186 protein-coding genes are annotated in these 230,686 nt (G+C 47.0%); 95 read left to right on the top strand and 91 right to left on the bottom strand.

Features of this window, described 5'->3' with window-relative positions:
* The first annotated feature begins 1 nt into the window (after nt 1).
* From dnaE to ACNFVB_RS07790, 5 genes are all read left to right on the top strand, one after another.
* Entirely contained in the window at nt 2–3,706 is a 3,705-nt protein-coding gene (gene dnaE / locus ACNFVB_RS07770; RefSeq protein WP_430737105.1) for a DNA polymerase III subunit alpha, read from the top strand.
* Between the two features lie 140 nt (nt 3,707–3,846).
* A complete protein-coding gene (locus ACNFVB_RS07775) occupies nt 3,847–4,224 on the top strand; it encodes an Hpt domain-containing protein (RefSeq protein WP_105245913.1) in 378 nt (125 codons plus the stop codon).
* 42 nt (nt 4,225–4,266) lie between these two features.
* Nucleotides 4,267–5,163 (top strand): RNA methyltransferase, encoded by an 897-nt coding sequence (locus ACNFVB_RS07780; protein WP_430738498.1) that lies wholly within the window; start codon nt 4,267–4,269, stop codon nt 5,161–5,163.
* A 394-nt stretch (nt 5,164–5,557) separates the two neighbouring features.
* Nucleotides 5,558–6,454: a serine O-acetyltransferase gene (gene cysE / locus ACNFVB_RS07785; RefSeq protein WP_430738499.1), complete on the top strand. Its 897-nt coding sequence runs from the start codon at nt 5,558–5,560 to the stop codon at nt 6,452–6,454.
* A gap of 186 nt (nt 6,455–6,640) precedes the next feature.
* Nucleotides 6,641–6,886: an SDR family NAD(P)-dependent oxidoreductase gene (locus tag ACNFVB_RS07790; protein WP_430737106.1), complete on the top strand. Its 246-nt coding sequence runs from the start codon at nt 6,641–6,643 to the stop codon at nt 6,884–6,886.
* On the opposite strand, the gene ACNFVB_RS07795 is transcribed toward ACNFVB_RS07790, so the two are convergent.
* The 6 genes from ACNFVB_RS07795 to pheA form a co-directional block, all read right to left on the bottom strand.
* Entirely contained in the window at nt 6,883–7,446 is a 564-nt protein-coding gene (locus tag ACNFVB_RS07795) for a 2-amino-4-hydroxy-6-hydroxymethyldihydropteridine diphosphokinase (RefSeq protein WP_201585433.1), read from the bottom strand. The two genes, ACNFVB_RS07790 and ACNFVB_RS07795, sit on opposite strands and share 4 nt — an antisense overlap.
* Nucleotides 7,447–7,465: 19 nt before the next feature.
* Nucleotides 7,466–7,876 (bottom strand): dihydroneopterin aldolase, encoded by a 411-nt coding sequence (folB, locus tag ACNFVB_RS07800; RefSeq protein WP_430737107.1) that lies wholly within the window; start codon nt 7,874–7,876, stop codon nt 7,466–7,468.
* Nucleotides 7,877–7,927: 51 nt separating this feature from the next.
* Complete coding sequence (rarD, locus tag ACNFVB_RS07805; protein WP_430737108.1) at nt 7,928–8,875, bottom strand: EamA family transporter RarD; 948 nt, start codon at nt 8,873–8,875, stop codon at nt 7,928–7,930.
* 221 nt (nt 8,876–9,096) lie between these two features.
* Nucleotides 9,097–11,409 (bottom strand): bifunctional prephenate dehydrogenase/3-phosphoshikimate 1-carboxyvinyltransferase, encoded by a 2,313-nt coding sequence (locus ACNFVB_RS07810; protein WP_430737109.1) that lies wholly within the window; start codon nt 11,407–11,409, stop codon nt 9,097–9,099.
* Between the two features lie 157 nt (nt 11,410–11,566).
* On the bottom strand, nt 11,567–12,709 hold the full coding sequence (gene hisC / locus ACNFVB_RS07815; protein ID WP_192995722.1) for a histidinol-phosphate transaminase: 1,143 nt from the start codon (nt 12,707–12,709) through the stop codon (nt 11,567–11,569).
* A gap of 66 nt (nt 12,710–12,775) precedes the next feature.
* Nucleotides 12,776–13,960, bottom strand: a complete 1,185-nt coding sequence (pheA, locus tag ACNFVB_RS07820; protein WP_192995720.1) for a prephenate dehydratase — start codon at nt 13,958–13,960, stop codon at nt 12,776–12,778.
* Nucleotides 13,961–14,530: 570 nt separating this feature from the next.
* Here pheA and ACNFVB_RS07825 point away from each other — a divergent pair.
* Complete coding sequence (locus ACNFVB_RS07825) at nt 14,531–15,472, top strand: transaldolase (RefSeq protein ID WP_430737110.1); 942 nt, start codon at nt 14,531–14,533, stop codon at nt 15,470–15,472.
* 96 nt (nt 15,473–15,568) lie between these two features.
* On the top strand, nt 15,569–16,072 hold the full coding sequence (locus tag ACNFVB_RS07830; RefSeq protein WP_430737111.1) for a hypothetical protein: 504 nt from the start codon (nt 15,569–15,571) through the stop codon (nt 16,070–16,072).
* Nucleotides 16,073–16,176: 104 nt separating this feature from the next.
* Here ACNFVB_RS07830 and ACNFVB_RS07835 read toward each other — a convergent pair whose 3' ends face one another.
* A complete protein-coding gene (locus tag ACNFVB_RS07835) occupies nt 16,177–16,743 on the bottom strand; it encodes an adenine phosphoribosyltransferase (protein WP_198336227.1) in 567 nt (188 codons plus the stop codon).
* 344 nt (nt 16,744–17,087) lie between these two features.
* Between ACNFVB_RS07835 and ACNFVB_RS07840 the strand changes: the two genes are divergently transcribed.
* Both ACNFVB_RS07840 and ACNFVB_RS07845 read left to right on the top strand, forming a co-directional pair.
* Nucleotides 17,088–17,252: a rubredoxin gene (locus tag ACNFVB_RS07840; protein ID WP_057759803.1), complete on the top strand. Its 165-nt coding sequence runs from the start codon at nt 17,088–17,090 to the stop codon at nt 17,250–17,252.
* A 26-nt stretch (nt 17,253–17,278) separates the two neighbouring features.
* Nucleotides 17,279–18,334 carry an alpha/beta fold hydrolase gene (locus ACNFVB_RS07845; protein WP_105245933.1) on the top strand — a complete coding sequence of 352 codons (1,056 nt, stop codon included), beginning with the start codon at nt 17,279–17,281 and terminating at the stop codon, nt 18,332–18,334.
* 115 nt (nt 18,335–18,449) lie between these two features.
* Here the strand turns inward: ACNFVB_RS07845 and ACNFVB_RS07850 are convergent, their stop codons facing one another.
* The gene (locus ACNFVB_RS07850; protein WP_430737112.1) at nt 18,450–19,388 is read right to left on the bottom strand and encodes a WG repeat-containing protein; all 939 of its coding nucleotides are present in this window, start codon (nt 19,386–19,388) and stop codon (nt 18,450–18,452) included.
* Nucleotides 19,389–19,637: 249 nt separating this feature from the next.
* Here ACNFVB_RS07850 and ACNFVB_RS07855 point away from each other — a divergent pair, with 249 nt between their 5' ends.
* On the top strand, nt 19,638–20,570 hold the full coding sequence (locus ACNFVB_RS07855; RefSeq protein WP_430738500.1) for a DMT family transporter: 933 nt from the start codon (nt 19,638–19,640) through the stop codon (nt 20,568–20,570).
* 100 nt (nt 20,571–20,670) lie between these two features.
* On the opposite strand, the gene ACNFVB_RS07860 is transcribed toward ACNFVB_RS07855, so the two are convergent.
* Nucleotides 20,671–22,020 (bottom strand): solute carrier family 23 protein, encoded by a 1,350-nt coding sequence (locus ACNFVB_RS07860; RefSeq protein WP_430738501.1) that lies wholly within the window; start codon nt 22,018–22,020, stop codon nt 20,671–20,673.
* Nucleotides 22,021–22,840: 820 nt separating this feature from the next.
* Here ACNFVB_RS07860 and ACNFVB_RS07865 point away from each other — a divergent pair.
* The gene (locus tag ACNFVB_RS07865; protein ID WP_430738502.1) at nt 22,841–24,277 is read left to right on the top strand and encodes an L-serine ammonia-lyase; all 1,437 of its coding nucleotides are present in this window, start codon (nt 22,841–22,843) and stop codon (nt 24,275–24,277) included.
* 194 nt (nt 24,278–24,471) lie between these two features.
* On the opposite strand, the gene ACNFVB_RS07870 is transcribed toward ACNFVB_RS07865, so the two are convergent.
* The 3 genes from ACNFVB_RS07870 to xthA all read right to left on the bottom strand — a co-directional run bounded on the left by ACNFVB_RS07870 (nt 24,472) and on the right by xthA (nt 27,387).
* Nucleotides 24,472–24,870, bottom strand: a complete 399-nt coding sequence (locus ACNFVB_RS07870; RefSeq protein ID WP_100749406.1) for a DUF4377 domain-containing protein — start codon at nt 24,868–24,870, stop codon at nt 24,472–24,474.
* Nucleotides 24,871–25,264: 394 nt separating this feature from the next.
* On the bottom strand, nt 25,265–26,488 hold the full coding sequence (argJ, locus tag ACNFVB_RS07875; protein ID WP_430737113.1) for a bifunctional glutamate N-acetyltransferase/amino-acid acetyltransferase ArgJ: 1,224 nt from the start codon (nt 26,486–26,488) through the stop codon (nt 25,265–25,267).
* 74 nt (nt 26,489–26,562) lie between these two features.
* The gene (xthA, locus tag ACNFVB_RS07880; RefSeq protein ID WP_198336233.1) at nt 26,563–27,387 is read right to left on the bottom strand and encodes an exodeoxyribonuclease III; all 825 of its coding nucleotides are present in this window, start codon (nt 27,385–27,387) and stop codon (nt 26,563–26,565) included.
* Nucleotides 27,388–27,620: 233 nt separating this feature from the next.
* On the opposite strand from xthA, the gene ACNFVB_RS07885 reads away from it, so the two are divergent.
* The 5 genes from ACNFVB_RS07885 (at nt 27,621) to ACNFVB_RS07905 (ending at nt 34,639) form a co-directional block, all read left to right on the top strand.
* Nucleotides 27,621–28,232, top strand: coding sequence for a thioesterase family protein (locus ACNFVB_RS07885; protein WP_430737114.1), 612 nt, complete (start codon nt 27,621–27,623; stop codon nt 28,230–28,232).
* A gap of 13 nt (nt 28,233–28,245) precedes the next feature.
* Nucleotides 28,246–28,968 (top strand): ABC transporter ATP-binding protein, encoded by a 723-nt coding sequence (locus tag ACNFVB_RS07890; RefSeq protein ID WP_430737115.1) that lies wholly within the window; start codon nt 28,246–28,248, stop codon nt 28,966–28,968.
* 105 nt (nt 28,969–29,073) lie between these two features.
* On the top strand, nt 29,074–29,865 hold the full coding sequence (locus ACNFVB_RS07895; protein WP_430737116.1) for an ABC transporter permease: 792 nt from the start codon (nt 29,074–29,076) through the stop codon (nt 29,863–29,865).
* Nucleotides 29,866–30,505: 640 nt separating this feature from the next.
* Nucleotides 30,506–32,203 (top strand): AMP-binding protein, encoded by a 1,698-nt coding sequence (locus ACNFVB_RS07900; RefSeq protein WP_430737117.1) that lies wholly within the window; start codon nt 30,506–30,508, stop codon nt 32,201–32,203.
* A gap of 735 nt (nt 32,204–32,938) precedes the next feature.
* Nucleotides 32,939–34,639 carry an AMP-binding protein gene (locus ACNFVB_RS07905; RefSeq protein WP_430737118.1) on the top strand — a complete coding sequence of 567 codons (1,701 nt, stop codon included), beginning with the start codon at nt 32,939–32,941 and terminating at the stop codon, nt 34,637–34,639.
* A gap of 111 nt (nt 34,640–34,750) precedes the next feature.
* Here ACNFVB_RS07905 and ACNFVB_RS07910 read toward each other — a convergent pair whose 3' ends face one another.
* The 5 genes from ACNFVB_RS07910 to sohB all read right to left on the bottom strand — a co-directional run bounded on the left by ACNFVB_RS07910 (nt 34,751) and on the right by sohB (nt 40,538).
* On the bottom strand, nt 34,751–35,620 hold the full coding sequence (locus ACNFVB_RS07910) for an SDR family oxidoreductase (protein WP_105245963.1): 870 nt from the start codon (nt 35,618–35,620) through the stop codon (nt 34,751–34,753).
* A gap of 159 nt (nt 35,621–35,779) precedes the next feature.
* Nucleotides 35,780–36,544, bottom strand: a complete 765-nt coding sequence (locus ACNFVB_RS07915) for a histidine phosphatase family protein (protein WP_430737119.1) — start codon at nt 36,542–36,544, stop codon at nt 35,780–35,782.
* Nucleotides 36,545–36,600: 56 nt separating this feature from the next.
* Nucleotides 36,601–37,884, bottom strand: a complete 1,284-nt coding sequence (locus tag ACNFVB_RS07920; protein WP_430737120.1) for a phosphotransferase family protein — start codon at nt 37,882–37,884, stop codon at nt 36,601–36,603.
* Between the two features lie 163 nt (nt 37,885–38,047).
* Nucleotides 38,048–39,298 carry an acyl-CoA dehydrogenase family protein gene (locus ACNFVB_RS07925; RefSeq protein WP_430738503.1) on the bottom strand — a complete coding sequence of 417 codons (1,251 nt, stop codon included), beginning with the start codon at nt 39,296–39,298 and terminating at the stop codon, nt 38,048–38,050.
* Nucleotides 39,299–39,563: 265 nt separating this feature from the next.
* On the bottom strand, nt 39,564–40,538 hold the full coding sequence (sohB, locus tag ACNFVB_RS07930; RefSeq protein WP_430737121.1) for a protease SohB: 975 nt from the start codon (nt 40,536–40,538) through the stop codon (nt 39,564–39,566).
* A 340-nt stretch (nt 40,539–40,878) separates the two neighbouring features.
* Here sohB and aspS point away from each other — a divergent pair, with 340 nt between their 5' ends.
* From aspS to ACNFVB_RS07970, 8 genes are all read left to right on the top strand, one after another.
* On the top strand, nt 40,879–42,705 hold the full coding sequence (gene aspS / locus ACNFVB_RS07935; RefSeq protein WP_430738504.1) for an aspartate--tRNA ligase: 1,827 nt from the start codon (nt 40,879–40,881) through the stop codon (nt 42,703–42,705).
* 67 nt (nt 42,706–42,772) lie between these two features.
* Entirely contained in the window at nt 42,773–43,732 is a 960-nt protein-coding gene (locus ACNFVB_RS07940; protein ID WP_430737122.1) for a lysophospholipid acyltransferase family protein, read from the top strand.
* 182 nt (nt 43,733–43,914) lie between these two features.
* On the top strand, nt 43,915–44,712 hold the full coding sequence (locus ACNFVB_RS07945; RefSeq protein WP_430737123.1) for a glycosyltransferase: 798 nt from the start codon (nt 43,915–43,917) through the stop codon (nt 44,710–44,712).
* An 85-nt stretch (nt 44,713–44,797) separates the two neighbouring features.
* Nucleotides 44,798–45,562: a glycosyltransferase family 25 protein gene (locus tag ACNFVB_RS07950; RefSeq protein WP_430737124.1), complete on the top strand. Its 765-nt coding sequence runs from the start codon at nt 44,798–44,800 to the stop codon at nt 45,560–45,562.
* A gap of 7 nt (nt 45,563–45,569) precedes the next feature.
* Entirely contained in the window at nt 45,570–46,337 is a 768-nt protein-coding gene (locus ACNFVB_RS07955) for a glycosyltransferase family 25 protein (protein WP_430737125.1), read from the top strand.
* A gap of 212 nt (nt 46,338–46,549) precedes the next feature.
* Nucleotides 46,550–47,410 (top strand): glycosyltransferase, encoded by an 861-nt coding sequence (locus tag ACNFVB_RS07960; protein WP_430737126.1) that lies wholly within the window; start codon nt 46,550–46,552, stop codon nt 47,408–47,410.
* The gene (locus ACNFVB_RS07965; RefSeq protein ID WP_430737127.1) at nt 47,343–48,368 is read left to right on the top strand and encodes a capsular polysaccharide synthesis protein; all 1,026 of its coding nucleotides are present in this window, start codon (nt 47,343–47,345) and stop codon (nt 48,366–48,368) included. The genes ACNFVB_RS07960 and ACNFVB_RS07965 overlap by 68 nt, the downstream gene beginning before the upstream one ends.
* A 55-nt stretch (nt 48,369–48,423) precedes the next feature.
* Nucleotides 48,424–49,059 carry a YrbL family protein gene (locus ACNFVB_RS07970; protein WP_430737128.1) on the top strand — a complete coding sequence of 212 codons (636 nt, stop codon included), beginning with the start codon at nt 48,424–48,426 and terminating at the stop codon, nt 49,057–49,059.
* Nucleotides 49,060–49,071: 12 nt separating this feature from the next.
* Here the strand turns inward: ACNFVB_RS07970 and ACNFVB_RS07975 are convergent, their stop codons facing one another.
* The 3 genes from ACNFVB_RS07975 to glnE form a co-directional block, all read right to left on the bottom strand.
* Nucleotides 49,072–50,163, bottom strand: coding sequence for a glycosyltransferase family 4 protein (locus tag ACNFVB_RS07975; RefSeq protein WP_430737129.1), 1,092 nt, complete (start codon nt 50,161–50,163; stop codon nt 49,072–49,074).
* 335 nt (nt 50,164–50,498) lie between these two features.
* Nucleotides 50,499–51,428, bottom strand: coding sequence for a branched-chain amino acid transaminase (locus tag ACNFVB_RS07980; protein WP_198337069.1), 930 nt, complete (start codon nt 51,426–51,428; stop codon nt 50,499–50,501).
* Between the two features lie 189 nt (nt 51,429–51,617).
* Nucleotides 51,618–54,488, bottom strand: a complete 2,871-nt coding sequence (gene glnE, locus ACNFVB_RS07985) for a bifunctional [glutamate--ammonia ligase]-adenylyl-L-tyrosine phosphorylase/[glutamate--ammonia-ligase] adenylyltransferase (RefSeq protein WP_430737130.1) — start codon at nt 54,486–54,488, stop codon at nt 51,618–51,620.
* 225 nt (nt 54,489–54,713) lie between these two features.
* Here glnE and tusD point away from each other — a divergent pair, with 225 nt between their 5' ends.
* The 4 genes from tusD (at nt 54,714) to ACNFVB_RS08005 (ending at nt 56,325) form a co-directional block, all read left to right on the top strand.
* Nucleotides 54,714–55,121 carry a sulfurtransferase complex subunit TusD gene (tusD, locus tag ACNFVB_RS07990; protein ID WP_105245992.1) on the top strand — a complete coding sequence of 136 codons (408 nt, stop codon included), beginning with the start codon at nt 54,714–54,716 and terminating at the stop codon, nt 55,119–55,121.
* Nucleotides 55,122–55,180: 59 nt separating this feature from the next.
* Complete coding sequence (locus tag ACNFVB_RS07995; protein ID WP_105245995.1) at nt 55,181–55,504, top strand: hypothetical protein; 324 nt, start codon at nt 55,181–55,183, stop codon at nt 55,502–55,504.
* Nucleotides 55,505–55,639: 135 nt separating this feature from the next.
* Complete coding sequence (locus tag ACNFVB_RS08000) at nt 55,640–55,984, top strand: hypothetical protein (RefSeq protein ID WP_289055960.1); 345 nt, start codon at nt 55,640–55,642, stop codon at nt 55,982–55,984.
* On the top strand, nt 55,981–56,325 hold the full coding sequence (locus tag ACNFVB_RS08005) for a TusE/DsrC/DsvC family sulfur relay protein (RefSeq protein WP_430737131.1): 345 nt from the start codon (nt 55,981–55,983) through the stop codon (nt 56,323–56,325). Before ACNFVB_RS08000 ends, ACNFVB_RS08005 begins: the two co-directional genes overlap by 4 nt.
* 60 nt (nt 56,326–56,385) lie before the next feature.
* Here the strand turns inward: ACNFVB_RS08005 and ACNFVB_RS08010 are convergent, their stop codons facing one another.
* On the bottom strand, nt 56,386–56,937 hold the full coding sequence (locus ACNFVB_RS08010; protein ID WP_430737132.1) for a tRNA (cytidine(34)-2'-O)-methyltransferase: 552 nt from the start codon (nt 56,935–56,937) through the stop codon (nt 56,386–56,388).
* A 402-nt stretch (nt 56,938–57,339) separates the two neighbouring features.
* On the opposite strand from ACNFVB_RS08010, the gene ACNFVB_RS08015 reads away from it, so the two are divergent.
* Nucleotides 57,340–57,480: an entericidin A/B family lipoprotein gene (locus tag ACNFVB_RS08015; protein ID WP_075102429.1), complete on the top strand. Its 141-nt coding sequence runs from the start codon at nt 57,340–57,342 to the stop codon at nt 57,478–57,480.
* An 87-nt stretch (nt 57,481–57,567) separates the two neighbouring features.
* On the opposite strand, the gene hemW is transcribed toward ACNFVB_RS08015, so the two are convergent.
* Nucleotides 57,568–58,818, bottom strand: a complete 1,251-nt coding sequence (gene hemW, locus ACNFVB_RS08020) for a radical SAM family heme chaperone HemW (RefSeq protein WP_430738505.1) — start codon at nt 58,816–58,818, stop codon at nt 57,568–57,570.
* A gap of 307 nt (nt 58,819–59,125) precedes the next feature.
* Here hemW and ACNFVB_RS08025 point away from each other — a divergent pair, with 307 nt between their 5' ends.
* From ACNFVB_RS08025 to accC, 5 genes are all read left to right on the top strand, one after another.
* Nucleotides 59,126–59,605, top strand: a complete 480-nt coding sequence (locus ACNFVB_RS08025) for an EVE domain-containing protein (protein WP_430737133.1) — start codon at nt 59,126–59,128, stop codon at nt 59,603–59,605.
* 156 nt (nt 59,606–59,761) lie between these two features.
* Nucleotides 59,762–60,802, top strand: coding sequence for a hypothetical protein (locus ACNFVB_RS08030; protein WP_430737134.1), 1,041 nt, complete (start codon nt 59,762–59,764; stop codon nt 60,800–60,802).
* A gap of 679 nt (nt 60,803–61,481) precedes the next feature.
* Nucleotides 61,482–62,849: an MATE family efflux transporter gene (locus ACNFVB_RS08035; protein ID WP_288999530.1), complete on the top strand. Its 1,368-nt coding sequence runs from the start codon at nt 61,482–61,484 to the stop codon at nt 62,847–62,849.
* Nucleotides 62,850–63,097: 248 nt separating this feature from the next.
* A complete protein-coding gene (gene accB / locus ACNFVB_RS08040; RefSeq protein WP_075102426.1) occupies nt 63,098–63,526 on the top strand; it encodes an acetyl-CoA carboxylase biotin carboxyl carrier protein in 429 nt (142 codons plus the stop codon).
* Nucleotides 63,527–63,718: 192 nt separating this feature from the next.
* A complete protein-coding gene (gene accC / locus ACNFVB_RS08045) occupies nt 63,719–65,080 on the top strand; it encodes an acetyl-CoA carboxylase biotin carboxylase subunit (protein ID WP_274632244.1) in 1,362 nt (453 codons plus the stop codon).
* Nucleotides 65,081–65,287: 207 nt separating this feature from the next.
* On the opposite strand, the gene ACNFVB_RS08050 is transcribed toward accC, so the two are convergent.
* Together ACNFVB_RS08050 and leuA are read right to left on the bottom strand one after the other, a co-directional pair.
* The gene (locus tag ACNFVB_RS08050) at nt 65,288–65,911 is read right to left on the bottom strand and encodes a hypothetical protein (protein ID WP_430737135.1); all 624 of its coding nucleotides are present in this window, start codon (nt 65,909–65,911) and stop codon (nt 65,288–65,290) included.
* A gap of 214 nt (nt 65,912–66,125) precedes the next feature.
* The gene (gene leuA / locus ACNFVB_RS08055) at nt 66,126–67,910 is read right to left on the bottom strand and encodes a 2-isopropylmalate synthase (RefSeq protein ID WP_430737136.1); all 1,785 of its coding nucleotides are present in this window, start codon (nt 67,908–67,910) and stop codon (nt 66,126–66,128) included.
* A gap of 218 nt (nt 67,911–68,128) precedes the next feature.
* On the opposite strand from leuA, the gene ACNFVB_RS08060 reads away from it, so the two are divergent.
* Nucleotides 68,129–68,617 carry an Lrp/AsnC family transcriptional regulator gene (locus tag ACNFVB_RS08060; RefSeq protein WP_430737137.1) on the top strand — a complete coding sequence of 163 codons (489 nt, stop codon included), beginning with the start codon at nt 68,129–68,131 and terminating at the stop codon, nt 68,615–68,617.
* 103 nt (nt 68,618–68,720) lie between these two features.
* On the opposite strand, the gene ACNFVB_RS08065 is transcribed toward ACNFVB_RS08060, so the two are convergent.
* The 4 genes from ACNFVB_RS08065 to ACNFVB_RS08080 all read right to left on the bottom strand — a co-directional run bounded on the left by ACNFVB_RS08065 (nt 68,721) and on the right by ACNFVB_RS08080 (nt 73,741).
* Complete coding sequence (locus ACNFVB_RS08065; RefSeq protein ID WP_207970264.1) at nt 68,721–70,040, bottom strand: ABC1 kinase family protein; 1,320 nt, start codon at nt 70,038–70,040, stop codon at nt 68,721–68,723.
* 31 nt (nt 70,041–70,071) lie between these two features.
* Nucleotides 70,072–70,875, bottom strand: a complete 804-nt coding sequence (locus ACNFVB_RS08070) for a HesA/MoeB/ThiF family protein (RefSeq protein ID WP_430737138.1) — start codon at nt 70,873–70,875, stop codon at nt 70,072–70,074.
* 47 nt (nt 70,876–70,922) lie between these two features.
* The gene (gene prmC / locus ACNFVB_RS08075; protein ID WP_430737139.1) at nt 70,923–71,804 is read right to left on the bottom strand and encodes a peptide chain release factor N(5)-glutamine methyltransferase; all 882 of its coding nucleotides are present in this window, start codon (nt 71,802–71,804) and stop codon (nt 70,923–70,925) included.
* Nucleotides 71,805–71,908: 104 nt separating this feature from the next.
* The gene (locus ACNFVB_RS08080; protein ID WP_430737140.1) at nt 71,909–73,741 is read right to left on the bottom strand and encodes an AmpG family muropeptide MFS transporter; all 1,833 of its coding nucleotides are present in this window, start codon (nt 73,739–73,741) and stop codon (nt 71,909–71,911) included.
* Between the two features lie 509 nt (nt 73,742–74,250).
* Between ACNFVB_RS08080 and ACNFVB_RS08085 the strand changes: the two genes are divergently transcribed.
* From ACNFVB_RS08085 to ACNFVB_RS08100, 4 genes are all read left to right on the top strand, one after another.
* Nucleotides 74,251–75,180, top strand: coding sequence for a LysR substrate-binding domain-containing protein (locus ACNFVB_RS08085; protein WP_288998353.1), 930 nt, complete (start codon nt 74,251–74,253; stop codon nt 75,178–75,180).
* Between the two features lie 202 nt (nt 75,181–75,382).
* Complete coding sequence (locus tag ACNFVB_RS08090) at nt 75,383–77,941, top strand: membrane-bound PQQ-dependent dehydrogenase, glucose/quinate/shikimate family (protein WP_430737141.1); 2,559 nt, start codon at nt 75,383–75,385, stop codon at nt 77,939–77,941.
* Nucleotides 77,942–78,213: 272 nt separating this feature from the next.
* Complete coding sequence (locus ACNFVB_RS08095; RefSeq protein ID WP_430737142.1) at nt 78,214–79,215, top strand: LLM class flavin-dependent oxidoreductase; 1,002 nt, start codon at nt 78,214–78,216, stop codon at nt 79,213–79,215.
* Nucleotides 79,216–79,263: 48 nt separating this feature from the next.
* A complete protein-coding gene (locus ACNFVB_RS08100; RefSeq protein ID WP_430737143.1) occupies nt 79,264–79,434 on the top strand; it encodes a hypothetical protein in 171 nt (56 codons plus the stop codon).
* Between the two features lie 96 nt (nt 79,435–79,530).
* Here the strand turns inward: ACNFVB_RS08100 and ACNFVB_RS08105 are convergent, their stop codons facing one another.
* The 6 genes from ACNFVB_RS08105 to ispF all read right to left on the bottom strand — a co-directional run bounded on the left by ACNFVB_RS08105 (nt 79,531) and on the right by ispF (nt 84,919).
* On the bottom strand, nt 79,531–80,490 hold the full coding sequence (locus ACNFVB_RS08105; protein ID WP_430737144.1) for an AEC family transporter: 960 nt from the start codon (nt 80,488–80,490) through the stop codon (nt 79,531–79,533).
* Nucleotides 80,491–80,641: 151 nt separating this feature from the next.
* Nucleotides 80,642–80,749 carry a ChaB family protein gene (locus ACNFVB_RS08110; protein ID WP_430737145.1) on the bottom strand — a complete coding sequence of 36 codons (108 nt, stop codon included), beginning with the start codon at nt 80,747–80,749 and terminating at the stop codon, nt 80,642–80,644.
* Nucleotides 80,750–80,928: 179 nt separating this feature from the next.
* Nucleotides 80,929–82,824 carry a tRNA uridine-5-carboxymethylaminomethyl(34) synthesis enzyme MnmG gene (gene mnmG, locus ACNFVB_RS08115; protein ID WP_430737146.1) on the bottom strand — a complete coding sequence of 632 codons (1,896 nt, stop codon included), beginning with the start codon at nt 82,822–82,824 and terminating at the stop codon, nt 80,929–80,931.
* 277 nt (nt 82,825–83,101) lie between these two features.
* Nucleotides 83,102–83,629, bottom strand: a complete 528-nt coding sequence (locus ACNFVB_RS08120; RefSeq protein ID WP_105246033.1) for a hypothetical protein — start codon at nt 83,627–83,629, stop codon at nt 83,102–83,104.
* Nucleotides 83,630–83,812: 183 nt separating this feature from the next.
* Nucleotides 83,813–84,163, bottom strand: coding sequence for a Grx4 family monothiol glutaredoxin (gene grxD / locus ACNFVB_RS08125; protein WP_075102413.1), 351 nt, complete (start codon nt 84,161–84,163; stop codon nt 83,813–83,815).
* Between the two features lie 258 nt (nt 84,164–84,421).
* Complete coding sequence (gene ispF, locus ACNFVB_RS08130; protein ID WP_430737147.1) at nt 84,422–84,919, bottom strand: 2-C-methyl-D-erythritol 2,4-cyclodiphosphate synthase; 498 nt, start codon at nt 84,917–84,919, stop codon at nt 84,422–84,424.
* A 152-nt stretch (nt 84,920–85,071) separates the two neighbouring features.
* On the opposite strand from ispF, the gene mnmA reads away from it, so the two are divergent.
* The gene (gene mnmA, locus ACNFVB_RS08135) at nt 85,072–86,313 is read left to right on the top strand and encodes a tRNA 2-thiouridine(34) synthase MnmA (RefSeq protein ID WP_430737148.1); all 1,242 of its coding nucleotides are present in this window, start codon (nt 85,072–85,074) and stop codon (nt 86,311–86,313) included.
* A gap of 284 nt (nt 86,314–86,597) precedes the next feature.
* Nucleotides 86,598–87,989, top strand: coding sequence for an adenylosuccinate lyase (gene purB, locus ACNFVB_RS08140; protein WP_430737149.1), 1,392 nt, complete (start codon nt 86,598–86,600; stop codon nt 87,987–87,989).
* 164 nt (nt 87,990–88,153) lie between these two features.
* Here the strand turns inward: purB and ACNFVB_RS08145 are convergent, their stop codons facing one another.
* The gene (locus tag ACNFVB_RS08145) at nt 88,154–88,348 is read right to left on the bottom strand and encodes an NF038104 family lipoprotein (protein WP_100749484.1); all 195 of its coding nucleotides are present in this window, start codon (nt 88,346–88,348) and stop codon (nt 88,154–88,156) included.
* A gap of 133 nt (nt 88,349–88,481) precedes the next feature.
* Between ACNFVB_RS08145 and ACNFVB_RS08150 the strand changes: the two genes are divergently transcribed.
* Complete coding sequence (locus ACNFVB_RS08150; RefSeq protein WP_430737150.1) at nt 88,482–89,654, top strand: JmjC domain-containing protein; 1,173 nt, start codon at nt 88,482–88,484, stop codon at nt 89,652–89,654.
* Between the two features lie 178 nt (nt 89,655–89,832).
* Here the strand turns inward: ACNFVB_RS08150 and ACNFVB_RS08155 are convergent, their stop codons facing one another.
* From ACNFVB_RS08155 to ACNFVB_RS08165, 3 genes are all read right to left on the bottom strand, one after another.
* Complete coding sequence (locus tag ACNFVB_RS08155; protein ID WP_430737151.1) at nt 89,833–90,525, bottom strand: 1-pyrroline-5-carboxylate dehydrogenase; 693 nt, start codon at nt 90,523–90,525, stop codon at nt 89,833–89,835.
* Between the two features lie 11 nt (nt 90,526–90,536).
* Nucleotides 90,537–93,761 carry a bifunctional proline dehydrogenase/L-glutamate gamma-semialdehyde dehydrogenase PutA gene (gene putA / locus ACNFVB_RS08160; RefSeq protein ID WP_430737152.1) on the bottom strand — a complete coding sequence of 1,075 codons (3,225 nt, stop codon included), beginning with the start codon at nt 93,759–93,761 and terminating at the stop codon, nt 90,537–90,539.
* A 763-nt stretch (nt 93,762–94,524) separates the two neighbouring features.
* Nucleotides 94,525–95,820: an NCS2 family permease gene (locus tag ACNFVB_RS08165; RefSeq protein ID WP_430737153.1), complete on the bottom strand. Its 1,296-nt coding sequence runs from the start codon at nt 95,818–95,820 to the stop codon at nt 94,525–94,527.
* A 367-nt stretch (nt 95,821–96,187) separates the two neighbouring features.
* Between ACNFVB_RS08165 and tolQ the strand changes: the two genes are divergently transcribed.
* The 4 genes from tolQ (at nt 96,188) to ACNFVB_RS08185 (ending at nt 99,919) form a co-directional block, all read left to right on the top strand.
* Entirely contained in the window at nt 96,188–96,928 is a 741-nt protein-coding gene (gene tolQ, locus ACNFVB_RS08170) for a protein TolQ (RefSeq protein ID WP_105246049.1), read from the top strand.
* A 4-nt stretch (nt 96,929–96,932) separates the two neighbouring features.
* Nucleotides 96,933–97,391: a protein TolR gene (tolR, locus tag ACNFVB_RS08175; protein ID WP_288999550.1), complete on the top strand. Its 459-nt coding sequence runs from the start codon at nt 96,933–96,935 to the stop codon at nt 97,389–97,391.
* Between the two features lie 78 nt (nt 97,392–97,469).
* A complete protein-coding gene (locus ACNFVB_RS08180; RefSeq protein WP_430737154.1) occupies nt 97,470–98,468 on the top strand; it encodes a cell envelope integrity protein TolA in 999 nt (332 codons plus the stop codon).
* Between the two features lie 113 nt (nt 98,469–98,581).
* A complete protein-coding gene (locus ACNFVB_RS08185; protein WP_430737155.1) occupies nt 98,582–99,919 on the top strand; it encodes a translocation protein TolB in 1,338 nt (445 codons plus the stop codon).
* 112 nt (nt 99,920–100,031) lie between these two features.
* Here ACNFVB_RS08185 and ACNFVB_RS08190 read toward each other — a convergent pair whose 3' ends face one another.
* The 3 genes from ACNFVB_RS08190 to ACNFVB_RS08200 form a co-directional block, all read right to left on the bottom strand.
* Nucleotides 100,032–100,685, bottom strand: a complete 654-nt coding sequence (locus ACNFVB_RS08190) for a c-type cytochrome (protein WP_430737156.1) — start codon at nt 100,683–100,685, stop codon at nt 100,032–100,034.
* Nucleotides 100,686–100,715: 30 nt separating this feature from the next.
* On the bottom strand, nt 100,716–102,317 hold the full coding sequence (locus tag ACNFVB_RS08195; RefSeq protein WP_105246059.1) for a flavin monoamine oxidase family protein: 1,602 nt from the start codon (nt 102,315–102,317) through the stop codon (nt 100,716–100,718).
* 240 nt (nt 102,318–102,557) lie between these two features.
* Nucleotides 102,558–104,012: a c-type cytochrome gene (locus ACNFVB_RS08200; RefSeq protein ID WP_430737157.1), complete on the bottom strand. Its 1,455-nt coding sequence runs from the start codon at nt 104,010–104,012 to the stop codon at nt 102,558–102,560.
* A 626-nt stretch (nt 104,013–104,638) separates the two neighbouring features.
* Between ACNFVB_RS08200 and ACNFVB_RS08205 the strand changes: the two genes are divergently transcribed.
* Entirely contained in the window at nt 104,639–104,773 is a 135-nt protein-coding gene (locus ACNFVB_RS08205; RefSeq protein ID WP_265089355.1) for a hypothetical protein, read from the top strand.
* Between the two features lie 677 nt (nt 104,774–105,450).
* On the opposite strand, the gene ACNFVB_RS08210 is transcribed toward ACNFVB_RS08205, so the two are convergent.
* The 4 genes from ACNFVB_RS08210 to ACNFVB_RS08225 form a co-directional block, all read right to left on the bottom strand.
* Nucleotides 105,451–106,068: a flavodoxin family protein gene (locus ACNFVB_RS08210; RefSeq protein WP_198336077.1), complete on the bottom strand. Its 618-nt coding sequence runs from the start codon at nt 106,066–106,068 to the stop codon at nt 105,451–105,453.
* A gap of 82 nt (nt 106,069–106,150) precedes the next feature.
* Nucleotides 106,151–107,107 (bottom strand): polyphenol oxidase family protein, encoded by a 957-nt coding sequence (locus ACNFVB_RS08215; RefSeq protein ID WP_430737158.1) that lies wholly within the window; start codon nt 107,105–107,107, stop codon nt 106,151–106,153.
* Nucleotides 107,108–107,167: 60 nt separating this feature from the next.
* Entirely contained in the window at nt 107,168–108,409 is a 1,242-nt protein-coding gene (locus ACNFVB_RS08220; RefSeq protein WP_430737159.1) for an RluA family pseudouridine synthase, read from the bottom strand.
* A gap of 156 nt (nt 108,410–108,565) precedes the next feature.
* Nucleotides 108,566–109,642, bottom strand: a complete 1,077-nt coding sequence (locus tag ACNFVB_RS08225) for an RNA-guided endonuclease InsQ/TnpB family protein (protein WP_430737160.1) — start codon at nt 109,640–109,642, stop codon at nt 108,566–108,568.
* A gap of 716 nt (nt 109,643–110,358) precedes the next feature.
* Between ACNFVB_RS08225 and ACNFVB_RS08230 the strand changes: the two genes are divergently transcribed.
* The 14 genes from ACNFVB_RS08230 (at nt 110,359) to yfaE (ending at nt 126,540) form a co-directional block, all read left to right on the top strand.
* Nucleotides 110,359–111,528, top strand: coding sequence for an outer membrane protein assembly factor BamD (locus ACNFVB_RS08230; RefSeq protein ID WP_430737161.1), 1,170 nt, complete (start codon nt 110,359–110,361; stop codon nt 111,526–111,528).
* Between the two features lie 155 nt (nt 111,529–111,683).
* Entirely contained in the window at nt 111,684–113,831 is a 2,148-nt protein-coding gene (locus tag ACNFVB_RS08235; protein WP_430737162.1) for a DNA primase, read from the top strand.
* A gap of 634 nt (nt 113,832–114,465) precedes the next feature.
* The gene (gene rpoD, locus ACNFVB_RS08240) at nt 114,466–116,391 is read left to right on the top strand and encodes an RNA polymerase sigma factor RpoD (protein ID WP_430737163.1); all 1,926 of its coding nucleotides are present in this window, start codon (nt 114,466–114,468) and stop codon (nt 116,389–116,391) included.
* Nucleotides 116,392–117,181: 790 nt separating this feature from the next.
* Nucleotides 117,182–117,829, top strand: a complete 648-nt coding sequence (gene tenA / locus ACNFVB_RS08245) for a thiaminase II (protein ID WP_430737164.1) — start codon at nt 117,182–117,184, stop codon at nt 117,827–117,829.
* Nucleotides 117,830–117,955: 126 nt separating this feature from the next.
* Nucleotides 117,956–118,654 carry a class I SAM-dependent DNA methyltransferase gene (locus ACNFVB_RS08250; RefSeq protein WP_430737165.1) on the top strand — a complete coding sequence of 233 codons (699 nt, stop codon included), beginning with the start codon at nt 117,956–117,958 and terminating at the stop codon, nt 118,652–118,654.
* Nucleotides 118,655–118,735: 81 nt separating this feature from the next.
* Nucleotides 118,736–119,113: a YbeD family protein gene (locus ACNFVB_RS08255; protein ID WP_105246079.1), complete on the top strand. Its 378-nt coding sequence runs from the start codon at nt 118,736–118,738 to the stop codon at nt 119,111–119,113.
* A 534-nt stretch (nt 119,114–119,647) separates the two neighbouring features.
* Nucleotides 119,648–121,924 carry a class 1a ribonucleoside-diphosphate reductase subunit alpha gene (gene nrdA, locus ACNFVB_RS08260; RefSeq protein ID WP_430737166.1) on the top strand — a complete coding sequence of 759 codons (2,277 nt, stop codon included), beginning with the start codon at nt 119,648–119,650 and terminating at the stop codon, nt 121,922–121,924.
* A gap of 523 nt (nt 121,925–122,447) precedes the next feature.
* Nucleotides 122,448–122,675, top strand: coding sequence for a hypothetical protein (locus ACNFVB_RS08265; RefSeq protein ID WP_430737167.1), 228 nt, complete (start codon nt 122,448–122,450; stop codon nt 122,673–122,675).
* 87 nt (nt 122,676–122,762) lie between these two features.
* On the top strand, nt 122,763–123,650 hold the full coding sequence (locus ACNFVB_RS08270) for a hypothetical protein (protein ID WP_430737168.1): 888 nt from the start codon (nt 122,763–122,765) through the stop codon (nt 123,648–123,650).
* Nucleotides 123,651–124,010: 360 nt separating this feature from the next.
* Nucleotides 124,011–124,262 (top strand): type II toxin-antitoxin system Phd/YefM family antitoxin, encoded by a 252-nt coding sequence (locus ACNFVB_RS08275; protein ID WP_223332932.1) that lies wholly within the window; start codon nt 124,011–124,013, stop codon nt 124,260–124,262.
* The gene (locus ACNFVB_RS08280) at nt 124,252–124,539 is read left to right on the top strand and encodes a type II toxin-antitoxin system RelE family toxin (protein ID WP_430737169.1); all 288 of its coding nucleotides are present in this window, start codon (nt 124,252–124,254) and stop codon (nt 124,537–124,539) included. The genes ACNFVB_RS08275 and ACNFVB_RS08280 overlap by 11 nt, the downstream gene beginning before the upstream one ends.
* Nucleotides 124,540–124,603: 64 nt before the next feature.
* Complete coding sequence (locus tag ACNFVB_RS08285; protein ID WP_430737170.1) at nt 124,604–124,984, top strand: hypothetical protein; 381 nt, start codon at nt 124,604–124,606, stop codon at nt 124,982–124,984.
* Nucleotides 124,985–125,036: 52 nt separating this feature from the next.
* Complete coding sequence (gene nrdB, locus ACNFVB_RS08290) at nt 125,037–126,170, top strand: class Ia ribonucleoside-diphosphate reductase subunit beta (protein ID WP_430737171.1); 1,134 nt, start codon at nt 125,037–125,039, stop codon at nt 126,168–126,170.
* Between the two features lie 103 nt (nt 126,171–126,273).
* Nucleotides 126,274–126,540, top strand: coding sequence for a class I ribonucleotide reductase maintenance protein YfaE (gene yfaE, locus ACNFVB_RS08295; protein WP_288998452.1), 267 nt, complete (start codon nt 126,274–126,276; stop codon nt 126,538–126,540).
* A gap of 91 nt (nt 126,541–126,631) precedes the next feature.
* On the opposite strand, the gene ACNFVB_RS08300 is transcribed toward yfaE, so the two are convergent.
* Complete coding sequence (locus ACNFVB_RS08300; protein WP_430737172.1) at nt 126,632–127,936, bottom strand: S1C family serine protease; 1,305 nt, start codon at nt 127,934–127,936, stop codon at nt 126,632–126,634.
* 336 nt (nt 127,937–128,272) lie between these two features.
* Between ACNFVB_RS08300 and ACNFVB_RS08305 the strand changes: the two genes are divergently transcribed.
* Together ACNFVB_RS08305 and ACNFVB_RS08310 are read left to right on the top strand one after the other, a co-directional pair.
* Nucleotides 128,273–129,103: a Nif3-like dinuclear metal center hexameric protein gene (locus tag ACNFVB_RS08305; RefSeq protein WP_430737173.1), complete on the top strand. Its 831-nt coding sequence runs from the start codon at nt 128,273–128,275 to the stop codon at nt 129,101–129,103.
* A 962-nt stretch (nt 129,104–130,065) separates the two neighbouring features.
* The gene (locus ACNFVB_RS08310) at nt 130,066–131,274 is read left to right on the top strand and encodes a transglycosylase SLT domain-containing protein (RefSeq protein ID WP_192992878.1); all 1,209 of its coding nucleotides are present in this window, start codon (nt 130,066–130,068) and stop codon (nt 131,272–131,274) included.
* Nucleotides 131,275–131,349: 75 nt separating this feature from the next.
* Here ACNFVB_RS08310 and ACNFVB_RS08315 read toward each other — a convergent pair whose 3' ends face one another.
* The 3 genes from ACNFVB_RS08315 to ACNFVB_RS08325 form a co-directional block, all read right to left on the bottom strand.
* Nucleotides 131,350–134,349, bottom strand: coding sequence for a LysM peptidoglycan-binding domain-containing protein (locus tag ACNFVB_RS08315; RefSeq protein ID WP_430737174.1), 3,000 nt, complete (start codon nt 134,347–134,349; stop codon nt 131,350–131,352).
* Between the two features lie 273 nt (nt 134,350–134,622).
* On the bottom strand, nt 134,623–135,117 hold the full coding sequence (locus ACNFVB_RS08320; RefSeq protein ID WP_274631736.1) for a hypothetical protein: 495 nt from the start codon (nt 135,115–135,117) through the stop codon (nt 134,623–134,625).
* A 371-nt stretch (nt 135,118–135,488) separates the two neighbouring features.
* Nucleotides 135,489–136,769, bottom strand: coding sequence for a CNNM domain-containing protein (locus tag ACNFVB_RS08325; protein ID WP_430738506.1), 1,281 nt, complete (start codon nt 136,767–136,769; stop codon nt 135,489–135,491).
* Nucleotides 136,770–137,291: 522 nt separating this feature from the next.
* Between ACNFVB_RS08325 and yajC the strand changes: the two genes are divergently transcribed.
* From yajC to ACNFVB_RS08355, 6 genes are all read left to right on the top strand, one after another.
* Complete coding sequence (gene yajC, locus ACNFVB_RS08330; protein ID WP_430737175.1) at nt 137,292–137,621, top strand: preprotein translocase subunit YajC; 330 nt, start codon at nt 137,292–137,294, stop codon at nt 137,619–137,621.
* A 389-nt stretch (nt 137,622–138,010) separates the two neighbouring features.
* Nucleotides 138,011–139,888, top strand: a complete 1,878-nt coding sequence (gene secD / locus ACNFVB_RS08335; protein WP_430738507.1) for a protein translocase subunit SecD — start codon at nt 138,011–138,013, stop codon at nt 139,886–139,888.
* Nucleotides 139,889–139,897: 9 nt separating this feature from the next.
* Complete coding sequence (gene secF, locus ACNFVB_RS08340; RefSeq protein ID WP_430737176.1) at nt 139,898–141,121, top strand: protein translocase subunit SecF; 1,224 nt, start codon at nt 139,898–139,900, stop codon at nt 141,119–141,121.
* A gap of 307 nt (nt 141,122–141,428) precedes the next feature.
* The gene (locus ACNFVB_RS08345; RefSeq protein ID WP_430737177.1) at nt 141,429–142,835 is read left to right on the top strand and encodes an MATE family efflux transporter; all 1,407 of its coding nucleotides are present in this window, start codon (nt 141,429–141,431) and stop codon (nt 142,833–142,835) included.
* A 235-nt stretch (nt 142,836–143,070) separates the two neighbouring features.
* Complete coding sequence (locus ACNFVB_RS08350) at nt 143,071–143,802, top strand: AzlC family ABC transporter permease (RefSeq protein WP_430737178.1); 732 nt, start codon at nt 143,071–143,073, stop codon at nt 143,800–143,802.
* On the top strand, nt 143,792–144,151 hold the full coding sequence (locus ACNFVB_RS08355) for an AzlD domain-containing protein (RefSeq protein ID WP_192992883.1): 360 nt from the start codon (nt 143,792–143,794) through the stop codon (nt 144,149–144,151). The genes ACNFVB_RS08350 and ACNFVB_RS08355 overlap by 11 nt, the downstream gene beginning before the upstream one ends.
* Before the next feature lie 115 nt (nt 144,152–144,266).
* Here ACNFVB_RS08355 and purF read toward each other — a convergent pair whose 3' ends face one another.
* The 11 genes from purF to ACNFVB_RS08410 all read right to left on the bottom strand — a co-directional run bounded on the left by purF (nt 144,267) and on the right by ACNFVB_RS08410 (nt 154,981).
* The gene (gene purF / locus ACNFVB_RS08360; RefSeq protein WP_430737179.1) at nt 144,267–145,802 is read right to left on the bottom strand and encodes an amidophosphoribosyltransferase; all 1,536 of its coding nucleotides are present in this window, start codon (nt 145,800–145,802) and stop codon (nt 144,267–144,269) included.
* A gap of 275 nt (nt 145,803–146,077) precedes the next feature.
* A complete protein-coding gene (locus ACNFVB_RS08365) occupies nt 146,078–146,575 on the bottom strand; it encodes a CvpA family protein (protein ID WP_192992885.1) in 498 nt (165 codons plus the stop codon).
* Nucleotides 146,576–146,635: 60 nt separating this feature from the next.
* Entirely contained in the window at nt 146,636–147,670 is a 1,035-nt protein-coding gene (locus ACNFVB_RS08370) for a quinone-dependent dihydroorotate dehydrogenase (RefSeq protein ID WP_075102088.1), read from the bottom strand.
* A 119-nt stretch (nt 147,671–147,789) separates the two neighbouring features.
* The gene (locus ACNFVB_RS08375; RefSeq protein ID WP_227526442.1) at nt 147,790–148,248 is read right to left on the bottom strand and encodes a DUF4870 family protein; all 459 of its coding nucleotides are present in this window, start codon (nt 148,246–148,248) and stop codon (nt 147,790–147,792) included.
* Between the two features lie 152 nt (nt 148,249–148,400).
* Nucleotides 148,401–148,976: a type II secretion system protein GspM gene (gspM, locus tag ACNFVB_RS08380; RefSeq protein ID WP_430737180.1), complete on the bottom strand. Its 576-nt coding sequence runs from the start codon at nt 148,974–148,976 to the stop codon at nt 148,401–148,403.
* A 44-nt stretch (nt 148,977–149,020) separates the two neighbouring features.
* A complete protein-coding gene (gene gspL / locus ACNFVB_RS08385) occupies nt 149,021–150,256 on the bottom strand; it encodes a type II secretion system protein GspL (protein WP_430737181.1) in 1,236 nt (411 codons plus the stop codon).
* Nucleotides 150,257–150,372: 116 nt separating this feature from the next.
* Nucleotides 150,373–150,831 (bottom strand): SixA phosphatase family protein, encoded by a 459-nt coding sequence (locus ACNFVB_RS08390; protein ID WP_430737182.1) that lies wholly within the window; start codon nt 150,829–150,831, stop codon nt 150,373–150,375.
* Nucleotides 150,832–150,905: 74 nt separating this feature from the next.
* Nucleotides 150,906–152,198: an NAD(P)H-dependent glycerol-3-phosphate dehydrogenase gene (locus tag ACNFVB_RS08395; protein WP_430737183.1), complete on the bottom strand. Its 1,293-nt coding sequence runs from the start codon at nt 152,196–152,198 to the stop codon at nt 150,906–150,908.
* A 116-nt stretch (nt 152,199–152,314) separates the two neighbouring features.
* Nucleotides 152,315–152,899: a nitroreductase family protein gene (locus tag ACNFVB_RS08400; RefSeq protein WP_241900697.1), complete on the bottom strand. Its 585-nt coding sequence runs from the start codon at nt 152,897–152,899 to the stop codon at nt 152,315–152,317.
* A gap of 223 nt (nt 152,900–153,122) precedes the next feature.
* Nucleotides 153,123–154,223, bottom strand: a complete 1,101-nt coding sequence (gene zapE / locus ACNFVB_RS08405) for a cell division protein ZapE (RefSeq protein ID WP_430737184.1) — start codon at nt 154,221–154,223, stop codon at nt 153,123–153,125.
* Between the two features lie 101 nt (nt 154,224–154,324).
* Complete coding sequence (locus ACNFVB_RS08410; RefSeq protein ID WP_430737185.1) at nt 154,325–154,981, bottom strand: alpha/beta hydrolase; 657 nt, start codon at nt 154,979–154,981, stop codon at nt 154,325–154,327.
* Nucleotides 154,982–155,236: 255 nt separating this feature from the next.
* Between ACNFVB_RS08410 and ACNFVB_RS08415 the strand changes: the two genes are divergently transcribed.
* The 3 genes from ACNFVB_RS08415 to xseB all read left to right on the top strand — a co-directional run bounded on the left by ACNFVB_RS08415 (nt 155,237) and on the right by xseB (nt 157,831).
* Nucleotides 155,237–155,605, top strand: coding sequence for a hypothetical protein (locus ACNFVB_RS08415; RefSeq protein WP_075102097.1), 369 nt, complete (start codon nt 155,237–155,239; stop codon nt 155,603–155,605).
* Between the two features lie 345 nt (nt 155,606–155,950).
* Nucleotides 155,951–157,513, top strand: a complete 1,563-nt coding sequence (gene xseA, locus ACNFVB_RS08420) for an exodeoxyribonuclease VII large subunit (RefSeq protein ID WP_430737186.1) — start codon at nt 155,951–155,953, stop codon at nt 157,511–157,513.
* Between the two features lie 60 nt (nt 157,514–157,573).
* Entirely contained in the window at nt 157,574–157,831 is a 258-nt protein-coding gene (gene xseB, locus ACNFVB_RS08425) for an exodeoxyribonuclease VII small subunit (RefSeq protein WP_430737187.1), read from the top strand.
* A gap of 10 nt (nt 157,832–157,841) precedes the next feature.
* On the opposite strand, the gene pncB is transcribed toward xseB, so the two are convergent.
* The 5 genes from pncB to ACNFVB_RS08450 all read right to left on the bottom strand — a co-directional run bounded on the left by pncB (nt 157,842) and on the right by ACNFVB_RS08450 (nt 166,146).
* Nucleotides 157,842–159,065, bottom strand: a complete 1,224-nt coding sequence (gene pncB, locus ACNFVB_RS08430) for a nicotinate phosphoribosyltransferase (protein WP_192992890.1) — start codon at nt 159,063–159,065, stop codon at nt 157,842–157,844.
* A gap of 302 nt (nt 159,066–159,367) precedes the next feature.
* Nucleotides 159,368–161,056 carry a bifunctional peptide-methionine (S)-S-oxide reductase MsrA/peptide-methionine (R)-S-oxide reductase MsrB gene (msrAB, locus tag ACNFVB_RS08435; protein ID WP_430738508.1) on the bottom strand — a complete coding sequence of 563 codons (1,689 nt, stop codon included), beginning with the start codon at nt 161,054–161,056 and terminating at the stop codon, nt 159,368–159,370.
* A 380-nt stretch (nt 161,057–161,436) separates the two neighbouring features.
* Nucleotides 161,437–162,339 (bottom strand): ATP-binding cassette domain-containing protein, encoded by a 903-nt coding sequence (locus ACNFVB_RS08440; RefSeq protein ID WP_430738509.1) that lies wholly within the window; start codon nt 162,337–162,339, stop codon nt 161,437–161,439.
* 65 nt (nt 162,340–162,404) lie between these two features.
* Nucleotides 162,405–164,348 carry a glycine betaine ABC transporter substrate-binding protein gene (locus ACNFVB_RS08445; protein ID WP_430737188.1) on the bottom strand — a complete coding sequence of 648 codons (1,944 nt, stop codon included), beginning with the start codon at nt 164,346–164,348 and terminating at the stop codon, nt 162,405–162,407.
* A 343-nt stretch (nt 164,349–164,691) separates the two neighbouring features.
* The gene (locus tag ACNFVB_RS08450; RefSeq protein ID WP_430737189.1) at nt 164,692–166,146 is read right to left on the bottom strand and encodes a coniferyl aldehyde dehydrogenase; all 1,455 of its coding nucleotides are present in this window, start codon (nt 166,144–166,146) and stop codon (nt 164,692–164,694) included.
* Between the two features lie 897 nt (nt 166,147–167,043).
* On the opposite strand from ACNFVB_RS08450, the gene lipB reads away from it, so the two are divergent.
* From lipB to ACNFVB_RS08480, 6 genes are all read left to right on the top strand, one after another.
* Nucleotides 167,044–167,892: a lipoyl(octanoyl) transferase LipB gene (gene lipB, locus ACNFVB_RS08455; RefSeq protein WP_430737190.1), complete on the top strand. Its 849-nt coding sequence runs from the start codon at nt 167,044–167,046 to the stop codon at nt 167,890–167,892.
* Nucleotides 167,893–168,089: 197 nt separating this feature from the next.
* Nucleotides 168,090–168,620: an inorganic diphosphatase gene (locus ACNFVB_RS08460; RefSeq protein WP_105246152.1), complete on the top strand. Its 531-nt coding sequence runs from the start codon at nt 168,090–168,092 to the stop codon at nt 168,618–168,620.
* 177 nt (nt 168,621–168,797) lie between these two features.
* Nucleotides 168,798–169,265 carry a hypothetical protein gene (locus ACNFVB_RS08465; RefSeq protein ID WP_430737191.1) on the top strand — a complete coding sequence of 156 codons (468 nt, stop codon included), beginning with the start codon at nt 168,798–168,800 and terminating at the stop codon, nt 169,263–169,265.
* A gap of 523 nt (nt 169,266–169,788) precedes the next feature.
* Complete coding sequence (locus ACNFVB_RS08470; RefSeq protein ID WP_045456021.1) at nt 169,789–170,229, top strand: YbaN family protein; 441 nt, start codon at nt 169,789–169,791, stop codon at nt 170,227–170,229.
* 236 nt (nt 170,230–170,465) lie between these two features.
* On the top strand, nt 170,466–172,952 hold the full coding sequence (locus tag ACNFVB_RS08475; RefSeq protein WP_430737192.1) for a TonB-dependent hemoglobin/transferrin/lactoferrin family receptor: 2,487 nt from the start codon (nt 170,466–170,468) through the stop codon (nt 172,950–172,952).
* Between the two features lie 140 nt (nt 172,953–173,092).
* Complete coding sequence (locus ACNFVB_RS08480; RefSeq protein WP_430737193.1) at nt 173,093–173,668, top strand: biliverdin-producing heme oxygenase; 576 nt, start codon at nt 173,093–173,095, stop codon at nt 173,666–173,668.
* A gap of 75 nt (nt 173,669–173,743) precedes the next feature.
* On the opposite strand, the gene ACNFVB_RS08485 is transcribed toward ACNFVB_RS08480, so the two are convergent.
* On the bottom strand, nt 173,744–174,178 hold the full coding sequence (locus ACNFVB_RS08485; RefSeq protein WP_430737194.1) for a hypothetical protein: 435 nt from the start codon (nt 174,176–174,178) through the stop codon (nt 173,744–173,746).
* A gap of 263 nt (nt 174,179–174,441) precedes the next feature.
* On the opposite strand from ACNFVB_RS08485, the gene ACNFVB_RS08490 reads away from it, so the two are divergent.
* Nucleotides 174,442–174,861, top strand: coding sequence for a PPC domain-containing protein (locus ACNFVB_RS08490; protein WP_430737195.1), 420 nt, complete (start codon nt 174,442–174,444; stop codon nt 174,859–174,861).
* A 261-nt stretch (nt 174,862–175,122) separates the two neighbouring features.
* On the opposite strand, the gene ACNFVB_RS08495 is transcribed toward ACNFVB_RS08490, so the two are convergent.
* Entirely contained in the window at nt 175,123–175,464 is a 342-nt protein-coding gene (locus ACNFVB_RS08495; RefSeq protein ID WP_430737196.1) for a hypothetical protein, read from the bottom strand.
* A gap of 39 nt (nt 175,465–175,503) precedes the next feature.
* On the opposite strand from ACNFVB_RS08495, the gene ACNFVB_RS08500 reads away from it, so the two are divergent.
* Nucleotides 175,504–176,669 (top strand): IS3 family transposase gene (locus ACNFVB_RS08500; RefSeq protein ID WP_430737065.1). Its coding sequence is split into 2 segments (ribosomal slippage): nt 175,504–175,762 and nt 175,762–176,669, totalling 1,167 coding nucleotides; the frame shifts between segments, so codons are not numbered across the junction.
* Here ACNFVB_RS08500 and ACNFVB_RS08505 read toward each other — a convergent pair.
* The 3 genes from ACNFVB_RS08505 to ACNFVB_RS08515 form a co-directional block, all read right to left on the bottom strand.
* A complete protein-coding gene (locus ACNFVB_RS08505) occupies nt 176,670–177,083 on the bottom strand; it encodes a hypothetical protein (protein ID WP_430737197.1) in 414 nt (137 codons plus the stop codon).
* A 246-nt stretch (nt 177,084–177,329) separates the two neighbouring features.
* Complete coding sequence (locus tag ACNFVB_RS08510; protein ID WP_430737198.1) at nt 177,330–178,001, bottom strand: hypothetical protein; 672 nt, start codon at nt 177,999–178,001, stop codon at nt 177,330–177,332.
* 88 nt (nt 178,002–178,089) lie between these two features.
* Nucleotides 178,090–178,545 (bottom strand): Lrp/AsnC family transcriptional regulator, encoded by a 456-nt coding sequence (locus ACNFVB_RS08515; RefSeq protein WP_238062386.1) that lies wholly within the window; start codon nt 178,543–178,545, stop codon nt 178,090–178,092.
* 149 nt (nt 178,546–178,694) lie between these two features.
* Here ACNFVB_RS08515 and ACNFVB_RS08520 point away from each other — a divergent pair, with 149 nt between their 5' ends.
* Nucleotides 178,695–179,612 carry an EamA family transporter gene (locus ACNFVB_RS08520; RefSeq protein ID WP_430737199.1) on the top strand — a complete coding sequence of 306 codons (918 nt, stop codon included), beginning with the start codon at nt 178,695–178,697 and terminating at the stop codon, nt 179,610–179,612.
* Between the two features lie 156 nt (nt 179,613–179,768).
* On the opposite strand, the gene ACNFVB_RS08525 is transcribed toward ACNFVB_RS08520, so the two are convergent.
* The 4 genes from ACNFVB_RS08525 to ACNFVB_RS08540 form a co-directional block, all read right to left on the bottom strand.
* Nucleotides 179,769–180,656, bottom strand: a complete 888-nt coding sequence (locus ACNFVB_RS08525) for an SDR family NAD(P)-dependent oxidoreductase (RefSeq protein WP_430737200.1) — start codon at nt 180,654–180,656, stop codon at nt 179,769–179,771.
* A gap of 117 nt (nt 180,657–180,773) precedes the next feature.
* Nucleotides 180,774–181,790, bottom strand: coding sequence for a tRNA dihydrouridine synthase DusB (gene dusB / locus ACNFVB_RS08530; RefSeq protein WP_430737201.1), 1,017 nt, complete (start codon nt 181,788–181,790; stop codon nt 180,774–180,776).
* Nucleotides 181,791–181,950: 160 nt separating this feature from the next.
* Nucleotides 181,951–183,996 carry a BCCT family transporter gene (locus ACNFVB_RS08535; RefSeq protein ID WP_430737202.1) on the bottom strand — a complete coding sequence of 682 codons (2,046 nt, stop codon included), beginning with the start codon at nt 183,994–183,996 and terminating at the stop codon, nt 181,951–181,953.
* Nucleotides 183,997–184,341: 345 nt separating this feature from the next.
* Nucleotides 184,342–184,779 (bottom strand): HIT family protein, encoded by a 438-nt coding sequence (locus tag ACNFVB_RS08540; protein ID WP_430737203.1) that lies wholly within the window; start codon nt 184,777–184,779, stop codon nt 184,342–184,344.
* Nucleotides 184,780–185,002: 223 nt separating this feature from the next.
* Here ACNFVB_RS08540 and ACNFVB_RS08545 point away from each other — a divergent pair, with 223 nt between their 5' ends.
* The 3 genes from ACNFVB_RS08545 to ACNFVB_RS08555 all read left to right on the top strand — a co-directional run bounded on the left by ACNFVB_RS08545 (nt 185,003) and on the right by ACNFVB_RS08555 (nt 189,485).
* The gene (locus ACNFVB_RS08545) at nt 185,003–185,752 is read left to right on the top strand and encodes a hypothetical protein (protein WP_430737204.1); all 750 of its coding nucleotides are present in this window, start codon (nt 185,003–185,005) and stop codon (nt 185,750–185,752) included.
* A gap of 248 nt (nt 185,753–186,000) precedes the next feature.
* Complete coding sequence (gene ilvD / locus ACNFVB_RS08550; RefSeq protein ID WP_288997023.1) at nt 186,001–187,911, top strand: dihydroxy-acid dehydratase; 1,911 nt, start codon at nt 186,001–186,003, stop codon at nt 187,909–187,911.
* Nucleotides 187,912–188,231: 320 nt separating this feature from the next.
* Nucleotides 188,232–189,485 (top strand): cation:proton antiporter, encoded by a 1,254-nt coding sequence (locus tag ACNFVB_RS08555; RefSeq protein ID WP_430737205.1) that lies wholly within the window; start codon nt 188,232–188,234, stop codon nt 189,483–189,485.
* 44 nt (nt 189,486–189,529) lie between these two features.
* Here the strand turns inward: ACNFVB_RS08555 and ACNFVB_RS08560 are convergent, their stop codons facing one another.
* From ACNFVB_RS08560 to ACNFVB_RS08575, 4 genes are all read right to left on the bottom strand, one after another.
* Entirely contained in the window at nt 189,530–190,909 is a 1,380-nt protein-coding gene (locus ACNFVB_RS08560) for a serine hydrolase domain-containing protein (protein WP_430737206.1), read from the bottom strand.
* Nucleotides 190,910–191,118: 209 nt separating this feature from the next.
* Nucleotides 191,119–191,697: a beta-lactamase hydrolase domain-containing protein gene (locus ACNFVB_RS08565; RefSeq protein WP_430737207.1), complete on the bottom strand. Its 579-nt coding sequence runs from the start codon at nt 191,695–191,697 to the stop codon at nt 191,119–191,121.
* Between the two features lie 129 nt (nt 191,698–191,826).
* Nucleotides 191,827–192,741: a MaoC family dehydratase gene (locus tag ACNFVB_RS08570; RefSeq protein WP_430737208.1), complete on the bottom strand. Its 915-nt coding sequence runs from the start codon at nt 192,739–192,741 to the stop codon at nt 191,827–191,829.
* Nucleotides 192,742–192,987: 246 nt separating this feature from the next.
* Nucleotides 192,988–194,388, bottom strand: coding sequence for a 3-oxoacyl-ACP reductase (locus tag ACNFVB_RS08575; RefSeq protein WP_430737209.1), 1,401 nt, complete (start codon nt 194,386–194,388; stop codon nt 192,988–192,990).
* A gap of 530 nt (nt 194,389–194,918) precedes the next feature.
* On the opposite strand from ACNFVB_RS08575, the gene ACNFVB_RS08580 reads away from it, so the two are divergent.
* Both ACNFVB_RS08580 and ppk2 read left to right on the top strand, forming a co-directional pair.
* Nucleotides 194,919–196,364 (top strand): acetyl-CoA C-acetyltransferase, encoded by a 1,446-nt coding sequence (locus ACNFVB_RS08580; protein WP_430737210.1) that lies wholly within the window; start codon nt 194,919–194,921, stop codon nt 196,362–196,364.
* 239 nt (nt 196,365–196,603) lie between these two features.
* Nucleotides 196,604–197,617 carry a polyphosphate kinase 2 gene (gene ppk2 / locus ACNFVB_RS08585; protein WP_430737211.1) on the top strand — a complete coding sequence of 338 codons (1,014 nt, stop codon included), beginning with the start codon at nt 196,604–196,606 and terminating at the stop codon, nt 197,615–197,617.
* Nucleotides 197,618–197,758: 141 nt separating this feature from the next.
* On the opposite strand, the gene ACNFVB_RS08590 is transcribed toward ppk2, so the two are convergent.
* From ACNFVB_RS08590 to rsmG, 10 genes are all read right to left on the bottom strand, one after another.
* Nucleotides 197,759–198,106, bottom strand: coding sequence for a PilZ domain-containing protein (locus tag ACNFVB_RS08590; protein WP_192995332.1), 348 nt, complete (start codon nt 198,104–198,106; stop codon nt 197,759–197,761).
* Nucleotides 198,107–198,169: 63 nt separating this feature from the next.
* Entirely contained in the window at nt 198,170–199,288 is a 1,119-nt protein-coding gene (locus ACNFVB_RS08595; RefSeq protein WP_430737212.1) for a DNA polymerase III subunit delta', read from the bottom strand.
* Between the two features lie 68 nt (nt 199,289–199,356).
* The gene (gene kdsB / locus ACNFVB_RS08600) at nt 199,357–200,208 is read right to left on the bottom strand and encodes a 3-deoxy-manno-octulosonate cytidylyltransferase (RefSeq protein WP_430737213.1); all 852 of its coding nucleotides are present in this window, start codon (nt 200,206–200,208) and stop codon (nt 199,357–199,359) included.
* Nucleotides 200,209–200,310: 102 nt separating this feature from the next.
* On the bottom strand, nt 200,311–201,477 hold the full coding sequence (lpxK, locus tag ACNFVB_RS08605; protein ID WP_430737214.1) for a tetraacyldisaccharide 4'-kinase: 1,167 nt from the start codon (nt 201,475–201,477) through the stop codon (nt 200,311–200,313).
* A 50-nt stretch (nt 201,478–201,527) separates the two neighbouring features.
* Nucleotides 201,528–203,324: a lipid A export permease/ATP-binding protein MsbA gene (gene msbA, locus ACNFVB_RS08610; protein ID WP_430737215.1), complete on the bottom strand. Its 1,797-nt coding sequence runs from the start codon at nt 203,322–203,324 to the stop codon at nt 201,528–201,530.
* Nucleotides 203,325–203,443: 119 nt separating this feature from the next.
* Nucleotides 203,444–203,875, bottom strand: coding sequence for an ExbD/TolR family protein (locus ACNFVB_RS08615; protein WP_105246190.1), 432 nt, complete (start codon nt 203,873–203,875; stop codon nt 203,444–203,446).
* Between the two features lie 78 nt (nt 203,876–203,953).
* Nucleotides 203,954–204,682 carry a MotA/TolQ/ExbB proton channel family protein gene (locus ACNFVB_RS08620; protein ID WP_274632208.1) on the bottom strand — a complete coding sequence of 243 codons (729 nt, stop codon included), beginning with the start codon at nt 204,680–204,682 and terminating at the stop codon, nt 203,954–203,956.
* Between the two features lie 51 nt (nt 204,683–204,733).
* The gene (locus ACNFVB_RS08625; protein WP_430737216.1) at nt 204,734–205,867 is read right to left on the bottom strand and encodes a ParB/RepB/Spo0J family partition protein; all 1,134 of its coding nucleotides are present in this window, start codon (nt 205,865–205,867) and stop codon (nt 204,734–204,736) included.
* Between the two features lie 117 nt (nt 205,868–205,984).
* Nucleotides 205,985–206,764, bottom strand: a complete 780-nt coding sequence (locus ACNFVB_RS08630; RefSeq protein WP_198336350.1) for a ParA family protein — start codon at nt 206,762–206,764, stop codon at nt 205,985–205,987.
* A gap of 150 nt (nt 206,765–206,914) precedes the next feature.
* On the bottom strand, nt 206,915–207,631 hold the full coding sequence (gene rsmG, locus ACNFVB_RS08635) for a 16S rRNA (guanine(527)-N(7))-methyltransferase RsmG (protein WP_430737217.1): 717 nt from the start codon (nt 207,629–207,631) through the stop codon (nt 206,915–206,917).
* Between the two features lie 318 nt (nt 207,632–207,949).
* Between rsmG and ACNFVB_RS08640 the strand changes: the two genes are divergently transcribed.
* The 3 genes from ACNFVB_RS08640 to ACNFVB_RS08650 all read left to right on the top strand — a co-directional run bounded on the left by ACNFVB_RS08640 (nt 207,950) and on the right by ACNFVB_RS08650 (nt 212,765).
* A complete protein-coding gene (locus ACNFVB_RS08640; RefSeq protein ID WP_430737218.1) occupies nt 207,950–210,730 on the top strand; it encodes an AAA family ATPase in 2,781 nt (926 codons plus the stop codon).
* A gap of 182 nt (nt 210,731–210,912) precedes the next feature.
* Entirely contained in the window at nt 210,913–212,028 is a 1,116-nt protein-coding gene (locus ACNFVB_RS08645) for a helix-turn-helix transcriptional regulator (protein ID WP_430737219.1), read from the top strand.
* An 89-nt stretch (nt 212,029–212,117) separates the two neighbouring features.
* On the top strand, nt 212,118–212,765 hold the full coding sequence (locus tag ACNFVB_RS08650; protein ID WP_075102129.1) for a TerD family protein: 648 nt from the start codon (nt 212,118–212,120) through the stop codon (nt 212,763–212,765).
* 169 nt (nt 212,766–212,934) lie between these two features.
* On the opposite strand, the gene ACNFVB_RS08655 is transcribed toward ACNFVB_RS08650, so the two are convergent.
* Nucleotides 212,935–213,918: an ion transporter gene (locus tag ACNFVB_RS08655; protein WP_430737220.1), complete on the bottom strand. Its 984-nt coding sequence runs from the start codon at nt 213,916–213,918 to the stop codon at nt 212,935–212,937.
* 214 nt (nt 213,919–214,132) lie between these two features.
* On the opposite strand from ACNFVB_RS08655, the gene ACNFVB_RS08660 reads away from it, so the two are divergent.
* The gene (locus tag ACNFVB_RS08660) at nt 214,133–214,291 is read left to right on the top strand and encodes a hypothetical protein (RefSeq protein ID WP_430737221.1); all 159 of its coding nucleotides are present in this window, start codon (nt 214,133–214,135) and stop codon (nt 214,289–214,291) included.
* A gap of 284 nt (nt 214,292–214,575) precedes the next feature.
* Nucleotides 214,576–215,205, top strand: a complete 630-nt coding sequence (locus ACNFVB_RS08665; protein WP_430737222.1) for an OmpW/AlkL family protein — start codon at nt 214,576–214,578, stop codon at nt 215,203–215,205.
* A 261-nt stretch (nt 215,206–215,466) separates the two neighbouring features.
* On the opposite strand, the gene ACNFVB_RS08670 is transcribed toward ACNFVB_RS08665, so the two are convergent.
* Both ACNFVB_RS08670 and aceE read right to left on the bottom strand, forming a co-directional pair.
* On the bottom strand, nt 215,467–217,218 hold the full coding sequence (locus ACNFVB_RS08670; protein WP_430737223.1) for a 2-oxo acid dehydrogenase subunit E2: 1,752 nt from the start codon (nt 217,216–217,218) through the stop codon (nt 215,467–215,469).
* 25 nt (nt 217,219–217,243) lie between these two features.
* Nucleotides 217,244–220,057 carry a pyruvate dehydrogenase (acetyl-transferring), homodimeric type gene (gene aceE, locus ACNFVB_RS08675; RefSeq protein WP_430737224.1) on the bottom strand — a complete coding sequence of 938 codons (2,814 nt, stop codon included), beginning with the start codon at nt 220,055–220,057 and terminating at the stop codon, nt 217,244–217,246.
* 546 nt (nt 220,058–220,603) lie between these two features.
* On the opposite strand from aceE, the gene ACNFVB_RS08680 reads away from it, so the two are divergent.
* The 4 genes from ACNFVB_RS08680 to ACNFVB_RS08695 all read left to right on the top strand — a co-directional run bounded on the left by ACNFVB_RS08680 (nt 220,604) and on the right by ACNFVB_RS08695 (nt 230,595).
* A complete protein-coding gene (locus ACNFVB_RS08680; protein WP_274632675.1) occupies nt 220,604–222,232 on the top strand; it encodes a hypothetical protein in 1,629 nt (542 codons plus the stop codon).
* 268 nt (nt 222,233–222,500) lie between these two features.
* On the top strand, nt 222,501–222,965 hold the full coding sequence (locus ACNFVB_RS08685) for a hypothetical protein (RefSeq protein ID WP_430737225.1): 465 nt from the start codon (nt 222,501–222,503) through the stop codon (nt 222,963–222,965).
* A 66-nt stretch (nt 222,966–223,031) separates the two neighbouring features.
* The gene (locus ACNFVB_RS08690) at nt 223,032–225,137 is read left to right on the top strand and encodes a beta strand repeat-containing protein (RefSeq protein ID WP_430737226.1); all 2,106 of its coding nucleotides are present in this window, start codon (nt 223,032–223,034) and stop codon (nt 225,135–225,137) included.
* A 139-nt stretch (nt 225,138–225,276) separates the two neighbouring features.
* Complete coding sequence (locus ACNFVB_RS08695; protein ID WP_430737227.1) at nt 225,277–230,595, top strand: hypothetical protein; 5,319 nt, start codon at nt 225,277–225,279, stop codon at nt 230,593–230,595.
* Nucleotides 230,596–230,686 lie beyond the last annotated feature (91 nt).

The following is a 230,686-nucleotide window of genomic DNA, read 5'->3' on the forward strand; positions in this document are numbered from 1 at the left end:
TATGGCATTTGTACACCTTGGCATTCACAGCGAATACTCCATCACTGATTCTATCGTGCGCATAAAGCCGCTTATTAAAGCGGCGGCAGCTGATAATCAGCAAGCACTAGCACTGACTGATTTATCCAACCTTTATGCGACAGTGAAGTTTTATCGCGCTTGTCTTGGCGCTGGCATCAAGCCCATCATCGGCAGCGAAGTTATCATGGATGATGAAGACACTAGACTGACGCTGCTGGCCATGGACAACGAAGGCTATCAAAACATCACCCGTATTGTCTCGCTGGGCTTCACCGAAGGCCGCGCCGACCCTGACAATCATGGCACCCCTGTCATCAAGCGCCGTCATATCTTAGAGCACGCAGCGGGCGTTATTGTCTTGTTTGGCGAAAAATCAGACGTCGGTCATGCGCTAGTCAGCTCTATGCCAGAAAATGCCGACGTGCTGATCACAGAGTGGCAGGCGCATTTTGCTGATCGCTTGTACTTTGCGATCAAGCGCACCAACCGCTCAGGCGAAGATGCTTTTATCAAAGCGGCTATCCACGCTGGTGCCAAGCATCAACTGCCCATTATCGCCCACAATGACGTACGGTTTTTGGAGCAAGAGGACTTCGATGCTCACGAAGCCCGCGTCTGTATCGCAGGCTCGTACGTACTAGCTGACCCTAACCGTCCGCGCTTGTATTCAGATGAGCAGTATCTAAAAACCCAAGACCAAATGGCGCAACTGTTTGCCGATATTCCGCAGGTGGTCGACAATACCATCCGCCTAGCCACCCGCTGTAATGTGACACTAACGCTAGGCATCAACGTGTTGCCTGACTTTCCTGTACCAGAGGGCGAGACCATTGAGTCTTTTTTTCGGGCAGAATCACAGCGCGGTCTTAATCACCGATTGGACAAGCTGTTTCCTGTGGAAGCGCGTGACGAGAGCTGGAGCGACTTTCGTAAGCAGTACGATGAGCGCCTAGAGTATGAGCTCGATATTATTTTGTCTATGGGGTTCCCCGGTTACTTCTTAATCGTTATGGACTTTATCCGCTGGGCCAAGGCCAATGGCGTCCCTGTGGGGCCAGGTCGCGGCTCTGGTGCCGGCTCTTTGGTTGCGTATGCGCTCAACATTACCGATCTCGACCCCATTCATTACGACCTATTATTCGAGCGCTTCTTAAACCCTGAACGTGTCTCTATGCCCGATTTCGATATTGACTTTTGTATCGAAGGGCGCGACCGTGTCATCGATTATGTGGCGCAAACTTACGGCCGTGAAGCGGTCTCACAAATCATCACCTTTGGTACCATGGCGGCAAAAGCGGTGGTGCGTGATGTGGCGCGGGTACAAAGCAAGTCGTACTTTTTGGCCAATAAAATCTCTAAATTGATTCCGAAAACACCTGGCATCACCTTGTCTCAAGCACTCGAGCAAGAGCCGCAGCTCAAAGACTTAATCTCCAATCCTGATAACATGGATTATGAAGATGCCATCGAGATTTGGGAGATGGCGGTCAAATTAGAAGGCGTGTGCCGCAATGTCGGCAAGCACGCCGGTGGTGTCCTCATAGCCCCGCATAAAATCACTGACTTTAGCGCCATTTACTGTGACGATGAGGGTCATCGCGTTAGCCAGTTTGATAAAGACGATGTCGAAGATGTCGGTCTGGTAAAATTTGACTTTTTGGGCTTGCGTAACTTAACCGTCATTAATGCTGCGGTAGAAAACATCAACCAACGCCGCGCACGCGAAGGCAAAGACGCGTTGGTACTAGAAGATTTACCATTAGATGACAAAAAAACCTACAAACTCTTGCAAGAAGCAAAGACCACAGCTGTCTTTCAGCTAGAGAGTATGGGTATGAAAAAATACTTGGCCAAACTGCAACCGACCAACATCGAAGACGTCATCGCCATGTGTGCCCTCTATCGCCCAGGGCCACTCGATGCCGGTATGGTAGAGATGTATATCGACCGTAAGCACGGCCGCGAAGAAGTCATTTATGACCATCCCAACCTCGAGCCAATTTTGCAAAACACCAACGGCGTTATTGTCTATCAAGAGCAAGTCATGCAAATCTCGCAGGTCATGGCCGGTTACAGTCTCGGCGGCGCGGATATGCTACGCCGCGCCATGGGTAAGAAAAAACCTGAAGAGATGGCCAAACAGCGTGATATTTTTGTCACGGGTGCTACCGATCAAGGTATCGATGAGGTCACCTCAGGCGGTGTATTTGATTTGATGGAGAAGTTCGCCGGTTATGGTTTTAACCGTTCGCATTCTGCTGCTTATGGCGTCCTTGCTTATCAGACCGCTTATCTCAAACAGTACTACCCTGCCGAATTTATGGCTGCGGTACTGACATCCGATATGAACAACACCGACAACGTGGTGTTCTTTATCAATGACTGCCGTGAAAACTTTGGATTGACTGTAGACAATCCATCGGTAAACCGCAGTGAGTGGCACTTTGTCGCTGATACGCCGACCAATATTATTTATGGACTTGGCGCGATTAAAGGCGTCGGTGAAGGTGCGGTGGAGTCTATCGTCGATGCGCGCCGCCGCGGTGGGCCGTTTAAGGATTTATATGACTTCTGCCGCCGCGTTGATATCAAAAAAGTCAATAAACGTACGCTTGAGGCATTGGTCAGTGCTGGCTGTTTTGATGACTTTGCCGCGACGTTGCGACCAGACTTACCAAGCGATGCCGCCTACGAGATTCGCGGCGCGCTGATGAGTCAGCTGCCAAGCGCGGTACAGGCCGCGGAGCAAGACCGCCAAAACAATGAGCTTGGCATGATGGACTTGTTTGGCGAGATGGACGGTGTGGTCGCCGCCCCACCACTCAAAATGACTGCCGATCTGATCTGGGGTGACAAGCACCGCCTCAAAGCAGAAAAAAACACACTAGGACTGTATCTGACTGGGCACCCGATCAATGAGTACTTGGATGAGCTAAAACGCTATACCTCTGGTGCTCGCCTTGATAAGCTCACAGACACAGGCTATAACGGCAGCTGCTACTTTGCCGGCCTTATTATCGATATTGCCAACTTTGGCAATCGAAATGTCATTACCTTAGATGATGGCACCTCACGATTAGAGGTCAGCTGCTATGCTGAGCGTTTCAATCGCGTCAAAGACCAGTTGAAGGTGGATGAAGTGGTCATTATCAAAGGCAGCATCCGGGAGCGTGACGGGCGATTGTTTGCCCGTCTAGATAACGCCATGAGTATGGTAGATGCGCGTCTGCGTTGGCTCAAAAAAATCAGTATCAAAATCCACGGCAGTGACACGCGCCTACTCTCACGCCTACAGCCGCTACTCAAGTCCGCCCAAGCGGATATCATCCCCGCGCCTAGCTTGACCCAGCAAGATGAGCCAGACGATACGACCTTCAATGGCAGCTATGATCCTGCGATGGGTGGGAGCTTATATGATGAGGATGGCAATGACTTATTGGCGCTAGAGCATGACATGCAACAAGACGCGCTGCAAAATGGCAGCCCTTATAGTAATAATGCGCTGAGTAACACTGACGCCTCCATTCATGATAACTGTCTGCCGCTTGGCCTGAGCATTTATGAAGCGTATGGTATCGCCAATGTGGGACTCTCTGAGCATTGGCGCATCTATCCAAATGATGACAACTTGCAACAACTAAAAAGCATGGTAAATGAGGACAACTTACATTTTCACTATAGCTGACGCTGGGCTTTTAGCCGTGGCATCCTATAGCGATGTCTACTCTATCCCTTGACGATAGCCGTTTTATTGCTTGAGATTTAACTGATTTAACTGATTTAACTGATTTAACTGATTTAACTGACAATATTGGACCTAATACCATGGATGAGAACCCACATAATAATACCGCCGACCAAACTGTAGAGATCCTCAATGATGAGCAATTTGAAGACATGCGTGACTTGCTCGAAGAGGACTTTGCCGATTTGATTCAAGTGTATCTCACTGACAGCCAGCAGCGCATCCAAAGCCTACGCATCGCGCAACAACAAAACGATAATGCCAATGGTTTTGAGATTGCCCATGCCCTAAAAGGCGCCAGTGCTAATCTGGGGACGACCCAGCTGATGCGTCTTAGTAGTCAACTCCAAGAGCGGTGCCGTGAGCAGCGTATCGGTGAGCAGGCGGCGCTGATCGAGGATATCGCAGCGGCGCTACAACGCGCTGAGCAAACCATCAAACAGCGCATGGAGCAATAAATGAGCCAAAGCCCTTTATCAGTGACAACGCCACCATCATCTATGCCAATCAACCATCCAGCAACGAGCGTAGACGACTACTTATCTTGTGTCCAAGTCGTCATGGTCAATACCACCTTGCCTGCCAATATCGGCTCAGCGGCACGGGCCATGCATACGATGGGATTGTCACGCTTGACGGTCGTCGATCCCAAGCGGCCTATCGATGAGACCAGTGTATCGCACGCTGCAGGTGGCCATGAGCTGCTGTCAGCAGCTGTGATTGCCCCAACGCTAGAGTCGGCGATCGCTGATTGCCAGCTGGTATTTGCAGCTAGCAGTCGCAGTCGTCATATGCCGCGCCCTGTCGTCACGCCCACACAGGCGGCCAAAATCATTTTTGATTTTATCGATAGTCAATCCACCTATCAGCCTCAGACCACGGCCGAGACCGCACAGGATAATACTGCTGGCACCCGCAAACCAAATATCGCGATATTGTTTGGCCGCGAAGACCGTGGTTTGACCAATGAAGAGCTGGCCTATGCCGATTACCATATCCAAATCGATGCCAACCCTGCCTATCCGGTACTTAATGTCGCCTCAGCGGTACAAGTGATTGCCAGTTTTATCTTTGCTTATGCGCAAACCCACATTCAGACAGCGACGAGCCCAGAGGCTGATGCTGACTCTGATAAAGCCGCAGCACGCTCGATGATTGACATGACGTTACGCCAACAGTGGGATGAGCCGGCCATCACTCAGCAGCAGCAACAGCAGTTGACCGAGCGCATGACAGCGCTGATGGTGCAGCAGGGTCTGGCAGACAGCGCACATCTAAAATCTTTGCCAGCACGGCTATCGCGGCTCGGCTCACGCTTACAGCTGGATCAAAAAGAGTATCAGCTGTTAAGCGCACTTATCGCCAAGCTTTTAAAAGATAGACCCCAATCATCATAATAAAAGCCACCAGTACAGATTTTTTGGGTTTGGTCGGCCAGCGATAGCCTGCTATTATTAGGGCGTGTTATATTGGATGGCTCAGATTGTAAGTATAGTCAGTTCAGTATAAAAACGATACAGTGGGACTGGGATAAATTTTTACGCAGCATCGAGCAGCGCAGGCACAGCACGCAAGGAAAATTTATACCAGTTCCACGTTGATATATAATGTATCTGTTTTATTTAGAATCGACTATACATAGAAATAAGCACATAGAATAAGCATCAGGATTAGCACCCAATACTGACCACACCGCCATACTTTACCAACCAATAGACGGACCAACAGACCGATCAACAAATAGGACACTTTATGTCATTGCCAGCCAAATTGCTCAATTCGCTTGCCAGCATCAAAAAAGACCTAAAAGAAGATGTCGATGCGGTATTCAACCGTGATCCTGCCGCTCGCAACAGTCTGGAGGTCATTCTTACCTATCCTGGTATTCATGCGCTTATCTTGCATCGCGGCGCTCATTATCTCTGGAATCACGAACAAAAACTGGCCGCCCGCGTGATCTCTTACGGCTCGCGTATCGTCACTGGTATCGAGATTCACCCTGCAGCCAAAATCGGTAAGCGGTTTTTTATCGACCACGGTGTCGGCGTGGTCATCGGTGAGACCGCAGAGATTGGCAACGATGTCACCTTATACCACGGCGTCACTCTCGGCGGCGTCTCATGGAATAACGGCAAACGCCATCCAACGTTAGAAGACGGCGTGATTGTAGGCGCTGGCGCAAAAGTTTTGGGGCCATTTACTGTCGGTAAAAATGCCAAAATCGGCTCAAATACGGTGGTGGTCAAACCTGTGCCAGCTGGCGCTACCATGGTCGGCAGCGCGGCGCGCATGATATCCGATCATCATGATGAAAAAGGCAACCCCATCGCCACCAAAGTCCAAGACGCCAAACAACAAGAGAAAGTGGCCCAAGCAGGCGAAGGCGACACCGGCAAAGACCAAGCGCAAAGCACAGCGGCCAAGGCCAAGCGCCGCACTACTTTTCAAGCTTATGGTATCGACCCCTTTTCTCAAGACCCAGTGGCCGAAGCGTTTGCAAAAATGCTTGAGCATATTCAGCAGTCAGAAAATCGCCTAGATCAGCTGCAAACTGCCATGTGTGAGATTGATCCTGATTTTTGCAAAAAGAAGTATGACAAGCTTTGTTTAGAAGATTTAGATGTGATCGGGCGCTCTGACATGGAAGAGCTGACTGAGGAAAAAACAAGTCCTGATAGCTTACCGTAGCCTCTGATACTCTTTTAATATAGTCAATCGCACATAAAACCGGCACAACTGATATCTCGTGCTACTGGTATGCATTTTGCGCCGCATCGAGCGGCGTTGGCACAGTACACAAGAAAAATGAATGCCCGTAGGACGGACTTATTTTAAACCAGATGCACTTACTTATAAATAACACGAAGAGATACCATGGCACGTCTACAAGATAAAGGTATCATCATTACAGGCGCGGCTCAAGGTATGGGCGAGACTCATGCTCGCTTGTGTTTGGCAGAAGGCGCAAAAGTCGTATTGACCGATATCAATGCTGAAAAAGGTGAGGCGCTGGCTAAGGAGCTTGGTGATAACGCCTTATTTATCAAGCATGATGTCCATAAAAGCTGGGTATATTGCCCAGCTTTTTTTGGTGCTTGGAAAAGTTTTAAAACCTTTTAACCGATAAAACCGCTCTTTGAAATCAATTCTTCAACCCCTGCTGTCTCGTGTGCTTTGAATGGATAACGATCCGCCATTATTATCCATTGTTCTGAATACTCTACTATTTTTGTAGATATTGATTTATTGCTTAGGCTATTTTGGTTAAGTCCAGTTTGTATCAGTAAAATGTCAATATCCATGGTGACTTGCTTTATAGAGGTTTGCGCTTCTATGAAACGCTGCCGATGGCAGTCACTTTCAATGAGCTTAAAAGCCTGCTGCAGCTCCTGCAAACTCATCGCCGTATCCAGAGATAAATACGCACACTGATTGGTATAGTCAGGCTTTGGCTGCTCTTGAGTCGCGGTAAAGTCAGGGTTTTGAAAAGACGTAGAGAGCTGCATACGGCCAAATGTGGCCAGTTTTTCACGCGCATCAGGCAAATAGTAGTCAGCGTGATAGTTGCTGCCCAAAGCCAGTACCACTGCTGTCACCTCGTACGCTTGCAGCTGTTCAGGCGTATGTATCTCTAGGCCCGCAAGATTTAAACCAGCCAGACCTTTATGCTTCTCATACATCTTAAAAATTTTAGGCGTCTTATGCATCATGACTTTGACTGGCAGGCTGCTCGCTATGACTGGCTTTTGCAGATCGGGTGATTTGCACCCCAACGGCGTCTGCGTGTTTGATTGCCGTCGGCTTAGCCATGTTCAGCGTGATTTTATGACAAGCGTATTTGGCAAGCAGTTTATCTGCGATTTGCTCAGCCAGATGCTCAAGTAGCTTTGCTTGAATGACTTGGCACCACTCGCTGACATCATCACAAACCGCCTTATAATTTAGCGCATCCTGTACATCATCCGAGGCGGCAGCAGCACTGATATCCGTCTCAAGCGCGATATCGATCTGCAGCGGCTGAGTGATAGCGCGCTCCCATTCATAGACACCGATGACGGCATCTACCGTCAAGCCTCTGACAAATACCACGTCAGACTGAGTATGCAACATGCTTTTATCCTTGTTTACTGGTTTTTTAGGAGTTTTATAGCAGACAGATGATCATGCTTTTTGGTGCAAACGCGCAGCCTTTAGCATCTTACTTGGGCGATGATGCCACAAGTCAATGCTAAACAACAACAGACCAACCCAAATCAAGCCAAAGACGGCCAAACGGTGCAAGTCAAATGGCTCTTTATAATAAAATACTGCCAAAAAGAAAATAAAAGTCGGCGTCAGATAGTTCATAAAACTTAAAATACTATAAGCCACCAGCTTGGTTGATTTATTAAATAACAATAGCGGTATCAAAGTGATGGGGCCTGCCAGCATCAATAGCCAGATGTTTGATGACAACCAAAAACTGATCTGACTACTCACCACATCGGCCTGCCAAAACCACCACAGGCACATCGGTACCAGCATTGTTGTCTCCACAAACATCGCATCGATGGCGCTCAGCGGTGTTTGCCGCTGAATGGTACCGTATATGCTAAAGCTAAACGCCAGTATCAGCGAAATCCAAGGTAAGCTCCCAATCATCACCACCTGAATAATCACAGACAATAGCGCAAAACCAATTGCCACCCATTGCAGTGTCCGTAAGCGCTCTTTGAACAAAATCATCGAGAGCGCCACCCCCACCAGCGGCCCGATAAAATAGCCCAAACTGGCCTCAAGTATGCGGTCATGGTTGACCGCCCAAACATAGGTCAGCCAGTTGGTGGCAATAATCAGACCCGATATCAGCGAAAACACAATCCACCTAGGATTTTTCCTTAAAGTGTCTATCCAGCCCCAGCGTTTGGTGACGACTAAGACAAGCAGCAGACAAGCAAAGGTCCAGACGATACGGTGCCCGATGATCTCAGTGGCATCGTAGGCGGCCAACTGTTTAAAATATAAAGGAAACCCGCCCCAGATAAAAAAGGCCATAAGCGCTGTGACAATACCACGTCTGGTGGTTTTGATAGGCGTCACGGGTTTTTTGATAACATTTTGAGTGGTCATAAGTCAGTACAACTTAATTTAGAGCAAAGCGTACTGTTGCAGACTGCGCCTGATGATGAGCATATTTAGGCGAGCGGCAAAAGCACAGGGTTACTACAGATAGAATAAAAGTGAAAAAGCAATGCATTGACACTCATAGTAGTATCAATGCATTGCTGACGATAACGGTATTTGAACCCTTATGTTATGGCGTTTAATCCCTGGTAAAAGTCCTAACGCTATTAGGCGCGGCTATCGTGAACCTCGATAGACATGCCCACTTGATTGGCAAGCTCGGCAAATCCTGGGAAACTGGTATTTACCGTCTCAACGCCTTCGATGGTGATCGGCTTGGATGCGCGCAAGCTAGCAACCGCAAAGCTCATGGCGATACGATGGTCATGATGCGAGGTGATATGTCCGCCGCCAAAAACAGGTTGGCTATTATTTACTTCACTTTGACCTACACCTGCACTACCTTTGCCTTCAATGATCAGACCATCCTCAGTCACCGTACAATCAATGCCAAGGGTTTGTAGACCATCTGCCATGACAGCAATACGATCGGACTCTTTCACGCGCAACTCTTTCGCACCCGTTAGTACTGTACGACCTCGCGCACAGCTAGCAGCGATAAACAGTACTGGGAACTCATCAATCGCCAGTGGTACTAGATACTCTGGAATATCGATACCTTGCAGGTTTGAGCTGCGTATCGTGATATCCGCCACTGGCTCGCCGCCGACATGGGTCTCATTGCTTAGGCTGATATCAGCATTCATCAGCTTTAAGATATCAATGATGCCGGTGCGGGTTGGGTTAATACCCACTTGCGTTAGGGTCAATTCACTACCCTGACTGATGGCCGCCGCGACCATAAAGAAGGCGGCGGAAGAGATATCCGCAGGCACAGCGATATCGCCACCGGTGAGTGTACCACCACCGGTGACACTGATACGGTTGCCTTCTACAATTACTGGATAGCCAAAGGCTGATAGCATACGCTCGGTATGGTCACGGCTAACTTCAGGTTGGATGACCGTCGTGGTGCCGTTTGCCCACATTCCCGCCAATAGCAAGCAAGACTTCACCTGAGCAGAAGCAACTGGCATGTCATACTCTACCCCTTGCAGCGGCTGGCCAACCGTATCACGGCCAGTGATGCTTAGCGGCGCGGTACCATTATGACCCGTGCTTTGAATCACCGCACCCATGTCACGTAACGGTGCTGCCACCCGCTCCATCGGACGCTTGTTTAGACTGGTGTCGCCTGTCAACACACTATCAAATGACTGGGCGGCTAAGATACCGGCTAGCAGGCGCATACTGGTGCCTGAGTTGCCCATATACAGTGGCGTTTTGCTGGGTTTTAGTCCATGCATACCAACGCCGTGAATGGTCAATCTGCCTTTATCAGGGCCTTCGATGCTTACACCCATGTCACGGAATGCTTGTAAGGTAGCCAGCGCATCCTCCCCTTCCAAAAATCCAGTAACGTTGGTCACACCTGTGGCCAAACTGCCAAGCATGATGCTGCGATGCGAGATAGATTTGTCTCCAGGAACGGTAATGGTGCCAGAGACGGTGTTGCTAGGGGTGATATTATAAGAAGCTGACATAGCAGAGGTATCCGTATAAGGGGTGCTGGCTAACATATGGCCAAAATGTCGCCGTGCGGCTTGCGCGCGGCCCAAAAGCCCCATCAGGGCGGTTGAATCTTTATCAATGATAAGCTGACGCATGGTCTGTAGATAGACGCCGTACTCATCAAGGGCGCTGATAATCGCGCGCTCGTTGGCAAAAAATATATCATGCCACATCTTAGGATCGCTGGCAGCGATACGGGTAAAGTCGCGAAACCCACCAGCGGCATAGCGAAACATATCCAAGTTGTCATCATGGCTCGCCAATTGCTCAACCAGATTAAACGCCAGTAGGTGCGGTAGATGACTGGTATGCGCCAATATCGCATCGTGATGATCGGCTGCCATCGGCATGACAGTCGCACCCACCGCCTCCCATAACTGCTGCAGCTTTGCAATTGCAGAAGAGCTGGTGGTGGCGAGCTCACAGATTATCACGCTGTGATTGACAAACAAATTGGCGCGTCTGGCATGATACCCTGAATTCTCCGCTCCAGCAATCGGATGCGCGGGTACAAACCCCGTTGGCAGTGCAGTAAATACCGATTTTGCTGCCTCAATGATATTGACCTTGGTACTACAGACATCCGTAATGATACAATCTGTAGCCAGCTGGCCGTTGCCCATTGCAGCTTTGATATCGGTAAATACGGCTTGCACCGCTTGCACCGGTACGGCGATGATAAGTAAGTCGCTACCTGCCACCACGTCAGTCAAGCGCGTGCTACCAGCATCGAGCAAGCCATGTTTTATGGCTTCATTCACGCTTGGCAAGTGCCTATCGACAGCAACCAAGCGCTCGCTTAAATGATTGTCTTTTATAGCTTGAGCAAGACTTGCGCCAATCAGCCCAAGACCGATCACGCAAACTTGTTTAAATAACAAAGGGGTTTTATCAAAAGAGGATTGCATAGGATTCTTATTTTTTATCTTTTTTATGGCGACTCACGGCAGCTTGTATTTCACAAACTGGCATTCAGTCGCAAAGGCACGCCTGCATGAGTGCTATGACATTATTGGGATTCAGATGGGCTGGTCCGCCTTCTTTATCAGTATCAGTTGCCAGTGATCAGTCTTCGGTCAAAATCGAGCGTAACGTATCTATCAAACGCAGATTGTCTTCAGCCAGACCTACCGTGATACGCAGCCAGTTCGGGAGTCCATAGGCGGCCAAAGGACGTACGATTACTCCCTGCTCTAGCAATGCTTGATGAATAGACATAGCGTTGATGTCTTCCATCTCGACTTCGAATTTTACCATAATAAAATTGGCGTGCGACTTAATAAAACCCAGCCCTAGCGCGTCAAACTGTTTTTCTAACCAGCGCATTTGCTCAGCGTTGCTCAAGCGAGTGGCTTCGATAAAGTCTTGATCGGCAAGTGCAGCAGCGGCGGCGGCCAATGCCACACGGCTGACGTTAAATGGCTGACGGATGCGATTGAGCAGATTTGCGACTGGCACTGAGCTGAGCGCGTAGCCCACGCGCAAACCCGCCAGCCCATAAGCTTTAGAAAACGTACGAACGATAACCACATTGTCAAACTCATCAAGCAGCGCCCTATTATTACTCTCAGGGCTATACTCGATATACGCCTCATCGAGTACCACCAGTACCGAAGCTGGCACGCTAGCGACAAACTCACGTAGCTCTTTTTGCCCAAGCTGGGTGCCTGTTGGGTTATTAGGATTGGCAATAAACACAACCTTGGTATTTGGATGGTCGGCGACGGCTTGACGCATGGCCGTTAAGTCATGACCAAACCGCGGCGCTGGCACTTCTATCCCAGTAGCACCTTGTATCTTCGCCAACATCGAATACACCACAAAGGCATACTGACTATACACAATGGTATCGTCACAACTGACAAAGCCACGCGCCAAGAGATCCAATAGATCATTGGAGCCATTACCTAGGGTAATCTGCTCAACATCCACACGATTAAAATCCGCCAGCGCTTGCTTGAGATAATAGCCATTGCCATCAGGATAGCGTGCCAGTTGACCCAGCTGCTCGGTGATTGCCAAGGTCACATGCGGCGAGCAGCCCAGTGGGTTTTCATTGCTGGCCAGCTTTACGACATCAGAAACCCCATACTCGCGTGTCAGCTCCTCAACCGGCTTGCCAGTCTGATAAGGCGTCAGCGCTAAGATACTATCATACGCAGAGGTAAGCGGAGCTAAACTTGATGATGTCGCTTGAGGTGATGCCATGGTTTATCCTTAGAGATGATGACACATCTACTGCTTAGTATGATCCATTTGCGGCCGATGATCAGCTTACAATACCGCTTTAGGATATGAGCCAAGTATACGCAAATCTTTTACCAGTGGACGAATATCGGCAATCGCCGCGCTCACGTTTGGCGCATCAATATGACCATTCATATCGATAAAGAACACATAAGCCCATTTATTCGGGCGCTCAGGACGCGTCTCGATACTGGTCATCGATACCCCATGATAAGACAGTGGCTTTAGGATTTCGATAAGTGCCCCTGCTTTGTCGTGTGCCGATACCACGATAGAGGTTTTGTCTTGACCTGATGGCGCAATCGCCTCGTGACCGATAATCAGAAAACGTGTGGTGTTGCTAGGATTGTCTTCTATGTTGGTATACAGCTTGTGTAGATCATATTCTGCTGCAGCAACGTCCCCTGCGATAGCGGCAGAATGCCACTCGTTTTTGAGGCGACGCGCCGCTTCTCCGTTGCTCGATACGGCCACACGCTCGACGTTTGGAAAGTTGACATCAAGCCAATGACGGCACTGAGCCAATGACTGCTGGTGCGAATAAATACGGCTGAGACTATCGACCTTGGTGTGCTCAGCAACCAAGAAGTTTTGGTGAATAGGCAGCTCAACTTCACCGATGATTTTTAACGAAGAGGACAAAAAGCCATCTAGCGTGTGATTGACCACCCCTTCTGAAGAGTTTTCAACAGGTACCACGCCATACATCGCTGTGCCCGCTTCGACTTCGCGAAACACATCGGTGATGGTGGTCATCGGCATGGTATCCGCGGCTTTGCCAAAGTGTTTCAGCGCAGCTGCATGGGTAAAGGTACCAACAGGCCCTAAAAACGCAATGCGCTGCGGTGCTTCTAAGTCCAAGCATACAGACATAATCTCACGAAACAGACGGGCCATTTTTTCGTCAGCGATAGGACCAGTATTGCGCTCCATGACGGCTTTTAGTACTTGCGCCTCTCGCTCTGGACGATAAAAAATAGGGTTGCTGTCGGTTGCGGCGGCGGCATTATTCGCGAGGTGTTCTTTTTTGACGACAGCCACTTGCTGAGCCAATTTGGCACGATCATTGATCAACGTTTGAATTTTGCAGTCTACTGCATCGATACTTTGACGAATATTGTCCAAAAACGCTTTTTCGGTTGCGGCATCGTTTGTGTCTGTCGTGGTTTGATTGGAGTTATTCATATGTTGTTCTGGTGACTGCTCACTCATTACCGCCCATCCTTTTTAGATTTTTTACTGTTGAAATTTTTGACCAGCTTTTAGCTATTGGGTCTGACATCATCGGTGTTAATAGCTTGCTATAGCGACATGATAAAACAACAGTCTATCAAGACACCGTCTGCTTTTGCTCTTATCCGATTTTGCCATGCTATTTTTTGACTTATCGATAATATCTCAAGCTGCTCATACCACTGTCGCATAGCAGGTGGCCGGCTCTACTATAACAAAAACGGCGCGCAGTGCCCACGGGTAATCGTGTGCAATCGCATGTAATGTCGCGTCACTCTTATCAGCTGCCCATATCATCTCGTCCATAGTATAGTCGATTCAAAATAATTGTGGTACAGCGTCAGCAAATGAGAATGCTGATGTCGTCGATTCAGCTAATATTGACCTGACTATAGCACAGTTGTGCCCTTGTCTTTTGTCGTCCATCACACTATGAGGCAACAGAGGCTCAAAACTATGTTACAGTTTAATGCCAATCCCTCATCTTACGACAAAAACAAAACCACCCTGTGATTAATAACATCACGTCACTAAAAAAAAGGATCTCTAATGAGCGCATTACAACAGCTTCGTACCATGACCACCATTGTCGCTGATACTGGCGATTTGGCCGCCATTGCGCGCTTAAGACCCATCGACGCCACCACCAACCCAAGCTTGATCACCAAAGCTCTCATCCACCCTGACAACCAAAGCATGCTGGCAGAGACCATGAGTCGCCATAATGGCGATGTCGATGCGGTTATCGATGCACTGACTGTCCAAGTCGGCTGTGATATTTTGGCACTGATCGAGGGACGAGTATCTACCGAAGTCGACGCGCGCTTGTCTTATGACACCAAAGCGACGATCGATAAGGCCATGGCGTTTATGGAGGCGTATCAAAAGGCAGGAATCGATCCTCAGCGCGTCTTGATCAAAATGGCCGCCACCTGGCAAGGCATCGAGGCGGCGCGCTACCTCGAAACCCAAGGCATCCATTGTAACTTGACGCTTTTATTCGGTCAGCATCAAGCCATTGCCTGTGCTGATGCTGGCGTAACGCTGATCTCGCCTTTTGTGGGTCGTATTTTAGACTGGCAAAAACGCCAGCAAAACCGCCAAAATGTGCCCGCCTCCGATGATATGGGTGTAAAATCGGTCAAGCTGATTTATCAATACTACAAGCAGCACGGCTATGGCACTCAAGTCATGGGCGCAAGCTTCCGCTCTACTGAGCAAATACTGGCGTTGGCAGGCTGTGATTTATTGACCATCGCGCCAAACCTTATCGACGAGCTTGCCGCCATGGACACACAAGTAGAGCGTCAGCTATCGCCCAGCATGTCTATGGCGCTAGATGAGATGACCCGCGTCAGTCTAACTCACGAAGAATTCAGCGCCGCCTACCAACAAGACACCGTGACACAAGACCTGCTACCAAAGGGCATTGATGGCTTTATCACTGCTCGTGATGAGCTGGCCAAGACACTAGCGGCCATACGTGAGTAACTTGTCAGGCCGTGACCTGTTATAAAAGATATTTGCCTGCCGATAACAACTTGGCTATTATGGCCTACTTCAAACAACCAGAAGCAAGGCTTAAGTATGAAACGGCTATCAGTGTTATTGGCAGGCAGTGCTTTGGCACTCAGCGCACAAGCAGTGAACTGGTCAGAGGTGTCCGAGAGTCATTCTGGCTCGGTTTTTAGTGTGGACTTAGATTCTATCGAGCGCTCTGATATCAGCATCATAGATGAAAAGCGTGTCGAAAATATCACCGTCTCAATCCGTCGAACCTACCCCCCACAAGCCAAAAAAAACATAGCAAAAGACAAAGAGGCTGCAAAAGAAGAAAATGCGGAAACAGCGCCTTTTAAAGAAAAACCCATCCATCATAGCGATCAGCAGCTCCTGATCTCTTGTAAAGACGCCAGCTACTATCGGCGTGCTTATGTCAATTACGCGGCCAATGACAAAGTCATAAAGTCTTGGCAGTCAGACAAACCCATTTTGACCACAAAAGATTTCAAAATCACCAGCCCTAAGACGATCGGACGCGCCCTCATAGAATACAGCTGCAAAAACCACGAACAACAAAAAACGGCTTAATTTAGCATGGGCTTTATGCCATGTGTCTTAAATGCCGTGTATCTTAAATAGCTATGTTAAAAAAAAGCGCGCTGATTATATCAGCATCAGCGCGCTTTTTGATTTTAGGCTTTTAGTACCGTATAAACGGGTACTGGAAACGCTCCATGCAGCGCCACCAAATCGAGTAATACCAGCGCCCCGACCACGGTGTGACCTGCTGAGCGACAAAGCTCGTAAGCGGTGTTCAAGGTGCCACCAGTTGCCAAAATATCATCGACCAACAATACCCGCTCAGGCGGCAGATTGTTTTGCATCTCAAGGGTGTCTTTACCATACTCAAGCGCATAAGCCTTATTGGCTACAGGTGGCGGCAACTTACCAGGCTTACGCAGCAATATCATACCCTTACCCAAATGCCCTGCTAGCAAGCTGGCAAAGACAAACCCACGCGCCTCGACCGCACCCAAACAATCGACCTCATCCAGACAGCCTTCTGGTAAAGCGGCCAGCAGCGCATCGATGACCGCATCAACGTGACTGCGCAGTAACGGGGTTATGTCATAAAAATCAATGCCGACTTTTGGAAAGTCTGGTACGGTGCGAATGATCTGCCAAAAAGGATGATCAGTATTGAGCACGGCTGATGGCTGGTTTTCGGTATTGGTAGAGGTAGCGGCATTGATGCTCATGAGGACCCTTAGCGTGTATGACTTTAATGATAACTGGTGTGAATTTTTCGGCCGTTATTGTAGCATAATTGACCCAATTAATACGCTAAAGCATCGGCTATTATCAGCCTTGGTCTGCACAAAACCGCGACGCTTGACTTGATAAAAATCTCACAATCTCAATATACAAGTGTAAACTTAACTATAAAAATAACGGTTATATGCTAAACTACGTGCGTTTTTGCTGTCTAAGCGCTGACCGTTATATGGACACTTGCACACTGTCGTGACGCCCAGTCATTAGCCCTTGGCATGACTGGCGCGCTAAAAAACGGTCACACTAGAAATAATCGATAGGACTTTTTATGAAACGTTATGAATGTATTGTCTGCGGCTGGATATACGACGAAGCACTTGGCTGCCCAGAAGAAGGCATCGCCCCTGGTACCAAATGGGAAGACATCCCTGATGACTGGACATGTCCTGAGTGCGGTGTGGGCAAACTCGATTTTGAGATGCTTGAGCTGTAGTAGACGACCTCTGATTAGGACACTTCATGACACAATCAAATAACATCAATAGCGCCAGATCCCAAGCAAGCCCAGATCCAAGCCTAGATGAGAATGTGAGCCACTATCCTACGCCTGAGTGGCAAAAGTTTGGCGCGCATCAGTGGCATGACTCTGATCTGAGTGACCAGTTGCATCAAGCGATGATCGATATCGGTGATGGTATCGAGCTTTGTGTGGAAGCAGGCGGTAACCCAAACCATCCACCCTTGCTCATGGTCATGGGGCTTGGCTCACAAATGATATTTTGGCCAGAAAACTTTATAAAACGCCTCATTGATGCCGGTTTTTTTGTGATTCGTTTTGACAATCGTGATATTGGCCTATCGTCTAAAGTGCAAATTGACGGCCTACCGCGTATCAGTCAGCTAAAGATGATGATGCGTCTGCAAACAGGGCTCTCTAACAAGAGCGCGCAAGTGGCCTATAATTTGACCGACATGGCCGAAGACACCGCTCGTCTGATTAAGGCGTTGCAGCTGGGTAAAACCCATTTGCTTGGCGCATCTATGGGCGGGATGATTGCCCAAATCGTGGCCGCTCGCTACCCAAGCTTGGTACAGCGAATGGCTCTGATGTTTACCACCACCAATCGTGCATTTTTAAGACCACCCAAACCTCGGCAGCTATACACCCTTATCAACCGCCCTGAGAGTCACTCTGAGCGTGATATCGTGCGTCATAGCGTCTGGTTTATGAAGACGGTTGGCACGCCAGGGCATGTCAATGTGCGCATGGTGCGTGAGATTGCCAAGATTCGCTATCAGCGCAGCTTTCATCCGCTCGGGACCGTGCAGCAGCTAAATGCTATTTTGGCATCTGGCTCTATTAGCCGCTATAGCAAACAAGTCAAAGCCCCAACCATTGTGTTACATGGTAGCGCCGATGGCCTCCTGCCAGCATCGCAAGGGCGTGTGGTGGCGAAGACCATACCCAATGCCAAATTTTATCTGATTGAGGGCATGGCACACGATATTCCTGAGTATTATCAGCCTTATATGGTGGATCTGATCAGCAATCATCTGTTGGCGCATCGCTCTTAAAGGCTATTTAAAAAGCGCGTACGTCTGAACAAGCGTGTAAGTTTGACTGTCAAAGACAAGCTTGCACGCTTTTTTATGCCTACTTAGGTATCGCCATGGGGCAAAAACAAACGGCTCAATCACAGCCAACGCTGCTGCCTGTTTTATCAATACACATTTTATTGCCATTTTTTAGATTACCGATCCATGCTTTGCCATCGACAAACACAAACGAGGGCTTGCCTTGATAAGTATCGCCTGCGGACACGCCACTATCTGCAAACCGAAACGGAATCAACAGCTCACCACCAAGATTGACAAAGCCCCAATCTTCATTGATACGTACGCCCGCCATACCTTCAGAGAAGGGACGCACCTCATCAAATGAGTAGGTAATCATGGTGACATTTTGGTCATCGACAAAGCCCCATTTACCATCTTGCTGACGCGGCTGTAGTGTGGTAAATGGACTGATGGGCGGCGTGGATGGCGACTGACGCGCTTGCGGCGGCTTGTGGTTATTGTCAGCAGGGTCTTTTGCCACATTGCCACTTTTATCCAGCCAACTGATGTTATTGCTTTTACGCACACGGGTGATGCCGCCGCGATAATCAGCCACCTCACTAAACGATGACGAAAATGGCACGACGGTTCTGTTGGCGGTATTGATGACGCCATAGTTGCCGTCTTTTTTTACGACGATACGCCCTTCTGATACCGGCCGCGCCCAGCCTTGACGCTCGTTTAGCATATCGTACATAGCAGGCACCACTTCTCGCCCTTTCATATTGAGATATCCGACGTGACCGTTACGCAGTACGGGCAGCAGCCCCTCTGAGAGGTTATCGGCATCGACCTTTTGATAGCGTGATAGATCGACGATGCGCTTGCCTTTGTTGTCAATCAAGGCCACAGGCGCGCCAAAATCTTTGACGGCCAAAAACAAGCCACTGCTGGCGGTACAAGAGACGTTTTTGTAGTAGCTTTTGGGGATTTTACAGCTGGCGGCTTGTGCTTGCGGTATCACCAGTAACGCACTGACAATGCTAATGCCAGCCGTACACCGCAACATCATTGTCCAAAGGTTAGATACTACAGGGCGCGGTTTTGATAAAGAACATCGAAACATAATAAACCTAAGCAAATGTCATACATTGGCATAATTATATACACAGGGGTCTTCGTTTAGATAGCCTTGTCTGCTATCTCATAGAATAATTGTCGCTGAGCCATTTCATTTTGGGGGCAAAACCTCGACAATAGCCTAATCGCTGTAAAATGCTTTTTTATCATCATCCCATTCATATAAGGAGACACTATGGCTATGGCCATCGCCGCATCCCGCTCTGCCCCTATCGGTTTAGTCATAGGCTGTATTATTTTTGGTTTAGGTAGCCTGATCGTCGCTCATGTCGATATCGGTGGTTGGGCAATGTCGTTTTGGCGCTTGGCCATCTCTGGTATCGTTTTTGCCGTATTGGCCAAAATCATGGGGCAACGCTTGCCACGCTCAGGACGCGCTATTTTTTATGCGTTGTTATCAGGGGCATTTTTGGGATTGGATTTGGCACTTTGGCATGAGAGTATTTATGCGGTCGGCCCTGGTATCTCTACCCTGCTCAATAGCTTACAGATTTTTTTCTTGGCAGCGATTGGGTTTTTGTATTTCAATGAGCGTCAATCTATCGTACAGCTGATTAGTTTGTTTTTGGCGATGCTCGGTGTGGCGATGATTGGTAGCCCGGAGTTTGCCCATAACAGCGCAGCGACGTGGGGGTTTGTCACTGGTATCGTCTCGGGCGCTATGCTAGCGGCATCGATGACCTTTATCCGTAAGACGCACGATACTGAGCCAACGCCGATATTTATGCTCATGCAGCTGATCAGTATCGGCGGGGTGCTGGCGATGGTTGTGCCAATGTGGGTGTTTGATCAAGGCAGTATCTTGCCCAATACTTGGGCGGAGATTGGCTGGATATTGGTCTATGGTACGGTGATGCAGTGCTTTGCATGGGGACTCATTGCTTACTCTATTCCCAAGCTGTCACTGGCCTTGACGGGGTTACTATTGCTCTCTGAGCCCATCGCCGCTTTGGTGATTGATTATAGCTGGTTGGACAAACCCATCAATACTTTGCAGTGGGCTGGTGCGTTACTCACCATGTTTGCTATTTATTTGGGTTCACTCAAACCAAAGCCACGCGCTCTACGCCGTTATCGTTTTTTTTCGCGGTTTTATAAACGTGACTATAAATAATCTCTGCCTGCTACTTATCATCATCTATTGCTCCCCTAAACGCACTACAAAAAACGCCCATACTATAATAGTATGGGCGTTTTTTTGACCAGTATACGGCCTATTTGGCCGCTGCGCTAGTGTCAGCGGTTTTGTCAGAGCCTTTATTAAACAATACATTTAACACGATAGCAGCCAAAGTTGCCGTACCGATTCCGCCCAAATCAAACCCGCCTAAGTGCAAGCTAAAGTTACCTGCCCCCATAATGACAGTAACAGCCGCGATAATCAGATTACTGTTTTTGCTAAAATCGATGTGATTGTCGATCCAAATCTTTGCCCCTGCAATCGCAATCAGGCCAAACACCACGATAGAAGCACCGCCTAATAAGGCCGCTGGTATCGTCTGAATAATGGCACCAAACTTTGGCGATAAGCCCAGCAAAATAGCCACTAACCCTGCCACGACAAATATCGTCGTGCTATAGACCTTGGTTACGGCCATGACACCGATGTTTTCGGCATAGGTAGTGACACCAGTGCCACCAAACCCTGCCGAAAACGTCGTGGCCAGCCCATCTGCAAAAAACGCGCGGCCCATATAAGGCGTCACCCGCGCTTTTGTCATACCCTCAACTGCCTTAAAGTGTCCTAAGTTTTCGGCGACTAGGATAAATGCCACCGGCGCGATAAGAATAATGGCGCTCATCTCAAAGCTTGGGGTATGAATCGTTGGTAGCCCAAACCACGATGCGGCGGCGACACCACTAAAATCAATCGCCGTGCCGAAGCCCAAAACATTGGTCATCACAAAATAGGCCACATAAGACAAAATCAAGCCCACCAGCAACAGCAAGCGGCGCAGCATACCACGGGTAAAGACCGCCACCCCACTGATGAGTAATACCGTCAACGTCGCCATCCAAGCATCAAACTGATTGGCCGACACCCCTTGGATGGTCACTGGCGCTAGGTTTAGACCGATAATCATCACAATAGCTCCTGTGACAACGGGCGGCATCAAGCGTTCAATCCAGCCAGTGCCCGTCTTCATCACCAATAGCCCAATTAGCGCATAGACGATACCACATGCCATGATACCGCCTAAAGCGACACTCAAATTATCATTGAACCCTGCCCCTGCATAAGCGGTCACTGCAATGACAGGTCCGATGAACGCAAAGCTTGAGCCTAGATAACTTGGCATACGCCCGCCTGTGATCATAAAAAACATCACAGTACAGATGCCCGACATCAAGATAGCCAGATTGGGGTCAAATCCCATCAAAAGCGGTGCCAACACCGTCGCCCCAAACATGGCAAAGGTATGCTGCACCCCTAACAAGACGCTTTTTGAAGGCGGTAGATATTCATTGATACCGACAGGATCGCGGTCCAAGTCGCCTTTATAAGGTCGCCATGTGGGAAACCAGCGGCCATTGTCAAAATCTGAATGAAGCGGCTGACTCATGGCTGCTGGGTCGATACCCGCCGCCTCTAAGGCGTTTTGTGCCGGCTTATCTTGAGCGCTTTTTTGGGAAGATGAAGGATGTTCTGTTGGCGATGACATGCGCGCGTCCTATGTGAGCTAGAGTGATGAGGAAAAACAAGGGCGTGTCTCAATTTTAGTCAATAGCTACTTACTTAGCCTAAAAATAAAAACACTTTAATAGAATGATACTATGCAGCAATATTTTGATTTATAACATCATGATTTATAACACAAATCGACTCTTTTGCTTTTTTTCTATTGAGACTTATTCTTTTATATTTCTTGCTAGCAAACCAAAAGTATTATTTGTTATGATGTCTGTGTTTTACCGGATGTGACAGGGTCGATATGTCGCCGATATGTTCAATAGTTAATTCTAAATAAAACAGATACATTATATGTCAACGTGGAACTGGTATAGATTTTCCTTGCGTGCCGTGCCTGTGTTGCTCGATGCTGCGCAAAACTCATCCCAGTCGTACTGTGTCGTTTTTATACTAAACTCACTATACTAAATATCTAAGTTGGCGCTGTCCTACTGTCCATCAGCCTATCAACTACTGACTTACAGGATGTTACACAACCGTTGGCTGGAAGCATAATAACGGAGTTTCTTATTAAATAAAAGTTATTATTCAGCGGCTAGTTTTGTTCTTCGACTCCCATACACCCACCACCACTGCGCCATATACACCGTATATAGGTGATTATCGGTAGTGGCTGGCTATTATATATTGACTCAAAGTGCGTAACGCAGGCTATCTTGTCTGCCCAATCACTGATGACTTTTTGGTAATTTATTATGATTAGTGTTTTTGATTTATTTAAAATCGGTATCGGGCCATCAAGCTCACATACCGTCGGTCCGATGGTCGCTGCCAATCTTTTTTTGACCTCACTGATAAAGCAGGCTGAGTTAACGACTATCCAGCGTATCGAGATTGAGCTTTATGGCTCGTTGGCAGCCACTGGCAAAGGCCATGCCACCGACACAGCCATATTACTTGGCTTACTCGGACATACGCCCAGTACGATTGATACGCGTTTGACCAGTGATTATCTAGCGCCTATTTTTTCAGCCAAACAGCTGGCTATTTCAGGCATGCATACGATTGACTTTGATACAGATCGCGATATTCACTGGTATGATGAGACGGTGTTGCCTTATCACCCAAACGCCTTGACCCTGCGCGCGACGCTAGCAGATGATAGCAGCTATCAGCAGACTTACTATTCAGTTGGTGGCGGTTTTGTCATCAATGAAGAAGACGCCACCAACCCAGACGAAGACCATGCCAGCCCTACGATAGCTAGTGTGCCGTACCCCTTTAATAGTGCCGCAGAGCTACTAGAGCAATGTCGTCAGCATGAGCTTAGTATCAGCGAGCTGGTGCTGGCCAACGAGTGCCACTTTCGTGATAAAACAGCGGTGCTTGAGTATTTGGATCAGATTTGGGCGGTGATGCAAGACTGCGTCACACAAGGCTGTGACAATGGTGGCATCTTGCCAGGTGGCCTAGATGTCAAACGCCGCGCTAAAGACTTGCACCAAAAGCTAGACGCTGAAAAAGACCAGCCGATCGCCAAGACCGACAAGCTCGCTGCCATGGACTGGGTTGATCTGTACGCTCTGGCAGTCAATGAAGAAAACGCCAATGGTGGCAAAGTAGTCACTGCGCCGACCAATGGTGCAGCGGGCATCATCCCAGCGGTGCTACATTATTACCGTGATTTTTTGCCCAACTATAGCCAAGACGGCGTGCGCAAGTTTTTATTAAACGCCACCGCTATCGGCAGCTTAATCAAACAAAACGCCTCCATCTCTGGCGCTGAAGTTGGCTGTCAAGGCGAGGTTGGCTCCGCTTGTGCGATGGCAGGCTCTGCTCTAGCCGAGATCATGGATGGCTCGCCAGCCAAATGCTTAAATGCGGCCGAAATCGGCATCGAGCACAACTTAGGCTTAACCTGCGATCCTATCGGCGGACTGGTACAGGTGCCTTGTATCGAGCGCAATGCCATGGGCGCGGTCAAAGCAATCAATGCGGCGCGTCTGGCCTGCCGCGGCAATGGCCAACATTTCGTCTCGCTAGACAAGGTGATTGAAACCATGAAAGTGACTGGCGCTGACATGCTCGATAAGTATAAAGAAACCTCACGTGGCGGGCTGGCAGTGTATGCTGACAATCGTATACCGACGGCCACTCATGGCGTCAGTGTAAAGTACAGCCAGTGTTAGTCGTCATTTATGAGGTTAGCATACTCATAAGATAATCGTGTTGTATTAAACGTAATAAAAAATGCCTCTGATCAATCAAAGGCATTTTTTAGGATAATGATTAGGGCATGGTTGAATGGTCAATACGCCCTCAATATCTGTCGTCAGTATGATGGCTGTCTACCTACAATAGTTTTAGTCAGCAGTTAGCGTCATTACTCAGCTGTCTTAGAAATTACTTCATTTAAGATCCAAACCGGTTGTACCACATTTGAGCCTTCAGCAGTTACGGCTTCTTGGCGCACATCGAGCACATAACGATGGTTTGGCTCATAAGTGAAACCTTGGATATTACCATTTAATGTGGTGTAGTTTTTCTGATGGGTTTGACGATACTGCAAGCATTCAGCTTCAACGGTGGTGCCATCGGTTGCCGTGAGGTCACAAACAGCTTTTCGTGGTGCAATCTCTACCTCAAAGCTTGGGATATTGACGACTTTGACATTCATTGGCTGCCCCTCAACCACCATGGTACGCTCGCTATCCATCCCCATGGTAGAGCAACCTGATAGGGCAAATGTGGTCATTAATGCTGCAATGGCTAATTTTTTCATTATTCAATCCTCAGTTATTGGTTATACGTTTTTATTACTTGTTTTACGTTATTGTTTGGCACATTTTATAACTATCGTCGTATGTCTCACACTTATCAGGTCATGATTACTTGATAGTTTGGTTTAACCGTTTGATGTATTGCTGACTGAAATAAGTATAGGGCGCAGTGCTGCTTCTCCTCTATGACTGCTTTGTAAAGTAACGTCAGCTTTTGCAACTGCTGTTAATAAAGCGTATTAAATCACAGGGTAAATTGCTACTCACCGCGTACTTACTTCGAGCACGTCTCCTCATATTGGCTTAACAAGGCACAAAAAAAGCCAGAGCGACACCGTATCGGTCACTCTGGCTGTTACACTTGGCATTAAGATATCAATAAATAGCCGCTATCAGTTAGCTACGATAGTCTGCATTGATTTTGACATAGTCATAAGACAAGTCGCAGGTATAAACGGTATCGCTAGCATCACCGCGTGCCAGATCGATATGAATGGTAATCTCTGGGCGGCTCATCACCGCCTTACCCGCCTCTTCTGTATAATCTGGCGCCACGCCGCCGTTTTGGCAAATCATCACTTCATCAAGATAGACATCGACTTGCTCGGTATCAAGATCTTCAATCCCTGCATAACCCACCGCCGCCAAGATACGACCCCAATTAGCATCGCTGGCAAAAAACGCCGTTTTGACCAATGGAGAGTGCGCGACCGCATAGGCCACATCACAGCATTCTTGTGTGACTTTGCCGCCGGTGACTTTGACCGTCATAAACTTCGTTGCGCCTTCCCCATCTCGTACAATCAACTGCGCCAGACGGACAAACACCTCTGTCAAGGCAGCAAATACCGCTGAGTAATGCGGGTGCTCAGGGCTATCGATCACCTCCGAGCTGGCTGCACCTGTGGCGATCAACACGCAGCAATCGTTGGTCGAGGTATCTCCATCGACTGTGATGCGGTTAAAGGACTGCTCATTGATTTGACCCAGCATCTCTTGTAGCAGGTCGGCTTTGATATTGGCATCTGTCGCCACATAGCCTAGCATGGTTGCCATATTTGGACGTATCATGCCTGAGCCTTTTGAGATACCAGTCACATGATAGCAGCTGCCCGCCACTTCGATTTTTTGGCTCGCAATCTTGGGTATAGTATCAGTGGTACGGATGCCATTTGCCGCGGCCAGCCATTTATCAGCCGCCAAACCAGCAAGCGCCTCATCCAACCCTGCAATGACCGCATCGCTGTTTAGCGGCTCACCAATGACCCCTGTCGAAAACGGCAAGACCGTCTGGGTATCGACGCCAGCTTTAGTGGCCAATGCCGCACATATCTCTTGGGCGCGGCGTTTGCCATCGGCACCCGTCCCAGCATTGGCATTACCAGTGTTGATCACAAGATAGCGTGGACTGTGAGTGTCAAAGTGCTCACGCAGTACGCGTACAGGCGCCGCACAAAAGGTGTTTTTGGTAGTGACAACGGCGCAGCTGGCCGTCTCAGCAATCTCAAGCACCACCAAATCATCACGATCTTTATAACGCACGCCTGCCGCGGTCGCATTTAGCTTGACGCCTTCAATGGGATAAATAGTATCAGGTATTGCAACATTTCCAACAGCCATAGGGGCTTCCTTATTTTGCTTATATAGATGGTTTATTCAGACGGTTTGTTTATTTAGGCCATATTTGATTCAAATTATACTTTGCTAAGAGCAAACGCGCTCCAAATTGGCGCGTGGTCAGAAGGCTTTTCCATACCACGAAGCTCATAGCTGATACCCGCATCCACGCAGTGATCGACGAGATCCGCGCTACACAAAATATGGTCGATACGTAGACCACGCTTCGGATCGTCATTAAAGCCGCGACTGCGGTAATCAAACCAGCTATATAGCTCGGTACTCTCTGGATAATGCAGACGGTACGTATCCGTCAGCTCACGCGACATCAAATCGGCATACCACTCACGCTCTTCTGGCAAAAATGAAGTCTTTCTATTTTTTAGCCAGCGCTTGGCATTTGCTTCCCCAATGCCGATGTCGATATCTTCTGGCGCGATATTCATATCACCCATAATCACCAGTGAGCGACCTTCAGCTTTGAGCGTGTCGATATATGCCATCAAATCGGCATAGTAGGCACGTTTCATAGGGAACTTGGTGGGATGGTCTTGACTCTCGCCTTGCGGAAAATAGCCATTTAATACATCAATTTCACGGCCTTGCAGCTCATAACGGGCGTGGATAAAGCGTTTTTGGGCATCCACGTCTTCGCCAGGGAACCCCTTTTGGACAAATATCGGCGCAACTTTGGATAACAGAGCCACACCGTAATGCCCTTTTTGGCCAAAGTATTCTACATGATACCCCAAACCCTCGACCGCCGATAAAGGAAATTGATCGTCATGTACTTTAGTCTCTTGCAATCCCATCACATCAGGATCGATCACCTCTCGCACTGCCTCTAGCTGATGCTGACGGGCACGAATACCATTGATATTAAAACTGACAAAACGGGTCATAAATTATCCTATACTGATTGATGAAAATACGCAGCGATACACTGATGTGACGCACTATGATAGCAGACGTAAATGGGTCTGACTGTTGCACGCCCAGATATCTTAAGCTAGAGTAGTTGCTACTGGTCAGCGGCCATGATACCTCATAATAAATAGCTGACACTTTTTGGGCATGCAACTTTTAGCACTCAACCATCGCCCAGACATCCTGTATCACTATACTGAGCACTCATATGACAACAAGCACGCAAACAACAAAAAAAACCGAGCACCACACCCCAAAAACAGCCACCAGCGATAGTATCTCGCCATTATTTGCAAAAGACTATAATGTCTATATTAACCATACCGATGCTGGCGGTATAGTCTACCATGCCAATCATCTGGTGTTTTTTGAAAACTGTCGCCGTGATTGGTTTGCCAAACTCGGTCTCAACGGTTATTTTTTACAGACAGATACAGGCGACGTGCAGCACTTTGTCGTCAGTCAAGCAGACCTACAATACAAACGGGCGATATTGTTAGATGAAGTCATCAGCGTACGTATCGATGACGTCGAGATAAAGCCTGCCAGCATTGTGTTTTATCAAAGTATCCATCGGCATCTGACAGATAGCGCAGCTAGCAGCAACGCCGGGCTATTAAGCCGTGGCAAAATTGTCATCGCCTGCGTGCAAAACCAGCTAAGACCGACACCAAATACTGGTGACAAGGACCATGCAGCCGATACCGCTGCTGCCAACGGCGCCCCCATGCGCCCCATTCGCGTACCTCAAAAGCTGCGGGCAGCCATTGAGCAAGCCGCCGCACGGCCGTCACCAATTCAGACACCAGCTACTCAATAGACAGCGCCCAGCGATGAGTGCCGACAACGACGATACTATCTTGGCATTTGAGCATATCAAGGTGCTGACTCATGGTAGTGATGGAGAAAACAAACGACTGATACAACAAGCCAGTGGCACACTATTAGCAGGACAGGTGACCGTCCTGACGGGTACATCTGGTAGCGGCAAGTCGGTACTACTACGGGTGTTGACAGGGCTTTTGCCCATCAGCGCGGGCACCGTACGGTTAAGACCCACGCACGAGCCGCCCCACGCCCGCTTTTGGGGCATACAAGATATCTCACCTACCAAATGGCGCGCTCAAGTCGCTTTGCTCGCGCAGCACCCTCAGCTGATAGAAGGCAGCGTGCTTGATAATCTGCAGCTGCCTTTCCAGTTGCGGGCGCATCAGCATCTATGCTTTGATAGCGATTGGCATACCGCCCAGCTCGCTTATTTAGGCCGAGGGGGTGATTTTTTGCACAAAGATGCCTATCACTTATCAGGCGGCGAGCGCCAGCTGGTCAACACCTTACGCTTACTACAACTAGAGCCGCGTGTCTTGTTACTAGACGAGCCTACCGCCGCGCTAGATGTCGATACGGCCGCGCAGCTGGTTGCGCTTCTCGCCGACTGGGTACAAAAAAGCAAACAACGCACGGTACTGTGGGTCACGCATGATACCCAAGACATCTTGCCATTGGCAGACCAGCATTGGCATATGCAAGCAGGCGTACTGACTAAAATCAGGTAAATGTAAATTCAATGAACGCATCAAAGGGTACATGTCTGCGTAGGCACAGCGGGCAGTAAAAATAAATGAACGAGCCAGCATACTTGGCTGACAAAGTGAGCTGCGATGAACACCAGCGACGATATGCAGATATTTCTCACATATGGCGACATTGCGCTCGCCAGCAGCTTAATCCTCATAGTATTGATGGTCTCTTGGCGTTTGCGTCTACATCTGACCAAGACACTATTGATGGCGGCGCTACGTACAGTCGTGCAGCTGAGCTTTATCGGTCTCATCTTAGCGTGGGTATTTGCGCGCGAGCAGTGGTATGAAGTTTTATCCATCTTGACCATAATGACACTGATTGCAGGAAGTGCGGCCAAAAACCGAGTCAAACGCCGCTATAAAGGCTTGTTTATCGATACGCTGCTTGCCGTTAGTGTCTCCGCAGTACTGGTGACAGCCATTGCCATCTTGGTTATTTTAGAAGTGCAGCCATGGTACACACCGCAATTTGTGATTCCTATTTTGGGTCTGATATTAGGCAACTCACTGACTGCCATCTCATTGACCAGTAACCAGCTGATCAATTCCTTTTATGAGCAGCAAGCGCGTATCGAGATGATGCTCAGCTTATCTGCGACGCCCTTTGAAGCTGTACATGAGCAGATACGAACGGCCATCATCAATGGTATGACACCGACGCTCAACTCTATGTTGGTGGTCGGCGTGGTGAGCTTACCTGGTATGATGACAGGACAGATCTTAGCAGGCGCTGATCCTACCCAAGCCATTCGCTATCAAATAGTCACCATGTTTTTGATCTGTGTGAGTAGCACATTGGGCTGCACCATCAGCGCCCTACTCACTTACCGCCGATTTTTCAATAAAAACCAGCAATTCTCGCTTCCTTGACTGCCAATTGCTGGCTTCTATTAGGGCGTGTCCTAAATTCAACTGATAGTCACCCAATTTACTCCATCAAGCCTCATTTTTTTTCATTATCCGTTCATTGTAATTGTCAATTATATATATAGTCGATACACTCTAAAAATGTCATAGCGCTACTGGGATGCTATTTTTAAACGTAGGTTGCGCAGCCTCTGAGAACGCAGCACGCAAGTAAAATTTATACCAGTAGCGCGTTTAAATCCATAACAGTTTTACATTCAGCTAACTATAGATAACTTCTCTGGTACAGGCTTAATCCACCTCATACTTTATGGCTGACGGTTAAATGAACTGATCAGTATCATATACCGTTGTTGCCTTGGCCGACATTCATGCTACTGTATTTCTGAAGTGTATTATTTTTTTGATGCCTTGGTTTTTATGCTTTAATAATAGCGCATGGTTTTCGCTGTCACTGAAGCAATCGATGATTACCATGCAACTTACCCTGTCATTCAAAAAACTGAGCAGCCAGTCAATAAATACGGATGTTGACGCACGCAGCGACAAACTACCTCTGTCAGCGCTGGTGTGTTTTATTGACACGGATAAGACTGCTTTGATACACCCTCCTACCCTATTTTGAAATTCAAGGACGCTGACTATGATGCCGAACAAACCTTGGCTTGCCAATTATCCCGATGGTGTACCTAAGACTATCAACCCTGATAGATATAGCAGCATAATGGAGCTGTACGAGGAATGCTTTGACCGCTTTCGTATGCACCCTATGAGTATCTGTATGGGTGTGACTCATACTTATAATGATGTGGATGAAGCCTCGTTGGCCGTCGCCGCATGGCTACAATCTCAGGGACTACCACAAGGCAGTGTGGTGGCACTGATGATGCCAAACGTGCCGCAATATCTGCCCACGATGATTGGTATCTTGCGGGCAGGCTATGTATGCACCCCAGTCAATCCACTCTATACAGGCCGCGAGCTGCGCCATCAGCTCAACGACTCAGGCGCACAAATTATCTTTGTGGTAGACAACTTTGCCCAAGCGCTCGAGCAGGTCATCGGCGAGACCAAAATCAAACGTATTGTCTTATCCAAAATGGGCGATATGATGGGGCTCAAAGGCATCTTGGTCAATACCATCATTCGCCAAGTCAAACGTCTGGTCCCCAAATACAAGCTCAACGACCCAAAGTATCAAGTCACAAAACTCCCTGATGTGCTCAAAAAAGGCAAAAACCTTCCCTTTCAAAAGCCAAAAATGTCACTTGATCAAAAGGCGTTTTTGCAATATACCGGCGGCACAACAGGATTATCAAAGGGTGCCATCTTATCGCAGCGTAATATCGTTGCGGCGGCGATGCAATCAGAGGCTTGGACCCGCCCTATCACCTCTGAGATCAATGAGGTATATATCAATATGGTCATGGCGCTACCGCTGTATCATATCTTTGCCTTTATGCTCAGCTTGCTCGGCATGCGCTCAGGTTATACCTTTATCTTAATACCCAACCCGCGCGACATACCAGGGTTTATCAAAACCTTATCAAAACAGCCATTTCATATCTTGCCTGCGGTCAATACGCTGTTTAAAGGCTTGCTAGATCATCCAGACTTTAAAGACTTGGATTTTAGCTCGCTACGTATCTCGCAGGCAGGTGGTATGGCGGCGACCGAACAAACCGCCACTCGCTGGCTTGAGACCACTGGCTGTGCGATGATCGAAGGTTGGGGAATGACCGAAGGCGTGGCGGTCGGTACGGCCAACGTTATCACAGATCGTAAGTTTAACGGAACAATTGGTGTGCCCGTCCCTAGCGTCGATGCCATTGTGATTGATGATGAGGGCAAGCGCGTCGGTGTAAACCAAGCAGGCGAGCTGTGCGTCAAGGGCCCTAACGTCACCTCAGGTTATTTAAACAGAGACAGCAGTGATGACTTTACCAGCGATGGTTACTTCCGTACTGGTGATATCGTCAGCATGGACGAAAAAGGCTATTTTAGACTGTTGGACCGTAAAAAAGACATGATTTTGGTCTCTGGTTTTAACGTCTTCCCTAATGAGGTCGAGTCTGTCATGTTGGACAGCGACGACATTGTCGACTGTGCGGTGATAGGTATCCCTGATGAAAACCAAGGTGAAGCCGTCAAAATCTATATTGTGCCAGCGAACAACAATGTCACCAAAGAAGCCATCAAAGAGTTTGCGCTAGACAATTTAACGGGTTACAAATGCCCGCGTCATATTGAGTTTGTCAGCGAGCTGCCAAAGAGTAACGTCGGTAAGGTACTGCGGCAAAAGCTGCGCGAAAAACACGACGCAGACCATCCAAGACTGTAAATACGTCATTGATAATAAGAACTTTATCAAAGCTTTATCATAGCGCCTTGCCTTTGCAGGGCGCTTTTATGTCAGCGGCCTTATCTTTAGATCTTTTTATTACTTACTATTGTTGATGCATGAATGATGGCTTATCTGTCTCGTTACTAGCTATTTATCCGCTTTGACCTCACAGAATTTTTACTCAATCTTTATTCTGTGTTATCGTCACTATTGACGAATCGCCTTCGCCAGCCACTTATCTCTATGATAAGCGGTCGCGCCAGACAACACCCTCACAGCTCATCCCTATTTGATGGCCATTTATCTTATTTCACTTGCAACACATCTTATTTGATTAATCAAATTTATATATGTACTAAGAAGTTCTAGTATAATAATATCGACTTACGTTGTAGTTGTGTTAATGTATTGCCGAAATATGTCACGTGCTATTCTGTTGCTTTAATTAGAGAAAACATTCCTTAAAACAACAGAATATCGTCGTTTTACCATATATATGTTTTATTTGACCTCGCATGACGGCGAGGTACACAATCAATCGTTTAACCCATTCAAACCAGCATTTTTGATCGTTAAACACCATTGTACAAAGGCCACCATATGTTAGCAGTCAGTAATAGATAGGATAGCACTCGACCATATCGCACTCAGTGATTGAGCGCATATCGTTGACAAGGATGTGACTACTTTCTTATAGAACCTTAACTTATATCAAAATTAAGGACGCTAAATATGACTACAGATAAGCCTTGGCTTGCTCATTATCCAGCAAACGTACCAAAGAGCATCGACCCTGATCAATACGACAGCCTCATCGAGCTATACGAGGAGTGTTTTAACCGCTTTCGTATGCACCCTATGAGTGTCTGTATGGGCGTGACACACACGTATGATGACGTCGACAAAGCCTCATTGGCCGTCGCCGCATGGCTACAGTCGCAGGGAATCCCCAAAGGTAGCGTGGTGGCATTGATGATGCCAAACGTGCCGCAATATCTGCCCACGATGATCGGTATCTTGCGGGCAGGCTACGTATGTACGCCTATCAACCCATTATACACTGGCCGCGAGCTGCGCCATCAGCTCAACGATTCAGGTGCGCAAGTTATCTTTGTGGTAGATAACTTTGCCCAAGCGCTCGAGCAGGTCATCGAAGAGACGGCCATTAGACGTATTGTTTTATCCAAAATGGGCGACATGATGGGGCTTAAGGGTATTTTGGTCAATACCGTTATCCGTCAAGTCAAACGCTTGGTACCTAAGTACAACCTCAATGATCCTAAATATAACGTCACCAAATTCCCTGATGTCCTAAAAAAAGGCAAGAGTCTACCGTTTCAGCCCTCAAAAACCAGCTTAAGCCAAACGGCTATCTTGCAGTATACTGGTGGTACCACAGGACTATCAAAAGGTGCGGTATTAACTCAGCGTAACGTCGTCGCTGCTGCCATGCAGTCAGAAGCATGGTATCGTCCGGTCACCTCTGAGATCAATGAAGTGTATATCAATATGGTCATGGCGCTACCGCTGTATCATATCTTTGCCTTTATGCTTAGCTTGCTTGGCATGCGCTCAGGTTATACCTTTATCTTGGTTCCTAATCCGCGCGATATGCCAGGATTTGTCAAAACCTTATCAAAACAGCCTTTCCATATTTTTCCAGCGGTTAATACTTTGTTTAAAGGCTTGCTGGATCAGCCAAACTTTAAAGACTTAGATTTTAGCTCGCTACGTATCTCGCAGGCAGGTGGTATGGCGGCAACCGAACAAACAGCGGCACGTTGGCTGGATGTGACAGGATGCCCGATGGTTGAAGGTTGGGGGATGACCGAAGGCGTGGCCGCTGGTACGGCCAATGTCATCACAGATCGTAAATTTAATGGCACTATTGGTATTCCTGTCCCGAGCGTCGATATTATCGTCGTTGGCGAAAACGGTGAGCGCCTAGGACCCCATCAGGCTGGCGAGATGTGTATCAAAGGCCCAAATGTCACCTCAGGCTACTTTAATAAAGACAACAGTAAAGAGTTTACTAGCGATGGTTACTTCCGTACTGGTGATATCGTTAGTATGGATGAAAAAGGCTACTTTACCCTACTCGATCGCAAAAAAGACATGATTTTGGTCTCTGGTTTTAACGTCTTTCCTAATGAGATTGAGTCTGTCATGCTTGACTGCGACGACATTGTCGACTGTGCGGTGATAGGTATCCCTGATGAGCATCAAGGTGAAGCGGTCAAAATCTATGTGGTGCCTGCGGACAACAATGTCACCAAAGAAGCCATCAAAGAGTTTGCGCTAGACAACTTAACGGGTTACAAATGCCCACGTCATATTGAGTTTGTCAGCGAGCTACCAAAGAGTAACGTCGGTAAGGTACTGCGGCAAAAGCTGCGCGAACAGCATCAACTCGACAACCCGCAAACGCTTTAGTCAAAGCGTCTAACACTGCGGATACTGCAGCGTAAAAAGCCCTCTATACAGATATAGAGGGCTTTTTTTGTCTATTTATATTTTTATTGTATTTGCGTTTTAAGTGAGATGCTAACTGAACTTATTGACCACCTGTAATGGCAGATGCTTCATCGCCTTACCCACCACCGACCACGGCAAGCTTGGTACACAGGCTTCTTCTACCTCAGCCTCAATGGCGGCAACGATGGCTTTGGTGCCCGTTTCGGCATTGACCTCAAACGGCAGCGGTTTGGCGTTTTCATTGATCTCGGTACGCACATAGCCTGGATAAATCGTAGACACCTGAATGGGCAGATTGGTAAGTAGCATATCAGCACGAATACCCTCTGCAAGATGCGCCAGCCCCGCTTTGCTTGCACCATACGCTGTTAGGTGTTTGGGCAAACCACGCATGGCCGACATACTAGAAATCACCACCAAGTGGCCGCTGTTTTGTGCGCGAAAGATATTCATCGCCGCTTCACACTGTGCCAGCGCGGATATAAAATTGATCTCGACTGTATGACGGTTGGTTTCAAAACGGCCTTTACCAATACGGCGGCTATCTCCCACACCCGCATTGACGACCACACGGTCGATACCATCGAAGTCCGCAGCAAAAGCATCAAACACTGAAAATATCTCGTCATAGTTGCTCACATCCAAAGCGCGATACTCGACCCGAATGTCCGGATACTCTGCCACTAGCTCTGAGGTTAAACGCTCTAGGCGATCGGTACGGCGCGCACAAATCGCCAAATTATAACCAAGCTTGGCAAAGAGTCTGGCCATCCCTTCACCCAAGCCTGAGCTGGCTCCTGTGATGAGTACGGTTTTGCCGCGCCCGACTTGTTGTTTGCTGCGTTTTTTTAGATACCGATCCGGGTATAGCGCGCTTAATATCTGCCGCTTGCGCTGCTCGGCATTTTGCTTGACGACCTTTAAAATATGATTTTGCATAGACAGTCCTTGATATCTTATAATGAAATAACGCTTGTTTTATCATCAGACAAGATAAGCGGATGATACGCGGCGATCATAGAGAATGGCATTCGTCCTTAGCCGCAGCCGCGAGCGCTGTTGTCCTACTATAGCGTATCCATGCCGTCAGATACCAGCTTACCGCCACGTCACAAACCCTTTGCCTGCTGAAAACAGGTGACTATACTCATTTAAAGACAGCAAACGCGTTCGCTCATTTTTAAACGTGATCGCCGTCACCCCAGTATTGACCAGACTTTTATTAATCTGATAAGCCGTTGAGCTGCCCTGCTTTAATAGCTGAGCTGTGATGGCCGCGATCACGCCACCTGAGGTAAAAACCAGCACCGTACTGTCACGATTTAGGCTCATATCCACCACTTTTTGTCGTACCTGCTCGAGCGCCAACTGGGCGCGGTCGTTGAACTGTGGCCAGCTCTCTAGATAGTCATCATCGCACTCGCCGCCATGCCAGCGCTGCATCGCTTGATCAAACAGCTCGGCCAAACGCTTAGATGGGACCTCTGCTTGCGCAATCTCGGCCGCGATTGCCGCGCGATTGCCAAAAGCTGGATGAGACTTCATCAAGACGTCTTGATGATTAAACTCATCAAACTGCGGCAAGACATGGCGATCCGTGTTGTCTAAGTCAATGGCAGATACGAGCGGCGGCGTTTGGTTTTGATCCCTGCTCGCAAAAGACTGATAGCGCTGCCAAAAGTGCCGCGCTGAGTCTTGCTGCCTGATCAAGCTGCCGGTAAAGATGGCATCGATATGGCGCTGGGTGTTTGCATAATGCTCACCTAACATCTGCGCCTGAATACCGCCCAGCTCTGAGAGCCGATCGTAGTTTGCTTGCCCAAAGGACGCCTGACCATGACGTGCCAGAAGTATGGTGGTCATAAAATGCTGCCTTTTGTTATTAATCCAACGGTATTTGTTAGCGGCGTATCAGCGCGTTACTCGTCCACCGATGACGACGTCTGGGTAAAGTAGCTTTTTGGTAAGATACTTTTGACAATTTTTTGTACAGGACTGGGTAGCTGTGCGATGGTAGCAGCATCGACGCCCATGTCTGCTAAATGCGGCTGCACGTGACTGGTAAACAACGCCTCGCCCTCATACTGAGCGATCAGCTTTAAGCACTTGGCATGCAAGACATGGACGATAATCCAAAAGTTTTTAAAGGCAGGGTTGGTGGTTTGTTTATGATAATAACGATAATAAATTTGCTGTACGATACCCGCTAAGCGAAACAACCCAAACACCTCATAAAACGTCCAGTTGTCTATCTGTAGACCCGTACGCTCCAGATAATAATCCACCACTTCCTCACGGGTCATCATGCCCTTTAAATGCGTGGGCTGACGGCGGGACTGCTGCATGATCATGTTATCGTCGGCTTCTATCCAGTAAGCCAAAGCACTGCCCAAATCCATCAACGGATCGCCCAAAGTCGCCATTTCCCAATCGAGCACACCAATGACTTTGGTTGGATCCGTGGCATCTAAGATCACATTATCAAAGCGCCAGTCGTTGTGAATCAAGCAAGTTTTACTATCGGCAGGTGTGTGCTTAGTCAGCCATTGACGCACCAACGCAAAGCTTGGCACATTGGGTGTTTTGGCTTTGACATAGCGCTTATCCCAGCCTGTTACTTGGCGCTCGCAGTAGCCCTCACCGCGGCCAAGCTCGACCAAGTCAGGATACGCGCTATAGTCTACTTGATGTAGATCAATCAAGGCGTCGATGACATTGGTGCATAATGCGCGTGTTTGCGCTTCATCTAACTCAATCCCTTTGGGCAGATTGGCACGCGGAATGATGCCTTCCATACGTTCCATGACATAAAAATCCGCTCCGATGACTGACTCATCGGTACATAGCGCCACCATATTTGGCACATAAGGGTAAGCGTCTTTTAAGGCTTTTTGTACCGTGTACTCACGCACCATGTCATGCGCCGACTTGGCTTTGGTGCCTTTTGGCGGACGACGCAAGATCAAATCTTGCTCTGCACCCGTGCCTTCATATTGTAGCCGGTACGTCCAGTTTGATGCGCCGCCTGAAAACTGAGTGACTGTTGGCTCGCCTTTTATATCAACGCCCTGCTCGCGTAGCCAGTCGCTGACCGCGTGAGCATCCAGCTCTTCGCCTTCGCGCACTGCGCCGCCTTTATCTAGGACGTTGCTCGGTGACTGGTCATCGTTGTCAGTAGAGTTGGCATGAGTATCAGTAGCCATAAGATGTTCCTTATCATGTGGTCAATTAAAGTAATCAATCATTACGGTAAGGTATCTGCATTATCGTCGCTTTGCGCCTTGTCTAGCACCATTTTAGCGATTAGCAGTGCCTATTTGTGAATGTTCAACACGTTATGAATGTGCAACGCGCCCTACTCTTATATTAAGATTTAGCAGGTTTCGACGAGCGGCCAAAACCTTGACGCTTTAGCTCAAGTTTGGCAATCATGGTTTTATGCACTTCATCAGGCCCGTCAGCTAGACGCAGCGCGCGAGCTTGTGCATAAAATGACGGCAACATCGTGTCTTGGCACACACCCATACCGCCATGGATTTGAATCGCCATATCGACCACTTCTTGTAATACTGTGGGTGCGACGACCTTTATCGCAGAGATTTCAGTGAGTGCCGCTTTGGTGCCTTGGGCATCCATTTTTTGCGCCGCGTATAGTGTCAATAAGCGTGCTTGGTCAATCTTAACCCGAGCATCACTGATACGCTCAAAGTTACCGCCCAGCTGGATTAGTGGCTTACCAAAAGCCGTCCGTGCCATGCCGCGTTTGACAGCCAGCTCCAACGACTTCTCAGCCGCACCGATACAGCGCATACAGTGATGAATGCGGCCTGGCCCTAAGCGGCCTTGGGCTATCTCAAAGCCCATACCCGGCCCGCCGATAAAGTGACTGGCTGGCACACGCACATCATTAAAGCTGACCTCTCCATGACCATGCGGCGCATCATAATCACCAAATACTTTGAGCATACGCTCGATTTTGACGCCAGCGGTTTTTGCCGGTACTAGTACCATCGAGTGCTGATGGTGACGGTCTTTATTCTCATCAGGGGTATAGGCCATGACGATTAATACATCGACTGCAGGATCACCCAGACCTGACGACCACCACTTGCTGCCATTGATGACGATTTCGTCACCTTCGACCACCGCCGTCGCTTGCATATTGGTCGCATCACTGGAGGCCACCTCCGGCTCGGTCATACAAAACACCGAGCGCGTCTTACCTTCTAACAACGGCGTAAGCCACTGGTCTTGCTGCTCTTTTGAGCCATAACGCCATAACAACTCCATATTGCCGCTGTCAGGTGCATTGCAATTGAATACATAAGGGGCCAGCAAACTGCGGCCCGTCAGCTCAGCGATCGGCGCATAGTCGGTGACAGACAAGCCAGCACCCAGCTCATCATCTGGCAAAAATAGGTTCCATAATCCAGCGTCACGTGCCTGCTTACGCAAGCTCTCGTATTTTTCGGGCCACTGCCATGTGCTCCAGTCACCATCAGGGTTTTGTGCATGACAATCTTGCCAAAACTGCGCTTCTATTGGCTCGATATGGGTCTCGATGAACGCTTTGACTTTGGCATACATGGCCTGACCATGTTCTGTTGCGGTAAACATCAGGGTTTGACTAGACATAGTGACTTCCTTTTCTCTACTTATGGTTAATGACTCTTATAAATTTCACATCGAAATTTTAATAAAACATTATAGTGTACGTACGTATACTCTGTTTTGTCCGCTACATTTATAACACAGTGATTATCAATAAACAGCAAAAAAGGCGCGACCAGCTAGGCCACGCCTTTTACAAAACACAAACACTTTATCAGTCAATCATAAAGCCTGCAGAGCTGAAGACTAAACAACCTTTTGATATTTCATGTTATTTTAGAATATTTAAACGACTGTTCGATTCAAAGCGCGCCAAGGCATCTGGCAGCTTGTCGAGCGCCACATGTAGAGTCGCCTCTGCTGCTTGCGCCAACCCCAGCTTTTCTGCGAGCGTTGGTTTTTGCCTTGAATGCAGGGCATACACCTCACTGTCTTCCATCCGTGCCAAGATATAGCTGTCGGAGGTTTGTAGCTCATCGACCAAGTTTAGCGTCAAGGCATCTTCGCCATACCAGTGCTCGCCTGTCGCGACTTTTTCTAAGTCTAGAGCTGGGCGGTAAGTGTTGACAAAATGCTTAAACAGCGCATGCGTCTGCTCAAGCTCTTCTTGATACTTGGCGCGGTCTTCGGCGTCGTTTTCTCCAAATACCGTCACGGTACGTTTGTAGTCGCCAGCGGTAAACATCTCATAATCGACATCGTGATTTTTGAGCCATTTATGAAAGTTTGGCAATTGAGAGACCACCCCGATCGAGCCGATCACAGCAAACGGAGCAGCCACCACTTTATCAGCCACACAAGCCATCATATAACCACCACTCGCCGCGACTTTATCAACACAGACAGTCAGAGTTAGACCGGCATCTTTTAGACGAACCAACTGTGCCGCAGCCAACCCATAACCATGCACCAAGCCGCCGCCCGACTCTAAACGCACCACTACTTCATCACCCTTGTTGGCGGTGCTAATCAGTGTGCTAATCTCTTCACGCAGATGCTTGACGGCTGTGGCCTTGATATCTCCATCAAAGTCCAGCACAAAGACCTGTGGTTTGCTTTCGTTGTTTTTTTTCTTATTTTTTGCCTTTAGCGCTTGTTTGGCTTTTTTTGCCATGGCTTTTTTGAACTGCTTGAGGGCGGCTTTGCCTTGTGTGGCCTCCATCAAATCTTCACGGCGCTGCTTTTGCGCTTCGTTTAGATGGCGTACTTTTAGCTCGATAGGGTTTTTGGGTGGATGAAATAGCATGATGGTCATTTCCTCAAGTCGGTAGATATGTCAGTAGATATAATGATAATGTTGCTGTTATTAATGTGCAGCTGATATGTGCCCGATTGGCTGTATTTTCAAGCACGATGACATTATTTAACGTAGATACTCTGGCAACCGCTAGTTGTATAACAATGCCAGATTAGGCATAATATGCGTTTACACCAAATTACTGCAGCCTGCGCGATGACCATTTGTCTGAATCGCGTATTTGTGCTTTTTTGCACAGTGCCTAACTGGCGCCATGCCAATGATGGCTGCATTATTATATTTCGAACTGGGCTGACAACTGGATAATTATATTATGACGCAAAGCACTATGACGCATAGCGAATACCGAGACGAATATTGCGGAGCCGTAACCGAAAGCTTACTTGAGCAAACCATCAGTGTCGTAGGCTGGGTACATCGTCGTCGCGATCACGGTGGCGTGATTTTTTTAGACATGCGTGACCGCGCCGGTATCTTGCAGGTCGTCGTCGATCCTGATACGCCAGAGGCATTCGCAACGGCTGATGCAGTACGTCCTGAATATGTGCTAAAAATCACTGGCCGCGTACGCCGCCGTTATGAAGGCACCGAAAACAACAATATGACCAGTGGTCAAGTTGAGCTGTTGGGCAAAGAGATCGAAGTACTGGCCAAATCTGAGACCCCGCCGTTCCCATTGAATGACGAAAATACCACGGTATCAGAAGACTTGCGTCTTAAGTATCGCTATCTAGATATGCGCCGCCCGCACATGCAAGAGCGCATGGTGTTCCGCGCCAAGGCCACCTCAGCGATTCGTCGTTATCTCGACGATCACGGTTTCTTAGATGTTGAAACCCCTATCTTGACTCGTGCTACGCCAGAGGGTGCGCGTGACTATCTGGTGCCTTCACGTACTCGCCCAGGTAACTTTTTTGCTTTGCCGCAATCACCACAGCTATTTAAGCAGCTGCTTATGGTGTCAGGATTTGATCGTTATTATCAAATCGCTAAATGCTTCCGTGATGAAGATTTACGTGCCGATCGTCAGCCAGAGTTTACCCAAGTAGATATCGAGACTTCTTTCTTAAACGAAGAAGAAATCATGAATATCAATGAAGGCTTGATCAAGCACCTATTTAAAACCATGCTTGATGTCGAGTTTGAAGACTTCCCGCGCATGACTTATGCCGAGGCGATGCGTGACTACGCTTCAGACAAGCCTGACTTACGTATTCCATTAAAATTGGTCGATGTGGCTGATTTGATGAAAAATGTTGATTTTAAAGTCTTTGCTGGTCCTGCAAACGATCCTAAAGGCCGTGTGGCCGCGCTACGTATCCCAGGCGGCGCTTCACTCAGCCGTAAGCAAATCGATGCCTATACCAAGTTTGTCGGTATCTACGGCGCGCGCGGTTTGGCTTATATTAAAGTTAATGATGTAAGCTTGATCAACAACGGCGTCGACAAAGAGTCTGGCCTACAATCACCTATCATCAAAAACATGACTGATGACGTCTTGGTTAGCCTTATCGAGCGTACTGGTGCAAAAGATGGCGACATTATTTTCTTTGGTGCGGACAAAGCCAGTGTGGTAAACGATGCCATAGGTGCTCTACGTCAAAAAATCGGTCTAGACTTAGACATGACTACGTGTGAGTGGGCGCCGCTATGGGTGACTGACTTCCCAATGTTTGAGCAAACCGATGACGGTCAATGGACGTCAATGCATCATCCATTTACCAAGCCTAGAGGCTCTGTTGAAGAGTTAAAAAACAACCCAGAGTCTGCGCTATCTATCGCTTACGATATGGTGTTGAACGGTACTGAGATTGGTGGTGGTAGCTTACGTATCAATACTTATGATATGCAGCAAGCCGTACTTGAGGCCTTGGGTATCGGCGAGCAAGAAGCAGAAGACAAGTTTGGTTTCTTACTTGATGCCCTAAAATTCGGTGCACCACCACACGGCGGTTTGGCGTTTGGTTTGGATCGTTTGATAATGTTAATGGTAGGCGCAAGCTCTATTCGTGATGTGATTGCTTTCCCGAAAACCAAAACTGCTGACTGCCCATTGACCCAAGCCCCTGCTGAAGTCGATAGCAAGCAGCTACGTGAGCTTGGTATTCGTTTGCGCGAAAAAGCACAAGCCGACAGCAATAGACCTGCTCAGTAAGCCCTCAGATAATGTTTAACTATTCTTTATCTGACGGACTACAGGATTCATCACTGCGTGAGTGGTCATGAATCCGTACCATATCTTTAAATACGTGCCACTGTCCGTCCTGCAGATAGTGGCACGTTTTGTCGCTTGGGTTATCATAAAGATACCCAGCTTGAGCATCATGCGCACCGTCAGTATCAATATGGCGCTGATTGCTGATTCTTTATCAGACCAGCAAAAACAAGCGCTGACTAAAGAGATTATCTATCATCAGTGCTTGACCAGTATCGAATCGATCAAAAGCTGGGCGATGCCGCCTGAGTGGAGCATCAAGCAGATACGCGATGTCCACGATAAAGACATTTTGTTAGAAGGTCTTGCCAGTCCAAACGGTATGCTGGCCATCGTCCCGCATCTGGGTACGTGGGAGATGATGAACGCGTGGCTCAATCAATTTGGCGCCCCGACTATCATGTATAAACCAGTCAAAGGCGACGTCATCAATGACTTCATCTTGCAAGGCCGCTCGCGGTTAAATGCCACGCTGGTACCCACCGATGGTAGCGGGGTCAAGGCTATCTTTAAGACTCTAAAGCAAGGCGGCTTTAGTATTATATTGCCCGACCATGTCCCTGATCCGTCAGGCGGCGTGGTTGTGCCTTTTTTTGGTATTGAGACTTTGACTAGTACCCTCGCCCCTAAACTTGCCAGTAAAACCAAATGCGCACTGGTCGGCTTATCTTGTATTCGCCGTGATGATGGGCGCGGATTTGATATTTATTGCTATAAGCTTGATGATCCAGCGCTGTATGATCGCGATGCAAAAACAGCAGCGCATGCGCTCAATCTGGCCATGCAGCACATGATTGAGGATAAATGCAGTCATTATACGTGGGGCTATCGGCGCTTTAAGCATATCCCTGAGCTAGACAACCCTTATACGGCTGACAAAAACGCTTTGGCAGACTTTATTCGTAGTAATAACCAACATCGTAAGCAGCTTGATGATGACAGGCAGAACGCTCATTGCACGCCCTGAGTCTTCGCCCGCAACAACCCTATAAAACGATAATACAATCTGTTAAGCAGTAGCAAATACCATAGACATTGGTTATGGTAATATAAATCAGTCGTCATCCTTGACGATACTGCATGACCGATACAACACGTACCTAAACTTTTATAAATCTACTCTCTACTGAACTTTAATATGAGTGCATTATGGCAACTGACATAACCCAGCCCTTATCAGACACCCTAACACAACCAGATTATACAGCCGAGCAGCGTTATGTCATCTGTATGAAATGGGGTGATAAGTATGGCCCAGAATACGTCAACCGCCTATACAATATGGTGAGCCGCCACCTGACATTGGACTTTCAGATGGTATGTCTGACCGATGACAGTACAGGTATTGACCCTGCCGTAAAATGCTACCCAATACCTGAGCTGGATCTACCTGCGGGCCCTGAGCGTGGCTGGAAAAAACTCACCACCTTTAAGCCTGAGCTGTATGATCTCAAAGGGGTGGCATTATTTTTAGACATCGATATCGTCATCGTTGATAATATCGATGGATTTTTTACCTATCAAGCAGCGCACTCAGACAGCGTCGTTATCATTCGTGATTGGAAAAAACCATGGCGCATGATTGGCAATAGCTCAGTCTATCGTTTCAAAGTGGGACAAAACACCTACCCTGAATTACTGGCAAACTTTGAGCGCAATTTTGAGACCATTCGCACGCAGGTGCGTCATGAGCAGGCTTATCTATCGAACTATCTGCGCGAGCATCATCATTTAGAGTACTGGGATAAAGACTGGTGCGTGAGCTTCAAATACCAATGTATTGCTCCTATTCCATTCAATCTGGTACGTGCCCCGACCCTACCTGAGGGCGCAAAAATCGTCATCTTCCATGGTGAGATTAATCCGCCCGATGCCATCAAAGGCGGCGGCGGCAAATGGTACCGTCATGTAAAGCCAAGTCCATGGCTTGAGGAGTATTGGCAGTAGTGGTGACGAATTTGTACTGAACGGTTTAAAATACATAACGGCAAAGAACAAACGCATCACAGCATATCAATACTCGAGGAAAACAATGAAAGTACAGACCTACCTAATCAACCTTGATGGTAGCCATGAGCGCTTAGAGAATGCCAAACAGCAACTCGATAGCATCGATTGGATTTTTGAGAGATTTCCTGCTTTTGACGGACGTGGCAAACCACTGTCTAGTTTTGAGAATTATGACGATCAGCAAGCAAGACAAGCGCTCGGTCGTAGCCTGTTAAACTCCGAGATTGGTTGCTATCTTAGCCACTATCATTGTGTATCGGCATTTTTAGAGAGTGATGCCGACTACCTAATCGTTTTAGAAGATGATATGCAGCTATCTGATGACTTTAAGAGCGTGACCACACAGCTGTTAGATTTTTTGTACACCAATAAAAATCTAGAGTGGCATGTAATCAACATTGCCGCTAATAAAAAAAAGCTAGCAAAAGATATTACCCAAATTAATAATCATACTTTGTGGCATGCTTATTATTTTCCTATTTTAGGCCTAGGCTTAATATGGTCTAGAAAAGGGGCAGCAGAGTTTATAGAAAAAGGCAAGACGATTACCATGCCAGTTGATGTGTTTTTTCAAAACTGGCTCAGCCAAAACGCTAAAGGTTTGGGGGTTTGGCCAGCGTTGGTCACGCCCACGGATATGGAAAGTGATATTTGGAGTGAAGCAAAAGCAAAAAACATCCAACGCAAAGAGCTGGAGAATAGAGACTGGTCTTATAGCCTAAAAAAGAAAAAAAGAATACTGCATAACAAAAGTATTGCCATCAAAAACTCATATTCCCATAAGTAGCCCTTATATGAAAAGTATCGTTATCAGCCTTAAATCTGCTATAGACCGTAGGCAGCATATCATCCAAGAGTTCCAAAACCATCATATTGATTTTGAGTTTTTCGACGCTTTGACGCCAGATATAGCGGCATCATACGCCAAAAACTTGCCAATCAACTTAAAAAACAGCAGCCTTACAGGTGGCGAGCTTGCGTGTATGATGAGTCATGTCTCAGTTTGGCAAAAAATGATTGATGAGCAGATACCTTATCTGGCAATCTTTGAAGACGATGTTTATTTGGGCGAAGATGCCGAGCTTTTATTAAATTCATCTGATTGGATAAATCCAGAGTGGCATATCGTTAAGATAGAAGCCTTTACCAAAAAGGTTTTTGTATCGTCTAATAGGTATCCTATAGAGTCAACGAATCGGTATATAACTCAACTAAAGGGCGAGAACTTAGGAACGGCAGGCTATATCCTTAGTTTGCACGGCGCACAAAAGTATCTAGACTATCTTGCTCATCATCAACTACGACCACTTGATGAGCTGATGTTTGATGACTTTATCGCTTGCGGCTCAGAACCTGTATATCAGATGATGCCTGCTTTGTGTATACAAGAGATGCTTTTAAACAAAGAAACTCCAGCGCTCCCTAGTGCACTTATAAAAGAGCGTAAAGATCGCATGCACTCGGAGAAAAAAACAGGCTTATACAAAGTTAAAAGAGAGACTTCTCGGCTGATGCGTCAAGCAAAAAAAACATTGTTTGCTAAAGAGCTAATATTTAAATAACCCATCAGCAATACAGTCATTACTCAATCATTACTCAATAAAAAAAGATAGACTGGTACAAATTTTTCTTGCAGGCTGTGCCTGCTCCGCTTGATGCGGCAAGAGATTTATTCCAGTCCCGCTGTATCCTCTTTATATTGATCTAACTGTATATAAAAATCATATAAAAATCGATTCAATTATCATTATGGCCTTTTTTGTGGATATATCTTATGTCAGATAAAGATTCAACACCATCGGTAGCCATACTTTATATTGCGACCGGTCGTTACACTGTTTTTTGGGAATACTTCTATCAGTCAGCTGAGAAGTTTTTACTCCCTGATTGTGATAAGCATTATATATTATTTACTGATAACACAGAGCTATTGAGTCAACAAGGCCATTATTCTAATGTTACGATGATTGAACAAGAAGCGCTAGAGTGGCCTTACATAACTTTAATGAGATATGAAATATTTCTAAAATCTTCTAATCTTTTTACAGGTTGTGATTATACTTTCTTTTTTAATGGTAATACTGAATTTTTAGCCTATATATATAAAGACGATTTATTACCACTAAAAAGGCAAGAGAACTTAACCTTCTACCTCCAACCACATATATTTCATAAGAGGCGAGATAAATTCCCATACGAGCGTAACATTGATTCAAAAGCCTATATACCTTATGGCAAAGGATCGTTCTATTTTGCGGGTGGCATCGTAGGTGGCAATACAAAAAACTTCTTAGATATGTGTGACATTCTAAACAAAAATGCAAAAATAGACCTTGAGAACAATATAATTGCTAAATGGCATGATGAAAGTCATCTGAATAAATTTGCTTTAGATCGTGATGATATTAAGGTGTTGCCGCCTTATTTTACTAAAGGTGAAAATGAATATTGGAAAAATACCTCTAAACTTATGTTTTCTGATAAAACCCATTACCGTTTTGGTGGCCATGCTTATTTGAGAAGCGAAACAAACGAAAAAATCACCCCGTCAGAGTGGAAAAAAAATAATGCCAAACCTCGTAGAAGATTCACCTATCGATTTAAACAATATTTCAAGTCACTTTTTTTTAGATAGTGAAGGTTATAAGCAGCTTAAAAAAAAGAAGAAAAAGCCGTATCGTTATTTATACAACTTAACCACACCGCGTAGTAAGCGTAAAGCACTGGAAAAAAAGGTGGATGTTGAACAGCAAAACCAAGTGGCTAAATCTTGGGAGGCTTTTATTGAGCTATATTACAATAATAAACTACAGAACTTTTCATTAAAACCAAAAAAAAAATTTGGTCATGAGAAAATAATTTGGCAATACTGGGGACAAGGCTTCTCTGAGAACACACTGCCAGACTCAGTGCAGCTATATTTCAAGTCAATAGATAAATACTGTGCAGACTATAAAATCATTCGATTAGATGATGAAAACATACACGAATACCTAGACCTACCTCCCTTTGTATGGAACAAAAAAAATCTTGACGGCTTCAAGCCCGCATTCTTTGCAGATTTATTACGCTTGGCATTACTCGATGTTTACGGTGGTGTTTGGTTAGATGCAACAATTTATCTGACAGCTCCTCTACCCAACATGCTAAAAGATAATGATTTCTTTATGTATCAGCGTGATCAAAGTGCACAAAATAAACAGCATTGGCATCGTTTTAATGGCTATTATTTTAATTGGAATAGTAGCCATAAAGTAAACCTTCTCAATAGTGTCATTTTTGCTCGTAAAGGCAACCCTGTCATCCATACTTGTTTAGATTTACTGTTAAACTTTTGGCAGACTCAAGAATACATACCTCACTATTTCTTTTTTCAGATCTTGTTTGATACACTTATTACAGACAAACTTGCACAGCATCAATGCGCTATTGTAGATGATACTAAACCACACTTACTCGTTTCTGTATTACAGAAGACTTTTGATAAATCCGAATACCAAGACATTATTTCGCAATCAAGCATTCATAAAATGTCCTACGTTAAAGAGACAAAATCCGGATCTTATTATGAATACTTATTGAACAATACTTAAAAATTTCCAATAAACTCATACCTTATGACTTTTATGCTAATAACTGAGAACTGTTATGCTCTTTACTCATAATCTAAAAAAAATAGATGCAGGCACTCAGAAAGATATCTACGAGCATCCCTCTGAAACCAACAAAATCATCAAAATCATGAAGTCTGAGCATGCGACGCCTGATGGCGGTAGAGCTGGGCAGCATAAACTGCGCGCGCATAGATCCCAAGGCATCTATAGGCAGTTTCGTAGAGAGCTACTACAGTACCTGCAGCTTTGTAAAAGTCATTATGGAGCGTTGAAGTTCACCTTCCCTATCGAGACGGTGTACGGTTTTGTTGCGACAGACCAAGGACTAGGTCTGGTCACCGAGAGAGTCACTTCACCTAGTGGTCGGGCCTTCTCAGTCTATGATCTGGTAAAAGAAGGGCTGTTTACTGACCGTCACGCGGCAGCATTAGATCAGTTTTTTGATGAGTGTTGTGATATGCACGTGGTATTTGGAGAGGTCAATATTGCTGGCATTATGTACACCGAACAGCGACAAGGGAAACCAGAGTTTGTATTGGTCGATGGTATTGGCGAAAAGCTTATCATACCTTTTCGATCAATGAGCAAGACCATCAATACACGAAACATAAGAAAAGTCGAGCGCCATATAAAAAGTCAAATTCCTTTTTATCAAGCTACCGATGTTTAGAGTGATAAAACACTACTCAGACTGATTTAACAGCTGCTTAAACAACTCATAATATGCCTGAGTGACATGCTTTTTATCATAGTGGTTTAAGACTTTTTCTCTTGCGGCATGAGCAAACGCTTGGTAGTTTTTTGGATCAGACAGCACGGTCTCTAAGATATTTGCTAGCGCTGCTGAGTCGCCGATAGGAAATAAAAATCCATCTGATTTATCATCAATCAGCTCTTTTACCCCCATCGCGGTACTGCCTACTACGACGCAGCCACTGGCCATAGCCTCTAGTACTGCAAGATTCAACCCTTCAAAACGGCTCGACATGACAAACACTTTGTGTTGGCGCAATAGCTTTTCAACCTCACTACTGTACTCTATAAAGGTCACTTGATCTTGTAACTCATAACGAGCCACTAGGTCATGTATGTGTTTTTGATAGCGCTTACGGCCACTCCCTACTAGATTCAGGGTGGGAGTGACGCCTTTTTGTTTTAACTGCTGTAGCGCTTCGATCAAAGTAACATGGTCTTTACTTTTGGCATAGCGCCCTACCATGATCAGATCTTGCGGCCTTTGATGGACAGCTACGGGATGAGCACCGCCAAATCGAGTGGTATCGATACCATTTGGAATGGCATGAATGGGGGCATGAAGACCTTGCGCAGACAATACCTGAGCCACCCCTTCAGAGACCGCCACAATACCGGCCGTGGATTTACTGAGTTTACGTGTTTGATGTCGCGTCCACGGTGTGTAGCGCTCTTTAGAATTATGTTCCACTTGTACTAGGTAAGGCACTTGTGCCAACAGCCCTGCTCGTCTTCCAAGTAAATGCTCAGGAAACCCATGCGCAACCAATATGTCAGGTTGCCATTGCTCACATAGTTTTTTTAATTCATGGACAGTCGCAAGGTGCGTCTTACCTGTGACTATTTGATAGTCGATACCTTTTTCTTCAAGCTCTGTCAGCTTTTCTGCGACCGTCGTTTTTTTTCGGCGCAATACTAATAAATTGTCCGTTGATTCGATTTGATTATGAGCCTCGACCAAATCAATAGCAACTTTCGTCGCTCCTGAAAAGCCACCAGTGACAAAATGTAAGACTCTCAACGGCTTCTCCAATGTTTTATTAGGCGTACGATCAATACCAAAAAAAGGGGCGGATTTATACTATTTCTACCCAGCTTTTACCCAGCACATTTTTTTACCCGGCACACTTTTGCGCCAAAACTGTGTCACGCTCGGCAATGTGGCCTACAGATGACCAGCAGCTTCATGATGCTTGCTAATAAATAATTAGCGGCCAAGCGCAGCTATGATACAACATCCATCATATATGTGCGAGCTTGTCGACATCTTCCCCATGACAAATCAAAAAAAAGCCAAGACCATCAAAGTCTTAGCTTTCTTTATACAGCGTCATGTTAAGACTTAACTAATAAAACTTAATCAATAAAGCTGAGCCAATCCATATACTGCTCATTACGGCCATGTACCACATCAAAATACAAGGTTTGCAGCTTTTCTGTCAACGGGCCGCGGCCACCATTGCCGATGGTACGATCATCATATTCACGAATCGGAGTCACTTCGGCAGCCGTGCCAGTCATAAAGATTTCATCTGCTAAGTAAAACTCGTCACGCGTGATGCGGCGCTCAACGACTTTGATACCCAAATCTTCAGCAAACTGAATGATAGTGCGACGAGTGATACCGTCAAGCGCGCCGCCGCCCAGATCTGGCGTATGTAGCACGCCGTCTTTGACCAAAAACAAGTTTTCGCCTGCGCCTTGGCAGACATAACCTTGTGGATCCATTAGGATGGCTTCGTCATAGCCATTGCGGGTGACTTCTTGGTTGGCCATGATAGAGACAGGATAGTTGCTCGAGGCTTTGGCTTTACACATGGTCACATTGGTCATGTGGTGGGTAAATGATGAGGTTTTGACACGGATACCGTTTTTGATGCCTTCTTCACCAAGATAGGCGCCCCAGTGCCATGCTGCGACCATGGCATTGATACTGTTATCACGTGATGATAGGCCAAGTTTTTCTGCCCCAACCCAAATCAGCGGACGGATATACGCCTCTGCCAAGTTGTTTTGTTTGACCACGTCTTTCTGGGCTTGCTCAAGTGCCGCTGCGTCAAAAGGCACATCCATCTGAAAAATCTTCGCTGAGCCCATCAAGCGCTCAGTGTGCTCTTTTAGGCGAAAAATCGCTGTACGGTTGTCAGCAGTTTGGTAAGCGCGAACCCCTTCAAATACTGCCATGCCATAATGTAGGCTATGGGTCAGTACGTGGACGCTGGCATCGGGCTGCTCGATCATCGTGCCATTCATCCAAAGCTTACCTTCTTGTGTTGCCATATTCATTTTATAGTCCTTATGCTAGCGCTGACGTCTAACTTTTTTAAGTAGGTTTTGTTTAACAGTGATTATCAACCGTATATGATACCACCACCGCATCTATTTTATGGTAAAAAATGCATTTTGGTTGTGAAAATCGGTTTAAGAAAACCAATTGTCAATTTTTTATAAGTAGTTTGTACATTGTCTCAATACTCAAGGCGTATCCTCGGCATCATCCACCCCCATCAAGTGCTGCCACTGATCTTGCACCAGTGCGCGCGTCTCCTTCCATAGCGATTCATCGACCAATAGCGACTGCTCGGATAGTGCCAACTGATGGGTGGCCGCGCGTATTCTGAGATAAGCGTCGGTCAAGTCTTGGCAAACTTGCTGATCCCAGATACCAAGCAAGGCCATTTCTTCAAATATACGGACATTGTCGCTCCATTTAGTCAGGCTTGGATGATCATGCGAATAGGCCAATACCGCAAATTGTGCCAAAAACTCAATATCGATGATCCCGCCGGCGTCTTGTTTCAGATGAAACTTACCCGCTTGCTGCTGCCACTGACTGGTGCCCAGATGTTTTTGCATCTTGATACGCATACTGGTGACTTCCGTGCGCACCTGCTCTATCGTGCGCGGTAGCGATAGCACCTCTCGGCGAATCTCACAAAAGCGCGCCGTCACTCGCTTATCACCGCATATCGCCCGCGCTCGCACCAGCGCTTGGTGCTCCCAAGACCATGCTTTTTCCATCTGATAAGTCTCAAACGCATGACAGGAGACCACCATCATGCCAGCATTACCTGAGGGGCGCAGGCGCATGTCGATCTCATAAGCGCGGCCGTCTCGGGTTTGGGTATTTAAGTAGTTCATTAGTTTTTGTACCAAGCGCGACGCAAACTTCATGCCGCTCACGGATTTTTCGCCCGTGGTCATGCCCTGCTCTTTTATCTTGTGCAAAAACACCAAATCCAAATCTGACGAATAGGACAGCTCTAGCCCGCCAAGTTTGCCATAACCGATAATGGCAAAGCCGCAGTCCGCCTCGGTCACAGGATCACCATCTTGGCCAATGGGATAACCATAGCGCTTGACAATCTCGGCAAAAGCGCGCTCCAGCGCCGCCTCTAGCACCACAGCGGCGATATAGGTCAATGAATCTGACACCTTCATAATCGGGCGCTCAGCCAATACATCACTGGCAGCGACTGCCAACACTTGGTTTTTTTTGAACAGTCGCAATACGCTCAGTAGCTTTTCTTCGTCATTGGGCTCGACGCGCAATAACTGTTGCCGCAAAATATCATGTAGCTCAAGCTTGTCTGGCAGGTGACGATAGCGCTGCTGCAAAAAAGTATCGAGTAGCACCGGATACTGCGCCAGCTCTTTGGCAATCCAAGGGCTGGCTGAGAGCATTGGAATCAGCTCAATGGTGGCGTTGGGGTTTTCGGCGATCATCACCAAATAGATAGAGCGGCGGCAAATCGCCTCGAGTAAGGAGATGAGCCGCGGCAGTGCGGTGTTTGCCAGTTGCTGCTGCTCTTGATGAGCAAGCAAGGCATGGACAATGACCGGATAAGCATCATCCAAACGCTCACGAGCTTCATCGCTCAGATTGGCGACCATTTTTGACTGCCAAAAGCCTTGTAGCAGCTCACGATTGTCTTCTGTCAACACCTCATTTAAGCGGGCGATTTGCGCATCTAGCTGCTCCGGCTCAAGGTCGGTATCTTCGTGGTCGGGTATTTGCCGCTCGGTGACCATACGCTCAAAGGGTACATTGACATTGTGCCGATGATGGTTGAGCGTACTTAGTAACCCTTCCCAATTAGCAAAACCAAGGGTAATCGCCAGATTGTGCTGCCACTGCCGATCATGAGGCAAACGCTGGGTCTGCTGGTCATTGATTGCCTGAATGCCATGCTCGAGTCGGCGCAAAAACCGATAGGCTGCTTGTAGCTGCTCGTAGGTACTACGCTCTAAATACTCAAGCGTGTACAATGCCTGCATCGCTTGCAGGCAAGATTTGATCTGTAGCTGTGGGTGCCTGCCGCCATAGATAAGCTGAAACGCCTGAACGATAAACTCGATATCTCTGATACCGCCTGCACCAAGCTTGATATTGTCCAAATCCTCGCGCTGAACCACTTGGTTTTGAATCAAAGACTTCATCTCTCTGAGCGCCGAAAACGCACTATAATCTACATAATAGCGAAAGACAAAGGGTTTGATGAGCGCTTGTATCTGCTCATAAAATGGTGGCTCTATATGACCGACCACACGAGCCTTGAGCCAAGCAAAACGCTCCCACGCGCGCCCGTGTAATGAAAAGTATTTTTGTAACGCAGACAAATGAATGGCCAAGTCGCTGCCATCACCCCATGGACGCAGGCGCATATCGACTCGAAACACAAAGCCATCTGCGGTATTATTATCAAGCAATTTAATGATGCCTTGACCAAGCCTTGTCATAAAGCGCTTATTGTCTATGCTGCGTGTGCCCTTGGTTTTGTCGCCATTGGTCTCACCGCGCGCTTGATGGACAAAGATAAGGTCGATATCGCTGGATAAATTCAGCTCATGCGCGCCAAGTTTTCCCATGGCCATAATCGCCATGTCGTCTGTTTGTACTTGACCCTGCGCATTGATAAAAGTCGGCTCGCCGTACTTTTTGATCAGATGCTGGTAGGTATAATTCTTGGCAAAAGAGATACAGCCGTCTGCAAACTCCGACAGCTCATCAGTCAATTGCTCAAGCGCTATCATGTGCAGCGCGTCTTGCCAAATCCAGCGCATCATCAGCAAAGTGCGCAGATGGCGAAGACCACTCATCACTTTGGCCTCATCAGCGAGTTGGTAGTTTTCATCCAACGTATAGTCTTGGATCAAGTCATCGATTTGCTGGCGTGTGAGGGTTTGATCCAGCGGATAGCTACGCAAAAACGTCTGACAAGAGACTGTCCGACTCTCCCAAATCTGATAAGCAAACTCACTGGCAGTGCGTAATATCTGCAGCTGCTCTGCGGTCGGCTGATAGTCTGTACCATGGGTCGAGCGTGAAGACATAGCAGGTAACATAGAAAAAGAAACTCCTTACATAGAGTGATAAGACTACGTGAACCTAGCCCATAAGTTTATTATTTTTTATTACGAAGCAGTCACCAGCACCCATCACGACATCTAATATGTCTATATCTGGTAAACTTGGTAGAAAACCCCATTCATTCACAGTGATCCTATCTGCTTTTGGCCGCTTTATGGTAGCATAAACCACTTTAGCACAAATGATAGATAAGACCTCCTATGACCACCACGACCCCTTTGCTGTTAGTGACGGCTGATCCCAGCCATCCTCTCGCCCATTTAGCCCTGCGTTATGCTCGTGCCTATCTCAGCGCGCGCCCAGCAGATGACAGCAGTCATACCTTAAACGTGTTTTTTTATGGCGACGGCGCACATACGGCCAATCGCTTGCGCTGGCAATCGGCAGACCAGCTTGATATGACCAAAGCATGGCAAAATCTGGCAGAGCAGTATCAGCTGTCGCTACCGGTCTGCGTCAGTACTGCACTCGGTCGCGGTATTAGTGATACCGATAACAGCGCCCGCCATCAGCTAAGCGGGGATAATCTGGCCGCAGGATTTACCTTGGTCGGTCTAAGTGAGCTGGCAATGATGATGCAGGCTGATGGCCGGTTGATACAGTTTTGATCACCTCAAGCGATATAAGCTCAGCCCAACTCATCAGCACATTTAAGTAGGAGATTTCTATGAAATTATTGATTAAGCTGCATACGCCGACCGAAATGGCCAGCTATGAAGGCTGCGCGTTGGCACTAACGCTGGCGACCTTTGGTCATGATGTGCAGCTGTATCTAGATGCGCCTGTCTTTGGCTTGCTGATGCAGCCAGAGTCACGTTTGCACGGGATGATACAATCGCTTGAGCTCTATGACATGCCAGCGGCGTGGCTGCCTGACGATGTCTTTAGCGGCTGGGTCACAGGTATGCTGCCTACTGATCTGGCCTCACAGCTGATATTGGTTCCAGAAGTGATACCTGCAGCAGACTTCGAGCAAATCTTAACCTTTTGATAATTCAACCCTTTGTCAAAATCTGTACAAGTTCACACAACTATATAAAAACCACCATCCATTTGGCGTTTGTGCTTACCGATAACGCATAGGCATAGATAGACGCAAGCGGCTGGATATAATTTGGACATTATCATGGCAACTTTATATCAATTACATAGCAGCATGGATACGCTAAGACGCTGCACAGACGAGATGTCTCGCACTTGGCAGCGCGGTGATAGCATCTTGTTATTGGGGACGACGGCTGCATTTATCGACTGGCTCAATGCTTATTTGGCTGACAAAGACATAGACGGTATCGCGGCTATGTATGCGCTGAGCGATGATATCGCGCAGCTCACGACCAGCGCCGTTGAGCAATTACAGCTAGATACCAAACTCAGTGCAATACTAAGCGATCAACAATGGGTCGCACTGACAGGAAGCATCGATAGCAATCATGCTAAATTTGATAAAGTGGTGACCATTGCCCTATGAACGATAATACAACCCATGCCGCACAGCACGCTATTGAATTGGATCAAGACGGCCATCTATGTGACCACACCATCTGGACGCCTGCCATCGCCCAGCAGCTAGCCGATACCTTAGAGGTACAGCTAGCAGAGGAGCACTTGCAGGTTTTGCTGCAGGTACGCGCGTTTTTTGCCAAATTCAACCACCCACCAGCCACCCGTCCACTGATCAAATGGCTACAAAAAACCCTGCCCGAGTACGATATCAGCAATCAAAAGCTACAGCAGCTGTTTAACACAGGACTGGTGGCGCGCCATGTCAATCGCTTGGCAGGCTTGCCCAAACCGCCGAACTGTTTATAGTTTGTAGTTGATAGCAGCCATGGCCAGTAGCCAGTAGCCAGTAGCCAGTAGCCAGTAGCACTATTTTGGATCATACACCGTCAAACTCTCATAGCCGATACTGCGCCCTTCATCGCCTACAAACCCCTGCTGGCGCCAAATTTCGTACAAGCATATCGCCACACTATTGGACAAATTAAGACTGCGCGAGTCCGCCAGCATCGGCAAGCGCAGCCAATGAGCCGCGCCGATGTCCTCTCGGATATCATCTGCCAGACCAGTCGTCTCTGAGCCAAAGACCAACGCGATGTTTGGCATCTCGCCAGTCTCATTATCCGGTCGTCCGCCAAAATCATAGTCATAAAAAGGCTGGCTCAGCTTGGTAGTCAGAGCAGTAATGGTATGACAATCCGCCGCTTGTAGCGCACGTCTGGCAGCTGGCCAATCATCGTGAACCTGCATATGCGTGTACTCATGATAATCCAGTCCTGCACGGCGCAGTTTTTTATCATCAAGCTCAAACCCTAATGGCCTAACCAAATGCAGCTGCGCGCCTGTATTGGCACATAAACGAATGATATTGCCGGTATTGCTAGGCATTTTGGGGGCTACCAGCACAATATGAATGGTCATACAAACTCCGTGAGTGGTCTAAATTTTATGCAGTCAGTCTGATATAAAAACGATACAGTAAGATGAAAAGCTGTTTTTCTCAGACTTAAGCAGCGCAGGCACAGCACCCAAGAAAACCAACGTTTTATTGATCACATTGAGCGGCTTGATCGCCATATATCCGATTTATTTGAATTCGACTATAGATAACATCAGTAAGTAATCATAAGTTACAGTTTACTGCCAATAATTACATTTTGATACTGTGCATGGTTTTTAACTTTCACTATGATATCTGTAACGGATAGCAAGACAGTGTCTACATTTCGTTCTGCTATCTAGCAGCCCTACAGTAAGCCTTGGTACCATACTAAGTGTTACTGTCATTATTTATAACAATCGATTTATCTTGAGGATATTATTATGAAAAAAGTAATCATCGCATCTTTGACTGCTATGTTTGTTTTAACTGGTTGCAACACCTTTAAAGGTCTAGGCCAAGACGTTGAAAGCGCAGGCAACGCTGTAACTGACGGCGCACAAGACGTTCAAAACAAAATCTAATAATTGGTTTTTAGATTTTCGAAGGGCTTATCATTGATTTGATAAGCCTTTTTTTATGTCTACAGCTTTGATCATAGCTATCAGACGCTATAAAAACGCGCGCAATATTTGATTAAGATAGCGCCGACCTAATGCCGTCGTTTGCAGTTTTTCAGTCGACTCAGTTAACAAGCCTTTAGCTACTAACCTCTCTACCGAATCAGCGATGTCCTTATAACTCATTCCTGTATGCGCCTCAAATAACTGCCATGTTACCCCATCATGTAGTCTGAGCGCATTGAGCATAAACTCACTGATCAGCTCATCAGGCGCAATGGCCTGCCAACCGACCATCTTTGGGGCCTTCAAGCTAGTGTCATCGGTACTGACACGGTGATAATCCATATAGTCTTTTGGCAAGCGCGATTTACTAAAACGATAGATACCAGACTGCGCACGTAACTCGTTGTTTGTGTCAAATGCTGCATGATCTAGGGCATCACTTGCAATGGTGATTTTGCCATGAGCACCCGCGCCAATCGCTAAGTAATCACCAAACTGCCAATAGTTCACATTGTGTCGGCATGGCTTATCGTACGAGCCTGCCCAAGCAGATACTTCATAATTGGTGTAGCCCAGCTGCTGCAATAGTGCCTGACCCGCCTCTTCAATATCGGCCAGATTGTCCTCGTTTGGCAATATAGGCTGGCTACGATAAAATACCGTATTTGGCTCAATCGTCAGCTGATACCAAGACAGATGTGTCGCCCCCGCTTCATGCGCCATCTGAATATCGGCCAATGCTTCTTGATAAGTCTGCTGCGGCAACCCATGCATCAAATCCACATTGACCCGCTCAAACCCAGCCAGCCGAGCTGCACGGATCGCGGACAGCGCCTGCGCAGGATCATGAATACGCCCAAGCGTTATCAGCTTATCAGCGGCAAAGCTTTGCACACCGATAGACAAGCGATTGATACCCACGTCTAGATACTGAGCAAAGGGCGCATGCTCGAGCGTCCCTGGGTTGGCCTCCATCGTCACTTCGATATCAACAGCAAAACAAAATATGTCTTTTAGCCCTGTAAACAGTCGCTGATAGTGAGCGATTGGTAATAATGACGGTGTACCACCGCCGATAAAAATCGAACTGACCGCTCGACCTTGGGTTAATGGCTGCTGCATAAGCGCATCGGCTAACAGCGCATCGACATACTCATCATACATAGACAGCTGCGTATCCGCTGGCAGCTCGTGTGAATTAAAATCACAATAAGGGCATTTTTTTACGCACCACGGAATATGAATGTAGAGCGCCAATGGGATTTCGCCCACCTCCAGCCTACCTGCATTAGACATCGTCTTATGGTCACGGCTATCATTAGATAAATTAACTGCTTGGGTGTTTGACATAACAAAGGTATCTATTAAAAAAAGCTATTCAAAAACGAATAACCAACAATGCGAAAAATAACGTGCGGCGACGATGAGCAAAAAGCAGCACTAGGATAACGACTACACAGTATAAAGAAAAGCGCAGGATGATAAAATCATACTGACAGCCATTTACAGGAGCAGATATTGGCATAAATGACTGTATAGCGACTATATATTGAGCGCGTAATGATCAAAAGCAACCACTCAATAATAACAAAAGGAGAATACGATGGCCTATTGGCTCATGAAATCCAACCCTACCTTTTTTGGCATCGATGATTTACAGCGTCTAGGTACGGAGCACTGGGATGGCGTGCGCAATTACCGGGCACGCAACTTTATGCGCGACGATATGCAAGTCGGTGACAAGGTGTTTTTTTATCACTCCAGCGCCAAGCCTTCTGGAGTTGCTGGCATCATGACCATCAGTAAGGCGGGCTACCCTGACCCCAGCCAATTCCATCCTGAGCATCGTCACTATGACCCCATCGCCACTGAAGATCAGCCGCGCTGGTATATGGTAGACGTCACTTTTGAGCAAGCCTTCACCGACGTTTTGCCTTTATCAGCGCTTAAATCCCTGCCTGCGCTAGAGGACTCATTATTACTCAAAAAAGGCTGTGAGCAGCTGACGGTGATTCCTTTGACGCCCAAACACTGGTACGCTATTTTGGACATGGCCGAAACATCAATGTTACTGTCCGATTGACCTCGGTTGACTGTGTAACGATTGAGTAAGAAACCTGCTGGCATCTATGCACATTTATCTGTGCGTTTGCTATTTAAATTCTGCTATATTACAAATGTCGCAATACCTTCTTTTTTTATGGCTAAGTCACTGCCAACTCATCATCAGGACGCATTTATGAGCGCACCCAAATTATTCTTATCAGCATTAACGTTAAGCATGGCTAGTCTGGCCCTCAGCGCCTGCGGCAGTGATGGTGACAAAGTCAAAGAGGAATATGATCGTATTGAGGATCAGGTAAAAGACGAATATGATCGCATAGAAGACAAAGTCAAAGAAGAGTATAAAGAGGTAGAAGACAAACTGAGCGATGACGAAAAAAGCATGGCTGAGATTTTGGAGTCCATATTTTTGCCAGAAGAGTCGCTAGACAACTTCTTAGACAAACTCACCCCAGAAGGCGGCCTCGGCGGCTTGTATGTCGGACACTTCGTTGAAATTGAGGACGGCGATGATAGTGATATCGATATCGGCGCTGTTTATTTTGACATCAGCAAAGACGGTGTAGGCAGCGTCGATGGTAGTTTTAGCTACCAGCAACAAGCTTGTCAAGAAAACAACACACTGGGCATCAACTCTGCAATCAAAGTAGACAACTATATCGCAGGCAAAGTGACCGGCAGCCTCGATACGCTAGCGTTTTTGGATGTGAAGTATGTCAATGACCTGGGCATTGAGACACCGAACCTATTTACCACCTTTGCAGGTAGCTTTGAGAAAAAACAAACGGGTACCCCGTGGCAAGGCAGCTTTGAGTATCAGGACGGTCTGGGCGGACAAACCCTAACCAGTAGCGAAAAAAACTGTAATGTCACTTATACCATCAGCGACCGCTCTAACTTTAAGACCTACCCACTTGATTACCGCCTAGGTGAGCTGAATGTAGATGTCAGCGGCAATGGTAGTCAAAAAGTCGTGACATGGCAAAACCCGCGAAACACACGATATATACTGGTCAGCCAAATCGATATCAACAAAGCAGAGACTGGCGCGAACGGCTATGTACAAAATCTGGTATTGACCGCTGGTGAGACGGCATTTTCTCCGCTTATCCCAGCTAGCTCGACCAACTACGCTATCGTTGTACAAGCCTTTGACGCGGCAAACGATCTGATCGGCTATCAAGCGGTGGTGCAAGACTTGCCTGAATCATTATAAATAAGCGCAGCACAGCCTCTCTCTTGGCTCAAGCTTTATGGCCTATGTCTCGTAACCTATGATTTATAGTCTATAACTTGTGACTCATGGGCGACTACGCTCCGGTGGTGTTTTTACAGTCATATATGACGCGTTAAAACGTTGACATCAGGGGGCAGCTTCTTTACCATCTTATCTAATAATGACCTGTCAATTCCCCTAGTGAATTGACGGGTTATTTTTATTTTGGTGTCTAGACTTTTATTTCATCCTGAGGGCGTGTCTTTATTTCAAAAATGGTGATAAAAGTGAGATAAATTGCAGCCAAATAAGAAAAATAGCACCGTTAATGTCGGGATATTGACCAGCTATTTGACGATATTGGCAAAATTTGGCCATTTTTAGCCCATTTAGATAACTATCGAGTGCATTGAAGACACGCCCTAGTCTATATGCGCTTGTCCATATAAATTATCGGCATCATCATCTTATACCATTTTCAAAGAGTGCAATATATAGCTTATGGCAGTCTGCCAGTACGCTTTTTAGAGCAGCACGCCAATCGCCGTACGATACTTTCTGGCTTTAGTTTTTATGATTGAACGCTTTGAAAATGGTGTGGCTGTTTCCCTATTCATTTGTTGATGGCGCGTTTGACGCCTCAACGATCATTATCGTCAAGAATAAAAAGTTGCTCACTATGGTTTTCCCACTATCTTTTAGAGATTTTAGAAGCTACAGCTTACGCTTAGGCGTGCTGGCACTTCCTATTTTGATTACCCAGTTTTGTCAGGCGGCGCTGGGTGTGGTAGATGCCATCATGGCAGGTCAGGTCTCAGCGCTTGATTTGGCGGCCGTGGCTGTCGGCTCTGGTATCTGGCTGCCGCTGTTTTTATTGGCCACTGGCATCTTGATTGCCACCACGCCTCTGATCGGTGAGGCCATCGGACAAAACGCACACAGTAAAGTACCTCATATCACCCAGCAGTCTTTGTGGACTGCTGGGGTTATCGGTATTGTTGGCTTCATAATTGTGAATTTGGCACCCAATATTCTTGGTATCATGGGCGTACCACCAAACATCCAGCCGATAGCGACACAGTACCTACATGGTGTATCGTTTGGGTTTCCTGCGCTGGCCGTTTATGCTGTCCTTCGCAGCTACTGCGAAGCATTGGGTCGGCCTGAGCCGGTAACCATTATCAGCATCATTGGTCTGTTAGCGGACATCCCACTTAACTATATTTTCATTCATGGTTTGTTTGGGATGCCTGAGATGGGCGGTGCAGGCTGCGGTGTGGCCACAGCTTTGGTACTATGGATAAACGTGCTACTGCTTGCTACCTATACCAGCTTTACCAAACGGCAACAATTTGCCAGTACCCGCTTTTTTTATGGTTTTGCTAGTCCTAACCGTCAGCAAATCAAAAAACTGCTAAAACTTGGCATTCCTATTGGTATTTCTATCTTTTTTGAGGCGAGCCTCTTTAGTTTGGGCGCGCTTGTCATCAGTCCGCTCGGCGAGCTGGCGACCGCATCGCATCAAGTCGCACTGGCGGTGACCTCTCAGCTGTTTATGATACCGATATCGGTCGCGATGGCACTGACCATCATGATATCCAATCGTTTTGGCGAAAAAAACCTGCTGGCACTGCGTCAAGTACAGGCAACGGGGCTGACCTGGACGATACTCATTGCCCTCACATGTATGCTAGGGGTTTGGCTATTTCGACCACAGCTGGCAGCAGCCTTTACCGACAACCCTGCGGTCATCGCTCAGTCTATGCATTTGCTGGTATTTGCTCTTGGTTATCAGCTGTTTGACGGCTGGCAGGTCAATGTCGCGGGGATACTGCGCGGTATGCAGGACACTACTGTACCGATGTGGGTGACGTTGTTTTGTTATTGGGTGGTGGCATTGCCGCTGGGGATTTATTTGGTACGTTTCACCGATGTCGGCGCCCAAGGGTTTTGGATGGCACTGATTACGGGGCTGTTTTTATCCTCTATCTTATTGACGCTGCGTTTGCGTTATCAACAAAGACGTCTAACGGCGCTTTGGGGTTAGGACCATCATACAAACGTGCGACCGAACGCAGCACGATGTACAAGCAGCTTGGCTTAAAAACCACATCGATAATAATAAATCGTAGTGGGTTTCTTACTAAAACAGCTAGATTACGTCAAAATATGTAAAAATCCTCAGTTAACAACTGTACATTGATTGCTCATTGGCCTGAATCTAGGTATCATTAGCAATCAAACAATATTTAGTTACACTATTTCTCGAATTTAGTACAAGGCAAGATAAAAACTATGGATATTGAAAAAATACGCACCCTCATCGCCCTCATGGAAGAAAGTGAACTGGTCAATCTAGAAATCAGCTCTGATGACGAACACATCAGTCTCACTCGTCACTATGATGCCCCTGTACCGACCATGATGGCCGCTCCTACTGCTGGCGCAGCACCAGTGGCTGCAGATACAAAACCAGCAGCAAAGGCAGGTAGCGTTGAGACATCGCCAATGGTTGGCGTTTTTTATTCTGCCCCAAGCCCCAATGATCCACCGTTTGTTAAGGTCGGCCAAAAAGTACAAGCGGGCGACACGCTTGGTATTATCGAAGCGATGAAAATTATGAACCCTCTTGAGGCCACCCAAAGCGGTGTCATTGACGAGATTTTGGTAGATAACTCTGAAGTTGTGCAGTTTGGTCAACCTGTCATACGCTATAAAGCGTAACGATATTTGCCTCACTTTACTTCATACTGATTGAGTCTTTAGCACTTTATTTCGGCCCCTTATTTTGGCATTTTATACCGTTTCACGTTGTTGTAAGCTGTCACTACCTACCGATGCCGAATACGGATATCAAATGCCGAGGCTCCCCATCAAGGCTCAATCAGTGTCTGCCGCGTCAAAAAGGATGACCCCATGATAAAAAAACTGCTCATTGCCAATAGAGGTGAAATCGCCCTACGTATCGTTCGAGCCTGTAAGGCGTTAGGTATCGAAACCGTCGGCGTCTACTCCACCGCAGATGCCAATCTTATGCATCTGCGCTTTGTTGACGAAGCTATCTGTATCGGCAAACCCAATGCCAACCAAAGCTACCTCGATATCAATACGATCTTGACGGCGGCAGAAATAACGGGTGCTGACGCCATCCATCCAGGCTATGGTTTTTTATCTGAAAATGCTGAATTTGCCGAACAAGTAGAAGAAGCAGGACTGACCTTCGTCGGTCCCAATGCCGATCATATCCGCCTAATGGGCAACAAAGTCTCGGCGATTAATGCCATGAAAAAAGCAGGCGTGCCAACCGTTCCAGGCTCTGTGGGCGCAGTTACCTTGCACAATGCCGAAGAGCAAGCCCGCAATATCGGCTTTCCTCTTTTGATCAAAGCTGCCGCTGGTGGTGGTGGTCGCGGCATGCGCGTGGTCGAGCGTTTTGATGAGCTGATTGGACAAGTACAAGCCGCCAAACAAGAAGCGGAGCTGTGGTTCGGTGATGACACCGTCTATATGGAGCGCTATCTACAAAACCCGCGCCACGTAGAGATACAAGTATTAGGGGATGGTAATGGTAACGCCATTCACCTCTATGACCGTGATTGCTCACTACAGCGCCGTCACCAAAAAGTACTAGAAGAAGCCCCTGCCCCTGATATCCCAGACGATGTGCGCGAGCCTATCTTAAAAGCCTGCGTAAGAGCGTGCGAGCTGGTCAAATATCGCGGCGCGGGCACCTTTGAGTTTTTGTTCGAAAACAACGAGTTTTTCTTTATCGAGATGAACACACGCGTGCAAGTAGAGCACCCTGTGACTGAGATGATCACCGGTATCGATGTGGTCGTCGAACAGCTCAAAATCGCAGCCGGTTATGGTCTGTCTTATCGTCAAAGCGAGATCGAAGTACAAGGTCATGCGATTGAGTGCCGTATCAATGCCGAGGACGCCGCTACTTTTGTCCCTTGCCCAGGCACCATCTCTCAGTTGTTTACACCAAGCGGTGCAGGCGTGCGTTTTGATTCACACCTCTACCCTGGCTATGAAATACCGACCTATTATGACTCACTCATTGGCAAGCTGATTTGTCATGGTCAAACGCGCCAACAAGCGGTGTCCAAGACCCTGCATGCGCTTGATGAGCTCGTCATTGAAGGCATCAAAACCAATATACCGCTGCATCGCGATGTGATTTTGGCGGATGACAATTTTGTCCATGAAGCCCAAAACATTCACTACTTAGAAAGAGAGCTTTTGACGCCCAACAATGCCAAAGCCGACTCATAATTTAGTTTGCTGTATGACTCAATAAAAAACCGCCAATCCACGATTGCCGGTTTTTTTGAACAAATAAGACATATACAGATAAAGGCAAGGCTACTGATATAAGTTTTATTGGCCCGCTATGTCTACGCCGCTCGATGCTGCGCAAACCCCTTCTAGCAGCGCGATATCAGTTTTTAGGGATTTAACCATATCAGCCTTTATGAGAGCTTACGGCAGGATTCTATGAAAATTCATAAAGCATTCGTTACCCTCAGGATCCGCGCACCACTGCATTTGGTTGCCATCATGGTACAAAAACGCAATGAGTGCCTCATCGGTCTGATCAATTTGATTGCCTGAGCAGTCTACTTCGTTATTGTCATAAACAGTCTTGAGGGCGATAATAGGCAGCCCTTCCTCGCGGTGTGTCACCAAGTAACGTCCGTACGTCCACTCCTTGCCACTTACCGCCCACATCTCATTATCCGCACCAAAGTTATACAACTCACGGCATTGATTAGACTTCGCGGTTGAGGCGAGTAAGTTTTGATCGGTGTTTGACTCAGTCTGTAGGATGCGCTCCTCGCTTTGTGTGAGTATCCCGCCTGCTACAGCACCCTCCTTAATCTTCGGCTCGCTATTCGCTGACGCCAATCTCTCTTTTCGAGCCGCTTGCCGCGCCTGCGCGTCTTTGGTCGTCGTGATACTACTGTCCAAATCTATCTCCCATTGTCCCGCGATAGCAGGACTGATATGAGTCGTGATGGTCGGTTTGGTCACGACTTCACCATTGGCAGGCAACGAGGCCAAAATAGAGGCCAAAGTAAATGAAGCAAATGATATAGGTTCCATAATTAACCTTTGATTTATTGTTTTATAGTAGGTGCTATATACATTAGCGTAAGTCTTAGACACCAAAAACACAAGTAACTTTATGCTATTAGTCGTAACGCCACCAGTGCTGCCTGTGCCTTACACAAAACAACGCCATAGCGCCGCTTGCATGATGCAAAACGCTATGACGTTATAATAACCAATAGTAGGGCTATATCACCTGCTGTCAGGTTTAGGCGGCGACCGCACCGACTGCCTGAGCAAAGGCCGATAGCGCGCCTTTTAGCATCGCCGATACCGTACTGCTGCACGTACCGATACCAGAGTACACCTCACCATCGACATTTAACTGAATGTAAGCGGCGGCATTGGCGTTGGTTTTATTATCTCGATTGGTATCATCATCGATGCCATGCCCACTATTATGCTGCGGGTTGATTGCATGCTCAGCATAATTTATGATGTGCAATGACTTTCCTGTATGTTGGGCCAGACCATTGATAAAGGACGACAGCGGCCCATTACCAGTACCATCGATGTCGATGATATCGCCATTCATCTGCACTTGACCATTAAAGTAGACCTCGCCGCCTTTATTATTGACACTATAGTCTAATAGCTCAAAGCTGCCTTGCTGCAGATAGGTGTCTTCAAAGGTTTGCAAGATTTCGTCGTTTTGCAATTCGCGCGCCACGCGTTCGGCTTGTTTTTGTACCACACCGCTAAAGTCAATCTGCATCCAGCGCGGCAAATTAAAGCCGTAGTTACGCTGCAAGATATAAGCGACGCCGCCTTTACCCGATTGGCTGTTGATACGGACGACATCTTGGTAGCTACGACCAATATGCGCAGGATCAATTGGCAGATAGGCCACATCCCAGATATCGTCCGTCTCGTCTTGATGTCTTTCATTATAATCGAGCGATTTTTTGATGGCGTCTTGGTGCGAGCCACTAAAGGCGGTAAAAACCAGCTCACCGACATACGGATGACGTGGATGCAGTGGCAAGTTATTGCACTCGCTCACCACCTGTACGATTTCGCTCATGTTGCTAAAATCAAGCTCAGGATCGACACCTTGGCTAAATAAGTTCATGGCCATGACCATGACATCCATGTTACCTGTACGCTCGCCATTTCCGAGCAACGTGCCCTCGATACGATCGGCACCCGCCAAGACGCCAAGCTCTGCGGCTGCCACCGCGCAGCCGCGATCATTGTGCGTATGCAAACTGACCGTCACATGCTCTCTGTGGGTGAGATGGCGACAAAAATACTCAACCTGATCGGCAAAGACATTGGGCATAGAGGCCTCAACCGTGGCGGGTAAGTTTAAAATCACTTCCTGCCCATTTTGGGGTTGCCATACTTCACAGACAGCATCGCAGACTTCCACCGCATATTCAGTCTCTGTCTGGCTAAAGCTCTCAGGAGAATACTGAAAGACCCATTCGGTTTCAGGATATTTGGCTGCATAATCTACCAACAGATTGGCCCCAGCGATTGCTATCTCTTTGATCTCGGCTTTGTCTTTACCATAGACTTTTTCGCGTTGGACACGGCTCGTTGAGTTATAAACGTGGACAATCGCCCGCTTAGCACCCTTCAACGACTCAAAGGTACGAGCGATCAAATGCTCACGCGCCTGTACCAATACTTGTAAGGTGACATCATCAGGCACATGGTTTTCTTCGATAAGTTTGCGGGCAAAATCAAACTCAACCTGCGCGGCCGATGGAAAACCGATTTCGATCTCTTTAAAACCGACGTCAACCAAAGTCTTAAAAAAGCGCATTTTTTGCTCGATGGTCATCGGATCAATCAGTGCTTGATTACCATCACGCAGATCCACGCTTGCCCAGATTGGTGCTTTGTCGATTGTTTTGCTCGGCCATGTGCGATCTGGCAGCACAGGAGCAAACGCAAATGGACGATACTTTTTATAATCAAAAGCAGTATTTTTTGGGGTGATTTTGGCAGCTGTACTTGCCGCCGTGCGTGTGGCTTGGTCAGACATAATCAATCCTTAGATGATATCAAGGGTTACGGGTTTTACAGGATGGTTGATGATTGGATTTATGTTTATCATACGAGATAACCACTTTTTATGCCATCATAATATCAAAGTTTGTCAGCCGAAAATCAGCTTTCTTTTGTCTTATTTGGTGCTATTTTGGTGAAAAACTCCGCATTTATCAATATAATTAGTACATTTCACTAATAAGATGGATATTTATGTCAAACAGCTATATTGATAAAGGGTTTTCTGTAGAGATTGACGAGACCGACAGAGCACTATTACGCTTGCTGCAGACGCAAGCGCGCATGAGTATCACGGAGCTGGCAGAGCACGTCAATCTTTCGGCGACGCCATGCGCGCGCCGCATCAAGCGCTTAGAAGACACTGGCATCATCACCGGCTACCACACACAAACAGACGCGCAAAAGCTCGGCTACCCGCTTGCCGTCTTTATCGCCATCAGCATGGATCGTCATACTGCCGAGCGTTTTGAGATATTTGAGTCAAAAATTCAAAGCTTTGATGAAGTGGTGAGCTGTAGTATCGTCACCGGTCGCACAGAGGACTATCTGATTAAGGTGCGGGTACGCGATATGGCGCATTATGAGGAGTTTTTATTGCATCGCCTCAATCGTATCGAGGGCGTCGCCCAAGTACATACAAGCTTTGAGCTGCGAGAAGTGTTTAGCCGCAATGTGGTTTGACAGCTATATTAGGGCGTGCCGCGCTGGCGACTTGGCTCTAATCAAGGACACGCCCTAGGTATAATAGGTGCAATAGATACAACAGGTACAATCATTTGTGATTTTAGCTCACCGTCTGGCCCAGCATCTGTACCCGCTGATCGCTAAACATGTCCATATCGGGCGCAAGCGTACGCATAAAACGATCAAAATACAGCATCTGCTTGGTCAATAAGGCAAAGTCCCGCGGGAAGTGAATACCATGACGTTTGCCAACTTCCACGATCTCTAGCATCATCTGGTTGAGCTCGTCAGCTTGCTCTTTACTATTAAATGGCACACCGCTGGTAAAAGCTTTGTCCTCTGCCATGATGGTCTGCATCATGCGCTGCAAGTCATCGCCCAGTGCGGCGACATCCACCTGATGGCTCTCGTGCGTCATTTCCATATCGACCATATGACGTGCCATCGCTTGATAGTCACTGTCTTGCATGGCCTGCATCATTCCCATACAAGCGCGCCAGCTCTCAGCTTTGAGCCTACCCACGATTCCAAAGTCTAAAAAGCCAATGCGTCCATCGGTCAGCAGCATCAAATTACCCGCATGCAAATCTGCATGGAAACTATTACACAGCATCAAACTGGCAAACCAGGTGTTTAAGGTATCCGCCATCACCTGTGCAGGGTCGGCACAGTACTGACGCATCAGCACTTCATCGACCATTGACACCCCATACAATCGGCTCATGGTCAACACGCGCTTGGTGGTCAGCGCCTCATATACTTTGGGCGCGACCACGCGAGTATTGCCAGATACCGCTAAAAACTGCTGAAAATCTCGAATGTTTTGCGCTTCAGCGATAAAATCCGTCTCGGCCAGCATACGCAACCGAATCTCATCGATGATCGGTGCGATACTGGCAAACTTCATCGATGGCATCAGCAGCTCAAGCAGCTTGGTAACGCCATACAATACGCCCAAATCCGTCTGCATGATGGTCTCGACACCAGGTTTTTGTACCTTGAGCACCACCTCATCACCATTATGTAGTCGCGCAGCATGCACTTGAGCGATAGACGCCGACGCCAGCGGTGTCGGGTCGATATGCGCAAACTTATCCTCAAGCGTCATGCCATCCGTTGCCAGCTCTTCATTTAATACCTGCTCGATATAGGTGTACGACAATGGCGTGGTTTGATCCAAACAGCTCTGAAACGCCTTGACATACTCACGCGGAAACAACGATGGCGTGCTGGCGATAAACTGGCCTATCTTGATATAAGTAGTACCAAGCTGCTCAAAGGTTTCTTTTAATAGCCTCGCGTCTGGCTTTTCACCTTTGGCGACTCTGAGCGCCGAAAGACCTGCCACACTTGCAGTTTGACGAACCCGATTGACGACATTGAAGGTGTGTTTTAATAAATGCGGACGATGAATTTTCATAAAAAATAACTTATACCACGATCGATTGAGTTTAGGCATGGGCGCAGACAGGGCACGCTGGGTCTGGACGATAGCCCATCAGCCGCTGCTGCATCTGGCTACCATCCCATATCAGTAGCTTATTTGTCAGTGGATTTTTGGTTAATCCTAGATATTGCAGCGCCGCATTGGCTTGTAGGTTACCCATAATCGCGGTCGTACTTGCCAGCACACCCGAGTTGGCACAGTTTCGCTCATCTGCCTCTGCATCGATGAGCACCGAGCCAAAGACACAATGATAGCAGCCTGTCTGCCGATGCGGCTCATACAAGGCCAGCTGCCCTTGCATGGCGATCGCTGAGGCAGACAATAACGGAAGCTGATAGCGCACACTGATACGATTGATCATATCGCGGGTAGCAAAATTGTCCGTACAGTCCAATAATAAATCAGGCTTACCAGATGCCATGCCCAGTAGCTCATAGGCATTGTCTTCGCTCAGCCTTGCCACTGACCCACGCGCCCTTATCAACGGATTGATTTTTTCTAACATCTGCGCGGCTGTCAGAGCTTTGGCTTTGCCGATGTCACTAGGTAAAAACAGCGTCTGCCGCTGCAGATTGCTGGCCTCAATCACATCATCATCAATCAAATGGATTTGTCCAAGCCCCGCCCGTACCAGCGTTTCAGAAGCCGGACACCCAAGGCCACCGGCTCCTATCATAACGACGCGCGCTGATTTTAAACGTAACTGAGCATCGACATCCCAGCCCTCTAGCAGTATCTGCCGCGCATAACGCATCAGCTCGCTATCTGATAGCGGCTGTGTCTCTGCCGCCTGCGTCATACCTTTCATCACACTCTTTCACCACGATTTGTTAGAAAAAACATCTAAAAAGCCCTTTATACCAGATGCCCCAGCGTCACCCGCTCGTTTCCGCCATAGTCTTGCACCGTCTGTATCCCGCCAAAGCCATGGGACGAGAGTATCTGACGCACCGCCTCACCTTGATCAAATCCGTGCTCTAGCGCCAGTAGCCCGCCTGCACGCAGGTATTTAGGTGCCAGCTGCGTGATATGCTCGATATCAGCCAGACCATGATTGGGCGCACTAAGAGCGCTCATTGGCTCGGCTCTCAAGCGTGCCAAGTGCGCATCTTCCTCATCGATATAAGGCGGGTTTGAGACAATCACATCAAACATCCTGTCGGTCGGCAGCGACTCATACCAACTGCTCTGGATAAAATCAATATCCGCCACTTCATTGATCAGCGCATTATACTTAGCAACCTCTAGCGCTTCAGGCGAGACATCGAGCGCAACAGTATGCCAATGAGCATATCGCAAGTGATGCTTTAGCTCATGCGCCAAACTGATCGCGATACAGCCTGAGCCAGTGCCTAAATCCAAAAGATATTTTGGTGTAGGATGCTCGTCATTTATCGGCTGCGATTGTATCCATTGTAGTACTTGCTCGACCAATACCTCGGTGTCGGGCCGAGGAATGAGGGTATACTCATTGACAGTAAAACTAAGCGACCAAAACGCTTGTTGACCAGACAGATATGCCAATGGGGTACCAGCCTGCAGTTTTTCGATACCTGCATAAAACTGCGCAAGCTCACTTTCTGTCAGCTGATACTCTTCGTCAGTGATCAAAAACAAGGACGGTTTATCAATGACCGCCAGCAGCCAATCTGTAAACCAAAACGAAGGCAAACGGCTATTGTCAGCCTCATCCGATAGCTGGCGAATGTACTGTTTTAGATGTTTAATACTAGACATGACTACCGCTTATATTTTTCATATATATTCTCAAACGCCGATATTAGGGTTTTCCTTGGTCAATGAAGGCGCGCCCGCACCATGATCATCATTGTCATTAAGGGTTATGGGTTATCATCGTCATTATCATAAATATCATCATTATCACCGATGACGATGTGTTTATCGACAAAATAAATCAGCGCCAAAATTGGAATACCGATGGCAAAGGTAAAAATAAAGAAAAACGGATAACCCATGCTATCGACGATAGAGCCAGAATAGCCGCCCATCACCTTAGGAATCAAGGTCATCAATGAGGAAAAAATCGCATACTGCACAGCCGTAAAACGTATGGACGTCAAAGCAGACAAAAAAGCGATAAACACAGCACTGGCCAGCCCTGCCGCCAAATTATCAAATATCACCGCCATATACATGATAGGCAGGCTGCCTGGATTATACGTCAAAACCACAAACAATAAATTGGTCGCACATGCCAAGATGGCACCAATCATCATGGCATGCATGATACGAAATCGCTGCGCTAACAGTCCACCCAAAAAGCCACCAGCGATGGCCATAATCACCCCAACCAGTTTTACTGCATTGGCGATGTCGGTTTTGCTAAAGCCCATGTCTTGGTAAAACACATTGGATATGACCCCAGCGACGATATCAGAGATACGATATAAGCCGATCAACGCCAGTAGCAAAAGTGCTTTCATACCATAGCGTCTAAAAAAATCAACAATCGGCTCAATCCATGTCGCCATGGCAATTTGTTTGTTGACTAGCCCCGCCTGCACCAGCGCAAAGCCTGCTACTAAAGCGACCGCCAAGCTCATCAATAAATGCAGCGTCTCACTAACAAAGCTGACAAACACCCCGTCAAACGCTGGCAAGAGCTGCCCTATCAATACATAGGCGGCGATAAATGCCACGACAGCAAAGACAAACAATAATACCAGTCTGACATAGTCTTCACGCGTCTCGGCCACCAGTGGTGCTTTATTGATGATTTTTGGCTGATTGATAATAAAGTACAGCAGCAGCAAGGGCGCGCAAGCAACCAATGCCAAAAAGTAAAACTTGATACTGGGAAGAGCGACCTGCGGTATCAATGCCACAGGGGTATCGAGCGCCAAGTTAATCAGCATATTGAGTAAATAAACCACACCAAACAACAGCCCTGGTATGAGCAGCAACGCTGAATAAATCAAAAAAACCTTTAAATTGCGATGTTGTTTGTTGCTTTGCAATATCTCAGCGGTCGGCTCATAGCTGGCAAACGTCGTCAAGATACCTAATGTCATGACCCCTGCCATAATATAATAGGTATTGCGCCATGCTTCATAACTATAAAAAGCCTCCGTCGAGCCAAAATAGTCCGCCAAGTACAGCGCACCTGCCCCAGCGACAATCATACCGATACGGTAGCCTGACACATAAATAGAAGACAAAATCGACTGCATAGACGGCGGTGCCAGCTCAATACGATAGGCATCAATGACGATATCTTGGGTGGCTGACGAAAAACCCAGCAACACCGCCGCACCTGCCATATAAATCAGCACATCTTCACTGACAGGATTGATGGTCGCCATCAAAAAGATCGCCAATACGATAAGCAGCTGCGACACCACCATCCAGCTGCGACGCCGTCCCAACCACTTGGTCAAAAAAGGCACCGGCAGCGCATCAATCAAAGGCGCCCAAATAAATTTAAACGAGTAACCAAGTGCCGCCCAGCTAAACATCGTCACCACGCTGCGATCTATACCCGCTTCTCTTAGCCATAACGACAGACTAGAAAATATCAGCAAAATAGGAATACCGGCTGAAAACCCCAAAAACAGCATCACAATGACACGCGAGTCCAAATAAGCCTTGGCGGCCTCGCCCCATGATTTTTTTGCACTCGGTTGATTGGGTGGCACAGATTTGACAGCAGACATAATAACTCACCAGCACTTAGGACAGATAACACACCATCATACAGCACCACACGCGCATTGGGCTTTTATGACGATAGTCGTAATAACAAAACTGAATCATGGTACTTGAGAACGCTGACCTTGACTAGATATTTTTGTATGGGCTGGCAAGTAAATCGAATATTGAGGCTTTATGTTGTCCCTTTATCAATCACTGTATCCCTTTACCGCTTCTACCTTACTTTATTGTTAATCATATTTCTTATTCAACGCCGTGTCTTGCTTCTTTAAACAGTTCTTTATCGCAAATACGGTATGACAGTTAATAAAGCTTAATGTGACGAAAATTTATATATTCAAAACCTATGTTTACAGCATATATTCATAATTATCATAATTTGATAGCTATTTATTATATACAAGAATAATAACTTTGTTTTACACTAGGCCGTATTCGTACGTTTTCATTTTTATATACAAGCATTTTATATACAGGCAGGGTCTGTGTATTTATACAATAGGATTTAGTTATGGCAATCGACGTAGTGGTCAATCAGCGACATCTACAAATTCAGCTCAAACAGTTGGAAACGGTGTGGCACACGGTGATTAATGGCTATAACTTAAGCCAGGCTGCGACCGTACTACACACCAGTCAATCGAGCTTATCCAAACATATTGCCGCGCTCGAAAACCAGCTCAAGACAGACGTGTTTATCCGTCAAGGCAAACGGCTGACTGGGCTGACGGCGATGGGTACGGCGCTGATGCCGCATATTGAGTCTATCTTTGCTGAAATCCGCACCATCGAAAACCTAAGTCTGGATTTTAATAATCCAAATATCGGTACTTTGACAATTGCTACCACGCACACACAAGCCAGATACGTACTGCCAAAAGTGGTCAAAGAGTTCAAAGAGCGATTTCCAAAAGTCAACTTGATCTTGCAGCAAGCGGATCCTGAGACCATCGCGCAGATGGTCATTCGTGGGCAGGCTGATATTGGTATTGCAACGGAGTCATTGCTCCATAATAACTACCTACGCTGTTATCGTTATTATGACTGGACACACCGCGTCATCGTACCAAGCGATCATGAGCTTGCCGGTTTAGAAACTATTGATCTGCCGACGCTGGCCAGCTATCCGATTGTGACTTACCATGGCGGCTTTACTGGTCGCGGCGCTATCGACAAGACCTTTAACAATGCTGGTCTTGAGCCCGATATCGTTTTGGCCGCGCTCGATGCCGACGTGATTAGCACTTACGTGGGTCTAGGACTGGGCATTGGGATCATCGCCGAGATGGCGTTTGAGCCCAGTCACTATCAAAACCTAACCGCCATCCCCGTCGATCATTTTGGACGGTTTACCAGTTGGATGGCGGTGCGTGATGATGCTGAGATTCGCCAATATGGCCGCGCCTTTATGGAGCTGTGTCAGAAACAATTTGACAACTAAACAAAGCGGCTAGAGCGTCTGTCCTACCTTACGCTACCTTTATCGAGCTTATGCATAAGTGATAAAATACAGTCTCAAACGTTATTCAATGTTTGATTTCTTTTTTATTTCTGCATGTATTGCTGGACGCCTAGACATTGATTTGTACTGGATGTCGACCACTGCATGTCTATTTGCTTCTATGTAACAGGTGATACCGCTCATGGAAAAACTCGTAGCGATCATTATGGCAGTTTTTGCCGCCCCTTTGCTTATTGGCGGCGCTTATCTGCTCTCTTTAGGCGGTAGTCCTTACTATCTTTTTGCTGGCGCAGCGATGCTTGCGACCGCTTTTTTGTTGTTCAAAAAGCATTGGAGCGCTTACGGGGTGTACGCGATATTTATCGTTGTGACACTAGTATGGTCACTTTGGGAATCTGGATTTTATTGGTGGGCGCTGGCAACTCGCTTGGGTTTCCCACTAATCTTTGGTTTATTAATGCTTTTACCGTGGGTCTCTAAGAAGATGCACGGCAAACACGCTCAAGTAACAACCACAAACAACACTAAGAAAAGTCCTCTTTATTATTGGGGACTAATGGCCAGTGTGGTTGTGGGCGCACTGCTCTCTTTCGGTAGTATGGCCAATAATGCCACCGACAAATTGGGCGAGCTCGATTTAACTGCCAAAGACGACGGCGGTCAAAATGCCACTTCTACCAACCTTGGCGACCCATTATCCACTGGTAAGCAAACACCAGATGGTGAGTGGAGCGCCTATGGCCGTACTGATTATGGACAACGCTATTCTCCTTTGACTCAAATCAACACAGAGAATGTCAAAGATTTAGAACTCGCTTGGCAAATCCAAACCGGTGATGTCAAAGGTCCTAATGACGTTGGTGAAACCACTTATCAAGCAACCCCACTAAAGATCGGCAACGCCTTGTACATGTGTACGCCGCATAACTGGGTGCTAGCATTAGATGCCGACTCTGGTGAGACTCTATGGAAGTTCGATCCTAAGGTTGGCGAAAACCTCCAACGTCAGCATCAAACTTGCCGCGGTGTCTCTTATTACGCTGGTCAAGCTGGTACAAACAGAACTACGCCAGCAGCTAATGCTAGTACCGAGACAGCTAGCGATAGCGCCGTCAGTGACACCACTGATAATAACGTAGTAGCGGCTAATAAACCGGCTGCGACTGGCGATACATTGGTGCAAAAAATTGCTGGAAATACCTTTGAAAATCCTTCCAAGCAATGCGATGCCAAGATCTTTATCCCAACTTCTGATGCCAAGCTATATGCCCTCGATCCAAAAACAGGACAACGCTGTCAAGAGTTTGGTGAAGATGGCGCATTAGATTTGATGCACAACATGCCGTTCCAGCAAGCAGGCTACTATTACTCAACGTCTGCACCCGTCGTCGCAGGTGGGGTTATTATTGTCGCTGGTGCTGTTAACGACAACTACGATGTAAACTCACCCTCTGGTGTGATCCGTGCTTATGACGTGAATACTGGCGAGCTTATGTGGAACTGGGATTCAGGCGATCCTGACAACACAGCCCCTTTTGATGTCAATGATCCAACTCAAGTCTATCGCACCAGCTCGCCAAACTCATGGTCGACTGCCAGTGCTGATGAAGAGCTTGGTTTGGCCTACTTCCCAATGGGCAATCGCACGCCCGATCAGCTCGGTAGCTATCGTAATGCTGCTGAAGAAAAGTACGCAACCTCTGTGGTCGCACTAGATCTGAAAACTGGTGAAGCGCGCTGGGTACAGCAGTTTGTCCATCATGACCTTTGGGATATGGACACGCCTGCGCAGCCAACACTGCTTGACTTAGATACCGCTGATGGTGTCCAGCCTGCATTGGTGGTACCGACTAAACAAGGTGATGTTTATGTCTTGAACCGTGCCACAGGCGAGCCTATTGTACCTATCAAAGAACGTGATGCACCGCAAGGCTATCTCATTGCTGGTGAACATGCATCGCCTACACAGCCTTACTCTGGTCTAAGCTTTGCGCCTGAGAAACTGACTGAAAAAGATATGTGGGGCGCAAGTCTCATCGATCAGATGATGTGCCGTATTGAGTTCAACAAACTCAACTACGACGGTCGCTACACGCCACCATCAACCAATGGTACTTTAGTCTATCCTGGTAACTTTGGTACCTTTAACTGGGGCGGACTCGCTGTTGATCCTGAAAATGGCGTGATGTTCGGTATGCCAACTTATCTTGCCTTTACCTCAAAACTCATCGCTAAAGACACACTTGGCGATGTTGAGACCAATAAAGGTGAACAAGGTGTGAATGCCAACGAAGGCGCAGACTATGCGGTAGAAATGGGACCATTCTTATCACCACTTGGTGTACCTTGCCAGCAGCCACCATGGGGCACTATCGCAGGTGCTGATCTGGCCACAGGCGAGATTGCTTATCAGCGCAAAAACGGTACCGTACAGGACTTATCTCCTATTCCAATCAAGTTTGAATTGGGGGTGCCTGGTATTGGTGGACCTGTCATCACTAAAGGTGGCGTCGCATTCTTGTCAGCCGCAACAGAAAACAACTTCCGTGCTTATGATCTAAAGAATGGCGATGTCCTATGGAATGTACGTATTCCAGCAGGTGGTCAGGCTACACCTATGACCTACTTGAACTCTAAAGGTGAGCAAATGGTGGTATTGGTAGCTGGTGGACATGGTTCAGTAGGTACGAAGATTGGTGATTATGTGGTCGCTTATAAGCTTGGCGACCAAGCCAAATAAGTGATTTGAATAACTTACCATTTACATAATGTCATTTCAAAAAAGCAGGTAACTTCGGTTACCTGCTTTTTTATGTGCTGACGCTTTTTATTATACGTTTTTTCTTATGATGATAGACTTATTTATCAACGGATGCTGTTGCTCACCAAGTGCCTAAATCATCGACAATCTGTCTTTGTTATGATTTATTGCTACTCTGTAACACCGCTTGAAATCGATAGTGGTGACAAGCATATCAAGAGAAAATAATTAATCACTCTACTGGATAATTTATGAATAACAAAATCCCTTTATCGTTTTTGGATCTCGCCCCCGTACCCGAAGGTAAAACCGTCGCTGACGGTATCGCCCAAACCGTGGCAACCGCTCAGCAAGCAGAAAAAGTCGGTCTCAACCGTTACTGGATGGCAGAGCATCATAATATGCCAGGTATCGCTAGTGCAGCAACCTCAGTGCTGCTCTCACATATCGGTAGCCAGACCAGCCGTATCCGTATCGGTGCAGGCGGTGTGATGCTGCCCAACCATGCCCCGCTGGTCATCGCTGAACAGTTTGGCACCTTACAAGCGCTTTATGGCGATCGAATTGATCTCGGTTTGGGCCGCGCCCCTGGTACTGATGGTGCGACGTTTCAGGCACTGCGTCGGCAGATGAAAGACGCTGAGCGTTTCCCGCAAGACGTCCAAGAGCTGATGTACTTTTTGGGCAATGATACGGACAACAGCCCTGTACAAGCGTTCCCTGGCGCCAGATCAGGCGTCCCTATTTGGATATTGGGCTCGTCCCTTTTTGGTGCGACCTTAGCCGCGCATTTAGGACTGCCCTATGTGTTTGCCTCACATTTTGCTCCGCAAATGCTCGGACAAGCCATTGATACTTACCGTGAGCAGTTCAAGCCGTCTGCCTATTTAGATAAGCCTTATGTCATGCTTGCTGCAAACTTGTTACTGGCTGACGACGATGAGACTGCTCAGTATCACTTTACCTCAGCACAGCAGAGCTTTGTACGTTTGCGCCGAGGCGAAACGGGACAAATGCCCAAGCCCACTCATGATATGGACAGCATCTGGAGTGAGGCTGAAAAAATGATGGTAGATAATGCGCTGTCAGTTTCATTCATCGGATCTGTCGAAACGGTCAAACCAAAATTAGCTGCGTTTTTGGCAACCCATCAACCAGATGAGCTAATCGTCACGGCCAACATCTATGATCAAGCGGCGCGTCTACGTTCACTTGAACTTACACCTGAGCTAAATTTGTTTACTTTACAATAAGATGGAACGCTTGCATAATTATTGGTAAACTTTAACTGGATTTTTGACATGGAAGCAACTGCGGTTATCGGTGCATCACTTATGATTGGCTCGTCGATACTTATGTATATCTTGGCATTTCTTGCAGTCATGGCTATCGGTGGGTATCTGACCTACCGTACCAGTCCTAAGCGTAAGCAACGTCGAGAAGAAAAGCGTAACCGAGACAATATAAATTGACATTAAAACCCCCTTTGTTCTATTTTGAAAAAAGGGGGTTTTTAGTATTACAACGACCAGTTGACGCTATGTCCAACAAAGCACTGACTATATAAGCTACATCAGACCAAGCGCACGTAAGGCGGCCGCCCCAATCGCCATACCAAACATCCCCACCACTGTCGTAAAGGCCAAAATATTGGCCGCGAGTACATCATTGCCGCCCATGGCTTTTGCCATCACGTAGCTGGCGGCGGCGGTTGGTGACGCCACCATCAAAAATAGCACGCCCATATGCACCCCTGACAGCCCAAAGCTCAGTCCAACGGCGATAGCAACGATAGGCGCTATCACGATACGGCCAATACTTGCCTGCATGGACAAGCCCGATGGATGCAGCATCGATTTTAGATCAATACTCGCGCCAGCACATATCAGTGCCAGTGGTAGCGCCACAGCCGCCAGTAGATCGCCTGTCTTATGAATCACCCCCGTCAGCGGTGGTAACATCAGCGCCTTGTAGGTAAACGCGGCCAGTAGAGCAAGTATCAGTGGATTGGTAAACAGCTTTTTGCTGATCATCACACTGCGGCTCACCCACGTATCGTCTATGTTTTTCGACACACGGCTGAGCGTAATAACAGCGAGGATATTAAACAATATAGTCACCACGCCCATATAGACGGCACCAATACTCAAGCCGCGCTCGCCATAAGCGTTTGCCACAGTCGCTAAGCCAATGATTGCCATATTGCTACGAAAGACGCCTTGGACAAAAACCCCTTGATCGATGGGCCGACTGACAAAACGCGTGACATAGAGCTCTGCACCGACAAACAAAATAAAGGTCACGACAACACCTGCCCCGATCAGCGTGATTTGCTTAGCATAGTCCACTTCACTGTCGACCACACTAAAAAAAAGTAAACACGGCAAGCAGTAATTAAACACAAAGCTTGAGGCCTGATCGATAAAAACCTGACTGGCCTCACCGCGCCTTTGCATAAAAAACCCCAACCCCATCAGCGCTAAGTTAGGTAAGACAATGGTAATCGCAAAAATGATGGCTTCTATCATAAAAAACTCAAAAAACACCATAGACGCACAGCAGCACGTTTGCCGCCATGCCTCTATATCAGGTGATAAGGTGACTAGAAAATCAGATAAAGGCCTAATCTAGCATAAATCGGCTGACATTTGGTCTATCGCAATGCAGCTGTAGTCAATCCTACATAAAACTTGCACTATTAAATGCCGCAAGAAATATTTCTTGTCCGTGTTTGGGTAGATGATCTTTTACTGTCGCTGGCAGCTCTGATAAGGTATTGTAAGGCATAATCGCACTCCTTTTTGTCATTCATTGGCTTCATTGCCGATACAGTATTCTACCTGCTATTTTTGCTGTCGCCAAAAACCGCCAAGCCCTTAGCAACAAAAAACCCATAATGACAAATCATTATGGGTGTTAGGCGAGCCTCTTGCTGTCTTATATTGAATGACAAATCTGTGCCATCATCAAACGCTAAGCGTCGCCTGTGCTTTTTTTTGTTTTTTGACCGTCATAGCCAGCAGCTGAACCGCCGCCGGCGTCACGCCGCTGATGCGACCAGCTTGACCCAGCGTCGCAGGCCGTACTTGCGATAGCTTTTGTACGATCTCATTTGATAAGCCTGAGACCACACTATAATCAAAATCCATCGGTAATGCCGTACTCTCCAAACGCTTCATTTGCTCAATCTCTTCGGATTGACGGTCGATATAGCCGGCGTACTTGACCGAGATTTCTATCTGCTCGCCTACTTGCTCATCGACTTGCGAGTCAGTCATCGCAGCAATATCCGCAAAGTGAATCTGCGGACGTTTTAGTAAGTCAAACGCCGTGGCTTCTTTGGATAAGACCTCACCGGTTTGCTCAGTAAGTTTTTTTCCAAGGGCATTGGCAGGCGTGGCCCACATGTCTTTTAGACGAGCAGATTCGGTGGCGATGGCATCCATTTTGTCTTGATATGCTTGCCAGCGAGCGTCATCAACCAAACCGAGCTTGCGGCCCGTCTCGGTCAAGCGCTGATCGGCATTGTCCTCACGCAAGAGCAAACGATATTCAGCACGGCTGGTAAACATACGATACGGCTCTTTGGTACCGTGGGTGATGAGATCGTCGACAAGTACGCCCAAATATGCCTCGTCACGGCGCGGTGTCCACGTATCAAACTCGCTATTATTGGTGGTGACGAGTGCCGCGTTAGTACCAGCCAGCAGCCCCTGCACGCCCGCTTCTTCATAACCTGTGGTACCGTTGATTTGCCCTGCAAAGTACAAGCGATCAATGGATTTGGTCTCAAGCGTGGGCTTTAGGCTTTGTGGATTGAAGTAGTCGTATTCGATGGCATACCCTGGACGGGTGATGTGTGCATTCTCAAGCCCTTTCATACTATGAATAAAGTCTAACTGCACATCAAAGGGCAAGCTGGTTGAGATACCATTTGGATACAACTCATGTGTGGTCAGGCCTTCAGGCTCGATGAAGATTTGATGACTGTCTTTATCCGCAAAACGATGAATTTTGTCTTCGATAGACGGGCAATAACGCGGGCCTACGCCTTCGATTTTGCCAGAAAACATCGGCGAGCGATCAAGGTTTTCGCGGATGATGTCATGGGTACGCGCATTTGTGTGGGTGATGTAGCAATTGACTTGCTCAGGATGCATAGAGACATCACCCATATAGCTCATTACGGGTAGCGGTGTATCACCCGGCTGTACCGTCATGACGCTAAAATCCACCGTACGCGCATCGATACGCGCAGGCGTGCCTGTCTTTAGGCGGCCGACTGGCAGTTTGAGCTCACGCAAGCGGTCAGCCAGCTTGATAGAAGGCTGGTCTCCTGCGCGGCCACCTTTTGCGTTTTCAAGTCCGATATGAATGACACCGCCCAAAAACGTCCCTGACGTCAGAACGACTGTTTCTGTCTTGAAAACAATACCTGTCGAAGTAACCACCGCTGTCGCACGGCCATTTTCTACTAAGATATCATCGGCCGCTTGTTGAAATAAGTCAAGATTGGGCTGGTTCTCAAGCGTATGACGAATGGCAGCTTTGTACAAGATACGATCCGCTTGTGCGCGCGTGGCACGTACAGCAGCACCCTTACGGCTATTTAACACCCGAAACTGGATACCCGCCTTGTCGGTTGCCAATGCCATCGCACCACCTAACGCATCTATCTCACGTACTAGATGCGACTTGCCAATACCGCCAATCGCGGGGTTACAGCTCATTTGTCCGAGCGTCTCAATATTATGAGTGAGTAGCAAGGTCTGCGCGCCCATACGTGCGGCTGCCAGCGCAGCTTCTGTGCCAGCATGACCACCACCGATCACTATCACGTCGTAATGTTTTGGGTATTGCATGTATGCCTCACTTGACTCATAACGCGGCCCTCGCTCACTACTTTTTTGTCACGTAGCAAACGCCCAGCCCACAAACGTCAGTCGAATTAAAATCGAAGAAAAAATAAAAAGAGACAACGGCTCAGATAAGCCGCTGATCAGGGAGTAGATGACCCACTATTATAACAATTTTTTGATGTGTAAAAAATGCTCAAACAAAAACTATTTATAGCAAATAACTGAGGAAGCCAAAGTAAATAATTACCGCTTACTTACTCATAAAGCCGTATAAATGCCATTACTCTATGCTATTGCCAGGGCTTAGTGGCACGATACGATCTTTTTGACTACTGCCAAGCATATGGCGACTGCCATAGCCTTCTGGATTGATTTGCAAATACGCGTTCATTTGTCCAATCGCCTCACCATCGTTGCTGGCCAAGATAGTCTCTTTGATATGATCGACAGGCGGTAACGGCAGATTTTTGAGTAAGGCCAAACGCTGCGTATTGTCGCCTTTATTGACGACCAACTCAATCAGCTGGCGCGCATCGATGGGCAAATCAGGCGTGTTTTGTGCCAACAAGGCCAAGTGATAAGCACCTGCTGCGTCTTGATCGGCCACGATACGCTGCTCAATAGCGATATAAGTCGCTTCAGTGGCGCCGCCTGCCACACTGAGCTGATGGATACACTTAAGTGCCGAGTGTGGCTCATTATTCGCCATATCGATCAGACGCTGCGACTCAGCTTTTAAATGCTCGCGGCGTTTTTCAATAGCGGCTTGCTCATTTTGCGGTGCGGTGCTTTTTTCAGGATGATTCATAAGTATCTCTTATTATTAAAATGGCGTTTATCCTAAGCCCTATATGGGGTCAAAACCGCTAAAAACAATGCAAAATGCCGCATCACGCCCACAAAAAACCCGAGCCGTGCGTAGGCAGACTCGGGTCTTGGACAGATGTTGCGCCGTTACAGAGACCTTAGCGGCCACATCTTCATACAGATATTACGCTGCAGGGCTGTTGGCTTCAACCAATGGCTTAAGCTCACCTGATTGATACATCTCTAAAATAATATCTGAGCCGCCCATCAGCTCGCCATTGATCCATAACTGCGGAAACGTAGGCCAGTTGGCAATCTTAGGCAAGGTCGCACGAATCTCTGGGTTTTCTAAAATATTCACAAAGGCAAATGGACGGCCGATTTGCGTCAAGACTTCGATCGAACGTGCAGAAAAGCCACACTGCGGAAATTGTGGCGTACCTTTCATATAGATAAGGACTTTGTTGTCACGGATCTGATCACGAATCAGTTGTTCGACATCGTTTGCAGCAGTGTTTGGGGTTTGCTCACTCATAAAAGGCTCCTATTGATAAAGCGGTTTATTAAAAAGGTATGTGGGGTAACGATATTGCCAATTATTCATTCGATAAACAAATAGATAAACAAAGAAATAAAGGCTATGGCTGATACATGGGGCGATGGTCCGTATATTACAAGCATGGCTTGCTAGCGTTTGATCCATCGCCTAAACATTGTCAGTCCTCATAAAAGAAGTGCCAATATTATATCTCTCATCATTGTATCACCCGTCATCACACCCATCACAGCCACGCTACCGAGGCTCAGCAGCGAGCAATAATACCACGGCACTGGCCATGATGCCCTCTTGACGGCCGGTAAAACCCAGTTTTTCTGTGGTCGTGGCTTTGACACTGATGTTACTGACATCAGTTTGCAAATCACTGGCGATGTTGGTTCGCATCGCCTGATTATGGGGAGCAAGCTTAGGGCGCTCACACATCACGGTAATATCAGCATTACCAACCTTGTAGCCGGCGTCGACTATTTTCCTATACACATAGCGCAGTAACACTCGCGAGTCTAAGCCAGCATGCGCGCTATCAGTATCGGGAAAATGCTGACCGATATCACCCATCGCCAGAGCGCCAAGCAGAGCATCAGCAAGTGCGTGTAGCACCACATCACCGTCAGAGTGCGCAAGCAAGCTATGGGTGTGCTCAATCGGCACGCCAGCTAATATGACATATTGTTGCTGTTCACCATTGTTATGAAAAGCATGAACGTCAATACCTTGACCAATTTTTATCATTGTTCATCCAAAATTTTATTCAACATAAGCGAAACTTTTATGACAGCATCTAAGCTATTTTTAAAACTAGAAATTAGCTTGATAAGCATTGATTTTTAATTCAATGCTATAATATAGCGCCTATGTTATCACAAATTGTTGAGCGCTCCGTTATGCCAGTTACATCAGCCACGCAAAATTTATCCAGTCAAGCTACTACGATCACTCACCATCGCCCTCTAAACTTGGCCGACATCGATAGCCCAAACACGAAGCGGGTCATCGTTGGTATGTCAGGCGGTGTGGACTCTTCGGTATCAGCCGTACTTCTGCAGCAAGCAGGCTTTATCGTTGAAGGTCTGTTTATGAAAAACTGGGAAGAGGACGATGGCACTGAGTACTGCACGGCTATGGACGATCTTGCAGATGCGCAAGCGGTCTGTGACAAAATCGGTATCAAATTGCACACTGCCAACTTTGCGATGGAATACTGGGACCGTGTGTTTGAGCATTTTTTGGCTGAATATAAAGCCGGACGCACGCCTAACCCCGATATTTTGTGCAATAAAGAGATCAAATTTAAAGCATTTCTAGACCATGCCTCTGATCCAAAATTTGGTCTTGGCGCTGATTATATCGCTACCGGTCATTACACGCGCCGCAGCGTAAATTATAAAAATAGCGCGGGTATGGAGGTAGCGCAGCTATTGCGCGGCCTTGATAACAACAAGGACCAAAGCTACTTCTTACATGCCGTTGGCGGCGACAAGATAGCCAAGACTTTATTCCCAGTCGGAGAGTTAGAGAAGCCTGAAGTACGCCGCATCGCAGAAGAGCATGATTTAGTGACCGCGAAGAAAAAAGACTCAACCGGTATTTGCTTCATTGGTGAGCGCCGCTTTAAGGACTTTTTGCAGCAGTACTTGCCTGCCCAAAAAGGCGATATCATCACTGACGATGGACATGTTATCGGTCAGCATGATGGGCTGATGTACTACACCTTAGGTCAGCGCGGCGGTATCGGTATCGGCGGTGTAAAAGATCGTCCTGAGGAGCCTTGGTTTGTCCTTGCTAAAGATTTAGAGAAAAACCAGCTAATTGTCGGTCAAGGTCACGAGCATCCTATGCTGATGAGTAATGAGCTGCAAGCTTATAAAATGGATTGGGTCGATGGTCTTGCACCAAAAGCTGTTTTTACTAGCGAAGGTTTAAGCTGTATGGCAAAGACACGCTATCGTCAACCCGATCAAGCTTGCCGCGTGTTTACGACCAATGCTGATGGCAGTGAGGTTCGAGTGGTATTTGATGAGCCGCAGCGCGCTGTCACCCCTGGTCAGTCAGCGGTATTTTATATCGACGAGGTATGCTTAGGCGGCGGCGTGATTGAATCTATTGATGCGCCATGCGGTTTTTAGATAGGGTTTAATTTTTGACAAGCAGCAGTAGTAACCGTTACTGCTCCGCTTGTCATGTCGTCCATTCGCGTTTGGATTATGATCCTCAATCGTTTTTGACTCCTCTCTCTATTCAATTTCTCCCAAATCTATTGACGTTGATATCTGTCTTTGACGTACTATTAATTCGTGGGAAATATCGCTGACACTCCCTTTTTTGCATCAGTTTTTGCTATAATTGCGCCACCAAAATTTACTGCTGTCGTAAGCAGTCATTCACTTTCTGTTCATTCAAAGGCGATACCATGACCCCACTTACCGCTCTCTCCCCAATCGATGGCCGTTATGCTTCAAAAGCTGACAGCTTACGTCCTTATCTTTCTGAGTTTGGTCTTATTAAAGCGCGTGTCACCGTTGAGATCCGCTGGTTACAGTCGTTAGCAGATAATGATGCCATCGGTGAATTATCAGCGTTTGATGCAGATACCCATGCCTTTTTGAATAGTATCGTTGATGATTTTAGTGAAAGTGACGCGCAGGCGATTAAAGATATTGAGGCGACGACTAATCACGACGTCAAAGCGGTTGAGTACTTTATCAAAGATAAGTTTCGCGGCAATCAGCAGCTAGAAGACAGCTTGGAGTTTATCCATTTTGCTTGTACCAGTGAAGATATTAACAATTTGTCTTATGCGCTTATGCTCAAAGACAGCCGCGAGCTTGTTGTTGCAAAAATGCAGCAAGTGACCGATAGCATCGTTGACTTGGCGATTACTCACGCTGATCAGCCTATGCTGTCACGCACCCACGGTCAAACTGCTAGCCCAACGACGCTAGGTAAAGAGATGGCCAATGTCGCTTATCGCTTAGCTCGTCAAATCAAGCAAGCTGAGCAAGTCGAGCTACTCGGTAAAATCAATGGCGCAGTCGGTAACTACAATGCTCACCTATCAGCCTATCCTGATGTAGATTGGCAGAGCCATGCGGAGCAGTTTATCAATCAGAGCTTAGAGCTGACGTTTAACCCTTATACCACTCAGATCGAGCCGCATGACTATATCGCTGAATTGTTTGATGTGGTCAAACGTTTTAATACTATATTAATCGATTTTAACCGTGACATTTGGCAATATATTAGCTTAGGCTATTTTAAGCAGCGCCTAAAAGACGGCGAAGTCGGTTCATCTACCATGCCGCACAAGGTCAACCCGATTGACTTTGAAAACTCAGAAGGCAATTTGGGCGTGGCCAATGCCATGTTAGCGCACTTAGGCGAAAAGCTGCCTATCTCGCGTATGCAGCGTGATTTGTCAGATTCTACAGTACTGCGTAATATCGGTGTCGGCCTGGCGCAAAGCATGATTGCTTATGATGCGTGCCTAAAAGGTGTAGGCAAATTAGAAGTCAATCCTCAGCGTTTAAATGATGACTTGAAGCAAGCGCAAGAGGTACTTGCCGAGCCGATCCAAACGGTCATGCGCCGTTACCGTGTCGAAAACCCATACGAGAAGCTCAAAGCCTTGACTCGCGGTAATGCCATGACTCGCGAAGCCATGCTAACCTTTGTAGAGAGCGATGAGTTGGCTGCTGTCTCAGATAGCGACAAAGCAAGCCTGCGCGAGCTGACGCCAGCTACTTATACGGGTAACGCTGCTGAGCAAGCACGCGCTATTCAAGACTGGATAGCAAAGCTTTAAAGTTTGCTAAGGTGAATTGAATACCTTAAAGCAATAGAGATAAGGCACAATTGCCTCATCTCTATTTGTTCAAACTTGCTATACATTCGCCTAAGTCCATAAAAAAACAACCTTACTTTGCATGCTATGATGATCTTAAAAACTCATAGGTGATAAGTAAGGTTTTATTTTTTATCCTTTTTATCATCATCGTCATCACTGTCGCCTGGTATGATAGCCTTGCCGACCGCGACCGTGCCTTTGACTACGCCTTTGGTGGTTTTATAAGCAACTTTGGCAGGTACAGTGACAATTTTATGGACACAAGCTTGTAGGACAAATACGCTGGCGATAATGACGATGAAATGCAACTTTTTCATAAACTTCCTATAATTTTAAGATAAGCCGATAGTCTTTGTATTAAGCTATCGAAAAGTCATCATAAACGATTAAAACTCTCCTATAAAGTCATCCTGACTATTAATTTTTCCTAATTTTTATATGGATTTACCAATGAGCGCTATACCCCTTTGTTTACCTGATAATATGACCCCTGAGCAATTCTTAAACGAGTATTGGCAAAAAAAGCCATTGCTGATCAAGCAAGGTCTGCCGCAACTAATCGGTATGTTTGAGCCAGAAGATATGCTCGGCCTAGCGCTTGAAGAAGAGGCCTCTGCCCGCCTGCTCACTCAAGCGGCAACTAAGCCAGTCGATGAGCCGCAGTGGCAACTCAAAAAAAGCCCCTTAAGCGAAACCGACTTTGACAACCTGCCAGCGCAGTGGACAGTCCTTGTGCAAAACCTTGAGCAATGGTCGCCTGAGCTTGGGCAATTGTGGCAAGCGTTTGACTATATTCCGCAGTGGCAGCGTGATGACATTATGGTCTCTTACGCACCTAAAGGCGGCTCGGTCGGCAAGCACTATGATGACTATGATGTGTTTTTGGCGCAAGGCTATGGCTCACGCCGCTGGCAGCTAGGTAAATACTGTGATAAGAATACGGAGTTTGTGGCAGATGAGCCGATAAGACTGTTTGATGATATGGGCGACATTATCTTTGATGAGATATTAGAAGCGGGTGACGTGCTTTATGTGCCGCCCAAACTCTCGCATTTCGGCGTGGCGCAAGATGATTGTCTGACTTTTTCTTTTGGCTGCCGTCGTCCAAATTTGATGCAAATTATCGATAGCTTAGCGGATATCGCCACCAACGATAGCGATTTGTTTATTCCGCTGCTATTGCCGCAAGCACTACAGGCATCTGGCGCATTGCAATCAGAGAGTATCAGTGCGATCAAAGAGCAGCTCTTGCACATGCTACAGTCTGAGCGTGGTGACGATATCATTCGTCAGGCAGTATCTGAGGTCGTCAGCAAACGCCAATATGATGCGCTCGTACCAGAGGAGACGCTGGACACAGATGAGCTGATACAGGCCTTATCAGAGGGCGCAGTGCTGCAAGCAGATTACAGCAATCGGCTGCTCTATCATAAACATGCCGGTGAACTCATCCTGTACGCTAATGGTCAACGCCTAGATGGTCTAGATACTATTGCCAAACAGACATTGCAGCGCTTGGCAGATGGCGAAGCTTTGCAGGCGGATGATGTTGCAGACATCGATCCCGATGACTTAATGGATTGGCTGGAGAACGGCTGGGTTTGGCTTGATTATGCTGATTAACTGCTCATTTTTTTGTACAAGTTATCTTGTATAGGCCATCTCAGTCTGTCCTCAATAAAAAAACCGATACCTGAGCTTTCAGATATCGGTTTTTATTATTACTGTTGGTTTTATCCTGCGCACTCACCGCTCAGCATCATCTATCTATATGACCTAAGCCGCGATGCAAGAAACAACCCTAGTCGGTACCAAGCTCAAGCAAACTGGCATTACCACCAATCGCTGTGGTATTGATGGTTTTGACGCGCTCAGTGACAAACCGATGCAGATAGTCAGGCGTGAGCATCTCTGACATGCCGTCCATATCGGTCACACTAATGACTTGCGTCAAGATACCATCGGTGTTGGCCAGCTCTTGGCTAACGGCCTGCACTTCACTATTACTGCCTGCCACTGCGACCTGCGCGAGGCGATCGATGTATAACAGTGTGATGGTTTGTGAGTCGTTGGCGACGCTTAAGACATCATCGCTTACTCCTATCTCATAAAGCACTTTTGCCGCTTCATCGCACATCTCCGCCTGACTTGGGCAGTGTAGTATCACTTCGTTACCCGTCAGCAGGGCGGCGATTAGCTGACCAAGCACTGCCATCGTACGCGCTGACTCACTACCGATGACCATGGTTTTACCACGAGCCGTCATGTACAGATCATTGGACTCTCCTGTCGCGCCTGTCATACGGTGTACTTCATCTAAGCTTGGCGCAGCGCTCAACAAATGGTTGAATAAGCGCTTAGCTTTATTGGCATCGCCCGTCAGCAAGGCCAACCGAGGAATGGCTGCTTGCAGATAAGCGGCGCGATTGACCGCGCCAAGTAATCGCCAAGACTCACAAACTTGGGCATGATTTTTTTTAAATTCAGTCGCCATCTTGCTACTCCTTATGCGATTGCTGATTGCGTGGATGTTGAAGGTTGATTGTCGCTATCTAATTTCATCAGGCGCGCCACATAATGCGGGCCACCCGCTTTGGGGCCAGTACCTGAGAGGCCACAGCCACCAAATGGCTGGACGTTGACCACCGCGCCGATTTGGTTGCGGTTGATATACGTATTACCCACCAGCACGCGGCGCTCGATATGCTCGGCGGTGTTTTCGATACGGCTATGAATACCCAATGTCAGACCAAAGCCGGTGTTATTGATGGCATCGATCAGCTTGTTTAGATCACGTGCTTGATAACGCAAAACGTGCAAGATAGGACCGAAGTGCTCGCCGCCTATCACATCAATGCTTTTTACTTCTATCGCTGTCGGCAAGACAAAGGTCGACTTTTCTTGACTGACGACCGAGCTGACACTCATGGGCGTCTGTGCTAAGATCGTCGCGGTTGGCTCAGCACGCATGCGCTCGATATGCGCTTCTAGGCCATTTTTGGCATCGGCATCGATTACCGGACCGACATCTGTGGCGGCGTACAGCGGATTGCCGACCGACAGCTCCGCCATATTGCCTTGCAGCAGCTCAATCAAATCATCAGCCATCTCTTCTTGTACACACAAGATACGGCATGCTGAGCAGCGCTGACCCGCTGAGCCAAAGGCAGATAGCACAGCGTCTTTGACCACTTGCTCAGGCAAGGCGGTTGAGTCGACGATCATCGCATTTTGTCCGCCTGTTTCGGCGATTAGTATTGGTAGCTCACCACTGCTTTGTGCATGACTGTTTAAGCTTTGGTTGATACGCTGGGCGGTCTGGGTAGAGCCTGTAAATATCACACCTGCGATATTGTCAGCGGCCGTCAATGCACCGCCTACCTCACCTGCGCCTATTACCAACTGCAACGCTTCTACCGGCACCCCTGCTTGATACATCAGTTGTGCACCAAAATGCGCAATCAGGCTGGTCTGCTCAGCAGGTTTAGCGACTACGGTATTGCCTGCGGCCAGCGCCGCCACGATTTGACCGGTATAGATGGCCAGCGGAAAGTTCCAAGGACTGATACAAACAAAGGTACCGCGCGCTTTATACACTTGACGTGCAGGCTTACCAGACAAGTCTGTAAACTCGTGCACCACCTCATCTAGGCGCTCTGCTTCATCCGCATAAAAACGGCAAAAATCGACCGCCTCTTTGATCTCATCGATACTGTCTTGCATGGTTTTGCCCGCTTCTACTTGGCACAGTGCCATGAGCTCAGCGTAGTTTTCTTCATACAAATCAGCAATCTTACGTAGTATGGCTGCGCGCTTGGCCGCTGACTGCGCTTGCCATGCTGCTTGTCCTGCCACGGCCGCTAGGGTCGCTTGTTGTGCCAGATCAGCATTGGCATAAACCACTTCACCAGCGATCACGTCGTGATTCCAAGGCGCGCGTACTGTGTGCGCTTCAAGCTTGTTGACTTGACCATCCACTTTATATTCATCAATCGCCGCGCCATTGATGATAGAAGTCGCTGACCATGTTTTGTGCAAGTGACTATCAATCGCCGCTTTAAACGGTAGCCACTGCGACTCTACAAAGATATTGGGGCCAAAGCTGGCGCGGCGCTCGCCATAGATATCTAATGGCAAGGGAATCTCTGGATTGTGCAATGTTGCGTTGGCCAGCAGCTTATCAAAAGGGTGCACGGTCAGCTTATCAATCGGATAAGACTTGTCTAGTAGCTGATGGACAAACGAGCTGTTGGCACCGTTTTCGAGCAAACGACGTACCAAGTATGGTAGCAAGTCTTTATGAGCACCGACTGGCGCATAGATACGCACCGGAATCTGATAGGCCTGCAAGATATGATCATAAAGTGCATCGCCCATGCCGTGTAGACGCTGAAACTCAAAGTCTCGATGCGCACTCATGGTCATGACTGATGCTAGCGTATGCGCATTGTGCGTCGCAAACTGCGGCCAAATCAGCCCGCGCAGATGATCTGATAACAAGAAGCGCGCGCACGCCAGATAGGCTGTGTCGGTGCCTTCTTTTCGTGTCCAGACAGGATAACCTGCCAGCCCTTTTTGCTGAGCCAATTTGATCTCCGTATCCCAGTACGCGCCTTTGACCAAACGTACTGGAATGCGATCACCCATTTCTGCCGCTAACTGCGCCAGCCATGCCAAAACCGCAATCGCGCGCTTTGAGTAGCCCTGCACCACTAACCCTAAGCCATCCCAGCCGGCAGTCAAATTGTCACGATACAAAGACTCAAACAGTTTTAGCGAAATCTCAAGGCGATCCGCTTCTTCGGCATCGATACTGATATCGACATTGACAGCGCGCGCCGCTTCGATCAGTAGCAAACAGCGCTGGCGCAGCAGTCCCATCACTTGCGCTTCTTGCGTGGCCTCATAGCGCGGATGCAGCGCCGACAGCTTGATAGATACTGACGGTTTTGGCATGCCCTCAGCCACTTTGATATCTGCGGTGGCTTTGATGGCGTGCAGATAATCATTAAAGTACTTTTCAGCATCTTTATGCGTGATGGCCGCCTCACCCAGCATATCAAATGAATAGGTATAGCCTTTATTGCGATACGGCTGACTGTTTTTATTGGCGCCCTCGATGGTTTCCCCCAATACAAACTGATGCCCCATGATGCGCATGGCTTTTTGCATGGCACTACGAATCACCGGCTCGCCCATCTTTTTGGTCATACGATCCAAAAACCCTGTGGCCGTGGTGCTGCTATCGATACTCACGACGCGGCCGGTCATCATCATGCCCCATGTCGAAGCATTGACCATAAAACCATTGTCATTTTTGATGTGTTTTTTCCAGTCAGCCACGCTCATCTTGTCATGGATCAAAGCATCAGCCGTATAATTGTCTGGTACGCGAATCAAGGCTTCAGCCAAGCTCATCAGCAAGATACCTTCTTGGGTATCAAGGCTATACTCAAGCAATAATGAGTCCACCATTTTGACGGCTTTGCCATCATTGCGTACATGTTCGACCAGCTGGCGTGTTTGCTTAGCAGCGTCGTCACGCTCTTTGTCGCTGGGCTTAGCAAGTGGCAACAGCTCTGACAACCAGCGCTCTTCATCCACACAATATAAGGGTGAAATACACGCGTATAGTGCTTTTGACGACTGGGTAATATACTCTGGCGCTAGCAGATCGACAGGCTTAAATAAAATCGGCTCTTGCGGGGTAAACTGGTCTACTGGGTTCATAACAACTCCATAACTATCGTTTAAAAACCATCATAAATGGGGCTTTAGGAAGTCTGATCGTCTGGTATCACCGCTAATGACAGCGGTTAAATAAATAGCAATCACAATATATGCATGCAGCGATAATCAAAAGACCAAACGGCGCCATCACAAAACGAGAAAATCCAGCATAGGCTGGAAACGGTTAAGTAGGTCGTTCGAGTGTTAAACGGGCTACGTTAACAATACAAAGGCAACAACGAAAAGTTAAGCGGCATTAGTGCCTTCTTCTTGTTAGTAGTGAAAGGAGTGCGATGAGCAGGTTTTGCGATAGCGATATCAAACATCGACGTGTCAAATATGGCGAATCCCTGTCATCTAAGATAATGCAAATTCACTGTAAGAAAAACCTCTACGGCGTTGATTGAGGTGATGCGCTTAACGTCGCTATAATATCATGAAAAAAATTTTCCAACTAACGATATCGCGTATTTTTGACAATTAATATCTTACTAAAAAACAATCAGTTACTAGTACATTTGCCATCATGACGCCTGAGTTATATTTTTGTGTTTACTATTGTGTGTTAATTGTTTTTTTAATCAAATACTTGGACGCGCCACTTGCTAAAACCTGCACCCTAAAAACCCTCTACTGCGCCCACATAAAAAAACCCTTTTTATCCATATCAGATAAAGAGGGTTTTTACGGATGACAACGCAATATTGAGCCGTTATATCAAGTTAAGCGTATTTGTATCAAACGTATTGATAACGCCAAATACTTATAGCAGTACCAGCTTGGCAAGCAAAATAGCCGTCAACACCCATACAGGGATGCTAATCTCTGAAAACTTACCCGTCATCAGCTTGACAGCAGTAAAGGTGATAAACCCAAGCGCGATACCATCAGCGATAGAGTACGTCAGCGGTGTGAGTAGCAGGACTACCGCCACTGGTGCCGCTTCGGTTAAGTCTTCCCAGTTGATGTCTTTTAGCGTAAACAACATCAATACCGAGACATAAAAAATTGCGCCAGCAGTCGCATATGCAGGAATCATCCCAGCAAGGGGTGCAAAGAAAATACTCAGCACAAACATCACGCCCACGGTCACTGCCATCAGACCTGTACGGCCACCTGAGGCCACACCTGAGGCGCTCTCGATATAACTGGTCGTCGATGATGTACCTAGCATAGCGCCTGCGACCGTCGCTGTTGAGTCAGCAAGCAGCGCCTTGTCCATGTTAGGGATATTACCGTCTTTATCGATCAGACCTGCCTTGTTGGCGATACCCACTAGACTGCCTGCAGTATCAAACAAATCGACAAACAAGAAAGCAAAAATCACACTGATCATACCGATATCAAAGGCACCTGCGATATCGAGTTTCATAAAGGTTGGTGCGACAGATGGCGGCGTCGACATGATGCCTGTAAACTGTGTATGCCCTGTAAACAAACTGATCAGAGTAATCGCCAAAATACCAATCGTCACCGCGCCTGGGACTTTTTTGTAGACCAAGCCGATAATAATAAAAAAGCCCAGCGCCGCCATCATCGGTGCAAACGCGGTCATATCGCCTAGCATCACTAGTGTCGCATCACGGCCAACGATGATGCCTGAGCTTTGTAAGGCAATAAAGGCCAAAAACGCACCAATACCCGCCACGATGCCTTGCTTGAGGCTGGCTGGAATGGCATTGATGATCCACTCGCGAATCTTAAATAGGCTTAAGAGAATAAACAAACAACCTGATAAGAAAACAGCGCCTAACGCGGTTTCCCACGCATAGCCCATCCCTAAAACGACGCCATAGGTAAAAAAGGCGTTTAAGCCCATACCAGGAGCCAATGCCACAGGCAATCGGGCATAGATACCCATGATAAAGCAGCCTAATGCCGCTGCCAAACAGGTAGCAACAAACACCGCCCCTTTGTCCATACCAGCCCCTGCCAATACGTTGGGGTTGACAAAGATGATATAAGCCATCGTCAAAAAGGTGGTTATACCAGCGAGGATTTCCGTTTTGACCGTGGTGTTTTCACCGTTGATCCCAAAATAGCGTTCAATTGCATTCATAAGTGTCGCGCCCAGCTTGCTAAGGTATGGCCTTATTTAAAATAAATATGACGTCAGCAAATAGATTGCGACGTCATTATCAAAAAGGCAGCGGTAACAAAGTGCAACATTTTAGAGAAATTGGCGTACAAATTCAATCATTACCCGTGCCTGATGGGTGCAAACAGCTGTTTTCGCTTTATTTATGACTGTTTTGTGGTTTAGCTCATGTGATAAGTCACCAAATCAATCGAAAATAACAACGTATCATTTTTACCGGTTTTATTTACCGTTTAACACTTTAATAAATGACCTTTTTTTCATTTCACAGTACACTACACTAGGACTTGTCTTACCAGTTGTTATTCATCACTCATGAGTCAAATACATGCCTGAATCATTAAACATTATCGACCTTATTACCCAAGCCAGTTTGCTGGTACAAATCGTCATGGCGTTGTTGTTATTGGCCTCGCTACTTAGCTGGGTAATTATTTTTCGTATGAGTGCACGGCTGGGTACTGCCAAAAACTTCGACCAACAATTTGAGACGTGGTTTTGGTCGGGTGAAGACTTGGCCAAGCTCTATCAAGGCGTACAAGGCTCCCCTGATCGGCAAGGGCTTGAGCAGATTTTTTATGTTGGGTTTTCTGAATATTTAAGAATGCATAAAAAACGCCAACCCAAAGACGACATCATCGATGGTGTGGAGCGCAAGCTACGTGTCGGATTGGGTCGTCAGCAGTTATTACTAGAGTCAGGACTGACCACGCTTGCCAGTATTGGCTCAGTGGCGCCTTATATTGGACTGTTTGGGACGGTTTGGGGCATTATGAATGCGTTTTTGGGGCTATCACAAACTGAACAAGCCACCCTCGCTGCGGTCGCTCCTGGGATTGCTGAAGCACTGATCGCCACTGCTATGGGTCTATTTGCTGCGATTCCTGCTGTACTGGCCTACAACCATTTCACCGCCAAGTCTGGCCGTCTGTATGAGTCGCGCGCGCTGTTTTGTGATGAAATGACTGGTATGCTCCAGCGTGAGACCAGCGCTGAGCGCAGCACAAACCGCGAAAACAACCCAAGCTCAGAGGCACCATCGAGTGCCAGTCAGGTGCAAGGACGCTAAGTATATGAGACAAAGCCCCTATCGCCGTGAAAAAAAACCCCTAAATGCAGAGATGAATGTCGTTCCTTATATCGACGTCATGCTGGTACTACTGGTGATATTTATGGTGACCGCGCCGCTGCTCATCACTGGTGTCGACGTGGATCTGCCCAAAGAGCAGACCAACACCATGAGCCAAAGTCAGCTACCAGTCATTGTGTCTTTGACGGCGAGCGGCGAGCTATTTATCAGCTATGAAAACAACATTGACATGCCGATTAGTGAGCCTGAGCTGATCAATACGCTGTCCAATCTTCAAACACAAAACAGCAATACTGGCAAGCCACCGGTACAAGTGATGATCAATGCCGATCAAAACAATCAGTATGGCGCTATCATGACATTGATGGCCAGCCTACAACAAGCAGGGATCGAAAAAGTCGGACTACTCACTGGTGCGCCTTTACCGACCCCATCGCTGTGATTGTCTCGCTATCTGTGCTAATACAGTGCCAAGCAATGATACAGCAAACCATAGCAAACAATCTGATATACCACGCTCATGAGTAATCACACCATGCATAATGCCCCTGTCGTTTATGTGCCCACCGAGCCTGAAGGCAACGGGCTGACCTTACCTATGCTGCTGAGCTTGCTCGCACATGGGCTGGTGCTGGGTATCTTGATATACGCGTATCAACACACCGATGTAGAGACAGCAGGTAGTATCGAGACGGTCATGGTCTCGCCAGAGCAGCTCGCTGAGATGCAAGGACAGATATTGGCCAACCGAGCTGCCGCTGCAGAGGCCATGCAAACCGACAGTAGTACAAACGGCATATCCAGCACCTTGCCCCCTCAGACATTTGATAGCGTCTCTACCAGCCAAAGCATTGACCAACCGAATGCGCAGCGCGCACCTGTATTCACACGCTCTAACGATCCTGCGAGTGCATCAATTCTCATGAGTGAGACGCAGCACCAACGTCTGCTTGAGCAAAATCAAGAATATGAACGCCGTATGGCAGAGTGGGCAGCCAAGCTTGATGAAGCCGTATTAGAAGAACACGAAGCAGTTGAACAATATAAAAAAAAGCAGCTGATAGAGGAACAAAGACGGCTGGATGAGTTTCATCAGAAACAAAACAACCCACCCAAGATTACTCGTCCTACGCCTACCGGCCGAAACCTAAAAATTGATACTGGTGGTTCTGGTAGCGCAGGTAAAACCTTTGACTTATCAGAAGGTCAATCAACGGCTGATAGCAAGCCTGCTATTACCCGTAGTAGCGCTTCGGCTTCTGCGGATGATTTTAAGAACAGCATAGCCGCTGAAATTCAGAGAAATTTAAAAGCACCGCTTGAAACCCAAGGTATTACTGCTAAAGTAGCTTTAAGATTAGATAATCAAGGTAACGTATTATCCGCCAAAGCTACTGGCGCTAATAGCGCTGTTAATGATGCTGCCGAAAAAGCCGCTTTTGCCGCAAGCCCCCTACCTATTGATTTGACTAACCCTGCCAGCTTTGCGGCTTTAACTATCAACGTTATGGTTCAATAGATTAAGGTAAAAAGTATTTGAGGGCTAGTGTCAAAGAGGGCGACATTAGAGCTTTCTGACGTTTATCTCATACCGCCGATTATTTTAAAATTTTTAACTTAGGGTATTCACCTATGAAACCATTATCTTTAAAGCTACCAACCTCAAAGATCACCACTTTCTCCGCGTTAAACCTCGCTTCGGCTTCGCTATTGGTTACGCCATTGCTGTTTGCTCCTTTATATTCTGCTACTGCTGCGCCTATGGAGATCGATGTCACGGTGGTTGCGCCAAGACAACAAAACCAAGTCGCGTTTGTACCCTTTGCAGGAGACTCGGTGCTATCGCCGATTATTCTCAATGACTTGAGCAAAACAGAGCTAAAAGTCACCAGCAAAGACTTGCCGCAGCAGCCGCATAGTAGCAGCGAGCTGGCAGGTAGCTTGCCGGTCTGGCAAAGCATGGGTATTCCTTATTTGGTGGTGGGCAGTACTCGCAGCAATCGCGGTAAAGTCATCACAGAGTATGAGGTCATCGATGTCAAATCAGGTCGGGTGCTACAAGGCAAGCAAAGCCTCAGCGCTGACAATAACAAAGACAGCATGCGCTATGCCGGTCACGTCATCGCTGATAAGGTGTATGAGCTGATCACCGGTACGCCAGGCGACTTCTCAGGACGCATCGCCTATATCGAAGAAGTCGGCACCGGCAAACAAAAAGTCTCACGCCTAAAAGTGATGGATGCCGATGGCGAAAACGCCAAGACCATTACCGAAGTGGCAGGCTCTATCTTCTCGCCTGCTTGGTCTCCTGATGGCAACCGTATCGCCTATGCTATCCAACGCGACCAGTCTTATCCAGTGATTTATATCCAAAACGTGAGTGGCGGCGGTGCCAGCGCACTTACTCCATTTAAAGGCAGCAATCTTAGCCCGTCGTTTTCGCCCGATGGTAGCAAGATACTGTTTTCTAGCAGTTTTGAAGGCAGCGCGCATATCTATGAGATGAGTACCAGCGGCGGCCAGCCCAAAAGACTGACCAACTGGCCAAGCAGCGAGGTACAGCCAAGCTACGCTCCAGATGGCAAATCGTTTGTGTTTGTCAGTGACCGTGCAGGCTTTAATAAGCCGCAGATTTATCGCTATGAGTTTGGCTCAGGGCGCACGACCAAAGTCTCAAACAGTAGCTACGCCACCAGTCCGCAGTTCAGTCATGATGGCACGCAGATCGCCTTTTTGAGTGGGCGAGCCGCAGCGGTGATGAATAGCAATGGCGCGGTAACAGCTAATTTAGGCAATACGGGCATCGATGAAGCGCCAAGCTTTTCGCCAAATGGTAAGCGTGTGGTATATGCCGCTACCCAAGGTGGCAAAGGAGTGCTAATCATCAAGTCCCTAAATGGCGGTGAGTCCTTTGGCAAGTCTGGTCAAGGCGTGATACGCTCGCCCGTTTGGTCAGCCAGCCCACAATAGACTCTCATATCATCAATCCGATATAAAAACGATACAGCGACTTTATCTTGGCGACTACAGCATCCACAAAAAACGCCTGATAGTTAATCAGGCGTTTTTGTATGCCAGCGAGCTACTCGCTTGGATCATGGCCTGGTGGATTGGCGTGTCTTAATTTGGCAACATCGGCGGCGGTCACCGTATCGGTAAACCCATTAAGATCGCTGACCACATATTGCGTGACAGCAGCCATTTGCTCATCGTCCATCATCATATGAAAAGACGGCATACCGCGAAAGCCATTAATCAAGATATCGATAATATAATATTTTGACTGCATCTTGCTGTTGTTCGCCAGCGGCGGATAATACCCTGCCCCGTACGCGCCTTGACCTTCGTGCATATGACAGCCTGCACAGGAGTCGTGGTATAGCTTTTTGCCATCGGTGGTGACAAAAGCATTGGTGCCCTCAAACTTTGCCTCCCATTTGCTAAGGCTGGCATCTTGCGCCATACTTGGCAACGAGCTGTCATCGACGACGTTGATTTTCGGGGCTTTTAGCTCGTCGCGACTCATATAGACACCGCCCCAACTGCCCGTATTACGGCTGGCTTGATAATCTGGAGCAAGGTCAGCTTCTTGTACACTGGCCACCGTCTCCACATCATCTGCTTGCTGGCTACAGCCCATTACCACCGCGCCACTCATCACACTCAGCAACATCACAGGCAGCATTTTTGATGTTGTATTCTCCCTGATTGTTTTTTTTACGATTGCATTGTCCATGATAGCCTCTGAATTTTATTGTTATCAATATTAACCAAGCATTTTTGCTTTTTTATGCAGGCGATTGGCGGCGTCTATGCCAGATAAAATAGCGCCTTCTTGCCATGCTGGTATATGAGAGCAATGCTCGCCAGTTAAGACGATACGATTGTCTATGCTGCACAGCGTATCGTAGTGCTGTTTGCGGCTAGATTCGCTCCAGATACCATAACAGCCCAAAGTCCACGGAATGCGATGCCAGACCACTGATGTCCCAGCACGAAACTCTTTGGGATACTGTGGGTGGATGTACTTACCATAAGCCAGTGCGACGTTGATACGCTCCTGCGGCGTTAGGGTATTAAACTTATAAGAAGTAGCGCCAAAACCATACGCCCCTAATAAAACGCCTGTACCGTCCTTAAACATATCCTCAGAGGGATAAGCGATTTGGGTAATTGGCATATTGGTATAGGTTAAGCCGCCATAGATCCACTCATCCTCTTCCCAAAAACGGCGCTTAAATTCTAGGCCGACTTTATAAGAAGTATCATAAGGCACCGCCGCCATCGCCTGCTTCATAGGCTTTGAGACATTGATATCAAGCTGGGTCAAAACGGTCAGAGGAATATTGCAGACACACCAGTCCGCCCGTACCGTCTTCACCGTCCCTTCTGGGTTGTTGCTATCTACATAGCTGACCGTCACGCCCGTCTCATCTTGGTGAATCTTAGTGACCTTGGCATTAAATTCGATCATATCGCGGCACTCACGCGTAAAGGCATCGCCTATCTTACCCATGCCACCTACTGGCTGAAACATTGTGGGCTGATGCGCATACGTCATATGATTGCTATAAATATCAGACCACATGCCTGAGTCTAGTATCTCACTCATCGGTAATGGTTTTGAGGGTGTCTCTGTCGGCATAAGCCCGCCGCCTGGCAAGACGCTATAACCGCGGTGTTTGCTGGTGGCATTGCTCGCGCGATAACGATAGTCTTTGTCCAGCACGCCCCAACCTTTTAAGCCCTCTAGTAGCTTTTCTTTATCTTCGGTATTGACTGAGCGATCCAGGCCGCCGACGTTGACCACCTTGGACATCAGCTCTGCGATATTGCCTTGAATATCGTTTTTGACATCCCCTAGGCGCTGAGGGACACCGCCGAAGTGATTGGTCCGATGCAAATAAGCTCGATCATTGGTTTGGATAAACGGCTGCATTTCTACGCCAAATTTTTTGCAGTAATGAAACACTGCATAATGATGGCTCGGTAATCGCCAAGGCCCACCATTAAAATAATTGCCTTCTTCAAAGTCGCATGTCACTTCCGCACCGCCAAGCTCGGTATATCTATCTCCGCTATTTAGTGTCCAGCTACGCCCGCCGCCGCGGTTTTGAAACTCCAAAACCTTGACATTATAGCCTGCCTGACGCAGCTCATAAGCGGCCGTCAGACCACCCAAGCCTGCCCCAAGGACGATAATACTAGCGCCCGGAGGTGCCCCTTCAAGCTCCATGGACTCTTGAAATGTCGACTCAGAGGCAAACCCTAGCGTGGTCATCGCCTGATACATCGCCGTTGCTCCGGCTGTTTTACCGATCATGGAGAGCAATTGGCGCCGTGTTGGGGATTGGAGCATGTCTTTCATAATCATATCCTTAAAGTTGGTGCATGACGGTTCGCTTGTGTTTTTTTGCTCTGTGTGGCACCGCCAGTTTGAGTATTGATAGGCTATTTTCCTATAAAGCTATCAGCTTGGTAGCAGACTGATGATGCTACTATGCGATACTCAACGTGTGCGCGGCCGTCTGCCCTATTATTATTTGTGATTGGTTTTGCTAAATAGTCTGGCGTTACTTAGTGGCATCTATGACAAAAGACAGCAAGGTTACGACTGGCGTCTTTTGCGCATGATGGCTCGTATTATGAAGATGATGAGCAAAATCGCTACGATGATGCCAATAATCGCCAGCAAACCTGCGTATTTTATTAAAAACGGCTGCTCATTCCCTGCTGACGCAATACGTTCGACATCAGCAGCACTGACGTCGCTGTCTGTCAGTCCGCCGAAGTTTACGCGCACATAATTGGCGATACTGGCAATTTGTTCACTATCGAGCTGGTCGGCAAACCCAGGCATAATCGGTGAGGTATTGGTGCTGCCGACTACCCCATGCAAGATGATATTGACAAGCGCGTCAGGGTTGTCACGGCGAATACTGCTCAGACCGACGATAGGAGAATACTGGGCATCCGGTTGACCATAACCATTGACACCATGGCAGCTACCACATGTCGCTAGGTACAAAGACTCAGGCGAATTACTGCTATTGCCCGCATTTGCTTTGGCCTGAGCCAGATAGTCTTTTTGTGCCAAAAGGTCATGAGTGATTGAGTCATTGATAGGGGTTGGCAAGCGTGCCACATCGACAGCTGATACTTTGTCATCTGTCTGCACCGCTGGGATGGCTTTTAGATAAGAGGCGATCGCGCTTAAATCTTCGTGCGTGAGGTATTGCGTACTATGAGTCACGGCCTCGCCCATCGGACCGCCAGCATACGCCCGCTGATCCAGCTCCCCTGTCCGTAGATAGGTGACGATATCCTGCTCACTCCAACTGCCGATACCGCTTGACTCGTCAGGGGTGATATTGGGTGCATACCAATGCCCGAGCTGGGCACCAGATAGGTATTTTTCTTTATCAAACCCCATGGTACTGTTACGCGGCGTATGACAAGTACCGCAATGCTCGAGATTATTGACCAAATACTCACCGCGCTGCTGCGTTGGGCTCAGGCCTTCACGGTTTTCGGTCGATGGCACGTTTAAGAAGTTCCAGCCCAGCATTAGGGCACGGATATTAAAGGGAAACGGCAAATCAGTCTTTTGTTTGGGCGCTTCATCGACAGCGGGCACCGTTTGTAAATACGCAAATAGTGCCTTGATATCTTCGTCCTTCATACCATGATAAGAGGGATATGGCATGGCAGGATAAAGCATATGCGTAGGAGTACGGCCTTTTTGCAAAGCATTTTTTAGGTCTTTTTCGGTATAATCACCGATGCCATAACGTTTTGAGGGGGTGATATTGGTAGAGTAAATATCCCCCATGGGAGTCTCTATGGCGGTCCCGCCTGTATAGTCCTCGCCGTGACAGGCCATACAGTCAGCCGCCCGTGCGATATAAGCGCCGCGATTGACCAGCTCGCTATTGGCGGGGCTGACATTGGGCAAGCTGGCATTTGGTAGGGTGGCATCGGCAACGTTACTGCCTTGCGCCATGACGGTACCAGAGGTCATACCGATGACGAGCATCGATAACATCATAGAAAATGGCTTCATAATATCCTCTTATAGCTGGCATCTAGTTTTAATGATTTGATATTTTTAATTCACTAAGATGTTTTCATTATTGTTATCTTTTAATATTGGCTTCCTGACGTATCTTAAAAATCCATTTTTCCAGTATATTGCGCTTATTTTCATCTTTTACTGATTTTACTGATTAATCTCTGGTCTAAATCAGCGTTATAAATGGTTACTCGATACTCTCTACTCCCTTACTAATGTAAAACTATTTTTCTGCTATTGCTTGCGTAGTAACTTATTACCCCCATTTTTTTACAAAAGTTAAAAAACCACCTGAGCCGACTCGCTTATATTTTTAATAATATACAAAAGCATATTTTATAGAATAGTTTAAAAATATAACAATCAAAAACAATGGTTTACCTTAAACATTCATTTTTATATTTTATTAAAACGCGCCATAATCTTGTATAATACTAAAACACTGGCGTTATTTTTTACTTTAGCCTGCCTTTACTGTACATAATAGATACATTGCTGAATGCTGTATCGCCTATCAGAGCTGTCATACAGTAATATCGCTTACTTATATTTTTCTATGTTTATATGATTTGCGCCGACTTGTTTGTAGTTGGCAGGGCCCTTTTTGAGATTTTATTATGAAGTCACTATTTGCTTTATTGAGCACGATGATGCTGCTATCAGGCTGCCAGTCGTTTCAGTTTGTCGAAAGTCCTATTCCTGTCACCTCTGTGCCTACCACTCTGCACGCTCACGTTCATGAAGCCAAATAAAAACCTCTCTCTATAGTCGATTGGGTATAAAACAAAAAAAGCAGACAACATTGGCTGTCTGCTTTTTGGATACTATAGTCAGTTCGAAATAAAATCGATACACTCATATGCACGTGCAACTGGTACAAATTTTCCTTGCTTGCTGTGTCTACGCTGACAAATGCGGCGCAAAATTCATACCAGCTGCACTGTATCGGTTTTAAAGTAAATTAACTATATTTAAGTTAAGAGAGAATGGGGCGTGTTGAATATTCACAAATAGGCACTGCTGATCGCTAAAATTGTTCCAGACAAGGCGCAAAGCGACGATAATGCAAATGCCTTAGCTAGATTTGCAACGCAGTATGGCGCAATTTTAGCATCAGCCGTAGGGACAGGACTCTTTTTTGCCGCTTCATTGGTAAAAATAGACGCTTAGAACGACTAAACTTACTATTTTTACCTTCGAATCGTCTAAAAAATAGTCTCTGTCAGTGCCATGGTTGAATGTTCAACACGCCCTAATCACTGATGCTCAAACCGACATAATCAGCTTAAAACAACATTGTTAGAAATGTAGGATGCGCCGCCTCTGTGGGAGCAGCACGTACATAAAACTTATACCAGTAGCGCCCTGTCACCTTTAGAATAAATCGACTATATGAAATAAACGGCCATATGATATGGCAAAGCTGATACTAGGGTCTACTATCGGCTGGCTGATGTTTGATAATGGTCTTAGCCAAATGGTTGCCAAACCAAATCGCGGTATCGATATCGCCAGGTCCTGGCGTCGTTTCAGGCGGCCCATCAAGCGACTGGGTCATCAAGCCCAAAAAGCTCGACAAACGGTTGAGGTCTGTCGCTTCGTGCCCCGTTGGCATTAGCGGCAAGCCAATCCAGTTCATACCATGCTGCATCGCATACAAGGATATCTGCTGTAAGACTGCGAGCTTATCCCCGCTTAAACCGCCTGAATTGGCAAAAGCGGCAGCCCATTTGCCCTCCCATTTTCGGTGGTACCAGCGCTTTGAGGTCTCGTCCATAAAAGTTTTGAACTCAGCGGTGACACTGCCCATATAGACTGCACTGCCAAATACCAACAAATCTGCCTGATCGACAAACGCCCAATCGATGTCGTGCACATCAATCGCGCGTGCCTGATCGGCGGGCAACTGAGTACGCGCACCTTGTACGATCGCTTCTGCGACGCGCTTGGTATGACCATAGTTACTATGATAAATAACCGCCATCGTTACGTTAGGCGGGCTTTGGGGAGCGGCAGCTGATGCAGAGGCTTCGGTTGATGTGTTCATACAAACTCTATAATGATAAATAAAAATAAAAAAACGAAAATAAATAAAGGCCAAATCAGTGACCAATCAAACGGCGTATCGTCTATGACATCTCGCCGCCCGTATGGCTCACAGCGCCACGCACGATAATCAGTGCCATCCGCCCAGTCGCAGGCTGCTGCAAGTGGGTTTGCCGACGATAAGAATAATAGTGCGAGTCGGCATAGCTGCAGCTAATCGGCGCTTTGTTTGCTAGGTTCACGCCCGCATGGCTGAGCTGGTCGGCGGCTATCTTAGGCAAATCTAGTGTGATCTTATCTTTACAGGCAGCAGAATTGGTGGTTTGATGCGCCGCTGACGGAGCCACATACAACTGATCAAAACGCTCCGTACTGCTTAGGGTATGCGCAGGTAATGCCTGATTGTCTCGGCATCCTGCCAGTAGCTTGTCTCGCACGCGGCTGTCTACTTCGTAGTTGGCTTGGCTGATACACACCCCTATCCACGCCTGAATGTCTCCCGCCTGCGTAAAGCGCTGCACCGCCGCTGGAATGACACCGCCCGCCAGCCCTTGCCAACCAGCATGAATCGCAGCAATCTGACCACTGGCGGGTTGGTACAGTACCGCAGGCACACAGTCAGCGGTCATGATAGCCAGCCCTAACCCTGCTTGTTGACTGACCATGGCGTCCGCTGCCGCGGGCTGCATACTTAGCGGACAAGCATCGACATCATAAATATGCTTGCCATGAACCTGATTGACCCAATGCAAACGCTTAATATAGCGGCCTTGGGCGCGGTCAGTCGCTAAGGCGTCAACTGGCCTGAGCTGCTCGTTGATGGCCGCCAATACGCGCATGCGGTTGCCTAGTACCCTAACTGCATGGTCATTGACATGCAGGCCTAAATTCAGCGCACCGTAGTTTGCCTGAGCGGTTGATTGCTGGCTTTGATATAAATCACTACTAATATCTGTATCTGTCTCAAGACAAGCGGCCGTTTGAAAGACCACCACATCATCAATGTGTGCCAGCACTGTCATTGGCAGGTTTTTTGTCATAGCAGCTTCCTGTCTCTTAGCACGCGTTAACGATAGCTCGCGTTAACAATAGTATGACGGTTACTCGTCATCGTAACCATCACTTAATACCGAAATAAGCGTTTGCATGTCTTCTGGTAGCGGTGTGGTGACTTCGATATCCTCGCCTGTGGTCGGATGGACAAACCCTAACGCATAGGCGTGCAACGCCTGACGCGGAAAGCTGCTAATCGCTTGACGCTGGGCATCGCTTAAACCTGCGCGTAATTGACGACGCCCGCCATAGACACGGTCACCAACTATCGGATAAGTAATATGGCTCAAATGCACACGTATTTGGTGAGTACGACCCGTCTCCAAACCGACGTCTAATAGACAATAGTTTTCATTCAGCGGGGTCACCTCTAACAAATGAGTTACCGCCTCACGCCCTGCTGTCATCACAGTCATTTTTGTACGCTGATTACGGTGGCGACCGATTGGCGCATCGATACGGCGATGACGTAGCAGGCTTGCCGCATCTCCTGCGACTACGCACTGATAATGACGATAGACAGACTTGTCTTTTAACTGTTCCATCAAGGCCATTTGAGCGGGTTTGGTTTTTCCTATCAGTAGTAGCCCTGAGGTGTCTTTATCGATACGGTGCACCAGACCTGCACGCGGCAGATGGTGCTGCTGCGGATAATGATACAGTAACGCATTGACCAAGGTGCCCGTCTGATTGCCCGCGCCAGGGTGGACGACCATACCGACAGGCTTGTCAATCACCAGCACATCATCGTCTTCGTAGACGACATCGATGGCGATATTCTCTGGTTGATCTTCGCTGTGCTGCTGCAAAGTCGTGGACAGATGCAGCACATCTTCAGCTTTGACACGTACTTTGGGTTTTTGGACTTGGCCATTGTGTAGCAGGCTACCATCACTGATCCAGCCTTGTAGTTGCACTCGCGAAAAATCCGTAAAGACTTGCGAAGCCAGCTTATCAATACGCAGACCAGCCTCGTCTTCTGTGACAGTATGGATCACATTCACCACGGCTTGGTCAGCGGCTGGCGCATCATCATCCTCACTATCGTCAATGACATCACCTTCGTCGCTGTCATCACTCTCTTCATACGCGAATATCTCGCTATCTTCGGGCGCGGCCTCCTCTGCTGCTACACTATCATGTAGCGGCTCATTGAGTGTCATCTGCGTGTCATCAGTTGGCTTACTATCATTCAAAACATCATTTGGCATCGGGTTTGGTGACTCTTGCGCTGTTGAATCAGTCATGAGCGAGTGATTCGATATTGGATGGGTGGAAGGGTTTGTCATAGCATCATCATTCATCATATGGTCATACCGCTGACATGGGCCAATAAGTCGATTTTGTCAGGCGGTCTTTATCTGCTCTCTTTGTTTACTGTGGACATACTTTGGCTCAGATATCCTGTTGACTTCCTCCCCTCCCTAAAGGAGCGGGGATTCCTACTAAAGACGGCCAAGCCCGACCACGAGAATGTTTTTTGCTCCATTAACATCTCTGTTATGGGTCGTTTTACAAGAACGACAAAACCATTCTCTTATACCAAGACCTGATCTACCTTTCGGACTGTCTTGGCGGGAGCCGCAACACGAGCAGGTTTGGGTGCTGTACGTTTCATTGACTTCGATATAGTGGCAACCTGCGTTCGCGCATTTGTAGTCCAGTTGCCGCTTAATTTCAAACCAACCTGCGTCATAGACGGATTTGGCCAGTTTGGATGAAGTGAATGATGTTGATTTAATCTTTCCAACAACGATTAAGTTGTTGGCCTTAACAAGCTTTGATGTGAATTTATGGATCAGATCTTGACGGGTATTTTTAATCTTGGCGTGTATCGCCTTAACTCGCTTTTTGTTTTTAGCACGTTGGGCAATGGCCAGTTTTTCAGCATATTGATGGGTTAGCTTAGTGGTTAGAACATCGCCATTACTACTGACCGCTGAATCCTTACAGCCTAGGTCAATACCGACTTGGCCAGTACCGCACTTAATCTTTGGAAAATCTTTGACGGTGATACAGGCATACCAATGGCTGCGATTGTCTTGTACTAATTCGCACGTGTTGATGCTGTACAGGGCTAGGTTATAACTGTCCCACAAATCAATGGTTAGCTTTTGACGGTTAGCTAAGCTAAATTGCAGGGTGCTTTTTAAAGACTTTTTACCACTTTGGTGCGTACTGATATGCTTAATGGCTGTTTTTTTAAAGGGAATCCAGCCCAAGCTTCTTCTCTTGGCTTTAGGATTATTGGTACGCCAGTTGAGTTTGGCTTTGTTAAACTGTTTACGAGCCTTGGCATGGGTTTCAGAGATGGCTTGTAGGGTTTGGCTGTGCAAGTTTAAATACTCGCCACTGCCTTTGGTATAAGCGGCCAAGTCATAGGCTGAAAAGAATTGACCTGTGCGCTTAAGATGTTTAAAACTAAGCTCATTGACGTAATTCCAGACAAAATTAACCGACCCAGCCAAGATATTGAGCTGAGTGGCGTGTTTGTCTTTGATGCGTAGTTTGAGCGTTTTCATGGATTAATTATGATCTCAATGCGTTTGGTTATCAAGGCATGTTCAATCTTAGGTGACAACGACTGATGCCTGATATTCACGCCCTAGAAGGATATGGTTTTATGGCGCTGGTTGATAAAACCCTATATTAACTGCTTGTTACAGGCTATCATTTGTTCAAAATAATATGTCATTTTTAAAGTGTATCGACTATCACCAAAGCACTGCCCTCACAAAAAAAAGCAAAAACAATATCATCATAGTGTATCATGCTCAGCGCCTAAGCCCTATAGATGCAGTACAGTATCTGTCAGATTTTGCGCCTCATAGGTCAGTCAGTAATATCGCTTAACTCTCTGAAATATAACATGGCTGTAATTTACTGTATATTTGTCATCGTCAGGGGCATTGCTTATCGCTCGCTAAGGCCGCTCATGCTAAACTGCAAAAATCATCGAGGGTCTGCTATATTGTCAGTGTCGAGCAGGCGCAGCACAAGCACGCAGCCGCCAAAATATGGCATGTATGGTGATGGGCATAAAGATAAACCATAGACGAAGCACAAGTTATTATATAAAGTAAGCCATATTTTGCTGTATGCTATGGGGCTGTCTTTTGATATTGGCATGCTCAATAACAGACCATGAGCCGGTGCCTAAGCATCGTTTTTTATTATTAACCTTTTATATAGCATGGTAGCGCCGCTACTATTATGCGTCCTGTGTCGGAGAAAAAGTATGCAAGCTGTTGGCAATACGTTTATCAAACTGTCCTCAATCACCCTACTGGCGCTGAGCGTAAACCTTGTGGGCTGTCAGACCTTTAAAAATCTGACTGGCGGCAAAGACGTCGACGCGGTAGAAACGGCAGAGAAATCCGAGCAAGCTTACTATAACGATGCGATTACTCAGATTGATAAAGGACGCTATACCCAAGCGATCGAAGACTTGACCAATTTGCGCACTTTTTATCCCACCGGTCAGTATGCAGAGCAAGCGCTGCTCGATATGATGTATGCCCAATACGAAAGCGGCAAATATGAGATGGCGGCGGCCAGTGCTGAGCAGTTTATTCGTCTATATCCTTCTAACCCACAGGTCAGTTACGCTTACTATGTGCGCGGCGTTGCCAATATGCAAGGCTCATCTGAGGGCCTTAAACTGTTTAAGCTCAATCAAGCCGAACGTGATACAGCCTACTTCCGTCTGGCCTTTGCCAATTTTCAAGAGCTTATCAACAAATACCCAAACAGCCCATATACGCCAGATGCTGCGCAGCGCATGACGTTTATTTATAATCAATTTGCCGAAAGTGAGATGAGTGCAGCCAGATGGTATATCGAGCGCGAAGCCTATGTGGCAGCAGCCAACCGTGCAAAATGGGTGTTTCAATACTACCCACTCAGCGAATCTATCCCAGAAGCCATCGCTGTCCTTGCTTATAGCTATGACAAGCTTGGCATGACGGACTTGGCAAGTGAATATAAGACGCTGTTGCAGATCAACTACCCCACGTGGCTGACCCGTGATGGCCGCGTGAAGCTAAGTACCAAACGCGACCGTAGCTGGTTCAATAAGTTTACCTTTGGTCAGCTTGGACGCTCAGGCATGAAAGACACCTCGGTGGCGACAGGTGAGTACAATGGCGCAACCAAAACCCAAATAGTGCGCAATGCTCAGCAGCTCAGATTGCCCGCGAACAACACAGCAAATACCAATACAGCGCCAAGCAGCGCATCGACTAGCAGCGCGCCTACCCGTAATCGCGGTATCAATATAGGTCTGGGCTTGCCTGAAGCTGAAACGGAGCGCGTGACCGATCAAGCCAGTACAAGCTCTACCGCCAGAGAAGCAAACGTCGATCCGCAAAACACCAATCCGGTACGCCGTACGACACCCGTAGAATAGGCGGTTTTTTAGCCCACAGTTTCTGACATCATAAAATAAGGTCAACACATTGTTGGCCTTATTTTTCTGTTTTTGTATGATAGCCAGACGCGCATAAACGCATATAGACACATATATCCATCAAAACCACTGACCTATGGTAAACTGTTTTTTGTATGAGCATCCCTAACCATATCCTTGAGCAACTAAACAGCCAAGCTGACTTGATCAGCATCATTGGTCGTCATACCACGCTCAAACGTGCAGGTAATGAGTATAAAGGCTGCTGCCCCTTTCATGGCGAAAAATCGCCGTCGTTTTATGTCAATCCACAAAAAAACATTTATCACTGCTTTGGCTGTGGTGTCGGCGGCAATGCCATCAGTTTTTTGCGTGATTATGAAAGCCTTACCTTTATTGAAGCGGTCAATGAGCTATCCAAACAAACGGGCATTGAAGTCCCGCAAGAAGAACAGCGAAATGTGAGCTATCAGCGCACCAAGCAGCCGCCTACTACTAAATCAGCGGCGCGGCCAATTAGCAAGTCACAAGCTGATAGTCCCTCATCACCACATAGGTCTTTTGATAATCAAGAGCAAACAAATCCTACCCACTATGCCGAACAGCCGGCCCACGATAGCCATGGCTATGACGATTACCCACCCTTAGCCGCCTATGACTTGGCCCCTTATGCAGCAGAGGACTATGGCTCAGACTACCCAAACGACGCCAGCTACCCGCCCGCTTGGCTAAGCGACTCAGATAGTGGTATGGGTTTTGATAGTGTCAACAGTATCAATGACGGGGCGCTTGATCAAGAAGGCAACTTGTACGATCTGCTCGAACAAATCCAGCAGTTTTATCAGCACAATCTGACCACGCATCCGCATGCCAAGCACTATTTTTTGTCACGCGGTATCACAGAGGATACATTTGAGACCTTTGGTCTTGGCTACGCGCCCTTTGGCTGGCAGCACCTTGAGCATCAGTTTCCGCAGGATATCGAAGGCCTAAAAGCCCTAGGACTGGTGCGGCAATCTGAGTCTGGCCGCGACTACGACTTACTACGTGATCGGGTGATTTTTCCAATTCGAGACAACCAAGGGCGCACCATCGGCTTTGGCGGTCGAGCGCTCGATGACGAGGTAAAACCCAAATACATCAACTCCTCAGACTCGCCTGTATTCCATAAGCAGCATGTGCTGTATGGTTACTATGAATCTCGCCAGCAGCGCGCCGACAGCTGGCTGGTGGTCGAAGGCTATATGGATGTCATAGCTCTCTACCAAGCTGGCATCTATGGCGCGGTGGCGTCCATGGGCACCGCCATTAATGAAAGCCAGATATCGCGATTACTAACGCTCAACCCGACCCTCACCCTGAGCTTCGATGGCGATAGCGCAGGGCAAAAAGCGGCTTGGCGCACCCTTGAGGTGGCACTGCCGGTACTCAGTGACGACAAAGAGCTGCGCTTTTTGACCCTGCCCAATGGCCATGATCCTGATACCTTTATCAAGGCTCAGGGCAGCGATGCCATGCGCGAGCAAATCGTAAACGCCATGCCATTGTCGCAGTATATTTTTGCCTATCTCAGTGAGCGCCACGACTTATCCTTGGCAGAAGGCAAAGCCAAGCTGATGTCGCAAGTGCGCTCATTGACCGCGGCATTGCCCAAAGGCAGTAGCTTTCGTTACTTGCTAAACAACGATATTTACCAAAAGCTTGGCGGCAGACGCAACCAAAACAAAGACGCCAAAGATGCGCTGCTAGATTTTGATGGTGAGATGACCATCAGCCAGCAGTTGCAGCTGTGCTTTTTGTTTCAGCCGCGTGCCCTGCTCGATGACCCAATAGAGTCGATTTGGCGGCAGGCAGGTATTCATGATTTGCAGCTACCTGCCCATATCAGACAAAAAACCTCAGCCGATACCTTGCGGCCTTTGGCGTGGCAAGACTTGCAAGATAACGAATTGCTGGATATCGTCAGTACCATCACGCGCTGCTTAAAGTACTTGCCTGCAGATGTAAACGCGGCTGCTCATTTTGTCATGTCCAATGTCCAGCCCGGCACGCAAGAAAACCTAAGCCGTAGCTGGAGCGGTTTTTATCGCGCCTTGACGGCGCGCAATATCTTAAGCCTCGATGGTCTCATTGAAGAGCTGGTCAGCCAGCTACTTGAGCGCAGCATGAAGAAAAAAATACAAGATTTGATAAAAAACCCTGACCATATCAAGCTGGCGATTGTCCGTAAGCAGACCCAACTGCTAAATGACTGGCTACGCGCGCAGCAAGCAGAGCAGTCAGCACAGATGACCACGGTCTAGGGTCGATTGATGTATGGGGGATGACAGTTTTGAAAATGTTATTTTTAAAAATAATGCCTTTAAAAATGCCTTTTTAAAATAATAATTAGACCTGCTAAAAACCGCTGGTTTTTATTAAAAAAGCACATCCCCTTTAAAAGTATGGCCGCCGCCCCCACTACTAGTGATTATGCCAAATAGCCCGCGCACGACTTGATGAGCGGCTAAATAAAAAGACCGCAAATAATCAGTAAAAAACCGTTGGTCACCATCACTACCTCGTGCTTGATGACTGCGATCTGTGGTAAACTGTGGCGCTGCGTATTGACAGCCTTGTTTGCTCTCTGCTGATTGGCAGATGTCTTTAGATAGATTTTAGGGCGCGTCCTCATTTTTTAGCCCATTTGTGTGACTATCGACTGAATTGAGGGTATGTCCTAATACCGATATTGCGTCTTGTTTTAGTACTTGATGTTTTTTAAGTTTTTAGCAAAATTATTGTAGTGTTTTGAGCCTTTATTCATATCCACTCATTTTTGATATTATTGACAACCTCTACGCCATATTTTGATCAATCGATTGATAAGATCAACGCACCCCGTAAGCGATAGCGAGTCACAATATAAAAATGTCCGATGCAAGTAAGCGAGTATTTATGAAAGATAAGTCAGTTTCTCAGTCCACATCTCAACTGGCCACCTTAATCCAAATGGGTAAAGAGCAGGGGTATCTAACCTATGCTGAGGTGAATGACCAACTGCCAGACTCTATTACCGAAAGCGATCAGATCGAAGATATTGTGCAGATGCTGACAGACGTTGGTATCAAAATCTTCGAATCTGCGCCTGATGCCGATGACATCTTGATGAACGATGACTCAAGTGATGATGACATGGCAGCAGACGAAGCAGCGGCAGTACTCGCCTCTGTTGAGACTGAGCCTGGTCGTACCACTGACCCTGTGCGTATGTATATGCGCGAGATGGGCACGGTCGATCTGTTGACCCGCGAAGGCGAGATTGCCATCGCCAAGCGTATCGAAGAAGGTATTCGTGACGTGCAGCATGCCATGGCTTACTGGCCGGGTACGGTGCAGTTCGTCCTTGACGAGTATCAAAAAGTACAAGATGGTGAAAAGAAACTGTCCGATGTCATCACAGGTTTCTTAGATCCTGAAACTGAAGAAGACAAAATTACCGCTCAAGAAGCCAAAGACGCGGCAAAAGAAGAGCGTGAGCGCATCAAAGAAGAAAAAGAAAATCCACCCGTTATCAAAGCCAAGGTCAATGCCAAGGCAGCCGCGCTTGACGATGAGGACGACGAAGACGAAGACGACGTGGAAGAGGAAGCGGAAGAAGAAACCAGCGGCCTTGATCCAGAAGAAGTCCGTCTGCGCCTAGAAGAGATCGAGCACTTATTTATCAAAGCCAAACAAGCCTTGCTTGATTATGGCCGTGGTAGTGTCGAAGCAGATGCTGCCTATGCGCTATTGGCAGAGCGTTTTATGATGCTCAAGCTCAATAACCGCCTATCAGATCAAGTCATGGCCATCATGCACGATGTCTATGACGATGTGCGTAAGCAAGAGCGTCAAATCATGCGTTTGGTGATTCGCCGTGGTCGTATGCCGCGTGATGAGTTCCGTAAGACCTTCCCTAGCAACGAAACCAACGTCGATTGGCTCATTGAGCGTATCAAAGGTAAGCCTGCATTTGCCGGCACCCTAGAAAAAGTCGCCGACGATGTGATTTTATTGCAGCGCCGCATTCGTGACTACGAGCAGCAGCTCGACATGAAAATCCACGACATGAAAGACGTCGCCCGCCGTATGGCCGTCGGTGAAGCAAAAGCGCGCCGCGCCAAAAAAGAGATGGTCGAGGCCAACCTACGTCTGGTCATCTCTATCGCCAAAAAATACACCAACCGTGGTCTACAATTCTTGGATCTCATCCAAGAAGGTAACATCGGTCTGATGAAGGCGGTCGATAAGTTTGAATATCGCCGCGGTTATAAGTTCTCGACCTATGCAACATGGTGGATTCGTCAGGCGATTACCCGCTCTATCGCTGACCAAGCGCGCACCATCCGTATCCCTGTGCACATGATTGAGACCATCAACAAGATAAACCGTGTCTCACGTCAGCTTCTACAGGAGATGGGACGCGAGCCGACGCCTGAGGAGCTAGGCGAACGCTTAGAGATGGACGAAGTCAAAGTCCGTAAAGTGCTCAAAATTGCCAAAGAACCGATCTCGATGGAGACGCCTATCGGTGATGACGAAGACTCGCATCTAGGTGACTTTATCGAAGATGGTACCATCTCAAGCCCTGTTGACGATGCCACAGCAGCTGGCCTACAAGAAGCCACGCGTGATGTATTGGGCAATCTCACCGAACGTGAAGCGCGCGTATTAAAAATGCGCTTTGGTATCGATATGCCAACCGATCATACACTAGAGGAAGTCGGCAAGCAGTTCGACGTCACCCGTGAGCGTATCCGTCAGATCGAGGCAAAAGCTTTGCGTAAACTGCGCCACCCTTCGCGCTCTGAGCATCTGCGCTCTTTTTTAGAGAACGACTAAGCTATCAGGGATATACGGAGTCTAGATAATAGATTTCGAGTATTTGCTAACATAAAAAAGCTGAGTATATCTCAGCTTTTTTTGTGTCTATTCATTGTGTCAGTCTATGTATCGAGGCCGCTTATTCATTATGTCTACTTATTGATAGATACCATACAGCTTTCATTGACTAATCAATAAACCGTCTTTGTACCTCATCATCTATCCTCTCAAAAGCATTTCATTCAAAAAATCATTGCCTTTATGTATTATTGAGCGTATAACCACCTAGCACAGCTAGCGCTGTATACCGATGCGTATCTGGGCGTGATCGACAGCTTGAGTGTCGAGCTGCTGTATGCAGAAGGACTGTATGAGCGGCGTTTTAAAGCCATGCTCATGCTTTATCACACTGCTATTAAACAGCTGACAAAAAAATAGATTTTTAAATCTAGGTCACTTTTATATATGGTTATTTGAGCATCACTTGCTAATGGTGGCTGTTCTCGCCTATCATAGAGCGGATTTACTTTAAACGCTATTTTATCGTTATTATTAAAAAATAAACCTTAAAAACAAACCTTGTCGGGGTGCTTTTATTTTTTTGTCGTCAATCAAAATCATAGCTGAGAGTTACCCGCGAACCTGATGCAGTTAGCACTGACGTAGGAAACAAGCGTGCCGATATATAAGTCACATTGACGCCACAACTTGCCAATCTATGTTATTTAGACTGGCAAACGAGTCATGTCTTTTCACCTATGCGCCCTACGCTTTGCTTACTGGTATTTTATAAAGGTAAGTAAAAACCATGAACTACCAAACACTACGTCACCGCTGCCCCACGTGGGATGACTATATTCAGCATGACTTTGTCAAACAATTGGCCGACGGCACCCTCGCCCCTGATAGCTTTCGCCACTACCTTGTCCAAGACTACCTATACTTAATTCACTATGCTCGCGTGATGGCACTGAGCGTGTATAAGAGCGACACACTGGCACAAATGCGCGTCGGTCAAGCAGGGCTAAACGCCATGCTCGATATGGAGATCGGCATGTATCTAGACTTTTGCCGTCTTTGGGATATCCCTGTGCACGAGGTCGAGGGTGCGCCTGAATCTGCTGTTACCATCGCCTATAGCCGCTATATATTAGACACTGCCATGTCAGGCTCTTTGGCGGCGCTGTATGCCGCGATTGCGCCTTGTCTGATGGGTTACGGAGAGATTGGCAAGCGCATTAAAGAAGCTGGATTTATCGCCGGCAACCCTTATCAGCCTTGGATTGATGTTTTTTCTAGCGATGACTTTCAGGCCATTACCGCGCAAAATGAAGCACAGATTGACCTGCTATTGGCAGATGCCAGCACAGCACAGGCCGATAAGTTCCAGCGCTTATTTGACACCGCCGCGCGGATGGAAGTCAGCTTTTGGCAGCAGGCGTTGGACTTGTCTTAGACTGTATTTTTTATAGTAGGGTTCACCGACTTTAAATCAGCGATAGTCCTACTCGCATCGTATCTTATACATTCATGTTATTTAAGATTGATGATAAAACAACAACCACCCTCAAGGAGAGATTTTATGGCAGCATTTGATGAGCACGCCAGCGCATACGACAGCTGGTTTTTGGACAACCAAAACTTACTGGCCAGCGAGCTAAAGCTAGTGGCGCACTTTTTGGATAAGGACAGTGAGATACTGTCTATCGGCTGCGGTAGTGGTCTGTTTGAGATGCTACTGGCCAAGGATTATGACATCCACATCAAACACGGCATCGAGCCGTCAACAGATATGGCAAAAATCGCTGAAAAACGCGGCTTGCAAGTAGATATCAGCCCTGCCGAAACCAGTGAGATTGCGCCCAATAAATTTGACATCATTATGTTTAACGGCAGTGTCAGCTATATCAGCGACTTGGACTTATGTATCAAAAAAGCCTTTGACGCGCTAAAGACTGGCGGCAAACTTATCCTCATTGACGTCCCAAAAGAAAGCGGCTTTGCCAGTCTTTATAATCTGGCCAGTGCGGTAGATAGCTGGGCGCATCCCCTGCTCGCGCACATCTCCCCTGCCAACCCCTATCCTATCGAGCTGGTCCGCTCTGCCAATTGGCGCACCTCTGATGAAAAAATCAAACTGATGCAGGCTAATGGCTTTACCGACTTGCAATACGCGCAGACCCTACTGACCCACCCTATGTATGCCAATGACCAAGTGCAAGAGGTCATCGAAGGGTATGATCGCGGTGATTATGTGGCTATTTGTGGGTATAAAAAGTAGCTGTGGCCAAAGACACTTGAATAATACCAGCTGCGCCATCATAAACAGCACAATGTATTTTTATAACAGCGAGGCAAGATTATGAGTGACGACCCAAAAGATAACGGCCAAAACCCGACTGCTCACCGAGCGGTCAATGTCACTAACCTAACCCCTAATGACGGTGTGCTAAAAGGCAAAAAAACCGATATCCAAAACCCAGAGCTGTGGGACTTTCCGATGAACTACCCGATGAGCATCATCGGTCATGAAGGCGAGCATGAGACCTTACTGAACGAAGTCAAGCTTATCCTCGGTAGTCAGTTCCCTGATTTTGATTTGGCCTCGATAGATGTCAAACCCTCAAAAACAGGCCGCTTTCACTCAGCACGCGTCAATCTGTATCTGACCGAAGCTGAGCAAGTAAACACGCTGTATGCTGCTCTTGATAGTGCCAAGACTGTCCGCATGGTGTTGTAGGGCTTTTCGTCACGATAAGCGCTGCTAACCGACGAGCTGATGGACTTTTAAAAAAACCAGTCCGTTTTTCGTCTAAATCGTCACTCATATGAGTGGCGATTTTTTATGGTCTGCTGTACAATCTGCATCCGCATCGTGCAGCTGCAAAACAAGGCTATAGATCAATTTTTTGGGCGGCAATAAAAAGTAAATGTCTACCACATTTTTACAAAAAAAATTATCCACGAGGCTATTCGCCCCTAACCCTTATGCCATCACCCTTTGCCCAAATTGGCGGCATCGGCAACCTCTTAGCAACATAGATTGCCACTAAAATCAATATAGCATTTTCAAAAATTTCCCGCTATATTGTGCCTACCTACTAACAAATACGCTATATGTAGTGCTCAGTGAATTTTTAATTTACTACGAGCAGCGGTAGAGTTTTGCCTAAAAAAACACCCTACCACCACAAGACAGCTATAGCGTCATAAAGCATGCCAGCGGGCTCTTTCCGCTTTGCATCACAATAAGCAATCAACTTAAGAGGGCAACATGACACACATCGACAAGATCAAAGTGACCAAACGTGACGGACGATTAGAGCTTATTGATTTGGATAAAATTCATAAGGTGATCGAATGGGCCGCGCACGATTTAGATAATGTGTCTGTCTCACAAGTTGAGCTAAAGTCGCATATTCAGTTTTATGAAGGCATCAAAACCCGTGACATTCACGAAACCATCATCAAGTCTGCCGCAGATTTGATCTCTGAAGAAACGCCTGATTATCAGTATCTGGCCGCGCGCCTTGCTATCTTTCACTTGCGTAAGATTGCGTATAACAAATTTACCCCGCCGCACCTATTTGATCATGTGACGACTCTGACAGAGGCAGGCAAATACGATGAGCATATCCTAGCCGACTATAGCCGCGCAGAGTTTGATGAGTTAAACGAGTACATCGACCACTGGCGCGATATGAATCTTGCCTATGCCGCGGTAGAGCAAATGGCAGGCAAGTACCTCGTACAAGACCGTGTCACCAAGCGCGTTTATGAAAGCCCGCAGTTTTTGTATATGCTAGTCGGTATGTGCCTGTTTGCCAACTACGACAAGGCCAGCCGCTTAAGCTATGTCAAACGCTTTTATGATGCGACCTCACAGTTTAAGATTTCCCTACCGACGCCTATCATGTCGGGTGTGCGCACGCCATCGCGTCAGTTTAGCTCGTGCGTCTTGATCGAATGCGGCGATAGCCTAGACTCTATCAACGCCACCACCAGCGCCATCGTGCGTTATGTGTCACAGCGCGCTGGTATCGGCATCAACGCTGGTCGTATTCGCGCCCTTGGCAGCCCTATTCGCGGCGGTGAAGCGCAGCATACTGGCTGTATTCCATTCTATAAATTATTCCAAACTGCGGTGAAGTGTTGCTCACAAGGCGGCGTACGCGGCGGTGCTGCAACGCTGTTTTACCCACTATGGCATCTAGAAGTTGAGTCGTTACTCGTCCTCAAAAACAACCGCGGCGTCGAAGACAACCGCGTCCGTCATATGGACTATGGCGTGCAAATCAACAAAACGCTATACACTCGCCTGATTAAAGGCCAAGACATCTCGCTGTTTTCGCCCTCGGATGTCCCAGGCTTGTATGATGCGTTTTTTGAAGATCAGGACAAATTTGAAGCGCTATACACCCAGTATGAGCAAGACCCAAACATTCGTAGCCGCCAGATCCCAGCGGCAGATCTGTTCAGCCTGATGATGCAAGAGCGCGCCAGCACTGGTCGTATCTATATCCAAAACGTCGATCATTGCAACACCCATAGCCCGTTTGACGCGACCGTCGCACCGATTCGCCAGTCAAACCTCTGTATGGAGATTGCCTTACCGACCAAACCACTTGACAACATCAATGACGAGACTGGCGAGATCGCCCTATGTACCCTATCGGCGGTTAATCTAGGTAAAGTCGAGAGCGTCAGCGACATCGAAGAGCCAGCAGAGCTGATCGTCCGTGCACTAGACGCCCTACTCGACTATCAAGACTATCCAGTCAAAGCCGCTGAAAACGGCAGTATGCGTCGCCGTACCTTAGGTGTGGGCGTGATCAACTATGCGTACTACTTGGCCAAAAATGGTGTGCGCTACTCAGATGACTCAGCATTGGGTCTGACACATCAAACCTTTGAAGCACTACAGTACTATCTGCTAAAAGCCTCAAACAAACTGGCCAAAGAGCAAGGCGCCTGCCCTGCCTTTAACGAGACCACGTACTCGCAAGGTATCTTGCCGATTGATACTTATAAAAAAGACTTGGATAACATCTGCCAAGAGCCACTACATCTCGATTGGGAAAGCTTGCGTCAAGAGATCACCGAGCATGGCCTGCGCAACTCTACCCTAACCGCCTTGATGCCGTCTGAGACCTCAAGTCAGATCGCCAACGCCACCAATGGTATTGAGCCACCACGCGGTCTGGTGTCTATCAAAGCCTCAAAAGATGGCATCTTAAAGCAAGTCGTGCCTGAGATTGACAAGCTAAAAGGTCAGTACGAGCTACTATGGCAAATGCCAAACAATGATGGCTATATCAAGCTGGTCTCTATCATGCAAAAGTTCGTCGATCAAAGTATTTCGGCCAACACCAACTACGATCCGGTGCGTTATGAAGGTGGCCGTGTACCGATGAAGATATTGCTTAAGGATTTGCTAAACGCATATAAATTAGGCGTTAAGACGTTGTATTATCACAACACCCGTGATGGTGCAAACGACGCGCAAGCGGATATGGAAGATGACTGCGCTGGCGGGGCTTGTAAGATTTAAGGTTCGATTATCCAGCTCTCTCATTCAATTAAGAGAGCTGGGTAGATATTTCGATTTAGTAAAAAAAGGAGGGAAAACAGCAATATAAATAGCAAAAAACTTCTAAAACTAACCAATAGAGAGGTAAATTAATTATGGCTAAGAATACAGGCCGTAGTACTCGCAAAGGTTCGGTAAAAGCTCGGACTCAAATGAAGCATCCTAGTAACCCTAAGCATTCGCTTAAGAGAGACGCTACTACAGGTCAATTTATGAGTGGTATGAAAGGTAGTTATAAAGGAGTCGCACAGGAGGTAGATAGTAGAAGATAAAAATGGCATTGATGATACATCACCAATGCCATCGGAGATATTGAATACGCCAATATTCAATATCAGGAAGTTGAGACTATCGACTTTCACAAGTGGTAAGAAAATAGAATAACGTTCCGTTCTTAGGCAGCTATTCTAATTTAAAACTTATCCCTTGTCCAAAGAAACCGTGAATTGATAGTCGCAAATGTTTCAGCTCAGGAGAAATGAGCATGGAAAAATATCGTGATATCGGTGGTAACTCTGGTATAAGCGCATATGAGGTCGGTGACGATTTCATAATTGTGCGTTTTAAAAAAGGTGGTATGTATCTGTACAACTATTCAATAACTGGTTCTGATCATGTTAACAAGATGATAGAGCTAGCTAGAATAGGAGATGGACTTAACGGATACATAAACTTAAATACTAAGTACGCTTATGCTAGGAAAACAGCATAGGTGTTTAGTCTGACCTTCATGGTTTAGTGTTAGGGTGCTTCGACACCTTAGCACTATTAAGTATGAGTTGCTAAGAGGGATAAAAATTTGAATATTTCAGTGGGCAAAAAGCATTTTTTGAGAATTAATACTTGGGATGATATTTATAAAATGAGTGGATATACTGACTCATTAGATCCTAAGAAGGAAAAATTAAAGCAAGTTATTAATAAGTATGAACTTCCAAACAAGGGTAGATGCGGTTTATCAAATTGTCGCACACCTCATAATATTGGATGTATTGTTGAAACTGAATCTGGTAGGTTGACTAATTTAGGAAACGTCTGTGGCAAGAAGTATTTTGGAGAAAACTTTACGTCTTTGAGCAATAAACTTAGCAAAGAGATTGATTACGCAAACAAAATCGAGAATATAAAGTTAGCTAAATTGAATATTGCTGAAAATTATAGAAAGTTAAATGAAATAGAAGCTGATTGGAAGAAGATTGAGAGCGTTTATAGAGCTATAAAGTCCGAAGGTCTTGATGGGCTATACGACAAGCTAGAACAAATGAAATATAGTAAGAGCTCCATTATTGCAATACAGCGCAGAGCTACAAAATCGGAGATTGAGCTTGAAGAGGTTAGAACAGGAAAAGACGTTCAAAATCCTTTCTATATATCTGACAACTTAGGTGATTTAAAAGGTCTAAACTATCTTACTGATAGAATCAAAATTAAAGCCATCATTCTAAACAATAAAATAACTCTTAATCGTTTGAATGATTTTGATGAAAACAAGACAACTCTCAAAGAACTTAGCAAAATGATCAAAGAGAATGAAAAATTAGACGATAGTGTTCGTGAAGCACATAGTATTATTGCGGATGGCTTTAAGTTATTTAGTGCAGATAATATGAGACAATTTACGCCTTTGATAAGTAGTAAAAGGCATAGAAAGTTAAAAAGATTTTTAAATTGTTGTTTTGAAAGCTAATAAGCCTAGGTCAAGCGAGTCTTTCTTAGTTGTAGGGTGCGCCTCGCGCACCCTACAACTTACACCTAAACAAAAGAACGATTAAGTAAAAGAAAAATGCCCTAACAAGGTCATTTAGCCCCGACTATAGCGGTATCCTGCCAACGCTGATGGCGTTGCAGTCTCTGGCTGGACGTAGTATCGAGACAACAGGAATACGATCAGACACGATAGACTGCACGCCAGCGGCTAGGCAGATACAAGCGGTAGGCGGGATTGGCTACTAAAATATTTAATTTAACACAATAACAATTAAGACCCAATTTTCGTGCTAAAATTAACCCTATATTTAGAGCCATAATTTTAGTGGGAGAATAAATCATGCAACCGATATTTGCGACACAGACAGCCAGTATCTCAGAGCTTAAGACCAACCCTTCAGCACTCATTAAACAGTCGGATGGTGAATCTGTGGCTATTTTAAACCACAATAAACCCGTGGCTTACTTAGTTTCCACAGACATGTATGAGCGTATGATGGAAGCAATGGACGATATGGCACTTAGCCAAACCGTTAATGCTCGCATGAATGACGGGCAGACACCGATAAAGGTTACATTGGATGACTTATAGTCTTGAATTTCATCCTTTAGCATTAAAAGAATGGAAAAAGCTAGCGCCCAGTATTCAGCAGCAGTTTAAAAAAAAGCTGCAACAGCGACTAGCAAATCCGCGTGTGCCTGCGTCAAAACTTTCAGGGCATCCAGATACCTATAAAATCAAATTACGTACTGTAGGCTATCGTTTGGTCTATAGCGTCAAAGATGATGTCGTGGTGGTCTATGTGCTGGCTGTCGGCAAAAGAGAAAACAACAAGGTATATGAAAACTTTGCAGTACGCCAGCCATAGCTTAAGTACAATCAAAAAAACCCTTTAACTTTACCGCTATAATTAAAACACATAAAGAATAAAAATGACGGAGGTCATAGACGTGCAATATACCGCAATCATCAAAGACGGTGGCTTGTTTATTCCCAATGTATTTTCAGACCTAGACGACGACCGCGCCCATGTCGTCCAAGTAACCGTTGATATGGCAAGTGTTCGCCAGCAGTTAGATACCGATGACGCGCCAAAGCCTGTGGCAAAAGCGCCCAAAAAAACCACCAAAAGAGCCAATAAAAAGGCTGAGCAAAAACCGCCAAAAGACACCGATGACGACGGCATAAGCACCGGACGCAAAAGCGCAATCGACGAGCTAGATGCCCTAGATGATGCAGAGCTAAGCGAGATACTCAAAGCCTATATGAATGACGGACAAACCCCAGAACAAATATCGCTAGAAAACTTATAAAACAATCAACTCCATATAAACCAACAACCGTATTACTGATAAAGGTAGAACAATGACGTACTCGATTTTTTCTCAAACGCCAAACAATGCGCTGACAGAGCCGATGTTTTTTGGTCAGCCAGTCAACGTGGCGCGTTATGACCAGCAAAAGCACCCAATCTTTGAGCAATTGATCGAAAAACAACTGTCGTTTTTTTGGCGTCCAGAGGAAGTCGATGTGTCACGCGACCGTATCGACTTTAGCAATCTCTCCTCGCACGAGCAGCATATATTTTTGAGCAACCTCAAGTATCAGACCCTACTCGACTCTATCCAAGGCCGCAGCCCAAACGTGGTGCTACTCCCGCTGGTGTCTATCCCTGAGCTGGAGACTTGGATCGAGACGTGGTCATTCTCCGAAACCATTCACTCGCGCAGCTATACCCATATCATCCGCAATATCGTCAATGACCCTGGCCTTATTTTTGACGACATCATGCAAAACGAGCATATCTTGCAGCGCGCCTCTGATATTGCGCAGTATTATGACGATCTGTACCGCAGCTCGCAGCTGTATAGCCTATACGGTGCCGGTACACACAATATCAATGGCGAGCAGATCACCGTCGATCTAAAGTCACTCAAAAAACAGATGTATCTGTGCATCATGGCGGTCAACGTCCTAGAAGCCATTCGTTTTTATGTGTCATTTGCCTGCTCGTTTGCCTTCGCTGAGCGAAAATTGATGGAAGGCAACGCCAAGATCATCAAACTAATCGCGCGTGATGAGGCGCTGCATTTGACCGGCACTCAGCACATGATCAATCTGATGCGTAATGGTAAAGATGATCCTGAGATGGTCGAGATTGCCGCAGAGTGTTTTGATGAAAGTATCGAGATTTTCCGCAAGGCTGCCGAGCAAGAAAAACAATGGGCAGGTTATCTGTTCAAAGACGGCTCGATGATCGGTCTAAACAAAGACATTCTTTGTCAGTATATCGAATACATCACCAACCTGCGCATGGAAGCGGTCGGCTTGCCAGCGGCGTTCCCGAACTCAAAATCCAACCCTATCCCATGGATTAATACGTGGCTGTCGTCTGACAACGTACAAGTGGCACCGCAAGAGACAGAGATTAGCTCATACTTGGTCGGTCAGATCGACTCTGATCTATCAGACAGCGACTTTGATGACTTTGAGCTATAATTTTTAGATGTTATTAGCGCGTCGATGACATATCGCTGTCATACAGGCGCGCTATCATCAAGGCAAAAAACACCAATAAAAATGACCATCAGGAGCTTGGGCAATGACGTGGGTAGTGACCAGCAAACAGCGCTTTTATTTGCATGATAGCGAGACCTTGCTAGACGGCTTACTGCGTACTGGGCACGATATCAACTATCAGTGCCGCGAAGGCTACTGCGGTAGCTGCCGCGTCAAGCGTATCTCAAGCTCACACAGCGTCGACTATCCATTTGAGCCGCTGGCGATGATAGATGAAGATGAGATCCTACCTTGCTGCTGTCGTGTGCAAGGGGTTATTCATATCAATCATGAGCCCGTGATTAAATAAAGACGGCTCACTTTAAAACCAGAAGCCACAAAAAAGCGCGCTACCTTTTGAGGTAGCGCGCTTTTTTGTGGCAGTTACCGACCTCTATACCCTACTCAAACAGCTTAAGTAGCTCCTCACGCATACGATCACGCTCTGCCTCTGACATCATCGGCACCTCTTCATCTGGTAAGTATGGCTGACCAGAACCGCCAAGCGTTTCGTCATGAATGATGACGGGACGCGGGGTTGGCTCTTGTACCGGACGCTCCTCTAATACGATTTTTACCTGCGCGTTTTTGCCTTGGCGTAGTATCTGGGCATTGAGCTCAGTATTGGGCGGCTTACGGGCCACATACTGAATCAAGGTATTGGCATCGGTCATCTCGACCCCGTCGATGGTCAAGATAATATCGCCCACTCGTAGGCCACTTTTGGCCGCAGGACTTTGGTCGATGACGTTTAATACTTCTACACCGGTCGAGGTCTCAAGCTGCGTAGGATCACGAAGCTGTGACTGAATCTCGATACCCAGCCAGCCACGACTGACCTTGCCATCTTTGATTAAGGCATTCATCACCTGCTCGACAAGGGCGGTCGGAATAGCAAAGCCGATGCCCATCGAGCCGCCAGAGCGGGAAAATATCACGGTGTTAATACCGACCAGCTCGCCATGCGCATCGACGAGCGCGCCGCCTGAGTTACCAGGGTTGATCGCCGCATCAGTCTGAATAAAGTCTTCAAACTTATTGACCCCAAGACCAGTACGCCCAGTGGCGGAGATGATCCCTTGCGTCACCGTTTGGCCGACACCGAACGGGTTGCCAATGGCCAAGGCCAAATCGCCGACGCGGATAGGATCCTCGCGGAAACCAAGCGGCGTCAGTCCGGTCATATCGACTTTGATCACCGCCAAATCACTATCAGGATCGGTACCGATGATCTTGGCGCGGCTCTTACGCCCGTCATTAAACGCGACGGTGATTTCATCGGCTTTTTCGATGACATGGGCGTTGGTCACGATATAGCCGTCTTCTGAGACAATCACCCCAGAGCCTAAGTTGGTAGAGCCTTGATCCTGCGATGGCCCGCCGTGAAACTCAAAAAAACGGCGCAAGACAGGGTCATTCATGTATGGATGCTCGGCCATGGTCTGCGTAGTATAGATATTGACGACCGACTGTGACGCGCGGGCGACGGCATTATGATAAGAGGAGATCGGTGCAGGCGTATCAGCGACAGGAGCCGATGCTTGCTGCTCAGCAGGTGACGTCCTCGGTGGCTCCCATGTCGCCTCTGACGTCGTTTTCATACTCATGAACAACCAGGTAAACGCTGCCAATACTAGCAGCAATAAGATCCAAGGAAGCCACTTTAACACAGACGCCTTGTTATTGGTGTTCGGGGATGGCGACATATAAAAACCTCTATAATTTTGATGCACACAAACAATAAAAAAACAATGATAAATAAAACCGAGACAAATCGCAGGCCAGTTACTACTGGCCTACTGTGAGCAATAGCATAGCAAATATCAGCAGCAAAACGCTATCGCTTAAGTGGTCTTGTGTATCGTCAGTTCTAAAGCTGACCCACCATAGGCAAATTATAACTGCCCATGCTACCGAATAGTAACGCATCGTGTACCATTTCAGTTATTGGCCTTGTCTACTCTTTGGCACTGTCATGCTAAAATGCAGATTGTTTGTCTCACTGGCCAACCAAATAACGCAAATAACAACAAGGAACCACCATGACCGCTCACGATACCCCGCCCTCTGCCGATATGACGATTACTGCCCAAGCGCTGACTGAGTTTTGTGATGACTATCTGTCTGCCAGCGCATTTAAAGACTATGCACCAAATGGCCTACAAGTCGATGGCGGCCGGCCTATCAGACGCATCGTGACTGGCGTGACGGCTTGCGAGGCACTCATCGATGCTGCCATCGCCGAGGACGCCGATGCGATTATGGTCCATCATGGATATTTTTGGAAAGGCGAACCGATGACCATCACTGGCATGAAAGGCCAGCGTATTCGTAAATTGATGCAACACGGAATCTCGCTGATTGGCTACCACTTGCCGCTCGATGCTCATCCAAAAATCGGTAATAATACCAAGCTCGCCGAGATGTTAGGGCTGACCATCACAGAGGCGCTATACCCTCATGAGTCGCATCCCGTCGGCAATATTGCCACGTGCCCGCCGCAAAGCGCCGAAAGCCTAACTCAGACCATCACGCAAGCTCTAGGACGCATACCGCTACATATCTCAGGTCATTATCAGTATTTGGCAGATGAAGCCGCAGATACAGCAGCCCCAAAACTGTTAAAACGTATCGGCATCTGTACTGGCGGCGCGCAAGATATGATCGAGCAAGCCGCAGCCATGGGCTGTGATGCTTATATCTCAGGCGAGATATCAGAGCGCACGACCCATAGCGCCCGTGAGCTTGGGATTGATTACTTTGCATGTGGCCATCACGCAACAGAGCGCGCAGGGATTCAAGCCCTCGGAGACATCATCGCTCAACAATTTGGTCTATCTGTGCGTTTTATCGATATCGATAACCCCGCTTAGAGTCGGCATCAACCCAGCACAAGTAAAGCTTAACACCAATACTTTTTAGCTTCTACTTCATAATACAGCCAAATTTGACCGTTTATAAGCAAATTGTTAAGTTTTATCGCTAATTTCTTAACTCTACTTGAATAATAAAACCAGTAACCGCATATTACTACCTGTAACAAAGAACGTTTTGTCATGAAACTTCCCATTATTACAGCTTCCGGTTATGGCACCAAGATAGACAACAAATAGATAATAGACAGCCATTTAGCGTTACTATTTATCTATAACTTGAGTTTTACGAGACTTGAGTTTTGCGAGACTTACGCACGGCTTATTATCTATATACTTATTTTCTATAGTGAGAGGGCGCGCGGCTTTAGCGGCGTATTACTATCTTGGTGTTGCGATGGTGGTTTGATGTTTTTTGTCAGTCGGTGTTATGACTGGATAAAAAACGAACAACCCTGTATCGCTGAACAGCAAATATGATTGGCAGTTTACTCTACCCTAAACGATATAAAGAGTAAGCCGCTGCTGATATTAGCGTAGTGTATTGACTTTATCATTGAGACGCATGGTTTGGCGCCGCTTTGATACAGGTATCTACGTGCTTGTTTCAATAATTTAATCATGACCTTACCTGTGTTTGTTAGGGAGTCGTTACGTTCAGTCTTATCTATTGTCGATGAAGGAATCATCTGATTTATCGCTTTCTGGGGTTTTTGCGTCTGTTTTTTGCAGGCGTGGCTTTTTTGATAAGCTTTTTTTGACAATAGATACTTGGCTGTGACAGCGCTGCACGTGTTTATAGAAAACTCATACGCGGCACGACTTTTTAATAAACAAACTGAGCGCACACGACAGTTATTTAACCGTGTCCTTCAGTTGAAATGCAACCTCGGTATATGTGCTATTGGCATACACAAGCGAGCATTTACGGTAAGTAGGATGGCTAAAATCAGGAGACATCCATGCAGCGTATTACTTATCGTGTGAAAGTATCAGCGCAAGGGGCCAAACGCCGTATTTCTTATCTGCTGCGTCCATCTAAGCGCCTACCAAACACCAAAAGTAACATCGTTTCATCCGTTACCCCTACTACTTCAAATCGGTTTGCCAAGACCAAAAAACTGGCGCAAGTGTCTAGTATCGCCCTGCTCTCGCTACCTGCTGAGAGCCTAACGACGATGCAGGCGAGCGTACCGGCCTATGACCATGTCATGCTAGACAATACCTTGACCGTCGCTGCTGTCCCAGGAAATAGCACGTATTTTGCGACCGATGGGTTTCAGCATGGTTTTGGGTTTGACTTGGTACGTACTTATGCTGACGAGCTCGGTGTCGATATCGACCTAAAAGCCTACGCCAGCGAAGAAGCAGCCTTACATGCTCTAAAATCTGGTGAGGCGGACATGGCATTGACCACCGCCAGTACTCAACTAAAAAGCCAGCTAAATTTGTCATCCATTAACGTCAGCTGCGGCTATGATGCCAGTTTGACCAAAAACGGCCTGCATCCAAAGGTCAGCTGGTCGTTTAATGCCCCTGATGATCCATTGTCACAAAAAGCCAGTTATTTTTTGTGCGATAGTATTAAGCTAAAAAACACCCAAAAGCTGGCCGCGTTTTATAATCAAACCCTACTAAAAGACGCTTATAGTCAAGATCACTTTAAAAAAACACTGACAGAGAGGCTGCCTGATTATCAGTCGTCTTTTGAGGAGCAAGCACGTAACTACAATCATGATTGGGAGCTGTTGGTTGCGATGGGCTATCAAGAGTCACATCTGGATGCCAATGCGGTCTCGCCCACCGGCGTACGCGGCCTGATGATGCTTACCAACAATACTGCCAAAGCGATGGGCGTATCAGACCGTGTGGACCCGTATCAAAGCATCGGCGGCGGCGCGCGTTATTTAGAGCAAATGAAAGATGAGTTCGCTGATGTGCCAAAGTCTGATCGAATTTGGTTTGCACTAGCAGGATACAATATGGGCCCAAATGCGGTCAAAAGCATCCAGCGTAAACTGCGCACGCAAGGCATCGATGATAAGAGCTGGGCCAACGTCTATGCCTATCTCGCAGAACACAGAGCTTCTAACAGCCGATATGGTCAAGCGATGCACTATGTCAGCAATATCAGAAGCTATCTTGAAACCATTAAGACGCAAACTGTCTAATGACATGACACTCAAAAACGCAAAAGCGGCTCTTATGATAAGGGCCGCTTTTTTGTGTGATGACTATATACGCTATTAACGATTGGGTACCGTCAGACGCTGACCACGTTGTAGCATGGTGTCGGCTGCGATATTATTCATATCTGCCAACTCTTGGGTCGACACTCCGTATTTACGCGCCAGCCCGATGAGACTATCTCCTGAGCCTACGGTATAGCTGACGGTTGCTTTTGGTACTTTTAGCGTCTGTCCGCGTTGCAGTTGGGCATTGGTTGCCAAATCATTGGTCGCCGCCAGATCTTCTACCGATACACCAAACTCTCTAGCAAGCGCAATCAAGCCATCGCCTGACTTGACCTTGTAGTTTTCGGTATTGCCAAGCTTTTTGCCACTGCTGACTGTACTGGTTGAGGTATTGCTCGTCGCATTGCTGCTTTGGCTGCTGACACGAGAGCCCACTGGGCTACCGCTAGCAGGAATCGTAATGGTACGGCCTAGTATCAAGTTTGAGTTGGTCTTTAGGTTATTGGCGGCAGCCAAGTCACTCAGACCGATATTGTAACGTCTTGCCACGCCCGTTAGGGTATCACCGGATTTGACCTTATAACTGACCGCTTTATCATTTAGCTGACGATCAACGATATCTTTGGGCGCAGGCACTTTAATCGTTTGACCACGTTGCAGGCGAGCTTTGGCATCAAAGTTACTGTTTACCGCTGCCAGCTCTGCTGGACTGACGCCGATACTGTTGGCAATACCAATTAAAGTCTCACCTGATTTTACCTTATAACTGGTGGTTGCCACTGAGCTTGTACTACTCTGCGCTCTACTGCTGCTAGTACGAGAGGCCGCGTCTATGTCTGCGCTGGCAGGTACTTTTAGGGTTTGCCCGACATATAGAGAGTCTGTGCTGTTAAGGCCGTTGAGACTGGCCAAAGTAGCGGTTGGCACATTGAACTGACGCGCCAAAGCGATCAAGCCATCCCCTGGTTTTACTCGGTAGCTCTGGGTCGCCGTGGCAGACTTACTGGGTTTTGATGATGGCGCGGCAGGTGTCGTTGCAGGCGCAGTGACTTTGCCAGGTACCAGCCATAGCTTTTGACCTCTGAGTAAATCCGCGCGACTACTTAGGTTGTTGTAACTGGCCAACTGCGTGACCGATAGACCAAAACGGTTGGCCGTACCGATCAGCGTATCACCCCCTTGTACCACATAGCTTTCTGGCTGGTTGGCCACTGTGCTGCTCGCACTGCTCAGAGGCTTAATGGGCTTGGCATTGTATAGATACAAGGTGCTGCCAGACAGCAGCTTGGCGCTGGCATCTATTTGGTTCCATTCGGCGATATCGCGCCAGCTCACGCCAGCTCGACTGGCAATATTGGACAGCGTATCACCACGTTTTACCGTATAGGTACTACGTGTGCCTTGTGGCTTTGGCTTGCTGACTGGCGTTTTTGCAAAGCTCAGTTTTTTTTCATCGCCTGTCGCCTCCAAGATAGACTGCTGCGTCTGCACCGCCGATAAGTTAATGTTGCCATCGGCGTTGATGACATTGGTCTCAGGCGTGCTACTGCGTATCTGCTTGGCAATAAAATCACGTTCTTCTTTGCTCAAAGGCGGCTCTTGAACGATGGTATTGTTTTGAGTGATTTTTGCAGACGTGGTCGGTAGGCTGTTGCTGCTTTTTAGCTCAGCATTGATTTTATTGGTCTCGGCGGTGGTCAACGGCGGCTCAGTATGTACGGCGGCGGTGTTGCTATAGACCGAGCTGCTCGTCTGTGTCGTTGTAGGCGAGATATAGCTCGTCGTCTGCTGCGGCACACTGGCGCTAGCGGCATAGTCTGCCAATGCGCTGCCAGTAGATGGCAAAGCAGAACTGGTATAAGGCTTACTATTATAGCTTGGTGAGCTTGAGCTGCTAGTGGTGGTGGTGGTGCTGTTATTACTGGCAGTCAACACATTACCCATGCCATTACCACGCAGCGAGCTGAGCTTGGCGTCTAGGTTGAGGCTCACATCATTAGGGATAATCACCCGCTGTGGGCCTGAGGCATCGACACGCCCTGAGGTGAGCGCGGTATTGAGTCTTTCGAGCTCATCATAACTGACACCTGTGATTTGTGATACTTCCGATAAACTGACACCATAATTGACAGGCACACTGCGAAAATGCTGACGGTTGGCGATAGCTGGTAGATAGACACCGTACTGCTCAGGCTTGGCAACGATTTCGGCCACTGCTAAAAAGCGTGGCACGTAGTTCATGGTTTCGGTGGGCAGTCTAAGTGACCAGTAATCCGTGGGCAGACCACGAGCCGCATTAGCATCGATGGCATTTTGCACACGACCGGGCCCTGCATTATAAGCGGCTAATGCCAGCTCCCAACTACCAAACTGGTTGTGCAATGCGGTCAGAAAATCATAGGCAGCGCGCGTCGACTCAATGACGTCACGGCGACCATCATAAGTGCTGCTTTGATTTAACCCATAAATACGGCCCGTACTAGGGATAAACTGCCATAAGCCAGCTGCTGCGGCACTACTGGTCCCACTTGGGTCATAAGAGCTTTCGATCACAGGCAATAGCGCCAGCTCGGTTGGGATATTACGGCGCTCTGCTTCTCGCACTGTGTGATAAATATAACGACTGGCACGCGCAGTCAAACGGTTTAGATACTCTTGTCGACTGGTAAACCAGCTTTTTTGTGCTTCGATACGCTGGTTATAAATTGGCTGTCCGCCGTTCATACGGTAGCCGGCACGCAAACGATTCCACAAATCACCGTATTGCTGAATGGCAAGTTTGTTGCCTTCTACCATGGTCATGTCTGTCGCTTCTAACAAATCCGCTAACTCGTCTAAGCTTTCAGCATCAAGATAAGCGGTAGAGTAATCCGTGGTGGCAGATTTTGCTGCTTGCTTACCAGCACGCTTGGTAACCGTCGCCGAGGTGTTGGTCGCGCCTTTGTTTTTTACCGGCGAGGTATTGCTACAAGCACTGATGAGTAACGTCGATACCGCAAGCGTCAATGGTAACGCAATAAATGAGCGAGAGTTTGAGAGCACAGTAGACATGATATTGGAGGTTTCCTAACGACAAGAAGTAATGAGATAAGTTGCTTGATAGTATAGTCTGCAATGTAAAGCAAAGACCAGTCTGATGTAAAGACCTTAAGCAAAAATTACGGTCGCTCTTTTTTGTGACTTTTATGAATATAAGTATAGATATATAAACAAAACCTTATAAGGAATGGTTATATATCATGGATGAGCTGTATTTATTCACCATCTTAATGATTGATGGTCTTAATTAGCTACTCTTAATCAGATACTTTTAATAAAATACTCTTAATTAATAGTCACTTGTGAGACCGCACGCAATAAGACAGCATTGCCCGTCGAGAGCGTCAAGGTCACCCGCGAGGTGGTGACAAACGAGACCTGCTGACCATCTTTTACCCAGCTTTCATTGGTGGTCACATTGGCTTTGGCCTGTCCGCCTGTGATGACGATGTTATCGACAGAGATATCGTAGCGATAATTGGAGGTGTCGTTCCAGCTGTTTTGCAGCAGTTTTAGATAAGCTTCTTTGTCCAGACTGGTTGTTTTTCCTTTTCTAGATAAAGAAATCAGCGCATCATCAGAGACCAAACGTGCAACTTGGTTGATGTTTTGGCTGTTCGCTGATGACTTCATGGCAGCGGCGTAGTTTTTTACTAGCGCTTCGGTCATGGTCGCCGCCTGCGCATTGATCGTGATGGTGCTTGCAGCAGCAACGATAGCAGCCACACTGGTACTTTTTATCATCAGAGCCAAAAGCCCGTTTCCCCATACTCGTTTCATAATAATCCTTAGCGATATTATCGGCGTTATGGTCATACATTTTCTATTTATCTATGTATTGATGTAGAGACCACAAGCGCATTTATCGTTTGACTAAATAGGCCACCTATACTGAGTATAGGTATTGACGCCTTAATATTGACTTTACGAGCCATTTTGGTAATTTTTTTAGTCCAATCACGGTAGACTCGTATCATAGTGTGAGATTATCATTCAATTCTCACAGCCATGTGACACCCTGTGTAATTATTGCGAACATCTATAACGATAGACTATCTTGAAGTATACCGTCATATCAAGCCGCACTGATTATCACAATAAGACTTGATAGTGACGGAAACTCAGAGCAGTGTAATCAGTCACGCTTAGCGTTATGACTTGGTTTCTGAGCCATTGTCTTCAGACTGTTCATCATCACTGAGCTTCATACCGAGCCGCTCTACACGTCTGTCCATCATTTGCCGTGCCAGCGCTTGCATGTCCTCGACGCGGTCTATCTCATCGACAATCTCCAGCCCGAGCAAGGTTTCAAACACATCCTCCAACGTCACCAAGCCTTTGACCTCACCATACTCACCCACAGTAATGGCAATGTGGACACGGTTTTTTAGCATCAGCTCTAGCAAGTCAAACAGCTTCATCTTTGAGAATACAAAGGTGATCTCTCGTTTAAACTGGGTCAACGGTTTGTGCATGGCGTGGTTGACTTTGGCCAGCAGCATATCTGTTTTTAGCACAAAACCGGTAATATTGTCCAAATCACCATCATAAATCGGCAAACGCGAAAACGTCAGCTTAGGGCGATCTACCAGCAGCTCAGCCACGGTTTTATTTTCTTCAAAAGCGAGCATCACTGAGCGCGGCGTCATGATGTCCTCAACCTTGATAGCGCCAAAGGCCAGCAAGTTACGGATAATGCGCGACTCTAGCGGGTCTATCTGACCTGACTCCTCACCGATACTGGCCAAAGCGGCAAACTCACGGCGGCTAAAGGTTTGCGGCTCTTTGCCGCGCACCAGCAGTTTGGTGAGGCGCTCTGATATCCAAATCAGTGGATACAGCAGTAAGATAATACCGCGGACAAAATAAGCCACCAGACCGCTAAGCTGACGCCAATACAGTGTGCCCAAAGTCTTGGGAATAATTTCAGACAAAAACAAAATCGCCAGCGTCATAATCGCTGAAAACAGTCCAAACCAAGCACTACCAAAGACGATAGTCGCTTGGGCACCAGCGCCGATAGAGCCAAGCGTGTGCGCCACTGTGTTTAATGTCAAAATAGCGGCCAGCGACTGATCGATATTATCAACTTTTAGGCTTTTAAGCATTTCCGCTTTTTTGGGGTTGCTTTCTTGTACATCCGCGATAAACGACGGCGTCATACTCAGCAAAACAGACTCGGCCAACGAACATGCAAAAGACACGCCAATGGCCAGTACGACAAAAAATATCAGCAGCATCACATTCAGCGCTGTTGGTGCAGCCGCCGCGTCAGCCGCCCAAGCCAGCTGCGGTAGTAGCAAGACGGCAGGAAACGGCAGCATCGCGAGTAACGGCCGACCAAAACGAGCAAGACGACACATCTTTGGGGGAGGTTCTGCTGACTCATCTTGACGACAAGCCCGCGGACGATTTAAACGAGGTACAAACATAAAAGAGGTGGACAAGTTAGGTAACCTAAACAGAAAAGAAGAAAAAGATAATATCATGAGTACGCGCCGCCGAGCATCTACCGCATAAAAGCTGGTTAATACTCGATAAACAGGCACTCATCGATGCCCACCACCTTGCTTGACAGCTTGTCTTATAGGCAACTAATAACCCAGTCAGTCAACAACCAACATCTGGCTGCTGCGCGTGACATTTTATAAGGACAGCTTACCAGCCCTACCCTCTGGGTATCGTGTGGCGGCAATTATTGCCATTTGATAGTAGCATTGATGATAATATTTCACAATAAGCCGCGCTTTTTAAGTGCGATTTTTTAGGTACGCCGTTTATCCCCGAGGTTTTACGTTTCGTCATACGGGTTTTTGGCTAGCATTTGATGCGATCAATCGCCCGATATACCAGAGAAAACACACCCAGCTTATGATTAACAGTTACCAAGTCTGGGATTTTTTGTTACTATGCGTCTAATTTTATTATTGTCTATGACTTACTGAGAGTAAATTATGTTGCTATTTATCCAAGCCGCCCATGCGGCCCCAGAAACTGCAGGCGCTGCGTCAATATTTGGCCAGATCTTATTGCCTGTCGCTTTTTTTGCGATTTTTTATTTTTTGGTCATTCGCCCGCAGTCTAAGCGTACCAAAGAGCATCGTGCTATGGTCAATGGGCTTAGTGTCGGCAATGAGATTATCTTTGCCGGTGGTCTGATGGGTCGTATCAAAGACATCGAGGGCGACTATGCTGTCGTCAGCTTGAACGACAACACAGATGTGAAGATACAGCGCGCTTCTGTCATCTCAGTATTGCCTGCTGGCACTATCGAGAGCGTATAATTATCAGCCGTGCTGTATTTATGATTGTGCGCTCGTCGCACTGATAAATACGTACGTGCCTAAAAAATGACCGTACCTTGTCTACGGTCGTTTTTCGCTATAAAGTAGCAAAACCTTGCATTTTATAATGCCAAAGACGGCGATAAGTTGTCAGTTTTATGTTATCGATAATCTTTCGATAACAGATATTTTGGATGACGGCGCAAAGCGTCATCTGTATTATTTGCTTTATTGCTTTATTGTTTTATGCTTTATTATCATCGCGGATGATCGCAATGGTACATGACAACGACTGCCAAATACGGCACTCGGCCATTGCTATCGCTAACTTCCCATCTGCTAACTTGTGGCCTACGTCGCCAGTCGTTTATCAACCTAAAGAAGTGATTATGCAATATCCCGCTTGGAAATACTTACTCATCGCCGTCGTGCTTATCATTGCCGGTCTGTATGCTGCCCCCAACCTCTACCCTGACGAACCTGCCGTACAGATTACCAGTGCTGCCGCAGGTACCCAGCTGTCTGAAGATATTTTGACCGAGTCACAAAGACTCCTTACTGAGGCAGGTCTGGACAGTCATGATGGTACGTTTGAGGGCAACAGTGCGCTGGTACGCCTAAAAAACCCAGTCGATCAGCTCAAGGCGCAAGAAGTATTGCGTCAAAATCTGGGCGAGGACTATGTCGTGGCGCTCAACTTAGCACAGACCACGCCAGAGTGGCTACGTAGCATCGGCGCAAAACCGATGAAACTTGGTCTGGATTTGCGCGGCGGTGTGCGCTTTGTCCTCGAAGTCGATATGGATAAAGCTCTCGAGCAGCGCTTAAGTAGTGCGAGCCGTGATATGCGCCGTGAGCTACGTGCTGAACGAGTGGCGGTCAAAGGCATCAAAACTGAAAATCAAAGCATCGTACTGCATTTTGCTGATACGGACGCGCGTAACCGTGCTCAAAACATCCTACAAAGCTCAATGGGCAATACCTTTAATTTGCAGTCTTCGATTGATGAGCAAGGCCCAGCGCTAATCTTGGCATACAATGACGCCACCCTCGATGAGATCAAAAGCTACGCGGTCAATCAAAACCTCACGACCCTACGTAATCGTATTGCAGAGCTGGGCGTGACTGAAGCCCTCGTACAGTCACAAGGCGCTAGCCGTATCGTGGTAGAGCTACCTGGCGTACAGGACACAGCCGAGGCCAAACGTGTCCTTGGACGTACGGCAAACCTTGAGTTTCGCATGGTCGCTGAAGACGCTGACACCTACACAGGCGGCATTCCACCAGCAGGCACTGAGGCTTTTCCCTTTGAGACGCTCGATGGCCCTCCAGTACTGCTAGAGCGTCAAGCCATCGTCACAGGTGATAAAGTCACCAATGCACAGACAGGCGTCGACGAAAACGGCTCGCCAGAAGTGAGCATCACGCTAGACAGTGCTGGTGGTAAGCTAATGCAAAATGCCACCCGTACTGCTGTTGGCAAACAGATGGCGGTTTTGTTTATCGAAAACAAACAAAGAATCACCTATGAAGAAGACCCAGAGACTGGCGAGACCGTCGAAGTACGCACGCCTTACGCTGAGGCAAAGGTCATCAACCGCGCCAATATTCAAGCGGTACTTGGCTCATCTTTCCGCATCACGGGGCTAGATAGTAGTGCTGAAGCAGCTGAACTGGCACTGTTACTACGCTCAGGTGCTTTAGCGGCTCCGATGTATTTCGTCGAAGAGCGCACCATTGGCCCATCACTCGGTCAAGAAAACATCGAAAAAGGCTTATTTTCGACGCAGGTCGGTTATTTGCTGGTCTTTGCCTTTATGATTGTTTTTTATCGTCTCTTTGGTGTCATCGCCAACGTGGCTCTAGCGGTAAACGTCATTATTATCATCGCTATTATGTCGATTTTAGGCTCATCGCTTACTCTACCAGGCATTGCAGGTATCGTTTTGACCATCGGTATGGCGGTCGATGCCAACGTCCTGATTTTTGAGCGTATACGCGAAGAGCTGGCCAACGGCGTACGGCCAAAATCCGCTATTGTGGCAGGATTTGCTCGCGCCTTTAGTAGTATTTTTGATGCCAACCTCACCACATTGTTGGTGGCGTTTATCTTGTTTGCCATCGGTACAGGCCCGATCAAAGGCTTTGCAATTACGTTAGCTATCGGTATTGTCAGCTCACTATTTACCGCCATCATGGTGACACGTGCGTTGGTACAAATTGCTTATGGTAAGCGTAAATCTATCAAACGTTTGAGCATCGGTTAGGAGAACACTATGGCGATCGATAAGAACAACCCTTTAGAACAAAGCAATCCAGATCGAAATGGTCCAGGCGGCTCAAACACAGACGCTAGCAGCACGCGCCGTCGCAAAAAACCACGCCGTGATGGCAAAGGCAGCAACAACCAAGCCAAATCAAAAAGAGCACGCCGCGGCAATAGCGGTGATAACGCCGCACAAACGCTCAGCACCCAAGCCATCGATCCAAATCTGGATATAGGTGATGCAGAGGACTATGCAGCAGCGCAAGCAGAAGGCGGCATCAAAGCGATAGGCGATCAGCGTATCATTCCATTTATGAAGATAGAAAAGCCAATGGCGCTTTTATCGCTCTTGATGGTCATTGGTAGTATCATTGCAATTGCGGTCAATGGCCTAAACCTAGGCCTTGACTTTACCGGAGGCGTCTCAGCAGACGTACGCTATGAGCAACCTGTCGAGCAAGCAGAGGTCGTACAGGCTTTAGCCGATGGTGGCTTTGATGATGCTGTGGTACAGTATTTGGGTACTCGAGAAGAATTGCTAGTACGCCTACCGCCGCAGTCTGATAATGTCGATGGACTAAATGCCAGCTTGACCCAAGCATTGACACTGCCCGATAATGCTGCTGATATCAGTAACGTCAATATCATCGGTAGCCAAGTGGGCAACGAAGTGTATTTAAACTCCGTCATGGCGTTGGCACTGGCGCTGGTTTGTATGCTCGGTTATGTGGCCCTACGTTTCCAATTTAAGCTATCATTGGGAGCGGTGCTTTCGCTGTTTCATGACGCCATCGTTACTATTGGTGTCTTTGCCCTATTCGGCTTTCCATTTGATTTGACGGTGTTGGCTGCTATTTTGGCCTTGATCGGTTACTCATTGAACGATACGATTGTCGTCTATGACCGTATTCGCGAAAACTTCCGCCGCGTCCGTGGTATCTCACCGCGACAGACCATTGACCTGTCTTTGACAGAGACGTTGCGCCGTACGATTATGACCATCTCAACCGTGTTACTTGTGGTATTGGCCATGATGTTCTTAGGCGGTGATGGACTATACTGGTTCTCAGTAGCGCTATTTATTGGTCTACTGGCTGGTACGTATTCATCGACTTACATCGCAAGCTCAATCCCACTGCGTATGGGACTGTCACGTGACGACTTTATTGTAAAAGTAAAGCCTGAGTTTGAAGAAGAAATCGTGACGTTTAACGATCCAAAAATGTACGAATAAAGCCGTATTTGGCCATGATGGCATTCTCTTATCTCATGGCCAACTGACAATATAAACACAAAATTCGTATCTTTAATACAATAATAGCGTGTAAAAATAAGCACCTGACTCACCAGCTATGAGTCTAGGTGCTTTTGTCTTTTTGCTGCGTTTACGGACTACTGACCACAATCAGGTCAATATAAGACAGCCTCAGCCAGCAAAAAGATGTATGTCTATCACGTATCATCATATTGTATGTTGATTTTATTTAGCATCGCCTACGACAGCGCACTGTCTTTAACAAAGGGCATAAAACGGGTCAAAAATGTCAGTTACCGCCTCCTCTGCTAACGCCTTACCACCGATTGATATCCGCTACGCGCGCATCATCGCAATTGCGCTGCCAGTTTTGCTGGCAAATCTGGCCATGCCGCTACAAAGCGTGATCGATACGGCCATCGTCGGCAATATGAATGATACCGCTAAGCTTGCAGGTATGGGGCTTGCGATACAATTGCTGTCTTTACTGCTGGTTAGCTTTAACTTTTTGCAATATGCATCGTCTGGACTATCCGCGCAAGCTCTGGGGCAGCTGGACGTAGCAAGCAAAGATAAAAACACGCTTGATTATCATGCTATCACTCCTTTATTGTCCATCTTACAGCGTGCTTTATTATTAGCCACGGCCATCGGGTTGTTATTGCTGCTGGCAAAGCCTTGGCTGATAGATTTTGGTCTACAGGCACTATCGGCCAATCCTGAAAGTGGCCGCGCGGCCAAGACGTATTTGGATGTGCGTTTTTGGGGTGTCATCGCCGAGCTGATGAACTTTGCTTTTATTGGCTGGTTTGCAGGGCAAGGCAAAACCCGTTATATGCTGTATCAGCAGGGCTTTATTGCCATACTCAACATTATCCTAACGCTGTTTTTTGTCTTTGGGTTACAGATGGAGCTGGTCGGTGTGGCACTGGGCACCACCATTGCGTTTTGGTCAGGTGTATTATTGGCTTTATGGCTGAGCTGCCGGCACCTAAAGATATCTTGGCAAACCTTGTTTTGTGCTGACAGCCAGCATTTTACTAAAGAGAAAATGCTTAGGCTATTTTCACTGAATAAAGACATCTTTATACGTACGCTGATTCTAACGTTAAGCTTTGCTTGGATTACCCGTCTATCTGCTCAAAGTGGCGATGTTATATTGGCGGCCAATGCCATATTATTACAAGTATTGAGCATATCTGCCTTTGCCTTAGATGGCGTCGCTGTATCAGCTGAGACGCTGAGCGGACAGGCAGCTGGGCGACGCGACTGGGCAAGCTTTCGCGTCGTTATCAAGCGCACTGGGCTCGTCAGTTACACGCTGGCTATCTTATTAAGCGCGGTTTGGTGGCTGGCCATGCCTATCTACCTGCCATTTATGACCAATATCGAGGCGGTGTTTCGCTTAGCTGACCAATATCACTGGTATGCAGTGCTCTTACCCTTAGTCGGTGTGGGCGCATATTGGCTGGATGGCATATTTTTTGGTCTGACTGCTGGTAAGGTGATTCGGAATGCCGCGCTTATCTTAGCGGCTGTCTTTTTTCCGCTAAGCTGGCTACTCTATCAGCAGTGGGATATGACTGGTATTTGGCTCAGCGTCTGGAGCCTATTGCTACTCAGACTTATTATTTTAATAGGTTTTTTATACCGCGCTCATCAGACAGGCGATTATGAAAAGCTCCAAATATAGTCGATACACTCTAAAAATGTCATAGCGCTACTGGGATAAATTTTGTGCAGCCTCTGGGAACGCAGCACGCAAGTAAAATTTATACCAGTAGCGCGTTTAAATCCATAACAGTTTTACATTCAGCTAACTATAGACGCGTAAGGCGGTATTTGCTCCGATGTTGATATCGTCAGTTCGATATAAAAACGTTATAGCAAGTTAATAAAAAAAGTCAGTAAGAAAATTAGGATGTCACGTGACTACTCAATCAAAATTATTACATCAGCAGCATAGGGCCCACTATAACTGGGCCGAGGGATTTAAAAAAAGTTTGCCTGTGGCAATGGGTTATCTGCCAGCGGGGATAGCATTTGGTGTGCTCGCGCAGGTGGCGGGCATCCCTATATGGGCGACCATTATGCTCAGTGTCGTACTCTATGCAGGCGCCGCTCAGTACGCCTGCTTGCCCATGCTAAGTGCCGGCCTACCGATTGGCAATATGGCAACCAATATTGCCGCAATTAACCTGCGTCATGTGTTTTATGGGATGCCATTGCTCCACTCTCTCCCGCAGAATAAAATCGCTAAAGCCTACTGTTTGTTTGCCTTGACCGACGAGACATTTTCGATGATGACCAGCCTACCTCAGGAATCAAGGCGGTCGCTCATTTTACCCATTAGTCTGTTTAACCAAAGCTGGTGGGTGTTGGCGAGCGCGATCGGCGTGATGATCGGCAGCACCCTTAGTGATATGGTGCCGCATTTAGATTTTGCGCTGGTCTGTCTGTTTGCGATATTGGCCTATGAGCAGTTTCAGAGCATCAAACGCTATTTTCCTATTGGCATTGCCATTGTTGCGTTACTGATTGCCTCACTATTTACCAGCAACTGGTTATTATTGGTGGCCATTTTTATTTGTATGTTGATGATTTTGGCACGTGGTTTTTGGGTACAGCGCGGTACAAAAGGAGACGTTCATGAGCAGTAGTTATCTGATTTTGGCCACCTTTGCAATGGCTGCAGTGACCTTTGTGACGCGTGCACTCCCCGCTTTGATACCAAAAAAGCTGCTGGACACGCCGTGGCTACACCGTTTAAACGAAAGCCTGCCCTTATCAGTGATGGTGCTGCTTATCCTTACCAGCCTTTCTTATCAAAACTTATCAGTAACCACCGGTATGCATAGCGCAGAGCTACATTTGCTGATGGCACAGATTGGCGCGCTACTGTTGGTGCTACTGATTTATCATATCAGCCGTCAGTTATTGGTCAGTATGGTCGTTGGTATCGCTGCCATTAATGGGCTGCTATGGCTGTTTACTCAGTTTTTGGGCTAACAGTTTTATAGCAGCACCGCTTTATCTTATCTTTATCTTGTGATGAAAAAGGCTGAACTCTGATAAGAGTCCAGCCTTTTTATTAGATACTATGAGCGGCTGCTCAGTGAGAACATTATAGCTCTTCGACGCCCATCATATCGACTGGCGTGTCGGCGACGATTTGCACGCCTTTTTTACCTGTTTTGGCAGTGTCGCTGCGCTGCTCTTGTAGATGGTCAAGATAGGCTTCGTTGATTTGACCTGTGATGTAGCAGCCATTAAACACGGCACAATCAAACCCTTCTACTTTGCTGTACTTGGTGTCCTTGACCGCGTCAATCAAATCCTCTAAATCTTGAAAAATCAAACGATCAGCACCGATGATATCACGCACTTCCTCTACCGTATGGCCAGAGGCGATCAGCTCGCTACGCACCGGCATATCGATACCATACACGTTTGGATACTTGACTGGCGGCGCGGCACTAGCAAAAAACACTTTGTTGGCACCAGCATCACGCGCCATCTGGATGATCTCGTGACAAGTCGTACCACGGACGATAGAGTCATCTACCAACAGTACGTTTTTGCCCTTAAACTCAAGCGGTACTGCACTGAGCTTTTGACGGACAGATTTTTTGCGCTGCTGCTGACCTGGCATAATAAAGGTACGCCCGATATAGCGGTTTTTCATAAACCCTTCACGGTACTTGACGTTCATCTTTAGCGCCAGCTCCATCGCAGAGGTGCGCGAGGTGTCTGGAATAGGAATCACCACGTCGATATCATGATCGTCGCCCCACTCTGCAAGGATTTTGTCTGCCAGTTTTTCGCCCATGCGCAAGCGTGATTTGTAAACTGAGATATTGTCCATAATAGAGTCTGGACGGGCAAAGTAAACATACTCAAAGATACAAGGCGTGTATTCTTTTTGCTCAACACATTGATGGGTATGCAGCTTGTGATCCAAATCGATAAAAATTGCTTCGCCTGGTTTGACATCACGAATAATGCTAAAGCCTGACCCTGTCAATGCCACAGACTCAGATGCCACCATGTATTCGGTGCCGCCGTTGGGTGCCATGCGCTTACCAAAAATCAGCGGACGAATACCGTTTGGATCACGAAACGCCAATAAGCCGTGACCTGTGATCAAAGCGACCACGCCATAAGCGCCTTCGCAGCGGCTATATACCGCTTTTACCGCTTCAAAAATATCGTCAGCGCTTGGGCTGGTTTTGCCCAAGTTTTGCATCTCATGCGCTAGTACGTTGAGCAGGACCTCAGAGTCAGAGTCGGTATTTAGATGGCGACGATCTTCGATGTACAGCTCTTTTGCCAAACTCTCAGCATTGGTTAAATTACCATTGTGTGCCAAGGTGATGCCATAAGGCGAGTTGACATAAAATGGTTGAGCTTCTGCGCTGCTAGAGGTGCCCGCTGTTGGATAGCGTACGTGGCCGATACCAAATTTGCCGACCAGCTTGATCATATGATGGTTCATAAACACATCACGGACCATGCCGTTTTCTTTACGCAGATAGAGTCGTCCATCTTGCAACGTCACAATACCTGCTGCATCTTGACCGCGATGCTGTAGCATCGTCAAGCCATCATAAAGAATCTGATTGACTGGCTCATGAGCTGCAACCCCAACGACTCCACACATAGTTTTATCCTATTTTGACCCATACATTAGTACTACAATGACGACGAGACTGTAGAGCGGCCTGTTTAGCAGCCAGCATCGCCTTGCCATCTACCTGATGATATCTCTTACTACACTGATGTGTTATTTGTCAAAAACGCCCGCTATCGACTCTAGAATGTCGATTGCCCGTTTATGAGCTGTAATTGCTATCAAATCATTTTTTATCAAGGAAAAATACGAAGATAATGTCATAACATTTGGTCTAACCAAAATTGGCCGATGATATCGAGCGCTTAAGACTGATTGACCTGATCCCACGCCATGCCCAGTACGTCTGACACCAAGGCTTTACCCATCGGTGCATAAGGCAATAGCTCTGGCGCGAGGACGGACGTTTGCCACTGCGGCATTTGTACCAGCAGAGGCGCGCTGACACTCAATACCACCAAGACCATCAGTACGTTTTTTGCCGCACCAAGTACACCGCCTGCCATTTTATCCAACACACCCAAACGCAGCGTCTGAAGGACACCGGAGAATACAAAAGCAACCAAGTGCATAATGGCCAAAATAACAATCACCACCAATAAAAACGCCATGGCTATCTGCAAAACAGGGTTTTGCACCACACCCACCAGCTGCGGAGCAATCGAACCTGCCAACCGAGTGGCGGCGATAAGGGCGACAAACCAGCCCAGCAAACCCACTGCTGTCTTAATCAGCCCTACCTGAAAGCCGCGCCACAGTCCAACCAAGACGACGATAGCAATCACGATATCCAAACCACTCATGTCCTATGCCTCATTGGTTTTATCATTTGTATGGTGAGAGAGTGCCACTGATGACAGGCTTTAGCTTTCCATGGCGTCATAATAGCCGCCGATCGCCTGAATACAAGACTGTACCAGACCAGGCCCACGATAGATAAGCCCGGTATATAGCTGTATCATATCGGCCCCTGCTTCGATTTTTTTGACCGCTTTGGCACCGCTGTCGATACCGCCAACCCCAATCAGTGCCACCTTGCCCTCTAGCTGATCTGAGAACTGCTGCAATATCTGGGTACTGGTATGGCTCACAGGACGACCTGATAGCCCGCCTGCTTGGTCGCCATCTCGCAGATCCTCAACCCCGACTCGGCTCAGCGTGGTATTGGTTGCGATTAGACCGTCAATCTCAAAGTCTATTAATTGCTGCGATATATAGTCAACTTGTAATGGCTCTAAATCTGGAGCGACCTTTAGCACCAATGGCACATAAAAGCCATATTCGCTAGCCAACTGACTGTGGCGGTTTTTGATCGTATGCAGCAGCTGCGTCAGTGCTTCGCCACTTTGTAAATCGCGTAAGTTTTTGGTGTTGGGCGAGGAGATATTGACCGTAATATAAGAGGCATGCGGATAGACACGCTCAAGACAGTATACATAGTCATCGGCCGCCTGCTCTACAGGGGTGTCGGCGTTTTTGCCGATATTAATTCCGATATTGCCTTTGTATTTACACCGCTTAACGTTTTCTATCAGATAATCAACGCCCTGATTATTAAACCCCATACGATTGATAATCGCATCGGCTTGCTTGATTCGAAAGAGTCTAGGTTTCTCATTGCCCGCCTGCGCTCGAGGCGTGACGGTCCCGACCTCAATAAAGCCAAAACCCAGCTCCGCCAGCGCATCGATATAATCGCCGTTTTTGTCCAGTCCAGCAGCCAACCCCACAGGATTGGAAAACTGCAATCCCATACAGTCAGTGGGCTGCATCAACTGACCATAGGCCAACCCCAATACACGCGCTCTGTGCGCTTTGTCCAATAAAGACAGTGTCATCTCATGGGCGTGCTCAGGATCCATATTAAACAAAAAAGGGCGAAGTAAGGCATAAGACATAATGGTGGCAGACCCTGCTCGAAAGTTATGGTGAATGAAAAGTGCGAATAAGATCAAGCGCTGCGATTATATCAGCTTAACAGAAATAAGAGCAAAGTTTCATGGGCTAAATTTTTATATTAAGGCACAGGGCGATTGTCTGTGAGTGCAATCCAACCTCTGATGATTCGGTAGAGATGCCAAATAAAAGTAAACAGCATTATTAGCAATCCAACCCCTGCCAGTAGTACCGAACCGATGGCCATGTTGTTGCTACTATCGGTCAACATACTTACCCCAAATCCACCGAGCGCAAAGGCAATAATAACAATGCCCAAGACAAACCAAACAATACTGTACCAAAAGGTCTTGATTTGCCAATCAAAATGAGTAGCAAGCCATGAGCCATCGGCATCATGACGCTTAGCATAGTTCATCACGATCGGCACAATCCACAACAGACCTGCAGTAAAATAACTGACCACATAGAGCAGATAAGTGATGTGATTGTAAGTGATTAAGGAGCGGCGTTTGTCGCTATTCATAGTATTCTTCGCCTGATTGCTATCGTTATTGTTATTTATAGGATAATTGGCCATTGTACGCATCCATATCTGACAGTGACTGATACTTAGTTCATTGTGTCAAACAAAGAGGTTTTCAATGGTGCATCTATCAATAGCCTGCCGTAGATGATTCAGTGGCTAATGACTCTGTAGCGTGAGCGCCGTGATTGACGCTCATAGATGACTCACTGAGCGATGGTCGCTTGTACTTGTATCAGCTGACTGGTCAAATCTTGTTGCATCGATAGCTGAGTAAACTGCCAACCTTGCTGCTGCAGCTTGGCAAGTGCGCCACTGACCACCGCTTGACTGGCATGATCAAAGCTGAGCTGTACCGCATCGCCCGCCGCGACGACTTGCGCATTGGCAATGCCTGAATGATCAAGTAACGTACTGACGCGGCTGGCAGGCGGCATGGCCGCTGCGCCGTCTGGGGCGGCAGATGCAGTGAGCGCCTGACTGTCGATATTGCCTGCCTGAGCACGCAGCCAAAAATAATCAGCCACTTGCGCTTGATAGGCGTTTTTACTGTCTGTTGCTGCTTGATGCATACTATAGCCACCATAACCACCCACAAACACCAATAAAAACACAGACAGTACCGTTAGCGCTAGCTGATCGCGTGATGGCAAGGCATGCCAGCGCGCCGATAGGGTGTTTCGGTAATGACTAAAGCGCTCCAATAAAGCATTGTCCTTTATTGGCTTACTCGGCTCAGCAATGCTGTTGCGGCTCTTGGCACGGCGCTGTAAACGTTTCATTTTCTACCTTTTGCTGATTTTGCGATAAGTAAGAAAGACTTAGACTATGAGGCCGCTTGCAAGTCCGCATTCTCTGCAACCGCTACTGTGATCTGACCACTGAACTGCCCTTGCTCAGTGCTATTGACCTGAGCCAGCTTTGCATCGATGCCTTGGGCGATCAAGGTGCTGGTAAACTGGTCAAGACTACCACGATCAGGAGCAATCAAGGTAAAACTCAGCGCAGAGGGCTGCATCACCAAAGCCTGCGCATGCAATGAAGACTGCTTGATCAAGGGTGATAGCCGTGCCAGTGTCGCCATATGAGACGCCTGTGCTTGACTGTCATGGCGCAGTTTTGGTTGCAGCTGTATTTGTAGCTTGCTGCGACTGCTCAGTGGCTCGTTGGCAAACCAAGAATTATACTGATTTGCAATCTCAGCTTTGGTCGCAGTGGCTGCCTGCTGGTACTGATACCACTGCACGCCATCGGTTGCTATTTGTAGCACTAGCGCTGCCAACGCCACCATCATCGCCACCCGTAAATACGGCGATAGCTGAGAATCAGCAGATTTTACAAAGAAATTTAGCGCATGGCGCTCAGGGTTTTCAAGTGGTACTGGGGAGGCAGATAACGGCGTCAGCAGCAGCTGATGATCAGCGATAAGCTCAGCAGTGCGGGCAAACCAATAAGACCGAGCGTCCAGCTCGTCTTGCTGCTCCATAGCGGCGACAGGCGGCAAAAGGCTCACCTCGCTTAAGTGCGGAAAACGCTCAAAAATCAGCGGTAAATAACTGACCGCCATGCCCTGCCATGCAGACTGGCGCAGCAAAGTGGTTTGCTCGTCTTGATAAAGCGTGATTTGCTGACCGGCCTGCTCCGTTGGCGCAGGTAATAACAAAAAATCAGGCAATAGTGCGATGAGGCTCATGCCAGCCAACTGCGCGCTTTGTTGCCATGAGTCGATATCGCTCTGCGCCAAGGCATACAATTGATGACGCTCAGCGTGACTGATCTGGCGAACGGCCAACTGCTCCACAGGAGTCAAGGACATCTCTTCAAACAAATACTGCTTGCCACTATTGCCCAGCTGCTTGAGCTGGGCAGTATTTAGCTCAGTATCTACCTGCAATACATGACTGGATGGAAAGTACAGACAGACTGCATTTTTTCCATTGGCTTTATAACTCCCATACCCCTCTTGTAGCTGCTGCCACCCCTCAACGCTTTGCCAGTGTTGGAGGTCTTCATGCCAGACAGCCAGTGGGCTATGCTGCGCCCGTAACCAAACATGTATCACTAAGCGTGTCCTTAATCATTAAAGCATTTATCAAAAGTAGACGGCGTTATTGTGTAGACAACTGCTACTGGGTGACGATCATAATCATAGGCAAAACACGTATCACATCAAACAAGCTAATAAGGCTGCTTCGGTACAAAGCGATCCGTTTCCCGCGCCATGCCAGCCATCACAAAGTCCATCTCAAACACTCGTGCTTCTGCCAAGGCAAACGACTCAGGATACTCCCCTATCAGCAGCCCTGCGATGTGAGCGACGATTGACATATGACACACCACAACCAAGCACTCGGCTTCAATATGACCAAGGTCGATCAAGGCTTGATGCGCATCATCTGCTGGCGTAATGTTATCTAGTATGACAAAGGGCACCGTTGGCGCACAGGCTTGAAACGCGGCCAAGGTTTGCTGCGCTCTATCATAAGGACTCACGATAAACTGATCTGGCTGATAGCGTGTCATCACGAACTCTGCCGTTTGCGCCGCCTGCTCTCTACCCAGATCTGTCAGTTGACGCGCGCTGTCTGGCCGCATGTCGTTCTCTGCTTGACCATGACGTACCAATATAATTTTCATAAGCTTCCTTAATACCGCCTAAGCGTTGCATATCTACTGCGAGTTTTTAGCAAGTCGGCTTTTTATTTGGCGTATTATTTGTCTTTATCACTATCCTTGTCAGCGGTTTTGCTGGCTGAGCTTTTCATATGTGCTGTCAGCGCTGCATTGCTATGATCATGCGCCATCACAAACTCGACATCGCTACGAAACCCAGCTTCCATCAGATGCAAAGCCACACCCAAGGCGGCCTTGTCTTCATAAATGACGGCGTATAGGGCATGAGTGATGGGCATATAGATGCCCTCGCGGGTGGCTTTTTCGTGCACTTGCTGGATGGTATTGACCCCTTCTGCGGTCTGACCCAGCTTTTTGACTGCTGCATCGATATTCATACCACGACCAAGCATATTACCGATACGAAAGTTGCGACTGAGCTCTGAGTTACAGGTTGCGTATAAATCGCCAACACCTGACAGGCCTAAGAAGGTCAATGGATTGGCCCCCGCCTCAACCCCGAAACGGCTCATCTCAGCCAAAGCGCGAGTCAATATCATGGCCTTGGTGTTTTCGCCGACTTCATAGGCCGCCGCCATACCCATAGCAATCGCATAAATGTTTTTGAGCGCGCCGCCCAGCTCTACGCCTTTGACATCATCACTGGCAAATACCCGAAAAAACGCACTATGCAGCGCGGCTTGCACCGCATGACGCAGCGGCTCAGACTCACTCGCAATCACCGTAGCAGAGGGCATGTTTTTCATGATTTCTATGGCCAGATTGGGCCCTGACATCACGCCAAAATTCACCTCTGGCAACTCTTCTTTGATGATGTCACTCATCAAGGCAAACGTGTCTTTTTCCATACCTTTGGTCAAAGAAACAATAGATTGCCCACTGATAAAAGGCGCGATGTTTTTTAGTGTCTCACGAAAGGCCAAACCAGGCACCGCGATAAAAACAATGTCTTTGTCTTTGACTGCGGCGGCCAAGTCATGACTGTATTTTAAGCGATCATCAAGCTTATGTCCTGGCAAATATTTTTTGTTGGTTTGGGTTTTTGCCATCGCCTTAACAGTGCGCTTATTGCGCACCCAAAGCGTGGTATCACAGCCATTCCGCGCCGCGAGGTTTGCCATGGCAGTACCAAAACTGCCGCCGCCCAAAAACGCCAAACGTAGCTTGGTCGGATTGCTATGGATTTTGGCCATATTTTTTGCAACGGCAGACTCTACCGCACTGGGATTGAGCTTTTTACGGCCCAGACCTGATTTGGTGGCGCGCTCGATGATGCCTGCCAGCAGACTGTTTTGTTTATCAGAGCTTTGCTTATCCGTGTCATTATACTCGTTATTGGTGTCTTTATTACTGTCGTTAGGGCTAGTCATGTTCTGGTATCCGTGTTGACTGACTTATTATAAGTAGCATTATCGTGATTGAAAACCAAGATGCCGACCGTGTTTATTGTATATTGTGGGCATCTAAACCAAAGCGCCTGTAAACCTTATGACTCAAAACGTATGAGCGGTTCAATGTCAATGGGCTTGCGTGTAGGCTCATCCTTAGGACTGGTGCCAGTATAAACAAAAGCCGTAATATAATCATCTGCCCCCACGCCAAAGTATGCCTTGACCGCAGGCTCATTACAAAGCAAACCTGTCCGCCATACCGTACTAAAGCCTTGTGCCTTTAGAGCCAGTAGCATATTTTGGACAGCGGCGCCTGCGCTGAGCAGCTGCTCAAAAGGCGGCACTTTTTTGTGTGCTTGCATGTTGGTCACGACCGTTATGATAACAGGTGCACGTAGCGGCATGGTATGAGTTTTTTTGATGGTTTTTTCGGTCAGCACTTCACCTTGTTGTGCAGCCTGTGCCTTTGCGGCGCTCACCAATGCCGCGCCCAACTGACGACGCGCCTCACCTTCGGTGACGATAAACCGCCACGGTTGCAGCGTTTTGTGGTCAGGCGCTGTGGCCGCACAGGCGATTGCTGCTTCTATCTGAGCACGGGTAGGTGCAGGCGTGTCTAGATTGCCCATGCTGCGCCTCGAGCCAATCCAGCCGATCATCGCTTCACTATTGACTGGCATCTCATCCGTGTCGATACTTTGTATAGACTGCTTTTTATTATTTTTATCAGAGGTAGTCATTACCGCTCCTTATTTATTTTGTGGTCACAGACGGGTTGCGTCAAGCTTTGATAATCCTTGAAGCTATTTTTTACTCAAAACGACTAAAAACCATTGCATGCGCACACTGATATCATGCCTTTGTGATACCTTTATACACCCTTGCACTCAACAGCCATTGTCGCTACACAGCCTCTTCGGTGCGATGCTCCGTACGCAGGTAGTCTTCTGATTGCATCTCAAGCAAACGCGAACGTGTACGTTCAATCTCAAAAGCCAGCTTTTCTCCTTGATAAAGCTCAAGAATAGACTGCTCGGCACGCACCAGTAGCTTGACGCGGCGATCATAAAACTCATCGACCAGATAAATAAAGCGCCGCGTTGGATCACGTAAATCATCGTCTAAGGCTGGCACCACATCGACCAACACCGTACTAAACTGTTTGGCGATTTCGATAAAATCTGCAGCAGAGCGCGGCTCCATACACAAGTGTCTAAAGTCACAAAACAAGATATCTTCGGTACGGGCGTTGACCTTAATCGAGCGGCCATTGATGACGATGGGCTCTTTGCTGATTTTTTGGTTGTTAGACAGGCTGGCAAAACGGTTGGCCAGCCAGTGATGATTGGCCTTGGTCAATGGCGACTCATACAACTCAGCTTGCTGCAGTACCCGCAAACGATAGTCTATGCCTGAGTCGATATTCATCACCGTAGTATGGTGCTCGACCTCAGCGATCGCAGGCAAAAAGCGGTCACGGTGCAGGCCATCTTTATACAGACCTGCTGGCTCGATATTGGAGGTGGCGACCAACGTCACGCCACGATTAAACAGCATGGTAAACAAATCGCCTAAGATCATGGCATCAGAGACGTTGGAGACAAAAAACTCATCAAAACAAATCACCACCGCTTCTTTGTAAATAATATCAGCGACTTTTTCGAGTGGATCACTTTGACCTTGGAGCGCATTAAGCTCTTGGTGCACGCGCTGCATGAAATGATGAAAGTGCTGCCGCATCTTACGCTCGATGGTCAATGAGTCATAAAACATGTCCATCATCCACGTCTTACCGCGGCCTACCCCGCCCCACATATACAGACCCTTTGGTGCAGCAGGCTTGGATTTCAAAAAGCTAAAAAAGTGCTTTTTTTGTGGCACGCTGTCATTGAGCTGGTGATACAGCTCATCGAGGTAGCTCATGGCCTGATATTGCTGTTCATCTCGCGTAAACTCACCTGTGCTGATGGCTTGCTCGTAGCGTTGCAACGGGGATAAACTCATAATGCGACTCATTGTTTAATAAAAATTATTTAATAAAATCAAATGGTTGTATTTTTACGATTGTATATAGCTGAGGCGGCGCTCATAGCAATCGATCCTAGCTATCGTCCAGAAAAACTGTGGTGCTCAAGCAGTTTTTTTAATTCAGACAAACGCCCATGAAAAAAGTGCCCCGCCCCATCGACCACACTGACGGCGATACCCAGACGATCCGCAAATGCTTGCATATTAGCAGGGTCAATCACCTCATCAGCATTACCATAAATCTCAAAGGTCTTATCAGCAGGTAAGTCGATATCACTGCTGTCGTTTTTTTCTACCGATGGCGCAATAAGCGCGATATTTATAAGCTCAAAATCGCTCACGTCCCAGATATGTGAGGCCTCGAGCACTTGTTCGGCGACGCGCGCGGTGACATACCCGCCAAAGGAAAAACCACCCAACCACAGCTTGCGCGCGCCGGTTTGCTCAGCGATCCATTGTAGCACGGTCATCGCATCGACGACTTCGCCATCGGCATAATCATGCTCGCCTGTGGACTGCCCGACACCGCGAAAATTAAACCGCACCACATGCATGCCACTATCGCGAGCAAAGCGGTACATGGTCGTGACCACTTTGTTATTCATCGTCCCATCAAACAAAGGGTTGGGGTGACAAAGCAGCGCCACTGTATCGGTATTGGGATCGTTAGGGTTGTCTTGTTGCCAGAGCGCATCGACCTCGAGCACGCCAGCAGGAGAAGGAATCAGGTGCATATTATTACTTACTTAAGAATGAATGTCTCAATTATCCTAGATATGGTTTATATTTCAAGTGATTTGCTGTACAGACACCCTAGTAACCGCCTAAATGCTTATAAGTGTAAGATAACGGTAAGAGCGCACACAATAACTACCTAGACACCAAAGCGCCGAATGGGTTAGATTCATACTGATTGTGTAGTGGTGACTGGCAAAGCGTCAGTGCCATTTATCATTACAATACTCAACATCTAAATTGAGGAATACATTATGATTACTATGAATAAAACCGCCGCTTTTGGTGCCACATTGGCCGCCGCACTTGCTTTGAGCGCCTGTCAAAGCACCCCGTCATCACCGGTCATTCAACGTGCCAACGCTACCTACGAGACCACGGGTATCGCCGATACAAAAGTCAAAGCGCAACAAAACGCCATCGATAGCGCTCAAAAAACGTGCCGCAGCAAGCAAGTAATTATCATTGAGGACACAGTTAACTACAATGGTATCTTGGATGAGCGCACAGGCCGCATGGTTGGACAAGCTGGCGCGGTGCTCGGTAGTATCTTTGGTACCGGTTCACCAGATTTATCGCGTGATGACGACTATGAATACACCATCAGCTTTCGCTGCCAATGATTCGCTGCCAATAACGTGATGGTGCGTAAACACAGCCGCTAGCAACTCGCCAGCCCTTCTGTTTGTCACAGCATTTATGCAGCAGATCGGTTGGCTTCTCTTTTTGTGACTGCGCTTTTGAGGTAAACTATCATCAGCTCAAAACCTCAAGCGATACACGCAGCGCTATTTCGCGGATTGTCAACTTGCCTTGCTCTCTGATTGATAGGGTCGGTTGTTTTTTTGCCGCGTTTTTTTTCCGCATTGCTTTTTACGATATGGTCTCTTTGGTTTTGATAGCAACCATTTCATACCTTTCTGTCCCACTTTATACTTTTATGTCTTAGTCGGCTTTGGTCTCCTATTATGCGCAAACCCAATCTCTCAAATATCAAACAAGCCAAAGTCCTAGCCCCTGCCAAAGACTTGGCGACGTTAGAAGCTGAGCTTGCTGAGCAAGAAAACAGCCTAGAAGTCAGTTTAGAAGACACGGTGCTGCGCTTAAGTGACTACTTGTCGGCGGTAGAGATGGTGGTAAAAGAAACCTTTAACCATCGCGTGTGGGTGAAGGCTGAGATTCGCAACTTATCGAGCAAAGGTGGGCATCATTATTTTGAGTTGGCCGAAAAAGATGACGATGGTAAGGTCGTGGCCAGCTGCCGCGGCAACCTCTGGCGCTTTAAGGCCGCCCGCGTTTTGGCGAAGTTTGAGCGCGCAACGGGCATGCCGCTTGAGCGCGATCTGACCGTACTGCTCAAAGTATCGGCAGGTTTTCATGCGCAGTATGGCTTTTCGCTCACAATCGAGGATATCGATCCAAGCTACACGTTAGGCGATTTGGCGCGGCAGTATGCTGAGATGGTCGACCGCTTAACGGGCGAAGGACTCCTGCACCTCAATCAGCAGCTACCGACACCGTTTGATATCGAGCATGTGCTGGTCATCGCCCCCGAAAAAGCCGCAGGATTGGGCGACTTTCAGGCCGATGCAGACCGCTTAGCCAGTACCGGTGCTTGTCAGTTTCATTACCATCATGCCACCTTTCAAGGCAATCATGCGCCAAGCGAGATTCGCCAAGCCATCGTCAGCGCTCAGCAGCAATTCCAAGATACCTATCAGCATTTGCCAGATTTATTAGTAATTATCCGCGGCGGCGGTGCGGTGGGCGATTTGGCTTACTTAAATGACTATGAGCTGGCAGCATTGGTGGCTGAGCAGCCTATTCCTGTGTGGGTCGGCATCGGTCATGAGCGGGATAAAGTCATTCTAGATGAGGTGGCGCATACTAGCTTTGATACGCCATCAAAAGTCATCGCAGCGATTATCAGTCATCTGGCTCAGCTCATTACCCAAACGCTGCAATACCAAGCACAAATCAAACAAGCGGCCACACAGCAGCTCACGATGGCTGAGCAAAAAACGTCACGACAATTGAGCCATATCCAATCGCACACCATCGGTCAGCTGACCGCACTGCGAAAAGACAGTGATTATGCGTGGCGTAGCATTCAGCAAAGTGCCCAGCGCCAAGTTAAGCAAGCCGCCAGACTCACCAGCAATCTGCGCGCGCAGACTCAATCCTTGGCTTATCAGCAATTAGCAGCCGCTTCTACTTATAGTCAAAACCACCAAAAAACAGTGATACAAACCGCCCAGCTGCGCGTCATACAAGCGCAGCGTAATAGCGCGCATCTGCGTGACATTGTCCTTTTACACCGTCCTTCTCGTGTGCTCAAGCAAGGCTATACCATGCTCACTGATGCCAAAGACAAACACATTCTGACCAGCAGCACGCAGCTTTATCCTGAGCAAAACATTCATATCGTCTTAAAAGATGGTAAAGCACAGGCACAGATTGTTGAGATTAAAGACAATCACAAGAGGACAGAATCTGCTAATACGCTAACCGAATCAGACAACAACGTTTAAAAACTAATTACTTAAACCCTATTATCTACCAAAACCATTACCAGAGCTTAGGAAAACCTTATGACTACCCCGACTCGCCGACGCAAAAAAGCCGCCCCAAAAACCTTTAAGGCGGCTTACAATATTTTAAAAACCAATGCCGAGCAGCTACAGCAGCAAGATGAACCCGATATCGACAACCTTATGACCACGGTCGAAGAGTCAATCGCGGCGTATCGTGTCTGCGAAACCCGCATCAATGCCGTACAGCAAGCGCTAGATGCGGCGTTTGCTGAAGAAGGTCGCACAGAGAGTAGTGATCAAAACAGCAACCGCTAGTGGCGCTTTATTATGGCGTATCCACCTCAAACACTTGGCGAAGATAGGCAAGATAGGTGTCATTATTAATCATGGTCTTGCCTGGGCTGTCAGACAATTTTGCCACAGGCTGACCGTTACACTCGACCAGCTTTAGCACGATATTGATTGGGGTGATGCCCATGTCATTGGTCAAGTTGGTGCCGATGCCAAAGCTGGTTTTGATACGGTCTTTAAAATACTGATGCAGCTCCCACGCTTTGTCCAAATCCAAACCATCACTAAAAGTCAAAATCTTAGTCTTAGGGTTTATCTTGAGCTTTTTATAATGCGCGATGGCCTTGTCACCCCACACATAGGGGTCGCCGCTGTCGTGACGCAAGCCATCAAACAGCTTGGCAAAATACAAGTCAAAATCACGCAAAAACGCATCCATACCGACGACATCTGTCAGCGCGATTCCTAAGTCGCCGCGATACTCATGGACCCACGCTTCCAGCGCCGCTTTTTGTGAATCGCGCAAACGCACATCCAATGCCTGAAATGCCTGCATAAACTCGTGCGCCATCGTACCGATCGGCGTCATTCCCAGTTTTTTTGCTAGATAAACGTTTGAGGTGCCGCCAACTATCTTTGGGGCAGCCTTGTGTAGGGTCTCCACCACATGCGCTTGCCAAGATTTGCTAAAGCGGCGACGCGTACCAAAATCAGCCACGATAAAAGGCGGTGTATCGGGGCTATAGCTGCTTTGCTCGGCTGCATAATGATGCAGTAGCTCAACTTTGGCGTCTAGCCGGCGCTGGCCTTCTGCCAAGACTTGAGCGTCTGATAAGGCACTAAAATACAATTCATTGACAATGGCCAAAACAAACACTTCAAAAAACATTGCCTGTATCATCGGTCCTTCGATATCGATGCACAGTCTGTCTTTTTCATCGGTGCTGACAGTGATAAAACGGCGCTTGAGCTTAAACAGCTCGAGATAATCGACGAAGTCTGAACGAATAAAGCGCAAACCGCGCAGATATTCTAATTCATCTTCCGAAAACCGTAACTCGCACAGACTATCTAGTTGCTGCTCTAGAGCGTCTTTGATATCGGCTAAGGGATAGACAGTATCCTTATTATTGCGGCAACGAAAGCGATAAACCCCATGCGTCTGTGGAAACTGATGCAGCATGGCTTGGAGCATGGTGAATTTGTACAAATCGTTATCAAGTAACGAGGTAATAATAGGTGCATAGGTAACGGTCATACTATGGCCTTAGAAACACAAAAATAAAAAATAACGTCACCTAATACTCAAAGCGACACAGTATATAACATGATAAATAACCAGATATGGCGCACAAACAGCACGTTTGCAGCGCGCATTCATCAGTCGTCAGTCGTCAGTCGTCAAGTATAACGAAATTTGCTGCTTTTTTCAGAGTTCCTGCTTTCTTGGTGCTTTTATTAAGGCGTGCCCTCAATCTAATTGATAGTCAGCTAATAGTCAGCTAAATGGGTCAAAAACAGCAAAACAGTGTATAACATTGTATAACGCTGTCGATACCACTACGACGTAATCAGTTTGACCAAAGGCGCATAGCCTGACTGCGGCATCACATCGACGGGGATAAACTGCAGCGCGCCACCATTGATACAATAACGCAGGCCGCCACGATCCTTTGGCCCATCGGGGAACACATGGCCCAAGTGTGAGTCCGCGACCCGCGAGCGCACCTCGGTACGCACCATATTAAACGCTCGGTCTTCGTGCTGGGTAATCACTTGCATATCGATGGGCTTGGTAAAGCTTGGCCAACCGCAGCCTGACTGGTACTTATCAGTAGATAAAAACAAAGGCTCGCCCGAGACCACATCGACATAAATCCCAGGAGCAAACAAGTCATCATACTCATGACTAAACGCCCGCTCTGTTCCTGCCTGTTGAGTGATATTGTACTGGGCTTTGGTGAGCGTCTGCTGTAGCGCACTTTTATCAAACCCAGCATAGCGTTTAGGCTCTAGCGCTTCTGCGACGGTGCTGACAGGCGCAAGCTTGGGTGGTGCCGTACTCTCAAGCTTATCATCGGCAAGGCTGAGATCGACATGACAGTAGCCATTTGGGTTTTTTGCCAGATAGTCTTGATGATACATCTCCGCCACATAAAAGTTGTCTAACGGCTCATTTTCGACCACAACTTTTTGCTTATATTGGCTCTGTACTCGCTTTAGCGCCGCGTCGATGACCGCTTTATCGTCTTGATCGGTATAATATACCCCAGTACGATACTGCACACCGCGATCATTGCCTTGTTTGTTTAGGCTGGTCGGGTCAATGACGCGAAAATAATACTGCAAAACCGTATCAAGATCTATCTTATCAGCATCATAAGTGACTTTTACTGCTTCAGCATGCCCTGAGCCGCGAATGACCTGCTCATAACTGGGGTTGGCAGTATCCCCATTGGCATAGCCTGATAGCGCATCGACCACGCCATCGACACGCTCCATATAGGCTTCAACACCCCAAAAGCAGCCGCCTGCCAGATAGATAGAGCGGGTATTGATGGCGTTGCCTTTGTCATTATAATATACCCCATCTTTTTGCTTGATGGTTTCAATCTTGCTATTGCTGGCTGCCGCTTGGGCATTTGCAGGCTTGCTACTGCCAGCCTTTAGCTCGGCAAAGTCGTTTTCGGCATTGTCCGCCAGCGCATATGCTTGCTCGGTCGATATATTGCCTTTGACTAAGTGTACCAAGTTGCCGGTTTTATCCAGTATCGCCCAGCTTGGATAGACCTGCACGCCAAGCTGCTTGATGATAGCGCCAGAAGGGTCAGTCAATACCGGTAGTTTGGGATACTCTGACTGCACGCCTGCATACCATGAGGCAAACTCACCTTCAGCTTTCTCATTGAGATGACCAGGACTTGCCATAGTGACTACGTTTAAACCAGAAAACTTAGGATCAAGGCGCCACACTTCGGTCTCGGCCAGCGTGCCCAAACACAGCGGGCACCAGCTCGCCCAAAACTTAACCAAGGTCGGCTTATCAGGGTCGATCACTGCCGCGCCTGTCTCGCCCAGACCTGTGGTCAATTGCGGCAATGCTTGCATCTGCCCAAACATGTCAGATGGCAGCATATCTCGTGAGCTGGTCACGCCGCTGTTTTGCTGACTGGCACTACTGCCAGCACTATTATCAGCATTACTCATTTGGCCGCAAGCCATCAGCAGCCCAGCGCTGAGCACCGTCATCACGCCATAGCGGCTGGTATTTTTTAGGTAGCGTGATGGTTTTGAGTGAGGGGGCTGTTTTACTACATGCTGTGATGGGGGTTTGGCGGTAACGTTACTTATAGAGTGGCTGGTACTTGACTGAGCTTTGTACCAATTTAAGTGGCGTGGTCGATCGTTTTTATCGGTAGGCTGGTTTGACATAATAGATCCTTTAACTAACACTGCTATGAGTGACAGATATTTTTATAGTACGACCATCTCTATCTAAATACAATTCAGACAATATTAAAAACAGCGGTTTCATATTGAGTTTTTGTTAACCGTTGTATCACCGATCAAACCCTACACTCTATCGTACAAAATGCCTTTGCTGTCGATAAAAAACGCCAAAATCAGCATCACGACTTAGCGTGCATAAACTGCGCCACATAATCATCAGCAGGGTCGTGACGTAGCTGCTGCGGGGTGCCCGTCTGTACCAAACGACCACCATTTAAGATGCTGATGCGTTGGCCGAGCTTGATGGCCTCATCGATATCATGGGTAATAAAAACGATGGTCTTGCTCAGCCGATCTTGCAGCTCCAGCAGCTGGTCTTGTAGCTGAGCACGAATCAGCGGATCAAGGGCAGAAAACGCCTCATCCATCAGCAAGATTGGGTTGTCTGTCGCCAGTGCCCGTGCCAGCCCAACACGCTGCTGCATACCGCCTGATAGCTCGTCAGGGTAGCTGTGTTCTAGATTGGGCAGTCCGACTTCATTGAGCCAATGCCGTGCAATCTCATGGCGCGCTTTGGTACTCATCTTCCGTACCCGTAGGCCATAAGCGACGTTTTGTATGACAGTCATGTGCGGTACTAGGCCGAAATGCTGAAACACCATACTGACGGTATGCTGACGATACTGCTGCAGCGCTTTATCATTGAGCGTCAATATATCGATAGCAGACGATCCTGCTTGCGCTGTAGTCTGCATCTCCTCTGCTACTACGGTAGCAGGCGCGTGACTAGGGTTTGTTGTATGTAGGCTGGTATCGACCCATATTTTGCCACAGCTTGGATCTATTAGACGATTGATATGCCGTATCAAAGTCGACTTGCCTGAGCCTGAGAGCCCCATGATACAATGCAGCTCCCCTGCTTTGATGGCGAGGTTGATGTCATAAAGCCCGACCGAATACCCTGTCTGCTCTTTGACCTCGGTACTGTCCATCCCTTGCGCCAATAGCGATAAAGCTACCTGCGCCTGTGCCGTGCTGGCATTATAAATCTTACTGATATTTTCAAGCTGAATATGGTTCATCATGGTTCTCGCTATGGGGTTTTTATGCGGTTTAGCACAGCTTAGCTCGATGTAGCCGCTACTTATCACCCTATCGGACGCTTGCCAGCATCGATGGTTTGTTGGCGGGCGCGCTTGCCTTGACCAAATGCCTGAGTGATACGATCAATGATAATGGCGACGATGACGATCGCGGTACCTGCTTGTAGCCCTTGACCGATATTTAACGTTTGAATAGACTGCAGTACATCCTCGCCAAGACCTGGCGCCCCAATCATAGAAGCCAGCACCACCATGGACAGTGACATCATCACCGCTTGATTGATCCCCGCCATGATACTTGGTAATGCTTGTGGTAGCTTAATCCAAATCAGCAGCTGACGATGCGTACTGCCAAACGAGCGCCCTGCCTCGATCATCTCATGATCGACTTGGGTAATACCCAGCGTCGTCAGGCGAATCAGCGGCGGCAAGGCATAAATGACAGTAGCAAACAGCGCTGGCACCTTACCAATTCCAAATAGCATCAGCACCGGAATCAAATATACAAAGCTTGGCATGGTCTGCATCACATCCAAAATGGGCGTGACTATCTTACGCAGTATCTTACTGCCCGACATCGCAATCCCGATCGGAATGCCAATCACCACTGTCACCAGCACCGAGACGATTAGCAGGGCAAAAGTATCAATCAGCGCGCCCCACAGCCCAAAAGCACCGATCAAAAACAGCCCTGCACCGCATGCCAAGGCAAACCATACCTTACGAACCGCAAACCATCCCAATACCATGACGAGTAAGATAAGCAGCCATGGCGGCATCGCGGTCAATAGCCGCTCAATCGGTAATAATAAATAAGTAAGTGCCAAAGTACTGATGGTACGAAACACCTCACCGTAGTTTTTTACCACGCTTGCCAAGGTATTATTGAGCGGGGTCTCAAGCGACCACGATGGGAAGCTCGATGCAAGGCCAAATGCGTGATTATTGATGCCATCATCATGAGCAATAGTGCTATCGTTGGCTGCCGCACCTGTGAGGCTAATACCTAACTGCGCTGCTAGATTGATGGCCGCTTCGTCAGTCACCCACGTGCGCCAGACGTCTGGATGCTCGCGCAAAAACACCAACGCTTGCTCTTCGCCGCTACGTTTGTTTTCACTCATCTCTAAGATAGCGCCATTGAGCGCATCGGCACTAAACTGTACGTTATTAAAAACATCAACCAGCGCTGGGTGGGACGCTATAAACGGGGTGGAGACAGCAATCCCCAAAGGAGAAACGGGGAAGCCTGAGACGCAGTCAGCGCTGCCATCTGCGCGCAGCAAATCCTGCCAACAAGCATCATCGTGCGCAGGAAACTCCAGCGCGGCAAAGTCGTATTTCGCCATCAACCCTGTCGGCTGCCAGTAATAAAACAATAAGGGTTTGTGCTGCTCAAATGCAGACGATATCTCGGCATCGAGTGCCGCGCCCGTACCGGGGTGCACGTTGTTAAAAACACCGTCCAATCCTGTATTTTTTAGTAGCCGCGTATTAAACACCTCACAAGTCCAACCAGAAGGGCAATTCATAAAACGAGCACTGCCTGGATCTTCTGGGTCTTCAAACAAATGGGCATACTTGGGCAAATCTTGGTAGCTGCGCAGTCCCGGATTTTCTTCTAGCACGTATTTGGGCACATACCAGCCTTGGGTTGCGCCGCCTTTGAGTGTATCGCCGATGACAGCAACTTTATCTTGCGCAATGGCCTGTTCCATGATCGGTGAGCGCCCAACCCACTGCTCACCGATGACTTGAATATCGTCTTGCGACAGCGCGGTTTCGAGCGCAGGGCCAGCACCTGGCACCTCCTCGACCGCACACTCATAGCCATCTTCGACGATATACTTGAGTACCCCAGAGATAAACTGACCACTCTCCCATGTCAGCGCGCCAAATTTGACAGGTGATTGGCAGGCCGCCGAGGCTGCCACGGGCAGGAGTAATGTACTCATACAGAGTAAACTTAACGCAATCCATTGGCGCATGCTCAGTCCTATTGATGATGGATGATGGATGCCGCTCGCCTATACCTACACGTAAGTATGAACGAATCTCTTGCGTCAGTAGCACGCATGAGCGATTGGCTTAAATGATAGGTTGCCGTTGTTTAGAGGTACTACAAAGTGTAGCGACTTCTCACAGAGATGACAAATGCTTATTGTTTACTACCCATGCGCGGCCTACCGCTATTTGGCCAAAAAAAAGCACCTACCTAGGTAGATGCATAAGTATGCTTAAAACGTGTCGCCACAAGGCTGTATTAGGCATGGCTACACTGAGCATGATTATATCGGACACAGTGACTTACAAGGCGACTGGGTTTGAGTGCTACTTTAAAAATAGAGCCATGGCTTTTTTAAACAGTCCACCATAAGGCGGTAGTAGTAAATTCATGCCGTTGAGCTTGGCCTGTACAAACACAGGCTTCATGTGACTAAGACGCTCAAATCCTGCCTTACCATGATAAGCACCGGTGCCCGAATCACCAACGCCGCCAAAGGGTAAGTCGTGCTGCGCCACGTGCATGAGGACCTCGTTGACACACAGACCACCTGAAACCGTGCGATTACGCACTTGCTCTATATCGCCTTGATGTTCGCCAAATACATACAAAGCCAGCGGACGCGGGCGCGAATTGACCAAGTGAATGGCATCATCTAGCGTTTCGTAGTGTATCAAAGGCAAAATCGGCGCAAAAATCTCATTGTCCATGACATCACTGTCTAACGCAGGCTCCCGAACGATCACAGGCGGCATCAGGCGTGTTTCGCTGTTGGCCTCAATCGAGGTCAGCGCATGCACCTGCTCGCTTGGTAGCGCGTTCAAATAGCCTTTTACGCGCTCAAACTGCGCGCCATTGATGATGCGCGAGTAGTCAGGATTGTGCTCAATATCAGGATAGTGCTTATCCATCCAGTCTTTTGCCGCTTGGATAAATGACTCATGATAACGACGGGGAATCAGCACATAATCAGGGGCGATACAGGTTTGACCAGCATTTAGTGTCTTGCCCATCATCACGCGATTGACCGCCGATTCCAAATTGGCATCATCCAAGACGATCACCGGCGACTTACCACCCAGCTCTAACGTCACTGGCGTCAGATTGGGGGCGGCGGCGGCCATGACTTTTTTGCCGACCGCTGTCGAGCCAGTATACAGCAGATGATCAAACGGCAGCTCACTAAAAGCCACCGCGATATCGACCTCGCCCAGCACCACACATATCATGTCGGAGGAAAAATAACGAGCCACAGCATCGGCGAACGTCTGCGCAAACTTTGGTGCCGCCTCACTCATTTTGATCATGATTCTATTGCCAGCAGCGAGCGCATCTATCATCGGGCCTACGGCCAAAAACAGCGGATAGTTCCAAGGCACCATGATGCCGACCACCCCTAACGGCTGCGGCTGGATTTCGTTATGGGCTGGCATATACAGTGCCGAGATCGGCGCACGCTGGGGCTTCATCCATTTTTTGCCGTGTTTTTTGGCATGACTAATCCCTGTAAAACTCGGGAACAACTCAGCAAACTGCGTCTCAGACTCACTACGATGGCCAAAGTCAGCGCTGATGGCACTGGCAAAGCTGGCTTGGTTATCACTGAGCATCATCTCAAGGTTATCCAGCTGCGTCTCACGTGTGGCCCAGTCGTTTATCGGCTGTGTACGGCTCAGCGCTTGTAGATGCTCAAATTGCGCTCGCATCTCTTCGGCGGTGTGCGCGATACTAGAGGTTTGGTGCGGCATATGCTCATTGATATTTTGGGTATTGTCTGTCATGTCTCTTCCTTGTTATATGCGTTGGGACTGATATACTTTCTTGGGCGAGCGGCGCTGTATCTCTATCGCACATCCTGCCTGTCTTCGTTTTTAGCAGCCCCAACCAAAATCCGTCATAAAAAACAGTCATAAAATTGTATCCCTTACGCTTTGTAGACGCTCCGACGGGCACTTTAATGTAGCGCATCGACTGAGCAATGGATAGCTTTTTAAACTGACTAGTGCGTTTTTTAATAGAGTAAAAGTCATCGCTTACGCCGCGGCCAAACTTTTTAATTTCCAAATTTTTATTTGGGCGGTATCTAGGGCGTGTTGAACATTCACAAATAGGCACTGCTGATCGCTAAAATTGTTCCAGACAAGGCGCAAAGCGACGATAATGCAGATGCCTTAGCTAGATTTGCAACGCAGTATGGCGCAATTTTAGCATCAGCCGTAGGGACAGGACTCTTTTTTGTCGCTTCATTGGTAAAAAATAGACGCTTAGAGCGACTAAACTTACTATTTTTACCTTCGAATCGTCTAAAAAACAGTCTCTGTCAGTGCCATGGTTGAATGTTCAACACGCCCTAATAAGCAGATAAGTTTGGGCGACACTGCCAAAAACTGCTACACTTTAGGCGACTGAACTACTTGGACGTGTCCTCATTTTAAAAATGGCAATAAAAATAAGATAAATTGCCGCCAAATACTGTAGGGCGTGTTGAATGTTCAACACGCCCTAATCAAACAACGAAAATAGCGCAGATAATATCGAGATATTCGTTAGCTATTTGATACTGTTTGGTCAGATTTAGCCATTTCTAACTCATTTAGATGGCTATCGATTGAAGAGGACACGCCCTTGCCTTCATACCTTTTGCCAATTCTATATATCTACCATATGTTGTGACTGCCATGCAAAACGCCATACAACCCCTGAGTGACACGCTGATCAGTAAGTCTTTATCCGCGGCCGATTATGTCCCTACCTTGGATGCGATGCTCGCGCGCACGCTGACACGTATTGAGTTAAAAAAAACCAAACAGCAGCGCACGCCTGATGAGCTGTGGATCGTCGATCACAATGATGTCTATACATTAGGACAAGCGGGTAAAGAAGAGCACATTTTGCAGCGTACAGACACCCCAATTATCAAAACCGATCGCGGTGGTCAAGTGACTTGGCATGGTCATGGGCAATTGGTGCTGTATTGGTTATTTGATTTAGAGAGCTTGGGCTGGAGTGTGCGCAATTTAGTCTCACACGCTGAGCAAGCCATCGAAGATGTGATTAATGACTGCTTACAAAGCCATACAGCTGGTGATACGCGCATTCGTGCCCAAGCGCGCCGTGATGCGCCAGGCGTCTATCTCTATGCCGATACCAGCGCAGAGCATGACGACAGCCCTGCCGATAAAGGCTTTGTATCGACTGAGATCCAGCCGTCGTCCATCATGTTAGGCAAAATGGCGTCATTAGGCTTTAAGATTAAGCATGGTTTTAGTTACCACGGTATCGCTATTAATTTAACTTGTGATTTATCCGCGTTTAATGCCATCAACCCATGTGGCTATGCTGGCATGCAGATGCTTAGGCTGGCTGATTTTATCAACATGGCATCCTCCCCAAAGACACAAAGCGCAGGGCAAGCCCGCGAACCTTTGAGCTATGAGAGCGTCACACAAAAACTCATCGACAATATCGCTCAGCGCCATGCAGGACAGATAGCACTGCGCCCGTTGGCGCCCAAACCAAGTCGCTAAAGCTTGTGGCCTTTGAGTCTTTTTTTGCATAATATCTTGCACGCTTAGACTTAAGCATTTTGAGAAAAATTGTCGCAAACTTGCTATAATCGCTGGCGGTACAGACAGCTGTCACACCTATATGACAGCTCAGCTCAACCTTTGAGCTTTTCTTATTGTATTTAGACATTTAAAACAAAAGCAAATCGGAGTATTTTATGGCAGATTTTAATAAAATTTTGGACGCAGGCGACGTAGACGGCGGCATCATCAACGTGGTAGTAGAAATCCCTACCGGTAGCAGCCATAAAATCGAATGGAACCGCGAATTGGCCGTGTTTGAGCTGGATCGTATCGATCCACAAATCTTTGCCAAGCCTTGTAACTACGGCTTTATCCCGCAAACGCTAGACGAAGATGGCGACGAGTTGGATGCGCTGATCATCACAGAGCAGCCACTGCCGACTGGTGTTTTCTTAAAAGCCAAAGTCATCGGCGTGATGAAGTTTGTGGATGATGGCGAAGTCGATGACAAAATCGTCGTCGTACCAGCGGATGACCGTGATACCGGCAATGCATACAACAGCTTAGAAGACCTACCTAAACAGCTGATCAACCAGCTACAGTTCCACTTCAGCCACTATAAAGACCTGAAAAAAGCGGGCACCACTGTGGTTGAATCATGGGGCGACGTGGCTGAGGCCAAAGAAGTCATCAAAGAGTCTATCCAGCGCTGGAAAGACCTATAAGCCATTACTGATACCCGGATAATCTCACTGCAATATACCGCTGTCATAACAATGATGGCGGTATTTTTTTGTTTCTCCACTACTCAACTGCCGTTCACCGCTTGAATGATGCTGGGTTAAAATGGTTATAATAACTCATGCTTACATGCTATATGCTCATCGACAATAAGGAAAACCATGTTTAACCCCGACCCAAGCTCAAAGCCAGTCAATCCAAAGCTGCCAAAAGATGTGATCATGATGGTTGAAAAAAACAACCTCGTCATGGCCATCAAAACATTGGCGCAAGATGAAAATATCAGTATGGATGAAGCCAAGGTGCGAATAGACGCTTATGAAACCGCGTTAAAAGTAAAGCAGCAACAAAAACTCAATACCATCGCAAACAAACAAGGCATCTCTAATCACGCCATTAGTTTCGATAGAGAGCAAGAGGTCGAAGATGAGCCTGGTCCATTAGTAAAAAACCGTGTTAAATCTACTCAGCCAGGGCAAGGGTTTAAAAGCTTGCAAGCGGGTGTCGACAGTCAACTCAATGACTTGGGCTATAAAAACCCCCTACTGCCCTATTGGGCTAAACGCCTATTAATTATCGCTGTCGTGATGCTAGGGTTGTTTTGGATATTGTGGCGTATTTTTGGCTAGATGATAGTTTCGTGAGTCTGTTATAGGTGGTTGTTTAATAGTGGTCTGTTTTAAGTAGTCTTTAAATAGGTTTACAGGGTGAAATGACTGGTTCGGTTGGGGTATACTAGCAAAAACAGTCATTCCAGCCTTCAAACCTATTCATAGACCGCTAGTCTCAATACTCTAAACCATCTTTAATTGGACACCTCTTAAACTGAACAGGTTTTTTTTGTCGATTATTCATTTCAAACTCCCATTTAGTAGCATTTTGATCGACTAAGTCAGTGATATCAAATATCTATTATTTCTCATCAATTAATACCGCTATATTTTCATCAATAAATATTCAATATAAATCGTAAAGCTCTAATCACTTGAGAAAAGCTGAGTGGTAATGCATGATAGTTTTGATAAACGAATGATTATCATTTACAATTATACATAAAAATATAAACTGCAAATACAGTTTATTCTCTAATAAAAATATTCGCAGTTCGCTAAATAACTGGCTGCTACTCTTTAACTATCGAGCTACTTTCTTATGAACAATGTGCAACCTTCAACAAATTCATCGAATTTACAAAAAAAAGTAATGCTCAACCAAATTCATCATAACCGCATAATACGAATATTATTTATGGCGCTAGGCGGTTTTTTCTTCTTCATAGGCTTAGTCGGTATTATTCTTCCAGTATTACCTACCACCCCTTTCATTTTACTAACGGCAGCATGCTGGGCTAAAGGGTCTGATAAATTCAATCAGTGGCTTCTCAAACATAAAGTGTTCGGTGAAATGGTAAAGAACTGGCAGCAGCATCGAGCTATTCCTCGTAAGGCAAAATATTTGGCTTGGTCAATGATGGCTATGTCATGCGGTATGTTGTTTTACCGATTTTCTGATAGTTTGCAGTGGCTTGCTTGGGTTACATGCGCAATATGCATCACTGTTACTGTGTGGATGTCTCGACTGCCGGACGCTTAATTTTTCCTACTATTACAAGACGTTTTCCTGACTCCTTGCTAAGCCTTTGCAAAAAGTAAAATACTCTAAGATAATATATTTTCCTATTTGTTAATGATTATTATTTACAATGTAACTATATTGTTTTATTATATGAAGAGGCTATCAGCAATGTTATTAACAATTAATATTATTTCCTTTGACGACGAGGCTGATGTGAAGAAAATTGTGCTTATTTTTACTATAGGAAATTTGGAATGCACGAGGATTCAACTTATAAGAAGTCGATATATATACCTAGTCTTAAAGGTAAGTCTAAAACCCTATTAAGTATTCTTGTTGGAACTTTGATGTATCAATCAGCCATTGCGGATACTCAGCACCAAGAAGAAAACTTACCGATGTTACATATGGACACGATAACTGTTTATGCTAATAAGCAGCCCCCTATAAATGTAGGGGACGACCTTAAAACGGCCAAGACGATATCAGACAACCTAATTGACAGTGATAAAGATTTAGTCCGTTATAACCCTGATATAAGTGTGGCAGATGCAGGAAGATATGGTAGCAATGGCTACGCCATCAGAGGGGTAGATGGCAATAGGGTAGCTTTAAACTTAGATGGCGTTAGCTTGCCAGATAAGCAAGTCAATGAAATATTTTCAGCTTATGGATATATGTTTGAGGGTCGATTTTCACCCGATGTAGAGCTTCTGTCAGAGGTGGAGTTTGAAGTCGGGGCGGACTCTTTTAATTCTGGTAGTGGTGCAATGGGAGGGTCTGTTAGTTTCAAGACCAAAGACCCAGAAGATTTAATAAGACCTGATCGTCAACTTGGTGGTTATATCAAAACAGGTTATAGCAATAGCAATGAAGAATTTAGTAACGCTTTTGGTTTAGCAGGGAAAAACGATAAGGTTGAGGCAATAATTAATTATGTGCATCGTGAAGGACATGAAACAAAAAATCACCGAATGTTAGATTTCGATAAAAACAAACTAGATCCTGCCTATGATTTTATCAATGATCCAGACTATAAATATCCCTCTACAGGATACAGATCTAATACAGCAGCAATATTACCTGACCCATTAAGTTATACAACAGAGGCAACGTTAGCAAAGTTATACCTCCATTTGAACGAAGAAAACCGATTAGGTTTTCATGCCACTAAACAAAAAACGGATAGAGTATCCAATAACTTTACCAGAAAGACTTTTGCTTCAAGAATTGGTAAGGATACTGCAGAATTAGAAAGTTATGGCATCAGTCATAGATACCTACCTATTACTAGTGAGTTCATAGATGAGGTCAATACCACTTTAACTCAGCAAAAAATTACAGGAGTGGCTAATACAGAAACTTATAGCCAAGTATGGGGATCTGACTCTTATAGGGTAGATGGAGTGAAGCATCGGCCTCAAGAGGACAAAACCATACAACTAAGTATAGAGGCAACAAGCTTACCGTTAGAAACTGAGAAGCTAGGCTCTCATACTTTGTCAGTTAATACAAAATATGCAAAGACGGACCATAGATTGACCTTAGAAGAAACTTATATTCCTTCTTCAGGCAACCCCAGTTCTTGGTACGATTTTATTGGGCCCTCAGTGAAGCAAGATATCTTCAATGTGGCCATTCAAGACAAAATAAATTTAACGGAAAAGCTCGATACGACGATTGGACTTCGGTATGACAATTATAACTACAAACCTTATATGGATGAAATCAATAAAAAAGCCATCGAGGATACGGGCAAATATTATCCGGTACGTATTGATTATGAGAATGGCGAGTTTGATCACAATAATAAAATGGACAATATAGGAGGGATGTTTTCCATAAACTACAAACTTAGCCCATATTTACAGACCCAGTATCAGCTATCTACAGGATTCATGGCACCCGCTACCAGCCAAATGTATTCAGCATTTGAGATGATGGGAAACAGTTTGACGCCCAATGTTCATCTTAAGCCTGAGAAATCTATCAATCATGAACTTAGCTTGTCTGGCCAGTTTCAAGATTTAAGTTTTACAGCTATAGGTTTCTATACTAAATATAGTGACTTTATCAGCTTGTTGAATTCTCAAGAGGAACAACAACGATGCTATGAAGATTATTCGACCGGCCAACCGGTTTGTTCACCCCTTTCTATAAATATACTTAGCGCCCAAAATATTGGGGATGCAGAGACTTATGGATTGCGTTTAGGAGGCGTATGGGATGCTGGAAAGCTTGCTGATACAGAAGGAGAGATTCAGGTATTTGCTAATTTAAATTATGCCAAAGATAAAACTGACAAAGGAACCAACCTGCTTGCGACTCAGCCTTTAAATGCAACGTTAGGGCTAGGATATGAATCACCTAAAAAAGATTGGAGACTGTCTGCGAACCTAAGGTATTTAGGCAGAAAGCACGCTGATGATGCAAAGGTGGCTACCTTGGAATCAAATGGTTATAACATGCCTTATAAAGATGTCATCGCTCCTTATAAGCACATTGATAAATCTGAATCTGCTTATGTATATGATGTTTATGGGAGTAAAAAACTAGGTTCTAATGTAAAACTATCAGCAGGGGTGTTTAATTTATTTGATGCTAAATATGTTCCGTGGGACAACTTGCGTTCGTTAGCAGAATTAAACGTCAACTCTATTGTAGATGACCAAGGAGTTGGCATTGAAAGATTTACAGCACCAGGAAGAAACTACAAGGTAGGGTTAACCTACGAATTTTAATCATCATATCTTGGATAAAATGCGTAAAAATCATCAACAACAACCCATGAATGTTTTGGCGTGCGCTCAATCTAAAAAAAGCTGACCAAATAAGATGAAATGAAGGGCGCACCTTAAATTAATAAATATAGGAAATAATAATGAATTTACCACTTAGTGATGCTTTGAAAAAACACTCCCGTCAAACACATGATAATGTTGATACGCTTGTTTTATCTATGGAACCATTTGCATCGATAGAAAATTATAGTAAGTTTTTACAAGCACAAAATGCTTTTCACGAAGTTTTGAAACCCATCTATGAGAATACCAGCTTAAACCTTAGGATTAAGGGACTTAATAGTCTATCACGCCTAGAACAAGTAGCCATGGACATGCAAGACCTTAAAATTCAGTCTATGTTAGTCGATGAGACTATACCTAGTCCAAATGAGTTTGAATCTATTGGTTGGCTTTACTGCTCTGAAGGCTCAAATTTAGGCGCCGCAATTTTATATAAAGAAGCTCAAAAAATTGAATTTACAAGTACTCATGGTGCAAAACACCTATCTGCACATAAAGATGGCAGAATGGTGCATTGGCGTCAGTTTAAAGCTAAGTTGGATAGCTTAGAATTGACGTTAGAGCAACGCCAACAAGCGTTAAAAGGGGCTGATGATGCATTTTCTTTTTTTAAACGGGTCATTCAACAAGTAACTTATACCGAAAAACCATAGAAATACACTCGGTAAAAAGACCATGATTTTTTATATAAAATCATGGTCTTTTTCAATGCCGCTCGGGTTTATTCCCTATGTAGGCGCAGTTTCTATTGCACCAGCAACAGCACAACCCTGATATGTTTTGCCTGCATAACTTAGTGTCGCAGTAAATTCATTTTGATAGCCATTGTCATCGACACAAATATTTTTTCGAATATTCAAAATAATAGGTTGCCCATTGACTGTGCTCGCGTATTCGACACCTTCAGTATCGGCAGAACTGGATGCCACTACCGTAACGGTTGTGGGCTTTAAGAAATCTGCTTCTACACTTAGTTTATTTCCTTCAACCACTGTCCGCCAACTTTTTTCTTTATTGCCAAAAGCAGTAAATGCCGCTGATGCTACCGGTATTTCTATTGTAGGTTGCTGACTAAGATCCGTGGTGGCGGCTCGATGGTTATTACAAGCCACTAGAACTAAGCTGCCCGTTAAGCACATTGTCGTTAGAAGCAAAGAACGCATAATTTTCCCTTTGAATATAATAAGAGAACACTACTATCTAGCAGTGTTCTCTTTGTTTACGTGATGAAATTCAGGTTTTTACTACCATAGTTTGGTTTGCGGTAGGCTAATGCATTGATTCATACTATTCGGTACGGGTAACGCTAATTAGTACCTTACCAATACACTCTTTATGTTAGCAATGCTAATGTAACATATCTATAAAATTTAACAGTGTGAAGTAAGTTAAAATCGGTGTTTTTTACTGCTCGGGTGTTTAAAATATGAAAAACTTAACTGCTGCTATTCTACTTGCGCTTCCTATTCTAGTAGTCAGTCCTACAGTCATGGCCGCATCTTCAGATGCAGTGGCTAAAACTGTTAATGTTCAATTTAAAAAAGGTGCCAGCTCAGCCAACTATTACGGGAAATTAAAAGGCAATAAGTATGACTCCTATACATTTTATGCCAAAAAGAATCAAAAGCTTTCTGTCAAAATAGCGGGAGGGAATGTAGATCCTTATTTATTCCATAAGAATCTAGCAGACTCTGTTAACGTAGGAGAGTATGCACCTGAAGTGGATGATCAAGGTTATTACACGCTCCCATATTCAGGTAAATATGAGTTACGTATTCTTCAGCCACGTTCTCAAGCTTCTAGAGGAAAAACACCTGCTTATTGGCTAGAAGTATCTATTTTATAGGTACATAAGCTTAATGTTGTGGTGCTAATCTACGCTATCACATATACAGACAACAATAATCAGCATGAGTATTGTTGCCTGTATAGCGCATCGAACACGAATAGAATATGTATGGTAGGTACATCACTAAGTACACTTTGACTGTTCCAGTGTATTAAAACGTTGATACCAGTAGCCTATAGCTGGATATTCAAGTCCTCACTAGGGAACCATACCTACTATCATAAGAGACTTTATGTTAAATAAGAGACTAGCTTTAAGTTAAGATATCTTTAAAACTTTCTTTTCCGCTCTATTAATCAACCATATCAGCAATAAAGAAGGGATCAAAAAACCTAAAAATACTGCAATTCCATGGACTAAAATTGCAGTTTGTTCAGGCATAGCTGCAATTTTTTTCATAGGTAAAAACCAAGGTGAAAGTTGGAAAAAGCTAACCACTAATAATACGGTTGGCCACAGAATAGAAACGTGTTCTTTCTTAAAGTTGAACCAAGCGTAGATGATTAATGCAAGGCTAAAAAATCCTTCAAATACCCATGAACCAGTACCCCATTTTCCCCATAAGCCATAGCCCTGAGCTATGCTGAAGAAACCGTACAAGTAAACTTGGTAAACTAAGCATAATAACAGGAGTTTACCATGACCAAGAAAGTAAGAACCTACAGTGACGAATTTAAAGCCGAAGCTGTTAAAAAGATAGCAGACAACAACGGCAATATCTCAGCCACTGCAAAGCAGCTTGGCATTGCCATGCAAACGCTCTCAAATTGGCATAACAAAGCCAATCAAGGCAAACTTGTAGGAACAAAGCAGTATGACCCTGAACTTATGAGTGCGCTTGAAGAGGTAAAACGCCTAAAGCGGCAGCTCAAAGTGGCTGAAGAGGAGCGCGAAATACTAAAAAAGGCGACGGCGTACTTTGCAAAGCACAGTTAGTCAGGTACGCCTTTATCCAAGATAACCAGCACTTCTTTAGCATCACCACTATGTGCCGCGTACTACAGGTTAAACCCTCAAGCTACTATGACTGGCTAGGTCGTGATATCAGTGACCAACAAATACATCGCAACCAGTCTGAGCTGCTAGTCAAAGCCGCACACATTGAAACTAAAGAGCGTTATGGTATAGATCGTCTGCATGCCTATCTAAGCGATCAAGGGCATGATATTAGTCTATACATGGTCAGACGTATTAAAGAAGAGTTTGGCATTAAATGTCGTCGTCACAAACGCTTTAAAATCACCACTGACTCTAATCACAACAAACTGGTCTATGATAACGTGCTTGATCAGCAGTTTGACGCTAAGCGCCCTAACGAGTCGTGGGTCAGCGACATCACCTATATCTGGACGAATGAGGGTTGGCTGTACTTAGCAGGGGTCAAAGACTTATACACCAAAGAGCTTGTCGGTTACGCTATTAACAAGCGTATGACGGCAGATTTAGTATGCCGTGCACTCAACATGGGGATTAAGAATAAACGACCTGCTAAAGGGCTAATCGTTCATTCTGACAGAGGCAGTCAGTACTGTAGCCATGCCTACCACAAGATCATTAAACAGCATCAGTTTACAGGATCTATGAGTGGCAAAGGCAATTGTTTCGACAACGCTCCGATAGAAAGTTTCTGGGGCGTCTTGAAGAATGAGCTAGTGTATCACCAGAACTATAAAACTAGATTTGCAGCCATCAGCGATATCATTGGCTATATTGAGCTGTATTACAATCAAACGAGGATTCAAAAGGGCTTGAGCTATAAGTCGCCAAGACAGATGTGGTTTGATTATTATCGTCAAGCTGCGTAACTAAAATCTCCCAAGTTTAAGTCTACGGGATTGACGGCAGGGGTCACCCATGTGTTCAGCAGCATAAGGGTAAAGTGCTAAATCCATGTTATGCATCGGCCAGTCAGCCAACCAATGTGAGAAACAAGCAAACCCTGCGATAAGTGCTACACGCCTATCTTTAATAAAGAATAGTGCCCACACAATTGATAGAATCACAGCCATCAACAGGGAGTGATCCCAATCAATAAAAGTTAAATCAAAGAACAAGTATGGACCTGCATCCAAATTAGCAGTGACATGATTAATGCCGAAAAGAATGAGTAAACCATCAATAATATCGAGAAAACCAACGCCAAGCATAATAGTTAGCGCAAGGATATTCGGGAACTTTGATTTAAGTGCCAAACCAATTGCTAAATGACCAACATACATAATTATTTACCTATCAGAATTCTAGCAGGGCTAAACTTTTTTCTATGATTGAATTGATGAATTCCTCACTAACATTTACTTTTTTGTTGTACATAGGAGACCATCCTAGATTCTGAAGGCGTACTTCAAGAAAGTCTGTTTTTACCTCTGACTTTTATCTGTCTAGCTTTATCAGTCACTTTTTATGCTTCATCACTTATAATGCAGGTAAAAACGAGACTAACCCATAATTAAAGCCATTAACGCTTATTCTACGATAGCATCATCAACTAAGCTCAACCCTTCACCTACATCAAACGTCAGCCTATGAGCACTTGAGTTGATTTCTTTATCTTGGTCAGCCTGTGTTGGATACTGATGTATAGTGACATCAACAGTCTTTTGTCCATCATAATCTATCGCAGTCAGTGTACTGTACTTACCTAAGAGCTGTTGCCCGTATTGGTTGATGTCATTAGTACGGTAATCTAGCTCAAAAGCACCTAGATAGAGTGCGCGACTAGGTAGATTAGGGCTATCTAGACTGGGTTTTTTATCCGTATCAGGATTGGTATTCGTTAAAGTATAAGGCGCAACAAACTTAAAAATGTTTTTATCATTTGAAATGTTCAACGCAGTGATATTAGTATAGTCAAGCCATGCTGCATAATGTTCATTGTTTGACAGCACGCCTTTTACATAAGGCTTTTCATTTTTACTAGTGCTCAACTTGGTAAACTCTGTCAATTGGATTTGATTCTTATGATCGGGAAAAGTGATATAAAATGCTTTATTTGTATCAATACTGAACAGTTTTTTCATGACGCTAGGGGACTGTGTTTCTAGTGATGTCTCTAATGCTTTGTCAGTTTTTTGGCAACCGGTTAGCGCAGATAAGGCTACTAATAAAATGATTGAGCTGAGTTGTAAAGTATTCATGGCATCTTCTTAAGTTTATTAATTATTTAAGTCATTTGAATGACTGTTTTTTAAATTGAGCACAGACCCTAATAGGCATCAAAAGATATCATGTAAAAATGGGCAACGTTGTTTTATTAACCACTTTTCTCACTGATAAGTGGGTATGTATGTCTTTAACGCTAGTCAGCTTATGCAACTTACGCGTAAACTCTTCATAACCGTTGAGGTCTGCGCTGACTACTTCCAATAAGTAATCATAAGGGCCCGAAACCACATGGCCGTTGATGACTTCGTCCATCTCAGATAACGCATTTTCAAAAGCGATAATTGACGCTTCTTGATGATTATTAAGACTGACTTCCACAAAAAAGCTCATCTTAATACCAGCTTTCACTCTACTGACGTTCGCTTGGTAACCCTCTATATAGGATTCATCTTCTAAACGTTTCAGGCGCCTAGCACAAGGTGAGGGTGACAGACCAATGCGCTCAGCTAATTCAGCTGTCGATAAGCGTCCTTCTTTCTGAAGCACTTCCAAAATATGACGGTCGATTTTATCCATGTATTGCCTTTTTTGGTTTTTTAAGCCAATAATTCTACATTAATTGGCATTATCCACTAAATAAGTATAGATTTGCAATAAAAAAATAAAGATAAAAGCGCGATATTTGATTGATAATTAGGCTTTGTATATAAGCTTAAGATATCGACATGAATACAATCTTTCAATCATCTCCGCGCAAAAACACCTCATTTGCAATGTCTCCGCTAGCGAAAGGCTATGTGGCTATGATTGCCGTGCTACTTATTTGGTCAGGTTTTGCATTGACTGTCCGAGCTATTGGTGGGTCATCGCTAAGTATTGCTGATGTCATGCTCATTCGATTTAGCGTGCCATTACTTTTATTGACACCTTGGGCATACTCCAGTTTGAGGGAGATCAAAAATATCAAATGGTTTGATGTCTTATTTATATTATGTGGCGGCGTGCCCTTTCTTTTACTAGCTTCCTTTGGCGCAAGAACTGCTCCTGCTGCTTACGTTGGTACTATTTTGACAGGGACGCCAGTATTCTTTGCCGCCCTCTTATCTTTTATTTTTTATCGTCAAAAGATATCGTTAAAAAAGTTTTTGGCATTCATTCTGATTCTGTTTGGTGTAACCGCTATGGTTATAGGGAATGCAGGGTCTTCGCCTGAAAGTTTGCTACATGGCGTGGCCTTCTTATTGCTTGCAAGCTTGGTCTGGGCAGGTTATACCTTGGGTCTTAAAAATACAAAGTTAAGTCCAATAGCGGTGGCTATCGTACTTTCTTACACATCATTTTTTGTAGTATTAGTGATGGTTCTTGTTGGCATTCTAAAGACAAACCTAGGAGTCGTTTCTTTTGACGACGCGCTACCTTTTATTTTGGTACAAGGCGTTGGTGTTGGGGTGGTCTCAACCATTGGGTTTTCTTATGCCGTCAACAAGCTGGGCTCTATTCGCACCTTGCTACTTGGTTCCTTGTCTCCAGGACTGACCGCCTTACTTGCAGCGTTAATACTTCATGAGCCTCTAACAATAGTAGTGGTATGCGGCATAATGTTAAGCTCAATTGGCGTTATTTTATCTAATCGAGTGAAGTAAATGAAAACCAGTAAGCTTGCTAAAAAACTGTAGAGCTGATTTTAATAAACGCATAACTAGGGAGCAACGAGTGGTTCCCTTAACAAAACTGACGACAAACTAAAAAGGACGCCGAAGCATCCTTTTTATTTATACCAAGTCAACTAAAATGCTATTTTAATGATGCTCGCCTGGTAGGATTCTAGCAAAGGCGCGCTGCGCTAAAGTAGGCTTAGTATCGGTCGTCTGGGCAGCCGATGAGCTTGGGAAGATACGATAGCCGATAGACTGAATGCCAACGTTGATGGCTGGCGCTAGCGAATAAGTTGCAGAGGCAAACTTACCCATGCCGCTGGCGATACTATTAGGTTTTTTCACGATAGCTTTGGCTACCATCATCGCCGCCTCATCAGGCATCAATGCTGGCATATAACGATACAGCTTGGTCGGTGCAATCATCGGCGTGCGCACCAGTGGCATAAAAATGTTGGTGACTTTGATATTATCCCCTTTGACCTCTGCTGCCAGACAGCGACTAAACGCATCAAGCGCTGATTTTGAGGCGACATAAGCGGCAAAACGCGGACTGTTTGCCAGTACGCCAATGGAGGAAATATTGACAATTTGCCCCTTCTTCCTGCCAATCATCGTCGGAAGTAGTCCCAAAATAATCTTTACCGCACCAAAGTAATTGACATCCATCGTGCGCTCAAAATCATGAAAACGGTTGACAGATTCATGCACGGAACGGCGAATCGAGCGCCCCGCATTATTGACCAACACGTCGACATGACCAAAATCAGCAAGAATCCGTTTACTGACGTCTTCGATATCATCCATATCGGTCAAATCACATGGATAATAACTGGCCCTGCCACCGAGTGTTTCGATATTGTCCGCGACAATTTTTAGCTTGTCTTTGGTACGTGCCAACAAAATCACATGAGCGCCGCACTCACTGAGTAAAAAAGCGGTACGCTCGCCGATACCACTTGAGGCACCCGTGATTACGATATGCTTATCTTTAACCGCTTTGGCGATTGCTTTTTTTGAAGGGTTGGCCATAAAAAGTCCTTTTTGTTTGTTTTATGTTCTTTTGTAGGATAGCAAAAAATATGGCCTGAGGTGAATAAATCGTCAGTACAAACATCGCGATTGATGATTATGTACCCGCCCTAGTGACTACTGATGCGTACACAAAAAATCCTCGACCACACGAAACTGTCCTGCGGTACTCTCTTCGCCATACATCGCTTGGCGAAAGGCATTAGAATTTGGGATGCCCGTGGTGTACCAAGCAATATGCTTACGCGCAATACGGCAGCCTGAGTATTCACCATAAAAATCATACAGCTCTTGTAGATGCGCGAGCACAATCTCTTTAATCTCGCGAATACTTGGTGCAGCTAGCCGCTCACCTGTCCGCAAAAAATGACCAATATCACGAAACAGCCACGGCTGACCTTGAGCGGCGCGCCCTATCATCACAGCATCACAGCCTGTCATCTCGTAGACATATTGGGCTTTTTCAGGGCTATCGATATCGCCATTGGCAATGACAGGGATACCGATACTGTCTTTGACTTCGCGTATCAGCTCATAACGCGCCGTGCCTGTATACATATCCTCACGCGTCCGCCCATGAATCGCAATCGCTGCGATACCAGCTTGCTCAGCACGGCGTGCCACTCGCAAGATATTTTCGCGGCCATTTTCATAACCCAGTCGCGTCTTTAGGGTAACGGGAGCATCGACCGCACCTACCGCCGCATCGAGCAGACGCGCCACCAAATCTTCGTCTTGCAGCAAGGCTGAGCCTGCCAGCTTACGGCAGACTTTTTTGGCAGGACAGCCCATATTGATATCAATAATCTGCGCGCCATTGTCAATCTGATAACGCGCCGCTTCAGCCAATTTGTCAGGCTCAGCCCCTGCTATTTGTGCCGAGATGGGCGCAATTTCATTATTAAAATTGGCACGGTACAAAGACTTTTTGCTGGCATAAAGCGCGGTATCGGCGATGATCATTTCACTGACAGCATGCCCTGCGCCAAAAGATTTGCACAGTCTACGAAAAGGGTTATCCGTCACGCCGGCCATGGGCGCGACCATCAGACGGTTTTCGATACTCAGACCACCGATATCAAGCGGCTGTAATAAGGGATGCTGAGCGGCAACTGGTGCTGAAGAATCAGCCATCACAGGATTCGCAGAAGTATTTATAGACATAAAAAACGGCTTGATTTGCATAGAAAACAAGCCGTTATTCTAAGGGTTCGTACGCATATTGCAAGCCATTCACGTCAATCCTTTGCCGCTATGACTTCCAATACGACTTCCAAAGAGGCAATGCGCTCGCTTACTTATCAAACACACTGCCCTGCTCTAGGGTAATATCATCGTCATGCTCCTGCATACGCCAAGGCAAAATATCGGGCGAAACATTGACGAAATACAGATATTTTTCAAACTGATCAATGATATCGTTGATTACCGACTCTGGCTGATAACCATATAAGTCATAGGTTTGGCCACCGCGGCGCAGATAGACCTCGGCACGGTGATGGTGCTCTTGGGGCAGATTACCTGCCATATCTTCAGTATAATAGTCAGGAACCTCATGCTCTGATAGGCGCACCTCGTACCAAAACTCGACATTATCACCGCGTCTTAGCTCTAGTACCGCTCGATTGTTTACCTCATCATAGTTAACCTCAGGCAACCAGCCTGTCTCGGCAAATTTTTCTGCAACCTCCTGCATCGATGACATCACCGTGCCCTTGATATAGCCGAGCACCTTTTCGCGCGTTGGCTGATTGGTAATATAATCAATACGATCACGCCATGCGTCTAATTTGAGCAGATGCGGTGGTAGATGGTTGTCAGTGGCTAAACTTTGATTACGATGCCCCTCGATACGTAGTGCACGCCACATACCAAATGTCGAAATTAAGATAATCACTGCAAAAGGCAAGGCACTGACGATAGCCGCTGTCTGCAGAGCGCTTAGGCCACCTGCGATCAGCAGCACCGACGCCACAGCACCTTCTGTAACTACCCAAAATGAGCGCTGCCACCACGGCGTATCACTACGACCACCGGCGGCGAGCGAGTCGATGACCAATGATCCTGAGTCCGATGACGTCACAAAAAAAGTAATAATCAGTAGGACGGTCAATGATGAGACAATTTGAGTAAAGGGTAAGTTTTCTAGCAACTTAAATAAAGCAATGGCTTGGTTGTTTTGTACCTCGCCGATCAGCGCCTCATAACCATCGACCATAATCATATGCAGCGCGGTATCCCCAAATACCGAAAACCAAAAGAAGGTAAACAGCGTTGGCACAAGCATCACGCCCAGTACAAACTCACGAATGGTACGGCCGCGACTGATTTTGGCGATAAATAGTCCGACAAAAGGCGCCCACGCGATCGTCCATGCAAAGATAAATAGCGTCCAGCTACCGATCCAATCACTCGACTGATAGGCTTGTAGGCTAAAGGTGCGCTCAACGATATTGCCCAAATAACTGCCTGTATTTTCCATAAAGGCATTTAGGATAAATATCGACGGCCCAACCACAAACACAAACAGCATCAAAGCCGTGGCCAGCACCATGTTTAAGATAGACAGGCGTTTGACGCCCTTATCCATCCCAGCCAGTACAGACACCAGTGCTGCGGTGGTCACCAGCGCAATGATGATGACTTGTACGGTGGTGCTCACTGGAATCATATCGGGTAATAAGTAATTCAAGCCTGCATTAATCTGAGCCACAGACAGACCCAAACTGGTGGCGATACCAAACATGGTACCCAAAATCGCAAACACATCCACCGTATGTCCGATAGGCCCATGGATTTTGTCACCAATTAAGGGATAGAGGGTTGAGCGCACCGACAGCGGTAAGCCGTGCCGAAAGGAAAAATACGCCAATGACAGCCCCACGACGCCGTATATCGCCCAAATATGAAACCCCCAATGAAAATAGGCAATCTGCATCGCCTCCTTGGCCGCCTCAATTGTCTGCGGCTCTGAGAGTGGTGGACTGGCAAAATGTAAGACCGGCTCGGCGACACCATAAAAGAGCAAGGCAATGCCGTAACCTGCCGAAAACAGCATAGCAAACCATTCGAGAAACTGATATTCAGCCTCTGCATGGTCAGGGCCTAACTTGATACTGCCATAAGGCGAAAACGCCAACACGATGACAAACATCAAAAATATGGCAACTGCCAGCATATAAAACCAACCGAACGTCTCGGTGGTAAACGCCAGGACGTTACTAAACAGCTCGCCGGCCGCTTCTGGATTGATAGCAGTACCAATCACCAATAGCAGCATAATAGCCGCCGCTGGGGCAAAAACTGGCAACAAAATAGTGGAGCGAGGTAATTTACTCATAAAAGTGATATCCTCAAAAAGTGAAAAAAACCGACCAACCGTGCTTGTTAAAATATTTTTTGCATAAAGTGTCTGTCTGATAAATGTTTGATACTACATTTTTGACTTCAGACACTCTACTGCTTATAGGCACTGGTTTGATAAATGGGTTTTAAAGACAAAACTGTTTAACCAACAGTCAGCCATTACGATATTTATCACACTCTTTTGAAAAACCCCAGACAATCTCTGTCCTTGTAACACTACTTTAACGGTTGTTACATGACTATTACCAAGCAACAAAAAAGGCAGCTTGTTAGCCGCCTTTAATATATAAAATATATCTGTTTGTCTGCAATTGCCATACTATCCTGCAATAACTGCGGCAAGCTGTTGCGCCAGATCTGCCAGCTCGCCTTGATCCGCTTGGGTGACGGCATGACGGCCTAGCTCATGAATACTCGATGGAATCAGATGGACATGATAATGAAACACTGTCTGTCCAGCTTGCGAACCATTTAGCTGCATTTGGATGATACCTTCGCGCTCAAACACTTGGCGCTGCGCTTGCATGACTTTTTTAGCAGTCATCAGTACCGCTGCCGCATATTCTGGCTCTAGATCAGCCAAATCGATTGCTTCTTGTTTGGGAATGACGAGTACGTGGCCTTTTGCTTGTGGCATGATATCCATAAAGGCAAGGGTTTTATCGTCTTCAAAAACCTTATGATATGGAATCTCACCCTTTAGCATTTTTGCAAAGATGTTATTGTCGTCATACTGAACGTGATTGTTTTGATTCATTGTTATTCCTTTATTCATTGGCCAGTGTGGTGAGTGAATGTTTTGGAAGCTTTGCTCACAACAAGTGTTATATAGTGGACGAAATATCGCCTGAGTACAAGCCGCTTGCTGACTTGTCAATCAAAGCCCCCATATCGATATGCGCCGACTCGCTCAGCAATTTATTGGCGACTCATAGACTTTAAATGTTATATTAACCCTCTACTTTAATGATGCTATATTTATGGATTCGCCCACCTTGCCGACGCCTTTATCAAACGACAACCTAAACGACCATTTAGCCGCCAACTCTGCTGCAGAAACGCGTACTGAGCATCCAGCGCAGAGCCTGCCGCCTAATAGCGTGATTTTGGCCGAGGCGCTGACCGATAGCAGCATTCATTGGCAAATACACAACTGCAAAGTCAGCAAAAAAACAGTGACGCAGGAGTTGCCGCTGCCTTTTTTATATCATTATGACAGCTTAGACGATGCCATCAAGCAAGCCAACCCGCTCACGCCTGCCCTACTGGCTCAGTTTAATAGGCCGATGAGTGCCAGTGAGGCCGCGCAGCTCATCGGGATTGAGGCCGCGCTCATCAGCAGTCCTTGGCATATCAAGGTCATCGGCTCACTGGTGGTGTTTAGCGAGGCGCTGCAGTTAGCAGTGCGCCTGCACTGGACCAATACGGGCAAAGACACCGAGCAAGTCTATACCAAAGAGGCGGTGGATGCGCTGAGCACCGCCTTAAAAGACTGGCAGTTTTTTGGCCGCGTCGATGTGCTCTACAAAAACGATAAACAAACGCTTGCCTCTGTTTTAGAGGATGCTGACTCACAAACGGCGACCAACGAGCGGATACTACCCATCGTTGCCAGCGCTGAGTATCAGCTGTTGCCAGCGCCTCACGCTCTAGAGATTATCGCTCGACTAGAAGCGGATAAAACCGATCTGCCTTGGTTTGACAAAGCCATCTTAGAGCGCCTAGCATAAATTGTCGTGTTGGGCGACCTTGTGGTTTGTCATTGATGCGCTTGCAGGACAGCACATTGTTATTAAAATAAGATTTTATCGATACGATGAATACTACACGATCATGGCATATTTTTATTATTCATATCTAATGGTATGGTCATGACCTAGTATTATTCATTGGTCGTTATTTAGTATAAAAAGCACACTATCATCACAGCTGAGGCTGCACTTTTTTATAAACCTCGCCTATTTGTAAGGAAAAGCACATGGATTATCGCTCAAAAACCTCTACCGGTGGTCGTAACATGGCAGGTGCTCGCGCACTGTGGCGTGCAACTGGCATGACTGATGGCGACTTTGGCAAGCCAATCATTGCCATTGCCAACTCATTTACTCAGTTTGTACCCGGTCACGTACACCTAAAGGATTTGGGTCAGATGGTTGCACGTGAGATCGAAAAAGCGGGCGGCGTGGCAAAGGAGTTTAATACCATTGCGGTCGACGATGGTATCGCCATGGGCCATAGCGGCATGCTGTACTCATTACCCAGCCGCGATCTGATCGCCGACTCAGTGGAATACATGGTCAATGCCCACTGCGCCGATGCCTTGGTGTGTATCTCTAACTGTGACAAAATCACCCCAGGCATGTTGATGGCCGCGATGCGTCTTAATATTCCTGTGGTGTTTGTCTCTGGTGGGCCTATGGAGGCTGGTAAAGTCATAGCCAGTACTGTGGCTCATAGTCATAACAATGATGGCGGCAGCGATGTCCATACCACTGATAATAAAGGCAACGCCATTCGCAAGCTCGACTTGGTCGATGCCATGATGGATGCCGCTGATGACCGCATCAGTGACGAAGACGTTTTGGCTATCGAAAGCTCTGCCTGCCCGACTTGCGGCTCGTGCTCTGGTATGTTTACTGCCAACTCCATGAACTGCTTGACCGAAGCACTGGGGCTATCATTGCCCGGCAATGGCTCACTGCTTGCAACCCATGCGCTACGCCGCGAGCTGTTTTTAGAAGCGGGCCGCACGATTGTCTCATTGGCCAAACGCCGCTATGAGCAAGACGACGAGTCTGTCTTGCCGCGCTCTATCGCCACCAAAGCTGCGTTTGAAAACGCCATGAGCCTCGATATCGCCATGGGCGGCTCGACCAACACCATTTTGCATTTACTGGCGGCCGCCAACGAAGCAGAGGTGGATTTTAAAATGGCGGACATCGATCGCCTAAGCCGCGGTGTGCCTTGCCTATCTAAAGTCGCGCCTGCCTCACAAAAGTACCATATGGAAGACGTCCACCGTGCAGGCGGCGTGATGGCATTACTCGCCGAGCTTGATCGAGCAGGCCTATTGACCACCGACATACCGACCATCCATAGTGCCACGATGAAAGAAGCCATCGACAAATGGGACATTATGAACCCTGACAACACCGAAGCACGGGCGCTATATGTTGCAGCACCGGGCGGTGTACGTACCACTCAAGCGTTTTCGCAGGCAAAAGAGTGGCCAAACCTCGATGTCAATCGCGAGTCAGGCTGTATCCGTAGTGTCAAACACGCTTACTCAACAGATGGCGGCCTTGCGGTGCTTTATGGCAACATAGCTGAGCGTGGCTGTGTGGTCAAAACCGCAGGTGTTGATGAGAGTATTTTAACCTTTACAGGTCGCGCGCGTATTTTTGAGTCGCAAGACGCAGCCGTCGCCGCCATATTGGCAGATGAGATCGTCGCAGGTGATGTGGTCATCATTCGCTATGAAGGACCAAAAGGTGGCCCTGGTATGCAGGAGATGCTATACCCTACTACGTATCTTAAGTCTAAAGGCTTGGGCAAAGAGTGTGCGCTGCTAACTGACGGCCGCTTCTCTGGTGGTACCTCTGGCCTCTCTATTGGTCACGCCAGCCCAGAGGCAGCAGAGGGCGGTGCGATTGGTTTGGTTATGGAGGGCGACATCATTCATATCGATATCCCAAATCGCACCATCAACATGCAAGTCAGTGATGCCGAGCTGGCAGCGCGCCGCGAAGAGATGGAAGCACGTGGCCGTGATGCGTGGAAGCCTGTCAGCCGTGAGCGCTATGTGACGCCAGCCTTACGCGCTTATGCTGCTATGACCACCAGTGCAGATACGGGGGCGATACGCGACGTGAGTCAAGTTGAACGCTAACGACATCCCGACTTTCTAAAACCTCAAGCTGTTGAGAAAAGCCTGCATCGTGCAGGCTTTTTTTTCACAAAAAAACAACGCAGCACGCGTTTTGATAACGATTTTTTTGCGGTAATAATATATTTTTGGCGTCATGATAAGACTGACTCAGAGCTGTCGCGCTGACGACTTCGAACAAACTATCAGTCAGATAACTTAGGTGACAGATAACTGAGGTGAGCTGGTTATCGACTAGGCCGTCATACATTAAATATTTTTAAATAGTTGTCGATAAAAACTTTTATAACATATTTTTATAACATAGTCGCGTGCCCCCCTTTATGATTGAAAACTATAACGTCTTCTTATTGGTCTGCGGCATCGCCTTTTTGTTTGGGGCGTTGTTTCCTATCGCGTTTAAACGCACCCCGATCTCATTGCCGATGCTGCAGGTAAGCTTTGGATTGCTGATGGGTTATTGGTGGACGACGTTATCGTTTTTGGATCCGATTGACAATGGCCTTGTCATCGAAAAACTCACAGAAATCGTGGTCTTGGTATCACTGGTTGGCGCGGGTATCAAGATTGATACCGAGCTATCTTGGCGGCTGTGGCGACCGACGATCAGGCTGCTGCTCATCACCATGCCGATTGGTATTTTTGCCATGGCAGCGTTGGGCTACTATGCTTTTGGCTTGAGTATGGGTGCGGCGATTTTGTTGGGTGCGGTGCTGGCACCGACCGATCCTGTCTTGGCGTCTAGCATTCAGGTCGGGCCGCCAAACACTGGCGGCGAGGACACGACGCGCTTTACCTTGACCTCAGAGTCAGGGTTAAATGACGGATTGGCGTTTCCATTTGTTTATTTGGCCATCAAGGTGGCAGAAGCGTTGAGCGCAGGTCAGCGTTTCGATGGCGAGATGCTCTGGTCATGGTTTACCCACGATGTTTTGTGGAAGATAGGCGCAGGATTGGTGGTGGGTATCATCGTTGGCAAAGCCATGGCCAAGCTTGTGTTTTCTAAATACAGTCAAGAAACGCCCATCTCGCAAGGCTATGTAGTGATCGCTCTGACGCTGGTCGCTTATGGACTGGCCGAGTATGTAGAGAGCTATGGTTTTATCGCTGTGTTTGTCGCAGCCTTTGCCTTTCGCCGCTCAGAGCACCAGCATGATTACCATCAAAAACTCCATGATTTCGCTGAGCAGTCAGAGGGTTTACTCATGTCGCTGGTACTGGTGGTGTTTGGGATGCTGCTTGGTCAAGCCTTACAGTCAGGCATCGAGCTGACATGGCGGGTCTACATCGTCAGCTTTGTGTTTTTACTTCTGATACGTCCTATCGGCGGGTTTATCGCCTTATCGGGGCTAGGCCTGCCTCATTCCGAAAAGTACGCAATCTCAGCTTTGGGCATTCGCGGTATCGGCACCTTGTATTACTTATCCTATGCGCTCAACCACGGCTACTTTGCAGACGATGATGCGCTCAAGTTATGGGTGGTCTGCTCTATTGTAATTTTGATATCTATCTTTATGCATGGCTTGAGTGCGCCAAAGCTGCTCAAAATAACACCCAATAAGCCGCCTTCGACATAAGCATTGTCGAACATGTTAGCAATTTATACACTAGCTACGTGCGGCTAAGGCGCTATCAACGCGAGTACTGCTTCGGTCAAAGCAAACTGACGAACGTCATTGAGCATCGTAGTATCGAAGTTATGAATAAAAGCAAACGACAATTGCCGCGATGGATCACACCACGCCACTGAGCCGTTGTAGCCCATGTGACCAAAACCCGCCGCAGTATCAGCACAGACACTAAACAGACGATGATAGCCCAAGCGCCAATGCATAGGCGCTGGCATGACTGCGTCTAACCCTGTGACTTGGGGCGTGGATAACTGCTCAAAAGTAGCGCGATCGATTAGCGTCTGACCTTGCCATACCCCGCCATTAGCAAGCATGGCATATATCGTCGCCAGCGCCTGAGCCGACGCGACCCCATTAGCGGCAGGGATAACGGCTTGTAGCGTTTGTCGTTGATAGTAATCAATAGGCTGCTTGCCGGCTGGGATAAGCGCTGATTTGTAGTTTTTTAGATTGAGGTGGCTGGTATCAAAATACAGACGACTGATACCTGCAGTGGTTAACGCCGGCTGGCGGTGATGTTCTTTATCCGTCCCAGAAGCAGCTACAGAGCGCTGCATCTGCAAGGCTTGCTGCTGCCAACACGCCGCGTTTGGTAAATGATTGTAGACAGATAAGGTATTTGCCGAGTCTGGTTTTAATGTGGGTTTTTGTCGTTTTTGCCGCAGCTTAGGGGTTGCCGTCTCGTCTGTATCAAAGTCTTTGGCCAGCTTGGCGACAAGGTCGACTTTATCATCTGGCACCCCAAAATAGCAGCTATCAGCAATCCCTAATGGCGTCGTCAAATAATGGCTTAGCGCTTGCGCAAGCGGCATCTTGGTGACGATTTCTACCAAGCCGCCCAGCACCCAGCCGTATATTAGCGCACTATAAGCGGAGTCGTAAGCGTCGGCTTGATCAGGTTGAGTCATGGTCATGTCGGCAACTTTTTTGCGCATATACGACCAGTCTAGTACCGCCTCGCTATCTGCCTCAATACTGATAATTGCAAAGAGATCAGCTTGGTGCGACATCACCTGCCGCAGCGTAACATGCGCTTTGCCATTAGCCGCAAATGCCGGCCAATACTGGGCAATGGGGACGTCATAAGCGAGTAGCTGTTTGGAGACCAATACATGAACCAGAGCCGCGAGCACCCCTTTGCCCGTCGAAAAGTTAATCGCTAGAGTTTGCGGTTGCCATGCCATATCTGGACGCGCCAAGCCTACACTGGCACGAGCGATACACTCGCCCGCCTGATAGACTACTAGCGCCCCACCAGCTGGCGCATCATCAAGCTGCAAGCTGGTCAGCAATTGCTGTAAGCGCTGCTGCAGGGTGGTATTTATTTGAACATCATCGCGTTCGTTGGTTTTGTTCATTGTCTCAGTCATGGCAGCCTTACTCTATTATCATAAAAAGGCCACCGTCTGGTCGCCTTTTGTTCTATTAACCGATTACTCTAGGGTGTGTCTTTATTTCAAAAATGGTGATAAAAGTGAGATAAATTGCGGTCAAACAGATGTTTGGCAAAATTTGGCCATTTTTAGCCCATTTAGATACTTACCGAGTGAATTGAAGACACGCCCTAGTCTTCGTCTTATTAGCGCGGGACCAACAAACGATTATACACCTCATCTTCTAGCTTGCTCAGACCGTGACTACGTCCCCGTGCCATGGCTGTATCCATTTTTCGGCCGCGTAGCCAGCCGGCGCGCAGTGCCGTAACCGCGCCCACTCTATTACCAGAGCCACAGTGTAGGGCTACCTTTTTGCCGTGATACTGGCGCAGAATATTATCAAACGCCAATACTTTTAGCTGCTTTAAATCAGCAGCGCCGCTGATAGGCAGCTGCTCATAATACATGCCTGCGCGCTTGACGGCGGCGGCTTCATCGAAGCTCAGCTCGTCATCAGGCTGCAAGTTGATGACCAGCTCGACGCCAGCCTTTGCCAATGCGTCAACTTTTTGTTCATCCAGAGCGCCGCATACGATGGTATTGGCATCAGGACGAAAATAAGGCTCAAAGATGGTCGAAAGCTCGATGCCATTGTCCACATTGTCCGCATCAGTTGTGGCGCTGTCGTCTGCCGCAGCATCATTGGCAGCAGTGGTATTAGGCGCTGCGACATCATTGATTTGGTCTGAATTTGGGGGTGTTACTGTAGTATGTGAGGTCATAATAATAAAAAGATTCGTTAGTCTGTCTACGTAGGATATATATAAAGACAAACGCGCTTTAGTGCTTAAACGCGTTTGATCCGTTCGCCATCACTTTCGATAGCAGTTACGTGAGAGCCCCAGCTGTATTTACTTAGCGGTCTTGAGTGTTACCAAACCCGCTAGATGAGGCTTGTCATTTTTGGCGCTAAATAGACCAAACTCACAACTATCATCCGTGTTTTTTAGCTGTGATACCGGCTCGGCAATCAGCTCTACTTCAGCAGGCAAAAAGATAGGGAGTTTAAAGGACACATCGACAGTACAGGCATCAGGCAGCTCATCCATCAGCGCGAGACATTTGGCTTTCGACCACATACCATGAGCGATCGCTTTTGGAAAACCAAAGGCCCGTGCCGATAGTGGGTGCAAGTGAATGAGGTTAAAATCCCCTGAGACAAAAGCATAACGACGGCCAATATCTTCTGGTACTTCAAAAACACTGTGGGTCCCATTGTCATCGATAGTCGGTTTTACGGTAACCGGACGCGGTTTGCTTTTTTTGCCTTTACTGCTGCTGGGTTTTTTGCCACGTGATAGATAGGTTGATGTCCCCTCCCACACCACCTCGTCTTTTGACTTGACTGTCGTGACAAAATCAAACTGTTGACCTTGAGCATGGTCGCGCAGATTATCAAAAGTCACAGACATCGCCACTGTTTCACGCTCACCGATAGAACGATACTGCGTCACACTGTTGTCTACGTGTACGAGACCGAGCATCGCAAAGGGAAACGGCTCTTTGACCATCATGTTCATTTGCAGCGTCTGCGACAAAACAGAAAAATAAGTAATAGGCACTTTGCCATTATCTGCAAAACCACAAATCTTACGATAATCGTCTAAATTTTCTTGATCAATATGGAGGTCATCGACGTAGTAAGTCGCTTGTGGTAACTGATCTTTACTGACTTTGCCACTATTGCCGATAGGCAATAAACTTTTGACGATATTGGCATAAGTTGTATGCGCTTTTGGCAACGCATCATAGTGTTTGTCTGACATAAATAAATCCTAAGTAGGGCTGGAACAAACCTTTTGGGGCATTGTTATCATGAATTCTACGTTTTTATCATAAAAAAGCCACCCTTGGGCAGCTTTATTACAATTTATCAGCAATTTTTTCGTAAGCATATGTTAGGCAATCAAGAAAAAACCTCACATTACGATGTGAGCACCGCTTTATTCTTTAGCGACACTTACCTTACTTACTTTTGCCACAGCTTAGCTATGCACGGACAATTGCTTGTCCTAAGCACCCAGTAAGCTTTGACCACAAACGCGAACGATGTTGCCATTTAGGCCACCCGATGCAGGAGAGGCAAGCCAAGCGATGGTCTCGGCCACGTCTACTGGCAGACCGCCTTGGCTCATGGAATTCATGCGGCGACCTGCCTCACGAATAGCAAAAGGGATGGCCTCTGTCATTTGCGTCTCGATAAAGCCTGGTGCCACAGCGTTGATGGTCATACCCTTGGCATTGTCTTGTAACTGTTTGGCGGTAGCATTGACCAGTCCGATGACGCCTGCTTTAGAAGTGGCATAGTTGGTTTGTCCCATGTTGCCTGCGATGCCTGAGATAGATGACACACATACGATACGTGCGTTGTCTTTTAATACATCGTTTTCTAATAGATAGCGATTGAGTCGTGCGATGCTAGCTAGGTTGATATCGATGACCATATCCCACTTTTTTTCATCCATTTTTGCCAACGTCTTATCGCGCGTGACCCCAGCATTGTGAATGATTGAATCAAGCCCACCGCGCTTTTGTGCCGCCTCTGCAATTTGCTTGCCTGCATCCTCGCTGGTGATATCGACTGTCAGCACAGAGCCGCTGATTTCGCTTGCGACTTTTTGTAGATCTGCCTGCTGCTGAGGTACATCTAGGCAGATAACGTGAGCGCCTTCGCGAGCCAATACGCGCGCGATTGCTTCACCGATACCGCGGCTGGCACCTGTCACCAGCATGGTTTTGCCACCTAAAGGCTGTGTCCAGTCGACATCCACAGTGTCGCCTTTACTAACACGTACCACTTGGCCTGACACATACGCTGAGCGCGCTGAGGTAAAGAAACGCAGCGTTGAATCAAGATTTTGCTCAGCACCTTCTTCGACGTAGATCAACTGGGCAGTGATACCACGCTTAAACTCTTTACCAACAGACTTCACAAAACCCTCAAGCGCACGCTGCGCCAAGGCAGCTTCGATGTCTGTGAGGTTTTCTGGCGTACGGCCAATGATGATGACACGGCCTGATTTTTCGACACGGCGCGCCACTGTATGGAAAAATGCGTATACTGCTTTTAGCTGATCGGCGTTACTGATATTACTGGCATCAAATAGCAATACTTTAAACTTATCATCGCCGCCCGTATTGGCTTTTGCGTCTACACCAGCATCAGCCAGCGCATCTTTGATATCGTCGCTACTATTGACGTACACCTCTGCATGGACCTCTGATAAGATGCGGGCCACTGCAGCGCTTACGCTTTTGTCGTCGCCATCAGCGCGACCAACCAACACACTGCCACGTACCAAAGGCTCACCGCTCTCAAAACGATCTAACGTCACTGGCAGTGGTAAACCTAAATTTTTGGCCACTTTTTTGCCAATAGACGACTGAACAAAATCACCATAACGGTCTGACATAATATAATCCCTATAATAAATGGTTAAAATAATTAAAAATGCAATACGCCTATTATATAGACTCACCGGACGCATCGTTATTGATATTTAGTAAATGCATTAAAATCTGGCTTAACTATACACTTCCGCTATAAACAAGTCCAAAAACTGACAAAGTCTACAACAATCTGTAAACAAGCCAGTATACAAGATGGCAACTTTTTTTCGCGTCACCGTGCCTGATACTGTGTTAAAATCAGACCCATAAGTTATGGAAAATGCAGTTATCGATAACAATATATTATCAAATGCATTATTATGCAATGGTAATAATCGAGACGCCTGAGTTTACAAAAATAGTCTGGGTTTTCAAGCCGCTCTTTTGCTTTTAAAACCCTGACCAAGCGGCGACAAATAAGCGTCACATCGTTTGCCAAAGACATACATTACGCTGGTAAAAACGTCTTATCATAGATGACCATAGTAAGTAATAAATAACGGCCAGCAGCCACCTTTTTTCTTTTGTACCCATACTCTTTAAGGATAATATTATGAGTAATAAAAACAATCACCCTGATAGTCCAGTCGTTGAAAGCACTGTCGTAAAGTCTACCGATAGCAGCAGCAATAACAGCAAAAAAACCACTGAGGGCACTGCCGCAGCCGTCAGCAAAACAGCAGCTGCCACCCAATCAAAAAAGGCCAAACCAGCCTCAAACCTAAACCGCGTCGCAATCTTGGGCGGCAACCGTATCCCCTTTGCCCGCTCAAACGGCACTTATGCTGACGTCAGTAATACGGACATGCTAACCGCTGCATTAGATGGTTTGGTCGAGCGTTATAATCTACAAGACGAAATCATCGGAGAGGTCGTCTCTGGTGCGGTCATGAAGCTGAGCCGCGACATCAACTTAACGCGTGAAGCGACGCTAAATACAGCCCTAAACCCTCATACGCCAGCATATGACATCTCACAGGCCTGTGGTACTGGCTTACAAGCGACCCTTGCCTCTGCCAACAAAATCGCCCTTGGTTTGATTGACTCAGCCATCACAGGCGGTGTCGACACCACCTCTGATGCGCCTATCGCTATCGGTGATGGTCTGCGCAAAGTCCTTATCAAACTCGGTGCGGCAAAAGACAACAAGCAGCGTCTAAAAGCACTAATGGGTCTAAACCCTAAAGATTTAATCGACACCCCACAAAACGGTGAGCCACGTACCGGCCTATCAATGGGTGAGCACCAAGCCATCACCACGCTTGAGTGGAATATCAGCCGCGAAGCCCAAGACGAGCTGGCGTTTAACAGCCACAAAAACCTAGCACGTGCTTATGACGAAGGCTTCTTTGACGACCTTATCACGCCATATAAAGGCTTGACTCGTGACAACAACTTGCGCCCCGACACCACGCTCGAAAAGTTGGGCAAGCTAAAGCCAGTATTTGGTAAAAAGAACGCCAACCCAACCATGACAGCGGCCAACTCTACCCCCCTCACTGATGGCGCCTCTTGTGTCCTACTCGGTACGGATGAGTGGGCAAAAGAACACAGCCTCAAGCCATTGGCGTACATCGCGCACCAAGAAACAGCGGCTGTTGATTTCATCGGCAAGTCAGGTACTACTGAAGGCTTGCTAATGGCACCTGCCTATGCGGTACCGCGTATGCTTGAGCGTGCTGGCCTAACGCTGCAAGACTTCGACTTTTATGAAATCCACGAAGCGTTTGCGTCACAAGTGCTCTCAACGCTTGCAGCATGGGAAGATGAGACATTCTGTCAAGAACGTCTGGGTCTTGATGCGCCACTTGGCTCCATCGATCGTAGCAAGCTAAACGTAAATGGCTCATCATTGGCAGCAGGCCATCCATTTGCAGCGACAGGCGGCCGTATCCTAGCCACTGCAGCTAAGCTACTGGATCAAAAAGGCTCAGGCCGCGCCCTGATCTCTATCTGTGCAGCAGGTGGCCAAGGCGTCACGTGTATCCTAGAAAAATAATATCGCCATTGTCTGTTTAGCAGACAGATAGCTTCGGTTGTCTAAAACACCCATTAATCACGCGATTAATGGGTGTTTTTTTGTGCATACAATCGGCCAATAAAACCAATGACCGCTGCCTTATCAAAGACCACTTCACACAATAATCAAACGCACCTACCGCCTAGTCCCACTGCCAGATGTGCTAAAGTAAAGACCACAACAAACAAAATCATAATAATATTTGGCAGGAGCTTTTTATGAGTAAAATTCCTTCGGCGATTGACCCAAAACTCTTAACCATACAAGAGCGTCAAAATCTTAGCCCACCCGAGCAAAACAGCTTTATCAGTCGGATGAACAAGGAAGTGTTTGATGATGAGCTGCGCCGCAAAATGCACGAAGACCTTATCGACACCTATGATGAAGAGCTAGAAAACGAAATAGATGATTATGTGCGTGATTTTCGTTTTGATGGGCGGGAGATGAGCGAGCAAGAAAGGCTGGATCGCCGACTGTACTTTCAGGAGCTGGTGCGCCTGCAGCGCGAGCTTATCAAGCTACAAGACTGGGTAGTCGATCGCGGCGAGCGTATCGTTGTGATATTTGAAGGACGCGACTCGGCGGGCAAAGGCGGCGCGATCAAACGCATCACCCAGCGCCTAAACCCACGGGTATGCCGCGTCGCTGCTCTGCCCGCACCGACAGAGCGTGAGCAGTCGCAGTGGTACTTTCAGCGTTATGTCGCTCACTTGCCAGCGGCTGGCGAGATCGTCTTGTTTGATCGCAGCTGGTACAACCGCGTCGGGGTTGAGCGCGTCATGGGGTTTTGTACCGATGCTCAGTATGAGGAGTTTTTTCAGTCGGTGCCTGAGTTTGAACGCATGCTCGTGCGCTCGGGTATTCGCTTGGTCAAATACTGGTTTTCGATCACCGATGACGAGCAGCATTCACGCTTTATGAGCCGTATTCATGACCCACTAAAACAGTGGAAGCTCTCCCCAATGGATTTGGAGTCGCGGCGACGCTGGGAGGACTACACCAAAGCCAAAGAAACCATGTTTGAGCGCACTCATATTCCTGAAGCGCCGTGGTGGGTGGTAGAAGGCAATAACAAAAAACGCGCGCGTCTTAATTGTATCGCCCATCTGCTCGAGCAAATCCCTTATAAAGAAGTACCGCGTGATGAGGTCGAGCTACCAGAGCGCAAACGCGATGATGAATATTACCGCGAGCCTATCCCAGATGATATGTACGTGCCGCCGCGTTATTAACGACTTACGATTATCTTGTCCTACTCTGTCTCAAACAAAAAGGCCGCGGTATCTTAAATGAGATACCGCGGCCTTTTTTATACTTTATACGCCTAGCATAGCCATAGCCATAGCATGCCAGTCATCACCATAACGCGTCAGCTACATGGTATAAGTAGACTGCAAACTGTCAATTTTGCCAGCCAATAAACGCTCTACTTCGTTTTTGATTCTTTGCCCTGCGATATCGGTGCCGATTTGTACCGCAAAACCGGCTGGCCGGCCGCTTTGGCTTTTAGAGTTGATCCACACCACCTTACCATTCATCGGTAAACGCTCGCTGGAGTTTGGCAACGTGATGGCAATAAACACTTCATCGCCCAACTGCTGTGGACGATCAGACGGTACAAATAACGCTCCATTGGTCACAAAAGATAAGTAGCTGGCATATAGCGTTTCGATGTCTTCAATATGGCAGGTTAAGACCCCGCCGCGTCCTGGCATGGCCATAGTCAGCTTCCTTTAGTCATTGGGTTAAATGTTTATGAGTGAGCGCTCGTTTTAAATATTGGTTTATAAACGCGCCAATTCTTGCATCAGCTTATCATAGGCAAATTTTTCTTGCACATTTTGTTGTAGCGCAACTTTGCTTTGCTGCAAGTGATGAGAAAATACTTCTATAGCACTGTCGTCAGGGGTACTGCCATCAGCCTGATCGCTCGTAAGCGCTGTCCAATTGATGTCTTGCTGTAGTACTGCTAGACCTAAACAGACGCGGCGTATGTCGAGCAGCATCAGCTCAGAGAGCTGAATAAATTCTATAATACTAAGCTGTGATTGCCAATAGTCACTAGCCGCCACGCTACTACGTTTGCCACTTCGCAGCGCCAGCCAAGTCGTCAGCCACAAGGCACGCTTGCTATACCATGGGGCGTTGGCCAAGGCGATCGCAGCGAGCGGCGCGCCGTTAGCCAGCTGTATAAGCTGGCGAAGCGCGGCTGGGCTCACGGCTTCACGGTTGACCGTCGCCCCAAGTGCCTGCGTTACATAATCCATGGCAACTGCAGGCTCAATCGTCTGTAACGCCAACTGCTGGACGCGGCTTTTGATCGTGGGTAACAGTTGGGCTGGACTGTCGCTAATCAAAAACAAATGGACCTGCGCTTGCGGCTCCTCCAAGGTCTTGAGCAGCGCGTTGGCAGCAGCGACCGTCATTTGCTCTGCATGGTCTAACACACAGATGCGCAGGCCTTGGCCGCCTTGGTAAATAAAGGGCTGTAGCGCGCGGATGTCATCTACTTTTATTTTTAAGGCGCTATTGCTTGTGGTCTTGGTGTTTTTTTTACCGGCTTTTTCTTGAGCTTCTATATTATCGATACTGACTGGCATACTTATCAGTGGCAGCGTCTGCAAGCTTGGATGTGTACCAGATCTGAGCCACTGACAGCTATCGCACGTGGCACACGCCCCTTGCGGATGGGTTGCACGCTCACGGCATAACAGCCACGCCACCAGACGCCAAACAAAAGCACGTTTGCCCATGCCTTGCATGCCTGCGGCCAGTAGAGCATGCGGCAAAGTCTGCTGCCGAGTGACGCGGTCAGTGAGCTGTGACCATAATACTTGCTGCCATGGCAATAATGGCGCAAAGTAAATATCATCTGCCGTCTTTGATGCACCTATATTTTCCATTGTATGACCTATGGCTCCAGCTTTATAAAATGACTTGAAAGCTTAATGGTAGTTTTGCTTAGGCTATTTTAGTTAGTGGTGCTGCTCGGGCTCTGAAAGTCGGTAAATGCCATTGCATTGAGGCGATCCAAGTCCTCTTGAGTATCGACCCCAGCCGGCAGATGACACGCTGCGGTCGCGATAGCAATATGGCCGCCGTTTTCTAGTACGCGTAGTTGTTCCAGACTCTCCAAGGTCTCAAGCGGGGTCTGTGGCCAATGTACAAACTGCTGTAGCAAGCTCACGCGGTACGCATAAAGCCCCAAATGCCGATAAGCGTTTTTGGGTGGTTGCTTGTTTGGCTCGTCTGCCAATACCACATCACGGTCACAAGGAATAGGCGCGCGGCTAAAATATAGCGCGCGCTGCAGTGCATTGGTATATTGACTGACGACCTTGACCACTGAGGGACGCAAAAAAGTCTCATAATCATCGATCGGCTCACACAAGGTGGCCATGACGCTGGCTTTATCCGCGACCAATAGATCCTTTACTTGTTCTAATAATAAAGGCGGCACCAGCGGCTCATCGCCTTGCATGTTGATGACGATATCCTGATCAGCCCAGCCTTTGATGGCTGCAACTTCCGCTAAGCGATCTGTACCCGAAGCATGCTCGCGGCTGGTCATCACCACCTCAAACCCTGCGTCCATACACACCTGAGCAATGCGCTCATCATCAGTTGCGATACACATGTCATCAGCAAAATGTGCCGCTTGCGCCTTTTCAGCGACCCACAAAATCATCGGCTTGCCATGAATAGCTAATAACGGCTTGCCAGGTAGTCGAGTACTCTTAAAACGGGCAGGAATCACAATGTGAGTTTTGGCAGCAGCCATAGACGCAGTAGCAGGGTCAATGACAGGCTCAATGTTAGACATGGTTATTTCCTTAGCAGAGTTGATGTGACGTACAGTCTTATATATTTTTGATAATGGCTATCTTTGATAATGACTGTTTTTAGAGCCGCTTTATTTTTTTGTTTATTTTAGCGCCTGATGAGATTTGATATCGATATCCAGTCTCTGTAATTGCTCTGTCAATAAGCGGTAGCAATCATCAGAGAGCACGGCGGTGACTGGCAATACCCAGAGCCTACTCACCAGCGCTTGGTAGTCATCATCTAGCGCATTATCAGCCATGGCTTTTGAGAGTAATGCTTTGATTTTTACCGCGTCTTTTGTGGTAACGACAATAGGATGCTGAAGATACTGTAGCAGCTCCGCCAAAGTAAACTCATAATGATCTGGATAAGGATGAGCGATAACCTCAAAGCCTAAATCTGTGAGCGTCTCAAAAAAACGCTGCGGATAGCCGATGCCGCTGACTGCATGTACTTGACTGCCTGTCTTTGGCGCTGCCGGATGATCTTGCTGCTCACTTGTCTGTATATCGGCCTTCGCAGCGTTTGGTTTTTGGGTATTCGCCAATGCAGGTGCCCATAAAGGCTGCATGCTGTCCGCTTGCATATACATAAGCAGGCGCTGATTCGGCTGCTTTTGCTTGCTTGCGTGCTCGACGGCTGAACTTGTCTGTTGCTTGCTATGATACACAACAGTGGCACCCTTAAGCCGAGACAATGGCTCACGTAAAAACCCTGTCGGTAGTAGCTGCTTATTACCAAAACCGCGAGCGGTGTCCACGACGATCCACTCTATATCACGCTGCAGTGCATAATGCTGCAAGCCATCATCAGCAATGATCAGTTGCAAGTCTGGATGAGTGGCCAATAACGTGGTGATAGCTTGCTGCCGATTGGGACTGACTGCCATCGGTGCGCCTGTCATATTAACGATCAAACACGGCTCATCGCCGACCACGCTAGGGGTACTGCTGGCATCGACCAGCGCTGGCATCTGGCTGGTATCGCCGCCATAGCCGCGACTAATCACCCCCACCTTGATACGATGTACCGCTTGTAGATAGCTCACCAACTCAATAATCAGTGGCGTCTTGCCGCTACCGCCTACACTGATATTACCGATGACCATGACAGGTATGGGCGCCCGATAGCTGGCAAACACCCCCCATCGATAAGCCTGACGACGCAGCGTGATGATGAGACCATATAGCCAACTAATAGGCAACAGCAGCCATAGCCAAGCGGCTTTGCGTTGCCATGCACGCGTCACTGTCGTCTCAATACTCAAGGCTGGTTGCTCACTTATTCGTTGATTTGAAGCTTTATACGCACTGACGGCTACTCAAAATCGCGGGCATACATCTGGGCATAATGACCTTGCTTTTGCATCAGCTCATCATGGGTGCCCAGCTCTACAAGCTGACCACCATCCAAGACTGCGATACGATCGGCGGACTCAATGGTCGTCAATCGATGAGCAATGACCAATGTCGTCCGGTCTTTCATAACATTATCAAGTGCCTGCTGGATATAGTACTCTGACTCATTGTCCAGCGCGCTGGTCGCCTCATCTAATATAAGAATCGGTGCATCTTTTAGCAGTGCCCGAGCGATAGACAAACGCTGACGCTGACCACCTGACAGCTGCAGACCTTCAGCGCCGATTTCGCTTTGATAGCCATTTGGCAGCTTCATAATAAAATCATGAGCAAACGCATCTTTGGCTGCTTTTTCTACCTCTGCTTGGCTTTTATTGGCCAAACTGCCATAAGCGATGTTATTAAAAACAGTGGTATTAAATAGCACCACCTGCTGATTGACCATCGCAATCTGCGCACGCAGACTCTCAAGCTTGATATCCTCAATCGGCCGTCCATCCAAGGTAATCTGCCCCGAGGAGGTCGGCAAGGTACGCGTCAACAAATTGACCAATGAAGACTTACCAGCGCCGCTGCGCCCTACCAAGGCTACCGTCTCCCCTGCTCGCACATCCAGCGTAAAGTCGCGCAGCGCTACGGTCGAATCGGGATACACCAAACTGATATTGTCCAGAGATATCTCCCCAGACAACGCTGGGCTGACCGTGCCGGTGTCTTTTTCTTCTGGCTCATCAAGTAGCGCAAAGATGGACTCACCCGCGGCAATGCCTTTTTGCAATTTTTGATTGACATCGGTCAGAGATCGAACTGGCTTACTGAGCAGTCCTGCCGCGGCGATATACGAGATAAACTCACCGGCAGAGATATTATCGATCACCGATGGTCTAAGGGCCAGCCAAACCACCACCGACATCGCCATGGCCATCAGCAGCTGTACCGCTGGGGTATTGATACTGTTGGTCACGACGACCTTCATACCTTGGCGCAGGTTCTTTTTGGAGGCTTTATCAAAACGCTCGGCTTCGTAAGCTTGACCGCCGTAGTTTTTGACCACCTGATAGCCACCGATGACTTCATTGGTGATATGGCTGACATCCCCCATGGTTTCTTGGATGCCTTTTGACAACTTGAGATAACGCTTGGATGCGATGCGAATCAGCCACAATATGGGCGGCAACACCACAAACAAAATCAAGGTCAAACGCCAATTACTATAGAACAAAAATCCAATCAGACCAATCACAGTCAAACCATCTCGCAACACCGTTTTCATCGAGTCGGTACTGGCAGCGGTGACTTGCTCGACGTCAAATATCAACTTTGAGGAGATAGTGCCTGCCGGATTGGCCAAATAAAACGCACTCGGCAAACGCAGCAGCTTATTAAACACCTCCACACGCAGCTCATACACCAAGTTGCGCGACACCAATGCGGAGTAATAGTTACCCAAAAAGCTACCCACACCGCGAACAAAGAACAGACCAATAATAAGCAGTGGAAACAAATCTTGCTTGCTTTGGTCATTTTGATTGATGGCATCAGTGATGTATTGCAGCAGTTTGGCAATCCAAATCTCGGTTGCCGCATTGATCGCAAACCCCACAACCGTCAGCAGCAACGCCCACCAGTACGGTTTAAGATAACGTAGCAGCCGCAGCAATGTCTGGTATTTCGACGTACCTGAGGGCGCAGCCGACTGTTTTTTTGCATTTTTTGCAGACGGTTTTGTAGCGTTTGATGAATAAGCTTGGCTCATAAAAGCCTCAATTTGGGTGTCATAACATGAATGGACTGCATCTATACTGCGCCTTCAAGAGCTGCGGCTTCACAGAACTACAGCTTTACAGATAAGTGCGGCATCGAGCACGCCATATATTATTGCGGTAACGATTGGCCAAGCGGCACAACCGTACTGATATTTAGGTTCAAAAACCCCATTTTGCCAGCGACATCCATCACACGCACGACTGATTGATGCGTGGCATTGGCATCTGCCGCGATGACAAAAAGCATCTCACGATTGCTGCCGGCTTCTTGCTGAAGCATACTGGTCAGCTCCGCTTCATTGCTGCTCGCAAGTGTGATGCCATTGACAAGGTAGCTACCATCTTCTTGCACTGCCACTTCGATGGTATTGTTCTGCTCTGTCAGCGCCACCCCTTCTGCCTCAGGGAGAATGATGTTTAAACGGCTAAAATGATTGAACGAGGTGGCCAGCAATAAAAACACGATTAGGAATAATAAACAATCAATCATCGGTGTTAGATTGATTTCAAGGGGCTCGACCGTCGGTTTTCTAAAGCGCATACCATTCTCTTTAATTGACTCAATACCACACTTGGTAGAATACTGATAACGTAGAATACTGATAACCACTGACGCAGATTATGAGGTCATGGCTGCTTCAGCATTGACCTCCCCATGCATAGCAGGCGCTGAGTCTGCCGCGCCCTCTACTGCAGCAGAAGGAAACTGACGCCTATCCGCCAGGTTACTATCTGCTAGCAGGTGATAGTCGTATAGCTCTTGAATCATCAAGCCCGCTTGGGTCTCAAACTGTGCATTGATATCAATGATACGGCGCTGAAAATAGCGATAGGCCACCAGTGCAGGGATGGCCACAATCATCCCTGCAGCTGTGGTTATCAGCGCTTGTGATACCCCAGCGGCTAGCATCGTCGGGTCCTGCATCGCGCCATCAGTAATTGCCAAAAACGATGAAATAATACCCAGTACAGTACCCAATAGCCCAAGCAGTGGGGCAATCGCGCCGATGGTGCCGAGCATGTTGATGTTTTTTTCTAACTGATGGATTTGCACACTGGCACGGTTTTGCATGTGCATGGTCATCGATTCTAGCCCATACTGGCGATAGAGCAGCCCTGTCGCTAGGATATCGCCTAATGGGGTTTTTTCTTTAACGTTCATCAGCTGAGTGCGGCCGATATCACCGTTTTCACGCAAGCGTGTGATTAGCTGTTCACGCAGTCTGCTTGGAACGATTTTGTTAAACTGTAAGGTATGACTACGCTCGATAATGATGACCAATGCCAAAATTGAGCACAATACAATCGGCGTCATCAACCAACCACCTGCCTTTACCAACTCCCACATATTGCTTCTCTTTTATGTTTTTTTAAATAGTTGTTATAAAGATGGCGCTTGTTAAGCCTGCGCTTCTATCTGTTTGATCAAAGCGGCCAGCTGGTCTTGACTATGAAAAAATATCTCGACACTGCCCTGCCCGTCTTTTTTGTGCTTAAGCTTTACTTCAGCGCCGAGCATATCTGTCAGGCGCTGGGTTAGACGCTCGACGTCACGTGATTGCACTTGCTCAGCGCGGCTGACTTTTGGCGCAGGCTGGAGGATAGATTTTACCAGTTTCTCAGCTTCGCGTACCGTCATGCCGCCATCGATGATCTTTTGGGCGATGATCGGCTGCTGCTCAGAAGAGAGCGCCAACAGGGTACGCGCGTGCCCCATATCAAGCGCATTGTTGGCCAAATGATCTTTGACCGTGTCATGCAGCTGGTTGAGACGCAGCAAGTTTGACACAGTGGTACGCGCCTTACCGACTACCTCAGCGATCATCGCATGGCTCATGCCAAACTCGGTATGAAAGCGCTGCAGTGCAGCGGCTTGTTCAATCACGGATAAGTCTTCACGCTGGATATTTTCAATCAATGCTAGCGCAATCGCCAGCTCATCAGACAAAGCGCGTTCAATCGCTGGAATGACTGGCTTACCTGCCATCTTGGCCGCACGCCAGCGCCGCTCACCTGCGATGATTTCGTGCGTGACAAAATCCTCACTCTTATCCTCACTGGCCAGTAGTGGACGAATCACGATAGGCTGCATAACGCCATGCTGCTCGATAGACGACGCCAACTCTGCCAGCGCCGTTTCACTCATATCACGGCGCGGCTGGTATTTACCCGCTTGCAGGCGTTTGACATCGATCTGCACCAAGCTGATTTGATCTTCAAGCGCACTGTTGTCTGTACCTGTGGTACGCGGTTTGGTCGCTGCCTTGTTTGTAGCCCGTGATTTTCGGCCACTGCTATCAGGCGCGCGCGTTTGAGTTTTAGCAGCATTGGTACGCTCAGAGCGAGTCGCGACACTAAGCGCTTTTGCGTTCATGTTTGATGGCGAGGTATCTGACGTGTCGACGGGCGCAGCATTGCCACGTGCAGCCATATCGTCTTGCAAGGCAGAGGCGGTAATTTGCTTTTCTTTTTTGATTGACCCTAATAAGGCATCTAAACCTCGATTGGCCGCCAACCCTCTCTTTTTCGCCATGATTACCTATCCTCTAACACTAAAATAAAAGCCCATTTTTTACAAATGCGGCTTACTCATTACTTATAAATATGATAGTTACTGCTTATCTACTCTAACGCTGGCCACGCTGCGTTTTTAGGCGCTTTGCTTGATCACTTCAGCGGCCAGTTTTTGGTAAGCGCGCGACCCTTTTGACCACCTCTCATACGCAATCACCGGCAGACCATGAGCAGGTGCTTCTGCCAGACGAATGTTTCTGGGGATATGGGTTTTGTACATGATATCGCCAAAATGCGCCTCAAGCTCGGCTGAGACATCGCGTGCGAGTGTGTTACGTGCATCATATAGGGTTCTTACGACGCCGCGTATATAAAGATTTGGATTGAGCTCAGTTAAACGCTCAATAGTCTGCGACAAGTCGGCCAGCCCTTCTAGCGCATAGTATTCGCATTGCATTGGAATAATCACGCCGTCAGTTGCCACCAAAGCATTGATTGTCAATAAATTCAAGCTCGGCGCGCAATCGATAATCACATAATCATAAGCCGGTGTGTTGGTAGCGGCTTGCTGCTCTACCAGCGCCGCCATGGCATTTTTAAACAGCTCATGACTGTCTGTTTTGTTCATCAAAGTGATGTCCATACCTGCCAAATCTCGGTTGGCACCAATCACATCAAACCCAGCAGGACTGGAGACAATCGCATCAGCCAGCGAGACGCCATCGAGCAGCACATCAGCGATGGTCAAGGACAGCTCGTTTTTATCGACACCTGTACCACTGGTCGCATTGCCTTGTGGGTCTAGGTCAATCAGCAGGACACGCTTGCGCTTAGCAGCCAAGCTGGCGGTCAAATTTACCGCCGTCGTGGTTTTACCCACGCCGCCTTTTTGATTGGCAATTGCTATGATTTCCATACACTCACTCAATTTTAATAGGATCTATTACGGTTATTCTCTTTTTTACTGACGCTTGCAATCACAACACCCTGCAACCTTGAGACTCATCAATATATGCTATTTGGATATCAAGGTAAACGATGTTTCACGACCGCACGGGCTCATAGCTTAGACATTTTTAGCAGACAATTCAATCAAATGACGACTATCATGTAAACGCGGCACTGTTAACTTTATGGTGTCGATACGCCAGTCATGCTCGAGCGCTTGCAGCTCTTCATCGCTTGGCACTTTGCCCTTCATCGCGCACAATCGTCCCTCTGCGGCCAGTCTTGGCTGTGCCACGTGGACAAAATCAATCAGGCTGGCAAAAGCACGCGAGGTCACCACCTTATAACTGGCCTCGTGCGCCTCGATACGAGAAGCAATAGGCTGCATATTATGCAGGCCAAGCTCACTACTGATTTGTTTGATAAAGCGAATTTTTTTCTGATTGCTGTCCAAGGCTGTGCAAGCGCGCTCAGGCTGGCAAATCGCGATAATAACGGCTGGCAGCCCTGCCCCTGTACCAATATCTAACAGTGACCCTGACGGCAAATGCGGTATAATAGCCAAACAATCAATCACATGCTTGATCAGTGCTTCTTTGGGATCAGTAATGGCGGTGAGATTATAAGCCTTATTCCACAATAAAAGCTGATCTAAGTACAATAATAGCGTGCGCTGCTGCGTCTCACTCAAAGACAAACCCAGCTCATTGGTCGCTTGTGCCAACGTATCGGCCAGTGCTGGCAGCTGTGTGCCAAGTTTAACAAATCCGGCCGGATCAATAGCGGCATGATCCAAGCTGGTAGATGATGAGTTTTTTTTGGCAGAAGCTGACATAAGGCGCATTATCCAGTTTTGACATGTGAACCGTTTATTTTATCACGCACTCCGCGTATTGAATAGTTGCAGATTGCCCCAATGTGAGACATCTTATACTATCTGCGCAGTCTTTGAGGCGTTATTGTTCTTTAATCATAGCAAACCGCTGAGTATTTACTGCTATCATACGCAGCAAAGACCGCAGCTTTATGATGAAATATACTAAAAAACCAATCGCTCATTTTTAAAGGCCGCATCCTAGACAGCGATAATCAAACCGCCTCATAGCAACATTTCCCAATCATCAAAAACGCGACCAAACAAGACACTAATGATATGGTAACACCCTCGACTCAGCTGACCCACCCAGCAATAGACACCACCAAAGAACAGACAAAACACGCAAAAAAGGTAACGCAGCTGCATCCACGTTTTTTAGAAGTGAAGCAGCATTGCCACCTAAGCGCTGCGCAACTGAAGCGCTACAGCGATCCTGCGGCACTGCCAAGCGACACCCGAACTGCCCCTGATTTGGACGTGGGCTTTGGCCAGCAGCGAGCGCTAAAAGCATTGCAAACCGCCCTAGACATCAAGGCCAGTGGCTATCATGTGTTTGCCGCGGGCGAAAACGGTTTGGGCAAACGTACGGTCATCAGCCGTTTACTGACTCGCATCGCTGCCGATGCGCCAACGCCTGATGACTGGGTCTATGTGCATAATTTCGCTGATCCTCGTACGCCGCAAGCATTATCCCTACCTGCTGGACAAGCAGAGATATTGCAGCAGCAGGTGAGTAAATTGTGGCAGCAAGCCAAAAAACGCCTCAGTCAGCGTTTTCGCAGTGATCAATACCAAAGCAAAATAGAAGCCATCAAAAACGCCACCCATCAAAAGGAAAGTCAGGCTTATGATGTGCTCAATGCCGAAGGCAAGCAATACGACTTGGCTTTGACGTTTCGCTCGTTTGATAATAAAGCGGTGTTTGTCCATTCAAGTCAGCTCGCCGCCGATACCGCCGCTGAGCACACTCCCGCCAGCCCTAGATCAGATAATACGTACGCCGCAGCCAAGCCCAATGAGACGGCGCATCGTCGTGGTAAGCAAGACGAGGTGCTCTCTGGCGATGACGAGTACGAAGCCGAGCTCGACAACTTCGTACAAAAAAACCACATGCAAAAGCGCTTAAGTCAACTCACCATCACACTAGAGCAATTAGAAGACGAAGCCAATGACGCCATCGAGGCACTGCATGGTGACATTGCACGCCGTGCCCTACAGCCATTATTTGCCCCAGTTTATCAGCAGTTTGCAGCTCAGCCACAAGTCGTCGATTACCTAAAAGCCGTATCTGCAGATATGGTCACGCATGCCGAGCGCATCGTCAATGCCGATGATGAAGAGTTTGTCACAGCAGCGCTGGCCACCACTCCCAGTCGTTATGCGGTCAATGTCATCGTCAGTCACGCGCCAGACAGTGGTGCACCTGTGGTCTTTGAGGATTTGCCGACGCATCTAAACCTATTGGGACATGTCGAGCAAATCACCCAGTTGGGCACAGTCACCACTGACGTCAGTATGATTCGAGCGGGTGCCCTACACCGTGCCAATGGCGGTTATCTGTTGTTGGAGGCCAATCATTTACTTGAGCATCCTTATGCTTGGCAAGGTCTCAAACGCGCTCTGCAATCACGCAAAATCAAACTCTCTAGCCTTGAGCAAATGCTGACTTTGACGGGTAGCTTATCACTTGCGCCGTCACCCATTGACCTTGAGGTCAAGGTGATTTTGCTGGGCGAAGCTGACCTATATTACGAGCTTTTGGAGCTTGAGCCTGAGTTTGATGCCGTCTTTAAGGTGCGTGCCGACTTCCACGACGATGTGACGCGCAGCCCTGAGCACGAGTTGGCATTGGTGGCAAAAATGGCTGATATCATCGATCATGCTAGCCTCTATCCATTCGATCGCAATGCACAGGCGGCGCTGCTTGAGCATTTGAGCTTACAAGCCGAAGACCAAGACCGCTTAAGCTTACACAGCGACTTGTTGATCAAACTGCTGCACGAGTCTGATCGCCATGCGCGCTTAGATGGCCAGCATATCGTTGATGCCCATCATGTCATGCAAGCCATTGAGGATATGGACGAGCGCTCAGGGTATCTGCGCGACTTATATTGGGATGAGCTAAAAAACGGCCAGCAGCTCATTCAAACCCAAGGTCATGCGGTCGGGCAAGTCAACGCCCTGACCGTGGTCAGCTATGCCGATAGCGAGTTTGGCATGCCAGCACGCCTCACCGCCGTCATTCAACCCAACATCGGCGCAGGTGAGATTCTCGATATCGAGCGCGATGTGGATTTGGGCGGCAGTCTACATGCTAAGGGCATGCTGATTATGACCAGCTATTTGCGGGCGCTGTTTAGTCAACACCACGCCCTTAACTTTAGTGCCTCACTTGCTTTTGAGCAAAGCTACGCGCAGATCGATGGCGACAGCGCCACGGTCAGCGAAGGCTGCGCGCTGCTCTCAGCCTTAGCGGATGTGCCAATCGATCAGTCCTTAGCCATTACTGGCTCCATGAACCAATTAGGTGAGGTACAAGCTGTCGGTGGTATCAACGCTAAAATCGCTGGATTTTTTGATGCTTGCCACGAGCAAGAACTGACAGGTCAGCAAGGCGTGGTCATCCCTGTTGCCAACGTCCAGCAGCTGATGCTGCGCGACGACATCATCGCTGCAGTCAAAGCTGGTAAGTTTCATATCTATGGGGTGCAGAGCTTAATTGAGGCGTTGACACTGATGACAGGACTGCCTGTCGACACCATGAATAAAAAAGGCCGCTATCGTAAAGATACGTTGTTTGGCAAAGTATTAAATCGCTTACTGCTGTGGGACGAAAACCAAAACGTCGATGACGATATTGAGGATAAAGACGCCAAGCAAACCAGCCAAAAAAAGCGCAAGGCAAAAAAGAAAAAAGACAAGAAAAAAAGACGTCAACGTCAAGAAGATCAGGGCAAAAAAGACAATGACGACCACTCAAGCGCGGATATCACGACAGCTGATGAGTCGCCTGATATCTCCAGCCCTGATGGTGACAGACATCAGAGCATGGGCTGACGACCTGCTACCGTCGTTTATCATGCGTTGCTCATCAATGATAGACACAACATAGCTGTCAAGATAGACGTCAAGCTGCTTTTCTGCCATGATAACCCGCGACGGATTCATTAAAATACCAGCATTAAAATATCCATATCGATTGCGACATTGATTTACGACTTCATAAAGGTTATCTCTGAATGACTGTACATCATACCCACACAGATGAGCGAATATACGAGCAGCGCACGAGCACCGATACCTCTGCTGCAGAGGCTCATCATAATAATCGTCATGGCGCGGCAACCACGGCGCGGCAGTGGCAAGTACTCTCACAGTTACAGCGCAATCGCTGGGTGGGAACGACGCACATTTACGAGCAGCTCAAACTTGCAGGGTTTGACATCAGTCTACGCACCGTACAGCGCGACCTAAACGCCTTGTCCAAACGCTTTCCCATCGAAAAAAACAACGCCAACCCGCAAGGCTGGCGCTGGCGTGACGATGCCCCGCTACACAGCCTACCGCATATGAATCTATCACAAGCGGTGGCTTTTAATATGGTAGAGGCCAATCTCACCCAACTATTACCGCCCGTGATTTTAGACGAGCTGTTTCCTTGGTTTGATTTAGCAAGACGACAGCTAAAAAACAGTAAAGTCACGCACTCTTGGATCGACCGAGTACGCATTGAGCCTGCCACCCAACCCTTGATCGCCCCGCACATTGACCTCGAAAGCAAAGACAATCTGTATCACGCGCTTTTTTATCAATTGCAGGTCAAAGCCTGCTACACCCGTAGCAACAAAAATGAGGCCAGCGAATATACGCTAAACCCCATTGCCATCATTCAGCGCGGCGTGATTATCTATTTACTAGCGACCCGTACCGATGACCCAGAAGCCATCATTCGCACCTTTGCTCTGCATCGGTTTGATAGCGTCGAGATTTTAGAGAGTCCGGCACAAACGCCAGAGGATTTTCAGCTTGATACCTATTTGGAGGCAGGCAGTATGGGCTTTAGTCATCCGTTGTTTGGCGAGCTACCTGAGCGTGGCAAAAACACGGCCATTGAGCTACAATTCACCAAACAAGCTGGCAAGAGTCTGACAGAAAGTAAGCTTAGTGACGATCAAGTCGTCACCGTCAATGATGACGACACCCTAACCATCAAAGCCACGGTCAACCTAACCTCACAGCTGGTTTGGTGGTTACGCGGCTTTGGTAGTGGCCTGCTCAATGCTCATCCCGAGCTGCTATATCGAGCCGTCTTGGATAACAGCGCCAATAACGCCACTGATAATAAGCCTGATTAACTGGTGTTATTTTGTCTTAAGCGTTACAGACTCAAACCACGATAACATCCTCGAACCATTGCAACTCGAACCATTGTAAAAGGAATACTATGTCGACCACGACCCCATCGCCACTACTTTCCGACAGCTTAAGAGGACTAGGCTTAGATGCGGGGACTTTGTTTTTTGCGCTAAACTACGAATTTACCAGAATTGAGCCAAAGGGACTGCTAAAACGTTTTAAAAAAAACCAAGGCGCGATAGATATCGACATCGCGTGCGCGTTATACGATGACAATTGCACCATCAGCGATATCGTTTGGTTTAAGCAGCTGCGAGACAAAGCGGAGTCGGTACGCCATCAAGGCGATAGCTTAAATGGCAAAGATCGCGGTGAGCAGGCCATGTATTTGGCACCGCTTGATCAAGAGCAGATCAGACTGTATTTAGACAAAATCCCTGCGCATATCACCCATATCGCCATGATGGCCAACTCTTATCACGGCCACCCTTTTTCTCGAGTCAAAAAAGGCGAGATACACCTGAGTGATGATGAAGGCAATCGCTGTTTTGAAGTCAATCTCAAACAGCTGCCACGCGACTGCCAAACACTTTGGGTCGCTCATTTGCGCCGAGAAGTAGATGACTGGCATCTAACTTTGCAAAACTTACCACTGGCAGCAGAGGATTTGGCCACAGCCGCGCAGCAAGTCGCCTATGAACTGGCGCGCGCCCTTCCTATCCCTCAAGGCCTATAAAAAGCCTATAAAGAGAAATCAGCCACAGCGTTTGACTGCAGCCATTAAAACCAAAAAATGAGACCATAAAAATGAAATCGCAGGAATGAAGCTGTCGAAATAACGCCGTAAAACTACTCAACCACAAAACAGATAAAAAAGACTAGGGCGTGTTGAGTAGTGCACTGCTCTATAACGGCTCGCCGCAGTGCGGGCAGTAATTCTTTTGCCGCCTTTCCACCTCTCTTTCGCGGCGCTCAAGCTCTTGCTCACGCAGTACTTGTAAGACGATATTTTGCGCCTGCTCCTTGTCCAGCCCCAGCTCACGGCGAATCTTGTCAATCATCATCTGGTTTTGCACCAAATCAAAATCACTGTCAATCAGCTGCTCACGAAAATGCTGCTCTAACTCCTCGCGGCGCTGGGCCAGCTCATTGGCCAAACCAGTCGCCAAAATACCAGCTGGCAATGCCGCCAGACCCACACCCAATATGGTAATGATGGCACCCAATATCTTACCTGCATTGGTGATCGGTATGACATCACCATAGCCGACGGTCGTCAGCGTCACCACCGCCCACCACATCGCCTTCGGTATCGACTCAAACTCATCTGGCTGCGCGTGATTTTCGACCAAATAAATCCCGCTAGAGGCGGTGACAATCATGATAATCAAGATAAAGATAACCGCTTGAAACGAGCCTTTTTCTTTACTGATGACCACCAGCAAGATACGCATAGAGGCAAAGTAGCGGGTGAGTTTCAAAATCCGAAACAGACGCAAAATACGCAAGAAACGCAAGTCAATAGAGACAAAGAAGTTTAAAAAGGCAGGGGCGATTGCAATCAAGTCGATCATCGCCGACGGGCTTTTGAGCCACTCCCAGCGCTGACGCCAAGTGGTATTATCTGGTTTGGCTTCGGCCATACTCCACAGACGCAACAAATACTCGATAGAAAAAATAACGATAGAGAAATTTTCAAACCAAATAAAATAGTCTTGATAAGGGTAATACCAGCTGTCTACAGACTCGGCAATCACAGCGGCGACATTGGTCATGATCAAAAAAATCAGGAAGTAGTCCACATAACGGCTAAACCGAGTGTCATGCTCATCGTTTTGTAAAATATCATAAACAAAAAAACGTAAGCGCCGTATAGATTGGAATAGCATGCTGACCTTATGCGGTAAAACCCGCGCGTGGATAAATAAAATAAATCGCCATTGCCGCAAAAAACATCACCGTGACCACCATAATGCCAAAGCTGACCTAAAAGGCGTCGATCGGCGGCTGCGTGTTATCCACAGCTAGCGTGTGCCCTCAGATTATACAAAATTTTTATAGTAAATATAGACAGTTATCAGCAGCGTAAAGGCAATTGCCAAGATGGCCGATCGTAAAAACCGTTCATCGGCCTTTAACTGGTGGCTGATATTTTGGGCAGGCAACAAAAACAGATGGCACTCAGGACAACAGCCATCTACTTCATTTAATAGCTGCATCGTCCGTGCGTTAGTACAACGCAGAGGAGAGTTACTACAATAACCAAGCATAGTATGGCGCGCCTCCATTTATAAAATAAAACCTTTATCCTTTACCTATAACTCACTCTTAAAAGTTCACAATACATCGATATCGATAACTTTACGCAAAAATCTTGGCTTAATACTGAGAATAACCATTTATTACCTTACAGAAATAGTGGTTTTGTATTATAATGGCGTTATAATGTTACAGATTAATCAATAATCATAATATTATGTATTGGTCACTATTGTCATCCCTCATTAGCTGACTGATAATCCTCTACTACGTTAAGGAATCAAACGATGAAACTACAATCCCTAGTTTTAGCCGCTGCTACTGCACTTACTATGACTTCTGCTTTTGCCGTTCCTGCTGGTACTTGGACAGTGGCCGCTGGTGCACACTATGTTGACCCTAAAAGCGACAACGGTACTTTAGACAATGGCTTATCAGTAGATGTTGATGGCGATGTGCGCCCAACCATCAGTGGCGAATATTTCATTGCTGATAACGTTGGTGTTGAGCTACTAGCAGCCATCCCATTCCATCATGACATCACGCTAACTGATGCAAATGGTAACGAAGTTGATGCCAAAACTCAGCATCTACCCCCTACTCTATCTGTACAGTATCACTTCGACGGCGATAACTTGCCTATGAATGTGAAGCCTTTCGTTGGTGTTGGTGTGAACTATACAACTTTCTTTAAAGAAAGAGTTTACCTAGGTAACGGTAATGATTTAGAGCTAGACGATAGCGTTGGCGTTGCTGGTCATATCGGTCTTGACATCCCATATGCACCTACTGAGTCTTTCCGTATCGATGCGCGCTACATGGACATCAAAACTGACGCTAGCCTAAATGGTGATAAAATTGGTAAAGTCGATATCAGCCCATGGGTATATGGCGTTGCGTTTGTAAAACAGTTCTAATAAATCTATCATAGCAAGTAAAGTATGCCAGATAAGAAGCCAGCCGATGTGCTGGCTTTTTTGTCTGTATGATTTGCTGCAATCTGTTTATTGTTATTTTTTTATAATCAATCCACTATAATATTGGCGCACTTAATGTCATGTCATAAGCCCATAAAAAAAGACCATCCGTGCAGACAGTCTTTTTATAATATGTAAACACTGATGCAATCTATCAGCCGCTATTAGCCAAACAGCACTCAAAAGTGCTGCCAGTCAGAGCTACAGCAAGATACGGCGCGGATCGGCTAACAAGGTGGCGATATAACGGGTAAACACTGCTGCATCAGCACCATTAATCACTCGGTGATCATAAGACAACGACAGCGGCAGCATCAAACGCGGCTCAAACGTCTGCTTGGTTTCGTTCCAGCGCGGCTGCATACTGGCTTCAGAGACCCCTAAGATACCCACTTGTGGCCAATTGACCAACGGCGTAAAGGCGGTACCCCCTAGGTTGCCTTGGCTCGATATGGTAAAGCTTGCACCTTGTAAGTCTTTGGTGCCAAGCTTTTTATCACGCGCCTTTGCTGCCAGCTCGCCAATCTCGATAGCGATCTGCTTAAGACCTTTGTCTTGAACGTTTTTGATAACGGGTACGATAAGCCCATCATCCGTCGCCACAGCGATACCCATGTTGACGCTTTTGCGTACGATAATCTGAGTATTGTCATCGCTCAAATGACTGTTAAAGCGTGGGTGCTGCGTCAAGGCATGAGCCGTCGCTTTTACCACAAAGGCTAGGATAGTAAAGCCAATACCTTCAGCTTTCATACCACCTTTTAGCTCACCACGCAGTTTTTCAGTCTCAGTGATATCGGACAAATCAAACTGTGTGACTTGTGGCAGCAAGGTATTGTAGTTAAGCTGCGGTATAGAGACCTTTTGTAAGCGGCTTAAATCCTGAGTCTCAGTCTCTCCCCAAATCTCGATATTACTCATATCGGGTAAGTTTGGCAGGCTTGCCTGAGCACCAGCGCTGTTTGTCGGCGCCGCTTTTTGTTTGCTTAAGCTTTCTTTGACATGAGCAAACACATCTTCTTTTAAGATACGATCATTGAGCGCTGAGCCACTCACTTGAGTAATATCCACACCCATTTGGCGTGCCAGCTTACGTACAGCAGGACCTGCATACACATCGACAAGCTTTTCATTCACTTGACTTTCTGTCAGCTTGCCACCGCTTTTGCTGGCAGCACTATCGCCTGTCGCTTGAGCGCTTTGTTTTGGCGCAGCGGTCGACTGTTTTTTAGCACTGGCTTGCTGCTCACTGCTGCCAGCCTCGCTATCTGCTTTGGCTGACACAGCTTCTGTTCTAGACCCCTGTGTTTCAGACGTGCTACTGGTCTCATCCTCACCAATAATGACAATAAAATCTTGACCGTTGGCGACCATGTCGCCTGCTTCGACCAGTATTTTTTCGACCTTACCAGCGATAGGGGCTGGTACTTCCACTGAGGCCTTGTCCGACTCAATCAACAAAATCGATTGCTCGGCACTGACGGTATCACCGACACTGACCATGATCTCGGCCACTTGCGCTTCTTCAACACCTAAATCTGGCAATGCGTGTGTACTGGCTGTACCCGCGCTCGGCGCAGGATGTTTGGACTCTGACGAGCTAGCATCAGCAGCTTGAGACTCAGATGTGGCCTCAGACTGTGCGCCAGCATCCTTTTCATCTGCTTGATTGCGGGCGTCATCAGTGCTCTTTTCACTGGCTGGTGATTCTGCTTGTGTATCGGCCGCAGCGCTCTCAAGTTCAATGAGCACCATGCCTTCACTGACTTGATCACCAACAGCAACGCTGATTTTGGTGACTTTACCAGCAGCAGAGCTTGGTACTTCCACTGATGCTTTGTCAGACTCTAATAAAATGATATTGTCGTCTTTTTCGATGACATCGCCAACTTCGACCATAATTTCGCTGACTTCGGCACTATCGACACCCAAATCGGGGGCTTTAATGTCCATGGTTTATCTCCTCGTCTTATCGTTATTATTCTTTGACATCATCGTCATTGAGCAGCGTCGCGTCAGCTTGATCTTCGGCGCGGCCTTCATTACTGATTTCATCATCCTCTTCACTGACAAACTCAGGCACAGGACTTGGGTTGATGTTGTCAGGAGCTGGTGCATCTGGGAAATGATCGTAATAAGGCTGCTGCTGCCATGCTGGCGGCTGATCGGCCTCAATCTCAAAGCTTGAGATGGCATCTTTGACCAAGCGCATTTCTACTTCGCCTTCATCTGCCAAGCGCTTGAGCGTCGCCACCACGATATGAGCGGCATCTACATGGAAGAAGCTGCGTAGTTTTTCGCGGGTATCTGAGCGACCATAACCATCGGTACCCAATGTGGTATAAGGACGGCTATCAGGCAACCAGCCACGTATCTGCTCTGAGTAGTTACGCATATAGTCTGTTGCCGCGACCACCACCCCTTTATGCGGTGCCAATTGCTCTGTGACCCATGGCACTTTTTCTTCATCCATTGGGTGCAAGCGATTGTAGTCATCACATGCCATACCGTCACGCGTCAGCTCATTAAAGCTGGTCACGCTCCAAACGTTGGCAGTGATATTAAACTCTTCTTTTAAAATCTTCGCCGCTTTTTGTACTTCGCGTAAGATAACTCCAGAACCAAGCAGCTGTACTTGGCTTGAACCATTGTCTTCTAGCAAATACATCCCGCGCTTGATGCCTTCTTCCGCGCCCTCTGGCATGGCGAGCTGCTCGTAGTTTTCGTTCATGAGGGTCAAGTAATAATATACGCGCTCACCCTCACCATACATCCGGCGTAGGCCATCATGCATGATGACCGCCAGCTCATAACCATAGCAAGGGTCATAGCTCACGCAGTTCGGTACGGTGTTAAACAAAATCTGCGAATGGCCATCTTGATGCTGCAAGCCCTCGCCATTGAGCGTCGTACGGCCTGCTGTCGCACCAAGTAAGAAACCTTGTGCCTGACAGTCGCCTGCCGCCCATGCCAAGTCGCCCACACGCTGAAAGCCAAACATAGAGTAGTAAATATACAGCGGTATCATTGGCAAAGCGTTGACCGAATAACTGGTCGCCAGCGCAATCCAGGTACTCATTGCCCCCGCTTCGTTGATGCCTTCTTCCAACATGTGACCGTCGATGGCTTCTTTATAGCCCATCAGCGCTTCACTATCTTCAGGCGTGTATTTTTGTCCTGACGCCGAGTAAATACCTAACTGACGGAACATGCCTTCTAGACCAAAGGTACGCGCCTCATCAGGAACGATCGGCACGACGCGATCTTGAATGTCTTTGTTTTTTAGCATCGCTGATAACAGACGGACAAACACCATGGTCGTCGACTGCTCTTTGCCATTACTGCCTTTTAAGATACGATCAAAAATCGATAAATCAGGGATATTTAAAGGAATATGACCACTACGACGGTTTGGCAAATGACCGCCCAACGCTTCACGGCGACCTTTTAGATATTTCATCTCAAGCGAGTCTTCTTTTGGACGATAGAACGGCAGCGTCTCAAGCTCTTCATCATTGAATGGCAAATCAAAACGATCACGGAAATACTTCAATGACTCATGATCTAACTTTTTGATTTGGTGCGATTTATTCACCGCTTGCGCTTGCGTCGAGAGCCCATAACCTTTGACTGTTTTGACCAAGACAACTGCTGGTTGACCTTTGGTCTTCATGGCTTCACTAAAGGCAGCATAGACCTTCATTGGGTCATGACCACCACGGTTTAGACGCGCGATGTCATGGTCAGACAGCTCATTGGCCATCTCTTCAAGCTCTGGGTATTTACCAAAAAACTCTTTACGGGTAAATTCAGGAGTACGTGCCTCATATAGCTGGTACTCACCATCGACCACTTCTTCCATACGGTGCTTGAGTACACCTGTCACGTCTTTATCAAGCAGTGTATCCCAGTTACCACCCCAGATGACTTTAATCACGCGCCAGCCTGCACCGCGAAATACCGACTCTAGCTCTTGAATAATCTTGCCATTACCACGCACAGGGCCATCGAGGCGCTGCAAGTTACAATTGATGACCCAAATTAGGTTGTCTAGTTTTTCGCGGCCAGCAAGCGAGATGGCACCCAAGCTCTCCGGCTCATCTGTCTCGCCATCACCTAAGAAAGTCCAAATTTTACGGCCTTCTTTTTCGAGTAAGCCACGGTTTTCCATATAGCGATGGACGTGCGCGTGATAAATCGACATGATCGGGCCAAGTCCCATAGAGACCGTTGGGAACTGCCAATAGTCCGGCATCAGATAGGGATGCGGATAACTTGATAAGCCTTTACCACCGACCTCACGGCGAAAATTATCCAACTGGTCTTCACTCAAGCGGCCTTCTAAATAAGAACGGGCATAGATACCTGGCGCGGAGTGACCTTGATAATAAACCATGTCACCACCGAAATGATCACTTGCGGCTCGAAAAAAATGGTTAAAGCCTGTCTCATACAGCGTGGCACTAGAGGCAAATGTCGCCAAATGACCACCTAAGTCGTCATCGTTTTTGTTGGCACGCATCACCATCGCCAGCGCGTTGTAGCGAATCAGCGCACGGATCTTACGCTCAATGGTCAAGTCGCCAGGATACATCGGCTCGTCCTCGACTGCGATGGTATTGATATAAGCAGTATCAAGGCGGTTGAATGGCAGGCCTTCTTGCACCGCCATATTGTATAAGGCTTTTAGTAAAAACTGCGCGCGATCTTTGTCTGCATGTTTGATCACAGACTCAAAGGCTTCAAGCCATTCTTGGGTTTCGGTGCTGTCAGCATCCTTGTAATAATTCATTGTTGTCGATCCTTTTATATTAGTCATACCTACCTATCTAGACGGTAAGGCTTTGTTAAATACTGGTGTGAAGTGAGGTATCGGTTTACTTATGACTTCCTTGATATGTCCAAGCATTCCCTTGTTTCATACGGTGAGATACAGCTAGATTATACAAAATAGTGCCACTGAGAATAGACATATGCGTCAAATGGACGAAACTACAAAACAGATCATACTGTTGTCCCTGTATATTCAGTCATGGATGATTTTGACACTCTATTATAAGCGTTTGAGAGGCAATTGTTTATGGCTGTAGAGAAATGGATAAATAACAAGTATTTTTTAAATAAATAATGATTAGTTTTTTTAAAAATGACAATATTATAATTTGTTTATGTGTAATTTTATGAATATAATTTACTTTTCATCATACCAAATCGACCACTGGTAACTTTACACTGGATTTATGACAAATTGCTTATTAGTATCCCATACTAGTATATTTGTATAAATATGGTTAACCATGATATTAATTGAGCAACTTTGATTCTTAGGACTAGTGACATGTATAAAGTTAAAAGCTTTTCAAATATGATGAGTACTTTCTCATTCAGTAACTATCAATCTCAAATACTGACTTTTATAAGCTTTATCATATTGTCATTGATGAGCATCTCATCTCATGCGCTTGCACCAAATCCTGGAGCAGTTTGTAGTACTGGTTCTTCTCAAAGCAGCCTGACAAACGCAGACTACACTAACCTAGTCTCAGCAGTGAATACTGATAACTATGTCAACATCGCAGGCAACGCATCAGGCAGCATTCCCTTACAGATTAAAATGAATACTACAGAGTCGAGCTCGAACACCATATTGAGTAACTTTGGTGTTACTGAAGCTCAAGGAGTCAGAGCCATCAATGTCAGAAGAACGTTCCCTAACACCTCGGCCTTTACAGATATCCGTCTAGATTTTCGTAATAGCATTACCATGCAACCAATCTACTTGACCAACGTTGCGTTAAGTGCTTTTGATGTTGATTATGCTAATAGTAATGGTAATACTTTCGATGATTACGTTCAAATTACAGGTGTCACCCAAGCAGGTACTACTATTGAAGGCACTTTCCAAACAATAGTAGGTTCAAACATTGCCTACTTTCAAGGATTATATACAACTAGTACAGCTAACTGCCCAGCTAAAGATTTAGGTACGCAATGTCAAGGATCGGTACAGTTCTCTCAGCCCGTATCATCGGTAAAAGTTCGCTATACTAATACCGGTCGTCTTTCCACTACAACTAATCAAGAGATTGATTTTCGCGTAGATAACTACTGTTATGTTCCTCAATATATATTTTCTGGTACGGTATTTGACGATAATGGTGGTATCACAGCAGCGCAAGCGAGCGCTACTAATGCCAACTTCACTTCTGGGACTTATAATAATACCAACTACTTCAATGGTGTTTTTAATCCGCCCCAAGAGACGGGGATCAGCGGTAGTACTGTCAGACTAGCTAGTTGCGATAGTAACAACCCTCTCACTTATGCTACACAAACTGTTAATAGTAGTGGCGCGACTATCGGTCAGTTTCAATTTAGTGTCCCTCTCTCAACCTTTGGTAGTAATAGAAACATATGCCTTATAGAGAGTAGAACAGGTAGTTCTTACCCGATCCGAACCACGACAGACAATATCAATACTGCATTTGCAACCACCACCTACAACTATCCCAACAGGAACTTTGGTCGTGTCATTGCAGAAAACGCCGCCTTAGTCCTTAGAAAAGCTCAATATGTTAATAACTGTCCTTCTACCATCCCTTATACCGATCCTACTCTCAATCGTGTAGGTGAAACAGACCTTAGAAATGGCTTTAGCGAAAGTGCTAATAATGGAAATGCCCTTACCCCTGGTCAGTGTATTGCTTATCGCATTACCGCCACTAATCGCGCTAATGTCCCTATTAATAACTTTGTGATGCAGGATAAACTGCAAAGCAAAAGTGATGGCGCAGCGGTTACCTCAACCTTAGCCAATCCAGTAGCCAGTACAACCGACTATGCTTCTAATAGTGTGGCTATCGGTAATAACGGTACAGTAATAACTAATCCTTTTACCCTAAACGCCAGATCAAACCGCAACTTTTATTTTAATACCAAATATGGCACTACAGCGAACACTCAGTAGCTATTATCTATTGCAACTCTAGATTATTACTATTTCCTTTTCTAATACAAAAAAGCCCTGTCTTCTTAGACAGGGCTTTTACCGTTCGTATCCTCCAAAATGCCAGTTGTCATTTTTGTGATGATTAATTGTATTAATTACGTGAAAATAGAAGGAAGGGAGATAGATGCCTTTTAAAACGATGAATGATATTAGATTACTAGCTCCTCCATCATGATATACGACGTTTGCTTTTTACTGATAGTCATGTTCTAAGAAAGGATTTTATATGAAACGTTTCAAGATTCTACGCAATGTTCTATTAGCTACTATAGCTTCTAGCTCTTTACTAAATGTAGCACATGCTGATGATGCTCTAAAAATGGAACTAACAGCCAATCAAGTCATAAAGAATGCGGAAGGTAAAACAGTCTATACGCCAGTACGCACCGCACCAGCTGGTACTGTCATTCAATACAAAGCAATTTATACCAATACCATCAACAAAGACATTAATGATCTGATGGTGACACTGCCTATCCCTGCCAACATGACATTTACTGGTGAGGCAAATCCTGCCAGCGCACAAGCCAGCACTGATGGTAAGAACTATGCTGATATGCCACTCATGCGTAAAGTCGATGGCAAGATGGTCAAGATTCCATATTCTGAATACCGCACTCTGCGTTGGAATATTAAGTTATTGCCAGCTAAAAAGTCAGCAGCTGTTGCTCTCAATACCACCGTTAATTAATTCAATAGACATTAAACCTTCACGCTTTTAACGTTTCAATTTTTAATCTTAACTCTGGAGCATTATATGAAATCAACCACTTTTAACTATAGCCTGCTAGCTGTCGGCGTCGCCGCAGTAATGGGTGTGTCTACTGGTGCTAATGCAGCGACCCCAGCTAACGCTGTAACAGCAGGCGCTGCGCCAATTAATAACGTAGCAACTGCAAGCTACAGTATTGCTGGCGTCAGTCAGCCATCTGTAACCTCTAACACAGTAACCGTTAACGTTAGCGAAACGGCTAACTTTGAACTCACATCGACTGTTGATGATGGTAGTATTGGTGACGATATTGCTATCAATCAGACTGCTACGCCAGGTGGTACAACTACCTTTACTCATAATTTAACCAACACGGGTAACGTGACGGATACTTATACCATTAACACCACAGGTAATGATTCATCACTAGTAACGGCTACTCCAGACTACCCTTTAGGTACTGCGCCTGTTACGTTTACTATTGTACAAGCAGATGGTACTCCTTTAACTACTGCTCAGATAAACGCTTTAAATGGACAAGCACAGACAGGTAACCTAACTAATGGCGGTAATATTAGACTACAGCCAGGTACTAGAGCTAACTTAAGCTACGAAGCAGCTACGCCAGACAATCGTAACGGTAATGACAAAGGTGTAGGCACATTAACAGCGACCAGTACTTTCTTTACTGCTAATAATGCACCTGGTGCGACATTGGTGAACGAAAACCAAACTATCGTGAGATTGCCTACCTTCAAAATTGTAAAAACAGCGACCAGTACTGTCGATTTGACAGTCGCCAACCCACAGATTGCTTATAGTATCGTAGTCACTAACGCGACTACTGACTATAGTGCTGCTGCGACTGATATTGTTATCAGAGATGTCCTTCCTGTAGGTTTGAGTTTACCTAATGGCACAGCATCAGACGTGACCGTAACTGGTGGTGCTGGTACCGCTACGATTTCTACTGTTGGTACTCGACAAGCTATCAATGTTGCCGTAGCGAACTTAGCTGTTGGCGCAAGTCGCACGATTACTTTCACGGTTAACGTCGATAGAGATCAGTTTACATCTGCTAATAGTTCAGTAACTAACAACGCAGAAGTCTACGATAAGTTTGTCGGTCCGGTTAGCCCGCTACCTGCTAATCCGGTACTTGGTACTGACTATAATATTTTGGATAGTACAGATAGCACTATAGGTGTTACTAGAGTACCTGATGATGCGGGTGAAGGTAACGGCGCTGGTACAGATAGTCCTGGTGTGACTAACTTTACCAGACGAGCGGTTGTGGTGAGCAATCCAACGACTAGAGAAGTTCCCCCTGCCTCAGGTACTGCTAGTCAAGCGACTCATTCAACTCTCATTACTAACAGCGGTCAAGATGGCGAAGGTACCAATGCTAACCCATTGAATTTCACTATTGCTGATGGTGGCAATAATGGGGCTGTCAGACCTGTTACTGGTCCTGTTAGTGCTACTTATACGCCGCCTGGTAATGGCGCGCCGGTTACTATAACGCTGCAACCTAACGTTGCTGGTGGTAATACATATACTCTTGATGGCACTACACTACCAACCGCTCAATTTCCAAATGGTATTGCACCTGGTGGCACATTAGCAATCAACTACAATGTGTCGTCGGGCAATGTAGCTGCTCCTGCAACTGTTGCTGATGCTGCAGCTGTTGGTAGCACTGAAACTTCTGTTGTAACGCTAACGCCTGATGGTATTAATGCACCTGCTGCTACTACAGTGACTGATACGACTAACGTTAGAGGCTTAACTTTAGTGAAGTCTCAAGCATTAGATGCGACTTGTTCAGGTACGGTTGCTGCAAGCACCTTTATTCAGACTGCGATCGATGCGGAACCTGATGAGTGTGTTATCTATCGTATTCAGGCGACTAATACTTCTTCAGCAGCGTTAGGTTTTAATCTTAACGATTTAACCATTTCGGATTTGTTGTCTAACTTTTCAGCTGGTGCGGATTTAGTAGCTGGTTCACCTGCTACTTCTGCGACTGCCTCATCTACTGCAGGCATAGCTAGTACTACCAGTACTGCAGTTCTTGGTACTAACTACACCCTAGTTCCTCAGGGCGTTGGCACCTTGACTTTTAAAATCAAAATTAAAAACGCTCGTTAATTGATATTTAACATTTCAAAGTCTATAAGCTTCACAAGACGCTTATAGACTAACGCTCCAGCTTGACCTAATTGATTTTGATGAGCCAAGCTGGAGAATTACTACCCGACCCTTTTATGTTTTATTGGATAAGCGACATATGACTAAATCTTTAATGACACCGTCTAATCGTATTACGTTGCATACAGCGAAGATCTCTGCGCTGACGGCTGCAATGTTGCTTATGCAATCAAATATGGCGTTTGCTGCGCCCACCACTCTCGTACAAACTATCAACAACATCGCTAATGCTTCTTATGACGTCAATTCTATCAAACAGAATAGCATTTCAAACCAAGTTCAAGTCAAAGCCTCTGCCTTACCTGAATACGGTATTAATTTAACTCAGCAACCCTTGCGTACTGTCGCACCCAATACACTGGTGAATTGGGTTAATGTTCTTAGTAATACTAGCTATAGTGATCAGACTATTGAGCTGACGCTTGATGTAGCACCTTCTTTGTCTAACCTTAAAGTTTATCAAGACTTGAATAAAAATGGCATTGTCGATAGTGGTGATACACAACTGGTTCTTGATAACATGAGTGCCCAAATCAAGCTTGGTCAGAGTGAAAACATTCAGTTTATTGTACAAGCTCTATCAGATGCTAATGGTAAGGATGGAGATACTGCTGACATTAAGATTGGTGCAGTTGTCTTAGAAGACCCGTCAGTGACCAGCGTGAGTGCGACCGATAGTTTAGTCATTATCGAATCTGGTATCAAATTCACCACTCCTAAATTTGATGAAAGCAAAACGATTTCACAAATTAATGATGACGTTTATATCAGTGCCAGCTATGCGCAATGTAATGTACAAACTGACAAGCCTGATCAAGTATGGGTAACCATCAAATCACCAAAAACTGGAGATAGCTATTCACTTAAAGCTATAGAAACCGGTAATAACACAGGTAAATATCAGCTATCAGCAGCCACTCAAAATAACGCTAACGCTATTGATGATAAGCTTATCCAAACCTTGAACAGCGACACATTGACTGCCAGTTTAGATGCTTGTATCGCCCCTTCGGTTGGTACTGGTGCTGATGAACTGCCGAACGCGTCTGACTTCACCGTACGTATCAGTGATCTAAGCTCACAAATTAATATCGTCGATGACAACCCAGCTTTAGTTGTCACAAAGGAAAGTGACGTAAAAAGTGCTGAACTCGGCGATTATGTCAGCTACACCATCAATATCACGAACAATGGTAACGCTACTGCTTACGATGTACAGCTAAAAGACGCATTACCACGCGGTTTTGCTTATGTCGATAGCAGTGTACGTGTTAGTCCAACGACTGATATTGATATCAACCAAGCACAGACCACCGAGTTTAAAGCTGATGGTAAATATCAGGTATTGAACTTAGGAAACATGGCAAATGGCGAAAGTAAAAAAATCACTTATCGTGTGCTTGTCGGTGCTTCATCACTAGGTGGTGATGGTATCAACCGTGCAATCGCAGTTGCTAACAACGAGCAAGGCCAAAGCTTAGTATCAAGAGAAGCACAGTGGAAAATCGACGTAGAACGCGGCGTCATGAATACTGACGGCATCATCATCGGCAAGGTCTACCACGATATCAACCGCGATGGTATCCAGCAAAAAGAAGATGGCGAGCTTGGCGTTGCTGGCGTCCGTATCTATATGGAGAACGGCAACTTCATCGTTACTGACCCTGAAGGTAAATACAACTTTTATGGGGTCAGTGCCAAAACACACGTACTAAAAGTAGATAGCACGACGATCCCTAGAGAAACAGAGCTGGTCACCCAAAGCAACCGTAATGCGGGTGATGCTGGCAGCCGTTTTGTCGATTTGAAATATGGCGAGCTACATCGTGCAGATTTTGCGATTGTGGGCGGCATGGGCGATAGTACTGAGCGTCTGAACGCCGAGCTAATCGCTCGTAGCAAATCAGTGAGTGCTAAGAATAATACGCTAGAGCAAGCGGTAAAAACAGCGCTAACATTAGAGCCAAACTATGATGCCGACACGACTGATAATGTCGATGCTAGCGGCTGCAATATCAATGACGATCTAGACCTTGGTAACAACTGTGATTCTGCTATTGTCAACGATATGATTGGGGATGCGCCCAATCGTGTAGACATGGCCGTGACAACGGTTACACCTCCAGTAGAAAAAGAGCTCGAAGAATATTTAAAAGAAGTTGCCAATAACGATGTCTCGTTTATCAACTTGAGCGAAGGTCAACAGCTCAGTACTTACAAGCAGATGGTACAGGTACAAGCACCACTTGGTTCAATATTTACTCTATACGCCAATGGCAAAGCGATATCAGAGCAGCAAGTCGGTAAAACTGCTGAGCAAGAAAAGCAAAATGTAATGGCTTTTGACTATTATGCGGTTGACCTAAAGCGTGGACGCAATACGTTACGTGGTGTGGCAACTGACATCAATGGCAAAACTATTTCCGAGCAGACCATCACCGTATTAACACCTGATAGTCTGCAAGCGATTGATTATCGTACGCAAGCACAATTAGTCCCAGCAGATGGTATCAGCGAATATCAGGTTGTTATTAGTCTAAAAGATCGCGACAATCGCCCCTATATCGGTACTACTTCTCTTACACTTGATACTAATATCGGTCGTATCAATCTGAAAGACAGCAGCCAAGATCAAGCCGGTACCCAAGTTACTGTATCAGGTGGTGAGCTATTAATACCAGTCATCGCACCAAGCGCACCAGGCAAAGGTGAGTTGGTCATCGATACGGGTAGTAGTAAACAAATTATCCCACTACAGTTCACGGCTAAGCTGCGTCCACTCATTGCTGTGGGTATCGTCGAAGGTGCTATCTCTCTCAAAGACTTTGATGGCAGCAATATCACAGACGCACAAGGCGCGTTCGAGCAAGAGCTGCATGAAATCTCAGGCAATGATGATTATTCAGCCACTGGTCGTGCGGCGATGTTCCTAAAAGGCAAAGTACGCGGCGATTATCTGCTGACACTGGCCTATGATAGTGACAAAAAAGGCGAGCGCCTATTCCGTGATATCGAGCCGGGCGAGTATTATCCTGTGTATGGCGACTCATCAGCCAAAGGCTTTGATGCCCAATCGACCAGCAAGCTTTATGTACGTGTCGATAAAGGCCGCTCGTTTGCGATGTACGGTGATCTAAAAACCCAAATCGACAACGATGAAGGGATTGAGCTTGGTCAGTACAATCGCACCTTGACTGGTCTAAAAGCGCAATTTGAGGACGATAATACCCGTATTACCGCCTTTGCTGCTGAAACCAGCACCTCACAACGCGTCAATGAAACGCGTGGTCTTGGTATTTCAGGCCCCTACCCACTTGGCGAAGACTTTGATGCGGTACTTGAAAACTCAGAGACGGTCGAAGTCATCATTCGTGATGCAAACAACTCAGGGCTTATTATCAGCCGCAAAACACTGACCCGCTTTGCCGATTATGAAATCGACCCGATTAGCCGCAGTTTATATCTAAAATCGCCAATTGCCAGTCTCGATATCGATGGTAACCTGATCTACCTACGGGTGACGGTAGAGGTCGATGAAGGTGGCGAAAAATACTGGGTTGGTGGTGTGGCCGCTAAGCAACAACTGACCAAAAAAGTCGCTATCGGTGGTAGCTATATCCATAGTGATGATCCACTTAATAAAGAAGAGCTTGCCAGTGTTAACAGTGTTATTAAACTTAACAATAAGCTAAAACTGGTCGCTGAATATGCCAAAAACAAAGCAGAAAATCCCAATTACGACCCTAGCAATCAGATCAATAATACTGAGCTTACTGGCAATGACGTCGAAGGCGACGCTTTCAGAGTGGAGCTTGATTATGACGACAAGAAAAGTACCCGTGCCAAAGCCTATTATCATGATGCCGATACAGGGTTTGTCACTGGTGCATCACCACTTACTGCTGGGCGTACGGAGTCTGGCGTAGAAGTCACTCATACCTTTAATGATAAAAACACCGCCTTAAAACTAGAAGGCGTACGCACAGAAGATCACACTACTGACGCTAGTCGTGAAGGTGTACAAGCCAGTATTGAGCAGCGTCTGAGTGAAAATGTCGTCGGTGAGATTGGCGTACGCTACTACAAGCAAGATGCTACTGCCGCTTCACGCAACACTCAAGCTGCCACAGATGTCGTAGACGTCACTGACGATACGTTATTTAACGATGACATTGTCAACCAGTCAGCACTGAATGGTGTTAGCAATGCGGATAAAGACATCGAAGGTACGACCGTTCGTGCTCGTATTACCTCTCGCCTGCCCAAGCTAAATAATAGCTTGGTATTTGCAGAGTATGAGCAAGATATCGAAAACAGCTCTCGTAATGCCACGTCCATCGGCGGTGAGACAGCGCTGGGTAACCTCGGTCGCTTGTATGCGCGTCACGACTTAATCAATAGCTTATCTGGCAGTTATGGCCTTGATGATACAGACGAGCGCCAACGTACTGTTGCTGGCTTTGATGCTACCTACATGAAGGATGGCAAGGTCTATAGCGAATACCGCATGCGTGATGCAATCAGTGCGCGCGAAGCCGAAGCCGCTATCGGTCTTAAAAACAAATGGTACGTGCAAGAAGGTCTGACCCTAAGCACCTTATTTGAGCGCGTCGAATCACTAGAAGGCGATACGGACAATACGGCGACCGCAGCGGGCATTGGCGTCGAATACTTAGCCAAAGAAAACTACAAAGCCTCAGGACGCTTTGAGAAACGTTGGGGCGAAACCAGCGACACCTTATTAGGAAGTGCAGGCATCGCCTATCGTTATACCGATGATATTACCCTACTTGCCAAGGACATCTACTCACAGGTCGACTATGATGATGGCCATCGCACCATCAACCGTTTTCAGTTAGGCGCTGCCTATCGCGACTATGATAGCAATCAGCTAGACATGCTAGCAAAACTTGAGTACCGTTTAGACGACAATGCTACTGGCACTGACCAATATCAAAAAGATACAACAATATGGTCGTGGAGCGGCAACTACCATCCAACGCGCGCCCTTACTCTCTCTGGTCGCTATGCGGGCAAATATACCCAATACGACGCTGATGATATCGTCAGCGAAAACACCGCGCATGCTGCCTATGCACGCGGTTTATATGACATCAGCGAGCGCTGGGATATAGGTCTACAAGCTGGGACTTACTGGAATGAGCAAACCGATGATATGTCATATATGCTTGGGGCAGAAGTCGGCTACAGCCCGATGACTAACCTCTGGTTATCACTTGGTTATAACTTTATGGGTTTTGAGGATGAAGATATCGCTTATGACGACAGTACGCAAGAAGGCGCATACTTCAGATTACGCTTTAAGTTTGATGAGGATTTATTCAAACGCGAAGACCCACGCAAAAATAAGCGTTTGCCGAGCAACGCGACGCTATAATCTGACAAAATTGTCGTCGCTCTGAGCTGCGGCAATTTTTTTATTACTGTACTGATATTTTTCAGTTGGCTCATATATACTGATAAACGTT

This window comes from Psychrobacter sp. VH5, from assembly GCF_050572635.1.
GTDB lineage: Bacteria > Pseudomonadota > Gammaproteobacteria > Pseudomonadales > Moraxellaceae > Psychrobacter > Psychrobacter celer.

Excerpts from the sequence above, each read along its gene's own strand:
- ACNFVB_RS08595 (WP_430737212.1), bottom strand. The coding sequence starts at position 199,288 with ATGGAAAATATAGGTGCATCAAAGACGGCAGATGATATTTACTTTGCG.
- xseA (WP_430737186.1), top strand. The coding sequence starts at position 155,951 with ATGCGCAAACCCAATCTCTCAAATATCAAACAAGCCAAAGTCCTAGCC.
- ACNFVB_RS08090 (WP_430737141.1), top strand. The coding sequence starts at position 75,383 with ATGGAAAAACTCGTAGCGATCATTATGGCAGTTTTTGCCGCCCCTTTG.
- ACNFVB_RS08275 (WP_223332932.1), top strand. The coding sequence starts at position 124,011 with ATGCAACCGATATTTGCGACACAGACAGCCAGTATCTCAGAGCTTAAG.
- secF (WP_430737176.1), top strand. The coding sequence starts at position 139,898 with ATGGCGATCGATAAGAACAACCCTTTAGAACAAAGCAATCCAGATCGA.
- ACNFVB_RS08410 (WP_430737185.1), bottom strand. The coding sequence starts at position 154,981 with ATGCACCTGATTCCTTCTCCTGCTGGCGTGCTCGAGGTCGATGCGCTC.
- ACNFVB_RS08575 (WP_430737209.1), bottom strand. The coding sequence starts at position 194,388 with ATGTCAGACCGTTATGGTGATTTTGTTCAGTCGTCTATTGGCAAAAAA.
- ACNFVB_RS08375 (WP_227526442.1), bottom strand. The coding sequence starts at position 148,248 with ATGGCCAATTATCCTATAAATAACAATAACGATAGCAATCAGGCGAAG.
- ACNFVB_RS08515 (WP_238062386.1), bottom strand. The coding sequence starts at position 178,545 with ATGGATAAAATCGACCGTCATATTTTGGAAGTGCTTCAGAAAGAAGGA.
- ACNFVB_RS08155 (WP_430737151.1), bottom strand. The coding sequence starts at position 90,525 with ATGGCGACTGAATTTAAAAAAAATCATGCCCAAGTTTGTGAGTCTTGG.
- ACNFVB_RS08355 (WP_192992883.1), top strand. The coding sequence starts at position 143,792 with ATGAGCAGTAGTTATCTGATTTTGGCCACCTTTGCAATGGCTGCAGTG.
- ACNFVB_RS08025 (WP_430737133.1), top strand. The coding sequence starts at position 59,126 with ATGGCCTATTGGCTCATGAAATCCAACCCTACCTTTTTTGGCATCGAT.
- kdsB (WP_430737213.1), bottom strand. The coding sequence starts at position 200,208 with ATGTCTAACATTGAGCCTGTCATTGACCCTGCTACTGCGTCTATGGCT.
- ACNFVB_RS08545 (WP_430737204.1), top strand. The coding sequence starts at position 185,003 with ATGGATTCGCCCACCTTGCCGACGCCTTTATCAAACGACAACCTAAAC.
- ACNFVB_RS07980 (WP_198337069.1), bottom strand. The coding sequence starts at position 51,428 with ATGAATATGGCAACACAAGAAGGTAAGCTTTGGATGAATGGCACGATG.
- ACNFVB_RS07970 (WP_430737128.1), top strand. The coding sequence starts at position 48,424 with ATGCTCTTTACTCATAATCTAAAAAAAATAGATGCAGGCACTCAGAAA.
- pncB (WP_192992890.1), bottom strand. The coding sequence starts at position 159,065 with ATGACCGTTACCTATGCACCTATTATTACCTCGTTACTTGATAACGAT.
- ACNFVB_RS08520 (WP_430737199.1), top strand. The coding sequence starts at position 178,695 with ATGAATACAATCTTTCAATCATCTCCGCGCAAAAACACCTCATTTGCA.
- tolQ (WP_105246049.1), top strand. The coding sequence starts at position 96,188 with ATGCCTGAATCATTAAACATTATCGACCTTATTACCCAAGCCAGTTTG.
- ACNFVB_RS08060 (WP_430737137.1), top strand. The coding sequence starts at position 68,129 with ATGTCAAACAGCTATATTGATAAAGGGTTTTCTGTAGAGATTGACGAG.
- purB (WP_430737149.1), top strand. The coding sequence starts at position 86,598 with ATGACCCCACTTACCGCTCTCTCCCCAATCGATGGCCGTTATGCTTCA.
- ACNFVB_RS08580 (WP_430737210.1), top strand. The coding sequence starts at position 194,919 with ATGAGTAATAAAAACAATCACCCTGATAGTCCAGTCGTTGAAAGCACT.
- ACNFVB_RS08490 (WP_430737195.1), top strand. The coding sequence starts at position 174,442 with ATGAAAAACTTAACTGCTGCTATTCTACTTGCGCTTCCTATTCTAGTA.
- ACNFVB_RS07790 (WP_430737106.1), top strand. The coding sequence starts at position 6,641 with ATGGCACGTCTACAAGATAAAGGTATCATCATTACAGGCGCGGCTCAA.
- ACNFVB_RS08660 (WP_430737221.1), top strand. The coding sequence starts at position 214,133 with ATGGCCGATCGTAAAAACCGTTCATCGGCCTTTAACTGGTGGCTGATA.
- accB (WP_075102426.1), top strand. The coding sequence starts at position 63,098 with ATGGATATTGAAAAAATACGCACCCTCATCGCCCTCATGGAAGAAAGT.
- ACNFVB_RS08345 (WP_430737177.1), top strand. The coding sequence starts at position 141,429 with ATGTCAGTTACCGCCTCCTCTGCTAACGCCTTACCACCGATTGATATC.
- ACNFVB_RS08305 (WP_430737173.1), top strand. The coding sequence starts at position 128,273 with ATGACCGCTCACGATACCCCGCCCTCTGCCGATATGACGATTACTGCC.
- folB (WP_430737107.1), bottom strand. The coding sequence starts at position 7,876 with ATGTTGCATACTCAGTCTGACGTGGTATTTGTCAGAGGCTTGACGGTA.
- ACNFVB_RS08485 (WP_430737194.1), bottom strand. The coding sequence starts at position 174,178 with ATGCGTTCTTTGCTTCTAACGACAATGTGCTTAACGGGCAGCTTAGTT.
- ACNFVB_RS08195 (WP_105246059.1), bottom strand. The coding sequence starts at position 102,317 with ATGAAAGACATGCTCCAATCCCCAACACGGCGCCAATTGCTCTCCATG.
- ACNFVB_RS08105 (WP_430737144.1), bottom strand. The coding sequence starts at position 80,490 with ATGATAGAAGCCATCATTTTTGCGATTACCATTGTCTTACCTAACTTA.
- nrdB (WP_430737171.1), top strand. The coding sequence starts at position 125,037 with ATGACGTACTCGATTTTTTCTCAAACGCCAAACAATGCGCTGACAGAG.
- ACNFVB_RS07890 (WP_430737115.1), top strand. The coding sequence starts at position 28,246 with ATGAGTGCCGACAACGACGATACTATCTTGGCATTTGAGCATATCAAG.
- ACNFVB_RS08255 (WP_105246079.1), top strand. The coding sequence starts at position 118,736 with ATGAGTGACGACCCAAAAGATAACGGCCAAAACCCGACTGCTCACCGA.
- ACNFVB_RS07945 (WP_430737123.1), top strand. The coding sequence starts at position 43,915 with ATGGCAACTGACATAACCCAGCCCTTATCAGACACCCTAACACAACCA.
- ACNFVB_RS08310 (WP_192992878.1), top strand. The coding sequence starts at position 130,066 with ATGCAGCGTATTACTTATCGTGTGAAAGTATCAGCGCAAGGGGCCAAA.
- ACNFVB_RS08185 (WP_430737155.1), top strand. The coding sequence starts at position 98,582 with ATGAAACCATTATCTTTAAAGCTACCAACCTCAAAGATCACCACTTTC.
- ACNFVB_RS08120 (WP_105246033.1), bottom strand. The coding sequence starts at position 83,629 with ATGAATCATCCTGAAAAAAGCACCGCACCGCAAAATGAGCAAGCCGCT.
- ACNFVB_RS07950 (WP_430737124.1), top strand. The coding sequence starts at position 44,798 with ATGAAAGTACAGACCTACCTAATCAACCTTGATGGTAGCCATGAGCGC.
- ACNFVB_RS08095 (WP_430737142.1), top strand. The coding sequence starts at position 78,214 with ATGAATAACAAAATCCCTTTATCGTTTTTGGATCTCGCCCCCGTACCC.
- argJ (WP_430737113.1), bottom strand. The coding sequence starts at position 26,488 with ATGGCTGTTGGAAATGTTGCAATACCTGATACTATTTATCCCATTGAA.
- ACNFVB_RS07850 (WP_430737112.1), bottom strand. The coding sequence starts at position 19,388 with ATGATGTTGCGGTGTACGGCTGGCATTAGCATTGTCAGTGCGTTACTG.
- grxD (WP_075102413.1), bottom strand. The coding sequence starts at position 84,163 with ATGAGTGAGCAAACCCCAAACACTGCTGCAAACGATGTCGAACAACTG.
- ACNFVB_RS07830 (WP_430737111.1), top strand. The coding sequence starts at position 15,569 with ATGAAACGGCTATCAGTGTTATTGGCAGGCAGTGCTTTGGCACTCAGC.
- ACNFVB_RS07855 (WP_430738500.1), top strand. The coding sequence starts at position 19,638 with ATGGCCATCGCCGCATCCCGCTCTGCCCCTATCGGTTTAGTCATAGGC.
- ACNFVB_RS08590 (WP_192995332.1), bottom strand. The coding sequence starts at position 198,106 with ATGGCCATGCCAGGACGCGGCGGGGTCTTAACCTGCCATATTGAAGAC.
- ACNFVB_RS08320 (WP_274631736.1), bottom strand. The coding sequence starts at position 135,117 with ATGAAACGAGTATGGGGAAACGGGCTTTTGGCTCTGATGATAAAAAGT.
- ACNFVB_RS07905 (WP_430737118.1), top strand. The coding sequence starts at position 32,939 with ATGACTACAGATAAGCCTTGGCTTGCTCATTATCCAGCAAACGTACCA.
- ilvD (WP_288997023.1), top strand. The coding sequence starts at position 186,001 with ATGGATTATCGCTCAAAAACCTCTACCGGTGGTCGTAACATGGCAGGT.
- purF (WP_430737179.1), bottom strand. The coding sequence starts at position 145,802 with ATGTGTGGAGTCGTTGGGGTTGCAGCTCATGAGCCAGTCAATCAGATT.
- ACNFVB_RS08510 (WP_430737198.1), bottom strand. The coding sequence starts at position 178,001 with ATGAATACTTTACAACTCAGCTCAATCATTTTATTAGTAGCCTTATCT.
- ACNFVB_RS08505 (WP_430737197.1), bottom strand. The coding sequence starts at position 177,083 with ATGTATGTTGGTCATTTAGCAATTGGTTTGGCACTTAAATCAAAGTTC.
- ACNFVB_RS08000 (WP_289055960.1), top strand. The coding sequence starts at position 55,640 with ATGGCAACTTTATATCAATTACATAGCAGCATGGATACGCTAAGACGC.
- ACNFVB_RS08165 (WP_430737153.1), bottom strand. The coding sequence starts at position 95,820 with ATGAATGCAATTGAACGCTATTTTGGGATCAACGGTGAAAACACCACG.
- ACNFVB_RS07895 (WP_430737116.1), top strand. The coding sequence starts at position 29,074 with ATGAACACCAGCGACGATATGCAGATATTTCTCACATATGGCGACATT.
- ACNFVB_RS08535 (WP_430737202.1), bottom strand. The coding sequence starts at position 183,996 with ATGAGTAAATTACCTCGCTCCACTATTTTGTTGCCAGTTTTTGCCCCA.
- ACNFVB_RS08100 (WP_430737143.1), top strand. The coding sequence starts at position 79,264 with ATGGAAGCAACTGCGGTTATCGGTGCATCACTTATGATTGGCTCGTCG.
- ACNFVB_RS07955 (WP_430737125.1), top strand. The coding sequence starts at position 45,570 with ATGAAAAGTATCGTTATCAGCCTTAAATCTGCTATAGACCGTAGGCAG.
- ACNFVB_RS08695 (WP_430737227.1), top strand. The coding sequence starts at position 225,277 with ATGACTAAATCTTTAATGACACCGTCTAATCGTATTACGTTGCATACA.
- ACNFVB_RS08190 (WP_430737156.1), bottom strand. The coding sequence starts at position 100,685 with ATGGACAATGCAATCGTAAAAAAAACAATCAGGGAGAATACAACATCA.
- ACNFVB_RS07920 (WP_430737120.1), bottom strand. The coding sequence starts at position 37,884 with ATGGCTACTGATACTCATGCCAACTCTACTGACAACGATGACCAGTCA.
- ACNFVB_RS08395 (WP_430737183.1), bottom strand. The coding sequence starts at position 152,198 with ATGACTAGCCCTAACGACAGTAATAAAGACACCAATAACGAGTATAAT.
- ACNFVB_RS08285 (WP_430737170.1), top strand. The coding sequence starts at position 124,604 with ATGACGGAGGTCATAGACGTGCAATATACCGCAATCATCAAAGACGGT.
- ACNFVB_RS08690 (WP_430737226.1), top strand. The coding sequence starts at position 223,032 with ATGAAATCAACCACTTTTAACTATAGCCTGCTAGCTGTCGGCGTCGCC.
- ACNFVB_RS07940 (WP_430737122.1), top strand. The coding sequence starts at position 42,773 with ATGAATCCGTACCATATCTTTAAATACGTGCCACTGTCCGTCCTGCAG.
- ACNFVB_RS08300 (WP_430737172.1), bottom strand. The coding sequence starts at position 127,936 with ATGTCGCCATCCCCGAACACCAATAACAAGGCGTCTGTGTTAAAGTGG.
- prmC (WP_430737139.1), bottom strand. The coding sequence starts at position 71,804 with ATGTCTAGTATTAAACATCTAAAACAGTACATTCGCCAGCTATCGGAT.
- ACNFVB_RS08215 (WP_430737158.1), bottom strand. The coding sequence starts at position 107,107 with ATGACAAAAAACCTGCCAATGACAGTGCTGGCACACATTGATGATGTG.
- rsmG (WP_430737217.1), bottom strand. The coding sequence starts at position 207,631 with ATGTCAGCTTCTGCCAAAAAAAACTCATCATCTACCAGCTTGGATCAT.
- ACNFVB_RS08070 (WP_430737138.1), bottom strand. The coding sequence starts at position 70,875 with ATGAAAGGTATGACGCAGGCGGCAGAGACACAGCCGCTATCAGATAGC.
- putA (WP_430737152.1), bottom strand. The coding sequence starts at position 93,761 with ATGAACCCAGTAGACCAGTTTACCCCGCAAGAGCCGATTTTATTTAAG.
- ACNFVB_RS07910 (WP_105245963.1), bottom strand. The coding sequence starts at position 35,620 with ATGCAAAATCATATTTTAAAGGTCGTCAAGCAAAATGCCGAGCAGCGC.
- rarD (WP_430737108.1), bottom strand. The coding sequence starts at position 8,875 with ATGACCACTCAAAATGTTATCAAAAAACCCGTGACGCCTATCAAAACC.
- accC (WP_274632244.1), top strand. The coding sequence starts at position 63,719 with ATGATAAAAAAACTGCTCATTGCCAATAGAGGTGAAATCGCCCTACGT.
- ACNFVB_RS08565 (WP_430737207.1), bottom strand. The coding sequence starts at position 191,697 with ATGACCTCACATACTACAGTAACACCCCCAAATTCAGACCAAATCAAT.
- tenA (WP_430737164.1), top strand. The coding sequence starts at position 117,182 with ATGAACTACCAAACACTACGTCACCGCTGCCCCACGTGGGATGACTAT.
- ACNFVB_RS07810 (WP_430737109.1), bottom strand. The coding sequence starts at position 11,409 with ATGCAATCCTCTTTTGATAAAACCCCTTTGTTATTTAAACAAGTTTGC.
- aspS (WP_430738504.1), top strand. The coding sequence starts at position 40,879 with ATGACGCATAGCGAATACCGAGACGAATATTGCGGAGCCGTAACCGAA.
- ACNFVB_RS08010 (WP_430737132.1), bottom strand. The coding sequence starts at position 56,937 with ATGACCATTCATATTGTGCTGGTAGCCCCCAAAATGCCTAGCAATACC.
- ACNFVB_RS07960 (WP_430737126.1), top strand. The coding sequence starts at position 46,550 with ATGTCAGATAAAGATTCAACACCATCGGTAGCCATACTTTATATTGCG.
- ACNFVB_RS08560 (WP_430737206.1), bottom strand. The coding sequence starts at position 190,909 with ATGACTGAGACAATGAACAAAACCAACGAACGCGATGATGTTCAAATA.
- ACNFVB_RS08205 (WP_265089355.1), top strand. The coding sequence starts at position 104,639 with ATGAAGTCACTATTTGCTTTATTGAGCACGATGATGCTGCTATCAGGC.
- rpoD (WP_430737163.1), top strand. The coding sequence starts at position 114,466 with ATGAAAGATAAGTCAGTTTCTCAGTCCACATCTCAACTGGCCACCTTA.
- ACNFVB_RS08145 (WP_100749484.1), bottom strand. The coding sequence starts at position 88,348 with ATGAAAAAGTTGCATTTCATCGTCATTATCGCCAGCGTATTTGTCCTA.
- ACNFVB_RS08250 (WP_430737165.1), top strand. The coding sequence starts at position 117,956 with ATGGCAGCATTTGATGAGCACGCCAGCGCATACGACAGCTGGTTTTTG.
- ACNFVB_RS08615 (WP_105246190.1), bottom strand. The coding sequence starts at position 203,875 with ATGCGCTTTAGAAAACCGACGGTCGAGCCCCTTGAAATCAATCTAACA.
- ACNFVB_RS08570 (WP_430737208.1), bottom strand. The coding sequence starts at position 192,741 with ATGTCAGACAAACACTATGATGCGTTGCCAAAAGCGCATACAACTTAT.
- yajC (WP_430737175.1), top strand. The coding sequence starts at position 137,292 with ATGTTGCTATTTATCCAAGCCGCCCATGCGGCCCCAGAAACTGCAGGC.
- aceE (WP_430737224.1), bottom strand. The coding sequence starts at position 220,057 with ATGAATTATTACAAGGATGCTGACAGCACCGAAACCCAAGAATGGCTT.
- ACNFVB_RS08470 (WP_045456021.1), top strand. The coding sequence starts at position 169,789 with ATGAACAATGTGCAACCTTCAACAAATTCATCGAATTTACAAAAAAAA.
- ACNFVB_RS08085 (WP_288998353.1), top strand. The coding sequence starts at position 74,251 with ATGGCAATCGACGTAGTGGTCAATCAGCGACATCTACAAATTCAGCTC.
- ACNFVB_RS08265 (WP_430737167.1), top strand. The coding sequence starts at position 122,448 with ATGGAAAAATATCGTGATATCGGTGGTAACTCTGGTATAAGCGCATAT.
- ACNFVB_RS08540 (WP_430737203.1), bottom strand. The coding sequence starts at position 184,779 with ATGAATCAAAACAATCACGTTCAGTATGACGACAATAACATCTTTGCA.
- zapE (WP_430737184.1), bottom strand. The coding sequence starts at position 154,223 with ATGAGTTTATCCCCGTTGCAACGCTACGAGCAAGCCATCAGCACAGGT.
- ACNFVB_RS08640 (WP_430737218.1), top strand. The coding sequence starts at position 207,950 with ATGGTAACACCCTCGACTCAGCTGACCCACCCAGCAATAGACACCACC.
- ACNFVB_RS08180 (WP_430737154.1), top strand. The coding sequence starts at position 97,470 with ATGAGTAATCACACCATGCATAATGCCCCTGTCGTTTATGTGCCCACC.
- ACNFVB_RS08235 (WP_430737162.1), top strand. The coding sequence starts at position 111,684 with ATGAGCATCCCTAACCATATCCTTGAGCAACTAAACAGCCAAGCTGAC.
- ACNFVB_RS08645 (WP_430737219.1), top strand. The coding sequence starts at position 210,913 with ATGACTGTACATCATACCCACACAGATGAGCGAATATACGAGCAGCGC.
- gspM (WP_430737180.1), bottom strand. The coding sequence starts at position 148,976 with ATGAAACGTTTACAGCGCCGTGCCAAGAGCCGCAACAGCATTGCTGAG.
- sohB (WP_430737121.1), bottom strand. The coding sequence starts at position 40,538 with ATGCTATTTCATCCACCCAAAAACCCTATCGAGCTAAAAGTACGCCAT.
- ACNFVB_RS07795 (WP_201585433.1), bottom strand. The coding sequence starts at position 7,446 with ATGTATGAGAAGCATAAAGGTCTGGCTGGTTTAAATCTTGCGGGCCTA.
- ACNFVB_RS07860 (WP_430738501.1), bottom strand. The coding sequence starts at position 22,020 with ATGAGTCAGCCGCTTCATTCAGATTTTGACAATGGCCGCTGGTTTCCC.
- ACNFVB_RS08525 (WP_430737200.1), bottom strand. The coding sequence starts at position 180,656 with ATGGCCAACCCTTCAAAAAAAGCAATCGCCAAAGCGGTTAAAGATAAG.
- ACNFVB_RS08015 (WP_075102429.1), top strand. The coding sequence starts at position 57,340 with ATGAAAAAAGTAATCATCGCATCTTTGACTGCTATGTTTGTTTTAACT.
- lipB (WP_430737190.1), top strand. The coding sequence starts at position 167,044 with ATGCAAAACGCCATACAACCCCTGAGTGACACGCTGATCAGTAAGTCT.
- ppk2 (WP_430737211.1), top strand. The coding sequence starts at position 196,604 with ATGAGTAAAATTCCTTCGGCGATTGACCCAAAACTCTTAACCATACAA.
- ACNFVB_RS08450 (WP_430737189.1), bottom strand. The coding sequence starts at position 166,146 with ATGACAGACAATACCCAAAATATCAATGAGCATATGCCGCACCAAACC.
- ACNFVB_RS08415 (WP_075102097.1), top strand. The coding sequence starts at position 155,237 with ATGATTACTATGAATAAAACCGCCGCTTTTGGTGCCACATTGGCCGCC.
- ACNFVB_RS08325 (WP_430738506.1), bottom strand. The coding sequence starts at position 136,769 with ATGTTTGTACCTCGTTTAAATCGTCCGCGGGCTTGTCGTCAAGATGAG.
- dusB (WP_430737201.1), bottom strand. The coding sequence starts at position 181,790 with ATGGCTGATTCTTCAGCACCAGTTGCCGCTCAGCATCCCTTATTACAG.
- ACNFVB_RS08390 (WP_430737182.1), bottom strand. The coding sequence starts at position 150,831 with ATGAAAATTATATTGGTACGTCATGGTCAAGCAGAGAACGACATGCGG.
- xseB (WP_430737187.1), top strand. The coding sequence starts at position 157,574 with ATGACTACCCCGACTCGCCGACGCAAAAAAGCCGCCCCAAAAACCTTT.
- ACNFVB_RS08440 (WP_430738509.1), bottom strand. The coding sequence starts at position 162,339 with ATGAACCATATTCAGCTTGAAAATATCAGTAAGATTTATAATGCCAGC.
- ACNFVB_RS07900 (WP_430737117.1), top strand. The coding sequence starts at position 30,506 with ATGATGCCGAACAAACCTTGGCTTGCCAATTATCCCGATGGTGTACCT.
- msrAB (WP_430738508.1), bottom strand. The coding sequence starts at position 161,056 with ATGACGGTGCTCAGCGCTGGGCTGCTGATGGCTTGCGGCCAAATGAGT.
- dnaE (WP_430737105.1), top strand. The coding sequence starts at position 2 with ATGGCATTTGTACACCTTGGCATTCACAGCGAATACTCCATCACTGAT.
- tusD (WP_105245992.1), top strand. The coding sequence starts at position 54,714 with ATGACCACCACGACCCCTTTGCTGTTAGTGACGGCTGATCCCAGCCAT.
- ACNFVB_RS08220 (WP_430737159.1), bottom strand. The coding sequence starts at position 108,409 with ATGACAAACCCTTCCACCCATCCAATATCGAATCACTCGCTCATGACT.
- ACNFVB_RS08445 (WP_430737188.1), bottom strand. The coding sequence starts at position 164,348 with ATGCGCCAATGGATTGCGTTAAGTTTACTCTGTATGAGTACATTACTC.
- msbA (WP_430737215.1), bottom strand. The coding sequence starts at position 203,324 with ATGAGCCAAGCTTATTCATCAAACGCTACAAAACCGTCTGCAAAAAAT.
- ACNFVB_RS08475 (WP_430737192.1), top strand. The coding sequence starts at position 170,466 with ATGCACGAGGATTCAACTTATAAGAAGTCGATATATATACCTAGTCTT.
- pheA (WP_192995720.1), bottom strand. The coding sequence starts at position 13,960 with ATGAGTGAGCAGTCACCAGAACAACATATGAATAACTCCAATCAAACC.
- ACNFVB_RS08035 (WP_288999530.1), top strand. The coding sequence starts at position 61,482 with ATGGTTTTCCCACTATCTTTTAGAGATTTTAGAAGCTACAGCTTACGC.
- ACNFVB_RS08465 (WP_430737191.1), top strand. The coding sequence starts at position 168,798 with ATGTTTAACCCCGACCCAAGCTCAAAGCCAGTCAATCCAAAGCTGCCA.
- ACNFVB_RS08625 (WP_430737216.1), bottom strand. The coding sequence starts at position 205,867 with ATGGCGAAAAAGAGAGGGTTGGCGGCCAATCGAGGTTTAGATGCCTTA.
- ACNFVB_RS07915 (WP_430737119.1), bottom strand. The coding sequence starts at position 36,544 with ATGACCACCATACTTCTGGCACGTCATGGTCAGGCGTCCTTTGGGCAA.
- ACNFVB_RS07825 (WP_430737110.1), top strand. The coding sequence starts at position 14,531 with ATGAGCGCATTACAACAGCTTCGTACCATGACCACCATTGTCGCTGAT.
- ACNFVB_RS08230 (WP_430737161.1), top strand. The coding sequence starts at position 110,359 with ATGCAAGCTGTTGGCAATACGTTTATCAAACTGTCCTCAATCACCCTA.
- ACNFVB_RS08030 (WP_430737134.1), top strand. The coding sequence starts at position 59,762 with ATGAGCGCACCCAAATTATTCTTATCAGCATTAACGTTAAGCATGGCT.
- secD (WP_430738507.1), top strand. The coding sequence starts at position 138,011 with ATGCAATATCCCGCTTGGAAATACTTACTCATCGCCGTCGTGCTTATC.
- ACNFVB_RS08650 (WP_075102129.1), top strand. The coding sequence starts at position 212,118 with ATGTCGACCACGACCCCATCGCCACTACTTTCCGACAGCTTAAGAGGA.
- ACNFVB_RS08365 (WP_192992885.1), bottom strand. The coding sequence starts at position 146,575 with ATGAGTGGTTTGGATATCGTGATTGCTATCGTCGTCTTGGTTGGACTG.
- ACNFVB_RS07925 (WP_430738503.1), bottom strand. The coding sequence starts at position 39,298 with ATGTTTACCGCAACAGAACATGGTCAGGCCATGTATGCCAAAGTCAAA.
- leuA (WP_430737136.1), bottom strand. The coding sequence starts at position 67,910 with ATGTCTGACCAAGCCACACGCACGGCGGCAAGTACAGCTGCCAAAATC.
- ACNFVB_RS08005 (WP_430737131.1), top strand. The coding sequence starts at position 55,981 with ATGAACGATAATACAACCCATGCCGCACAGCACGCTATTGAATTGGAT.
- ACNFVB_RS08200 (WP_430737157.1), bottom strand. The coding sequence starts at position 104,012 with ATGAAGCCATTTTCTATGATGTTATCGATGCTCGTCATCGGTATGACC.
- ACNFVB_RS08315 (WP_430737174.1), bottom strand. The coding sequence starts at position 134,349 with ATGTCTACTGTGCTCTCAAACTCTCGCTCATTTATTGCGTTACCATTG.
- ACNFVB_RS08665 (WP_430737222.1), top strand. The coding sequence starts at position 214,576 with ATGAAACTACAATCCCTAGTTTTAGCCGCTGCTACTGCACTTACTATG.
- ACNFVB_RS08555 (WP_430737205.1), top strand. The coding sequence starts at position 188,232 with ATGATTGAAAACTATAACGTCTTCTTATTGGTCTGCGGCATCGCCTTT.
- ACNFVB_RS08210 (WP_198336077.1), bottom strand. The coding sequence starts at position 106,068 with ATGAACACATCAACCGAAGCCTCTGCATCAGCTGCCGCTCCCCAAAGC.
- ACNFVB_RS08280 (WP_430737169.1), top strand. The coding sequence starts at position 124,252 with ATGACTTATAGTCTTGAATTTCATCCTTTAGCATTAAAAGAATGGAAA.
- ACNFVB_RS07885 (WP_430737114.1), top strand. The coding sequence starts at position 27,621 with ATGACAACAAGCACGCAAACAACAAAAAAAACCGAGCACCACACCCCA.
- ACNFVB_RS08685 (WP_430737225.1), top strand. The coding sequence starts at position 222,501 with ATGAAACGTTTCAAGATTCTACGCAATGTTCTATTAGCTACTATAGCT.
- ACNFVB_RS08400 (WP_241900697.1), bottom strand. The coding sequence starts at position 152,899 with ATGCCAGTCAATAGTGAAGCGATGATCGGCTGGATTGGCTCGAGGCGC.
- xthA (WP_198336233.1), bottom strand. The coding sequence starts at position 27,387 with ATGACCCGTTTTGTCAGTTTTAATATCAATGGTATTCGTGCCCGTCAG.
- mnmG (WP_430737146.1), bottom strand. The coding sequence starts at position 82,824 with ATGCAATACCCAAAACATTACGACGTGATAGTGATCGGTGGTGGTCAT.
- ACNFVB_RS08370 (WP_075102088.1), bottom strand. The coding sequence starts at position 147,670 with ATGTCTTATGCCTTACTTCGCCCTTTTTTGTTTAATATGGATCCTGAG.
- nrdA (WP_430737166.1), top strand. The coding sequence starts at position 119,648 with ATGACACACATCGACAAGATCAAAGTGACCAAACGTGACGGACGATTA.
- ACNFVB_RS08225 (WP_430737160.1), bottom strand. The coding sequence starts at position 109,642 with ATGAAAACGCTCAAACTACGCATCAAAGACAAACACGCCACTCAGCTC.
- ACNFVB_RS08150 (WP_430737150.1), top strand. The coding sequence starts at position 88,482 with ATGAGCGCTATACCCCTTTGTTTACCTGATAATATGACCCCTGAGCAA.
- hisC (WP_192995722.1), bottom strand. The coding sequence starts at position 12,709 with ATGGCATCACCTCAAGCGACATCATCAAGTTTAGCTCCGCTTACCTCT.
- ACNFVB_RS07840 (WP_057759803.1), top strand. The coding sequence starts at position 17,088 with ATGAAACGTTATGAATGTATTGTCTGCGGCTGGATATACGACGAAGCA.
- tolR (WP_288999550.1), top strand. The coding sequence starts at position 96,933 with ATGAGACAAAGCCCCTATCGCCGTGAAAAAAAACCCCTAAATGCAGAG.
- ACNFVB_RS08065 (WP_207970264.1), bottom strand. The coding sequence starts at position 70,040 with ATGAAAATTCATCGTCCGCATTTATTAAAACACACCTTCAATGTCGTC.
- ACNFVB_RS08620 (WP_274632208.1), bottom strand. The coding sequence starts at position 204,682 with ATGTGGGAGTTGGTAAAGGCAGGTGGTTGGTTGATGACGCCGATTGTA.
- ACNFVB_RS08480 (WP_430737193.1), top strand. The coding sequence starts at position 173,093 with ATGAATTTACCACTTAGTGATGCTTTGAAAAAACACTCCCGTCAAACA.
- yfaE (WP_288998452.1), top strand. The coding sequence starts at position 126,274 with ATGACGTGGGTAGTGACCAGCAAACAGCGCTTTTATTTGCATGATAGC.
- ACNFVB_RS08460 (WP_105246152.1), top strand. The coding sequence starts at position 168,090 with ATGGCAGATTTTAATAAAATTTTGGACGCAGGCGACGTAGACGGCGGC.
- ACNFVB_RS07995 (WP_105245995.1), top strand. The coding sequence starts at position 55,181 with ATGAAATTATTGATTAAGCTGCATACGCCGACCGAAATGGCCAGCTAT.
- ACNFVB_RS08680 (WP_274632675.1), top strand. The coding sequence starts at position 220,604 with ATGTATAAAGTTAAAAGCTTTTCAAATATGATGAGTACTTTCTCATTC.
- ACNFVB_RS07845 (WP_105245933.1), top strand. The coding sequence starts at position 17,279 with ATGACACAATCAAATAACATCAATAGCGCCAGATCCCAAGCAAGCCCA.
- ACNFVB_RS07775 (WP_105245913.1), top strand. The coding sequence starts at position 3,847 with ATGGATGAGAACCCACATAATAATACCGCCGACCAAACTGTAGAGATC.
- ACNFVB_RS08050 (WP_430737135.1), bottom strand. The coding sequence starts at position 65,911 with ATGGAACCTATATCATTTGCTTCATTTACTTTGGCCTCTATTTTGGCC.
- ACNFVB_RS07870 (WP_100749406.1), bottom strand. The coding sequence starts at position 24,870 with ATGAAAAAATTAGCCATTGCAGCATTAATGACCACATTTGCCCTATCA.
- ACNFVB_RS08655 (WP_430737220.1), bottom strand. The coding sequence starts at position 213,918 with ATGCTATTCCAATCTATACGGCGCTTACGTTTTTTTGTTTATGATATT.
- ACNFVB_RS07965 (WP_430737127.1), top strand. The coding sequence starts at position 47,343 with ATGCCAAACCTCGTAGAAGATTCACCTATCGATTTAAACAATATTTCA.
- hemW (WP_430738505.1), bottom strand. The coding sequence starts at position 58,818 with ATGTCTAATGCAGGTAGGCTGGAGGTGGGCGAAATCCCATTGGCGCTC.
- ACNFVB_RS08110 (WP_430737145.1), bottom strand. The coding sequence starts at position 80,749 with ATGCCTTACAATACCTTATCAGAGCTGCCAGCGACAGTAAAAGATCAT.
- ACNFVB_RS08080 (WP_430737140.1), bottom strand. The coding sequence starts at position 73,741 with ATGTCTGCTGTCAAATCTGTGCCACCCAATCAACCGAGTGCAAAAAAA.
- ACNFVB_RS07835 (WP_198336227.1), bottom strand. The coding sequence starts at position 16,743 with ATGAGCATCAATGCCGCTACCTCTACCAATACCGAAAACCAGCCATCA.
- mnmA (WP_430737148.1), top strand. The coding sequence starts at position 85,072 with ATGCCAGTTACATCAGCCACGCAAAATTTATCCAGTCAAGCTACTACG.
- glnE (WP_430737130.1), bottom strand. The coding sequence starts at position 54,488 with ATGTTACCTGCTATGTCTTCACGCTCGACCCATGGTACAGACTATCAG.
- ACNFVB_RS08670 (WP_430737223.1), bottom strand. The coding sequence starts at position 217,218 with ATGGACATTAAAGCCCCCGATTTGGGTGTCGATAGTGCCGAAGTCAGC.
- ACNFVB_RS08630 (WP_198336350.1), bottom strand. The coding sequence starts at position 206,764 with ATGGAAATCATAGCAATTGCCAATCAAAAAGGCGGCGTGGGTAAAACC.
- ispF (WP_430737147.1), bottom strand. The coding sequence starts at position 84,919 with ATGATAAAAATTGGTCAAGGTATTGACGTTCATGCTTTTCATAACAAT.
- ACNFVB_RS07780 (WP_430738498.1), top strand. The coding sequence starts at position 4,267 with ATGCCAATCAACCATCCAGCAACGAGCGTAGACGACTACTTATCTTGT.